General features: G+C 64.9%; 189 protein-coding genes, 3 tRNA genes and 3 pseudogenes (1 of these 195 cut by a window edge). 90 read left to right on the forward strand and 105 right to left on the reverse strand.

What is annotated here, in order from left to right:
* Window positions 1–479: 479 nt before the first annotated feature.
* From O5O53_RS02065 to O5O53_RS02075, 3 genes are read right to left on the reverse strand one after another with little or no spacing between them, the layout of a single operon-like run.
* Window positions 480–1,478, reverse strand: coding sequence for a hypothetical protein (locus O5O53_RS02065; protein WP_269508570.1), 999 nt, complete (start codon window positions 1,476–1,478; stop codon window positions 480–482).
* Window positions 1,478–2,236, reverse strand: coding sequence for an ATP-binding cassette domain-containing protein (locus O5O53_RS02070; RefSeq protein ID WP_269508574.1), 759 nt, complete (start codon window positions 2,234–2,236; stop codon window positions 1,478–1,480). The genes O5O53_RS02065 and O5O53_RS02070 overlap by 1 nt, the downstream gene beginning before the upstream one ends.
* Complete coding sequence (locus tag O5O53_RS02075) at window positions 2,233–2,607, reverse strand: GntR family transcriptional regulator (RefSeq protein WP_269508576.1); 375 nt, start codon at window positions 2,605–2,607, stop codon at window positions 2,233–2,235. Before O5O53_RS02075 ends, O5O53_RS02070 begins: the two co-directional genes overlap by 4 nt.
* A gap of 183 nt (window positions 2,608–2,790) precedes the next feature.
* On the opposite strand from O5O53_RS02075, the gene O5O53_RS02080 reads away from it, so the two are divergent.
* Window positions 2,791–4,197 (forward strand): NYN domain-containing protein, encoded by a 1,407-nt coding sequence (locus tag O5O53_RS02080; RefSeq protein ID WP_269508578.1) that lies wholly within the window; start codon window positions 2,791–2,793, stop codon window positions 4,195–4,197.
* Between the two features lie 317 nt (window positions 4,198–4,514).
* Here O5O53_RS02080 and O5O53_RS02085 read toward each other — a convergent pair whose 3' ends face one another.
* Together O5O53_RS02085 and trxA (O5O53_RS02090) are read right to left on the reverse strand one after the other, a co-directional pair.
* Window positions 4,515–5,477: a PspA/IM30 family protein gene (locus O5O53_RS02085; protein ID WP_269508580.1), complete on the reverse strand. Its 963-nt coding sequence runs from the start codon at window positions 5,475–5,477 to the stop codon at window positions 4,515–4,517.
* Between the two features lie 88 nt (window positions 5,478–5,565).
* Window positions 5,566–5,937 (reverse strand): thioredoxin, encoded by a 372-nt coding sequence (gene trxA / locus O5O53_RS02090; protein WP_269508583.1) that lies wholly within the window; start codon window positions 5,935–5,937, stop codon window positions 5,566–5,568.
* A 121-nt stretch (window positions 5,938–6,058) separates the two neighbouring features.
* Here trxA (O5O53_RS02090) and O5O53_RS02095 point away from each other — a divergent pair, with 121 nt between their 5' ends.
* From O5O53_RS02095 to O5O53_RS02110, 4 genes are read left to right on the forward strand one after another with little or no spacing between them, the layout of a single operon-like run.
* Entirely contained in the window at window positions 6,059–6,259 is a 201-nt protein-coding gene (locus tag O5O53_RS02095; RefSeq protein WP_070472153.1) for a heavy-metal-associated domain-containing protein, read from the forward strand.
* A 12-nt stretch (window positions 6,260–6,271) separates the two neighbouring features.
* Window positions 6,272–6,472 (forward strand): heavy-metal-associated domain-containing protein, encoded by a 201-nt coding sequence (locus tag O5O53_RS02100; RefSeq protein WP_181889295.1) that lies wholly within the window; start codon window positions 6,272–6,274, stop codon window positions 6,470–6,472.
* 34 nt (window positions 6,473–6,506) lie between these two features.
* Window positions 6,507–8,774, forward strand: a complete 2,268-nt coding sequence (locus O5O53_RS02105; RefSeq protein WP_269508585.1) for a heavy metal translocating P-type ATPase — start codon at window positions 6,507–6,509, stop codon at window positions 8,772–8,774.
* A gap of 41 nt (window positions 8,775–8,815) precedes the next feature.
* Complete coding sequence (locus O5O53_RS02110; RefSeq protein ID WP_269508588.1) at window positions 8,816–10,129, forward strand: MFS transporter; 1,314 nt, start codon at window positions 8,816–8,818, stop codon at window positions 10,127–10,129.
* Between the two features lie 18 nt (window positions 10,130–10,147).
* On the opposite strand, the gene O5O53_RS02115 is transcribed toward O5O53_RS02110, so the two are convergent.
* Window positions 10,148–10,336, reverse strand: a complete 189-nt coding sequence (locus O5O53_RS02115) for a hypothetical protein (protein ID WP_070844554.1) — start codon at window positions 10,334–10,336, stop codon at window positions 10,148–10,150.
* Between the two features lie 106 nt (window positions 10,337–10,442).
* A complete protein-coding gene (dnaB, locus tag O5O53_RS02120; protein WP_269508591.1) occupies window positions 10,443–11,960 on the reverse strand; it encodes a replicative DNA helicase in 1,518 nt (505 codons plus the stop codon).
* Window positions 11,961–12,334: 374 nt separating this feature from the next.
* Between dnaB and O5O53_RS02125 the strand changes: the two genes are divergently transcribed.
* Window positions 12,335–12,754 carry a hypothetical protein gene (locus O5O53_RS02125; protein ID WP_269508595.1) on the forward strand — a complete coding sequence of 140 codons (420 nt, stop codon included), beginning with the start codon at window positions 12,335–12,337 and terminating at the stop codon, window positions 12,752–12,754.
* On the opposite strand, the gene O5O53_RS02130 is transcribed toward O5O53_RS02125, so the two are convergent.
* Window positions 12,731–14,791, reverse strand: coding sequence for a RecQ family ATP-dependent DNA helicase (locus tag O5O53_RS02130; protein ID WP_269508598.1), 2,061 nt, complete (start codon window positions 14,789–14,791; stop codon window positions 12,731–12,733). The genes O5O53_RS02125 and O5O53_RS02130 overlap by 24 nt on opposite strands.
* Window positions 14,792–14,851: 60 nt before the next feature.
* Here O5O53_RS02130 and O5O53_RS02135 point away from each other — a divergent pair, with 60 nt between their 5' ends.
* The gene (locus O5O53_RS02135; protein ID WP_269508601.1) at window positions 14,852–14,986 is read left to right on the forward strand and encodes a hypothetical protein; all 135 of its coding nucleotides are present in this window, start codon (window positions 14,852–14,854) and stop codon (window positions 14,984–14,986) included.
* Here O5O53_RS02135 and O5O53_RS02140 read toward each other — a convergent pair whose 3' ends face one another.
* From O5O53_RS02140 to O5O53_RS02195, 12 genes are all read right to left on the reverse strand, one after another.
* Window positions 14,987–15,661 (reverse strand): AAA family ATPase, encoded by a 675-nt coding sequence (locus O5O53_RS02140; protein WP_269508603.1) that lies wholly within the window; start codon window positions 15,659–15,661, stop codon window positions 14,987–14,989.
* 162 nt (window positions 15,662–15,823) lie between these two features.
* On the reverse strand, window positions 15,824–16,510 hold the full coding sequence (locus O5O53_RS02145) for an AAA family ATPase (RefSeq protein WP_269508605.1): 687 nt from the start codon (window positions 16,508–16,510) through the stop codon (window positions 15,824–15,826).
* Window positions 16,511–16,512: 2 nt separating this feature from the next.
* Window positions 16,513–16,911 (reverse strand): type II toxin-antitoxin system VapC family toxin, encoded by a 399-nt coding sequence (locus O5O53_RS02150; RefSeq protein WP_239307179.1) that lies wholly within the window; start codon window positions 16,909–16,911, stop codon window positions 16,513–16,515.
* Between the two features lie 8 nt (window positions 16,912–16,919).
* Entirely contained in the window at window positions 16,920–17,207 is a 288-nt protein-coding gene (locus O5O53_RS02155) for an antitoxin (RefSeq protein WP_239307180.1), read from the reverse strand.
* Between the two features lie 54 nt (window positions 17,208–17,261).
* Window positions 17,262–18,023: a chymotrypsin family serine protease gene (locus O5O53_RS02160; RefSeq protein ID WP_269508607.1), complete on the reverse strand. Its 762-nt coding sequence runs from the start codon at window positions 18,021–18,023 to the stop codon at window positions 17,262–17,264.
* 127 nt (window positions 18,024–18,150) lie between these two features.
* Complete coding sequence (gene rplI / locus O5O53_RS02165) at window positions 18,151–18,603, reverse strand: 50S ribosomal protein L9 (RefSeq protein ID WP_181889306.1); 453 nt, start codon at window positions 18,601–18,603, stop codon at window positions 18,151–18,153.
* A 48-nt stretch (window positions 18,604–18,651) separates the two neighbouring features.
* A complete protein-coding gene (locus O5O53_RS02170; protein ID WP_269508610.1) occupies window positions 18,652–19,305 on the reverse strand; it encodes a single-stranded DNA-binding protein in 654 nt (217 codons plus the stop codon).
* 51 nt (window positions 19,306–19,356) lie between these two features.
* Window positions 19,357–19,653 (reverse strand): 30S ribosomal protein S6, encoded by a 297-nt coding sequence (rpsF, locus tag O5O53_RS02175; protein WP_181889308.1) that lies wholly within the window; start codon window positions 19,651–19,653, stop codon window positions 19,357–19,359.
* 285 nt (window positions 19,654–19,938) lie between these two features.
* Window positions 19,939–20,127, reverse strand: a complete 189-nt coding sequence (locus O5O53_RS02180; protein WP_269508613.1) for a hypothetical protein — start codon at window positions 20,125–20,127, stop codon at window positions 19,939–19,941.
* A gap of 3 nt (window positions 20,128–20,130) precedes the next feature.
* Window positions 20,131–21,699, reverse strand: coding sequence for a glycosyltransferase family 87 protein (locus O5O53_RS02185; protein WP_269508616.1), 1,569 nt, complete (start codon window positions 21,697–21,699; stop codon window positions 20,131–20,133).
* The gene (locus O5O53_RS02190) at window positions 21,700–23,964 is read right to left on the reverse strand and encodes a transglycosylase domain-containing protein (RefSeq protein WP_437177835.1); all 2,265 of its coding nucleotides are present in this window, start codon (window positions 23,962–23,964) and stop codon (window positions 21,700–21,702) included. It lies immediately after the preceding gene.
* A gap of 102 nt (window positions 23,965–24,066) precedes the next feature.
* Entirely contained in the window at window positions 24,067–24,429 is a 363-nt protein-coding gene (locus tag O5O53_RS02195; protein WP_269508619.1) for a DUF5318 family protein, read from the reverse strand.
* A gap of 67 nt (window positions 24,430–24,496) precedes the next feature.
* On the opposite strand from O5O53_RS02195, the gene O5O53_RS02200 reads away from it, so the two are divergent.
* From O5O53_RS02200 to O5O53_RS02210, 3 genes are all read left to right on the forward strand, one after another.
* Window positions 24,497–24,961: a MarR family winged helix-turn-helix transcriptional regulator gene (locus O5O53_RS02200; RefSeq protein WP_311389932.1), complete on the forward strand. Its 465-nt coding sequence runs from the start codon at window positions 24,497–24,499 to the stop codon at window positions 24,959–24,961.
* A gap of 167 nt (window positions 24,962–25,128) precedes the next feature.
* Window positions 25,129–26,007 (forward strand): universal stress protein, encoded by an 879-nt coding sequence (locus tag O5O53_RS02205; RefSeq protein WP_181889312.1) that lies wholly within the window; start codon window positions 25,129–25,131, stop codon window positions 26,005–26,007.
* Between the two features lie 10 nt (window positions 26,008–26,017).
* Window positions 26,018–26,476: a hypothetical protein gene (locus O5O53_RS02210; protein WP_269508622.1), complete on the forward strand. Its 459-nt coding sequence runs from the start codon at window positions 26,018–26,020 to the stop codon at window positions 26,474–26,476.
* Here the strand turns inward: O5O53_RS02210 and trhO are convergent.
* From trhO to O5O53_RS02230, 4 genes are read right to left on the reverse strand one after another with little or no spacing between them, the layout of a single operon-like run.
* The gene (gene trhO, locus O5O53_RS02215; protein ID WP_269508624.1) at window positions 26,466–27,356 is read right to left on the reverse strand and encodes an oxygen-dependent tRNA uridine(34) hydroxylase TrhO; all 891 of its coding nucleotides are present in this window, start codon (window positions 27,354–27,356) and stop codon (window positions 26,466–26,468) included. The genes O5O53_RS02210 and trhO overlap by 11 nt on opposite strands.
* 38 nt (window positions 27,357–27,394) lie before the next feature.
* Window positions 27,395–28,093 (reverse strand): PIG-L deacetylase family protein, encoded by a 699-nt coding sequence (locus O5O53_RS02220; RefSeq protein ID WP_269508626.1) that lies wholly within the window; start codon window positions 28,091–28,093, stop codon window positions 27,395–27,397.
* Between the two features lies 1 nt (window position 28,094).
* A complete protein-coding gene (locus tag O5O53_RS02225) occupies window positions 28,095–28,430 on the reverse strand; it encodes a helix-turn-helix domain-containing protein (protein ID WP_181889315.1) in 336 nt (111 codons plus the stop codon).
* A 54-nt stretch (window positions 28,431–28,484) separates the two neighbouring features.
* Window positions 28,485–29,978, reverse strand: a complete 1,494-nt coding sequence (locus O5O53_RS02230) for a DUF1846 domain-containing protein (RefSeq protein ID WP_239307186.1) — start codon at window positions 29,976–29,978, stop codon at window positions 28,485–28,487.
* A 25-nt stretch (window positions 29,979–30,003) separates the two neighbouring features.
* Between O5O53_RS02230 and O5O53_RS02235 the strand changes: the two genes are divergently transcribed.
* The 5 genes from O5O53_RS02235 (at window position 30,004) to O5O53_RS02255 (ending at window position 35,955) form a co-directional block, all read left to right on the forward strand.
* Window positions 30,004–30,810 carry an Fpg/Nei family DNA glycosylase gene (locus O5O53_RS02235; RefSeq protein WP_269508629.1) on the forward strand — a complete coding sequence of 269 codons (807 nt, stop codon included), beginning with the start codon at window positions 30,004–30,006 and terminating at the stop codon, window positions 30,808–30,810.
* Window positions 30,811–30,831: 21 nt separating this feature from the next.
* Window positions 30,832–32,412 carry a bifunctional ADP-dependent NAD(P)H-hydrate dehydratase/NAD(P)H-hydrate epimerase gene (locus O5O53_RS02240; protein ID WP_269508632.1) on the forward strand — a complete coding sequence of 527 codons (1,581 nt, stop codon included), beginning with the start codon at window positions 30,832–30,834 and terminating at the stop codon, window positions 32,410–32,412.
* Window positions 32,405–33,364, forward strand: a complete 960-nt coding sequence (locus O5O53_RS02245) for an NAD(P)-binding domain-containing protein (RefSeq protein WP_269508634.1) — start codon at window positions 32,405–32,407, stop codon at window positions 33,362–33,364. Before O5O53_RS02240 ends, O5O53_RS02245 begins: the two co-directional genes overlap by 8 nt.
* 494 nt (window positions 33,365–33,858) lie before the next feature.
* Window positions 33,859–34,764 (forward strand): hypothetical protein, encoded by a 906-nt coding sequence (locus O5O53_RS02250; RefSeq protein ID WP_269508636.1) that lies wholly within the window; start codon window positions 33,859–33,861, stop codon window positions 34,762–34,764.
* A 78-nt stretch (window positions 34,765–34,842) separates the two neighbouring features.
* Window positions 34,843–35,955: an MFS transporter gene (locus O5O53_RS02255; protein ID WP_269508638.1), complete on the forward strand. Its 1,113-nt coding sequence runs from the start codon at window positions 34,843–34,845 to the stop codon at window positions 35,953–35,955.
* Here O5O53_RS02255 and O5O53_RS02260 read toward each other — a convergent pair.
* From O5O53_RS02260 to O5O53_RS02270, 3 genes are read right to left on the reverse strand one after another with little or no spacing between them, the layout of a single operon-like run.
* On the reverse strand, window positions 35,865–36,371 hold the full coding sequence (locus O5O53_RS02260) for a hypothetical protein (RefSeq protein ID WP_269508640.1): 507 nt from the start codon (window positions 36,369–36,371) through the stop codon (window positions 35,865–35,867). The two genes, O5O53_RS02255 and O5O53_RS02260, sit on opposite strands and share 91 nt — an antisense overlap.
* Before the next feature lie 10 nt (window positions 36,372–36,381).
* Window positions 36,382–37,023 carry an ABC transporter ATP-binding protein gene (locus tag O5O53_RS02265; protein WP_269508643.1) on the reverse strand — a complete coding sequence of 214 codons (642 nt, stop codon included), beginning with the start codon at window positions 37,021–37,023 and terminating at the stop codon, window positions 36,382–36,384.
* Window positions 37,023–38,000, reverse strand: a complete 978-nt coding sequence (locus tag O5O53_RS02270; protein ID WP_269508646.1) for an ABC transporter permease — start codon at window positions 37,998–38,000, stop codon at window positions 37,023–37,025. Before O5O53_RS02270 ends, O5O53_RS02265 begins: the two co-directional genes overlap by 1 nt.
* 91 nt (window positions 38,001–38,091) lie before the next feature.
* Here O5O53_RS02270 and O5O53_RS02275 point away from each other — a divergent pair, with 91 nt between their 5' ends.
* The 5 genes from O5O53_RS02275 (at window position 38,092) to O5O53_RS02295 (ending at window position 43,187) form a co-directional block, all read left to right on the forward strand.
* Window positions 38,092–39,228 (forward strand): sensor histidine kinase, encoded by a 1,137-nt coding sequence (locus O5O53_RS02275; protein ID WP_269508649.1) that lies wholly within the window; start codon window positions 38,092–38,094, stop codon window positions 39,226–39,228.
* Window positions 39,225–39,827, forward strand: coding sequence for a response regulator (locus tag O5O53_RS02280; RefSeq protein ID WP_269508652.1), 603 nt, complete (start codon window positions 39,225–39,227; stop codon window positions 39,825–39,827). The genes O5O53_RS02275 and O5O53_RS02280 overlap by 4 nt, the downstream gene beginning before the upstream one ends.
* A 10-nt stretch (window positions 39,828–39,837) precedes the next feature.
* On the forward strand, window positions 39,838–40,380 hold the full coding sequence (locus O5O53_RS02285) for a pirin-like C-terminal cupin domain-containing protein (protein WP_269508655.1): 543 nt from the start codon (window positions 39,838–39,840) through the stop codon (window positions 40,378–40,380).
* Between the two features lie 81 nt (window positions 40,381–40,461).
* Window positions 40,462–41,886: a C4-dicarboxylate transporter DcuC gene (dcuC, locus tag O5O53_RS02290; RefSeq protein WP_269508657.1), complete on the forward strand. Its 1,425-nt coding sequence runs from the start codon at window positions 40,462–40,464 to the stop codon at window positions 41,884–41,886.
* A 17-nt stretch (window positions 41,887–41,903) separates the two neighbouring features.
* Complete coding sequence (locus O5O53_RS02295; RefSeq protein WP_239307198.1) at window positions 41,904–43,187, forward strand: IS1096 element passenger TnpR family protein; 1,284 nt, start codon at window positions 41,904–41,906, stop codon at window positions 43,185–43,187.
* Window positions 43,188–43,385: 198 nt separating this feature from the next.
* Here the strand turns inward: O5O53_RS02295 and O5O53_RS02300 are convergent, their stop codons facing one another.
* From O5O53_RS02300 to O5O53_RS02310, 3 genes are read right to left on the reverse strand one after another with little or no spacing between them, the layout of a single operon-like run.
* Window positions 43,386–43,700: a DUF202 domain-containing protein gene (locus O5O53_RS02300; protein ID WP_269508660.1), complete on the reverse strand. Its 315-nt coding sequence runs from the start codon at window positions 43,698–43,700 to the stop codon at window positions 43,386–43,388.
* Entirely contained in the window at window positions 43,697–44,062 is a 366-nt protein-coding gene (locus tag O5O53_RS02305; protein ID WP_239307200.1) for a YidH family protein, read from the reverse strand. Before O5O53_RS02305 ends, O5O53_RS02300 begins: the two co-directional genes overlap by 4 nt.
* Window positions 44,059–44,565 carry a VanZ family protein gene (locus tag O5O53_RS02310; RefSeq protein WP_269508663.1) on the reverse strand — a complete coding sequence of 169 codons (507 nt, stop codon included), beginning with the start codon at window positions 44,563–44,565 and terminating at the stop codon, window positions 44,059–44,061. Before O5O53_RS02310 ends, O5O53_RS02305 begins: the two co-directional genes overlap by 4 nt.
* 35 nt (window positions 44,566–44,600) lie before the next feature.
* Here O5O53_RS02310 and O5O53_RS02315 point away from each other — a divergent pair, with 35 nt between their 5' ends.
* A complete protein-coding gene (locus O5O53_RS02315; RefSeq protein ID WP_269508665.1) occupies window positions 44,601–45,539 on the forward strand; it encodes an acrylyl-CoA reductase family protein in 939 nt (312 codons plus the stop codon).
* Here the strand turns inward: O5O53_RS02315 and O5O53_RS02320 are convergent.
* Together O5O53_RS02320 and leuS are read right to left on the reverse strand one after the other, a co-directional pair.
* Entirely contained in the window at window positions 45,529–46,551 is a 1,023-nt protein-coding gene (locus O5O53_RS02320; RefSeq protein ID WP_269508667.1) for a DUF2189 domain-containing protein, read from the reverse strand. The two genes, O5O53_RS02315 and O5O53_RS02320, sit on opposite strands and share 11 nt — an antisense overlap.
* 401 nt (window positions 46,552–46,952) lie before the next feature.
* On the reverse strand, window positions 46,953–49,781 hold the full coding sequence (gene leuS, locus O5O53_RS02325) for a leucine--tRNA ligase (protein WP_269508669.1): 2,829 nt from the start codon (window positions 49,779–49,781) through the stop codon (window positions 46,953–46,955).
* Window positions 49,782–50,122: 341 nt separating this feature from the next.
* On the opposite strand from leuS, the gene O5O53_RS02330 reads away from it, so the two are divergent.
* Window positions 50,123–50,539, forward strand: a complete 417-nt coding sequence (locus O5O53_RS02330; RefSeq protein ID WP_269508671.1) for a DUF488 domain-containing protein — start codon at window positions 50,123–50,125, stop codon at window positions 50,537–50,539.
* Window positions 50,540–50,542: 3 nt separating this feature from the next.
* Here O5O53_RS02330 and O5O53_RS02335 read toward each other — a convergent pair whose 3' ends face one another.
* Complete coding sequence (locus O5O53_RS02335; RefSeq protein ID WP_269508674.1) at window positions 50,543–51,862, reverse strand: amino acid permease; 1,320 nt, start codon at window positions 51,860–51,862, stop codon at window positions 50,543–50,545.
* Between the two features lie 171 nt (window positions 51,863–52,033).
* Between O5O53_RS02335 and O5O53_RS02340 the strand changes: the two genes are divergently transcribed.
* A complete protein-coding gene (locus O5O53_RS02340) occupies window positions 52,034–52,486 on the forward strand; it encodes a hypothetical protein (RefSeq protein ID WP_269508676.1) in 453 nt (150 codons plus the stop codon).
* On the opposite strand, the gene O5O53_RS02345 is transcribed toward O5O53_RS02340, so the two are convergent.
* The 6 genes from O5O53_RS02345 to O5O53_RS02370 all read right to left on the reverse strand — a co-directional run bounded on the left by O5O53_RS02345 (window position 52,483) and on the right by O5O53_RS02370 (window position 63,429).
* The gene (locus O5O53_RS02345) at window positions 52,483–52,986 is read right to left on the reverse strand and encodes a flavodoxin domain-containing protein (protein ID WP_269508679.1); all 504 of its coding nucleotides are present in this window, start codon (window positions 52,984–52,986) and stop codon (window positions 52,483–52,485) included. The genes O5O53_RS02340 and O5O53_RS02345 overlap by 4 nt on opposite strands.
* Window positions 52,987–52,995: 9 nt before the next feature.
* Window positions 52,996–55,299, reverse strand: a complete 2,304-nt coding sequence (locus tag O5O53_RS02350) for a LamG-like jellyroll fold domain-containing protein (protein ID WP_269508682.1) — start codon at window positions 55,297–55,299, stop codon at window positions 52,996–52,998.
* Between the two features lie 552 nt (window positions 55,300–55,851).
* On the reverse strand, window positions 55,852–56,109 hold the full coding sequence (locus O5O53_RS02355; protein WP_239307214.1) for a hypothetical protein: 258 nt from the start codon (window positions 56,107–56,109) through the stop codon (window positions 55,852–55,854).
* A gap of 18 nt (window positions 56,110–56,127) precedes the next feature.
* Entirely contained in the window at window positions 56,128–57,438 is a 1,311-nt protein-coding gene (locus O5O53_RS02360; protein WP_269508685.1) for an inorganic phosphate transporter, read from the reverse strand.
* Between the two features lie 83 nt (window positions 57,439–57,521).
* Window positions 57,522–58,883, reverse strand: coding sequence for an SLC5/6 family protein (locus tag O5O53_RS02365; RefSeq protein ID WP_269508688.1), 1,362 nt, complete (start codon window positions 58,881–58,883; stop codon window positions 57,522–57,524).
* 247 nt (window positions 58,884–59,130) lie between these two features.
* Window positions 59,131–63,429 carry a chymotrypsin family serine protease gene (locus O5O53_RS02370; RefSeq protein ID WP_269508690.1) on the reverse strand — a complete coding sequence of 1,433 codons (4,299 nt, stop codon included), beginning with the start codon at window positions 63,427–63,429 and terminating at the stop codon, window positions 59,131–59,133.
* Between the two features lie 197 nt (window positions 63,430–63,626).
* On the opposite strand from O5O53_RS02370, the gene O5O53_RS02375 reads away from it, so the two are divergent.
* Complete coding sequence (locus tag O5O53_RS02375) at window positions 63,627–65,489, forward strand: CAP domain-containing protein (protein WP_269508691.1); 1,863 nt, start codon at window positions 63,627–63,629, stop codon at window positions 65,487–65,489.
* A 4-nt stretch (window positions 65,490–65,493) separates the two neighbouring features.
* Here the strand turns inward: O5O53_RS02375 and O5O53_RS02380 are convergent, their stop codons facing one another.
* From O5O53_RS02380 to O5O53_RS02405, 6 genes are all read right to left on the reverse strand, one after another.
* On the reverse strand, window positions 65,494–66,663 hold the full coding sequence (locus O5O53_RS02380) for a Fic family protein (RefSeq protein WP_269508693.1): 1,170 nt from the start codon (window positions 66,661–66,663) through the stop codon (window positions 65,494–65,496).
* A 191-nt stretch (window positions 66,664–66,854) separates the two neighbouring features.
* The gene (locus O5O53_RS02385) at window positions 66,855–67,499 is read right to left on the reverse strand and encodes a hypothetical protein (RefSeq protein ID WP_269508695.1); all 645 of its coding nucleotides are present in this window, start codon (window positions 67,497–67,499) and stop codon (window positions 66,855–66,857) included.
* A 313-nt stretch (window positions 67,500–67,812) separates the two neighbouring features.
* Complete coding sequence (locus O5O53_RS02390) at window positions 67,813–68,241, reverse strand: TA system VapC family ribonuclease toxin (RefSeq protein ID WP_269508697.1); 429 nt, start codon at window positions 68,239–68,241, stop codon at window positions 67,813–67,815.
* Window positions 68,228–68,470, reverse strand: coding sequence for a hypothetical protein (locus O5O53_RS02395; protein WP_269508699.1), 243 nt, complete (start codon window positions 68,468–68,470; stop codon window positions 68,228–68,230). The genes O5O53_RS02390 and O5O53_RS02395 overlap by 14 nt, the downstream gene beginning before the upstream one ends.
* 131 nt (window positions 68,471–68,601) lie before the next feature.
* A complete protein-coding gene (locus O5O53_RS02400; RefSeq protein WP_269508702.1) occupies window positions 68,602–69,759 on the reverse strand; it encodes a type II toxin-antitoxin system HipA family toxin in 1,158 nt (385 codons plus the stop codon).
* Complete coding sequence (locus O5O53_RS02405) at window positions 69,756–70,013, reverse strand: helix-turn-helix transcriptional regulator (RefSeq protein ID WP_269508705.1); 258 nt, start codon at window positions 70,011–70,013, stop codon at window positions 69,756–69,758. Before O5O53_RS02405 ends, O5O53_RS02400 begins: the two co-directional genes overlap by 4 nt.
* Window positions 70,014–70,288: 275 nt before the next feature.
* On the opposite strand from O5O53_RS02405, the gene O5O53_RS02410 reads away from it, so the two are divergent.
* Window positions 70,289–72,682: a hypothetical protein gene (locus tag O5O53_RS02410; protein ID WP_269508707.1), complete on the forward strand. Its 2,394-nt coding sequence runs from the start codon at window positions 70,289–70,291 to the stop codon at window positions 72,680–72,682.
* Window positions 72,679–73,302: a 5' nucleotidase, NT5C type gene (locus O5O53_RS02415; protein ID WP_239307227.1), complete on the forward strand. Its 624-nt coding sequence runs from the start codon at window positions 72,679–72,681 to the stop codon at window positions 73,300–73,302. Before O5O53_RS02410 ends, O5O53_RS02415 begins: the two co-directional genes overlap by 4 nt.
* A 27-nt stretch (window positions 73,303–73,329) precedes the next feature.
* Here the strand turns inward: O5O53_RS02415 and O5O53_RS02420 are convergent, their stop codons facing one another.
* From O5O53_RS02420 to O5O53_RS02500, 17 genes are all read right to left on the reverse strand, one after another.
* Window positions 73,330–75,162, reverse strand: a complete 1,833-nt coding sequence (locus O5O53_RS02420) for a hypothetical protein (RefSeq protein WP_269508710.1) — start codon at window positions 75,160–75,162, stop codon at window positions 73,330–73,332.
* 316 nt (window positions 75,163–75,478) lie between these two features.
* Complete coding sequence (locus O5O53_RS02425) at window positions 75,479–77,842, reverse strand: 3'-5' exonuclease (RefSeq protein WP_269508712.1); 2,364 nt, start codon at window positions 77,840–77,842, stop codon at window positions 75,479–75,481.
* Window positions 77,843–77,907: 65 nt separating this feature from the next.
* Window positions 77,908–78,813, reverse strand: a complete 906-nt coding sequence (locus O5O53_RS02430) for a DUF8370 family protein (protein ID WP_269508714.1) — start codon at window positions 78,811–78,813, stop codon at window positions 77,908–77,910.
* A 184-nt stretch (window positions 78,814–78,997) separates the two neighbouring features.
* Window positions 78,998–79,384, reverse strand: a complete 387-nt coding sequence (locus O5O53_RS02435) for a hypothetical protein (RefSeq protein WP_269508717.1) — start codon at window positions 79,382–79,384, stop codon at window positions 78,998–79,000.
* 158 nt (window positions 79,385–79,542) lie between these two features.
* On the reverse strand, window positions 79,543–85,869 hold the full coding sequence (locus tag O5O53_RS02440) for a DEAD/DEAH box helicase (protein ID WP_269508719.1): 6,327 nt from the start codon (window positions 85,867–85,869) through the stop codon (window positions 79,543–79,545).
* 144 nt (window positions 85,870–86,013) lie between these two features.
* Entirely contained in the window at window positions 86,014–87,873 is a 1,860-nt protein-coding gene (locus O5O53_RS02445; protein ID WP_269508721.1) for an SMC family protein, read from the reverse strand.
* Window positions 87,874–87,878: 5 nt separating this feature from the next.
* Complete coding sequence (locus O5O53_RS02450) at window positions 87,879–88,352, reverse strand: ABC-three component system middle component 2 (protein ID WP_269508723.1); 474 nt, start codon at window positions 88,350–88,352, stop codon at window positions 87,879–87,881.
* A gap of 2 nt (window positions 88,353–88,354) precedes the next feature.
* Window positions 88,355–89,527 carry an ABC-three component system protein gene (locus O5O53_RS02455; RefSeq protein WP_269508726.1) on the reverse strand — a complete coding sequence of 391 codons (1,173 nt, stop codon included), beginning with the start codon at window positions 89,525–89,527 and terminating at the stop codon, window positions 88,355–88,357.
* 57 nt (window positions 89,528–89,584) lie between these two features.
* The gene (locus tag O5O53_RS02460; protein WP_269508729.1) at window positions 89,585–94,156 is read right to left on the reverse strand and encodes an Eco57I restriction-modification methylase domain-containing protein; all 4,572 of its coding nucleotides are present in this window, start codon (window positions 94,154–94,156) and stop codon (window positions 89,585–89,587) included.
* Between the two features lie 4 nt (window positions 94,157–94,160).
* Window positions 94,161–97,037 carry a DEAD/DEAH box helicase gene (locus O5O53_RS02465; RefSeq protein ID WP_269508731.1) on the reverse strand — a complete coding sequence of 959 codons (2,877 nt, stop codon included), beginning with the start codon at window positions 97,035–97,037 and terminating at the stop codon, window positions 94,161–94,163.
* 117 nt (window positions 97,038–97,154) lie between these two features.
* Window positions 97,155–97,703, reverse strand: coding sequence for a hypothetical protein (locus tag O5O53_RS02470; RefSeq protein WP_269508733.1), 549 nt, complete (start codon window positions 97,701–97,703; stop codon window positions 97,155–97,157).
* Window positions 97,704–97,758: 55 nt separating this feature from the next.
* On the reverse strand, window positions 97,759–98,094 hold the full coding sequence (locus O5O53_RS02475; RefSeq protein ID WP_269508735.1) for a type II toxin-antitoxin system HicB family antitoxin: 336 nt from the start codon (window positions 98,092–98,094) through the stop codon (window positions 97,759–97,761).
* The gene (locus tag O5O53_RS02480) at window positions 98,087–99,253 is read right to left on the reverse strand and encodes a DUF3322 domain-containing protein (RefSeq protein WP_269508738.1); all 1,167 of its coding nucleotides are present in this window, start codon (window positions 99,251–99,253) and stop codon (window positions 98,087–98,089) included. Before O5O53_RS02480 ends, O5O53_RS02475 begins: the two co-directional genes overlap by 8 nt.
* Window positions 99,240–102,527 (reverse strand): ATP-binding protein, encoded by a 3,288-nt coding sequence (locus tag O5O53_RS02485; RefSeq protein WP_269508741.1) that lies wholly within the window; start codon window positions 102,525–102,527, stop codon window positions 99,240–99,242. The genes O5O53_RS02480 and O5O53_RS02485 overlap by 14 nt, the downstream gene beginning before the upstream one ends.
* Window positions 102,524–103,123, reverse strand: coding sequence for a DUF4194 domain-containing protein (locus O5O53_RS02490; RefSeq protein WP_070843844.1), 600 nt, complete (start codon window positions 103,121–103,123; stop codon window positions 102,524–102,526). Before O5O53_RS02490 ends, O5O53_RS02485 begins: the two co-directional genes overlap by 4 nt.
* Entirely contained in the window at window positions 103,120–104,586 is a 1,467-nt protein-coding gene (locus O5O53_RS02495; RefSeq protein ID WP_269508743.1) for a DUF3375 domain-containing protein, read from the reverse strand. The genes O5O53_RS02490 and O5O53_RS02495 overlap by 4 nt, the downstream gene beginning before the upstream one ends.
* Window positions 104,587–104,935: 349 nt before the next feature.
* Window positions 104,936–106,375 carry a PIN domain-containing protein gene (locus tag O5O53_RS02500; protein WP_269508746.1) on the reverse strand — a complete coding sequence of 480 codons (1,440 nt, stop codon included), beginning with the start codon at window positions 106,373–106,375 and terminating at the stop codon, window positions 104,936–104,938.
* 104 nt (window positions 106,376–106,479) lie between these two features.
* Between O5O53_RS02500 and O5O53_RS02505 the strand changes: the two genes are divergently transcribed.
* From O5O53_RS02505 to O5O53_RS02520, 4 genes are all read left to right on the forward strand, one after another.
* Window positions 106,480–106,923: a hypothetical protein gene (locus O5O53_RS02505; RefSeq protein ID WP_269508748.1), complete on the forward strand. Its 444-nt coding sequence runs from the start codon at window positions 106,480–106,482 to the stop codon at window positions 106,921–106,923.
* Between the two features lie 156 nt (window positions 106,924–107,079).
* The gene (locus tag O5O53_RS02510) at window positions 107,080–107,436 is read left to right on the forward strand and encodes a hypothetical protein (protein ID WP_239307392.1); all 357 of its coding nucleotides are present in this window, start codon (window positions 107,080–107,082) and stop codon (window positions 107,434–107,436) included.
* 144 nt (window positions 107,437–107,580) lie between these two features.
* Window positions 107,581–107,997 carry a hypothetical protein gene (locus O5O53_RS02515; protein WP_239307391.1) on the forward strand — a complete coding sequence of 139 codons (417 nt, stop codon included), beginning with the start codon at window positions 107,581–107,583 and terminating at the stop codon, window positions 107,995–107,997.
* Between the two features lie 172 nt (window positions 107,998–108,169).
* Window positions 108,170–108,622, forward strand: coding sequence for a hypothetical protein (locus O5O53_RS02520; RefSeq protein ID WP_269508751.1), 453 nt, complete (start codon window positions 108,170–108,172; stop codon window positions 108,620–108,622).
* Between the two features lie 64 nt (window positions 108,623–108,686).
* Here the strand turns inward: O5O53_RS02520 and O5O53_RS02525 are convergent, their stop codons facing one another.
* On the reverse strand, window positions 108,687–109,394 hold the full coding sequence (locus O5O53_RS02525; RefSeq protein ID WP_269508753.1) for a hypothetical protein: 708 nt from the start codon (window positions 109,392–109,394) through the stop codon (window positions 108,687–108,689).
* 286 nt (window positions 109,395–109,680) lie between these two features.
* Window positions 109,681–110,910, reverse strand: a complete 1,230-nt coding sequence (locus O5O53_RS02530; protein ID WP_269508755.1) for a dicarboxylate/amino acid:cation symporter — start codon at window positions 110,908–110,910, stop codon at window positions 109,681–109,683.
* Window positions 110,911–110,997: 87 nt separating this feature from the next.
* On the opposite strand from O5O53_RS02530, the gene O5O53_RS02535 reads away from it, so the two are divergent.
* The 12 genes from O5O53_RS02535 (at window position 110,998) to O5O53_RS02590 (ending at window position 121,676) form a co-directional block, all read left to right on the forward strand.
* Window positions 110,998–111,447 (forward strand): SdpI family protein, encoded by a 450-nt coding sequence (locus O5O53_RS02535; RefSeq protein WP_239307387.1) that lies wholly within the window; start codon window positions 110,998–111,000, stop codon window positions 111,445–111,447.
* Window positions 111,448–111,453: 6 nt separating this feature from the next.
* Window positions 111,454–111,663, forward strand: a complete 210-nt coding sequence (locus tag O5O53_RS02540; protein WP_239307386.1) for a winged helix-turn-helix domain-containing protein — start codon at window positions 111,454–111,456, stop codon at window positions 111,661–111,663.
* Between the two features lie 186 nt (window positions 111,664–111,849).
* A complete protein-coding gene (locus O5O53_RS02545; protein ID WP_269508757.1) occupies window positions 111,850–113,352 on the forward strand; it encodes an anthranilate synthase component 1 in 1,503 nt (500 codons plus the stop codon).
* Window positions 113,349–113,960: a glutamine amidotransferase-related protein gene (locus tag O5O53_RS02550; RefSeq protein ID WP_269508759.1), complete on the forward strand. Its 612-nt coding sequence runs from the start codon at window positions 113,349–113,351 to the stop codon at window positions 113,958–113,960. Before O5O53_RS02545 ends, O5O53_RS02550 begins: the two co-directional genes overlap by 4 nt.
* The gene (gene trpD / locus O5O53_RS02555; RefSeq protein WP_269508761.1) at window positions 113,953–114,972 is read left to right on the forward strand and encodes an anthranilate phosphoribosyltransferase; all 1,020 of its coding nucleotides are present in this window, start codon (window positions 113,953–113,955) and stop codon (window positions 114,970–114,972) included. Before O5O53_RS02550 ends, trpD begins: the two co-directional genes overlap by 8 nt.
* Window positions 114,965–116,326, forward strand: coding sequence for a bifunctional indole-3-glycerol-phosphate synthase TrpC/phosphoribosylanthranilate isomerase TrpF (gene trpCF, locus O5O53_RS02560; RefSeq protein ID WP_269508763.1), 1,362 nt, complete (start codon window positions 114,965–114,967; stop codon window positions 116,324–116,326). Before trpD ends, trpCF begins: the two co-directional genes overlap by 8 nt.
* Window positions 116,327–116,337: 11 nt before the next feature.
* Window positions 116,338–117,534, forward strand: a complete 1,197-nt coding sequence (gene trpB / locus O5O53_RS02565) for a tryptophan synthase subunit beta (RefSeq protein ID WP_269508765.1) — start codon at window positions 116,338–116,340, stop codon at window positions 117,532–117,534.
* A complete protein-coding gene (gene trpA, locus O5O53_RS02570; RefSeq protein ID WP_269508767.1) occupies window positions 117,535–118,350 on the forward strand; it encodes a tryptophan synthase subunit alpha in 816 nt (271 codons plus the stop codon).
* On the forward strand, window positions 118,347–118,712 hold the full coding sequence (locus tag O5O53_RS02575) for a Rieske (2Fe-2S) protein (protein ID WP_194559906.1): 366 nt from the start codon (window positions 118,347–118,349) through the stop codon (window positions 118,710–118,712). The genes trpA and O5O53_RS02575 overlap by 4 nt, the downstream gene beginning before the upstream one ends.
* Window positions 118,713–119,654, forward strand: coding sequence for a bile acid:sodium symporter family protein (locus O5O53_RS02580; protein WP_269508769.1), 942 nt, complete (start codon window positions 118,713–118,715; stop codon window positions 119,652–119,654).
* Between the two features lie 9 nt (window positions 119,655–119,663).
* Window positions 119,664–119,966 (forward strand): hypothetical protein, encoded by a 303-nt coding sequence (locus O5O53_RS02585; RefSeq protein ID WP_063937066.1) that lies wholly within the window; start codon window positions 119,664–119,666, stop codon window positions 119,964–119,966.
* A gap of 450 nt (window positions 119,967–120,416) precedes the next feature.
* Window positions 120,417–121,676: an HNH endonuclease signature motif containing protein gene (locus tag O5O53_RS02590; protein ID WP_269508771.1), complete on the forward strand. Its 1,260-nt coding sequence runs from the start codon at window positions 120,417–120,419 to the stop codon at window positions 121,674–121,676.
* 6 nt (window positions 121,677–121,682) lie between these two features.
* Here O5O53_RS02590 and O5O53_RS02595 read toward each other — a convergent pair whose 3' ends face one another.
* From O5O53_RS02595 to O5O53_RS02615, 5 genes are all read right to left on the reverse strand, one after another.
* Window positions 121,683–122,141, reverse strand: a complete 459-nt coding sequence (locus O5O53_RS02595) for a hypothetical protein (protein WP_269508773.1) — start codon at window positions 122,139–122,141, stop codon at window positions 121,683–121,685.
* Between the two features lie 135 nt (window positions 122,142–122,276).
* The gene (locus O5O53_RS02600; RefSeq protein ID WP_239356564.1) at window positions 122,277–122,585 is read right to left on the reverse strand and encodes a branched-chain amino acid transporter permease; all 309 of its coding nucleotides are present in this window, start codon (window positions 122,583–122,585) and stop codon (window positions 122,277–122,279) included.
* A 38-nt stretch (window positions 122,586–122,623) separates the two neighbouring features.
* On the reverse strand, window positions 122,624–123,334 hold the full coding sequence (locus O5O53_RS02605; protein ID WP_269508775.1) for an AzlC family ABC transporter permease: 711 nt from the start codon (window positions 123,332–123,334) through the stop codon (window positions 122,624–122,626).
* The gene (locus O5O53_RS02610) at window positions 123,334–123,939 is read right to left on the reverse strand and encodes a YqgE/AlgH family protein (protein WP_269508777.1); all 606 of its coding nucleotides are present in this window, start codon (window positions 123,937–123,939) and stop codon (window positions 123,334–123,336) included. The genes O5O53_RS02605 and O5O53_RS02610 overlap by 1 nt, the downstream gene beginning before the upstream one ends.
* Window positions 123,932–125,392: a CCA tRNA nucleotidyltransferase gene (locus O5O53_RS02615; protein ID WP_269509051.1), complete on the reverse strand. Its 1,461-nt coding sequence runs from the start codon at window positions 125,390–125,392 to the stop codon at window positions 123,932–123,934. Before O5O53_RS02615 ends, O5O53_RS02610 begins: the two co-directional genes overlap by 8 nt.
* A 93-nt stretch (window positions 125,393–125,485) precedes the next feature.
* Here O5O53_RS02615 and O5O53_RS02620 point away from each other — a divergent pair, with 93 nt between their 5' ends.
* The 7 genes from O5O53_RS02620 to O5O53_RS02650 all read left to right on the forward strand — a co-directional run bounded on the left by O5O53_RS02620 (window position 125,486) and on the right by O5O53_RS02650 (window position 135,151).
* Window positions 125,486–126,217, forward strand: coding sequence for an NUDIX hydrolase (locus O5O53_RS02620; protein WP_202032107.1), 732 nt, complete (start codon window positions 125,486–125,488; stop codon window positions 126,215–126,217).
* The gene (locus tag O5O53_RS02625) at window positions 126,214–128,631 is read left to right on the forward strand and encodes a DUF6049 family protein (protein ID WP_269508779.1); all 2,418 of its coding nucleotides are present in this window, start codon (window positions 126,214–126,216) and stop codon (window positions 128,629–128,631) included. The genes O5O53_RS02620 and O5O53_RS02625 overlap by 4 nt, the downstream gene beginning before the upstream one ends.
* A complete protein-coding gene (gene murJ, locus O5O53_RS02630; RefSeq protein WP_269508781.1) occupies window positions 128,628–131,945 on the forward strand; it encodes a murein biosynthesis integral membrane protein MurJ in 3,318 nt (1,105 codons plus the stop codon). Before O5O53_RS02625 ends, murJ begins: the two co-directional genes overlap by 4 nt.
* Window positions 131,946–132,019: 74 nt before the next feature.
* Entirely contained in the window at window positions 132,020–132,583 is a 564-nt protein-coding gene (locus O5O53_RS02635; RefSeq protein ID WP_269508783.1) for a sigma-70 family RNA polymerase sigma factor, read from the forward strand.
* An 11-nt stretch (window positions 132,584–132,594) separates the two neighbouring features.
* Window positions 132,595–133,596 (forward strand): thioredoxin-disulfide reductase, encoded by a 1,002-nt coding sequence (gene trxB / locus O5O53_RS02640; RefSeq protein ID WP_269508785.1) that lies wholly within the window; start codon window positions 132,595–132,597, stop codon window positions 133,594–133,596.
* A gap of 9 nt (window positions 133,597–133,605) precedes the next feature.
* Window positions 133,606–133,929: a thioredoxin gene (gene trxA / locus O5O53_RS02645; RefSeq protein WP_239356571.1), complete on the forward strand. Its 324-nt coding sequence runs from the start codon at window positions 133,606–133,608 to the stop codon at window positions 133,927–133,929.
* Between the two features lie 43 nt (window positions 133,930–133,972).
* The gene (locus O5O53_RS02650; RefSeq protein WP_239307370.1) at window positions 133,973–135,151 is read left to right on the forward strand and encodes an N-acetylmuramoyl-L-alanine amidase; all 1,179 of its coding nucleotides are present in this window, start codon (window positions 133,973–133,975) and stop codon (window positions 135,149–135,151) included.
* Here O5O53_RS02650 and O5O53_RS02655 read toward each other — a convergent pair whose 3' ends face one another.
* The 7 genes from O5O53_RS02655 to rpmH form a co-directional block, all read right to left on the reverse strand.
* On the reverse strand, window positions 135,152–136,192 hold the full coding sequence (locus tag O5O53_RS02655) for a ParB/RepB/Spo0J family partition protein (protein ID WP_269508787.1): 1,041 nt from the start codon (window positions 136,190–136,192) through the stop codon (window positions 135,152–135,154).
* 3 nt (window positions 136,193–136,195) lie between these two features.
* Window positions 136,196–137,131, reverse strand: a complete 936-nt coding sequence (locus O5O53_RS02660) for a ParA family protein (protein WP_269508789.1) — start codon at window positions 137,129–137,131, stop codon at window positions 136,196–136,198.
* Complete coding sequence (gene rsmG / locus O5O53_RS02665; RefSeq protein WP_269508791.1) at window positions 137,132–137,764, reverse strand: 16S rRNA (guanine(527)-N(7))-methyltransferase RsmG; 633 nt, start codon at window positions 137,762–137,764, stop codon at window positions 137,132–137,134.
* Window positions 137,765–137,846: 82 nt separating this feature from the next.
* Window positions 137,847–138,812 (reverse strand): membrane protein insertase YidC, encoded by a 966-nt coding sequence (gene yidC / locus O5O53_RS02670; protein ID WP_269508794.1) that lies wholly within the window; start codon window positions 138,810–138,812, stop codon window positions 137,847–137,849.
* A gap of 9 nt (window positions 138,813–138,821) precedes the next feature.
* Complete coding sequence (yidD, locus tag O5O53_RS02675; RefSeq protein WP_269508796.1) at window positions 138,822–139,109, reverse strand: membrane protein insertion efficiency factor YidD; 288 nt, start codon at window positions 139,107–139,109, stop codon at window positions 138,822–138,824.
* Window positions 139,109–139,465: a ribonuclease P protein component gene (rnpA, locus tag O5O53_RS02680; protein ID WP_269508798.1), complete on the reverse strand. Its 357-nt coding sequence runs from the start codon at window positions 139,463–139,465 to the stop codon at window positions 139,109–139,111. The genes yidD and rnpA overlap by 1 nt, the downstream gene beginning before the upstream one ends.
* 13 nt (window positions 139,466–139,478) lie before the next feature.
* Window positions 139,479–139,616, reverse strand: a complete 138-nt coding sequence (rpmH, locus tag O5O53_RS02685) for a 50S ribosomal protein L34 (protein ID WP_034996682.1) — start codon at window positions 139,614–139,616, stop codon at window positions 139,479–139,481.
* A 769-nt stretch (window positions 139,617–140,385) separates the two neighbouring features.
* Between rpmH and dnaA the strand changes: the two genes are divergently transcribed.
* The 5 genes from dnaA to gyrB all read left to right on the forward strand — a co-directional run bounded on the left by dnaA (window position 140,386) and on the right by gyrB (window position 147,809).
* Window positions 140,386–141,954, forward strand: a complete 1,569-nt coding sequence (gene dnaA, locus O5O53_RS02690; protein WP_269508800.1) for a chromosomal replication initiator protein DnaA — start codon at window positions 140,386–140,388, stop codon at window positions 141,952–141,954.
* Window positions 141,955–142,613: 659 nt separating this feature from the next.
* Complete coding sequence (gene dnaN / locus O5O53_RS02695) at window positions 142,614–143,798, forward strand: DNA polymerase III subunit beta (RefSeq protein WP_269508802.1); 1,185 nt, start codon at window positions 142,614–142,616, stop codon at window positions 143,796–143,798.
* A gap of 3 nt (window positions 143,799–143,801) precedes the next feature.
* Window positions 143,802–144,983, forward strand: a complete 1,182-nt coding sequence (gene recF, locus O5O53_RS02700; RefSeq protein ID WP_269508804.1) for a DNA replication/repair protein RecF — start codon at window positions 143,802–143,804, stop codon at window positions 144,981–144,983.
* Window positions 144,967–145,563 carry a DciA family protein gene (locus tag O5O53_RS02705; protein WP_269508806.1) on the forward strand — a complete coding sequence of 199 codons (597 nt, stop codon included), beginning with the start codon at window positions 144,967–144,969 and terminating at the stop codon, window positions 145,561–145,563. The genes recF and O5O53_RS02705 overlap by 17 nt, the downstream gene beginning before the upstream one ends.
* Before the next feature lie 146 nt (window positions 145,564–145,709).
* Window positions 145,710–147,809 (forward strand): DNA topoisomerase (ATP-hydrolyzing) subunit B, encoded by a 2,100-nt coding sequence (gene gyrB / locus O5O53_RS02710; RefSeq protein WP_269508808.1) that lies wholly within the window; start codon window positions 145,710–145,712, stop codon window positions 147,807–147,809.
* A 62-nt stretch (window positions 147,810–147,871) separates the two neighbouring features.
* On the opposite strand, the gene O5O53_RS02715 is transcribed toward gyrB, so the two are convergent.
* From O5O53_RS02715 to O5O53_RS02725, 3 genes are all read right to left on the reverse strand, one after another.
* On the reverse strand, window positions 147,872–148,306 hold the full coding sequence (locus O5O53_RS02715) for a DUF6918 family protein (protein ID WP_269508810.1): 435 nt from the start codon (window positions 148,304–148,306) through the stop codon (window positions 147,872–147,874).
* Between the two features lie 159 nt (window positions 148,307–148,465).
* Window positions 148,466–148,882, reverse strand: coding sequence for a hypothetical protein (locus tag O5O53_RS02720; protein ID WP_269508812.1), 417 nt, complete (start codon window positions 148,880–148,882; stop codon window positions 148,466–148,468).
* Window positions 148,883–148,909: 27 nt separating this feature from the next.
* Window positions 148,910–150,748, reverse strand: a complete 1,839-nt coding sequence (locus O5O53_RS02725; protein ID WP_269508814.1) for a YPDG domain-containing protein — start codon at window positions 150,746–150,748, stop codon at window positions 148,910–148,912.
* A 123-nt stretch (window positions 150,749–150,871) separates the two neighbouring features.
* Here O5O53_RS02725 and O5O53_RS02730 point away from each other — a divergent pair, with 123 nt between their 5' ends.
* On the forward strand, window positions 150,872–151,867 hold the full coding sequence (locus tag O5O53_RS02730; RefSeq protein ID WP_269508816.1) for a putative endonuclease domain-containing protein: 996 nt from the start codon (window positions 150,872–150,874) through the stop codon (window positions 151,865–151,867).
* Between the two features lie 76 nt (window positions 151,868–151,943).
* On the opposite strand, the gene O5O53_RS02735 is transcribed toward O5O53_RS02730, so the two are convergent.
* Complete coding sequence (locus O5O53_RS02735) at window positions 151,944–152,225, reverse strand: TetR family transcriptional regulator (RefSeq protein WP_269508818.1); 282 nt, start codon at window positions 152,223–152,225, stop codon at window positions 151,944–151,946.
* Window positions 152,222–152,434, reverse strand: a complete 213-nt coding sequence (locus tag O5O53_RS02740; protein WP_239307562.1) for a CopG family transcriptional regulator — start codon at window positions 152,432–152,434, stop codon at window positions 152,222–152,224. Before O5O53_RS02740 ends, O5O53_RS02735 begins: the two co-directional genes overlap by 4 nt.
* A gap of 61 nt (window positions 152,435–152,495) precedes the next feature.
* Here O5O53_RS02740 and gyrA point away from each other — a divergent pair, with 61 nt between their 5' ends.
* Both gyrA and O5O53_RS02750 read left to right on the forward strand, forming a co-directional pair.
* Window positions 152,496–155,048 carry a DNA gyrase subunit A gene (gene gyrA / locus O5O53_RS02745; RefSeq protein WP_269508820.1) on the forward strand — a complete coding sequence of 851 codons (2,553 nt, stop codon included), beginning with the start codon at window positions 152,496–152,498 and terminating at the stop codon, window positions 155,046–155,048.
* Between the two features lie 3 nt (window positions 155,049–155,051).
* Window positions 155,052–155,396 (forward strand): DUF3566 domain-containing protein, encoded by a 345-nt coding sequence (locus O5O53_RS02750; protein ID WP_269508822.1) that lies wholly within the window; start codon window positions 155,052–155,054, stop codon window positions 155,394–155,396.
* Window positions 155,397–155,987: 591 nt separating this feature from the next.
* On the opposite strand, the gene O5O53_RS02755 is transcribed toward O5O53_RS02750, so the two are convergent.
* Window positions 155,988–157,112 (reverse strand): zinc-dependent metalloprotease, encoded by a 1,125-nt coding sequence (locus tag O5O53_RS02755; RefSeq protein ID WP_269508824.1) that lies wholly within the window; start codon window positions 157,110–157,112, stop codon window positions 155,988–155,990.
* A 390-nt stretch (window positions 157,113–157,502) separates the two neighbouring features.
* On the opposite strand from O5O53_RS02755, the gene O5O53_RS02760 reads away from it, so the two are divergent.
* The 7 genes from O5O53_RS02760 (at window position 157,503) to O5O53_RS02790 (ending at window position 171,510) form a co-directional block, all read left to right on the forward strand.
* Window positions 157,503–157,576: transfer RNA gene (locus O5O53_RS02760), tRNA-Ile, on the forward strand.
* Window positions 157,577–157,594: 18 nt separating this feature from the next.
* Window positions 157,595–157,667: transfer RNA gene (locus tag O5O53_RS02765), tRNA-Ala, on the forward strand.
* 170 nt (window positions 157,668–157,837) lie between these two features.
* Window positions 157,838–159,535 (forward strand): RNA/DNA-binding domain-containing protein, encoded by a 1,698-nt coding sequence (locus O5O53_RS02770; RefSeq protein WP_269508826.1) that lies wholly within the window; start codon window positions 157,838–157,840, stop codon window positions 159,533–159,535.
* A gap of 149 nt (window positions 159,536–159,684) precedes the next feature.
* A complete protein-coding gene (locus O5O53_RS02775; protein ID WP_269509053.1) occupies window positions 159,685–160,494 on the forward strand; it encodes a phytoene/squalene synthase family protein in 810 nt (269 codons plus the stop codon).
* The gene (gene crtI / locus O5O53_RS02780) at window positions 160,491–162,020 is read left to right on the forward strand and encodes a phytoene desaturase family protein (protein WP_269508828.1); all 1,530 of its coding nucleotides are present in this window, start codon (window positions 160,491–160,493) and stop codon (window positions 162,018–162,020) included. Before O5O53_RS02775 ends, crtI begins: the two co-directional genes overlap by 4 nt.
* A 265-nt stretch (window positions 162,021–162,285) precedes the next feature.
* On the forward strand, window positions 162,286–166,695 hold the full coding sequence (locus tag O5O53_RS02785) for a ricin-type beta-trefoil lectin domain protein (RefSeq protein WP_269508830.1): 4,410 nt from the start codon (window positions 162,286–162,288) through the stop codon (window positions 166,693–166,695).
* A 324-nt stretch (window positions 166,696–167,019) separates the two neighbouring features.
* Window positions 167,020–171,510: a hypothetical protein gene (locus tag O5O53_RS02790; protein ID WP_269508832.1), complete on the forward strand. Its 4,491-nt coding sequence runs from the start codon at window positions 167,020–167,022 to the stop codon at window positions 171,508–171,510.
* A 53-nt stretch (window positions 171,511–171,563) separates the two neighbouring features.
* Here O5O53_RS02790 and O5O53_RS02795 read toward each other — a convergent pair whose 3' ends face one another.
* The 5 genes and pseudogenes from O5O53_RS02795 to O5O53_RS02810 form a co-directional block, all read right to left on the reverse strand.
* Complete coding sequence (locus O5O53_RS02795; protein ID WP_269508834.1) at window positions 171,564–172,073, reverse strand: hypothetical protein; 510 nt, start codon at window positions 172,071–172,073, stop codon at window positions 171,564–171,566.
* A gap of 271 nt (window positions 172,074–172,344) precedes the next feature.
* A pseudogene (locus tag O5O53_RS11670) lies at window positions 172,345–173,076 on the reverse strand (cutinase family protein); the annotation flags it as partial.
* A 2-nt stretch (window positions 173,077–173,078) separates the two neighbouring features.
* On the reverse strand, window positions 173,079–173,516 hold the full coding sequence (locus tag O5O53_RS02800) for a hypothetical protein (protein ID WP_269508836.1): 438 nt from the start codon (window positions 173,514–173,516) through the stop codon (window positions 173,079–173,081).
* Window positions 173,517–173,568: 52 nt separating this feature from the next.
* Window positions 173,569–175,662 carry a YhgE/Pip domain-containing protein gene (locus O5O53_RS02805; RefSeq protein WP_239307554.1) on the reverse strand — a complete coding sequence of 698 codons (2,094 nt, stop codon included), beginning with the start codon at window positions 175,660–175,662 and terminating at the stop codon, window positions 173,569–173,571.
* Window positions 175,659–176,273: a hypothetical protein gene (locus O5O53_RS02810; RefSeq protein WP_269508838.1), complete on the reverse strand. Its 615-nt coding sequence runs from the start codon at window positions 176,271–176,273 to the stop codon at window positions 175,659–175,661. The genes O5O53_RS02805 and O5O53_RS02810 overlap by 4 nt, the downstream gene beginning before the upstream one ends.
* A 96-nt stretch (window positions 176,274–176,369) precedes the next feature.
* On the opposite strand from O5O53_RS02810, the gene O5O53_RS02815 reads away from it, so the two are divergent.
* Window positions 176,370–176,924 (forward strand): TetR/AcrR family transcriptional regulator, encoded by a 555-nt coding sequence (locus O5O53_RS02815; RefSeq protein ID WP_269508840.1) that lies wholly within the window; start codon window positions 176,370–176,372, stop codon window positions 176,922–176,924.
* 1 nt (window position 176,925) lies between these two features.
* Here O5O53_RS02815 and O5O53_RS02820 read toward each other — a convergent pair whose 3' ends face one another.
* Entirely contained in the window at window positions 176,926–177,684 is a 759-nt protein-coding gene (locus O5O53_RS02820) for a hypothetical protein (protein WP_269508842.1), read from the reverse strand.
* Window positions 177,685–177,987: 303 nt separating this feature from the next.
* Between O5O53_RS02820 and O5O53_RS02825 the strand changes: the two genes are divergently transcribed.
* The 5 genes from O5O53_RS02825 (at window position 177,988) to O5O53_RS02845 (ending at window position 183,767) form a co-directional block, all read left to right on the forward strand.
* The gene (locus O5O53_RS02825) at window positions 177,988–178,938 is read left to right on the forward strand and encodes a methylenetetrahydrofolate reductase (RefSeq protein WP_269508844.1); all 951 of its coding nucleotides are present in this window, start codon (window positions 177,988–177,990) and stop codon (window positions 178,936–178,938) included.
* Window positions 178,935–181,193, forward strand: a complete 2,259-nt coding sequence (gene metE, locus O5O53_RS02830; protein ID WP_269508846.1) for a 5-methyltetrahydropteroyltriglutamate--homocysteine S-methyltransferase — start codon at window positions 178,935–178,937, stop codon at window positions 181,191–181,193. Before O5O53_RS02825 ends, metE begins: the two co-directional genes overlap by 4 nt.
* A gap of 208 nt (window positions 181,194–181,401) precedes the next feature.
* Window positions 181,402–182,367, forward strand: coding sequence for a DUF559 domain-containing protein (locus O5O53_RS02835; protein WP_269508848.1), 966 nt, complete (start codon window positions 181,402–181,404; stop codon window positions 182,365–182,367).
* 154 nt (window positions 182,368–182,521) lie between these two features.
* Window positions 182,522–183,043: a peptidylprolyl isomerase gene (locus O5O53_RS02840; RefSeq protein WP_269508850.1), complete on the forward strand. Its 522-nt coding sequence runs from the start codon at window positions 182,522–182,524 to the stop codon at window positions 183,041–183,043.
* Window positions 183,044–183,098: 55 nt separating this feature from the next.
* Window positions 183,099–183,767, forward strand: coding sequence for a rhomboid family intramembrane serine protease (locus tag O5O53_RS02845; RefSeq protein WP_269508852.1), 669 nt, complete (start codon window positions 183,099–183,101; stop codon window positions 183,765–183,767).
* Between the two features lie 189 nt (window positions 183,768–183,956).
* Here O5O53_RS02845 and O5O53_RS02850 read toward each other — a convergent pair whose 3' ends face one another.
* Window positions 183,957–184,271 (reverse strand): hypothetical protein, encoded by a 315-nt coding sequence (locus tag O5O53_RS02850; protein ID WP_269508854.1) that lies wholly within the window; start codon window positions 184,269–184,271, stop codon window positions 183,957–183,959.
* Between the two features lie 884 nt (window positions 184,272–185,155).
* Here O5O53_RS02850 and O5O53_RS02855 point away from each other — a divergent pair.
* Both O5O53_RS02855 and O5O53_RS02860 read left to right on the forward strand, forming a co-directional pair.
* Window positions 185,156–185,362, forward strand: coding sequence for a hypothetical protein (locus O5O53_RS02855; protein ID WP_269508856.1), 207 nt, complete (start codon window positions 185,156–185,158; stop codon window positions 185,360–185,362).
* Window positions 185,363–185,448: 86 nt separating this feature from the next.
* On the forward strand, window positions 185,449–187,014 hold the full coding sequence (locus tag O5O53_RS02860; protein ID WP_269508858.1) for a catalase: 1,566 nt from the start codon (window positions 185,449–185,451) through the stop codon (window positions 187,012–187,014).
* A 69-nt stretch (window positions 187,015–187,083) separates the two neighbouring features.
* Here O5O53_RS02860 and O5O53_RS02865 read toward each other — a convergent pair whose 3' ends face one another.
* The 9 genes from O5O53_RS02865 to O5O53_RS02905 form a co-directional block, all read right to left on the reverse strand.
* Entirely contained in the window at window positions 187,084–188,493 is a 1,410-nt protein-coding gene (locus O5O53_RS02865; RefSeq protein ID WP_181889435.1) for a hypothetical protein, read from the reverse strand.
* 389 nt (window positions 188,494–188,882) lie between these two features.
* Complete coding sequence (crgA, locus tag O5O53_RS02870) at window positions 188,883–189,158, reverse strand: cell division protein CrgA (RefSeq protein WP_269508860.1); 276 nt, start codon at window positions 189,156–189,158, stop codon at window positions 188,883–188,885.
* Window positions 189,159–189,206: 48 nt separating this feature from the next.
* Window positions 189,207–191,303 carry a Stk1 family PASTA domain-containing Ser/Thr kinase gene (gene pknB / locus O5O53_RS02875; protein WP_269508862.1) on the reverse strand — a complete coding sequence of 699 codons (2,097 nt, stop codon included), beginning with the start codon at window positions 191,301–191,303 and terminating at the stop codon, window positions 189,207–189,209.
* Window positions 191,304–192,863 carry a serine/threonine-protein kinase gene (locus tag O5O53_RS02880; RefSeq protein WP_269508864.1) on the reverse strand — a complete coding sequence of 520 codons (1,560 nt, stop codon included), beginning with the start codon at window positions 192,861–192,863 and terminating at the stop codon, window positions 191,304–191,306.
* Complete coding sequence (locus O5O53_RS02885) at window positions 192,864–194,318, reverse strand: penicillin-binding transpeptidase domain-containing protein (protein WP_269508866.1); 1,455 nt, start codon at window positions 194,316–194,318, stop codon at window positions 192,864–192,866.
* Window positions 194,315–195,667 carry an FtsW/RodA/SpoVE family cell cycle protein gene (locus O5O53_RS02890; protein WP_269508868.1) on the reverse strand — a complete coding sequence of 451 codons (1,353 nt, stop codon included), beginning with the start codon at window positions 195,665–195,667 and terminating at the stop codon, window positions 194,315–194,317. The genes O5O53_RS02885 and O5O53_RS02890 overlap by 4 nt, the downstream gene beginning before the upstream one ends.
* Window positions 195,664–197,022, reverse strand: a complete 1,359-nt coding sequence (locus tag O5O53_RS02895) for a PP2C family protein-serine/threonine phosphatase (protein ID WP_269508870.1) — start codon at window positions 197,020–197,022, stop codon at window positions 195,664–195,666. The genes O5O53_RS02890 and O5O53_RS02895 overlap by 4 nt, the downstream gene beginning before the upstream one ends.
* Entirely contained in the window at window positions 197,019–197,468 is a 450-nt protein-coding gene (locus tag O5O53_RS02900) for an FHA domain-containing protein FhaB/FipA (RefSeq protein WP_269508872.1), read from the reverse strand. Before O5O53_RS02900 ends, O5O53_RS02895 begins: the two co-directional genes overlap by 4 nt.
* A 12-nt stretch (window positions 197,469–197,480) precedes the next feature.
* Entirely contained in the window at window positions 197,481–198,365 is an 885-nt protein-coding gene (locus O5O53_RS02905) for an FHA domain-containing protein (RefSeq protein ID WP_269509055.1), read from the reverse strand.
* A gap of 179 nt (window positions 198,366–198,544) precedes the next feature.
* On the opposite strand from O5O53_RS02905, the gene O5O53_RS02910 reads away from it, so the two are divergent.
* The 9 genes and pseudogenes from O5O53_RS02910 (at window position 198,545) to O5O53_RS02945 (ending at window position 214,790) form a co-directional block, all read left to right on the forward strand.
* A tRNA-Leu gene (locus O5O53_RS02910) sits at window positions 198,545–198,628 on the forward strand.
* A 222-nt stretch (window positions 198,629–198,850) separates the two neighbouring features.
* Window positions 198,851–198,991: pseudogene (locus O5O53_RS02915) on the forward strand (transposase-like zinc-binding domain-containing protein); the annotation flags it as partial.
* A gap of 268 nt (window positions 198,992–199,259) precedes the next feature.
* The gene (locus tag O5O53_RS02920) at window positions 199,260–200,255 is read left to right on the forward strand and encodes a hypothetical protein (RefSeq protein ID WP_269508874.1); all 996 of its coding nucleotides are present in this window, start codon (window positions 199,260–199,262) and stop codon (window positions 200,253–200,255) included.
* An 89-nt stretch (window positions 200,256–200,344) separates the two neighbouring features.
* Window positions 200,345–201,328 (forward strand): annotated as a pseudogene (locus O5O53_RS11675) (DUF6923 family protein); the annotation flags it as partial.
* A 168-nt stretch (window positions 201,329–201,496) separates the two neighbouring features.
* Window positions 201,497–209,494 carry a hypothetical protein gene (locus tag O5O53_RS02925; RefSeq protein WP_269508876.1) on the forward strand — a complete coding sequence of 2,666 codons (7,998 nt, stop codon included), beginning with the start codon at window positions 201,497–201,499 and terminating at the stop codon, window positions 209,492–209,494.
* Window positions 209,495–209,865: 371 nt separating this feature from the next.
* A complete protein-coding gene (locus O5O53_RS02930) occupies window positions 209,866–210,417 on the forward strand; it encodes an LURP-one-related/scramblase family protein (RefSeq protein WP_269508878.1) in 552 nt (183 codons plus the stop codon).
* A 503-nt stretch (window positions 210,418–210,920) separates the two neighbouring features.
* Window positions 210,921–212,183 (forward strand): hypothetical protein, encoded by a 1,263-nt coding sequence (locus O5O53_RS02935; protein WP_269508880.1) that lies wholly within the window; start codon window positions 210,921–210,923, stop codon window positions 212,181–212,183.
* A gap of 68 nt (window positions 212,184–212,251) precedes the next feature.
* A complete protein-coding gene (locus O5O53_RS02940; RefSeq protein ID WP_269508882.1) occupies window positions 212,252–213,604 on the forward strand; it encodes an MFS transporter in 1,353 nt (450 codons plus the stop codon).
* On the forward strand, window positions 213,597–214,790 hold the full coding sequence (locus tag O5O53_RS02945) for a copper oxidase (RefSeq protein WP_269508884.1): 1,194 nt from the start codon (window positions 213,597–213,599) through the stop codon (window positions 214,788–214,790). The genes O5O53_RS02940 and O5O53_RS02945 overlap by 8 nt, the downstream gene beginning before the upstream one ends.
* Here the strand turns inward: O5O53_RS02945 and O5O53_RS02950 are convergent.
* The gene (locus O5O53_RS02950) at window positions 214,771–215,154 is read right to left on the reverse strand and encodes a cupredoxin domain-containing protein (protein ID WP_269508886.1); all 384 of its coding nucleotides are present in this window, start codon (window positions 215,152–215,154) and stop codon (window positions 214,771–214,773) included. The genes O5O53_RS02945 and O5O53_RS02950 overlap by 20 nt on opposite strands.
* A gap of 91 nt (window positions 215,155–215,245) precedes the next feature.
* Here O5O53_RS02950 and O5O53_RS02955 point away from each other — a divergent pair, with 91 nt between their 5' ends.
* Window positions 215,246–215,932 (forward strand): helix-turn-helix transcriptional regulator, encoded by a 687-nt coding sequence (locus tag O5O53_RS02955; protein WP_269508888.1) that lies wholly within the window; start codon window positions 215,246–215,248, stop codon window positions 215,930–215,932.
* On the opposite strand, the gene O5O53_RS02960 is transcribed toward O5O53_RS02955, so the two are convergent.
* Entirely contained in the window at window positions 215,929–217,101 is a 1,173-nt protein-coding gene (locus tag O5O53_RS02960; RefSeq protein ID WP_269508890.1) for a globin domain-containing protein, read from the reverse strand. The genes O5O53_RS02955 and O5O53_RS02960 overlap by 4 nt on opposite strands.
* Window positions 217,102–217,158: 57 nt before the next feature.
* Here O5O53_RS02960 and O5O53_RS02965 point away from each other — a divergent pair, with 57 nt between their 5' ends.
* The 3 genes from O5O53_RS02965 to O5O53_RS02975 are packed head-to-tail and all read left to right on the forward strand — an operon-like array spanning window position 217,159 to window position 221,266.
* Window positions 217,159–218,796 (forward strand): glutaminase, encoded by a 1,638-nt coding sequence (locus O5O53_RS02965; protein WP_302470895.1) that lies wholly within the window; start codon window positions 217,159–217,161, stop codon window positions 218,794–218,796.
* A 57-nt stretch (window positions 218,797–218,853) separates the two neighbouring features.
* Window positions 218,854–220,098, forward strand: a complete 1,245-nt coding sequence (locus O5O53_RS02970) for an ATP-binding protein (RefSeq protein ID WP_269508894.1) — start codon at window positions 218,854–218,856, stop codon at window positions 220,096–220,098.
* A 10-nt stretch (window positions 220,099–220,108) separates the two neighbouring features.
* A complete protein-coding gene (locus O5O53_RS02975; protein ID WP_269508896.1) occupies window positions 220,109–221,266 on the forward strand; it encodes an alpha-amylase family protein in 1,158 nt (385 codons plus the stop codon).
* Here O5O53_RS02975 and O5O53_RS02980 read toward each other — a convergent pair.
* Together O5O53_RS02980 and O5O53_RS02985 are read right to left on the reverse strand one after the other, a co-directional pair.
* Window positions 221,245–221,811 carry a hypothetical protein gene (locus O5O53_RS02980; RefSeq protein WP_269508898.1) on the reverse strand — a complete coding sequence of 189 codons (567 nt, stop codon included), beginning with the start codon at window positions 221,809–221,811 and terminating at the stop codon, window positions 221,245–221,247. The two genes, O5O53_RS02975 and O5O53_RS02980, sit on opposite strands and share 22 nt — an antisense overlap.
* A 135-nt stretch (window positions 221,812–221,946) precedes the next feature.
* Window positions 221,947–223,257, reverse strand: coding sequence for a M20/M25/M40 family metallo-hydrolase (locus tag O5O53_RS02985; protein WP_269508900.1), 1,311 nt, complete (start codon window positions 223,255–223,257; stop codon window positions 221,947–221,949).
* A 41-nt stretch (window positions 223,258–223,298) separates the two neighbouring features.
* Here O5O53_RS02985 and O5O53_RS02990 point away from each other — a divergent pair, with 41 nt between their 5' ends.
* The gene (locus O5O53_RS02990; RefSeq protein WP_269508902.1) at window positions 223,299–223,886 is read left to right on the forward strand and encodes a TetR/AcrR family transcriptional regulator; all 588 of its coding nucleotides are present in this window, start codon (window positions 223,299–223,301) and stop codon (window positions 223,884–223,886) included.
* Between the two features lie 9 nt (window positions 223,887–223,895).
* Window positions 223,896–225,254 carry an AMP nucleosidase gene (gene amn / locus O5O53_RS02995; RefSeq protein WP_269508904.1) on the forward strand — a complete coding sequence of 453 codons (1,359 nt, stop codon included), beginning with the start codon at window positions 223,896–223,898 and terminating at the stop codon, window positions 225,252–225,254.
* A 183-nt stretch (window positions 225,255–225,437) separates the two neighbouring features.
* On the opposite strand, the gene O5O53_RS03000 is transcribed toward amn, so the two are convergent.
* Together O5O53_RS03000 and O5O53_RS03005 are read right to left on the reverse strand one after the other, a co-directional pair.
* Window positions 225,438–226,145: a putative endonuclease domain-containing protein gene (locus tag O5O53_RS03000; protein WP_269508906.1), complete on the reverse strand. Its 708-nt coding sequence runs from the start codon at window positions 226,143–226,145 to the stop codon at window positions 225,438–225,440.
* A 232-nt stretch (window positions 226,146–226,377) separates the two neighbouring features.
* Window positions 226,378–227,619, reverse strand: coding sequence for a dicarboxylate/amino acid:cation symporter (locus O5O53_RS03005; RefSeq protein WP_269508908.1), 1,242 nt, complete (start codon window positions 227,617–227,619; stop codon window positions 226,378–226,380).
* Between the two features lie 136 nt (window positions 227,620–227,755).
* Between O5O53_RS03005 and O5O53_RS03010 the strand changes: the two genes are divergently transcribed.
* From O5O53_RS03010 to O5O53_RS03020, 3 genes are read left to right on the forward strand one after another with little or no spacing between them, the layout of a single operon-like run.
* Complete coding sequence (locus tag O5O53_RS03010) at window positions 227,756–228,688, forward strand: Sir2 family NAD-dependent protein deacetylase (RefSeq protein ID WP_269508910.1); 933 nt, start codon at window positions 227,756–227,758, stop codon at window positions 228,686–228,688.
* The gene (locus tag O5O53_RS03015) at window positions 228,685–229,770 is read left to right on the forward strand and encodes a glycosyltransferase 87 family protein (RefSeq protein ID WP_269508912.1); all 1,086 of its coding nucleotides are present in this window, start codon (window positions 228,685–228,687) and stop codon (window positions 229,768–229,770) included. Before O5O53_RS03010 ends, O5O53_RS03015 begins: the two co-directional genes overlap by 4 nt.
* A complete protein-coding gene (locus tag O5O53_RS03020; protein ID WP_269508914.1) occupies window positions 229,697–230,587 on the forward strand; it encodes a CAP domain-containing protein in 891 nt (296 codons plus the stop codon). The genes O5O53_RS03015 and O5O53_RS03020 overlap by 74 nt, the downstream gene beginning before the upstream one ends.
* On the opposite strand, the gene O5O53_RS03025 is transcribed toward O5O53_RS03020, so the two are convergent.
* On the reverse strand, window positions 230,522–230,686 hold the end of the coding sequence (locus tag O5O53_RS03025; RefSeq protein WP_269508916.1) for a serine hydrolase. 624 nt of this gene lie beyond the right edge of the window; only the last 165 of its 789 coding nucleotides appear in the window; its start codon lies off the right edge, out of view; it ends in the stop codon at window positions 230,522–230,524. The two genes, O5O53_RS03020 and O5O53_RS03025, sit on opposite strands and share 66 nt — an antisense overlap.

Raw genomic sequence — 230,686 nt, forward strand, 5'->3', positions numbered from 1 at the left:
AAAGTGCTGGACTGGCAAAATCCAAAAATTACAAAGGTTCACACCAACCCCCAACCCGACGGGGCACAAAGGAGGCTGGCCAAAAAAATACGTGAAACATGTTCAACCACACCCCACGCACACTATGAACCAAACAGATGACGCGATCCATCATTGGAATTCAACCACGCCACCACCGGCACACACCCACAACAGGGCACACACCACACAGTGCACAAAAAGGCAGGCAAACACACCCACGCAACAAAAGTACATTGGCACACTATCGAGTTCTCAAACAACACCAGCACACCCAAACCAACCCACACAAGTGGACCAGTCCGAAGGTGACTTTGGAATCTATCAGCGATTGTTTTCCTGCCCGCCACACAAACCGGAAAGAATCTCATCTTCCAGCGGGGCGTTGTCGGTCTCGCTGACTCGATATAAGTTACACACACCCCACGCACAACACAAACCCGCAGCACAGAGACGCTTTTTCACACGTTCTTACGTGCTTGTTTTGGGTTCATATAGCCACCCAAGAACGCGGCGTGCATGCCAACACCGATCAGCAACAACTGCCCAGCGACAAAGAGGCAGTACAAGGCCTCCCCGTCCATGAAGGACGGCACTTCTGCAGTCTGCGAAACCGGGATGGCCAGGAACATCGCCGGCAACAACCCCATACCGCTGCGACGCACCTTCATCGCCGACCCCAGCACCGCGCACGCAAACGCCCCCGCGGCCCCGACCACCACCGCAGCCCAGCTCAAGTGCGAAACAAAGCCGACAACCAACACGTAGAGCAGCACCGACCCCGTCGACGCCGCCAGCGACACCGCAAGCCAGCGCCGTCGCGGAACCCCGTAACTCGCGCCGACGTCCGGTCCGGCGATAGCCGAGCCGTACATGCAGTACACGCCGTACCAAACCAACAGCGGCAACGCCCCGATCCACAACCTCAAAGGCTCACTACCGATGAAGCTGGCCAGGTACAGCGTCACGCAGTGCGCCGCCGCGATACCCAAAGCCCACAGCAGCTGCGGTTTCCACACCAGCTCAACAAGGAAACCGCCGGACCCCAGGCGCCCGCGAACGCGTTCGCGCCCTTCCGGCACTTCGCCGGTGACAAAGCGCTGCCCCATAATCAGACCGATCGCCAACGCACTCAGGGCGCCCAGCACGCCGACCCAATCGGGCCGCAGCAGCAGCGCCACCACCACACCGATCACGACCGCGGGCACCACAGCCATCGCGGCCAGTCGCAGCCGCCAGGCCCGGGGCATCCCGTACGCCATGTATGCCGTCTCCTCCATCGACAGCGCACCAATCACAAACAGGGTCACCATCGCAGGTGTCATCACCGCAGTGAGCGGGTGGTCCGTAATCGTCGCGCCGAGGCCGAACATCACCGCCAGCGGCACCATCCACAGCAGCCTGTACAGCGAGGGCGCGACGAACTGGTGGCGGAAGAATCCGAGCAGGGTCGTGTTCATCAGTACACCTCCAGGTAGTGCTCGATGAGGTCGTCGAAGTGGGCGGGGCGGGCATGGCGCGAAGCGGCGTCGATAGGCAAAAGCTCCCCTCCAGCCACCGCGAAGCTGTCGGCGTCCTCGGGGGCACATTGCTTTGCGACGACCCCCTCACGCCCCAGAATCACCGCCGTATCCAGCACCTTCGCCGCATCATCGATGTGATGGGTGGCCATGACAATGGTGCGGCCGGTCTCGGCCTGGGCCAGCAGGTGGCGGTAGAACACGTCGGTGTTGTGGGTGTCCAGGCCGACGTAGGGCTCGTCGAGGAGCAGAAGATCGGTGCCGGATGCGAGGCCGATCACGATGGCGACCATGGCCCGCTGGCCGCGGGAGAGCTTTTCGTAGCGGGTTTCCAAGGCCTGGTCCATGGCGAAATCGGCGGTCAGTTCGCTGGCAAGCTGCTGGTTCCAGGTGCGGTAGCGCAGGCGCGCGCCCTTGATCACGTCCGCGCCGGACCATGCGCCCGGATACGCGGTGTCCACGCCGGTCAGGCAGGTGTTGTCCATGACAAACGCGTTGTCGAAGGGGCGCTGGCCGAAGACCTCGACGGTGCCGGAGGTGGGCTTGAGCTGGCCGGCGACGATCCGCAACAGCGTGGACTTGCCCACGCCGTTGCGGCCAAGCAGGCCATGGATGCCGGGGCCCAGTTCCAGGTCGACGCCGGTGAGCACCTCCTTCGCGCGGAAACGGCGGGTGAGGTCGCGGGTGTGGATGGTCATTGGTACATGCCTCTGCTTTCTGCGACGCGGTCGATCAGGTCGTGGAGGTTGGAGCGGGAATAGCCGAGGTGCAGCGCTTCGTCGATGAGCGGGGCGACGTAGTCGCCGGCGAAGTCGTCGCGGCGCTTTTCCAGGATGCGGTCGCGGGCCCCGTCGGTGACGAACATGCCGAGGCCGCGGCGCTTCTCCAGCACGTGATCGTCGACAAGCAATGCAAGCCCCTTGCGCGCCGTGGCGGGATTAATTTCATGGAACTGGGCGAGCTGATTCGTCGACGGTGCTTGCTCGCCGGGCTGCAATGTGCCGTCGACGATGAGGTCGGCGACGAAGCTGGCGATCTGCACGAAGAGGGGCTCTGCTTCTGTGTTCATGCCCTGCCCTCCGGTTGATTGGTTGGTTACTCGAGTAACTAACTGACTATCACGGGGCCCGGGGGAGCGCAACCAGTTCGCAGGAAACCGTGACAAATACGACGTGGAATGACTGAGCTTTTTCAGGCAAGATGGTGCGTGTAACGCAACTTAGTAACGAAAAAGAATCGGAATTTAGGAGCCATGCTTGAACGCACACTTGTGTTCGTCGACACGTCATACCTTCTCGCGAGCTTTTACAACTCGTGGGAAATCGGCGCCCGCGCACAGTTAGAAATTGACTTGCCGGAGGTTGTGGCAACCCTCGGCAAAATGATCACCGACCAGCTCAACCAACCAATCCACCGCCAGTTCTGGTACGACGGCATCCCCGACTCAGGCCCGCACCGCTACCAGCGCGCGCTGCGCACCTGCGACGGCGTGCAACTGCGCACCGGCCAACTCATCGAGTGGGGCGAGCGCCGCACCCAAAAGGGCGTGGACACCCGCCTCGTCGCCGACCTTGTGGTCAACGGCGTGAGCGAAAAATTCACCGACTTCGTGCTGGTCTCCGGCGACGCGGACATGATCCCCGGCGTCGAGGAAGTGACCAGCCGCGGCGCACGCATGCACCTCTACGGCTTCGGCTGGGACTCCATGTCCTCCGCCCTGCGCCACGCCTGCGACAGCACCACCATCCTCGACCCGCGCGAAGACTTCGCCGACGCCATGCGCCTCCAGGTGCTCGAGGGCCCGCTCCCGCCCAGCATCAGGGAGCGCCCGCTTAACGACGCTGCTCCGCTCGAAGAGGCGGACGGCCCCACCGCGGTTCCAGGGCTGGGCCCCGACCCGCTCCGGCCGGACGCCAGCGCTGCGGGGGACAACTCGGATTCGGACGCTACTTCGAATGCCGCCTCTGCGGGTGCTTCGTCCGCCCCGAAGCCGGGACAGGCGCCTGCTGCCGCACCCGCTGCCCCTGCCGCCCCGAAGCCGTCGGACATCGTGGGCACCCCGACCTCGCAACAACGCACCCACCGCCCGGACGAACCAGAGATGGACGAGCCCTCCGAGGCACAGGTGGAGGCCAACAACGAGTCGAACAAGCCCGGCAACCAGAACGTCTCCAGCGAGCCCGACCGCCCGTCGGCGCCCGCCCCGTCGGCCCCGGCCCCGTCGGCACCCGCCGAAAGCGCGAAGCCGACGCCCGCGTCGCTCGCCGGCACCAACTCGGATGCGTCTGCGAGCGCGCCGAAGCCCGGCCCCAAGCCTGCGCCGAAGCCGTCGATGATGGCCCCGCGCCGCAAGCTGCGCTCCCGCTACGTGCCGCTGCCCGAGGAAGTGTGGACCTCCGCCGGCTTCCAAACCCCCTACGACGTGGGCCAGCAGTACGCCAACTGGTGGTTTGAAAACGCCGCCTCCAGCGAACAGCGCGACAACGCCCATCTCCTGTCCGGCGGCGGGCTGCCCCCGGAGATCGACCGGCCGCTGCTGCAGTTCGCCTGCGAAACCCTGCACGAGTACACCTTGTCCGAGACTCAGCGTGTCAATCTCCGCGACGGGTTCCATTCCGGCATCCGCGGCGTACTCATCAACATCCGCCGGGAGACCTAGCGCGGTTCCGGCGTTTCTACGGCGCCCCGGGGGGCTTCGGCCCCTTGGGGCGCCTTTCCGCCCCTCTTGCGGGGATAGTTCACTCGCTTGTGAACTAATCGGACTGCGGGCTTCCAGCGTCCTGGGGAAAATGAATTAATCAACCGTCCAAGTGGAACTAATTCACCAAACCGCTCCCGGCGAGTGAACAAACCTGCCAGAGGGCGCCGACACTTCGTGGCGGAATCTGTCAGGCGACCACTCGACGCCCAGTTCAGCACAAACGGCCGCCGTAATCTGTGTCAGGCGGCCGTTTGTGATCTGCTAGTTGGAGGCGGTTAGTCCTCGTCGCGCATGTACTTCTCGGCGTCGGCAAGGATGTCGTCGGTGTTGTTGGCGTTGTCGGTGTCGGAGGTCTCCGGGGCGCCGGCGGCGACGCGACGGGAGCTGCCGGACGGCTTCTGCTCGGCGGCCGAGTCGGCGGCCCCGGCGGCCTCGCCCTGCGAGCCCTCGCCCTCACCAGAGCCCGCCTCGAGCTGGCGGTCCGCGTCACCGGCGCCCGCGCCGGAGCCGGCCTCGAGCTCGCCGGACATGGACGCGCGGATCTGGTCCAGACGGCTGGCGGCGGCAGCGTCGGTGGAGCCGGACTCGATCTCGGCCATGCGGTCGGTCATGGAGTCCTTCATCAGCTCCTGCTGGCCCAAGGCGTTGGCGTAGCGACGCTCGATCTTGTCGCGCACACCGTCGAGGGTGGGCACGTTGTCGTCGTTGAACTGGTTCATCGAGTCCATGGTCTTGGCCGTCTGCTCCTGCATGCGGGCCTGGTTGAGCTGGGACTCGAGCTGGGAGACCTGGGAGAGCTGCTCCTTCAGGTGCGCCTCGGACTGCTGCTGCTTCTGCTGCGCTTCCTTGGCGGCGTGGTCGGCGGACGCGTAGGCCTGCTTGGTCTGCTCGAGCTCCTGCTCCACGGACACCAGCTGGGTGGCGATGACCTCGGCGGCGTTGTTGAACTGCTGCGCCTTCTCGGCGTCGCCGGCCGCCTCCGCCTTCTGCGCGGCCTGCAGGGCGGTGCGCGCCTTGTTCTGCAGATCCTCCTGGGACTTGATCAGGCGTTCCATCTTCATCTGCAGCTGGTTCCGGTTGCCGATGATGTTGGCCGCGTGCTCGGAGATCGCCTTGTGCTGCTCCTTCGCAGCAGCGACGGCTTGCTGGATCTGCACCTTCGGGTCTGCGTTCTGGTCGATCTTGGTGTCGAACGACTGCATGAGGTACTTCCAGCCCTTGCTAAACGGGTTCGCCATTGGAGTGTCCTTCCGGTGGTGGGGTTCGTCGTTAGGCAAGTGTACGCATGAAAAAAGCGCCCGTCTCGCGGGCGCTGAATAAAAAGGCCTACTGCTCGGAGGCGTTCTGCTCGGCAATCTGGCGGCGGACGTCATCCATGTCCAGGTCCTTGACCTGCTGGATCAGGTCGTCGAACGCGGCGGGCGGCATAGCGCCAGCGTTCTGGTAGATCAGGATACCGTCGCGGAACGCCATCAGCGTCGGGATCGCCTGGATCTCCAGGGCGGACGCGAGCTGCTGGTTGGCCTCGGTGTCGAGCTTGGCAAACGTGACGTCGGTGTGCTTCTCAGAGGCCTTCTCATACGTCGGCGCGAACTGCTTGCAGGGGCCGCACCAGTCCGCCCATGCGTCCACAAACACGATTCCGTCTTGGGTAACGGTCTCCTGGAAAGTGTCCTCGGTTACATCGATCGTGCTCAAAGTACACTCCTTAAAGCTTTTGGTTATTGTTGTAGAGATTGCAACGGGTACAACCCTAACAATGTCCGAGCTATTCCAAGCCGGGCTGGAACGAGTGGAAACCAGGAGGCGTGCAGCAGCCATGACGAAGACGTACCGGATCTCGGGCCCGAAGGACGAAGTTGCGGTCGATTCGCTCAAAGACGAGCTGTCGCTGGTGGACGGCACACACGAGGTGGATGTGGACCTCGAGGCCGGCCACCTCACCGTTGTCGGCTTCACCTTCGCCGACGAAGATATTGTGCAGGCGGCGAAAAACGCCGGCTACGTAATCGAGATATAAGGAGGACACACCATGGCTGAACGCGAGTTCAACGTTGAGGGCATGACCTGCGGGCACTGCGAAATGAGCGTGCAGGAGGAGATCTCCGAGGTCGCCGGTGTGACCGCTGTGAAGGCGGACCACACCACCGGGACTGTCACCGTCGAGGGTGACGGTTTTTCCACCGACGACATCGCGGCCGCGGTGAAAGAAGCTGGTTACACACTGGCCTAACGCTTAGGACCGGCCCGGGCCTAAAGTGGGGGTTATGACTGAAACCCCCATAGCATTGCAGCACGTCGAGCTAGGCGTGACGGGGATGACCTGCTCGTCGTGCTCTTCGCGCGTGCAGCGCAAACTGAACAAGCTCGACGGCGTGGACGCCACGGTGAACTACTCCACCGAAACGGCCACCGTCGATTTCGATCCGGCGAAGGCGTCGTCGCAGTTGCTTATCGACGAAGTACGCTCCGCCGGGTACGACGCGTTTGAAATGACTGATGACGCGGTTGGGGGTGAGGCGGCGGCGGCCGGAGGGGCGTCGACAAGCGAGAAGCTCGAAGGCGCGCGCCTGGAGGAAGCCGAAAAGCTGAAACGCACCACGATTTGGGCGGCGCTGGTCTCGCTGCCGGTGATGGTGGTGAGCATGGTGCCGGCGCTGCAGTTCACCAACTGGCAGTGGGCGGCGTTTGCGGCGGCGACGCTGGTGTTTTTCGCCGCGGGCAGCGTGTTCCACCGCGCGACCTGGGTGAACCTGAAGCACGGCGCGGCGACGATGGACACGCTGATCACGCTGGGCACGTCCGCGGCGTACCTGTGGTCCGTGTGGGCGCTGTTTTTCGGCAACGCGGGCGAGCCGGGGATGACAATGGAAATGTCCATCTTCCCGTCGCACGCGGGCATGGACGAGATCTACCTCGAGTCCGTGTGCGTGGTGATTACGTTCCTGCTGCTAGGCAGGTGGTTTGAAACGCGGGCGAAGGGGCAGTCCTCGGAGGCGCTGCGCGAGCTTTTGGACATGGGCGCCAAGGACGCCGCCGTGATCCGGGGCGGCAAGGAAGTGCGCGTGCCGATCGCCCAAGTGGCGGTGGGCGACACGTTCATCGTGCGCCCCGGCGAGAAGATCGCCACCGACGGCCGCGTGGTCTCCGGGCACTCCGCGGTGGACGAATCCATGCTCACCGGCGAGTCCGTGCCCGTGGAGGTCACCGAGGGCTCCGCGGTCACCGGCGCCACGCTGAACACTTCCGGGCGCCTGGTGGTGGAGGCCACCCGTGTCGGCGCCGAAACCACGCTGGCCCAGATGGGCAAGCTCGTGCGCGACGCGCAGGCCGGCAAGGCGCCGGTGGAGCGGCTGGTGGACAAGATCTCGCAGGTCTTCGTGCCCGTTGTGGTGCTGGTTGCGCTGGTGACGCTGGCCGGACACCTCCTGGTGGGCCATAGCGTTGCCCACGCGTTCACCGCGGCGGTGGCGGTGCTGATCATCGCCTGCCCGTGCGCGCTTGGGCTTGCCACCCCGACCGCGATCCTGGTGGGCACCGGCCGCGGCGCCCAGCTGGGGCTGCTAATCAAGGGTCCCGAGGTGCTCGAATCCACCCGCCAGGTGGACACGGTGGTCATGGACAAGACCGGCACGATCACGTCGGGCGAGATGGGGGTTACGGACGTCGTCGCAGCGGACGGCTTCGAGGCTGACGAGGTACTGCGGCTCGCCGCCGGCGTGGAGGCCGGCTCCGAGCACCCGATCGCCCGCGCGATCGTGGAGGCGGCCAGCGATGTGCCGGCCTCGGAGAACTTCCAAAATGAGGTGGGCAAGGGAGCGTCCGCGCTTATCGACGGCCACCCGGTCCGCGTCGGCCGCCCCTCCGTGACGCTTGGCGGGCTAGCCAGCGCCTTCGAGGACGCCGAACGTGCCGGGGCGACCCCGGTGGCCGTCGAGGTGGACGGCGCCCTGGCCGGGTTCGTCGCCGTGCGCGACACCGTGAAGGCAGATTCCGCCGACGCCGTGGCGCAGCTGCGGGAGCTGGGGCTCACACCGCACCTGCTCACCGGCGACAACGCCGGCGCGGCCGAAGCTGTCGCCGCGGAAGTGGGCATTGACCCGGCCAACGTCACCGCGGGCGTCCTGCCAGAGGACAAAGTGGAGGTGGTCAAGCGCCTCCAGGCCGAGGGCAAACACGTGGCCATGGTCGGCGACGGTGTCAACGACGCCGCGGCGCTCGCCCAGGCGGACCTGGGCTTGGCCATGGGCGCGGGCACGGACGTGGCCATCGAGGCCGCGGACATCGCGCTGATGCGCAACTCGCTGACCTCCGCTGCGGACGCGATCAGGCTGTCGCGCAAGACCCTGAAGACCATCAAGGGCAACCTGTTCTGGGCGTTCGCCTACAACGTCATCCTCATCCCGGTGGCCGCGCTGGGCTTCCTCAATCCGATGCTCGCCGGCATCGCGATGGCGTTCAGCTCGGTGTTCGTGGTGTCGAACTCGCTGCGGCTGCGGGCGTTCAACTCCGTGTCGTCGGGCGCAGGTGAATAAAAACTGCCAACGCGCGGGAGAGCGCGCCCTACACTCCCCGCATGAACTCTTCTGCGCAGCTCACCCGCACTGAGCGACTGGACCGCCTGCCGGTCACCCCGAAACACAAGCGCCTGCTGGTCGGCTCCGGGATCGGCTGGGCCCTCGACGCGATGGACATCGGCCTCGTGTCCTTCATCCTCGCCGCGCTGGCCGCGCAGTGGAATTTGGACAACACCACCACGGGGTGGATTGCGTCGGTGGGGTTCGTGGGCATGGCCATCGGCGCGAGCCTGGGCGGGCTGCTCGCCGACAAGATCGGCCGGCGCCAAGTCTTCGCCGCAACGCTCTTGCTCTACGGACTGGCCACCGGCGCGTCGGCGCTGGCGTGGTCGGTGGCGTCGCTGATGGTGTTTCGTTTCCTGGTGGGCCTCGGCCTCGGCGCGGAGCTTCCGGTTGCGTCCACACTGGTCAGCGAGTTTTCGCCGCGGAAGGTCCGGGGGCGCATGGTCGTGCTCTTAGAGGCGTTTTGGGCGGTGGGGTGGATCATGGCGGCCGTCATCGGCACGTTCGTAGTGGCGCAAAGCGACAACGGCTGGCGCTGGGGCTTCGCGCTCGGCGCGGTGCCAGCCATGTACGCCATCTACGTGCGCATGGGACTGCCGGAATCCGTGCGCTTCCTCGAATCAGTGGGCCGGCACGACGAAGCCGAACGGATCGTCCGCGACTTCGAGGCCGAGGCCGACCCCGCGCAGTGCGACACCGCCGCGCCAGCCCAGGAACACCCCGTCGATGGCGGAATCTGGGGCCCGGAGCTGCGCGGGCGCACCGCCGCGTTTTGGGCAATTTGGTTCTGCGTGTCGCTGTCCTACTACGGCGCGTTCATCTGGATCCCGTCCCTGCTGGTGGAGCAGGGTTTCTCCCTGGTTCGCTCGTTCACCTTCACGCTGATCATCACCCTGGCGCAGCTGCCCGGCTACGCCGCGGCCGCCTGGCTCATCGAGCGGTGGGGCCGCCGCATCACGCTGGCAAGTTTCCTCGCGGGCTCGGCGATTGCTGCGTTCGCGTACGGCATGGCCAGCACGGAGTGGCAGATCATCGCTGCGGGCTGCCTGCTCAGCTTCTTCAACCTTGGGGCGTGGGGTGCGCTGTACGCGATCGGCCCGGAGCTCTACCCCACCGCTATCCGCGCAACCGGCACGGGCGCGGGCGCGGCGTTCGGCCGCATCGGCTCAATTCTCGCGCCGCTGGTGGTTCCGCCGGTGCTCGCCTTCGGCGGCGCGACGGCGGTGTTCGGCGTGTTCGCCGCCGCCTTCGCGCTTGCCTGCGCGGCGGCGTTTACGCTGCCTGAGCAGCGCGGTGTGGCGATTGCGTAGTTCAGGCGGAGCCCGTCGCTAAGCAAAAAAGCGCGTAATGCGCGACAGCAGCGACTTGTCCTCCGTCGCCTTGTCGATCTCCTCGATGTTGCGAGGCAGGTTGAGCAGGAGCGTGTTCTCCCCCGTCTTGGCGACGGTAATGCTCGGGTCGAGCTTGGCCACCGTGCTCGCGCAGGCGGCGGGGCCGTTCATGGAACGCACGGTCATGGCTTTCTCCTTTGCTACTTCGGCGTTGTGCTGTTGAAGCATAAACGCGTTTTCGCAGCGTGTCACCGTTGGAAAGCCATGCCTAACTGTTCATAGGGCAGGTTTACTAGCCGTGCGCCATGTTGACGAAGCGCGAGTAGTGCAGCTGGTGCGCCACCGGAATGGTGTCGATCGGGCCGCCGCGGTGCTTCGCCACGATGATGTCCGCCTCGCCCGCGCGCTCGTCGTCGCGGTCCTGCGAGTCCGGGCGGTAGAGCAGAAACACCATGTCGGCGTCCTGCTCCAGCGAGCCTGACTCACGCAGGTCAGCCAGCTGCGGGCGCTTGTCGGTGCGGGCCTCCGGGCCACGGTTGAGCTGGGAGATGGCGATCACCGGCACCTCGAGCTCTTTGGCCAGCAGCTTGAGGTGACGGGAGAACTCCGAGACCTCCTGCTGGCGCGACTCGACCTTCTTGCCGGAGCTCATCAGCTGCAGGTAGTCCACCACAATCAGGTCCAGGCCGTGCTGCTGCTTCAGGCGGCGCGCCTTGGAGCGGATTTCCATCATGGTGAGGTTCGGGGAGTCGTCGATAAACAGCGGCGCGTCCTGGATCTCGGTGAGGCGGTGGGTGAGCTTCTCCCAATCACGCTCCTCCATCTGGCCCGAGCGCATCGCCGAGAGCTTGATCTCCGTCTCCGCGGACAGCATGCGCATGATGATCTCGGAGGCGCTCATCTCCAGCGAGAAGATCACGGACGTCTTGTTCTGGTGGATCGAGCAGGAGCGCATGAAGTCCAGCGCGAGCGTGGACTTACCCACACCGGGTCGCGCCGCGATGATGATCATCTGACCGGCGTGCAGGCCGTTGGTGAGCTTGTCCAGGTCGATGAATCCGGTGGGCACGCCCGCCTCGAGCGCGCCGCCGGAGGCGATCATGGTCAGCTCGTCAATAGTGGGCTTGAGCAGTTCCGACAGCGGGCGGTAGTCTTCGCCCGACTGGTTGCGGGTGATGTTGAAGACCTTCTGCTGGGCGTGGTCGACGATCGCGTCGACCTCCATGCCCTCCTCGCCCTCGTAGCCGAGCTGCACCACCTGCGTGCCGGCGTTGACCAGCTGGCGCAGGATCGACTTTTCCTCCACGATCTCCGCGTAGTAGCGCGCGTTCGCCGCCGTGGGAACCTCGGAGATCAGCGTGTGCAGATACGGCGCGCCGCCGACGCGCTCGAGCTCGTTGATGCGGTCCAGCCGCCCAGCGACAATGAGCACGTCGACGTTGCTGCCCTGCGCGAACAGGTCCAGGATGGCCTGGTAGATCAGCTGGTGCGCCGGAAAGTAGAAGTCGTCCGGGCGCAGGCTTTCCGCCACGTCCAGGATGACGTCGGGGTTGAGTAGCATCGCGCCGATGACGGAGCGCTCCGCCAGCTCGTCGTGCGGCGGCGTGCGATATTCCTGCAGCTCGTTGTTGCCGCGGTTGAAGTTGGAGTAGCGGTTGCTTGTCGACGAGCTACCGCCCCTGCCGCCGCGCCCCCTCGTGCTCCCGCTGTTGCCTTGGAACGCGTCAAAGTCGGAGTCGCTGAAGTCCCCGTAGTCCGCGGCCGGTTCCGGCGGCGGCACGTAGTCGTCGAAGCTGTCGTCTGCACCCATGGGCTCCCCTTTCGCTGTGCGTATGAGACTACCCCGTAATGCAAACCGCAAACCGAGTTATCCACAGGGGCTGTGGACAATTGGGGAATGTGCGGGTGAGTTTTCCACAGGGGTGGTGTTTGAGGTGTGGAATTCGTGTGGATTCGAGACTCCAAGCCACTGGACAACGGTACATTTCCGCAGTTCACCCTGTATATTTTCAAACTCACGCCGAGTGACGTTTTAGGTGGATAACTCGGTTGACCACGGCGTTTGACAACCACGAAATGTCCACTCGAGTGGACAATCTAACCCCTACCCAGGCTGTATAACCCACCACTTATCCACATTCCGTCACAGGGGCGCACCCGGTGTGTTTTTGTTACCGTCGTCGCATGTCCCCACGAGCAATTCTCTGGAGTTACCTCGCCTTTGCAGTGGCGTTTCCCGCAGTGTGCGTGGCTGGGATGCGAGCGTTTGGCGGCAATCTCGACTTCGCGGCCTACAGCCTCGCCTTCGCTGTCCTCGCGGTGCTTGCAGCAGCGGGAGCGGTCGGATGGGCTGCCACCTACACCGCGGCAGCGCGGCGGAGTGGCCCTGCGCACGGTGTGGCCGTCTGGATCGCCACAGCGTGCCTTGCCGTGGGCTTCGGCTCTTTCGCCGACTCGAGCTGGCAGGAATACCAGGCGGGCATGTCGCTGCCGATCATCAACCTGTTTCTGTACCTCATCCCTCTCGGCTTACTCATCCTGCTCGGCTCGGCCGTTGCGCAGACAGCGGCGGCGAGGACCTCACGCCCGCGAGGCGAACGCTAGCGGCAGCACCTCCACACCGAATCGCTCGGCGATATCCGCAGCCGCGACGGTGACGGACCAGCCGGAATCCACCTCGCCGGCAAGCAGCAACACCGGGCCCTCGCCCACGTCGAGCCCCGAGTAGTCGAAGTACCGGTCCAGCGCATTGACGCGGAAGGCGGAGTTGCGCGCCTGAACCTCGGTCTCCCCGGCGCGCACTACCCCGCCGTAGGTCATCTGCCCCACCCGGGCCAAGGCCTCGGCGGTGGAGGCGACCATCTCCGCCCGTGCCGGGTCCGCCGAGCCGAGCGCGACCACCGTGGCCGGGCGCGTGCCCCAGTCCCAGTCCGCCAGCACGGCGACGAAGCGGGTGAGCCACTGGTCGTCGCGCCAGTCCGTGACGGGACGGTAGGTGTTGTCGCGCAGGAGCTGGGCCAGGGCGGGGCCGCGGGCGACGTCGTTGAGCCGGCCCAGCGCCTTGCCGCCGAGTACGCCCTTGATCTTGCCGCGGCGCGCGGAGCCGGTCGGCCACATCTTGCGCTGGGACAATGGCACGCCGGGGGCCTTCAGGCGGGCGTCAATGCGCTCGGCGAGCGCCGGGTCCACATCGGTGGGCAGGTGGTTGCCGGTGCAGTTGTCGCAGCGCCCACAGCGCTCCCCCTCCCCGATCGTCGGATCGTCCAGCTCGCTGCGCAAAAACACCATGCGGCAGGCGTCCGTGGCCTCGTAAGCCAGCATGAGGTCTTGTTCTTGCTCGCGGGCATCCGCCAGGCCGTCGTAACGCTTGTGGTCGTAGGACCAGGGCGCGCCGGTAGTGACCCAGCCGCCCTTGACGCGCTGCACCGCGCCGTCGACGTCCAGCACTTTCAGCGCTTGGTCAATGCGTGTGCGCGACAAGTCCACGGCGTTTTCCAGCTTCGGGGTGGACACCGGCTCGCTCCCGAGCGCGCCCAGCAGCTGCTGCACCACCGGCTCCTCCGGCATGGACACGGACGCGAAGTACTCCCACACGCGCTGATCCTCCGGTCCGGGCAACAGCACCACCTCGGCGTGGTCGGTGGCGCGCCCGGCGCGGCCGATCTGCTGGTAGTAGCTCACCGGCGAGCTCGGCGCGCCCAGGTGCACCACGAAGCCGAGGTCCGGCTTGTCAAAGCCCATGCCGAGCGCCGAGGTGGCCACCAGGGCTTTGAGTTCGTTGTGTATCAGCGCCTGCTCGAGGCGCTCGCGCTCCTCCGCCTCCGTGCGGCCGGTGTAGGCGACCACGTTCCACCCGGCCGTTTCCAGCGCCTCCGCCAGGTCGTGCGCGGCGGCGACGGTCAGGCAGTAGATGATGCCGGAGCCATCCACCTGCGCCAAGTACTGCGCGATCCAGGCGGCGCGCTGGGTGGGGTCTGCAAGCTGCACGACGTTGAGCGACAACGACTCGCGGTCCAGCCCGCCGCGGAGTACGCCGGTGCCCTCGCCCAACTGGGCGACAACGTCGGCCACCACGCGGTCATTCGCCGTTGCGGTGGTGGCCAGGACGGGGGTGTTGGCCGGGAGGTCGTCGATAAGCAAAGAAATGCGCCGGTAATCCGGCCTGAAATCGTGCCCCCAGTCGGAGATGCAGTGGGCCTCATCCACGACCAGCATGCCGACGGACTGCGCGAGCTGCGGCAGCACCTCATCGCGGAAACCCGGCGCGTTGAGGCGCTCCGGGCTGATCAGGAGCAGGTCCAGCTTGTCGACGTCCGCCTGGATCTCCTCCCACTGCGTCATGTTCGCGGAGTTGATCGTGGCCGCCCAGATGCCGGCGCGTGCGGCCGCTTCGACCTGGTTGCGCATGAGCGCGAGCAGCGGCGAAACGATAATCGACGGGCCCTCGCCCGACTCGCGCAACAGCTTCGCGGCGATAAAGTACACCGCCGATTTTCCCCAGCCCGTGCGCTGCACCACTAGCATGCGTTTGCGCTGGTTAACGAGGGAATCGACGGCCGTCCACTGGTCGTCGCGCAGGACGGCGTGGGGCCCCGCGATGCCCTTGAGAAGTTCGTCCGCTTGTTCGCGTGTCGCAGTCATGGCGCACACCATATACCACGGCCCCGACACGGGTGTTCGAACAGTGGTACCGTCCGCAACATGCCCGACAAAGAACCCGAAGAACCGCTGCAGGAGACCGTGGACTTCGAGTACACGCGCCACAGCGCAGAAGTGGAACTTGACCGGATTTATGCGCAACGGAAAGAACTCATGCGACGACTTGCAGAGTCCTAGCTAACCCAGTTCATCCTCCGCCCAGTCCGCCATGTACTCGGCGATGCCGTGCGGGTCCGCCAGAAAGTCGCGCATCGCCCGGAACGCGAGTGTGTCTTCCACCGCGAGGCCGCGGTCCACGCCGTGTTCGCCGATCTCCACGATCTCCGCGCCAGGGATCCCGAGCACGATCGGCGAGTGCGTCACCGCAATCACCTGCGCGTCTTGCTCTCCGATCGCGTGCAGCTGCGCCACCAGCGCCATCTGCGCGACGGGGGACAGCCCGGATTCGGGTTCATCCAGCAAGTACAGCGCGTCCTGGGCAAACCGCGAGGTCAGCTCCAGCACTGACTCCCCGTGCGACCGTTCGCCAAACTCCGTCACGCGCGTGTGCGTTTCGCCGCGCATGAAATACCCGGCCTTCGCGCGCGCCCCGGTCCGAAGCGTCAGCGCGCCAAACATCGGGTCGTGGGCGCCAGGCTTATCGACGCCCCACGGCCCGCCCTCGACCTGAAACCCCCACGCGCGGGCAATCCCCTCCAACAGGGTCGACTTTCCAACGCCATTGCCGCCGGTGATCAGCGTGACCGGGTGTGTCAGCGGGAAGCCGAACTCCGCGACGTGCTCAACCACCGGCGCGTCGAGGGCCCACGGCGGGGCCTTCGACGGGTCGACGGAGATGTGCTGGATGAACATGGGGCTCATCCTACGGCGGGGTCAATACGTTGAGGTCGATAACTCCATGTCGATAGTTGCAGGTCAGCGCCTCTTGGCCTGCCGGGGCTCCAAAATCCGAAAAAGCTGTGACCAGCAACTATCGACCTCGAGATATCGACCTGAACGCTCAGGTCAGGCTCCCTAACCGTCCACCAGGAATCTCGCCGTGCCGGCCGGGTCATCGATGAACTCTTGGGTGGCGGTGACGGGCTCGGCCTCGTCGAAAAGCATGGGCTCCAGGGTGGGCACGGCGAGGATGCGGGCGTCGGGGACGGCGAGCAGCACCGGCGAGTGCGTGGCCATGAGCACCTGCGCGCCGCGGCGGATCAGCACCGCGAGCAGGCCGAGCAGTTCGAGCTGGGAGAAGACCGAGAGGCCGTCTTCGGGCTCGTCCAGGATGATCAAAGAGTCCGGGCCGAAGCGTTCGTGGGCCATGCGCATGATGCCTTGGCCGTGGCTGCGGCGAGTGAGGTCTTGCAACGGGTCTTCGATTCCGAGGCTTTCATGGTATTCGGCGAGGTCGAGGTATGTTTCGCCGCGCAGGAAGTACACGTCGCTCGGGTTCGCGCGGCGGGTCAACGTGAGCGAGGCGTGGAGCCGGGAATGGTCCGCTGCCTGGAACTGGGCGTGGCGGGAACCGCCCGCGGCGTTGGCGCCGGCGGCCATAGCGATCGCCTCCACCAGCGTGGACTTCCCCGACCCGTTGTCGCCGGTGAGGATCGTGGTTTGCGCGAGCTCGAGGGGCTTTTCAGCCAAGCGACGCACCACCGGCAGGTCGCGGGCGTAGCCTGCCACCGGCGCGTCGATGCGGACCTGGGTGACGAACATGACTACCGCCAATTCTCCAGCTTCAGGTTGGGCACGCGCGCAAACTCGCGCTCGTTTGCAGTCACAAGCACTAAATCATTTCGGATCGCCTGCGCCGCGATCCAGAGGTCGTTCGAGCCGATGACCTGCCCCCGATTCAGAAGATCAGACCGGAGCTTGCCGTATAGGCATGCGGACTCCCGATCGACCTCGAACACAGGGCAACCGTGCAGCAGGAGGTCGTACACCCGCCGCATAGCATCTGGCCTGCGGGACCTCTCGATTCCGGCCTGAATTTCGCCAAGAACCACAGTTGATAAGCAAAGCTGCGCACTAGCTAGCTCAGAACTTTTGCGAACAACCTCTGGATGGTCACCACGTTCAATATCGATCCACACATTTGTATCGAGGAGGTACCGCACCGAATCTCCTATCGCTCGACGCCGCGGTCAAGATCGGGGGGAAGGTCCTCCGGCAGATCATCAACTTCTTCGACCAGCCCAGATTCAATACCGTTTACGCGCTGGAACTCGCGCAACCTCGCCACCACATGCCCGAACGATTCTTCCTCCGGCCGCAGCAGCAAACCTTCCGGCACACGTTCGATCATCACTCTGTCCGAATCAAAGCGCAGTGCCGCCGGAATCCTGACGGCCTGGCTGTTTCCCGACATGAACACTGTCGTGCGGACTGGCCCGTCCTGAATTGGTTCGGCCATAGCAATCACCCCTAGTTCAAGTGTATATCCGAGAGGATATACACACCCTGACAACTACCGCAATCCGGCGGGCAGCGGCAGCAGGCCGTCCACCGCGAGCAGCACGCCGAACGCCGTTCCGGAGACCACGCCGATGATGTTCGCACTGCCATCCGGGTTGACCGTGTAGACCGGTCCGCCGGAATCGCCGTGCAGCGCCAAGATCAGCACTGCCAGCTCGCCGGTGTCCGGGTTCACCTTCAGCACCGGGCCGCAGGTGCGCGAGGTGCGCGCGCCGTCCTTGCACACAATCTGGCCCGGCTTCACCGCCGTCACCGGGTGGTAGCCCGCAACACGGCGGGTGGGGTTGATGCGCTGGACCGCGTCCGACAGCGGATTGACCGCGCCGATGACCGGGATGTCCACCGCCCCGCCGCGGACTGCCGCAGCGTTGGTGGCGTCGCCGGCGAGCGGGAACCAGGCGACGTCTCGAAGCGGGCTGCCCAACTTGTTGTCGCCGCGCATCTCGTAGCCGGACTCCCGCAGGTCGCCGGAGATCTTCGTGCGGCCATCCGCCGCGTACACCGCCACCGGCACCGCACCACCAATCGGCGCCAGGCAGTGGCCCGCCGTCACGCCGTAAGCCCGCCCGCCGCGGTGCGCCACCGTATTCAGCGAACAGCCGTAGCGGGAACCGTCGCTGTACGCGACCCGGATACTGTCGCCGGCGTACATCGCCACCGCCTGCGCCGGCACGGCGAACCCGGCCGCAGCAGCCGCCGCGAGCAGGAGGGACACAGCCAAAGTGCGCACGCGGCGCGCCACGGAAAACGTCATGGGCGGTATTGTATCGGCACACAAAAAGCGCGGGCCCCACTCCTCACAAGTGGGACCCGCGCTTTTAAATGCTGTTGTCGTTGGACTGCAGTTTTCCGTTCTCAGGCGGAGCAGTCGTCGATAAGCGTTATGCGCTTACGACCTCGAAGTTCACCTTGCCCTCCACGTCGTCGTGGAGGTTGACCTTGACCTGGTAGCCACCGGTCTTGGTAACAAGGCCCTTCGGCACGTTGATGCGGCGCTTATCCAAGTTCGGGCCGCCAGCGGCCTTCACAGCGTCGGCGATGTCGCCGGCCTTCACAGAGCCGAACAGCTTGCCGTTGTTAGCGGTGCGCACAGCAACCTTGACGCCCTTGAGCTGGTCGAGCTGGTCACGCAGCTCCTTCGCGTGATCCAGGTCGCGGACCTGGCGCTCAGCCTGGGCGCGCTTAATGTCTTCAATCTGCTTCTCTGCGCCGCGGGTAGCCGGGATAGCCAGGCCGCGCGGGAGCAGGAAGTTGCGTCCGTAACCGTCCTTGACCTCGACGACCTCTCCAGGCTCGCCAAGCTTCTCGACGGCAGCGGTGAGGATCAGCTTCATAATCCTAACCTTCCTTATGGTGAAAAATGCTTGATGTGTGGTTGTCGTTTAGAACGGTGGCTCATCGCCCGCACCGCCGGAAAAACCGCCGGCATCCGGAGCGGAACCCCACGGATCATGTTGAGGCTGGGACTGGTTCGGATTGCCCTGGGTCTGGCCCTGGCTTTGGCCGCCGAAGCCGCCGTTCGCCGGGTTGTAGCCGCCCTGGCCCTGATTCTGGCCCTGGCCCTGATTCTGGCCCTGGCCGCCCTGGTCGAAACCGCCCTGGTTTCCACCGAAACCGCCGCGCTGGCCTCCCTGGTTGCCGCCGCCGTAGCCGCCCGCACCGCCCTCACGCGGGTTGCGGGTGACAGACGCGCTGGCGTACTTCAGGGACGGGCCGACCTCGTCGACCTCGACCTCGAACACGGTGCGGTTTTCGCCCTCTTTGGTCTGGTAGGAACGCTGACGCAGCTTGCCGGTGACAACGACGCGCATGCCCTTGGTCAGGGACTCCGCGACGTTCTCCGCCATCTGGCGCCAGCAGTTGCAGGTGAGGAACAGGGCTTCGCCGTCTTCCCACTGGTTCGTTTCCCGGTTGAACGTGCGGGGCGTGGACGCGATGCGGAAATTCGCAACGGCAGCGCCGCTCGGGATGAAGCGCAGCTCCGGGTCCGCAACCAAGTTGCCGACAACGGTAATTGGGGTATCGCCTTGAGCCATGTCCTAAACCTTCCTACCTGCTGATCGTGTGGTTTCTGAGCCTACCGGTTCTTACTTGTCGGTACGCAGAACCTTGGTGCGCAGAACGTTCTCGTTCAGGTTCAGCACGCGGTCGAGCTCCTTGACCGTGTCTGCCTCGCAGTCGAGGTTGACTACGGCGTAGATGCCCTCTTCCTTCTTGTTGATCGGGTAAGCAAGACGCTTCTTGCCCCACACATCAACGTTTTCCACCTTGCCGTTTTCCTTGCGGACGATCTCCAGGAACTTGTCCAGGGACGGGGCAACGGTGCGCTCATCCTGCTGCGGATCGAGGATGATCATTACTTCGTAGTGACGCACGGACCTCATCACCTCCTATGGTCTTGGTTGTTTCGGCCATCACCCTTGTGGTCATGGCAGGAGGGTCGTTGCGTCAAGCAACCCGAACAGACTACCCCACGGTTTGACCAGCTCAAAACCTCGGGTTCCCGGTGCGCTCGGGCGGACAGTGTGCGGACTCCGCATTGCGGACAATCCGGCCGCCACCAACTATTGGTGCGGACCCACGTTGTGCACGAATCAACGCGGAAAAATGCTGACCTGGGCGTTTGCAACGCCAGAAGCGGCCGAACTGTCGATTCGTACAAAATCCGCCTAGTGCGGGTTCGGCACCGCCGAGAAGAGGGCGAGGGAGACAGGGATAACGGTCATGAAGAGGAAGGCGATCAAGCCGAAGCTTATCGACGCTTGCTTCCGCCCCTTCACCGCAAAATAGAACGAGGCGCTAAACAGGAAAAACGCCACCACGATGGAGGCAATTCCCAGGATTGTGGTGGCGTTCATCGGCTAGACCTTGGCGGCCGTGGAGCCGGCCGGCTCGGCGTCGGCCGGCTCGGCGTCGGCGGGTTCGGCCGCGGGTTCGGAAACGGGGTCGGCCGGAGGGGCGTCGATAGGCAAGGGCTCCTTCCACTGGTACGGCAGCGACATGAGGGGGTCGTGGCCGTTGTGGGCGTCGCGGACTTTGTCGCGGCGCTTGCCCAGGATCTGCTGCACCACCAGCACCATGATGGCGATGATGAAGGCGTCGCGGGAGATGATCACGATGTTGAGGAACCAGCCCGGCACGCCCATGTTGTCCGCGCCCATCATGTGCCACATCAGCACCGGCCACACGGCCATGTCCACGACCATCCAGGACAAAAGGAGGCGCCAGTACGGCAGCGCCAGCACCGCGGGGACGACGAACCAGAGGGAGTACTGCGGGCTCCACACTTTGTTGAAGATGAGGAACAGGCCGACGATCAGCGCCACCAGTTCCGCGATGCGCGGGGTCTGCGGCGCCTTCAGGCCCAGGATGAGCACGCCCAGGCAGCCCAGCAGGAACAGAATCAGAGTCACGGCGTTGAGGATCACCGGGGCGCCCTCGCCGGAGTCGAAGCCGGTCCAGCCGGTCATGCGGGAGATGACCGCGTAGATGGTGGTCCATTCCCAGCCGCGGTCCGTGTTGAGGCGGTTGAACTCACCCCAGGCATCCGGGTTGCGCAGGTAGACCGGCACGTTGACCACGAGCCAGGACACCACCATGGCGGCGAGCATCTTGCCGAACGGGACGAGGTCGCGCTTGCGCAGCGCCACGGTGAGGTACGCGCCGAGCAGGAAGATCGGCCAGAGTTTGAACGCGGTGCCCAGGCCGATGAGCACGCCGGCGAGCCAGAATTTCCGGTTGCGGGCGGCCAGCATCGCGGCGACGGCGAAGAAGATGGACGGGATGTCCCAGTTGGTGAACGCGTGGACGATCAGCAGCGGAGAGCCGGCGACCAGGAGGGTGTCCCAGACACGGTTGCCCGCGAGCTCGGCGACCATGCGGATGGTGATCACCCAGATGATGGACATGAGCAGCGCGGTGACGTAGAAGTACCAGCCGGAATCCGGCACGAAGTTGTCCACCAGGAAGTAGGTGCTGCGCGAAAGCCAAGCAGACAGCTGCTGGAACAGGCCGGCGAGCACCGGGTACTCCATGTAGCGGGTCAGGCCGTCCTCCACCCACGAGTAGTCGTAAACAAAACCGCCCTGGTCCAGGCCGCGGGCGCCGTAGAGCGGAATGATGTCGTTGTAGCAGGCGGCGGTGTACTGGCGGTTGCCGTCCCAGTTGAGCTGGATGATGCCGTTGTCGTCGGCCTTGCCGCCGGCGCAGTGCGCCTTCTGCAGCAGGCCGAAGGACAAAAAGACGTATGCGACGGCGAGGATGGAGCGCAGCGGCGTCCAGAACCGGGCGCGGCCGATCTGGGCGAAGCGGCCCATCGGCCCGCCGAGGAACTCCACCCAGCCGCGCGCGAGCGGCTCGGTGCGGCCGGGCTGGACACGGTCCGCCGGGTCCGGCCAGGTGACCTGCGTAGTCTGCGTCGGCTCAGTCATTTATTGGAACGCTCCCTGGAATTGGTCGAGGACGTCGTTGATCGTGTCGTTGAGGTTCGGCGCTGGCGCCGGTGCCGGCGCGGGGGCTGGCGCGGGTGCCGGGGCTGGCGCCGGTGCGGGTGCGGGCGCCGGTGCCTCCTCCCCGCCCGGCGCCTCAGGCGCTGCCGGGCCCGACGGCTCCTCCGCCGGCGCCGCGGAGCTCGGGGCGGACGGCGCCTGGCCGGTGCCGCCGGTGTAGCTCGGCGTCGGGTTGGAGTAGTAGCCGCCCAGGCCGGTGCCGCCGGAGTAGGGGTTCACGCCCCAGTACACCGGGTTGGCGTTGGGGAAGCTCATAAACTCCTGGCCCTCCAGCTCGGTGTCCAGGAATTCCTTCCAGATCCGGGCCGGTGTGTTGGAGCCGAACATGTTGCCGCCCCACTCGTTGAAGATCGGGGAGGTGTTGTCGGCGGTGCCTACCCACACGGCCACTGCGAGCTGCGGGGTGGAGCCGACCATCCAGGCGTCCTTGTTGTTGCCGGTGTCGCCCATCTGGGCGGTGCCCGTCTTGGACGCGGACTGGCGGCCGCCGGCGAGGACGGCGTTGGAGTAGCCGGCCACGCCCTGCATGGCCTGGAGGGTGTTGTCCGCCACCTGCTCGGCCACGCGACGCTCGGTGTAGTCGTTGTCCACCTGGTAGAGGACCTCGCCGTTGGCGTCCACGATCTTGTCCACGAAGTGGGTCGGGTGCATCAGGCCGCGGTTGGTCAGTGTGGACATGGCGGTGGCCATGTCCAGCACGCGGGACTGGTACTGGCCCAGCACGATGCCTTCGTACGGCTGGCCACCGTTTTCGCGCAGGGTCACCGGGATGCCGGGGATGGACTTGGCCACGCCCAGGGCGTGCGCCATGTCGGCGGTGTCCTGCGTGGTGTTGTCCAGCTCGTCCTGGATGCGCATGAAGGCGGTGTTCGAGGACACGGTGGTCGCCTGCGTCATGGACAGCATGCCGCCGCCGCCACCGTCCCAGTTCGTCACAGTGATGTTGCCGGGCAGGTGTACCGGGGAGGAGTCGAACTGGGCGGTCAGCGGGATGCCCTGCTGCAGGGCGGCCGCGAGCGCGAAAATCTTGAACGTCGAACCCGTTTGCAGGCCGGCGTTGGCGTAGTCCCAGCCGGACGCGTCGTCGCCGCCGTAGTAAGCGCGCACTGCGCCTGTCGACGGATCGACGGCCACCGCACCAGTGCGCGCGTCCTCCTGCAGGTTGGCCAGGCGGTCGCGGGCGATGCGCTCCATGTTGGCCTGGGAAGCGGCGTCGATCGTCGTGGTGATCTGCAAACCGCGGTTGGTCAGGTCGCTTTCGGTGATGCCGAGGGCCTCGAGCTCCTTGATCACCTGGTTCTTGATCAGGCCGTTCGGGCCGGTGGCTTCGGTGTATGCGGAGTAGGAAGCCGGGTCGCGGGTCTCCGGGTACACCATCCCGGCTCGCTGCTCCGGGGTGACCTTGCCCATCTCGACGAGGCCGTCCATGACGTAGTTCCAACGCTGTTCAGCGGCCTGGCGGTTCGTCCACGGGTCCAGCTCGCTAGGCAGCTGGATCGAGGCGGCCAGCACGCCGCCCTCCTCGACGGTGAGCTCGGATGCCGGCTTGTCGAAGAAGGCGTGCGCGGCGGCCTCGACGCCGTAAGCGTTGCGGCCGAAGTACACGGTGTTCAGGTAGGCGCGGAGGATGTCCTCCTTGGACCACTGGTTGGTCATCTTGATTGAGTAGACCAGCTCATTGGCCTTGCGCTCGTAGGAGTGCTCGTTGCCCACCAGCGCGTTCTTCACGTACTGCTGGGTGATGGTGGAGCCGCCGCCTGCAGAGGTGTTGCCGGTGATCTGTCCCAGCGCCGCGCGGGCGAAACCGGTCGGCGAGAAGCCCGAGTTGGTCCAGAAGTCGCGGTCCTCCGCGGCCAGCACAGCATTCTGCACCTCCTCGGGCACAGATTCGAGGGGCACCTGCTCACGGTTGCCCTCGGGCGGCACGAGGCGGGCGAGCTCGTTTTCGCCGTCGTTGAAGTAGATCGAGGAGATCTGCGCCGTCTCAATCTCGCCTGGTTCCGGGACCTCGGCCTTGGAGTACTTCCACATAAACCAGCCGACCGGCACGCAGGCGAGCAGGAGGAGGAACAGCAAGAAGGCAAGCACCCACTGCCACGCGCGGGACTTCTTCTTTTTCTTCACGGCCGTGGTGCCGCTGGAGCCCTTCGCCTTCGCCGTATTCTTTTCAGCGCTCTGTTCAGTCACACGTTTTCCCTGCACAATTGCACCCGCCGCGCCCGCGGGGAGGGCAAACGGGCGAGCTACCTACTACATTCCTACCGGACACCCTACCTGCCCAGTTCGGATTCACACTACTGGTACGGCTGTGACTTCTTGTAACAGATGGTTCCACTTGCACGACGGGCACACCTCCACCACGTGGACGGTCAGCGCCCCCACCTCGCCCACGAGTCTGTCTATCTCCTCCTCGCTGCGCGCGGTGCCTGTGCGCCTGCCCAACTTTTCGGAGTAGACCCAGCGCACGTCACGCATCACTTCGCCGCACACGGGGCAGGGCCGGGCGGAATCCTCGCCGTGGTGCTGCGCGGCGGCGTGGAGCAGGAAGTCGGCGTCGCACACCTCGTCGATAGGCAAATGCCCCCGCTTGAGTTCGCGCAGCGTCTGGCGGCGCTGCCACTCGTGGGACACCTCGTGCTCGTACGTGAACATCCCGGCCATCATAACCCCAGTCCTTGCTGCTAGATTTTGAAAAGTACTTGGAAGAAAGAGGTGCACAGTGGCGGCGCACGACGAACCCTCCGCGGAAGCCATGCGGATCGCGGCGGACATCCGCCCAGCGATGACCAGCCTGTACGTGGCGTACTTCCGCAACGCGGAGGACTCGGACCTGACCGGCCCGCAACTGTCCGTGCTGCACAGGCTTGGCTTCAGCGGCCCCACGCGAATTAGCAGGCTGGCCGCCGAGGAAGGCGTGCGCCTGCCCACGGCCTCCAACACCGTCAACCAGCTGGAAAAGCGCAATCTGGTGCGGCGCGTGCGTTCGGTGGACGACCGCCGCGGCGTGTCCGTGGAGCTGACAGATTTCGGCCGCGCTGAGCTGGAGCGCGTCGGCGCAGAGCGCACCCGCTCCCTCGCCCAGATGCTCAGCGCGCTGGATGCGGAGGCGCTGGAGAAGCTGGACTCGTTGACCGGGGTCCTCAACGACCTCGCCCGCGCGTACGCCACCGGTTCCGCGGACTAACCGCTTTCCCTCTCCAGGACGGCACATGTTTATGATGTCTGTATTATCTGAAAACTCGCGTATGCGGACATGTGTCAAGGAGGAAGGCCCTGAGCAGCTCCCCAAGCGCTGACAGCGCCCATCTTGCGGCCCTTGCCTTTCCCCTGCGCGTGCTTGTGGGCTGGGACGTGGCAAACACCGAGGCAGTGGAATTCGCCGCGTGGCTCGGCCGCTCGCTGCCGGTGACCGTGCAGGTGATGTCCAGCACCCAGTCCAAATGGACAAAATCCCTGGCCAACGCCACCAAGGGCCGCAAGAAGCGCATGAAGGAGGCGCAGGCCACCTTCGACTCCCGCGTGGAGAAGGCGCTGACGGAGCACATCCCGCGCGAGCAGTGGTCGAAGGACGTTTCCCGCCTCGTGGACAGCAAGGACAGGGTGCGCTCCCTGTACGAGACCGCGAAGGACTTCGGCGCGGACCTGATCCTGATGGGCTCTCGCGCGAAGACGCCGAAGGGCCGGTTCCGCCCGTCCAGCGTTGCGGACGAGATGATGCGCTCCTGCCCCGTCCCGTTGGGGCTTGCGCCACGCGGGGTGAAGCTCTCCAAGAAGGGCATCACCCGCGTGACGTACGCGATCGTGGCGGAGGACGACCCAGCTGAGCCGGAGTTTTCCGGCCTGGACTACGCCACCGCTCTGGCCTGCAAGTTGGGGCTGCCGCTGCGCATTATCGCGTTTTCCCCCACCGCCTACGAGAAGCACACGTCTACCTGGAACGAGCAGACGCTGGGCATGCTCGACCACGCCCGCGACTACGCGTGGGCACTGGCGGCGGAGGTCGCGCCGGACGTGTGCGACACCTTCCACGTCACCAGCTCCGTCTCGGCGGCGAAGAGCTGGAAGCGCTCCATTGATTCGGTGAAGTGGAAAAAGGGCGACATCATGTTCCTGGGGACCCATCCGTCGCCCCAGTTCACCAGCGTGTTTGTGGGCACGTTGGAAGGCGAGTTCATCCGCTACGCCTCGGTGCCTGTGGTGGTGTGCCCGCACTCCCCGAAGGCGCAGTAGGTTGGGCTCCATGGAGCACCCGGAGAACGACCTTCACTCCCCCGCCGACCGTTTCTCGCGCATGCGGCCCGAGCCGCGCTCCTTCGACGAGCTCGCGGACCAGCCGGATCCGCTGGAGGTGGACCGGAAAAACCGCCGCTCCACCCGCCAGGCGATCACGTTCGCGATGAGCACGGTAGCCGTGACCCTACTGCTGGCGTTCATTCTTGCGGTGATCTCGCGCGCGCAGGGCGGTCCGCTTTGCGACGGCAGCTCCGCCTGGCTCTGCACCGAGTCCTGGCGCACGTGGTGGGCCGTGACCACCTCGATCCCGCCGGTGGTGGGGCTGTTGACCTGCGCGGTGATCACTGTGCGCAAGCTCAACCGCTACGAACGCTGGATCCCCTGGATCGGCGTGTTTTGGATCCCGCTGGTGCCGTTCACCATGGCGTGGTTGATTATCACGCTGGCGATTCTGGCTACGCAGTAGCGCGCTGGGCGCACTCCCCGCAGTACGGGTTGTTTTCGCGGCAGTCCTCGCAGCTCAAGTACTGGCGGCGGCACTCCGGCTCGTTGGCGCAGTTGTAGAACTGGTTTGTGGCCGCGCCGCAGTGCACGCAGTGGCCGAGCTGCACGTAGTCCGGGTCGCCCGGCGCGCCGAACTCGGTGTGCATGCGGTCGTCGAAGACATACAGCGAGCCCTCCCACAGCCCCGAGTTGCCGAACTTTTCGCCGTAGCGGACGATGCCGCCGTCGATTTGGTAGACCTCCTTGAACCCGCGGTTGATCATGAGGCTGGAGAGCACCTCGCAGCGGATCCCGCCGGTGCAGTACGAGATGACGGGCTTGTCCTTCATCCAGTCGTACTTGCCGGAGTCCAGCTCTTTGATGAAGTCGTGGGTGGTTTCCACATCCGGCACCACCGCACCCTTGAACCGGCCGATCTCTGCTTCGCGGGCGTTGCGGCCGTCGAAGAACACGGCCTCGGGGTTGTCGGCCACCAGCTCGTTGACCTGTTCCGGGCTGAGGTGCACTCCCCCGCCGACCACGCCGTTTTCGTCCACCTTCAGCTCGCCCGGCACGCCGAAGGAGACGATCTCCTCGCGGGCCTTGACGCTGAGCTTGGGAAAGTCTTCCGCCCCGCCCTCGGACCACTTGAACTCGATGCCCTTGAAGTACTCGCGGGTTTTTTTGGCGTAGGTCTTGCAGGCGCGGATGTCGCCGCCGACGGTGCCGTTGATGCCGTCCTTGGACACGATGATGCGCCCAGTCAGCCCCAGGCCTTCGCACAGGTCCCGCTGCCACAGGCGCACCGCGTCCGGGTCGGCGATGGGCTGGAACTTGTAGTAGAGCAGGATCTTGCTGGTCATGCCTGGCAGTCTATGTCCACCCAGGCCAGCGGGGAAAGTTAGAGGTCGAAGGCCTTGAACGCGATAGCCAGCGGTACTCCCAGCGCTTCCCCGCCCTGCGTGGCCGCCCTGCCGACGATCTCCGCGCCGCTGGGGTGCTCCGGCAGCGCCTGAAAGTATGCCTCGTGGGCGTCCAGCGATTGTGCGCCTTTCTCCACGTGCCGCTGCTCCACCGCCACCGCGACGTCCGGCTCGTGGCCGCCGCTGACCAGCAGCGTTTCCGCCTGGTGGCGCGGGCCCAGCTCCGGGAAGAGGAACTCGTTGCCGGCGTCGCGCGCGGCGTCCACCGCCGCCATGCCCGCCACCCGGTGGTCCGCCTGGTTCAGGCCCCACGGGGCAACAACGCTCCAGTCCTGGGTGAGCACCACGGTGGGTTTGAAGGTGCGGATCTTTCCGGCGATGGCCTTGCGCAGCTCGAGGGTGTGTTCCAGCAGGCCGTCGGTGAAGTCGAGCATCTCCAGTTCCCCTGCGCCGACGATGTCGCAGGCGCGGCGCTGCTCTTTTGCGCGGATCTCGCGCACCTGCACAGGATCCCCGCCCGCGATGCCGTGCTCGCCGTGTGTGAGCAGCAGGTACGCCACCTCGATACCGTCTTCGGCCCATTTGGCCACGGCGGCCGAGGCGCCGTACTCCATGTCGTCGGGGTGGGCGACGACGGCGAGGACGCGTGCGCCGTCGCTAAGCGAAAGTTCCCGCACCTCAACCCCGCTTTTCCTTGAACGCGTGGGCGTCGCGCGTGTACACGCGGCGGTGGGTGCCCACCTTGTGGCCGGGCAGCTTGCCGTCGTCAATGAGCTTGACCACGAACGGGCGCGAGACGCCGAGCAGGTTGGCCACCTGCTGGGTGGTCATCTCCTCGTCCGGTTCGGGCGGGCGCACCAGGCGGCCCTCCGCGAGGTCCTCGAGCAGGTCACGGACCCACACGGCGGTCTGTTTCGGCAGCGTGACGTGGTCTTCTGCGCGCGTGCGCGCCACGGCAAGGTTGTTGTTGAGCTCTGCTAATGCGTCTTCCACCGGCGATTGCTGTTCCCGCATGCGCTCGACAATAAACCATAACCGAAACGAGCGCAATAGTTAGTGTTGGAAAACTTAGCGTTTGTGGTACAACGCCTTGCGCCAGTACTTCGGCTCCGAGGTGGCCAGCACTCCAAGGTTGCGGAAAATGCCCTCGTCCACGGACCCCAGAATCGTGGTGATGTGCGCGTCGCACCCGCGCAGCGACTTCAAGTGCTCCAGCGCCAGCGCCGCGTCCGGGTTGCCGGACGCCGACACGGACAGCGCGATGAGCACCTCGTCGGTGTGCAGACGCGGGTTCACCGAGCCCAGGTGGCGGGTCTTCAGCGTCTGGATCGGCTCGATGGAATCGGGGGAGAGCAGGTGCACGTCGTCGTCGATGCCGGCCAGCAGCTTTAAGGCGTTGAGCAGCACCGCGGCGGACGGTCCGAGCAGGTCGGAGGTCTTGCCGGTGACGATGCGCCCGTCCGGCAGCTCCAGCGCCGCGCCCGGCTTGCCGGTGCGCTCCGCCACCTCGAGAGCGGGCGCGACCACCACGCGGTCCTCCACGGAAAGGTCCGCCTTGCGCATGACGTTGAGGTTGCGGTCGGAGATAGTGGAGTCGGCGTCGGCGCGGCGTTCGTCCACAAGCGCCGCGTAGTAGCGGCGGATGATCTCCTGCTCGGCGGCGTGGCGGCACGCGGCGTCGTCGGAGATGCAGTAGCCCGCCATGTTCACGCCCATGTCGGTCGGCGACTGGTACGGGTCCGCGCCGGTGGCCTCCCGCAGCAGCGTTTTCAGCAACGGGAAGACCTCGATATCGCGGTTATAGGAGGAGACCTTCTCCCCGTAGGCGTCCAGGTGGTACTGGTCGATGACGTTGATGTCGTCCAGGTCCGTCGTGGCGGCCTCGTACGCCAGGTTCACCGGGTGCGACAGCGGCAGGTTCCAGATGGGGAACGTCTCAAACTTGGCGTAACCAGCGTCGATGCCGCGCTTGTGCTCGTGGTACACCTGGGAAAGGCAGGTGGCCAGCTTGCCTGAACCGGGCCCCGGCGCGGTCATGACCACCAGGTCGCGGGAGGTTTCCACGTAGTCGTTGCGGCCGAAGCCTTCCTCGCTGACCACCTTCGCGGTGTCGTTCGGGTAGCCCGGGATCATGTAGTGGCGCGCCACCTTCAGCCCCAGCCGGCCCAGGCGCTCCACGAACGCCTCCACGTTCTGGTTGTGGCCCTCCAGCTGGGTGACCACAACGTTTTCCACCAAAAATCCGCGGTCCCGGAACACGTCGACAAGCCGCAGCACGTCGTCTTCGTAGCTGATGCCCAGGTCAGCGCGCATCTTCTGGCGCACCACGTCGCCGGCGTTGAAGCAGATGACAATTTCCACTTCGTCCTTGATCCGGTCCAGCATGGCGATCTTGTTGTCGGGCGTGAATCCGGGCAGGACGCGGGAGGCGTGGTTGTCGTCGAAAAGCTTGCCGCCCATTTCCAGGTACAGCTTGCCTCCCACCTCCGCGCGCCGTTCCTGGATGTGCTCGGACTGCATTTGGATGTATTTTTCGCGGTCGAACCCGATCTCATACGGCATGGGTGCAATAGTACAGTCAGCGACCGTGCCTGAGGGTCATGTCATTCACCGGCTTGCGCGCCGCTTCAACACGGATTTCCGCCCCGCGCCAATTGCCGCGAGCTCCCCGCAGGGGCGCTTCGAGCCTTCGCTTATCGACGGCACTCCGCTCACCCACGCTGCAGCCCACGGAAAGCACCTGTTTTTGCAGTTCACGGACGCGATCGTGCACGTGCACCTGGGTCTGATCGGGAAGTTCTCCTTTGAGCCCGCCGACACGCTGCGCGGCCAGATCCGGCTGCGGCTCGTGCCGGACGGGGGAGCAGGGGAGATAGCCGCCCACCTGCGCGGACCACAGAAATGCGCCTACATCACCCCGGCGGAGCAGCAGGCGATTCTGGACGCCGCCGGCGAAGACCCGCTTTCTCCCGCCGCGGACCCGGACGCACTGTTCGAGCGGGTGCGGCGCTCCCGGCGCGCCATCGGCTCGCTGATGATGGACCAGGCCTACTTCGCCGGTGTGGGCAACATCTACCGGGCCGAGCCGCTGTTTCGCCAGGGCATCTCCCCGTTCACCCCTGGCCGGGAGCTGGGCCGTGAGCGTTTCGACGCCATCTGGGCCGACCTGGTCGCGCTCATGGCCGACGGGGTGGCCACCGGGCGCATCGACACAGTGCGCCCCGAGCACTTGCCCGAGGCGATGTCGCGCGCGCCACGGGAGGACGACCACGGGGGAGAGGTCTACGTCTACCGCCGCACCGGCGAGCCCTGCTACGTGTGCGGGCGCCCCGTCGAAAAGCAGCAGTTTGAAGGCCGCAACCTATTCTTTTGCCCGTCCTGCCAGGCACTTTAGGGCGCGGGTAGTGTGGTGCGCATGCACGCCACGACTTTCACCGCAGACCAGGTCTGGGCCGCGGAAGCACCGTTGCTGGATTTCCAGTCGCACCCCGGCGAGCTCATGCAGTCGGCGGCGCACGCGGTGTTCGAGGCGGCGAAGGCGATGCTGGCTGGAGGATCAGGCGGTTCGAGCGGCCGCGCTCTCGTGCTCGCCGGGCCGGGCGGCAACGGCGGCGACGCGCTCTACGCCGGTGCCGAGTTGCAGCTCGCCGGCCACAACGTGGATGCGTTGCTGACTGCCGGACACGCCCAAGAGCGGGCCCTTTCGGCGTTCACCAACGCCGGCGGCACTGTGCTGGAACGGCTGCCCGAAGGTTCCGCGGAATACGCCCTTGCCATCGACGGCATCACCGGCATCGGCGGATCCGGCGGGCTGCGCGGGGAACTCGTGGACGTGGTTGCATGGCTGCGGGGCGTGCAGGTTCTGGCTGTGGACGTTCCCTCCGGCGTGGATGCAAACACCGGCGTAGCGGGTGAGCTGCACGTTTCCGCCGATGCCACCGTCACGTTCGGCGGGTGGCGACGCGCCCACGCGCTTGCCCCGGAGTGCGGGGTGCAGCTGCTCGCGGACATCGGCCTGCCGGGGCGCCCGCTGCACAGTGCGCTGTTGGAAACCCTGCCCGAATGGGCGCATGAGGGACCCGCACTAGTGCTCGCCAACCGGGCCGTGCCAGGCCCCGGCCATTGGCCCAGCAGTCTCACCCCGCTCCGTGCCGCGTCGGTCCGCCCCGTCGAGCCGGGCCCTTACGACGACAAGTACAGCGGGGGAGTAGTCGGCGTCCGCGCAGGTAGTGACGGGTATCCGGGTGCCGCGCTACTCGCCGTGTCTGGTGCTGTACACGCCTCGCCGGCAATGGTGCGCTACGCCGGTCCGCAGGCCGCTGAGGTGGTGCGGGCACATCCGGAGGTCGTCGTCACGCAAACGCTCGAGGATGCGGGACGGGTGCAGGCCTGGGTGTTCGGCCCTGGCGCCGGCACCGACAAGGCAGCCGCCGCTGAGCTCTCCTGGATCTTGCGCCAGGAGGTGCCAGTGCTCATCGACGCCGACGGCCTCACCCTCCTCGCCGAACACCCTGAACTGCGCCAACAGGTGGCCAAACGGCAGCAGACTACAGTGCTCACGCCCCACGACGGCGAGTTCGCGCGCCTCCAGAAAGCGGCCGGAGTTGCCGCGGGAATCCGCTTCGAAGAGACACTCGCCCTCGCTGCAACGCTGCGCGCGACCATCGCGCGCAAGGGCCGAATCACCCTGGTCGCGCCGGAGGACGAGCCGCACCTGATCCACGCCGTCGATGCCGGCCATTCTTGGGCTGCGACACCCGGCTCCGGCGACGTGCTCGCTGGCATCATGGGTGCGCACCTGGCGCTGGCTGCGGCACGCACCCCATACGCCGACGCCGCCATAGCCGCCACAACCACCGGGGCGGTGACCGTCCACGCGCTCGCAGCGTCACTCGCCGCCGAGACCCCGTTTGGCCCCGCCACCGCGCCGGCTAGCCGCATCGCCGAATTTGTCCGCCCCGCGACCGCGCTAAGCACCCGAGGCACCCATGCTTGACGCCGTCGTTGTCGGCGCCGGCCAATCCGGGCTAGCCGTGTCGTACTACCTGCGCAAATACGGCGCTTCGTTTGTAGTTCTCGATGCCTCCGATGAGCCCGGCGGGGCATGGCCGCACTACTGGGACGCACTGACTCTGTTCTCCCGCGCGGAGTTTTCCAACCTGCCCGGCTGGCCCATGCCCCACTTCGACGGCTACCCGCCACGTGATCACGTCGTGAAGTATTTGTCCCGCTACGAGCAGCGGTACTCACTGCCCATCCACCGAGGTCAACGCGTCAAGCAATTGCTTCACGACGGCTCCGCCTTCCACCTCAACAGCCTCTCCGCACGCAATGTAGTGATGGCCACCGGCATCTGGTCCGCGCCCTTCGTCCCGTTCGTGCCGGGGTCGTTCGCGGGGCAGCAGCTGCACGCCGCGTCCTACCGACGGCCTGCGGATTTCGCCGGGCAGCGCGTCGCTGTGGTCGGCGGCGGGAATTCCGGCGCGCAGATCGTCGCCGACCTGGGGTTGTCCGGCGTGGACGCGCAGTGGTTCACCCGCCGGCCGCCCTCGTTCATGCCCGACGACGTCGACGGCGCGCAGCTGTTCCGTCGCAACCGCGAGCGCTTCGTCGCCATCGCATGCGGCGAGGGCGACCCCGGCGGCGCGGACTTCGGCGGCGACATCGTGGTCGTTCCCGAAGTTCACCGGGCCCGTGCACAGGGTCTCCTCGACGCCTCACCCATGGTCTCGTCCCTCGACTCGCTCTCTGGCTTCGATGCCCTGATCTGGGCCACCGGCTTCCGCCCCGCGCTAGCTCCGGTCCGCGGGTTAGAGCGCGGCCTGGACACGCCCGGCCTGTTCGTCCTCGGCTTCGACTCACTGAACGGCCCCGGCGCCGGCACCATCGGTGGCGTGAGCCCTTTCGCCCGGGACATCGCGAAGCAGATCGCGGGCAGGAACCAATAGTTGGCGCGCCCCCAGTTGTCCGCAATGCGGAGTCGCGGAGTCCGCAAGCCCCGCCCAGACAGAAAGCCCACCCGTTGACCACCCCGGCCAGAGAGTCCTGACCGGAAGCTCCATCGACACCCGAGACGCATAATAAACGTCAACATCTCTGAATTACGGGCGTGTAATTTATCCCGTTGACAAGCAAAAATGCCCCAGAAAGAGCGTACCTAGCACCCAATACAACCTTTTATTTCGCTTAGAAACTTGAGTTAACGTTCCGGCAACCTGCACGTTCCCCGAATTTAAACGGATCCGTCCGTTTAAGAGAGCCACGTCACCCCTCGGGCGATTGCTGAATTGTTGTCCCACTGCGCTACGCTATTGACGTGTTTAAAAATCGGAGGATCGTAGCGCTCACATGCGCAGCCGCGACCGCAGCGGCTGCGTTTGTCGTGCCGTCCGCCGGCGCAGCTACCGTGGGTCAGCCCAGCGATGGAGTTTGCTCGCTCAAGGTGAATGACGCTGAGCGTAAGTACATCGACTCGCTCGATCGCAGTGTCGGCATCGGCGCAGTAGATGAGCGGGCCCGCTGGGCTTCCGCGTTCGAGCAGCTGTACCCGGCTGCGCCTGAGACAGTAGCGCCATTTTTGGAGCTGTACACCGGTTCATACGTGAACTACTTCAACAGCAACCTTGAGGCCAACATCGAGATGTGGGCTCAGCGTGTCGCTGAGGACACTGGGGCGGACATCGATTCTTCCCGCGCGTACTTCACGCAGGTGTGGAATTCGGCGGCGGTCAGCGACCACCAGGCGTTCGACATGACCAAGTACTGGGACATCATTGATACCGCTGTGAGCAACGGCGAAATCACTGTGCCGGCTCGCGACGGCTTCGCGGAGTTCGCGTTGATCCCGGATCGCGAAGGGCTGGTTGAGCAGCAGTCCCGCGATTACCCGGCCATGCCGAAGGACCAGGTCGAGGCGTGGGTTGATGCGTATGAGCAGCTGCCGGACGTGAAGCAGGCTCGTCGTGTGTCCAGGTTGATGGTGGCGTTCGAGGAAGCTCGTCAGACTTGTGCCGCAGGTGGCGGCAACGCACTTTTGCCTACAGACGGCCCGAACCCGGACCTGCAGACCACTACGCCGTCGACGAGCGTGTACAAGACTCCGGCTCAGCAGCCGGGCAGGACCAATGATTCCGTGACTCACACGGTCACCAACGGCAACGTCACCACGACGGTGACTACCAACATGAAGAACATCTCGGTTTCCCAGACCACCCACAGGACTGAGCAGACTGCGAACACCACGTCCGGCGGTTCGTCGGCAAGCACTGGCGTGATCATCGGTGTGATCGTGGCGATCCTGGTTGCGCTTGGCGCTGCCGGCGCAGCGTTTGCGCTGTCTGACCAGTAGCCGTATCTTGGCTCGGTGCGAAACACCCAGCAATCTCCACAGCAAGCAGCGAAGTTCCCCGTCGTCCCGCTGACGGCGATGAGCTTCGCTGCTTTCGTGTATGTCACGTTCGAGATGTTCGCCATCGGCCTGATTTCCCCGATGGCGCGGGACCTGAACGTCTCTGAGGGCCAGATTGGCCTGCTCATGAGCGTCTACGCTGGCTTGGTCGCGGTGGTGACCATTCCGCTGATGCATTTCACGCGGAAGGTAAATAGGCGCTACCTGCTCATTGCCACGCTGGTGTTTCTGCTCGGCGGCATCGTCCTGCAGGCCACGGCCACGAGCTACGCCACGCTGGTGGCGGGGCGTGTGACGGCGGCGTTCACCCACGGCCTGTTCTGGTCGCTGGTCAACCCTGTTGCCGCGCGCATCGCGCCTCCGGGGCAGATGGGCAAGGCGGTCGCTGCGGTGTCGTTCGGTTCGACGTTGTCGATGGTGGTCGGCTCGCCGCTGACCACGGCGATGGGCTCGGCGATCGGCTGGCGCGCTTCCACCTGGGTGCTCGGCGCCGCGGTGGTAGGCGCACTGGTCATGATGGTGATTTCCCTGCCCAGCCTGCCCGCGAAGCCGCCGGCCCAGCAGGCTGACGCGCGGGCGACGAAGTCTGCCATTCCGTCTCTGGTCATCTACCTGGTGCTCGCCGTGATGGCGATCTTTGTCACCTTCACGTACCTGGCCCTGCTCATCGAGGCCACGGCAGGCCACCGCTTCGTGCCCTACGGTGTGGCCATCTACGGCATCGCGGGCCTGGTCGGCGTGACCCTGTCCGGCCGCCTGGTAGATGCGCGCATGATCCGCCTCAACGGCATCGCCACTGCCACGCTGGTGGCCTCCGGCATCGCGGGCCTGCTCGCGCTGCACTACAACACGGGGATCGGCATGTTCGCGGTGATCGTAGTCTTCGGCATCGCCGCGGGCGCGCTGCCCACGGTGGCCACAACGATCTTCCTGTTCGCCGGCCAGCGCAACCAGGATCTGGCCAGCTCGGTGTACGTGGTCACGTTCCAGGTGGGCATCGCCTCCGGCTCGGCGCTGGGCGCCGCCACCGTGGACTTGGGCTACCTCGGCGGCACGCTGCTGTCGACGGCGGTGCTCGGTGCGTTGGCGTTTACCGTCATGGCCACGCGTTCCCGGTCCCTCCTGCGGTAGCGCGCGGGTTCCACGAACTGCCCGGCGGCCTCCAGCTCCAGGTAGCCGCGCAGAAACTCCGCGGTCTCGCCGGCGACAAACGTGCGCTGGCCCCACTCGGGCACGCGGAAAATGCCGTGCGGCACGCGCACGAGGTCGCGGCCGCGCAGCATCGTCGCACCCATTTCCTGCAGCGAGGTCACGATGAACGCCTCGCCCACCGCGTAGGCGACCACGTTGCGGTCGAAAACGCGCAGCTTATCGACGGCGCTCCGCCCCGCCAGCCAATAGCCATCGCCGGCCACGAGGGCGTCGTCAGGCACCTGCGGAAGAGCGCGCACCTGGGGCCCGGACGACGAAAGCCCCGCCCTGCGCTCGATCTCCCTGGCTAAAAGGGAGGGGTCGAGCGGGGCGGGGCCTGTGGCGCGGTAGAACACGCGCGCCAGTTTAGGCGTAAGCGGGGGCGTTGACGCCGAGTTCGAAGACTTCGTCGCTGCTCTCGATCAAGGAGCGGTCGTGGGTGACAAAACCGCAGGCGATGTTTCGCTCGGTGGTGAGCTGGCGCAGAAGCGCCACGATCTCCTGGGAGCGGTCGGCGTCGAGGGCGGCGGTGGGCTCGTCTGCAAGCAGAAGCGACGGCTCGCCCATGAGCGCACGCGCGATGCCGACGCGCTGGCGCTGGCCGCCGGACATCCCGCCGATGCGGCGGTCGCCCAGACCCTCCAGGCCGACGGTGGCCAGCAGCTCCTCGGCCCGGCCGCGGCGGGGTTTGATGCCCCGGATGTGGTCCGTGACCAGCAGCTGGTCGCGCACGTTCAGCGCGGCGATGAGGTTGGCCTGCTGGAAGATCATGCCGATCTTGTCGCGGCGCACGTCGTTGTCCACGATCTGACCGTTGAGCTTCGCGGTGCCGGAATCCGGCTGAATCAGGCCGGCCGCCACGGACAGCAGGGTGGACTTGCCGGAGCCGGACTCGCCGACGATGAAGGTCATCTCGCCGGGCTTGGCGGTGAACTCCAGGTGGTCCAGCACTGTGCGCATTTCCTGGCCGTCCTTGAATGCGACGGTGACATCGTTGAGTTCGAGCATTATGCGACACCTCCAAGAGCCGCCTGAGGGTTAACTTTCGTGATGGAACGGGTGGCGATCAGGGCGCCGACCATGCCCAGGGCCCAGATGGCCACCGGGGGAGCGACCGCCGTGAGCGCGGTCAGCGAGAACGGGGCGCCGTCCTGCATGACAAGGCCCAGGCCGAACGCGGCGACGCCGCCGATGAGCGCGCCGATGCCCAGGATCACCGCGGCCTGGCCGAGGGCGTCCTTGAGCAGATATTTATTGGACGCGCCGATGGCCTTCAGGATGGCCAGGTCGCGGGTGCGCTGCATCGTCCACACGGTGAGGAAGGCGATGATCACCAGCGCGGCGATGGCGTAGAGGAAGCCCTGGATGAGCTTCAGCGAGCCCTGCTCCGAGGAGTACGCCGGCAGGCCGTCAAAGGCCTCCTTCAGGCTCACTCCGCCGTCGACGTCGTGGTCCGCCAGCAGCACCGAGCCGTCAGCGTCGGTGTGCATCGCCGCCTGCCAGAACTCCGTGGGCACCCACAGGATGGGGGAGTGGGAAAACGCGAGGTCCTCGCCAATCGCGCCGACGGTGATGTCGTTGCCGGCGACGGTCACGGTTTCGCCCTCGCCGACTTCGAGGGAGGGTGCGGCCACGGCTTCGTCGGAAAGCTTCTGGCCCCCGGGAAGCTCGGTGCCCTTCGGCAGCGACAGGATGGCCACGGCAGCGTCCTCGCCGTTGCCCTTGGTCATGAGCATCTGGCTGGCGCCGAGCGGGGTGAGCCCGTCGCGCGCCTCGACGCGGGAGGTGGTGAACGAGATGTCTTCCGGGTCCTGGAAGACCACGGACTTCGGATCCAGCGCCTCCAGCGCGGAGGTGTTCTGCTTGCCCAAGCCGGCGGTCAGGCCCGTGAGCACGACCACCAGCAGCGTAATCAGCGCCACGGTGCCTGCGATCAGCCCGAAGCGCCCCTTGGCTGACGTGATTTCTCTGATTCCTACGAACATGGCTTTGATCCTGCCGTTGACCTGCACCGGCGCACATCGCGCTGGCGGTTGAAATCCCGCTCAACCGATCGGTTGATCTACGCTCAGTCGCATGTTGTCCACCACCCGCCTGCTCGATTTTCTGCGCGTTAGCCTGCACGTGCTCGTCGCCGTGCTGCTCGCGGTGGGGCTCGTGGGGCAATTGCGTAGCGACGCACCCGTGACCGCCCTCGCCCTGCCCCTGGCGTTCGCCTGCGTCTACATGGCCGGCACCGTCTGGCACTTCCACGGCAAGGACTACCCGGCGTGGGCGCCGAACACGTGGCTCGCGGTGGTGGCCGCGCTGTGGGTGGGACTGGTGCAGATGTCCGAAGAGTTCGTCTGGCTGGAGTTCCCGCTGGTCATGCTGGCCTGCGTGCTGCTGCCCGCGTGGTGGGAGCTCGCGGCCGCGGCGGCTTTTTTGGCCGTGGCACTTTCCGCCACCGCCCCCGCCGGCGGGCCCGGCGCGGTCATCGGCCCCACCATCGGCACTGTGCTGGCGGTGATCATCGTGCACGCCTACCAGGCGCTGCGCGCGGAGGCGGACCACTACCGGCAGATGGCCGAGGACCTCAAGGCCGCCCAGCGCGAGGCCGCGAAGGCCGAGCACGCGGCGGGCGTGGCGGAGGAGCGGGCGCGTCTGGCGCGCGAGGTGCACGACACCATGGCGCAGGGCTTGAGCTCCATCGTGTTGCTGGGCCGGGCGATGGACAAGCAGCTCGATGAGGGCGACCCGGCGCGCGAGACGCTGGACGTGATCCGCTCCACCGCCTCCGACAACCTGGCGGAGGCGCGCCGTTTCGTCGCGGAGAACTCCGCGCAGCCGCAGGCCCCGAAGCGCGAGACGCTGCCGGTGCGCCTTGAGCGCCTGGCGCGCCACGCCCAGGACCGCCAGCGCGCGCTCGGCGAACAGCTCGAGGTCCGCGTCCAGGCCGTCGACCTGCCGGAACCGTGCGCGTCGGTGGCGGAGCGCGTCGTGCGGGAGGGCCTGAGCAACATCGTGCGCCACGCGGGTGCCTCGTCGGCGGTGGTGACCGTCGATAGGCTTGGTGCAACCGCAACCATCGACGTCTTCGACAACGGCCGCGGCATCACCGGGCCCGAGGGCTACGGCCTGAAAGGCCTGCGCGCCCGCGTCGAGGAGGTCGGCGGCGAGCTCACGGTGGAGGGCAACGTCCTCGCCGCAACTCTGCCTGTGGAGGAGAAATGACGCTGAACGTCATGCTTATCGACGACCATCCGGTCGTCCGCGCCGGCCTGCGCGCCGTGCTCAATTCCTTCGACGGCGTAAAAGTCGTCGCCGAGGCCGCCGACGGCAACGCCGAGGTGCCCGAGGGGGTGGACGTGGTGGTCTCCGACATCCAGATGCCCGGCGCGGACGGCATCGCGCTGACGCGCCGCCTAGTCGCCGCCGGCGGGCCGCCGGTGCTGATCCTGACCACCTACGACACCCAGGCCGACGTAGTCGCCGCGGTGGAGGCAGGCGCCATGGGCTACCTGCTCAAGGACGCGCCGGAAGATGAGCTGTACGAGGCGGTGCGGAGCGCGTCGCAAGGCAAAAGGGTGCTCTCCCCGCAGGTGGCGAACGTGCTGGCGGACCGGCTGGTCAACCCGGCCGAGGCGCTCTCGGCGCGCGAGATTGAGCTGCTGCGCGCGGTGCAGACCGGCGCCTCCAACAAGGAAATCGCCCAGCAACTGTTCATCTCGCAGGCGACCGTGAAGACGCACCTGATCCACATTTATTCCAAACTCGGGGTGGACAACCGCACCGCCGCCGTGGAGGAAGCCCGGCAGCGCCGGATCATATAAGCTTGCCGCCATGAGCTTCATCGAGCTGAACGCTGGCCCGTGGCGCGGGGTCGCATTCCTCAGGGGCCTCGCGGGCCCGGAAGATACGCCCGCCGACTGCAAATCCTTCGCATGGCGGCACGACGGCACCGCCCGCCTCGGCGGCGTACTCGAGCGCGCGCAGGTGCAAGTGCTTATCGACGCTGAAGCCGTCCCCGACAAGATCCAACGCGCCCAGCCGGACGCGTTCGGCCTGCGCAGCGTGACCACCGAGTCCGCTGGCGAGGCCTTCGTATTCGCCGGGCGCATGTTCGGCCGCTCCGGCTCCGTGGAAACCGACGAGCCGTGCGTGGCAGCGCAGCTGACCATCGCGCCGGAGACCGAACTGGCCGTCACGGTCTACGAGGAGTTCGAGTACGCCGTGGTCGCCCCCGACGGGGACATCACCGTGAACAACACCCCGGTGCCGGCGCACTCCGCCGGGATGCTGGACGCCGGCCACCGCACCCTGGGGCTGGTCAACCGCTCCGACAACATCGCCCACGTGCTCCTGCTCGGCGGCCAGCCGGCGTAGTTTTCCGGCTTTTGTCGAGAGATTTGCCACACCCCGCGCATTCACCCAGCGGGGCGTGGCTTCACACTGCATAATCGCAGCGTGCTTTACATTTTCTTTGCCATTCTCGCCGTCATCGCCGTCGGCTACTTCATTGCCAAGAAGGTCCACGCGGCCTCCTCCATCTTCGCCGTCGGCGTCCTGCTGCTCATGATCGCCGCGGCCACCGGGCGCATCGACCACTCCACCGCGGACATCGAGTCCTCCGGCAACGCGTTCTACGACGAGCTGCTGATCATCGAGTCCCTGTTCAAGTCCCGCTTCGCCGGCACCGGCATGGCGATCATGGTGCTGTTCGGCTTCGTCGGCTACATGCGCCACATCGGCGCCGACGCGAAGACGGTGGTGGCGCTGTCCAGCCCGCTGCGCCGCTTCCACGGCTCCTACTGGCTCGTGCCCATCGGGTTTGCCGTCGCGACGCTGTTGTCCTTCGTCGTGCCGTCTGCCAGTGCGTTGTCGCTGCTGCTCGTGGCCACGCTGATGCCGGCGCTGATCGCCGCGGGGCTGACGCCGCTGACGGTCGGCGCGATCGTGGCCACCGCCTCCACCATCGCGCCGTCGCCGCTGGAGGCCGGCCTGATCCAGGGCGCGGAGCTGACCGGCCTGACAGTCACCGAGTTCACCTTCGGCAACGTGGCCAAAGCCACCATCCCCGCGCTGGTGGTCATCGCGTTTGTGCACATGTGGTGGCAGCGCCACTGCGACAAGAAAGACCTGGTCAAGTCCGGCGCCGGTGCGTCGGACGCCGAGCTTGAGGCCGCCAAGGACAGCGAGTCCGAGCGCCGCATCCGCGAAGCCGTCGAGCGCGCCGAGGGCCTGCCCGGCTTCTACGCCATCCTGCCGCTTCTGCCGCTGCTTCTGATCATCGTCTCCGCCGCCCTGAACCGCCTGGGCGTGGTCTCCTTCGAGGCCGGCATCCTGCCGGTGACCGTGGTGTCGCTGATGGTCACGATGATCATCGAGGCCATCCGCCTGCGCGATGTCAATTACGCCGCCGACTCCCTCCAGGAGTTCTTCAAGGGCCTCGGTGAGGGTGCGGCCGGCGTGGTCTCCCTGATCGTCGCCGCCGCCATCCTGGTGGAGGGCATCACGCAGATGGGCGTGATCGAGGCCCTGACCAACCTGGCCCAGGCATCCTCCGGCGCGGCCGTGCTGATGGTGCTGGTGTTCGTGCTGGCCACCGCCGCGATGGCGCTGCTCACCGGCTCCGGCGTGGCGCCCTACTTCGCGTTCTCCGAGATGGTGCCCGGCATCGCCGCCGACTCCGCCGTGTCCGCCCCGCAGATGCTCACCTCCATTTGGGCCGCCTCCAACACCATGCGCCAGGCCTCCCCGGTCAACGCCGCAGTGCTCATCGTCGCCGGTGCGCTGCAGGTCAACCCGATCGACGTGGTCCGCCGCACCGCCGTGCCGCTCGCCGCGGGCGCGGTGACTGCCGTCGTGTGCGCCTTCCTGTTCGTGGTCTAGTCCGTAAGGTTGCCGGTATGACCGTTTCAGTGCTCATGATCGTCGAAGGCACCTCGCCCGAAATCTCCCGCTGCGTCAACGTCGAGGAGACCATGACGCTCGGCGAACTCTCCCAGATCATCGACGCCTCCCTCGGCTTCACCGGCGCCGCCACCCACCTCTATGTCAGCCAGGAGGGCACGCAGCGCTCCGTCTTTACTGCGGCCCCCGGCCCCGGCGAGCACCCGGAAAGCGAGCTCACGGTCGCCGAGATGCGCCCCATGAACTACGTCTACGACCCGGCGGCCAACTGGAACGTCCACGTCGAGGTCTTAGGCCCCTCCAACATCGAGGGCCCTACGCCCATGCTTATCGACGCTGCCGGGCCCGACGTCGTCGAAGCCTGCTCGGGCCCAGAGCTGATGACCACCTTCCGCCACCAGGCGCGCCTGCTGGCCGCCGGCATCGAACCGGACTTGGAGACCATCACCCTGATGTTCTCCTACCTTCCCGTCATGCCGCCGGAGCGGATGCTCGACCGCATGACGCAGGCCGACCCGGTGTCCGTGGCCACCCGAATCGGCAACGTCGCCGAGGAGATGTTCTTCGACGAGGTCGCCGCCGCCGACGAGCACGGCGACGGCCCCGGCCTGGCCCAGCACTTCGACGACTTCCTCCAGTCCCGCCCCGACCTGCTCCAGATCATCGACATGGACCCGCACCCGGAGCGCAACCCCACCATGATCAACGCCGTGACCGAGTTCTTCGGCGACATGCTGGGCGGGCCGGACGGGGTAGACGTTCCCGACGTGCCGGGCTCCTTCGACGACTCCCTCGAACTCACCGGAGTAGTGGCAAAACTGTTGGAGCTTTTCACCGAGGGGGTCGCCCTGGAGCAGGGGATCCTGCCGCTCAGCACTGCGCAGGCAATCACCCACATCACTGAGATACCGTTTGCCGACGACGTCTCGGACGTGCTTGTCGAGTCTGGCCTGTTGAAAAAGCGCAGCGGCACCGTCACCCTCACTAAAGCAGGTAAAGAATACCTAGACAGCGATTTCCGCACGTCGTTCTTCAGCGTAAATTTCCGTCGCCTGTTCGAAGCGGTGGTGGGACGGGAGGACTGGGATGCAACGATCGAATGGTTCATCGGGGACGGTGGCGCCGCACCGCCGGAATCAATGGACTTCCTAATCCCCTGGCTTTACGCCTTCAGCGTTGTCGAGGAAATCCAGCCCGGGCGTTCCGCCCTTACCGCCGAAGGTCGTGAAATGATGCACGAGCATCGGGAGTTTTATCAACGAGGAAAACGCTACCGCTAGCCGCCCCCACTTCTCCCTCGTGGAATTAATTCACTAGCAGATGAACCAATCCCCGACACCGGACTCCGTGACCTGGGGAAAGTGAACAAATCAACCCTGCCAGGGAAACTAATTCACCCGCAGGCCGGTGGGCAGTGAACAAATTCCCAGCGGCGGGGCAGCGGCGGGGCAGCGGCGGGGCGGCGGAAGCCAGCCCCCTCACCCCACCACCAGGTACAGCCCCAGCCCGCCGGTGCCGAGCATCATCGCGGTCAGCAGAAACACGGCGGCGGCGTTGGGTGCGCTGCGCTCATCGGCAAGCGCGGAGGCTTCGAAGCGGTACGCCCGCCGGTTCAGCGCCACGATCACCAGCGCGCCCACCGCCAGCGCCACCGACGCCACCACGATCAACGCCGGGTAGGAACCAGCCCACCGCAACAGCGTGGCCGCGCAGACGAGCATGGCCAGCGCGGTGCGGGTCCAGCTCATGGCGGTGCGTTCGGCCTGCAGGCCGGGGTCGGCGACGGCGATCATGCGAGCAGGCTCACCGCCACAACCACCGCCGCGACGAACACCACCACGCACAAGACGGGGATGATGGCGGGGGCGGGCAGGGGCTCGTCGTGACGCAAAGCTCTCTCGATTCGCACCCACCGCACCGCCGCACCTGCGGAAATGGCCATGGCTATCAGGATGACAGCGGCGGCAGCGACCTTGCGCACGCCGGGTTCGATGCCGGGCAGCTCGAACGCCTCGAGCGCGATCCCGCCGGCCAGAAACGCCAGCGCGGTGCGGGTCCAGGCGAGGAAGGTGCGCTCGTTGGCCAGGGTGAATCGCGGGTCGGGCTCCCCGCCGTCGGGGAAGACCCGCCTGGTAAACCATCCGCGCTCGCTCATGCGCTCAACCCTAGCGCCGCCCACACGGTGAGCACGACCGCTCCGGCCGCGGCGATGCACCACAGCACCGTTGCGCGATTGCTTCTCGACGTCCCTCCGGCCAACCCCGCACCCAGCGCCGCCCCGGCGACGTTGCAGAGCACGTCGTCAGTATCGCTGTAGCCCCACGCGAACACATACTGCGCAACCTCGATGCCCAGGCTGCACACCAGCCCGACCAGCACCGCGCGGGCCACCGAGCCGCGGTACGCGATGAAGCCGACCGGGGTAAACAGCGCGATGTTGCCGAACAGGTTCAGCCACGGCCCCCACCACACGCGCGCGTACTCGAAGGTCTCCAGCGGGTTCAGGCGGACCTGGCTGAGCTGGTGCGCCTCCGCCGACCACAGCCCCGGGATGGACACGAACGCCTTACCCACGGTGAAGGCGAGCACGACCAGGGCAGTCACGACCACCGCCGCGGCGTAGGCGGCGGCGTTGTTGGCTTTGCTCGCTGTTTTCACCCGCCCCACCGTAGTGTCGGCTTATGCTGGCGGCCATGAGCAACAGCTTGATTGTCACTGAGAACGGCCCGGAGATCGTCGAGACGCAGGACGCCTACGCGGGCGAGGGCGACACCCTGATCAACGTGAGCCACTCGTCGGTGAACTACAAGGACGCGATGGCGCTGTCCGGCAACCGCGGCATCCTGCGCGAACTGCCGATGGTGCCGGGCATCGACGCCGTGGGCACCCTCGAGGACGGCACGCTGGTCACCGTCAACGGCCGCGGCATCGGCGAGCGCCGCCACGGCGGCTACACCCCGCAGATGCGTATCGACGCTAAAGATGTCACCCGCGTGCCCGCGCGCTTCTCCGCGTTCGAGGCCGCCGCCATCGGCACCGCGGGCTACACCGCCGCGCTTTCGGTGGCGGGTCTGGAGCGCGTCGCGCTTTCGCCTCTCGACGGCCCCGTGCTCGTCACCGGCGCCACCGGCGGCGTCGGATCCATCGCGGTGCAGCTCCTGGCGGCGCGGGGGTATGAGGTGTGGGCGTTGACGGGGCGCGTCGATAAGCATGGCGCCTGGCTGAAGGAGCTCGGCGCCGCTGAGGTTGTGGACCGCGCCGAGTTCGCCGAGGCCGGCAAGCCGCTGCAGAAGGCTCGCCTGGCCGGCGTGGTGGACACCGTCGGCTCCACCGTTTTGGCCAACGCGCTGTCGCAGCTGCAGTGGGGCGGCGTGGCCACCGCCTGCGGCATGGCCGCCGGCAACGACCTGCCCGCCAGCGTCCTGCCGTTCATCCTGCGCGGGGTGCAGCTGGTGGGCATCAACTCCGTCGACGCGCCGAATGAGCTTCGCGACGAAGCGTGGGCGCTCATCGACGAATCCGTAGACACCAACGCCATCCGCACCGAAGAAGTCGGATTGGACGGCGTTGAAGAAGTTGGGCGTTCGCTGCTCGATGGTGGGTGGAGCGGACGCGCCGTCGTTACGCTGTAGCTTCCTTGGGCACCGGACCGCCGGAGATCTGGCGGTACGCGTGCGCCGCGGCGAGCATGGTGCCGGGCATCGTGACAATCAGGCCGACGAAGAACAGCGCCGCACCAACGATGTTGATCAACCCGGCGAGCACCACGAAGCCCAGGATCTTCAGGTAATTCGACGCGCCAGCCTTGAAACCGGCGGAAATAGCGTTGCCGAACGAGCCGTTATTATCCGCCGCGTACCACGCCTGGAACATGAAAAACGGCATGACCAGCAGGCCAATCACACCCATGACAGCCAATGCGCCCAGAATCGGACGCAACAGGTTCCACATCTCCTCCGGGGTGAGGTTTTCCGGGTTATCCGGCAGCGTGGTCGGGTCGATGGTGGTCAGCGCGCCGAACGCGAGCACCATGAGCAGGATCATGGAGACGATCATCGCTACAACGCCGAGCAACGCCGTCACGCCCAGCGTCTTGCCGTACGCCGGCGCCTTCGCCTCGTTGTACGTGAACTGCTTCACCAACGTCTGCTGCAACGCCACGCCGACCATCCACGGCGCGAGCAGCAGCATGCCGATCGAGCCGATCATCGCACCCGCACCCGGCAAAAACAGGCCCAACACCGCTAGCAACGTGTAGGCCACGCCCAACGGGATCCACAGCTTGGCGTTGGCGAACAGGGCCTTGCCGCCCCAGCTCAGCGCCTCCATGATCTCGAGCTTGCCGTTGCCCTTCACGTGGAACCAGCCGTTCGACGCCGGGTCGTTGATCGGGTGCGGGGACACGCCGTCGCCGGGGGCGTTGTCAGTGAGCTGCTGGCCGTGGAAGCGCAACGCGGAGGCGCCGGCCATCGACGCCGCCGAGTTCACCTCGAACGCGTCGTAGGTGCTTTCGGTGTTCGGGCTGCTGTAGGCCGGGTAGTCGCCGGCCCGGTCGCCGGTGCCGCCGGTGCCGTTTTCCGGGTGGCTGCCTTCCGGGTGCTCCGGGTACGGCTCGTACCCGCCGCCGTTATAAGGGGTGGACATGTGTTTATCCTTCGTGATCGTGGGTTCCGTTCACTTGGGACTTTATCAGTCACACCAGTCACAGACCCGGGCGGCAGGCGGGGTTGGGCGGGTGCTGGGCGGCCGGGCTCCTGACACATCACGGCAGCCATTTGCGCCGACCTGGGGGTTTGCGGGCCGACTGACAGATTCGGCCGCGATGTGTCGGCGCCGGCGCGGTTTGGTTAGCGGCGGTGCGGAATGGTTCATCGCCGAGTGAACTACTCCGCAACGGGCTCCGCGCGACCTGGGGAAAGTGAATTATCCGGCCGTCCAACGAGAACTAATTCACTGGGAGGCACCGGGGGAGTGAACTATCTTGCGCCCGACGCCGGCTACGACCCGCGCAGGACCCCGCCGCGAAGCCCCACGCCCGCAGACCCCTACTTGACCACCAGGTTGACCATGCGGCCCGGGATGGCGATCACCTTCACCACGTTCTTGCCGGCGATGAGGCCGGCCACGCGCTCGTCGGCAAGTGCTGCGGCCTCGAGGTCGTCCTTGGAGGCGTCGGTGGCGACGTCGATGCGTGCCTTGACCTTGCCGTTGATTTGGACGGGCACTTCCACGGTGTCGTCGACAAGCCATTGCTCCTCGAACTCCGGGAACGGCTCGAACGTGATGGTCTCAGAGTGGCCCAGCACCGACCAGAGCTCCTCGGCGATGTGGGGTGCGAGCGGCGAGACCATCTGCACCAGCGGCTCGACGGCGGCGCGCGGCGCGCCGTTCGGGTAGGTCTTGGTCAGGTAGTTGACGTACTCGATGAGCTTGGCGGCGACGGTGTTGTCGCGCAGGTGCTCGTAGTCGTCGCGCACGCCGGCGATGGTGCGGTGCAGGGCCTTGGAGTCCTCGTCGGTGAGCGCGGTGTCCACGACCGACGTCTCACCGGTCGCCTCGTCCACAACCAGGCGCCAGAGGCGCTGCAGGAAGCGGTGCGCGCCGACGACGTCCTTGGTCGCCCACGGGCGGGAGGTGTCCAAAGGCCCCATGGACATCTCGTAGACGCGCAGGGTGTCGGCGCCGTACTCTTCCACCACATCATCGGGCGCGACGGAGTTCTTCAGGGACTTGCCCATCTTGCCGTACTCGCGGTTGACCTCGGCGCCGTCGTAGAAGAACTTGCCGTCGCGCTCCTCCACCTCGGCGGCGGGGACGTACACGCCGCGCGAGTCGGTGTAGGCGTAGGCCTGGATGTAGCCCTGGTTGAACAGGCGGCGGTACGGCTCCTGGGAGGTGACAAAGCCCAGGTCGTACAGCACCTTGTGCCAGAAGCGGGCGTACAGCAGGTGCAGCACCGCGTGCTCCACGCCGCCGACGTAGAGGTCCACGCCGCCCGGATCATCGGCACCGTGCTCGTCGGGGCGCGGACCCGTCCAGTAGCGCTCGTTTTCGATGTCTACGAATGCTTCAGCGTTCGTCGGGTCGATGTAGCGCAGCTGGTACCAGGAGGAACCGGCCCACTGCGGCATCACATTCGTGTCGCGCCAGTACTTCTGCTTGCCGTGGCCCAGGTCCAGCTCCACCTCGACCCAGTCGGTCGCCTTCGCCAGCGGCGGGGCGGGTTCGGAGTCGGCGTCATCGGGGTCGAAGGCGACGGGGTTGTAGTCCTCCACCTCCGGCAGCTCCACCGGCAGCATGTCCTCGGTCAGCCCGTGCGCCTGACCATTCTCGTCGTAGACAATCGGGAACGGCTCGCCCCAGTAGCGCTGGCGCGCGAACAGCCAGTCGCGCAGCTTGTACTGGATCTTCTCGGAGCCCCTCTGCCTATCGACGAGCCAAAGGATCGCCCGCTCAATAGCCTCACCCTTGCCCAAGCCGTTCAAATCCAGGCCGTTGTCATTGGCGGAGTTGATGTGCTCCGCGTCGCCGGTGAACGCCGCCTCGGTAACGTCGCCGTCCAGCACCGGGGTGATGGGCAGGCCGAAGACGGTGGCGAACTCGTAGTCGCGCTCGTCGTGCGCCGGCACCGCCATGATGGCGCCGGTGCCGTAGCCGGTGAGCACGTAGTCGGCGATGAAGATCGGCACCTCCTCGCCGCTGACCGGGTTCACCGCATACGAGCCGAGGAACACGCCGGTCTTTTCCTTGTTCTCCTGGCGTTCCACGTCGGACTTCGCGGCGATGGAACGCAGGTAGGCATCCACTGCCTCGCGCGGGGTGGCGGCGCCGCCGGTCCAGCGGCTGTCCACGTCGGAGGGGTAGGAGGCGGTGACCAGCTCGTCGACAAGCGGATGCTCCGGCGCAAGCACCACATAGGACGCGCCGAACAGGGTGTCCGGGCGGGTGGTGAAGACCGTGATGTCGCCGGCGGGGGAGGCGAAGTGCACGTCCGCGCCGCGGGAACGGCCGATCCAGTTACGCTGCATGCTCTTGACCTTTTCCGGCCACTGCAGCAGGTCGAGATCGTCGAGCAGGCGGTCAGAGTAGTCAGTGATGCGCATCATCCACTGGCGCAGGCGCTTGCGGAAGACCGGGTAGTTGCCGCGCTCGGAGCGGCCCTCGGCGGTGACCTCCTCGTTGGCCAGCACCGTGCCCAGGCCCGGGCACCAGTTGACCATGGAGTCGGAGAGGTAGACCAGGCGGAACTCGTCGATAGCCTTGTGCTTCTCTTCCGTGGTCAGGTCGCGGAAGTTGCGGCCGTCCTTGGTGGTGCGGGCGCCCGACATGAGGTCCTTGACCAGGTCCTCGATCGGGCGGGCCTTCTGCAGGTCCTCGTCGAACCAGGCGTTGTAAATCTGCAGGAAGATCCACTGCGTCCACTTGTAAAACTCCGGGTCCGTGGTGGCCACGGAACGGCGCGGGTCGTGGCCGAGACCCAGCATGGCCAGCTGGCGGCGCATGTTCGCGATGTTCGCCTCGGTGGTCACGCGCGGGTGCGTGCCCGTCTGGATGGCGTACTGCTCCGCGGGCAGGCCGAAGGCATCGTAGCCCAGCGTGTGCAGCACGTTCTTGCCCAGCATGCGGTTGTAGCGCGCGTAGACGTCCGTGGCGATGTAGCTCAGCGGGTGGCCCACGTGCAGGCCCGCGCCAGAGGGGTAGGGGAACATGTCCTGGACGTTGAGCTTGTCTGTGGGCAGGGGCTCGCCGGTGGCAAGGTCGCCGACCGGGTTCGGGGCGTAAAACGTCTGGTCGTCGCGCCAGTACGCCTGCCACTTCTGCTCGATGGTGTTGGCCAGCTCAGCCGTATAGCGGTGCGGGGTCGCCTCAGTCATGGTTATGCAGTGTAGTTAAGGGCGTTTGGATGCAGGCGCCCGGCGCGGAGTCCGGGGCGGAGCAGGTTCTGGGTGGGCTCTCGGTGGGGGCGGGTTCTAGGTGGTTTTGTACGAATCGACAATTCAGACGAGCGTCCAGATTTAACACCGCAGGTAGAGAGCTTATGCACTGTTCCGCATGTAAACTTTTACAAAATCACAGATCCTGCCGCTCGAGTTCCGGCAGTCTCGACCCACTTTTCGTTGGCAATTACCAATAGTTGGTCTACCCGAAATTGTCCGCAATGCGGAGTCCGCAACCGCGCCAACGTACCGCGAGCCACACCGCTATGGTCGCAAATATGCAGCTCTACACCATCGGCTACAGCAAGAAGACCGCGAAGGAGTTCTTCAACATCCTCCGGGACAACGGCGTAAAGCAGATCGTGGACATCCGGCGGCACAACACGAACCAGCTCGCCGGCTTTACCAAGAAGTCGGATTTGCCGTGGTTCCTCGACACCATCGCGGGCATCGACTACTCCCACGAGCTGTCGCTCGCACCCAGCGAGGAACTCATGCGCGCGTACCGCAAGGAGGGCCTGCCGTTCGACGAGTTTGCAAAGCAGTTGCGCGCCGAGTTTGCCGAGCGCGAGATGCCCAAGCTTATCGATGGCTCCGCCCTCCTCTGCTCAGAGCCCAAACCCGACACCTGCCACCGCTCTGTGGCTGCGCAATATCTCGCCGAGAAGGGGGATGTCGAGGTCGTGCACCTCTAGGTTCTAGCCCGCGAACATCTGCCAGATGGCGACGCCCATGATGATCACGCCGAGCACGAACACGAACCAGGTTTCGGGTTTGTTGGCGTAGCGTTGGTAGTCCTTGGCGTAGCGGAACAGCAGCATCGGCACGATGTAAACCAAGAATGTGATGAACACGCCGCCGACCACGGAGATGAGGTCCAGAATGGAAGGGTTGAGGATGCCGGCGATCACCGTGGTGACGAAGATGAAGACGTAGATGCCCCAACGCAGCTTCTTCGGGTCCAGTCGCTCTGCGGCACCCGGCGCGACGGCGCGCACCAGGTAGGTGGTGCCTTCCTCGGCGCCCATGACGTGGCCGAAGTAGGACGAGGCGATCGCGCACAGCGCGACGATCGGGGAGAGGACCGCCAAAAACGGCGTGTGGGTCTCGTTGGCCAGGTAGGACAGCACGGGGATGTTCTGCTCGCGGGCGGCGTCCATCCCGTCGGCACCCAGCGCCAGGGTGCAGGACCACACGAAGAACATGGTGAACACCACGAGCATGCCGGTGGTGATTGCCTCAATCTTCGCCACGGCCTTCTTGGTGGACTCCAGGTCATCCGGGTACTTCTTCTGCATGTCCAGGGCGAACTGGGACATCGCCGGCATGTGGTTGAAGGAGAACACGAACACCGGCAGGATCAGCAGCATCGCTTTCCAGAACGGCACGTCGGACTCGTAGGAGCGGAAGCTGGCCAGGTCCCACTGGGGGATGAGGTAGAACGACACCGCAGCCAGCGCGATGATCAGGGGGTAGACCAGCAGGTTGGCAAACGCCAGGGTGGCTTTCTTGCCCAAGGCGTAGGCGCCGGTGAGCACGCCGACGCACAGGATGGCCATGAGCCAGCGCGGCACCTCAGGCCCGCCGAGCTGATTGACCACGAAGCTGTCCATCGTGTTGGTGATACTCACGCCGTAGATGAGCACGATGGGGTAGATGGACAGCCAGTACATCAGGCCCGTCATCAGGCCGCGGTTGCGGCCGGCGAGCGCGGTGACCACCTGCAGCACGTCCAAGCCCTTGACCGGGGAGGCGGCCACGATGCGGGCGTAGGTGCGGTGCGAAAAGAACACCATCGGGCCAATGAACAGGGTAATCAGCAGTAGTGGGAGAAAGCCGAAGCTTCCTGCGTCGATGGGGAGGAACAGGATGCCGGCGCCGACGGCGGTGCCGAACAGTGTGATTGCCCAGGACAGGGTTCCGCCGTCGGGGACGGTGCCGGACCGGTTTTCCTCCACCTGCCGCTTGTCGGCGACGGTGAGGTGGTCCAAATTGAACTCTTTGCCCGCTGTGGTCAAAGGTACTCCTTAAGACTTGAGTGGTTTAAGCCACACAGAATCATAAGGCACCACGACTCGCAGCAATAACTGGGGAGACCACGGGTGTACACCACAGCCTCTTGCGGACAGCCGTCTCGGCGCAGGATATATTGACTATTGTTGTTTCCCGCCCCTGAACAGGAGTTTCCCATGAAGAAGTTCACCGCCGCCGCGGTTGCCGCCACGATGGCCGTTTCCCTGGCGGCCGGCCCCGCAGATGCCGCGTCCAACACCATGGCCGGCAGCAAGAACACTCCGGTGTGCAAACTTGAGCTCGACGGCACCGGCTCCAAGAGCGTCACCCAGGAAATCGTGGCGGAGAAGGGGGTCGAGGGCGTGGAGCTGAACAAGCTCACCGGCATCCAGCGCACCGCCGCGGTCGTCGGCGAGGCATTCGGTTCCACCGACACCGCGACGCAGCAGAAGGCCAACAACGTCCAGGCTGTACAGGCGTGCCTGGACGGCGAGGACTACAGGTCCGAGCCGCTGGATGCGGGCATCAAGGGCGGCATCATCGCCACCGTCGTGCTCGCGGTGCTGGGGCTAATCGCGAACTTCGCGCTGCAGTCCGGCGCGATCCAGTTGCCGAAGCTCAGCCGCTAGGCGCGCTGCGCCCACTCCACTACCGGGTCGAGCAGCGTTAGGTCCACACGGTCCGTGTCCCGGCCGTAGCTGTCCACCATCGCCTGCTCGTTCTCGGTGCGCTCACGCTTGAGCCGCAGCGCGCCCACCAGCGCCTTCATCGTCCACCGGTGGGCGGTGGTCAGCTCCGAGTAATTCAACCTGCCAGGCAGGTAAAAGCGGGTCACTTGCCCGGCACGGTCTCCGAGGAGGGTGCCGGAAGCGTCGTCGTGCCTTGCGACGTCGACAAGCGTCATGCCCACAGTGACCAAAGCCAACGGGCGATCAATCTCCGGCAGCGACTTGATGAAGCGCACGCCCGGGTGGGAGGGCCCGTGGACGGGGGAGAGGACGACGACAGGGCCGCCTGTGGCGTCGAGGGTGGCGGGCAGCTCGCGCGCGACCGTGCCGAGGCGGGCGGCCAGCGCCTCGGCGTACTGACGGGTGGAGCCGTAGAACGTGGTGTAAAAGACGCTGGTCATAGCCTCATTTTACGGCAGGTACGGGCGCAGCTGGTCCAGAATCCACTGGAGCGTTCCGCCCGCGCCGGCGAGCACCGCCACGAGCAGGCCGAGCACGCCCACCAGCACGCCGCCGGCGAAGGCGCCGACGCTGCTGCCCACGTTGGAAGAGCCGTCGCTGGAGGAGCTGTCGTCGGTAGGCTGCGGCTCAGCGGGGACGGTGGTCGGGACCGCCACGGTGGTGGTCGCGGTGGTCGGCGTGCCGGACACCGTGCTGGTGACGGTCGTCGGGACCGCCACGGTGGTGGTCGCCGGGGCAGACGGTGCAGGCGTAGACGGAGCAGCGGACGAGGGAGCAGTGCTCGTCGGCGCCGGGGCCTTGCCGCGGGCGGTCAGCCACTGGTCCGGGCCGATCGGGTGGTCCACCATGCGGATCTCGCCGATGTTGCCGAACCAGCCATCGACCTTGTCGTTATCCCAGGCGGAGGTGCCCAGCAGCCACTTGTCGCCGTTGCCGCCCATGCCCAGCGGGCCGTAGCCGTCGCGCAGGATCGGGGAGCCGTCGACGTACATGGTCACGGACTTATCGGCCGGATCGTTGACCACGGCGATGTGCATCCACTTGCCCTTGGGCACCTCGTGGGTCCAGTTGGAGAAGCCCTCGCCGTTTTCGCCGTAGGAGTACCAGCGCAGCTCGCGGAGGCTGGACACGCCGAGCATCTGGATCGGGTCGCCGTCCTCGTCCTCGGGGTGGGTGATGGTGCCGGAGGCGTCGCGGATAAGGGCGTTGGACCACTTGTTGTTGTCGGCGTTCCAGTCTTCGTCGAGTTTGAGGAACGCCTCCATGGTGTAGCCGTTCTTGAACTCCTCCGAGTTGATGTCGGCGCCGGTGGCGGTTTCGAACCAGGCGGTGGAGTGCTTGAACTTCGGGTCCTTCCAGCGCAGGGAGCCGCGGTCCGCGGACAGCGGGTGCTTGTCGTCGGAGAAGGTCACCGCGTCGGCGCCTGCCGCTACGCGGTGGCGTGCGCGGGTCATGTCGTCGCCGTTTGCTACATCCGGGATGACGGCGCCGGCGGGGGCAGCTTCGCCGTCGTTAAGCAAAGTGCCCTCGACCTTCGTCTGGCCGGGGCGCCAGTGCACGACGGTGCCGTCCACGTACGCGTAGTCCTGCTCGTCTTTCGGCTTGTCCTTCTCGGTGACCTCGTAGGCCTTGTAGCCGTCCGTGATGGTCTGCTTGAGCACCTCGGCGTAGTCCGGGTCGTTGGCGTCGCCTGCCTTGAAGCCCGGCGCGAACGCCTTGAAACGCTCCGCAAAGTCCAGATCGATGGTGTAGGAGTCGCCCTCGCCCTCCATGAGCAGGTGGTCGAAGGAGGTGAGCTGCTCGTACTTCTTGGACTTCACCCACGGCGAGTACGCGGTCATTTCCAGCTGGTTGTTGGTGAGGTCGAACTGCAGCTGGCCCATCAGACCATTGCCGCCCAGGTAGGCCATCTGGTAGTCCTGCAGGATGTTGATCACGTCGTGGCCAGCGTCGTTCTTCTCCACGTGGTAGCCCGCGCCGTGGTGGTGGCCGGCGATGGTGAGGAAGATCTGGTCGTTCTTGCGGATCAGCTTGTCCCAGAGGTGCTCGCCGTACTCCTTGGTGAAGTAGGTGGAGCCGTCGCCGTTAATGCCGGAGATCTCGTGCGCGGTGAGGATCACGGGCAGCTCCGGGTGCTTATCGATGACCTGCTGCGCCCACTCCAGCGTTTCATCGTTGGCGCGGAAACCGAGCGCGAGCACCAGGTACTTCTGCCCCTCGGCCTCGAAGATGTGGTACTCCGAATCCACGCTCTGACCCGGGAAGGCGTAGCCGTCGCCGCCGTTGTGGATCTCGGTGGAGGCGGTGCGGCCCATGAACGTGGAGTTCTTCTTCGCGCGCTCCTCCGGGAAGTACTCGGTGAAGGCGGATTTCCCGTCGAACATGGTCAGGTCGTGATTGCCCGGCAGCACGGAGTAGTTCACCCCGGCGTCCTCGAGTGTCTTCATCGCACGGTCCGCGATGTCCCAGCTAGCGCGGTCTTCCGGCTCGTCCACCACGTCGCCCAGGTGGGTGACAAACTGCGTGCCCAGCTTCTTGTGGTTTTCGGCCAGGAATTCAGTCTGCGCGTCGTACGGGTTGGTGCCGTAGCGGTCGCCGAAGATATCGCCGGCGGCCTCGGTGCCGTAGCGGGAGTAGAACTGCGTGTCCGGCATGACACTGAGGGTGAAGCGGGAGGCGAGATCCTCCGCGTTGGCGACGGGAAGTGGGGTGAGCAGGGCGAGGGCGGTGATTGCGGCGACGTGCTTGCGCATGGCGGTCCTTCGTTTCAGAGGGGAAGTAGACAGCTCGAAACGTAGCGCCCTCAGGTTTCGCTGCGGTGAAATTCAGGTGAAATTTATGCTTCTCGACGTCAGCTCCGCCCTGTCGCCGTTTCCCGCTGTTCAGCGAATTGTTCCGATATCTTTTCCCAAGCCACATTTATCGCCCCAGACACAAAACCGGGCCCACCCCACACAGGGGGCAGGCCCGGCCGTTAGCCGCAACGCTTACGAACGTGCGTCGACGTGCGGGAGCACCGCAAGCGGCGAGAGGTCCGTCAGCGACGCGATGCCACGCTCCTCGTCGCGGAACCATGCGCGGACGTTGTTGATGAAGCCCTTCATGGCTCACCTCCTTTCGTTACCAAGGGAAGGTTGTTAACCTTCCGTTCATTTCGGGGTAACTCTAGGTTCGCGTAAATAGTTTGTCAACACCAACGATTGGCGCGCGTCTACCATTTTGGCGTTTGAGAGCCGAGAAGGGGTCGTCATCAGGCAAAACCGGGCCCTGGCACACGCCAGGGCCCGGTAGAAATCAGGAGCGGGCTATAGGAAGGGGTACGGGTCCCACCCAGTGAGGTACTCGATGCGCTCGCGCGCGATGAGCAGGAGCGCGGCGATAACGGCAACGAACACAATGGCCAGGAAGATCCACCCCAGCACGCGGCGGCCGCCTTGCGGAGCGGAGCCGTCGCTGGCGGGAGAGAGGAAGTGGATGCTCAGGGCGTACAGGGCCGGCAGTCCGGCGCCGAGCAGGATGCCGACGGCGACAACGGAAAAAAGCGATTTCAGCAGTTCAAGCATGCGGGTTGTCCTTTCCGGCTAGCCGCGCGGGTGGTGGTCGTGGATGGTTGCGGTGGACCCCGGCGCGCGCAGGCCGACGGAGGTGTCCACGAAGTCTGCGGGCTCGCCAGAGTCGCGGTGGGGCAGTTCGCTTGCAGACGCCCCTCCGGTGGTCTGCGCCGGCGAGTTGGAGTCGCCGTCCCAGTCGTCGTTGACGTTGTCCTTGTGCACCGGCTTCTGCGATGCCTGCCAGAACATGTAGCCGCCGCCAATGAGGATGATCAGCGCCAGGGCCACGCCGCCCCACACGAGGTCGCCGCCGAGTTCAGCTGCCCAGTGGCCGATCCACCAGGTGCAGAAGGAGACGAATGCGGCAACAGGCAGAGTGGTGATCCAGGCCAGAGCCATGCGGCCGGCCACACCCCAGCGGACCTCGCCCTTCGGGCCGGTCAGGCCGGAACCGAGGATGGAACCGGTGGCCACGTGGGTGGTGGACAGCGCCATACCCAAGTGCGAGGAGGTGAGGATGATCGCGGCGGAGGAGGTCTCGGCGGCCATGCCCTGCGGCGGGTGGATCTCCACCAGGCCCTTGCCCAGGGTGCGGATCACGCGGAAGCCGCCGGAGTAGGTGCCGATGGCAATCGCCAGGGCGCACGCCAGCTGGATCCAGAACGGCATGGGGTGGTCGGAGCCGAACTGGCCGGCGGCCACCATGGCCAGAAAGATCACGCCCATGGTCTTCTGCGCGTCGGAAGTGCCGTGCGCCAGCGCCACCAGGGAGGCGGTGCCGATCTGGCCCCAGCGGAAGTAGTTGTCGCGGTGGTCCTTTTCCGCATTGGCGGTGAGTTTGTAGACCAGCCAGGTACCGATCGCGGCGATGAGGCCAGCAACAAACGGGGCGAACAGGGCGGGGACGATGATTTTGTCCAGCACGCCCTGCCATACCACGCCGTCGAAGCCGATGGCGGCGATGGCCGCGCCGATCAGGCCGCCGAACAGCGCGTGCGAGGAGGAGGAGGGGATGCCGAACAGCCAGGTAAACAAGTTCCACATGATGCCGCCGGCCAGGCCGGCGAACACCACGAGTAGGAGGCGCTCGGAGTCGAGTGTGTCGTTGAGGTCGAACAGATCGAGCTTCACAATGCCGCCCGCGACCGTCTTGGCCACGGCGACGGAAAGGAACGCGCCGATCAGGTTGAGTATGCCGGCGAGCGCCACAGCCACCTTGGGCTTGAGCGCGCCGGTGGCGATGGAGGTGGCCATCGCGTTGGCAGTGTCATGGAAACCGTTAGTGAAGTCGAAGAACAAAGCGACGACAATGATTAATACGAGGAGAATAGTGATGCTCACGCGGGAGATTATGCACCTGCCGTGGCACAAACGAAACGTTCAGAAGCTAAAGTTCGCGCAAAGTTCACCTGCGCGTCACCGGCCTACCCAACGATGATGTTGCGCACCGCCACGCCCATGATCACCAGGCCCACCACCAGTACGAAGATGGTGTCCGGGCGGCGGGCGTAGTGCTTGAACGCCGTGGCCTTATGGAACAGCAGCGACGGCATGATGTACACCAAAAACGCCACGAACACGCCGCCGACCACGGAGATCATGTCCAGGATCGAGGGGTTCAGCACGGCGACAATCACTGCGGTGACAAACACGAAGATGTTGACTGTGAGGCGAAGCGTGGACGTCGAAAAGCGAGCTGCGAAGTTCGGCGCCACACTGCGCACGAGGTACGCAGTGCCCTCCTCCGTGCCGAGCAGGTGGCCGAAGTAGGAGGTGATGATCGCCGCGATGGCGATGACCGGGCTGATCCACGCCATGAACGGCGCGTGCGTCTCATTGGCCAGGTACGACAGCACCGGCACGTTCTGCTCGCGCGCGGCGTCCATGCCGTCCGCGCCCAGGGACAGCGCGCACGACCACACGAAGAACATGGTGAAGGTGACCAGCATCGCGGCGGTGACCATCTCCACCTTGGACACCTCGCGCTCAGTCGCGGCGACGTCGCCGTCCGTCTTCTTCTGCACGTCCAGCGCGAACTGGCTCAGCGCCGCCATGTGGCTGAAGGAAAACACCAGCACCGGCAGGATCAGCAGCAGGCCCTGCCACACCGGGTAGGAGGACTCGTAAGAGCGGAAGCTGGCGAAATCCCAGCTCGGGATCAGATACAGCGACACCGCCGCCAGCGCGATGATCAGCGGATACACCAGCACGTTGGCCAGCCACAGGGTGAGCTTCTTGCCAAAGGCGTACGCGCCCGTCATCAGCCCCGCCGAGGCCGTGGCCAGCACCCAGCGGCTCACCTCCGGCCCGCCCAGCTGGTTCACAATGAAGCTGTCGAGCGTGTTGGTGATGGAAATTGCGTAGATCAACACCGTGGGATAGATGCCCAGCCAATACACCAGCGCCGAGGCGAACCCGCGCTTACGGCCGGTCAGCGCCGTGATCACCTGCAGCACGTCCAGCCCCTTCACCGGGGACGCGGAGACGATGCGCGCGTAGGTGCGGTGGGAGAAAAACACCATCGGGCCGATCAAGAGCGTCGCGATCACCAGCGGCCAGAACCCGAAACTACCTGCGTTGATGGGCAGGAACAGGATGCCCGCGCCCACGCCGGTGCCGAACAGCGTGATCACCCAGCGCATGAACGAGCCGTCCGGTTCGTCGCCCTCGCGCTGCTCCTTGATCTGCTCGATGTCGGCGTCCGAGAGGTTCTCCCGGTCGAACTCTTGGCGCGAGAGCTCGAGGTGCTCGTCGCTGTGTTGCTCCGGCAGATCGGCATCATTCATAGTGATTTAGGTTACGCGTGGTGCTGTTGGGAGCGGTGTTTTGCATTCGCCTATCGACGGGCCTCCGGTTAGTGCCCGATGTCGCAGCGCCGGCGCGGTGGCTTGTCCCGCGCGATGGCTTGTCCCGGCGCGATTCCCGGCACGGCCACGCCAGCAGCGCCATCGTTCGCGCAGATGGTGAAAGGCTAATGGTGAGAATTCGAAAATTTTCGCGGATTCACCATCCTTCGTTCACCATCTGTGCGGTTTACCGGTTGATCGGGAGGATCTGCGGCACCGGCGGCAAGCCGAACTGGGTCGTGTCCACCACCTGGGTGGCCAGGAAGCCGAGACCGACCAGCACCAGCGGGATCAGGATCGCCGCGATAATGCCGCCGGTGGAGCTGCCGTTCGCCGAACCGTCGTTGTCATTTACTGCCTCCGGCTCGCCAACGTGACGGTCTTCTGCCGGAGCGACGTTGGTCTCAGTCGGAGCCACTCGGGTGGTCGAGTCCGTTTCTGTCCGCGGGGTTGCAGCTGTCGGCTCCGCAACGGACGCCGTGGACGGCACGGTCGTCGCCGGGGTCGCAGGCACTGGCTGCTCAGAGGACGGTGCCTGAGATGTGTTGGAAGCAGGCGAGGGAGAAGGCGCCTCGGTCGGGACCGGCGTGGGCTTCAGCGCTGGCTTCGAGGCAGGCTTCTTCGGGAAGGGCACCGTCATGCCGTCCGGGTTCTCAACGTTAAAGAAGTTGGCCGGGACTTGCTGGTAGTAGGTTTCGTTGCGGTCGTGGGCATCTGCAACCGCGCGGAAGTTGGTGGCCGGGTTGCCGCGGGTCATCATGTCGATGCGGGCGCCGGTGTGGAAACCGTCGACCTCACCCGCGTACACAGCGAGGAAACCCTTGCCGGGGATCCAGACCGGGGCGCCAACAGCGCGCGGGTCGGCGGAATCGGCAGAGTCAGTGAGGCCGTCTGAGAGCACGACCGCGGAACCGTCCTGGCCGAGGTAGGTGCCGCAGCGCTCGCCGGAAGCGCCGGACCCGGTGAAGGCAGAGGAGACGCAGACCTCGTCGCCGGGGTTGGCGTCGGACCACTCAACGACGTCGTCGCCGGTAACGCCGTTGGCGCCGGGCTGCACGAAAGCGGTGTCCAGCTCGACGTAAGCGAACTTGTTGCGCGTCGTGGTGTCGGCGGCGGGGACGGTCAGCTGCCCCAGGGGCTCGCCGAACTCCGAGTACAGGGTGTCGCCGGAGGGGGCGCAGTCCGAGGAGGTGAACAGCACGTCGTCCTGGATCAGGGAGATGCTGCAGCGGGGGTCACCGGAGGCGTCGTAAAGCAGATCGCCCTGGTTGATGCGCGGGTGGCGCTCGAAGGGAACCTCGCCGCCGTAATGGCTGGGGCTCCAGAAGTTGGCGGATGCGCGCTGGTAGAAGCGCACGCCGAGCTCGTGGGCGCGCTTGACCGCGGCGGCGGAATCGGTCGGCGCCTCGGAGGTGAGCATGTCGATGCGGGTCGCCTCACCGCCCGCGTCGGAGACGCCGACGAAGCCCTTCTGCGGGTTCCACAGCGCAGCGCCGGGCTGGGCGGGCACGGGCACGTCGTGGATGAGCTGGGCGCCGTCGAGGCCGAAGAACGTGCCGCAACCAGCGTCGGAGCACAGCTCGTCGCCGGGCTGCAACTCATCCCAAGCAGCGTGCTCGAGGTGGGTGTTGGCGCCCGGCTCCATGCGGCGGCCGGTCACCGCAATAATGCCTGGCGACGTCCTCTCCGTCGCCGCAGCCGGTACCTCCAAGTCGCCCACGTACTCGCCGGCGGCGGTGAAGAACTGGTCGGACTGGCAGTCCGCCGAGACGTAGAGGTGCTCATCTTCGACGCGGCCGATGATGCATGTGGGGGCACCGGAAGCGTCGTAAAGCATGGTGCCCTCATCGAGCTTGCGGGTGGGGAAGGGGACCGCCGCGCCTGCGCCGCCGGCCCTAGACCAGAAGTTGGCGTCGTTGTGGGCGAAGAACTGCTCGCCCTTGTGGTGCGCCGCGCGGATCTGCTCGGCGTTGGGGCTGGTCCAGCCGTCGTCGACCATGTCCGTGCGGGACCCGATGCCGTCGCGGTGGTAGACGCCCGCTAGGCCCTTGCCCTTGACGTGCAGGCCCGCGCCGGGGAGCACGCCCGGGAGGTTGTCGACGAGGACGAGCTTGGAGCCGTCGTAGCCCGCGAACTCGGCGCAGGCATCGCCGGCGCAAACCTCGTCGCCCGGGGTGAGGTCGGTCCAGGGAGCAACCGCGGTGGGGGAGTTGTCGAAGGTGATCCAGGCGTCGCTGGATTCGAGCGTGGCCACCTGGTTGTCGAGGTAGGAAGCGGGGTTGGTCCGGCCGATTCGCTCGCCAATGCTGGTGAAGACGGGGCTGGTGCAGTCGGACGAGGTGTATCCGATGCCCGCCGCGGACCAACCGAGTTCGCAGACCTCGTTGCCGTACTCGTCGAAGAGCGGGTCGCCCGCCTGCAGCACGCGGTGGGGCAGCGCCACCTCAGGGCGGTTGTCCGGGGCATCCGGGTCGAAGCGGTAGATGTTTGTGCGCTGGAAGTACGGCTGCTTGAGCTCGTGAGCCTTCACAATGAGCTCGAAGTTGGGTGCGGCGAAAACCGGGTCGTTCGCATCCGGCGTCGGTGCGAAGTCAATGCGGGTGCCAACGCTGTGGCCGTCCAACGCAAAGGAGTGCACACCGACAAAGCCCTTACCGGGGATCCACATCGGCGTGCCGGGGAGAATCTTGTCGCTGTACGCCGTCTCCGCGATGAGCCACACGCCGTCCACGCCAGCAAGAGTGGTGCACTCTGGATCGCCGGTGCCATTGGCGGCGGCGCAAAGCTCGTCGCCAGGCTGCATGTCCTGCCACCCCGCGATGGTGCTGAAGCCCGGCGCGTTCGTGCCCGCGACCATGCGTGTACCGGTGACTCGCAGCGTTGCTACCGAACCGTCGCCGGTCTGGGCGTGTTCCATCGTTCCCACCGGGCGCCCCAGCGCCGAGTAAAGCGTGTTGTAGCCACAATCCGAGGAAACGAACAGGCGCTCGCCCTGCACGTAGCCGACGCGACAGGTGATGTTGCCGTTGTAGTCGTAGAGCGGGTCACCCTGGTTGAAGGTTTCCATCGCGGTGGGGAACTCTTCGCCGCGCTCGCCGAGCAACGCTCGGAAAATTGGAAAGACCTGGTAGTAGGGCACACCCATCTGGATGGCGCGGAGAATGCCCAGGAAGTCGATGCTTTCCGTGTTGTCGGTTTCAAAATCCGGGCGGGAGGCGGTGGCGTAGCGCTGCGCGTTGTCCCTCTCTCCGGTGGAGCCGGAGTACAGCCCAACGAATCCGCTGCCGTCCTTGGCCCAGACCGGCCCACCCGAATCACCCGGCTCACCATCGACCCCGTCGTCCATGAGGATCTCCGCGCCGTCAGTGCCGAGAACCTTGCCGCACCGAACCCTCTTGGTGGTCATCCCCCAGGCGCACACCTCCAGACCATTTGTTATCTCTTCAAACGGAATGATGGCGTCGCCCGACCGGACATTCTCGCCCGCGCGCACCCATGGCGTATCCATCTCGATCCAGCCCGCATCGTTGCGGAGCTTCTTCAGGCCTCCCTCGTTCGTTCCGAACGTGCCGACCTTCGTTTCCAAGGAAAGAATCTCTTTCTCGGTGTCGGGATCGATGCCCCAATACTTCACGGTGTACATCTCGGCACCGGGCTCTCCGCAGTGACCGGAGGTGTAAAGAACACCCTCATTAATCCATCCGATGGTGCATCGGCCGAGCATGCCATCCGGCTCAAGCGTGCCGATTCTCTCTCCCTGGTTGAGCACGGGAACCGGCGGATAGTGGATCTGCTCGGCCTTGCCTGTGTCAGGTGCGAAGGTGAACACCTCCGCGTGCTGGGAAAGGTCGTCCGCATCGCGTTGCACAATGTGGTCCGGGTCCACCGGGTACGAGCTTTCCGCGATACGGTCCGGCCGGGTGACCAGTGAGTAGCCGTCGAGTTCACCGGAGTAAAGGCCCACCATCCCCAACTGCCAGTGGTAGACAGGTTGCCCCAGAATTGGTTCCCCACGTCCATCTTCAGGTTTAACAACCCCGGCCGTTCCATCGAGACCGTGGTAGTAGCCGAACCATTCCCCATCATCCGCTACTGCGTACTCCAGCCATCTTTTCTCGATGTCCTGCACAGACAGCTCGCGCTCATTAACCCCCTCGGCGACGTCCATGTCCAGCTTGATCCAGCCGAAGTCGTTGCGGCGCGTCTCCGGGTCGTAGAGGGTTTCGAAGCTGCCCAGCACGTTGCCGTCGATGTCGCTGAAGGTTTCGCCGTCGGCGCCGCACTGGCCGGCGGTGAAGGCGTAGCCGCGGTGCAGCCAGCCCACCGCACACTCTTGACCTGTGGTTTCGTTGTATATCAGGTCGCCCTGATTCACTGTTGCGACAGGGGCTGCTTCGGCCACGGGAGCGAGCACTTGGCTTATCGACGAAACCAAGGCCACCGCCGTCAACGCAGCGAGGGAACGGGACGGGACACGAACGGACATGGGCGGACCTTCGCTCTCAGTAATAGTGACAAATCAAGACTAGGCCCATTGCCACCCGACCCCAAGCCGAATACCAGCTTTCGGGCAGGTTCTTACCAACTCCTTACCCAACCTGCCCCCGACCCACCCCCACTTAACATCCAGTTGTTTGCCAGGTTGTGGTGATCTAGATTTTTAAAAACGTCACCGTTTGGCCCGTGTCCCGAGAGGATCGCACCACCATGTCCCGTTCCCGCATCGCAACCGCCACGCTGGCCTGCGCGCTCGCCGTCGGCACTGTTCACGTCCCCGTGGCTGAGGCGCAGTCGTCAGGAAGTTCTACCACCACCGTCGATCAGCAAAGTTTCGACGCGGCCACCGCGAAGTGGCAGCAGCGTTACGACGACGCATCCGCCTCCCTCCAACAAGCCAAGGACGACGCCAAAGCGGCGCAGGCGCAACGCGACTCCGCAAACGCCGCCGTGCGCGACGCCAACGCAGAGGTGGAGGCCGCGGAGGCTGCGCTGGAGAAGGCCGAAAAGGACCTCGCGCGCGCGGATGTGGAGAAGCGGAAGGCCGAACTGGATGCTGCCCGGGCTCAGTTGGAGCGGGCGGAGCGGGAGCTCGTCGCAAAGCAAAAGGAGCTCGACGCGGCGGAGGAAGACACCGCCGCCTTCGCCGAGGACGTCACCTTTGCGGAGGAAACGGCCGCCACGGCAAACGAAGCGGCAACCGCCGCTGCGGCCGATAAGGCCGACAAGCAGCAGGCCGCGGACTCCGCGCAGGCCAAACTTGCCGACGCCCAGTCCCGCGAGGCCGCCGGCGCCGACTACACCCAGGAGGACTGGGAGCGCCTGGTCGCGGACGCGATCGTGGAGATCACCAACGAATACCGCCAGCGTCACGGCATGCACCCGCTGGTCAGCCACGACGTGTTCAACGACAACGCCCGCGATTGGAGCGGCGTGATGTCTGCCGACATGCAGCGCGGCGGCAACGACTACTTCCGCCACGCCAAGTTCGAGGACTACGGGCACAGCGGGGAAAACATCGCGTACAACTGGCTCGGCTGGCCAGATGTCTCCCCGGCTACCGCGGACCGCACGCAGTGGGCCGAACTTCCCGAGGCGCTGTTTACCCAGTGGCGCAACTCCACCTCAGGGCACAACGAAGGCATGCTGAATTCGAGCCAGACCGGCATCGGTGTCGGCGTGCGGGTCGCGCCCAACGGCCAGGCGTTCGCCACGATGCAGTTCTACAAACTGTCCTACCCGACAACGTCCTACACCTTCGGCCCGGACGGCGGCTCCCAAAAGGCCAACGAGAGCGGTACGCCGTACTACGTCTCCACCGGCGCGCGCGAGACGCTGCGCACCCCCGAGCTCACGGTGGACCTAGACGACCGCAAGCGCGCGAACCCGAACTACGACGGGCTGAAGCGCGACGAGATCCGGGCCATCCAGACCCGCGTGACCCGCAAGCTGGGCGTGGCGGTCTCGCACGACTACGCCGCCGAGCTTTCCGCCGACGAGGCCGAGCTTTCCGCCGCGCAGACGGACCTCGCCGCAGCCGAGCAGCACGATGCCGCCGCGCAGGAGGCGTTGGCGCAGGCTGTTGCCGTGCGTGATGGGGTGCAAGAGCGGTGGCAGGGTGCCGTCGATAGGCAAGAGCTCCTGGAAGACGAGCGGGATGAACTCGCTCGCACCGAGGCCGAAGCCACGGATGCGAAGGACGCGGCTGAGGCCGAGTTCGCGTGGGCGCAGGCCGCGGACCAGGACGCGCTGGCCGCGGCGGTGGAGGCCGCGCAGGAACGTCTGGCGGAAGCGGAGCAGGGTGTCGAGGACGCGTACGAGCTTTCCGCCGCCGAGCAGATGACCCTCGACGAGGCCGAGGACGACCTCGCCGAAGCCGAAGCTGAGCTGACGCAGGTCAACGCGCAGCGCCCGACGCTGGCGCAGTACACCACCACCGAAACCAACACCGTCGCGGTCGTGCTTGGCGTGCTGGCCGCGCTGGCGGTCGTGGGCATCGGCGTGGTGGCGTTGGCGCCGCGCCTCGGCATCGAGCTGCCCTGGCAGTAGGGGCTCAGCCCCGGCGGCCGGCGGCGTCGGCGAACTCGTCGAGCAACGCGAGCACGTCGGGGGAGCGCCACCCACGCTGGCGCTTGTCCAGCTGCGCGGAGATGACGATCCCGTCAACCTCCAGCCGCTCCAGGGCGTTGCGGGCCGTCTCGGCCGACACACCAAACTCGGCTGACACCGTCGCCGTGGTCAACACTGGCCGCTGCAGCAGCAGGTCGAGAACGCGCCACGCCAGCGCATCGGCGCGGGCGGTGAGCTGCTCGTTCCACTCTTCACGCAGGGCGACTAGCTCCGCCGCCAGCCATGATCCACGCCCTACGGCGTCGATGGCTGCGCGGGCGAACAGCTGCACGATCCGGTCCACGTCGCCGCCGCGGTAGGCGTCGAGCGCGGCGAAGTACCCCGCTGTGTCGGTGAGGAGGCCGGCGGAGAGGGGGAGGGCGGAGCTCGTCGTTAAGCTGCGCTCCCGCAACACCACATGCACAAGCGCACGCCCCGTGCGGCCGTTGCCGTCGGCGAACGGGTGAATCGTCTCAAACTGCGCGTGCGCGACCGCCGCCTGGGCGAGCGCCGGGAGATCATCGCGCGCCATGAACTCGCCGAGATCCGCCATCAGCTCCCCAAGGTGGCGCTGGTGGGGCGGCACGAATATCGCCCCGGCGGGGGAGTAGTCGCTGCCGCCGATCCACACCTGGGCGCTACGCAGCACGCCCGCGATCTCGGGAGCGGAATCCGTAAGCAGGATCCGGTGCATCTCCACGATGCCGTCCACGCTCGCGCGGGCCCGCTCCACGGCGGCCTCCATCTGGCGAGTGTTCGCCGCAATCAGCGCCGCATTTCCCCGCCCGCGGCCAGTGACCTCCGCCTCCAGCACCTTGCGAGCCGTCGATGTGAGCTGCTCAATACGGCTAGACGCGGCCGACTCACTGCGCAGCAGCAGCGGGGTGAAGGGGACCACGCGGTGCGCGTCCGTAGTATCGAACCGCACGGCCGCGACCGTCGCCTGTTCCACCAGCGCACGGGTTTCGTCGCTGAGCGTGAGCTGCTGGCTCGCAATCTTCGGGACCACCGCAGCCTCGTACTCGCGCGGCATCCTCTTCGCCGCCCGCCGCGGGTACGAATCGGGCGCAGGCGACCACGGGAGCGTCTCAGTTTCCACCCGCGGCCAGTTCATATGAGGGAGAATACCAAACTTAAGCTGTCATCTTTGGCGGTTGCCCGCGACCGCAAAACTTATCGACGGCTAAAGTGTCCCCACTCCCGGTACGTGTCCTGCAGATTGAGCCACAGCTCTGCCGAGGTACCAAGCGCTGCCCCGACCAGCTCGGCGGATCCCCGCGTGATCTCACGCTCACCCGTGATGAGCTACGCGGGCCGCGTCCCCCAACTGCTGAACCGGTGCCGGTCTACTACCTCCTCCACGGCGTACACCATGTCCCGAAGGGCACCGTATCCCGCGAGCTTCGCCTCCAGGTCCACGATCACTTGCAGGCCATCGACCCACATCTCCATAACCACGCGCGGTTCCGCCGTCCCCGGCGCAAACAGCGGCAGCGGGAAGTACGCTGAGCCGGGGTCTTTACCGATTTCGCGGCCATCTACCTCGCTGCACTTGTAGTTCAGGCCCATCTCCGCCAGGCCGTCGCCAGCCAATTCAGCGCTAGGTTCCGGGAACTCAACCTCCCGGATTTCCACCCGCATCGCGCGGTCCGCTTCGCCCGCGTGGGAGAGAGGTTTCGGCAACACGCTAGAGATGGTGTCGCAAAACGGCCCCATCATGTCCAGACGGCCGGCGTCGGCGCATTCCCGGGCGGAGATCGCTAGCCCGTATACGCCTGCAAACCGCGGTTCCTGCGCGAGCGCCTCCCCGCTGATCTCCACCATCAACCTGGCTGCCGAACCCGCTGATTCGACGGTTGTAGCTTGCCGCATCAGCAGCAGCGGCAAGCCAGCCATCAAGACGATGCCTGCGAGGTTCTCAGCCACCTCACCTGTTTCCGGCTGCTTCATACTGACCCGCCGACACTTTCTGGCCGCCCGATTCAGTCCGGCAACAACCGCTTGCCCAAGCTCCCGCCCGAAAACGCCTATTCCACCGAAACGGTTCGCAACAATTACCCGGCCCCCAACGTGCGTTCCCGCCGCCTTGGCCCCAATTTTCCAAGTTTTCATCCCCATGCCCGGCAGCCTACGTCGCACCCCGCGCGAGCACAGCCCCTCACGTGCTCATTTCAGTGGACATCCGCCTATCGACGCACCAAAGGTTGACCACCTCAAACAGTTGGTGCACACCCAATTGTCCGCAATGCGGAGTCCGCAAGATTTAACTGGAGACAGTCACCCAATCGAGGTCACCGAACCTCGCAAAACCTTTGTCATCGCTCACTAGAGTTGCCTCCTCTGCAATGACGTTCGCAGCAATCCATGCATCGGGAATATCAGCAGCGTGAAAGTGGTAGCTGCGCGTGAGCTCCGAAAAGATCTCCCAACTCAAGCTTGACCCATGAATCAAGACGGCGCTAGAAGACCGCATGATCGTCTCGATGGCTCCAATCGCCTGGTCAGTCGATAGAGGTTTCTTGAACACTCGCGCGTTCGTCATAATCCGAACAACGCCGGTAGCCACAACATCAAGCAAGCCCAAACGATCGCCGTCCTGCAGCGTTCTGGTCAACCAGGCTCGTGCCTCTGCGTGACGAGGGGACTCGGTGTGAAGTGCATTGATTAGCACGTTCACATCAGGAATGATCATCGAGAACCTTCCACAGAACATTCTTGTCGTCGAGATCGATCAATGGCGCCCCACCGCAATCGAACGCTGGTAGCTCAACGGGAGCACTAGCCTGCGTTGACTCCCCAGCCCTCCCTAGCGCATGACGGACGGCTTGTTCGACATACGCGTCTAATGTGAGGTCGCTCTTTTCAGCCGCCACCTTGGCTGCCTCGAGAATATTCGAGGAGAGATTGATGGAGGTGCTCATGCCGAAAAGCCTATTGAGCGTCAACGTTTCAGGCAATATCCCCATGCCCGGCAGCCTACGTCGCACCCCGCGCGAGCACAGCCCCTCACGTGCTCATTTCAGTGGACATCCGCCTATCGACGCACCAAAGGTCAGCCCCACAACTTCCTCCGCCGGTCCAGCACCCTCCTGAGGTCACGCGCACGGCGCGGATCGAAATCGGCCGCGGCCACGATCCGCTCCGCGGCTCCATCGGTTACCCGCAGGGCTTGGGCCATAACGCGCTCAGTTGCGCTCACCGTCAATCCGATCTCCGCGCAGAATGCCCGGAACGCCTTGCCACTGATGTTGTCTTTGCGCCCCTGCACCGACAGCGCCATCGTGGAATCCCCGTAGGGCACCGTTGATGGGATGTCGTAGATAGGGGACATCTCAGCCCCGCGGCCCCTCCAGATCAACGACATGTTCTTCGCATGCAGATCGCCGTTTCCAGTGAGCCAGGCAAGTGCGACCTGGAAAGCGATTGATCGGGCAGTCAAGCTTGGCGACGCACTCACGCCCATCAACGCCTCCGCCACCTCCTCCATTGCTGGGCTGTACTTCGCGCTCGGGTACAGGCCCATGACCTGCGCAGCGTCTTCGACGTGGAGCCGGGTGCCGTCTAACCGGTCGAAGCGGGTGATGAGGAGTCCGGGGCGACCGGAGGCGTCGATAAGCAATTGCGTTTCAGCGAGCGGGTATTTGGCGGCGGCTGCGATGGCGAAGCACTCGGCCTCATTTTCTACAAGCTTTGGGTACTCGGGCGGGGACACCTTGAGAATGTATTCGGTGTTGTGGCCGCGAACTGGGGCCGCAATGGTGCGTGCCGATGCCTTGTCCTGCACGCCGGGAACGGCAATGGGATCCGCGATTCCGGCGTCAGTGATGGCCGCCGAGAAATCGAGCGGGCCAGACAAATCGATCACGGCGGGGGAGGGCGCGAGCGGCTTGCCGTGCGCAACGACGCTGACATCACCGACCGTGTCGGAACCGACAGCGACGAGGAGGGCTAGCTCATCGTCGAACGACGCCTTGACCGAACGCTTCAGCGTGGAGAGCCGCCTGCCCTCAGGCAGCAGGTTGGCGAAAAACGGCGGGAGCGCACCTGCCGAGGTGACATAGGGCGCGCCACTGATCGGCAGCGTTGAGGCCACAGCCTTCGTGGCGCCCTCCACGTAGTCGAACTCCGTGCGGCCATCGGCATGGGTGGTGAAGCGGCCGGCCAGTTCCTCGCCCACGTACACGTCTGCTGCAACAACCGGGGACGTCACAGCAGATCACCCTTATGCACAACAGGTTCGAGGTCGTAACCGAGAACCGCAAGCACCTCGATCACCTTGCCGATCTCCGCCGTCGGCTTGCCATGCTCCAGCTCCCGGAGGAACCGGTCCGACACGTCGGCGAGCTCGGCGACCTCCAGTTGGGTCAGCCTCCGCTCCTTGCGCTGAGCGCGCACAAAACTGCCGAGTGCCTCAATGTCCACGCGCCACGCCTCCTCGCCGATCATATTACGGAACGTTCGCACCGAATCTGTTCCAATAGGACGTGAGTTTAGCGTAAAACAGTACATTTCGGTGCGTTCGCTCTGGTTTTGAGGTGCAGCGCCGTCGGCCAGCGGTACATACGAGCAAATCGGTGCGTTCGCTCCATTCACCTCTCGCCAAGCTGCAGTGGGCCTCCGCCTATCGACGTTCCAAAGGTTGCCAACCGCAAACAGTTGGCCCGCACCCAGTTGTCCGCAATGCGGAGTTCGCAACTGCTCCCCGGCAGCCCAACCTTTCAAGCCCTAAACTTCTCCGCATGTCGCACAGCACGGCTCCTACAGACATGGGAGAGCAGATCACTCTTGGTCAGCTCGTTCAAGAGCAAGCCCTGAAAACCGTGACCACCCTTCTAGAGCTGGAGGTGAACCGCACGGTTACCGCCGGCTGGCCCGAAGAAGATGCTGCCCTGTTCAATCTTCCATCTCTGCCCAGAGATTCGCGGTCCGGGGGATTTCACCCCATCCCCGAACCGGACGACCAGCTTGCGGCCGCGGTGCTCCCGATGATCTCGGACTGGCAGTGGATGCGCCGCCGAGTCGACTCCCTCCAGCTCATTGCTAACGGGCAAACACGCCGCCGCCTCAGCTTCGACTTCGAGCTGCCGCATGAGGAACCACTCCGTTACAGCAACGGTAGCGACCAGGTCATGGTCCCCCTGACGTTCCTGCGCAAGGGCATGCTGATCAACCTCGACCTGGAGTTCAACGGCGAATCCACCTCGTCGATGCAGATGAGCCGCAACGGACACCTGCCGTTCCAAGCGCTGCGATTGCTTGCCGACGAGCTCTCGCTTTCCCAGCGCCTCCTCGAGGTCCTCGACGTCCCCTGGACCGAACGCCAGGCGGATCTGCTGATTAGGCAGGGCATCCTGGACATCATCTACGACCTGCGCTGCCACCCATCGGCGGAGTTCGAGGATCTGGTCTACCCGGTGCAAGAAGGCCACCGCCACCAGCTCTTTGCCGCACTCGCGCTTGCAGCGTCGCACCAACGCAGCAAACCCGACCCCCATCTGACCGTGGCGGATATCGACCTCTCGTTCTGGGTACTAGAAGCGGGCCAGCTGATCCCGGGCGGCAAGGTGGTCGTGGACGGGACCAACCTCGAAGAGAGGAGCGTCCTCGATTCTTCGTTGCCGGTGCAGTGCCTGGCCCTCGCCATCCTTCATGCGTTGTCCATGAGCTCTGGCTACGCGGACAAAGAACACGCACTCCGTTGCCTCGAGATCATGTGCTGCCTGCTGTCGACCATGAGCATCTCGTATCTGTTCTCCGTCGTTGTCGATGCGGATGCTGTTTGGACGGGTACGGGAAACAACGTGGTTCCCCGCCGCGCGTTAGCAAAACTCACCTGCGATGCCGAGCAATCCAGCTTCAATGACCCGGAGGAGGCGGAGAAAGAGTTCCTGAGCAACCCCAACCTCAAGGAGTCGACCGAACACGATCAGGTCAGCGAAAAGGAGAAGAACAACCGGAAGATCCGGCGGGTCAGCGATGAACTGGAGCGTCTTACCCAGCGCTCAAACGTTCGCCTCCGCCCGAAAAGGGTCATCCCGTACACGTCCGGACCGGAGGACTGGGCTGGATCAATGAACCTCGCGTACTCCACCCTCACCGCGTCGAGTACGCACTTGGAGATCCAGCCTCCCGAGGGCGCCAATCTGATCGCCATGTATGGCCTAGTCACCCACGAGGATGACCTGGAAGGCGAGTTCTCGGTGCCCGAGGCTCGTGGCTACCTCGAGCCCGGCACGCCATCTTGTAAGCGGCTGGTAATGCCTGGGGGAGGGAAGAGCGGAGCCGTCGATAAGCAGATGCTCTATCGCTTTCGCCACAGGATGGGGAAGCGGCATCCGCACGGCACGTCGCGCCCCTCGCAGTCGCGGGTGCACGTGTACAACCCGTCGCCTGAGCGGTCCCTGGAATGGCTGCGAGTGTGGTTCGCGCCGACGCTGGGGGCATCACCGTTGGCGGCGGCATGGCTCATGCTCCTTTCGTCGATCGCGGCATGCCTCATGTTCGCGGACCGGGTGTTGTGGAGCGGTGTACTGGATCTGGGCAATCTTCTGGATATCAACGCCATCGCGCTACCGCTCCTGCTCGCGCTGTTCGGTTTCATGTGGTTCACCACCGGCACGCACCGGCTCGCCCGCGAGATCCATGCCACGGCCAAACTTCATGTGGTCTGGAGCGCCGTGGTCTCCATGCTGGTCTTTCTACTCCCCCTAGTGGCCATGCTGCTAGACGAGAGCAATGGGCCGCCGAAGTGCCGCCCGGATCGGCCGCAACATGTTTATCCGCCCTACGACATCATCATCGGGTTCCTGCTGGTGGCCTTCGTTGTCCACGCGGTGTTGGTGCTGATCTGGGTGCACAAGTACGAACGGTTCTGCAACCACGATTACGAGAACAAGGAGTACATCATTCGCAGTGTGCTTCTCGACGGCACCCTGCAGCGCGAAGCCATCTCAGTCATGGAAACCGGTGCTTGGGATGTGGAGTACCTGACGGACCGGTACTGCTGGTTTTACGCCGGCAAGTTCGATATCCGCGAATACTTGCGAGATTTGCAGGCGACTGCGTTGAAGGTCGCAGCTAAAGTGCCTAAACCAGAGAATGAACCGGATTCCTATCGGAAGGAAACACCGTGATTGAGCTGCAGGATAACCAAAGAACCTTCCGTGGCCGCGCCATTGTGGGCCTGGACCTCGACGGAGTGTGCGCCGATTACACCGACGGCATCCGCGCTGTAGTCGCCGAGCGGCGCGGTGTCGATCCGTCGACGCTGCCGGAACCCGAGGTGTACTCCCTGCACCGCGCCGGATGGGGCTTCGACACCGTCGAAGGCTTCCTGGAGCACCACAAGGCGGCCGTGGCGCAGGGCCTTTACCGAGATCTCGACCCCATCCCCGGGGCGCCTGAAGCGATGCGCAAGATCGCGGCCGCCGGCGCGCACATCCGCGTAGTGACACACCGGCTGATCTTCGGCGGCTCTCACGCAAAGGTGGTGTCAGACACCGCAGCCTGGCTGGACCGCATGGACATTCCGTACATGTCGCTCTGTTTCACGGGGCTGAAGGACTCGGTGGGTGCGCACGTGTACATCGACGACGCCCCAGACAACGTTGACAGCCTGCGCGAGATGAACATCCCCACCTTCGTCTACGACCAGCCGTACAACCGAGACGTGGCAGGCCCCCGGATCACGGACTGGGAGACCGGCGCCGAGCAGGTGATCGACTTCCTGCGTGAGGCGGGGCAACTGGGGTAAGGGCCCGCCCCGCCTGCCGCACGGAGTCTAAAAAGGCAGCGCGTTCGCGATCTGCGGCGGAAGGCCGCCCGCCAGAGCGAATGCGCCTACACCCAGCGCTGCGAGAAGCGCCACCACCACCCCAATGATGCCACCGGTGCTGAGCGAAGAACCGCTGCCGTCAGCCGGGCGGTCAGCCGCCTTGGTCACAGTTTCGGTCGCTTTCACGACCGTCGTCTCCGTAGAGGTTTCTTTCAACGTCGAGGTCACCGTTGCAGTCACCTTATTCGGCGCTGGTATCACTGTGACAGTCGTTGCCTTAGCTGCAGGGGTGGCCAACACAGTGCTCAATCGATCGACGGTCACCGTCGGAGCCTCCACCGTGCTCTTCTCTACGCGAGTCACCGTGGCAGTTACCGTCGCCGGGGCAGCTGTTGCCGTAGCTGTCACCGTCTTTGGAGCGAGGGCTTCTTTGGTAGCGGTCACCGTGACCGGTTCACCCGGCACCTCCACGCGCTCCGTCAGGGTAGCGGTGACAGTCTTGGGTGGGAGCGGCTCAGCAGTGGCGGTCACCGTGACCTGCTTTCCCGGCACCTCCACCTCGCGGGTAATGGTTACCGTGCTAGGGCTCGTTGTTGCCGAACCCTTAGAAGTCGTTGAAGGTACCGGATTGCCAGTAACTAGCGACTTCACTGGCCGGATGGGGAGGAGGCCGGATACCTCTTCAGATGACCCGTCGTTGTAGGTCACCCGAACGGCTACCGCAACCTTAAATTCCGCCGGGTAGATTTTCTTAGGCTCGACTGCGACGTTAATCCAAGCGCGGTGGTTAATCAGTGCGTTCTTGGGAGCCAACGAGTAACTGATCGGGTACGGGGAATCGAACTGCAGGACCTCGACATCTGCCATCTCTGGTCCCTCTCCACTTACCAGGTAGGCATAGCTCTCGCTCGGACCAATGTCGTAACCCCCGAGGGTGGAGATTTCGGGATCATAGATGTCAGCCAGGGTGAGTTCATCGTCGGAAGAACGCGTCGGCACCGGCTGGGCGGCGGACGTCGTAACAACTGGCGGGGCGACGGTCGTTGTCGCCGTGACAGTGACGGTTTCCGTCTCATAGGAAACTTCGGGGTACGGCTCCGGGTAATACTCAGTCGACGTGGTGGTCTCCGCTTGAGTTGCCGTTTCAGTCGTGGTGGCAGTTACCGTTTCGGTTTCAAAGAAAATTTCAGGGTACGGCTCCGGGTAATACTCAGTCGACGTGGTGGTCTCCGTTTGAGTTGCCGTTTCAGTCGTGGTGGCAGTTACCGTTTCCGTCTCATAGACCGGGTATGGCTCTGGCTCCGTAGTAGTTTGGGTCACCGTTTCTGTATAGGTTTCAGTCTCAGTGGCGGTGGTGGTTTCCGTAACGCTCACCGTGGCGCGGGGCGTCGTGGTCGGCTCGACTGGTTCTGCGGGCTCACCGGCAACCAACGCCTTGAGCGGGCGCACTGTGAACGAACCCTCCACATACTCGCTGGAGCCGTCATCGTAGTGAACCGTCACGCCCGTCAGGACATCGAACCGTTCCGGGTAAATCTTCCCGCCCTCAAGGCGAAGCTTTATAGCACCGGGATAAGCGTACGGAGAATTGTCTAGCTCCGCCTTCAACCCAGGGTACGGAGACTCGAACAGGTTTAGATCGACCGAAGCCAGCCGGGGACCTTCGCTACGTGTCAGGTAGGCAGTGTATTCATCCGGACCAAGGTCGTATGCGCCACCGATCGTCGGCTCATACAGTTCGGCGGCGGTCATTTCCTTCGCATCGGCATTTCCAACGGCAATAACGGAGCCGGCAGCGATCGCGATCGCCATTGCGGGCGCCAAGACACGTTTATTCATTTGGGGAACCTCCACGGGAGCTTAAGAACGACTGTCAAAACTTTAGACCGCAGAAGCCCCTCAGGCTGTTTAACATTCAGTTCAACGGGTCCGATTGCCTCGACCGACCTGCAAGACCCGCCAAGGTCACTCGTCGAGCATTCTCCGGTTTCGTTCCATCATCCGCCGAGCTTGCGCCTCCATTCTCTTGAAGTCTTTCCTGCTGAACTCTTCAGATGGGAGGCGGTCTTCTTGCGCCTTATTCCGTCGGAGATGGCGCTGGGATTGCGTTCGCCGAAAGTTCTTCTGTCTGCGTGGATTAGCCATATGCGACCCCCTACCCCTCCGGCAGCAGCTCCGACCGCTCGCCAACGGTCGTGATCACCAACGCATCGCGGGCGCGCGACGCCGCAACGTACAACAGCGAGCGCTCACGCTGGAGGGCTGCGCGAGCGTCTTCCTCGGACAGGTTCTTCAGGCGGAAGCGCAGCGGCATGATCTCCTTGCCCACGCCCATGAGGATCACGTGGGTGAACTCCATGCCTTTGGCGCCGTGCATGGTCATCACGGAAACCTGCTCGTGGGAGGCCAACTCTGCGTTTTTGGTTTGGACGGCGTCGATGCCGTGGTCGGCAAGACCGGAGACCACGCGGGAGAGCTGCCCGCGGGTGCGGCACATCACCCCGACGCGGACTTCCTTGCGCGGCCCGTCTTCACCCGCACGCTCGGCTTCCTCCAGCCAGCCGTTGATCAACGCAGCCGCAACAGAGAACTCCTCGTCCTCCGACGCCGCGGTCACAATCATCGGCGCCGGTCCAGTGCGCGCGGAGCGGTACCCACCCACCGAGTCGACCTCGCCCTCGCCGTCCAAGAACTCCATGTCGCCGCCAACCAGGATGCGCAGCGCGTAATCCAGGTTCTCTTTGGTGGTGCGGTAGTTCAACGTCAAACGCCGCGACGCGCGCCCGCGAGTGGAAATGCCAAAGTGCGACAGGGTCAACGGGTTGCCGTAGATGCGCTGGTGGGAGTCCTCGGCGATGAAAACGTCGTTCGGCCCCTCCGCCACGCACGCGCGCAGGAAGCGCCAGTGGCCGGCGTTGAAGTCCTGGGCCTCGTCCACAACCACGTGGTCGAACAAGGACCCACCGCCGCGCTCGTAGCGCACGTTCAAGATCTCCGCGCCCACGGCGGACATGGTGGGCCAGAACAGTTGCCCGTCGATGGCCTGGGTCTGCATCAGCGACTCCAGCACGGCCCACACCTGCTTGCGTTGCCTGCGGTTCAGCGGCGTGCCACGGCCGGTGCGCGCGACCTTGAGGTACTCCGCCAGCGTGGTAATCCCACTGGCCAGCACGACAGTTTCGTACTCGGCCTGCAGGAACGCCTCGTTGGCAATCTCGCGGGGCATGGATTCGTCGGTAGCTTCAAGCGCGCCTTCCCACACCTGGCGCGCGGCGATTTCCGTGTAAGGACGCACTCGCAGGGCGGCCACGCCGAGCACGCGCCGGGTTGCCTCCGAAACCTCCTCGGGTGAACCCAGGGAGACCACCTTGCGCACCACAGCGTCGATGTTGTCCACCCATACGCCGTCCTCGCCGGGCTCGCCGGCTTCCGGGTACACCGGATTCAGCGCGTTGAGCTGGGACTTCAACCCCTGCGCCAGACCCTTCGTAAACGTGGTCAGCAGCACGCGCGGCCCCGCCCCGGCAACGCGCCCCATGGCCAGGTTGTTCGCACGGTGCACCGCCACCACCGTCTTGCCGGTGCCGGCGCCGCCGAACACGCGCGCGGAACCCTTGTAGGAGTTCTCCGCCATGCGGCGCTGCTCCGGGTGGATGTACACACGCCACTTCTCAAAGCTGCCGGACTCGATCACGCTGCGCAGCGACTCGGTCTCCACGTCGTCCACGTACGCGAACTCCAGCTCCGCAGCCGCCTGCCGCAGACCAGCCAACAGGCGCGCGTCCTCGGACTCCGCCGCCTCCGACGCCGAGACCTTCCGCAGGCCCAGCGACTCGCGCGTCTCCTCAACCGAATACCCCGCCACCAGCGCCAACACAGCCTCGTGCTCCCACTTCGGACGCGGCGCCAACAGCGCATCCAACCCATCCTCGGACTCGAGCGCCAACACCTGCTCGGTCAACGCCGGGTCAATGCCCAGCTCCTCCCACAACTTCTCGGGCGTCAGCTCACCCAACACCTCGCGGGGTGCGGGCGATTGCTTCTCGACGAGCTCCGCCTCCACCCCCTTCTCCCTCGCAACCGCCTTCGCCTGCTCGGCCGCCAACTCGTGCGCGGCGCGCGCGGCCGCCTCGGCCTTGGCGCGCGAATCAACATCCGCAGCAGCATCCCCCGCAGCAGGCTCCTCCTTGATCAGCGTCGTAATGCCGTTGATCGGGTTCACGTCCAGACGCAGCCGCGCCGGGTCCAACCGCTCGGCCTTGAGGTTGCCTTCGTCGTGCGAGTCCACGTCCACAAGCACGAAGTGGTGCGTGTCCTGGTCGCGGATCTCAAAGAGCACCGCGCGGAACTGGTCGTTGATGCGGCCGGTGCGCACGCGCTTGTCCACGGCGTTCGTGAGCGTCTTGATCTTCAGCGACGGATTCGTCGGGTCCGCAGACAGCTTCTGCAGGAAGTTCATCGTCGGCTTCATCAGTGCGCCGTCGAGGTCCAACCCGCTGTACAGGCTAAACGTCACCATGGTGTTACTCCTTAGGTTAAGGGGCTGTTGCTAAGAAACACACCAGCAATTCTTCCCAGAAGACTTTAACCTGCTGCATCGACTCGAAGAGCTTCATCTTCTGCGTTGCACAGTTTGTCATCTACGTATCGGAGGAACTCATCAAAGAGCCGAACTCCGTTGCTGTAAGCGCGCATTGTCACAGCCAAATTGACCGGATATTGATTTGGAAACTGCTTTTCCAAAGTTGTTTTGGAAGGCTTTCCAACCCCCGGATTGTTGAGCTGATACTCCTGTTGAAGGTATCCAAGCGAGCTCACCCCGTAAAACCGATCTCCCCTGACTTCCAGATTTCGGCCCGTCCAATCCCGTGGCACAAGAAGAATCGGATGCCCTTCAGCGAAGGGGAGCTGGTATTGACCGTCAACCCATTCTTCCCGCCTCGAATCCCACATCTTTAATTTGTGGACCCTCAAGGTATGCGGATGAGAGGCGAATTGTGGGTGGGATGCAATTTGGATCTGTGTATAGCGCGCCAACTGTGCTCGGATAATAGCAGTCGTCATGTCCGACATTCGATCAGCGCTGATCCCTTTCACGTACACCGGTAACGCTCCAAGCCACTGGAAAATGCCGATCGATAGAAGTGGCCGGAGATCACCTCGAAGCGCATCCGCAACCAAATCAGCATGGTGCGTCGCGACTCCTTTCCCGTTGTAACCAACGCGCGACATGCCCAAGCGCGTCTCACGAGGCTCATTCAGGTTCTCTAGCATTTGATGGGCTCGGGCTACGTCTGCGAGATCAGAACTGAGCAACTTCGCGCTCAGCAACGAGGAGTAGTGGCGAATATTGGCGTCGGCCTCGCGCGCGAGCGGATCACCGAATCCCGCCCTAGCAACTTTGAACGGATCAAGAAAAATCTTTGTATCGCCTGCGATGTCGATGTCTACAAAATCTACGGGCTGCGAGATCCCGTAATACTCAGTCAAACGCACTCTGCGTCCTTTCATAATCAGCTATGAAAATGAGGCTCAGATGTGCGCGCAAACAGCAACCGAGGTTAAGCTGTTTACGCGTTCCGAAACGCACACTCTGAGCTAGATGCTCGGGTTTTGGTCTCCCTCTGCTGCAACAGAGGGAGACCGTTTTATTTAACGCACTCTCCCTTAACGCTTAATCATCACCTTTCTTCTTTGACCTATTGCCAACAATCGGCACGGCAGTTTTGAGATCCAACAAGAGCATCCCGTCCTCTGACTTAGGGGAAAGGCGATAACTGATGTCCGTCTCAATTCCATAGAATTCGGTAAAAGCCGTCAGCGAGACAATGACTTGTCCGGTCGATTTGTTCGCTGTCCGAAAAGCATAGGCATGGGATTCTTCGGAGGGGCGCAACGCGATAATTTTCCTATCGCGGTCGTACAAGAGCTCAACGCTTTCAGGGGACCCAATCAAACGGTGTGCCGATGCATTGAGTGAAAGAAGCCCCCGTTTCTGCAGCGTTGCCGTTGGAGCTTGACCCAATGCGGATTTCCGCTTGTCAAAAACCTCGAACCCCATTGTTCCTCCAATCTCTCGTACAACGATGCATATATTAGCAGCTATTCGAAACATTGCCAGCAACCGTTTTTCTCATTGCCTTAAAATCTTTCCGGATTGCAACGGGGTCGAATTGCTCGGACGGTTAGACAGTTCCCTAGAAGTAACCTTTGATGGTGTTACTCCTTACCCAGCAGCGCGGCCGGGATCGTCTCTGGCGAGAGTGTATCGGGGTACAGCAGCATCCAGCCTTGCTCGCGAAGCTTGGCTTCGGCACCCGCGTAGGAGGCGTCCTGCTCGATCAACAGCGCTATCCGCAGCTCGGTCCAGGACACGGCGGTGGGGATGGAGCCGATTTCCTCGCCGATCTCCTCGGTCGGCGCCGCGCCCGCGTCCACGAGGGTGCGCAGCGCGGCGGCCACGTCCGCTTCGTCCTCGAACTCTTCGATCGCCTCGGCCCACAGCCCACTGACTGCGGTCTCGACGGCACTTTGCTTCTCGACGTCCTCCGGTTCCCCAACGCCCACAGCGTCCCCGTCGCCAACGTCGACCGTGACGGTATTGTTGGCCAGCCACACGATGTTGGCGAAGCGCAGGAAATCGCGCCAGTTGTCTTCGGTGATGGAACCGGGTGCCAGCGCGTCGACAAGCAGTCGCTGCAGCACCATCTCTTCGCCTACCTTGGCGGCGTCGAAGTGGATCTCGTTGCGAAACGTCAGGCGTGCCCCACCCGGGATGCGCGAGGGCACCACGGAGGTGCTGAGCATCTGCAGCAGGGCTTTGTCCATCAGCGCGTACGAGGACCGTTCCGGCTCCGCCAGGTAGGTCAGCAGCTGTGTGATGGGGGAGGCTTTCAAAAACGCGATCTCGTTGTTGCCGATGCCGTCCATGGCGCGCGTGCGTTTCTCCGCTTTTTCGCTGACCCACGACGGCGCGGCCTCGCCGAACGTCGTCTCCCGGGCAAACCAATCCAGGCCGGCGTCGGTGACGTTCCACGGCAGGATCTGCTTGTCGCCGAAGTGCAGGCTGTTGCGCTTGTGTATGTCGGTGGGGAAGCGGTAGTTCTGCGCGCTGAAGTGGAACGCGGCACCGTCGGTGTACACGGCCACCGAGCGCAGCAGCGGTTTGCGGCGGTGCTGGAAGAGGAAGTCCGGGCGCGTGTAGCCGTAGTCCACCTGCTCGCGCATGCTCCACTCCTCGCCGGAGGCGAACGTGATGTGCCACTCCACGCCGCCGGCGTTGGGGATGTCCTTGACCGTGGCATTGCGGGCCTCGAGTGCGTCGCGCATCATCTCGCGGAAGCGGACCTCCAGGTTGGAGGACTGGTCCAGCTGCGGGGCCTCCGTCTGCGGGGTCCACTGCACCGACAACGGATCCAGGTCCTGGGCGGGGTGGTCCTGGTTGCTCAGGATCGCGCGCAGGGCGCGCTCGGCGGCGGCGCGGGAGGTGACCTCGACGTGCTGGAAGTTCGTGTACGGCAGCAGGCACTCCGGACAGGCGAAGCGCTCGTCAGCAGCGCAGTCGCAATCCCGCACCTTGGTGAAGGCCTGCTCGAGGAGCTTGCGCACGTCCTCAGGCGATGCGAACTGCGACAGGTACCCGGTGCCGCCCGGCACGTTGTCGTGCATGAGCAGGGCTTCGACCGTCTTGCCGGTGGCGTCAGGCACGCGCACCGTGACCACGTTGAGGTGGTCCGGGTCGCCGCCGAGGACCTCCTTGAAGCCCAGCTTGATAGCGGCGGTCAGGCTCGGGATGGTCGCTTTGTCGCCGGCGGTGAGTTGTACCGGCACGTGCAGCAGCACGCCCTGGGTCTGCAGTGTGCGGCCGAGCGCCACCGTGACGGACTCTTCCTCACGAGCGTTGCGCTTCGGACACCATGGCCTGTGGTCCCACTTCGAGTTCGCGCCCTTCTGCGAATCCAGGTGCCCGCAGTAGTTGCAAACGGTGAACAGGGGAGCGTCGATCTCCTTGCCCGCCAGCATCTTCTTCGTGGCGGGACCGCGGCCCAGGTTGAACCAGCTCAAGTTCACGTACCGCAGGTATTCCGCGCCGAAGCCCTGGGAGAGGAACCACTTGCCGCCGTGGCCGCCGTCCGGCACGGAGAAGCTCAGGGCGGTGTGGAAGAACATGGTGAAGCGGTCTTCGTGTGAGCCGTCGATGGTCGCCCGCGCACGGTCCACTTCTGCGGAGACGCGGCGCATACGCACCGTCTCCACAATCTGGCCCTTGTCCGCGAACGCGCCCGCACCACAGACCGGGCACGAACCCGGCGCAGTACCGGCCACCACTTTTTCGCCGTAGGAGCATTCCGGGCACAGACGCCACTGCTCCACGTCCGCGCCACCGGCGCCGAGCTCGACGGCGTCCACCGTGGCGGCGATGCCGCGGGCGTAGAACGTGTTGCCCGGCGCGAGCTCCGTCAGTGCGGAGGACACCCCACGGGAGAGCTCGAAGGTCTCCGGGTCGATCTGCATGGACGACGGGTTGAGCTGGGAGACCACTACTGCCAGCTCCACGGAGTCATCCAACAGTGTGAAGTTGGGCAGCAGACCGTAGCGCTCCATGGAGCTGATCCAGAACTCGTCGAGCAGGATCTCGTTGTAGTCGCGCCCAGCGCGCCGCCATGCCGCCCGGGTGCTGCGCTTTTCGCGCTCCAGCTCCGGGTCGGCGTTCTCGGTGCCCGCATTCGGGTCGACCTTGGCCTCGAGCTCCTTCAACCGGTCCGCGAGCGTGTCCCAGCGCGCCTGCAACTCGGACTTTTCGGCCTCCCACAGCAGGCGGGTGCGCTCGAGCTCGCCGAGCAGCGAGTCCGGCCCCTGACCGCACGCCCACTCGCGCACGCCGTCAACGGTTGCGGCGTCCACGTGGCCGTCCTCCACCGTGGCCAAAAACGCATCCACACGAGATGCAACCCCGGCCGCGATCTCCTCGCCGAGCACCTGCACTAGCGATGTCTTACGGCTGCTGAACACGTCCTGCGCGTGCGCCACCTGCAACCCGTTCGCGGCGAACGTCATGGTGTCCACCAGGTACGCGGTGGTCTGTCTGCGCAGGATCTCGGTGGCTGAGAGGAACGCCGCCGGCGGCACCACAGCACCCGCGATCACGGACAGCGGCTGGTTCAGCTTCGGCAGCATCGTGCCGCGGCCCTGCACGAAGGCGAGCACCAGCGAGTTTCCGGTCAGGCGCCCGGCGCGGCCCACGCGCTGCACGTACGAGGACACAGACGTAGGCAGCGAGGCGAGCATGACCGTGGACAGGTCGCCGATATCGATGCCCATCTCCAGCGTCGGCGTGGCCACCAGTACGTTCGGCGCGTTCGGCGCCTCGTCGTCGGTGCCGCGGAACGCCCGCTCGAGCGCCAGCCGCTCCTCCTTGGGGATCAGGCCGGTGTGCTCGCGCGCCACCACCGCGCGCGGGGTAGTGGAGGTGTACAGCCGCGAGTAGTAGTTCTGCTCAATGCCTTCCGCCTCCAGCTCGCCGAGGCAGCCGGGCGTCGGGCACGGCAGCCCGGCAAGCAGGGAGCGGGTTTGCTTATCGACGCCCAACGGTCCCCGGCACACCCCACAGTGCAACATCTCGGCTGCGTCCTCGTGGCGCACCACCACGCTCTCCGGCGCAAGCGCGTAGATGGTGCCGCCGGAATTGGTGGACACCGCCTGTACCGCACCCTCGCGGGCGAGCACCTTGAACACGTTAGTGAGCACGTTCGTCGCGTCGTGCGTGGAGATCCCCAGCACCTTCGACGTCCACCGCGCGTACCGGCCCCGCGGGCTGCCCAGGGGAGTGATGCCACGGTCCTTATCGTCCAACGCCGCGCCCGAGCGCGGGAACTCCGGCGCTCCACCCTTTGGGAAGCTCGGCATACCGTGCGCCTTGGCAAAGCGGTTGTGCAATCGCCACGAGTTCGCGTCGTCCTGAAGGTAGCTCTTCAGCATCGGCGAGTACACGCCGCCACGATCGCGCACCTGCTCCAACAGGCCCCGCAGCCAGCGCAGCCGCAGCTCCGGCGAGCCGGCGTCAGCGACCTCGAACAGGCCCTCGTCCACGTGCTGCAGCGCCTCCTCGGCAGCCGCCAACAGGACCTCATCGTCCACCTGCACCGAAGGCATCAGTGCACCCGTGGACACCAACGAGCGTGGCAGGTGCGCACGCTGCCCGAACTCGAGCGCCGCATCAAGCTCCAGGCGGTGCAACGCAGCAGTAGTGGCTTCTCGACGAGCCGCGGTATCAGCGTCCTTCGCCCAAAACGGCGTGAACGTGGTGGTCTCCGCCACCTCCGGCGGCAGCAGCTCAAAGCGCGCACGCGCCGGGTCTGCGGCCTCGTCCGCACGCCCCATAATCCGCATCGGCATCTGCGCGAGCGACATCTCGTCGTCGCCGACGACGCTGCGCATCAGCGTACGGATGCCAAACGCGCGCGCCCTGGATTGCACGAAGCCCGCGCGGTGCGCCGCGTCCTGCACGGAGTCCGCGAACACCAGCGTCTTCTTCTCGTTCTGCTCCAGCGACGGCATGCCGAACAGGTTGGACAGCCCCACCGACAAAAGCGTGGCCACGCGCGAGCCGATGTAGCGGATGGAGTCCGCCTCGCCACACGACGGGCACGTCTGCTCGCGCGCGAACTCCTCGGCGTTGAGGCCCGTGTACGTCATCACCGGCACGGAGCGGCCCTCAGCGAGATCTTCCTCGGTGGGCTCGGTACGCGATAGCAGGCGGGATTCGGTGTGGAACCACATCAGCGCGCGGGTGCCGTCCTCGTCGCCCAGCTGGGTCAGTTCCAGGTGGTTCTTCACGGCTTCGCGGTGCTCAGCGGTGGCATCAATCAAGGGCCGTACGAGCTCAGGCTTATCGACGCTCGCCTTCCGGATCTCCGACCCATTCAGCACCACCGCATCCGTGCCGGGCTCGAGTGCCGTCATCCACCCGGCGCGACCGCACGAGCGGCAGTACGTGGCCGGCAGCCACACCCCGGCGTTGTCGCCACCGAGCTGGCCGTCGTCTGCAAACCGGAACGTCTCGCCGTCCTCGGTGGGGGTCACGGCACGCTCGATGCGGGAGACCTCGCGCACCCACAGGTGCGTTTCCACACCGGGCAGGCGCTTGCCGCCAAAGCCGAACTCTTCGCCGGCAAGCGCACGGATCTGCGCCACGGCGGTGAGCAGGTGGATGACAAACTCCCGCGCAGTGGTCTCACCCAGGGTGCGCACCACGATCGGGTCGAACATCGCCTCCGGCAGCGACTTGCCGCCCTCGCCCTCACGGCGGATCAGGGACTTCGCCGGGTTCGCTGCGCTCAGGAGCTTCTCCGTCAACGGGTGCACCGCGTACGCGGCGATGGTGGTCTTCAGGTCCGCGCCGGCATCCACGCCCCACAGCTGCGTGCGGAACACGTCCAGCACCACATCGGCGTGGTCGCGACCGGAGGCGTCGCTTGCAATCGCGTCCACGATGCCGCGCAGCTGGTCAATGTCGGGGGAGAGGGGAGCGGAGTGCGCGCCAAACGTCTGCGCGATCTCGTCCGTCCACTCCGCATACGTCAGCGTCTTTTCATCCACCAGCGCATCCGGCGTGAACGTCTCGCCGAAGATGGTCTCGGCGAAGCCGAGCACCTTCTGCGTGTCGTCCTTGCCGCCGAGCGTTGCCGACGTCGCCACCGGCGTGACCCGCCCCAACGGGTTCGACGCGAACTCGCCAGCGAACCCTTCTGGTTGGTGCTGCTTGAGCATCAGCCCTAATCGACGAAGCAGCAGCGCCACGTCTGTACCCTGCGCACCGTCGTAGGTGTGGAACTCATCCAGCACCAGGTACTGCAGCGAGGTTGCCGAGCGCTTCCAAATCTCCCGGTCCGCCTCCCGCAACAGCAACTGGTCCAGCATCTTGTAATTGGTGAGCAGGATGTCCGGCGGATCCTGGCGAATCTGGTCACGGTCGTTGATCAACGAATCCTTCGTGACCTTCTTAACGCTCCCCGTCGCCTCACCCGTGTAGATACCGGCAGTAACACCGGCAAGCGCCGGCTCGTTGGTGATCAGCTTGGCCAGACGGTCCGCCTGGTCGTTCGCCAGCGCGTTCATCGGGTACAGCAGCAGCGCCTTTGTGCCGCGCTGCCCCTCAGCGCGAGCCCGTGCCGCGTGGTCCAACACCGGGTAGAGGAAGGACTCCGTCTTACCGGAGCCGGTACCCGTGATCACCAGCGTCGGCTCCGGGCGCCGCGCTCCCTGCTCATCCCTGCTGCGCAGCCTGCGGAACGCCTCCGCCTGGTGGTGATACGGCGTGAACCACTCCGGCATCCAGTCCAGAATCCCGTCCCACCCGATCGCGCGCGCATACGGCAACCGCGTACGCACGTACGGGCCGTGAAACATGCCCCGCTCCGTGTCCTCCAAAAACGCCTTCAGCGCGTTTGACGTCTCCGGGTTCGCAAGCGAAAACGCGGTAGCCAGATACTCGGAGACGCCCCCGAGGACGTGCTCCGCAGCGTGGACGGGGATGAGGGTAGACACGGGAGCAACTCTATAGTGGAGTGACCAGGTACCAATAAGTTGAGGGACGTTCCGGAACAGGATCTACGTCGCCGTGGGCTCTAAATTCCGGCCGCTCTCAGTTTGCACTAGACGAAACCACCTTCCGCTTTGTGCGAAAACTGTTTATTTCGAGGAATCTGATTCGCCATGGGACATCGAAGGGAAAAGTCCGTATCGGCCAGAGCGATGCGTCTTCGTAAAAGCGATCTCTACAGTGTCAGGCCTAAGTGAATGCTCTGGACTCAGATTCTCAATCACTAAGACCTGACCGTCGAAGTTCGTTTCCAGATCGCGGAAAAATGCGGTAGCGCCTTCCGGCAGCTGCGATTCGGAACTGCCGTCTAACCGATCTGGAGGACGATAAGTGATTAACGGAGAATCGAGAATTACGAAACCAGGGTGGGGCAGATTACGGTCGAAGCAGTACTCTGCCAGTGATATCGCGAAGGCCGCGTGCAAAATAGACCGCACGCCTTTTCCGTGAGTGGATCTTTTCTGTTCAGGTGTTACAATATCCATTTCCTTGGGGTCGTATTTAACCGACTCCGCTTCTGGATAATTCCACAGCTTCAGATGTTTCCTTAATAACACTGAAAATTCCTCGGCTACAGACTCATCAAGATGGGTCGAAGTTTCGACTTTATCGGATGATGTTTCGTCTTGCTCCTCCTGAAGCATGGTATCCACCAATTCCCAGTGCTCATACAGCCCGATCAGCCGATCGATCTGTCCTCGCTGTTGAAGCAGTTGCTCAAGCTGCTCGTTGAGGGGCTCCAGGTCGTTGTCGAGGGCATTTATTTGACCGTCAAGCCGCGCCTTTTCGAACTGCATATTTGATATCTGATTGTCCGTCAACTCGATGTCCGAGCGGATATTATGAATGGTCTCCAGCAAATCGGCTTTTAGACGTTGAGTCTTAGTTAGCTCTGCTGACACAGCAGCAACGAAGCTTAACCCCTGTTCATCACATTCTTTCTTTGTGTGTTGCTTTGCTAGATTAGTTCCACAAACTACGCAAATACCAGGACTTAATAGTTGAAGAAGATCTCCAGTTTCTTGGATCGATTCAAGACGTCTAAGGTCACTATCGTATTGCTCCAACAAAAGCCCTAAACGCCCTTCAAGCGCAAGAGCTTCAGCTCGTCTTTGCTTGATCGAGCGTAATTCATTGCCGAGTTGAATACTGCGCGCTGACAGTTCTTCACGTTGAACTAACTTCTGACCATTAGCTGATGTGGCTCGCTCAATCAACCGATTAAGATCATCGCGCTCGGCATAAAGATTCGTGCTTAGATTTGCCGAATCCATCTGATCTTCCAGTACCAGTTTTAGTTCTGAGAGAAGCTGCAGTCGAGCCTGCTTGATTCGATTTTCTTCTCTTGTGGGGCCAGCTACCAACCCAGAATCATCTTCGCCGCTTAACAGGAGGCGTATGACAGAGCGCTCTTTGGTCTTATTAATAAATTGACCAGTGGTACCAGGGGCATCGTCAGCCTGCATCGCAGTTTCAGTCACGATGCAAACTCTGGCGATGTCCCTGAAGCTTAGCGTATGCGTCGCGTTTGATGCGTTTCGTCGCACTTTCTTGCCGTCGAGGCCGATTTGCTCCAAAAGAAATCGAGAGATGTTTGACCGCTTTTTTGAATCGTGCCTGGCCTCTAAAATCTCATCCGGTTCCGTTAACGGTAGCGCAAATAGCTTCCCTTGATGAAGCGCGACTGTACTCTCGGATTTTCTCCGGATGAGCGTTATCAGCTGTTCGCTGGGAAGCTTAAGGCCCAGAAGGATGGCGGTATATGGCTTCAATTCTGGAAAGTTCCGTAGCTTAGACCCACCTAAGACGAAATCAAGTGCATTCACCAGCGCCGATTTACCGGTATCCGACGGTCCGTGGATGATATTTGCCTTCGGTCCAAATTCGATATTAACTGACTCGCCTCCGGCAGTGGCGAAAGCAATGTGCGTTATCTGCAACCTACTCATCGAACCTACTTCGTTCTAGAGGCTTCATATACTTCAAATTCTTCTATCCAGTGGGAAGAAACTTCGCCCATCTTCGCACGTAAATCTTGATCGTTGATACCTTCGAAAGTTCGAACGACCCACTTTGCATAGCGTCTGAGATCTCGCACATGGTCGCTTTCGAGCAAGCGCAGAAAGCTATGTGCGGAATCAGCCGCCACAAATTCAATCCCGTCCGCAACTGGAATAATTTCGACAAGCTCAACACCGGCAAGAAGATTTAGCCCCGCTTCGATTCGGCTCCTTTTTAAGCCTAACTCGCCCGTTCGTATCGGGGTTGGAGGAAGAAGGCTTTGCGGACCGCCCAAATCTGCACTATGGAGTAGTGCGTGATTGTATAAAACTAAGCGGCTAAGGTCGAGCCCCTCCGGAGACTCTTCCACAAGAAGAACTAATGTTTGGAGCCCTACTTCGACTGGACTATTGAATGGACTGATCATATCTAACCCATCCAAGTAAGTCGATCGTCATTGGCCAACTGGTGGCATATTCCTTTTCTATCTAAGAGTCTGGTAACAGCGATCAGCACGAGATTGTCCAAGGACAGTTGCCCGGACTGTTTCATTACTGCCTGTAACCGCTCCATCCCCGTTTCATATGAGGATTCTGCAGTATCTATTACCCCCTCAAAGATCTCATTTTGCAACTCCTCAAAGGTGCCCTCTGGTACCGAATCACGCGCGTAGCGTCGCAGAGCCTCAGCTGAGTAGAAGGCTTCTCGTTGCCTTTGCAAATGAGATCCATATTTCCGGTGCACTGATACAGCCGAATAGTCTCTGCAGTTCACAGGATCCAGTTCCCTATAGACATCTAAGAGTTTTCTCACATAAACAGTTTCGTCTTGCGCTTGGTCAGATGGAGCTCCTTGAGTAGGAGGACGCTGTGGCAGAGGACATCCAAAGCGGGCCGAATAGTAACGAGTTCTCTCATGCTGTTGCAACATTTCGTGGAGCTCAACCGAGCGGAACATGGAAAAATCGGTTGAAGTCGCTAATGCTTGAATTTCTTGTAGCGAATCATTTTGATACGCGACACATGCTGGAGCTTTTCTATCGATCTCGCCCAGAAACCAGTCTCGAAGATGACTAGGACTGCTCAGCTTCCGGTTCAAGGATGCTCCGCACCCTTTAGGAGCCATGAAGCAATACTCCTCCGGCAAGACATAATGCTCGTCTAACGCAAAGTAAAAGATCTTAAGCATTTCTGGAAGTGCGTCAGACAGTGTCAGAGCCTTCCCGTAATGCTTGGCTTGATAGCATATCCATGGTCCTTCGAAGCCGTCTCTAGTTTTGAATGCTGCTATGTCAATACCACGGTCTCCGGGGCCGCCCATCTTTTTTACCTGGTGAAATTGGGTTCTCAGCTCCAAAGCCCATTCGAGGATGAATTCCTCCCAATCGTCCGATGAGTAACCGGCTATTTGCTGAGCAGGAGGAAGAACTCTACCAGTCTGAGTGACATAGGCCCCACCCTTGCTGCCGGAAGGCACAGGCAAATCAACGAGATCAAAATCCGAACCTGGTTCGTTTAGATCACGCTGGTTTGGCACAATTGCCTCCTCGCCTTGCCACTGCGTAAGAGTACCGAACAACGCGTTACTGGAGACATCAGACATCTTCAGTATCTGCGACCTGCAGGACGAGGCGTCATTTAATCCAATACTAACGCATTCTCAATTTTTCATATCTTCCTCGAACCTCTTATACGCCTCCCGCATATCCGCCTCTCGATCCAGCTGCCTAAACGGGTACTCGTACACATACTCCACACCCGACTGCGGATGCGTCCACGTCCGATCCGTCACCGACAACTCCGCGCCGTCCTTCAACTTCGCGTCCGCCTTCACAATCTCCTTCGGCACCTTCCGACCATTCGCATCAAACCGATCCTCCTGGTCATAACGACGCATCACCGGAAACTGCGTCCGATAAATCATGCACAACTCATCCGCCGTCACACCCAACGACAACGCCACAATCGCATCAATTTCCACCTGCGCAGCACGCCGCTCCTCATCCTTACGCAAAGGCGTATCGACGTCCCAAGGTTCACCCACAACCTCCTCCCACAACGGGGCATAGGCCTCGGTGAGGCAGTTGAGTCGGAGGTAACGGTTAACCAATGCATCTTCCAATGCGCCCATGGTGGGGGCGACTAAAGGTTTGATGTTTGACGGCTGAAGTTCAGAGGTACCGGTATTCCGGACAAGAAAATCCACCAGCAGGCTAGAAAGGATCCCACCTGTTCGAATGGTGACTCGCAAATTGCCCAACTTCGCCGCACTTGCTACTCCGTGAATATGAGCGGTTCCCGGGGGAATTATGGATGGGTATATTGTCCGGAAGCCTGTAATAGAAGCCATCCTTCGCCACGCGATTCTGTAAACATCTCGCGCTGACACACGGTCTCCATCTTCGTTAGTCCAACTAGGGTAGTCACGGTCGTAGGCTCCTTCGACTGCCCAATTTGCTTGGTAACCAGTGGCCGGGATGAAATTTGAAGGCATCCGTTCAAGGTCTATCGCAGTCCAATCACCCTTACTTCTGTTCGTCGGATTAGGCTGCTTAATCATCGGCGTGGCTACTCCAAGATGGGGACCTTGGAGAATGACATCGTCCCAGCGTTGCGGTTGTGCCCATCCGGTGTCGAAGTACCCTGCTTTTCGATCAGCGGTTTCATGCCACCCCGAAGAGAACTGCAGGTCCAGTTCCCAAATACGTGGTGCTGCAGCCAGCTTCTCCAGAATGTCCGCAGCTTCGGTGTTTACCGTATATATCATTCTCGACTCCAGCGGTGGAACCGATCTCTCTTCCACGATCGAATGCCAAACGTTCAGCATCTTCTCGTCAACTATCTGGATGCGATCCCTGTGCGGGCGCAAGTCCCAGCGGTAGTTTTCATCCTTAAATCCAGGCTGAGGACCACTTCCATCATGGTGTAATGATTCAGCTGCCGTAGTTGGGTGATACATGTGCACCGCCGATAGAAACTCAGGTCGCTCCTTGGCTGGTCCATACGTGTGCACGCCGTAGAAGAAGATGTGCGCGATATCGAAGAGCTTCAACTCATTTACGAATTGCCAGTGCCGACGCAACCGGAGGTACGCTCCGCGACGCAGGGGAGCAGCCTTCTTCTCCGTGAAGTGCGACTCTGGATGAATGAGGGAGACGATGCCGTCTTTCGTCGTATTCGCCCATGTACGTTCCATAAAGCCGCGGTATAAGTCGGGCTGCTGCCCCATCAGGTGAGGGTAGCGAGCGCTATCTCGGAGTGCTGCACCAGTAGCGAGGTTTTCAGCTACACCAGCGAAAACCGTTTCACGAATCCTCGGACTGTTACTCCACGATTCACGCCGCTCTCTAATTCTCGCCTGAGTAGGTTTATGCGCCAGTGTGAACCAAGGATCGAATTCGGCATAGAGCTCGTCGATTTTGACGACTGGTTGGAACCACGGAGGGTTACCAACCTGGAGGTCGAAGCCACCGCGGGCGAAAACGGCGGCGAAGTCGAGATCCCAGTGGAAGAAGCCCTGCTCCGAGGAGACGGTGCGCACAGTGTTCAGCCACGGGTGCTTCTCCGACACGGTCTCGATCTTGCGTGCGCCGGAGAGTTCGATCTCGGTGCGCTCGAGCTGAACCAGTTCATCCCAGCTGTCAGCGCGGCCAAGCTGTCCCTGCGCGGCATCACGTGCGGTGACCTCGGTACCCAAGATGTCGGTAAGCGCGGCGATCCACTCGTCCAGGTCCGGCAACTCATCGGTGGCGGTGAGGGGCCAGAAGGTCAGTGCGTTCCAGGCATCCATCACTAGGCGCAGGCGCAAGTAGGCACCTTCGGCGTCGTGAAGCAGCTCCCGCTCGATCTGTTCGCGGCGGACGTTCTTGGCGGTGTGCTCGGTCTCGCGGCCCCAGAGGTCGATGTCGCGGCGGATCTGTTCCTCCGCGATGCGCATCTTCGACAGCGTAATGGCCCACAGCGACTCCACGCGGGCAGCGAGGTTGGTCAGCTTCTTGGTCTGCTCCTTGGTGGGTGCCTTGCCGGTGACGGAGCGCCTCCACGCCTTCATGGCGGTGATCTCGTCCTTGGCCAGAGTCTTCAGGTCCTTTGCGTCCGCGGCCGCGCCCCAGGTGGAGGAGGGGAGGAGGAACTGGTGGATGCGGCCGGCGGTGTGGATGTCCTTGGGGTCGCCGGCGTCGATAGCCTCGGCGAGGTGCTGAACCGGCTCCCGGCGCGGCACGGCGGTGAGCCACTCGCGCTTCTTCAGCTGCGCGGTGGAGTAGGTCGACCGCAGCGCGCCGATCAGCGAGTTGCCGCGGCGCAGATGCAGGCCGAACCACGGTGCCTTGAGCTGGCTGGTCATGGTGTCCAGCCAAAGGGAGATCTCGGCGAGCTCCACCGCGGTGGGGTTGAGGTCCACGCCGTAGACCTGGTGCAGGGCGATGTGGGCCTTGACCTTCTGCAGCTCAACCGCGCGGGTCTCGGGGTCGACCTGGGTGTCCAGTTCGTCCTCGCGCAGCTTCAGGTACAGCTCCGCCAGTTGGCGCACAGCCTCCACGGCGAAGGCACCGGAGCCCATGGCGGGCTCGCAGATGGTCAGGCTGAGTACGTCATCGGATGTTTCGATGCGCCCTTCTTCCTGAAGCACCTCGATGGCCTGGCCGACGGTGAACTCGGTGAGCACCTGCGGGGTGTAGAAGGACGCGGAGCGCTCGCGGTCGCGACTGGACTGGCGGAACACGAAAGAGCCGGCGGGGTGTTCGCGCCGCACCTTGGAGGTGCCGCCTTCCTCCATCTGCTTGGTCTCCATAACGAAGCTGTCCTGCGGGACGGTGTCCGCGGCGTGGGTGGGCAGCACCCATGAGCCCTTGGAGGCGTCGCCCTTGGGTGCGACCTCGTAGAGGTCCTCCTGGGCGATGAAGCCGTGGTAGGACATCAGGCCCTCGTAAACCTGGCCGAGCTCGGTCACGCCCAGGGTGGCGTACGAGATGAAGCCGCGGTCCTTGCCGGCGGAGACCTTCGACAGCAGCAAGTTCTGCAGGACGCGGGTGAGGGCGTCGTTGGAGAGCTTGACTTCGTCGATTAGCGAGGTGGCCTCGCGCTTGAACAGGTCCGCCTCCAGGTTGCGGAAAGTCAGGCCCTCGTTCTGCGCGTCCTGGTCGGCGCCTGCGGTCTCGAGCGGGTCGTGGCCGTCGTTGACCTGGGTGAACAGCAGCTGCAACGAGTCGTAGAGGTGCGTGCCCCGGCGCGCCTTGTCGGTCACGGGCGGGTTGAGGATCTGGTCGCGGAGGCGGTCCAGGCCGTAGCCCTCCACGTACTCCGGTGCGCCGGTGGGCAGGATGGCCAGCTCCGGGGAGGCCTCAGCGAACAGCAAGAAGAGGATGCGGTAGAGGTACCGCAGGGATTGGTGCGCTAGCTCGTTGCCGTCGACGCCGTCGATGGGCAGGTTGTGCTCCCGGCGGCGGTTAAGGACGTCGTTGCCGATGATCTCGATGGACTCGCGCACCGCGTCGCGCAGGTCGCCGGAGACCTTCACGGCGTGCTGCTGGGATTCCTCCCGGGTTTCGGCCCACCAGGTGGTGCCGTCGGCGGCGCGCTCCAGGTTCTCGCGGGCGAGGATCACGGCGACGCGCTCGAGCTCGCCGGCCTTCTTCGTGTCGTTGCGCTCCACCGCCAGCTGCAGGTTTACCGCGAGGTAGCGGCCCAGCGGCCAGGACTCGCGCTCGGCGAGCACGGCCCACGCGCCTGCGAGGACCACGATGAACTCCGGGGGTTCGGCGGCAAGGAAGAGGTCGCCGACCAGCTTGGATACCTTGGCCTGCTCCGATTCCTTGCCTTCCGGGGCGATGCCGCCAGTGACGGGGAGTGTGGTCAGGTCTTCCTCGGTGGTGTCCTCGTTGACTTCAGTGCTGATCACCACCAGAGTCCCGGCGTTGCCTACCCAGCCTTGGTAGGTGAACGTGTCCCCGGCGCGAGTGTACCGCTGCGTAGTGGGGGAGCCGTAACTGAACGCGGCGCGCACGAGCGCGTCGGTGTCGGCCTCGGTGGCGAAGGCCTTCTGCAGCTCTCCGCGCTCGGCCTGGAAGCGCTTGATGGGGGAGGGGGCGTTTGATTCCTTCTCCAGCTGCGCCCACTCCTTGGTGCGGTTTTTCACGCGTTTGGTGAAAGACTCGCCCTTGGTCTCGTCGGTGGTGAAGTAGTGGTCGCTGATCCACTCATCGACGTTGATGATTGAGTCGTAGGTAGCCATTGATCTACTGCTCCTTCGGCAGGACGAGGACGAGCGGGCGGATAAGTTCACGGTCTGGTTCAAGCGAGGCGATCAGCGCGCGCTCCTCGGCAATCAGGTTCGCGGAGCGGCCAACGCGCAGCATCTGCTGACTGTCGTCCTTGGCGTGCTGCCAGCGGTCGGCGCGGTCGATCCAGTACTCGATGCGGCTGGTTGCGTGGTTGCGGGCGGCGGCCATCATCGGCTGCAGCTGGTTGCCGGCGATCTCCACAGACTTTGCGACGAGCTCCTGCGCGTTATCCGGCAGGGTGAGCGTTTCCGGGTTGATGGCGTTTTCGGTCAGCCCGATGCCGCGCAGCCAGGCCACCGGGTCCTCGATGGTCTTGGGCAGCATCCCGCCGGCGACGGTGACAAAGGCGCGGGAGACCACCTGGCCGCGCTTGTTGGTCAGCGTGGCCATCAGCAGCACGGTGGGCATGTCCACGTCGCCCTCGATGGCGGTGATCTGGCCGGAGGACAGCGACGCCAGCGCGCGGTCGGCGGCCCAGTCCGTCACCGGGTGCAGCGGGCCCAGGAAGTGGGCTTTGGGCCACGTGGAACCGTCCTGGCCGGTGCGCGCGTTGCGCAGGATCTCGTTGCCCACGGCGGTGTTCGTGGCCAGGAGGAACCTCTCGCGCACCTTGCGGTCCGCCAGGTAGTCCTGGGGCAGCACGTCCAGGCGGCGGCGCAGATCCTCCGGCGGGGCGAGCTCAGCCACGCCGTTGTTGCCCAGCTCGTAGGCGACGCCGTTGGCGGCGAGTGCCTTCTCCGGTGCGCCGTAAAAGGCCTCGTTCAGGGCATCCTCCAGGTAGACGATTTCTGAGGCGTACAGGCTGGTCGTGTGCGGGGCACTTGGGTCGGAAGCGGGGCTTTCCGAAGGTTCGTCGTCAAGCCCGAAGCCCGACATCCACAGATCGATGAGATCCTCCTCCGACTGCACATCCGCGCTTGCGACCCGCTCCGGGGACTTGACCACCTCATCGAAGCCGGCCTGGTTCTGGATCACCCGGCGGATCTCATCCTCCTCGCCGGAAACGGTGTGCTTGCCGATGAGCGAGCCGACGTCGCCAAGCAACGCATGCGCCTCGTTCTCGCGGTTGATCAGCTTGGTCAGCACATGCAGCTCGCCCACGTAGCCGCCCTGCTTCGTGTCCAGCAGGAGCGCTGCGATCTGCGGGGGCTCCATCTGCCCGTAGCGATCCACGCGGCCGTTGCGCTGCTGGATGCGGATCAGCGACCACGGGATGTCGTAGTGGACCAGGTTGTGGCACAGCGTGTGCAGGTTCACGCCTTCAGACGCCACGTCGCCGGTAACCAGGATGCGTAGCTTGGAGTCCTCGCGCTTGAACTCGTCTACAAGCCGCATCTGCTCCTCGTCCGAGAGCCCGCCGTGCATGACCTCCACCGAACCGGCCGGCATCTTCAGGTCCTTGGTCAGGTGCTCCTTGAGCCAATGCAGCGTAGCCACACGCTCCGAGAAGACCACCGCCCTGGTCTTCTTGCCCTTGCCCACGCCGATCTCCTGCAGGTAGTTCACTAACGCGGCGTACTTGTTGGAGTTCTGGCGGGTGACCTTGGCATTCAATGCTTGGAGACGCTCCAACGCCTCCCGTTGGTTGCTGTCCGCCTGGGGGACGCGCTTGAGGCGGTTCTCGATGGTCTCACCCATTGCGGCGGGGGAGGAGAGGAACGCCTTGACCAGCGTCCACGGAAACAGGCGGTCCTGGGCCGGGTTGGCCTTGGCGTCTTCCGGGTGGATCCAGGTCTGCTCCAGCTCGCCCGCGACGGCATTTTCCTCCGCGGAGGCCTCCACCGGGATGTTGATCGGGTCCTTGCGCTCCGCCCACTGCTCGCCGACGACGCTGGCCACCTCGTCGCTGTGGCGGTGGCGGCGGATAAGCAGGCGGGACACGGCGTCCTTGTCGATCTCCCCGTTGGGCAGCACCGCCGTTGGATCCAGCAGACGCAGGATCTCCTTGAAGCTCTCCGGGTCGCCGTTGTGCGGGGTGGCTGACGCCAGCAAGAGCGCCTCGGTTGTGGGGGCGAGGGTGCGTGCCAGCTCGTTGTTCTGGGTGCCCACGTTGGTGGCGTTGTGGATCTCATCGATCACCACTGCGTCCCAGCGCACCTTCTCCAGCTGCGCGCGGTACTTCGGACTCTTCAGCGTGTCCATGGACACGATCACGCGCGGGAAGTACGTGAACGGGTTTCGGCTGGCCGGCAACATCTGGCGCACGCGCTGGATGCCGGTGGAGTCCAGGCGCACCAGCGGGATGGCGAAGCGGGACCACAGTTCCTGCTGGAACTGCTCCATGATGTGCTTCGGCGTGACCACCAGGATGCGCTCGCCGCGGCCGCGACGGATCAGCTCGGAGAGGATCATGCCGATCTCGAGGGTCTTGCCCAGGCCGACGGCATCCGCGATGAGCACACGGGGGCGGAGGTTGTCGTCGCTAAGCGCCTTGCGTACGGCGGTGAGCTGGTAATCCAGCGGATCCATGAGCATCTGATCCGCCACCGACAGCTCCTCCTGGTAGAGGGGCACCGGGGTCTGGCGCAGGGTGGTTTCCAGCCACAGGCGCGTGGTGCGGTAGCCGGGGGAGCGGTCCGGGACGACCTCCACCTTGGCGGGGTCGAAGACCTCCACATCGTCGATGGCGGTGTAGAAGCTCGCCGTGGTGTCGCGGACGTAATCCGACAGGCCGCGGACCTTGAGCAGGTACCCGTCCACGGACTGGGTGACGCTGGTGATCAGCCACAACTCGTCGCGGACCTTGACCATGAGGCCCGGCGCGTAGGCGGTGGAGTTCGCCGCATTGTCGGTGCGCGCTTCCTGCGCTGCTTCCTGCGTGGGAGAAGACATACTAGGCAGGTTATCCGGCGCGCCCGATGCGGGGGAGGTTTATATCGGACGGGTGTTTGAGTGGGGGTTGGTTGAGGGACGTTTCACGTGAAACGCGGCGGGGATGGTCGGGGCCGATTAGTTGACTGGCTGGTGGGTGTAGCCAGTCTCAGGCGTGTAGGTCCACTGCTCATTGAGGTGATCGATGAAGCTAATCTCATTCACCCGCCACGCGTTCGCGTAGACCATCGGTTTGAATCGATCGGTCTCTTGGATGGAGACGAGATTACCCCAGCCATACTTTGTCTCTTCGTGCTCGATGAAGAACTCGCCGGTAGGGAGCACAGCAAGCTCCCGCGAGTGCCTGCACGGCTTGCGGTTGTTATCCACGCATTGCACGTCTACCCGGAAGTTTTTCACTACCGCTGCGCGCGGCCCCTGGTTACTAATAAGCACGCCCCACTTATTGTCATCCCGCTTTGCCCAGTAGGCATAAACGCTCATCGCCACGGCGTTGCGACGTTGCTCTTCATCTCTCTCCCGCTCTTCATCCTTGAACTTCTGGCTGTCGTCGCGGGTTTTCTCCGCGAGCTCGTTAGCCTGCTTCGATGTCTGCAGGGCCATGGCGGCTAGTACTGCAGCGGCGACGGCCGCGATCGCTTCAATGAGCGAGATGAAGGTTCCCATGCGGATGAAGGTATCGCGGAAGTGCCGCGCCCGCAGGGTGAGCGAAGGACCGCTACTACCCACTCGCGAGCTTCTGCGTCACCCACGCGTTCAAGGACACGCCCTCCCGCGCAGCGTCCATCGCAAGGCGACGGTGGAGGGAACTGCTGACACGCACGTTGAACCGCCCGGAAAAGTCGCGCTGACCGAACGGCTGGGGGATAGGCTCCCCGGTTTGCTGCATGTCCGCGATCACCTCGGCGACAAGTTTCCGGAGTCCAGCACTTGACCGCTGGGCGTCCTCATCGAGCCAGCTCAAGGACGGGAACTCGGCAACGGTGGACACGTACTCACCATCCTCCTCAGACCAGAAGGTTTGGTAGGTGTACTTATCCGACAAGCGTTCAGTCATCGTCTACTCCCGCGATGGTAGTGGTACTGCCGACGGTACCACCCCACACCGCCGCGAACTCCGGCATCGCCAACGCCCACTCCAAGGACACGCGCTCCTGCTCCAATCGCTTCGCACCGGAGGCGACCAGGAACCGGCGGGCGCGTTCCTCGTCGTCGGTGAGGTGGGGGAGCACCCGGGTTGTGTCGCCGGGGTCGGCCACGGCGAGGTGCAGGAAGCGCTCCACCGTCTCCACGTCCATGGCCACGCTGACGACGGGGACGGGGGCGCCGTCGGCAGCCAGGCGGGTGCGCAGCGCGTTCAGGATGGCGTAGCCGTCCGCATCCGCGTCGCCCCAGTACAGCACCCGGCGCGCCGCGCGCACCCACGGCAGCTCTGGCAGCGCGCCGGCGGTGTACCCGGAGCCCCACACCAGGACCGCGCCCGAACCCTCAGGAGCCTGGGGGAGTGCTAAGAACGTCTCCTTGTTCTCCACCACGATCACCAACAGCCCCTCCGGCAGCGACAACGACCCGAACGGTACCGCCACGTCCACCAGCCCCTTGGCGGGCGCAAGCGAGCTATCCAGGAACCGCACCCGCATCAGCCGATCGCCCTCAGCAAGGCCCAGGTCAGACACCCCGAGCAAGCGCTGCAGCAGGCCCCGGTGGGCGGCGATCCACTTCGTGTCCAGGCCCTCGATCGGCACGGCGCGGGCGCGCAGGCCCGAGGAAGGTTTCACGTGAAACCATCGCAGAGCGAGGCACAGGCGGGTGAAGTCGTCATCCTCCAACACCAGCCACGTTGACCACGAGTGCGCCGCCCGCTCCCGGAACTCCGGCCAATCCGGGAACAACCCAACCAACACCGCAAATCGCTCGCGGGCCAGCGCAACCTCCCCGGCGCGGCCGGCCACCTCGGCCACGCGGTCCCACCCGGACAGCGTCACCCTCACCGGCACGTCCTGTTTGCCCAGGCCCGCCCAGGACCGGGTGGCCCACTCCACCTCCTCGGCAGGCTCCCAGGCCTGCCAGGCGCGGACGAATGCACGGGCGGCGGCTTCGTCGGCAAGCACCTGCGCGCGTGTTGGGGGATGCAAAGGAACGGAGGTGGCCGAAGGTTCGTCGAGAAGCAAAAGTTCCATGTTGAACTTGACGGGCAGTTGGTCAGGCAGGCGCATGGGTATCAATGAGCTCGAAGGTGGAACGCGCGACGGGGTCCTCGGTGTAGTGGACCACGATGGTGCCGTCGACGTAGGGGGAGAGGGTCTTGATCAGCTTCATCGGCGTGGCCAGCACCATGTGGAAACCGAAGCTTTCAAACACGTCCATGGCGGTGCGGGTGAACACGGGGTCGGCGCGGTCGAAGGCCTCGTCGAGCACCACGGTGGCGTAGCGGGGCACGTCCGCGTCCACGCCCGCCAGGCGGTAACGCAGCGCCGCGGCGAGGCAGAAGAACACGAGCTTCTGCGCCTGGCCGCCGGACAAGGACGCGGAATCCACGTGGGTGTTGTGCACGGTGCCCTCGGCGTCCACCTCGTTGCCCACGAACTTCACATGCCTGCGGGTATCCAGCACGACGGTGCGCCAACTGCGGTCCGCGCGTTCGGAGGAGCCGAGGCGGTCCATGATCTTGGCCAGGCGGTGGTAGCGCTCAATGGCGGTCTTCTCGTCCGCCTCGCTCAGGCTGCCGGCGGTCGCCTCGCGCAAGTCCTGCAAGAAATCACGCACGACGCGGTCGCGGTTGTCGCGCACCTCAATCTGCAGGTAGCGCCCCTCGGTGTAGGGGGAGCGGCGCAGCGAGGCGTTGATCGGGCCGAGGTTCGTCTCGATGTCGCCCTTCGCGCGCTGCAGCTCCTTGTAAATCGTGTTCAGGTGCATCACGGACTGGCCGTTGAGCAAGTCCAGGAAGCGTCCGCGGAACTCCGGCAGGCGGTCCGAGCGCAGCATCTCCAGCCGCGCAATGGCCTCGCCGGCGAAATCGGCGGTGGCCTGCAGTTCCGCGGACTCCGCCGACCACTGGGACTTGTAGTTGGACAGGATGTTCACGACGGCGTTGCTGGACTCCGTGATCGTCTTCGCCGCCTGCTTCGCCTGCGCGTCCAGCTGCGCGGTGACCTTGAAGGCGCTGTCGCTTAAGTTCTCCGGGGTCAGGCGGCGCGTGGTGGCCGCGAGCATCGCCTCCAATTCCGCCGCCAGCGCCGGGTCCACCTCCACGTGCTCCGCCTCGATCCGCTTCAGCCGCGCGTGGTCGTCCTGCAACACCCGCTTGGCCACCGCGAGCTCGTCGCGCACCTCCCGCAACTCCTGCTCGGTGGCCTTCAGCGTGTCGGACGCCTCGCGCCACGCCCGCTCAAGCTCCTTGGCCTCGGGGGAGGAGGTCAGCCGCTCAAGCTCCGCGCGCAGGCCGGCCAAATGCTCCTCGACGCTCACGGTGTCCACGCTGGCCCACTCCATGGCGGCAATCTCCCGCGCCTTTGCCACGTCGCTGGCCAGCGCCTCCTGCTTGCGCCGCACCTCCGCCAGACGGTTGCCCGCCGCCGTCGTTGCGCGTTTCGCCTCCGCAAGCTCCGCGCGCAGCGCCTCCACCTTTGCGTGGTTGGAGGAGCCGAGGCGGTAGTTGCGCCGCTCGCCCAAGCGCAGCCGATCGTTCTTCACGTACCTGGCGGAGCCGCTCCTATCCGCCGGGTTGCGCTCTAAGCCGTCGATGGTGGCCGCGCGCTGGTCTTGCCGCTCCAGCTCGTCCACGGTGCGCACCAGGGCGTAGTCGAAGGTGGTGGCCAGCATGCGCATCAGCCACGGGCGCATCGGGTGCTCCACCACGCGCACCTTGTGAAACAGGCTCAGCGGGTTCCTCGGCCCGCGCGGGACTTCCACGCCCTCGGGCACGGTGCGGTACTCCAGCCGCATCCCGAGGTGACGCCCGTTGACCCAGCTGCTCACCTCGCGCTCGCGCTCCGCCGGCACCAAAAGGGTCGCGGCAAACCCGCCGAGCAGGCGCTGGATCACGGGTTCCCACTCGGCGTGCTCGGGCAGCACGTCGATAAGCTCGCCCACGTACGGCAGCTCGCGCACCGTCAGCCCGGTATCCGCGCACAGCTGCGCGCGCACCTCCACGTAGCGCTGGTCAATGTTGGAGGAGCGGTTGCCTAACGACGCCAACTCCGCCCCCACCGACGCCTCCGCGCCAGCACACCTCTCGTGTTCGCTTCGGGCCTTGAACCACTCTTCGCGCAGGCGTTCTTCCTGCTCCGGCGCGGCCGCCAGCTCCGCCGACGCCTGTGCTTTCAGCTCCGCGAAACGCTCGGTATCCAACGCGCCGTCCAGCTGCACCAAGGCCGCCAGTTTGCGCACTTTCGCCTTGCGTACGGCAAGCTCGTGCTCCTCGCGGGCGATGTTGCGCTCAATCTCGCCCAAGCTCTGGCCGGCCACCTGCTCCCGCTGCACCGCCGCGCGCTGCACCGCCTCCTGCTGCACTTCCTTGCGGGCTTCGAGGGATTGCGCCTGCACTTCTAGGGCGGCGAGCTGGGCGGAGCTGACGTCGATACGCTCGCGCAGCTGCTTCGCCTCAATCGCACGCCGCACGTGCGGCAGGGCGGCCGACAGCGCGGCGGTGTTCTCCTGCGTCGCCTGCGCATCCTTGAGCTTGGTGTTCAGCCCCGGCAGGGGAGCGAGCGTCTCAATCTGCTGGTGCACGTCCTCGAGCCGCTCGTACGCCTGGCGCAGGTCCTCGTGCGTGGCCACGGCATCTTCCGCGACCTGGAACGTGCCCGGTACGTCCAGCATGTAGTTGCGGAACAGCTCGTCCATGCTGGACAGGGACTTCGCGGACTGCGTGCGGTGCAGCAGCATCTGCGCTTCCTCGCTGCCGATACCAAGCTTTGAGCGGAAGCGGTTGGCAAACACGGAGTACTGCTCCGTGAACGTCACGCCGGCAGTTTTGTACTTCGCCTCCAGCTTGCGTTTGTCCAGGGAGTTCTGCAGCAGCGGCACGAACCCGTCCACGTCGACCTCGCTGGGGAAGATGCCGTAGAGCGTTTTCACCTGCGCTTCCTGCTGCTGGCCCGCGTTGAGGCGGTAGATCGCGGCGAGCGTGAGCACCTCGCTGCCGGCGCGGTAGGTCAACGCAACGATGCTGGCGGTCGCCCCGGAGCGCAGATACTGGCTGCGGATCTCGCCCGTGGCCGGGTCCTCGCTGCGCCGCCACGCGCCGCGGATGTAGGACACGCGGCTGCGCCCCTTGTCGCGTCCCGTTTCCTGCTGCGCCGCGGCGTTGAAACGCAGTTTCCCGGGAGGGACGAGCACGGCGGAAAACGCGTCGATAAGCGTTGACTTGCCCGAGCCGGACGCGCCGGTGATCAAAAACCCGCGCTCGCCGACCGGGATGTCGTAGTAGCCGTCGAACGTGCCCCAGTTGACCAGCTGCACGCGCGCCAGACGGAATTGTGCTGTCACTGCTTATCCCCTTCCTGGGCCAGGCGCAGGTACTCCTCGCGCAGCGCGTGGACGGTGTCCGCGTCGAAGATGTGGCGCAGCACGGGGGAGACCTCCCAGCGGCCCTCGGTCTCCGTGTCGGTGAGCAGGCTGTACTTGCGGATGGTGTTCACCGCCGCGGTGAACCGCTTCTTAAACCCGGACTCGTCCCGGTTGTCCACCGCCCGGACGTAGCTGATTGCGCCGTACAGCTCGTCTTCGCCCACCACGACGCGCTCGCCCGGGGTGGACATGCCCAGCTCGTGGCGCAGCTGCAGCAAAATCGCGGTTTGCAGGTGCGTCAGCGCCTCCGTGCGCAGCACCGGCGGCACCTTCACGTCCTCGTTGTCCGGGCGGACGTGGCGCGTGAAAGCGATGCCGGCGTCCTCGTCCACCACCAGCTCCAAGAACACGTCGTGCAGCCGCGAGCGCAGCGCCTCCGTGTCGGTGGTGATGGCGTGCCACGTCTCCTTCTTCCGGTCCGCGGTGATCAGCGGGCCTTTGAGCAGGTCCACCAGTGCGCGCCGGGTTTCCTCGGACAGGGTGCCTGTGTCGCCCGTCCACAGCGGTTCCGTCATTGCATCTCCTTTACTGCTGCTGCGTCGAAGTGCCACCGCGGGACCGTCGCTAAGCGAATGCTCCCATCCTCTTCCTCGAAGCGCACCTCTTCGCTGCCGTCTTGCCGCACCCCGTGCTTGAGGGCCAGGTACACAAGGCCCACCACCGACCCCAGGCCCTGGGTGGCGGGGTGGCGCTCAAGCACCTTGCCTATCGACGCCCCTCCGGCCCGCCCGACCGTCTCACCCACCGCCGCAATCAGCTCCTCCAAGTCGATCTCGCTTTCGCGCACCGCCTGGTAGAGCGCCTCCGCGTCGCCCTCGCCGGGCTCGAACGCCTCCACCTCGGTTGTGATGACCTCCGCGCCGGGGTCCGCGAGCTTGATCTGCGCCACCGAGGCGATCTGCATGCCGATGCGCTGCAAGGGCGTGTCCATCTTGTGCGTGGCTGAAAGCTCCTCGCGCTCCGCGGCGTCGGCGGCGAGCTTGCGGGTGTCGCGCAACAGCTCGATCATGCGGCGGTCCTCGGCGAACTGCTCGCTGGCCACGTAGTTGCGCAGGTTGCGGGCCAGGCGCGTCATCATGCGGTTGACCTCGTAGCCGGCGTCCTCCATGTCGCGGAACAGGGTACGGAATTGCGCGCGCTCTTCTGCCGTCATCGCCGCGTTGTCGGCGCGCTCGAGCACCTGCCCGATCCACGTATCCAGCCACGCGCCGCGCTCCGGGTCCACCACCAGCGAATAAAACGCGTTGAAGCTTCTGCCCGCGTCGGATTCGCCGATCAGGTCCACGCCGGCAAAGATCTCGTCCAGCACGTCGCCTCGCGAGCCCTCCGGGTCCAACAGCTGGCGGCGCAGCTGCGAATTCAGCGTTTCCAGCTCGTGCCGCACGCGCGCGAAGTCGCCGGGGATCGCACTCGCCTGGCCCAGGATGTCGCCCACCCGTTCGCGCACAGTCGCTGGGGAGGGCAGCTCAAACTCACCGCGCTCCACCTGCGCAATCTCGGCCTCGATGCGCTCGCGTTCGGCCTCGAGGTGCTTCAGGCGCGAGTCGATGTCCGGGTCGGTGTCCCGCGCGAGCGCTTGGAGGGCATTGCTTATCGACGCCACCCGGCTCGCCGTCACCGCCGATCTCGGCGCGCTCACCCTGTCCATCATCTGCAGCGCGGTGAGCGCCTGCTCGCTGGGCTCGAGCGTCTCGCCCGTTTCCTTGGTGCCGGACTTGCGCACCAGCCACCCGGCCTTCACCCAGTCGTTGCAGTACGCCTGCGGTGTTTTCGGGAGCTCGAACGTTCCGCGCAGCACCGCAAAGTCGTCCGCCATGAGTTGGTAGAGCTGCTCCGCCGGCCTCGCCTCAGCGCCGCGCGGGAAGTGCTCCGCCACGACCGCGAGCAGCACCGGGGCGTTGTCCGCGTGCAGCAGGCGGATCGCGGCCGACTGCTCCTTCTCACGCTTATACGTCAGCGCCCGGGCCTGGATGGTCATGCCGGCTATCTTCCCATAACCCCCTCCCACCTGCATCGGAAAACTTTTTCGTGCTACGTGTAGACACACTGGGGGCGATAGTCTATATTCGCTTTTGGGCCCCTCCGCCCACGGTCCATCCCCCCCGAGACCGGTTGAGCACTCACCCACCCCCCCCATTTAGAGTGCGAGTAGGCGGAGGGGATTCCGCTATTCTTAGGCGTTTTTAAGCGGACACCCGCACAAAGGAGTGGCCCGCCACCTCGTGTTCTTAGGTGGCGGGCCGCGCTTCGAATTTCTCCGCGTCTAAGTATAAACACGGATTGATTAAAGAAAAGTTTAAAAGCGAAATGTGTTGCAGATCACACATTTAGAAGCTGGAACTGCCGCCCCCGGCGCTAAATCCCGAGGAAGACACCGAGCTGCTGCTCGAGGATGCCGCCTGATCCGCCTTCACGTTGGACTCGTGCCAGGCTTGCATGTGCACGTACGGGACGTACCCTCCGTACCAGAACCCGGATTCGTACACCGCCGGCGCGGTGAGCTTCTCGCGCTCCTTGACGTCGCTGAACTGCTTCTTCTTCACCTGGTCCAGGATCACGCGGTAGTCGCCCAGCACGCGCACGAAGTCGTCCACGTAGGTGGGGGAGGAGGGGTTGGCGTCCAGCGCCTCGATGCGCTGCATCAACAAGTCCAGCTCCTGGCGCAGCCCGCTATCTTTCACCTCGCTGCGGGCGCGCAGCACGTCCTCGCGGATGGTGCTCAGGTCCGCCCGGCGCGTGGCCGGGTCGCCGTGCTCGACACCGAAGAGGCGGTCGATGTTGTCCTCGGCGTTGGAGACGTGGTCCACGGACTCGGCGGCGTCCGCAAGCTGCTTGCGGTGCTTGTACACGTCCTTGTCGTCGTCCATGTTGATCGAGCTCAGCCCCTGCGCGCCGTGCACCAGCTCGTTCATGCCCAGGAAGCGGTCGCGCACCTCGGCCCACTGGCGGCGCAGCGTCTCGTCCGCAAACGCCGAGGACAGCGAGTTCGCCCGCACGTCCACCTCGTCCAGGCGGCCTGCGAGGCGGGTGTACTCGTGGGTGACAAGCTCGTAGTCCTCGCGGGCTTTCGCAATTGCCTTACGACGATTGCTCCGCACCGCCACCACACCCGCACCAACCGCGGTAGCAGCGCCGAACCCGCCCATGCCAGCGCCGACGATCGCTCCGCCTCGGTCATTTTTCGCGTCGTTGAACTTCCGGTCCGAAAGCCCGTCCGCGTCCATGGCCAAGTTCGCCGTGCGGAACAGGCCGGATGGGATGTTGCCTTCCTTCACGCCGGGTTTCATGGCATCCAGCAGGGATTCGCGATACGAGTCGTCGTCAAGCATGAGCTCTTGCGTGACATCGTCGCCTCCGTAGATGAACGCCTGGCGCGGATCCAGGCCAACGCCCACAATGAGCACGCCGTCGGCGGGGCGGCCGTTTTCACCCTTGGACTGGTCGATCAGCTCGGGGTACTGCGAGCGCAGCAGTTCCTCAACGTCGTCGAGGATGTTCTCGTGGTTGGTTTTGAACACCATGTAGTGGAAATCCGTGACCACGTCGGCCGCGTTGATGTTGGCGGTGTCGCGCTGCAGGCGCTGCTCGTCCTCGGGGGTGAGGACGTCCTGCGGGTCGTCGATAGTCGCGCTCGGCGCCCCCGCAGCCTGGACGGTGTACTGATCGCGCTCCGGGGCGTCGATGGCGTTGTAGACGGCACCCGCACCACCAAGGCCCACAAGTGCGGCGACGCCGAAGACAGCAGCAATCTCTTTCATCATTCCCATGTGCTCAGGGTAACCCCGTGTAACGCACTGTGACGGGTGAGCGATACGCTTTTTACACGTGTCAGAACCACTGGCAGGTACCCGATTTACTTAAGGAGATTGCCATGAAGCGCATCGCCACCGCTGCCGTCGCAGCAACCCTGTCCCTGTCCGCACTGTCCGCTCCGGCATTCGCTGCCGACGCCGACACCGCCCCGGCCAAGGAGAACCAGGGCAGCTCCGCCCAGGCTGAGGGCGACCAGGCTGGCGAGAAGGTCGGCTCCTCCGAGGTGTACAAGAAGTGCAAGGACGAGAAGAAGGCCACCGCTGGCAAGGCCACCACCGGCAAGGACGGCGACAAGGCCGAGCCGGGCAAGGAGAAGGGCTCCAACAACGCCACCGGTGAGTGCATCCAGCAGCTCATCGACAACCCGGACACCAAGCCCGGCATCCTGGGCCTGCTGATCGGCGTCCCGGTTGCCCTCATCGCCCTGATCGGCGCAGCAGCAGCGTTCTCCGGCGCTATCCCGGGCTTCTCCCTCCCGGCCCTGCCGGGCCTGCCGATGTAATTCGGCTCGCCTGAGCTTCTTACGGTCCGCTCCCATCGTGGGGCGGGCCGTTTGTCATATCTCGGTTTGGACACGTTTTGCTGAGTTGCGCTGCGACAGTTTGTAGTCACGTGTTCTCCTTGCAGGAGGTAACCCAACCAACACAAGGACGACACTATGAAGCGCGTCACCACCGCTGCTCTCGCAGCAACCCTGTCCCTGTCTGTCCTGGCCTCGCCGGCACATGCGGCGGAGGACGAGAAGACGTCGTCTGAGGTCTACCAGCACTGCCGTGGTCTGGTGGGCTCCGCGAATGAGAAGGAGAAGGAAGAACTGCGACAGAACGGCGGCTCCTCCAATCCGGACGCCGTGTGCATCAAGAGCATGCTCAACAGCCCGAACTACCGCGGCGGTGTCATCGCTGTCTTGGTCGGTGTCCCGCTCGCCCTTGTGGCGCTACTTGGCGCAGCAGCCGCGGCTTCAGGCATGGTCCCGGGCGTTTCCCTCCCGAATATGCCAAAGCTGCCGGTATAGGAGCTCTTGTGTCTGTCCCGTCCCTGCTGGGGTGGTGCCACATTTTGTCTCATTTTGAAAACGATTCGCTGAATCGGTTGAAAGCGTCTTTTAGACACGTGTTAACTCTTTGACAGGTAACCAAACCTACATAAGGAGAACACTATGAAGCGCATCACTTCCGCTGCCCTCGCAGCAACCATGTCCGTGTCCGTCCTCGCTGCACCGGCATTCGCCGCTGAAGGCGACTCTGACGGTGGATCTTCCAAGGCGTACCAGGAATGCATTGAAGCTCAGAAGAAGATCCAGAAGGATATCGACAACGCTCCGACCGAAAAGGAAAAGGAGCTGCGCCGGAAAGCGGTCGACAAAACCTACGAGGAGCTTGGAGTCGGCAGCTCCACCGATTCCGGCGTCTGCATCAAGAGCCTGACCCACGAGGACAGCAAGTACCGCTCCTCCGCCCTGGGCGTCCTGATCGGCGTGCCGCTCGCCCTCGTTGCTCTGCTCGGTGCGGCAGCGGCGTTCTCCGGCTCTATCCCAGGCGTTTCCCTCCCGGCGATCCCGGGCCTGCCGATGTAACTCAATCACCCAATAACCCGGTTCCTGCAGCGCAGGGACCGGGTTATTGTTCTGCTACGAAGCAGTACGTCAGTTCCCCCTCCGCTCACAAGCGTTTCGCAGACAGGCTCCGTAGAAAGTTTGTGATCCGGGCGAGACACCCCGGGATGAATCCGACACGAGAAGGAGAATTATGTCTGCAAACACTCGTATTGCCGCATCGGCTACCGCACTCGTGCTGGCTGCCGCCGGCCTCACCGCCTGCAACGACAGCGACGGTGACACGGACACCACCGGCGTGAACCCGTCCGGTGCCGTGTCCTCCGAGGACCCGGTGTCCGGCGGCTCTTCCTCCGCGGGCGGCTCCTCCGCGGGTGGCTCGGTGTCTGACGGTTCCGCGGGCGGCTCCATGTCCGGCGGCTCCTCGGCAGGCGGCTCCTCGGCAGGCGGCTCCTCCGCCGGTGGCTCCTCCGCCGGTGGCTCCATGTCCGGCGGTTCGTCCGTTGGCGGCTCCGGCGACACCGGCCTAGGCGGCGCCGAGATGACCGATTCGCCGCTCGGCGGCGCCGAGGTCTCCGACTCCCCGTTGGGCGGGGCAGAGGCTCCGGAGCAGGTTGATCCGCTGAGCCCGCAGATGACGCCGTAAGCGCGGCACCCTAAAAGGCACCGGCCCGGAGTTTCCCTTCCTCCGCGCCGGTGCTTTTTCGCTGCTAGAACGGCTCCTGCACCGCGCGGGTGATCACCACGGCGTCGGCGTCAATGCGTTCGTGCAACTGCCTATCGACGTCCTCCGGTCCATCCGACGTCAACAACCACCCCGCCCACGCCTCCTTGCCGGGGGAGAAGTACCCGTCGCCCTTGCCGATGATGTTCAGCGTGGCATCGCGAAGCCACAGGGGACCGACCAGCCCCGCGTGCTCCGTGCCCTCGAGCGGGGCCACGTATGGCTGGTAGGCGACGGCATTGAGGTCGGCCACGGTGTCGTCGAAAAGCTTCTGCGCAAGCAGCATGTGCTCGGGTGAGCCGAGGTAGACGATGGTGGTGAGCGACAGGGTGCCGTGCGGCTCGTCGCGGAGTGTGAGGTCGGTCAGGCCGCCGAGGCTGGCGGGGAGGTGTGTCGGCGCGTCGTGGTCCTCGAAGAAGAACTTTTCGATGGCGTTATCGCGGTTGGTGGTGGCGAAGTCCACGAGCGCGTTGAGCTCGTACAGCTGCATCTGCTCCGGGGCGGGCAGGTTATCGTAGGCCGCCTGGCAGCGCAGGTCCCAGAGTGTGAATTCGTCCTCGATGGGGTGCGGGCGAGGGGAGACCGCCGAGATGACAGCACCACTCGTTTCGATGCGCTCCCGGTAGAGCTCGTACGCCTCCTCGAGGTCGCTCTCGTGGGCCACGAAGTGGGTGGTGACGATCTCGAAGGGCATGCGCAAGAGGGTAGTCGATTGCGCTGGGCGCGGGGTGGTCCGGGAGCCGGCGATGTTTCACGTGAAACCTATTGGGCCTCACTTTCTACAGTGACGCCGTCTCTTTTTACAGTGAGAACCCATTTTTCCCTCTCTTTTTACAGTGACGCCCTCTGTTTTTACAGTGACGCCGTCTCTTTTTACAGTGAGGACACCTCTCACTACAGTGACAGCCCATAGTTTCACGTGAAACACGGGCAGAAGAAAACCGCCCCGGAGGGCGGTTCAGCGCGGCAGCAGGGGACTGCTACACGGCGGTGGAGCCGGTGGCGGCGACCGAAGGCTCGTCGATAGGCGACTGCTTGTGCAGCTTGCCCGACGCGAACTTGTTCACGATCAGCGCGACCGCGCCGTCGCCCGTGACGTTGGCGGCGGTGCCGAAGGAATCGACGACGATGTAGGACGCGATCATGAGCGAGAGCATCGACTCGTCGAAGCCGAGGTTGGACTGCAGCAGGCCCGCGGCCGCCATGATGGCGCCGCCCGGCACACCCGGGGCCGCGATCATCATGATGCCCAGCAGGAGGATGAAGCCGAAGATCTGACCGCCCGAGATGTCCAGGCTGGCCATGTAGACGATGGACAGGGCGTAGAGCATGATCTTCATCATCGAGCCGGACAGCTGGATCGTCGCGCACAGCGGGACCACGAAGCCGGCGACGTCCTCGTCCACGTTGTTCTTCAGCGTGGACTCGTAGGTGACCGGGATGGTCGCCGCGGACGACGAGGTGCCCAGCGCGGTGAAGTATGCCGGCAGCATGTTCTTCAGTGCCTTGAACGGGTTCACGCCCGCAACCACACCGGCCACGAGGTACTGCAACAGGACGACGACCAAAGTCATGACCACGGACAGCAGCAGCACCACGCCCATGGCGGCCATGGTGTCGCCGAAGTTCTCGTTCATGCCCAGGCCCAGGAAGGTGCCGAAGATGTACAGCGGAAGCAGCGGGATCACGAAGGTGACCACGACCTTGAGCACAACGTCGTTGAGCTCCTGCAGCACGTTGTAGAGGTTGTCGGACTTCACGCCCGTCATGGCCAGGCCCACGATGAACGCGAGCAGCAGCGCGGACATAATCGCCAGCGGCGGCGGCATCTCAACAGTGAAGTAGGGGGTCAGGCCGCCCTCCTCCGGGTCCGCGACGTTGGTGATCAGGTCCTTGCCCGACAACAGCTTCGGGTACAGCGCGCTACCGGTGCCCCAGGCGATCAGGCCGGAGATGACGGTGGAGCCGAACGCCACGCCCGCGGTGATGCCCAGCCACTTGCCGGCGCCGCGGCCCAGGCCCGCGATGGCGGGAGCGATGAGCGCGAAGATCAGCACCGGCACAAAGAAGCCGAGGAAGTTGGAGAACAGGCCGTTGAAGGTGATAAAGACACGAGCAAGCCAGTCCGGGAAGAACAGGCTGCACAGGAACCCGAGAAAGATGGCGACAACTACCCAGAAGAGTAGCGACCCTAAGAGCTTACTTTTCATGTGTCCAGAGTAGCCGGTAATTATACAGCACACTGCATTTTGTTGCCCTTTTCCTTCGTGTCTGCCCACGCCGTATGCTTGGAAGCCATGAGCCCGTTTGAAAATATGAGCACTCTCAACGTCGTTGTCGGCATCATCTTCATCCTGCTGACCCTGCTTCTGCTCATCCCCGGCGCGCTCGCCGCCGGAGGCAAGCTGCCGGGCAACAAGTGGTTCGGCCTCCACGTCCCGGCGGTGCGCAAAGACCGCGCGATCTGGGACCAGGCGCACAAGGTCGCTGGCCCGTTTTGGGTGCTGGCGGGCGTGGCGCTGGCGTTCGGCGCCGCGTTTTCCTTCATCGCGTCCGGCTGGATGTGGCTGCTGCCGGCGGTGGCGCTGGTGGCGGCCGTCGTCGCGGCGTCGCTCGGCGGCAACTTCGGCGCGCGTGCGGCCGCGGCCGTGGAGCAGGCGCGGGAGCAGCAGGCGGAGGAGCCCAAGCCCGCGGTGAACATTGATGCTTTACGACGAGCCGCCGGCCACGCCGACGACCAGAAGTAGGTGCCCATGACTTGGCAAGAAGCGATCCTGGATGTGTTGCGCGAGGCGGGGGAGCCGATGGCGTACAAAGACATCGCCGCCGAGATCGTCCGCCGCGCCCTGGTGGACGCCCCGCACACGAACCCGGAGGTTGCCACCCACGCCGCGATTACCGGGCTGAAGGTGGACGGCCTCGTCGCCGCCGCCCCGCGCGGACGGTACCAACTCCCTGAATAAAAATCCCTGCGGAATTTCGGTTCCGCTATAGTTGTCCCTTGTGACGTACACGACTTCTTTGAACTGGTGGTGGCTCGCCTAACTGGCGCGCCACCTACGAAGTCACGGCCCGCCAGCTTGCACCCCAAGCGCCGCGGGCCCTTTTTTCACCCTCGGTGCGACGAATACGAAAGAACCGAGGACCAGATGCAATACACCCACCGCGAGGTGCGCTACCACGAGGACGTGGCCAGCCTCTTCGCCCACATCGGCGGACTCGACGCGGAGGATTCCGTGCTGCTCGAGTCCGCCGACATCACCACCCGCAACGGCCTGCAGTCTGTAGCGGTACTGCGCGCTTCGGTGCGTGTGACCTGCACCGGTAGCCGCGTGACGGTGGAGCCGCTCACCCCGTCCGGTGAGGTCATTGCCGCGAACCTGGGCCTGGAGGACTACCGCGTGGCCGAGGGCGTCTACGAGTTCCCCGCATCACGCGCTGCCGACGAGCGCGAGCGCCTCACCGCGCCGTCCTCCGCCGACGTGCTGCGGGCGCTGACCACCCGCGCGGGCTACGGCAACGAGGACTTTCCGTTCCTCGCCGGCGGCTTCGCCTACGACTACCTCGATTCCTTCGAGCAGCTGCCCGCCGTGGAGGCAGGCCCGAACACCTACCCGGACTTCCAGTTTGTGCTCGCCGAGGTGCTCCTGCGCGTCAACCACGAGACGTCCACGGCGTACCTCGCGGGTGTGGACGCCGCGGGGGAGGGCATCGATCTGGAGCCGCTCGCATCGCTTATCGACGGCCCCGTGCCCGCCTACGAGCCGACCACCGGGTCGGCGGAGCGTGCCGTCGTCAAGGCTACTGTGCCCGACGCCGAGTTCCGCGCGGACGTGGAGGGGCTCAAAGAACACATCGCGAACGGGGACATCTACCAGGTGGTGCCGGCCCGCGCGTTCACGGCGGAGTGCTCGGACGCATTCGGGGCGTACCGGCGGCTTCGCGAGTCCAACCCCTCGCCGTACATGTTCTACCTGCGCGGACCCGGCTACGAGCTGTTCGGCGCCTCGCCGGAATCCAACCTGAAGTTCGACCACACTACGCGCCAGGTGGAGCTGTACCCGATCGCCGGCACCCGCCCGCGCGGGCTGAACCCGGACGGGACGGTCAACCACGAGCTGGACACCCGCATGGAGCTTGAGCTGCGCACCGACGCCAAGGAGGTCGCCGAGCACACCATGCTGGTGGATCTGGCCCGCAACGACATGGCCCGCGTGGCCGAGCCGCGCACCCGCCGCGTCCGCGAGCTTCTGCAGGTGGACCGCTACTCCCGCGTGATGCACCTGGTCAGCCGCGTCACTGCGACGCTGGCTTCGGACCTGGACGCGCTTGACGCCTACCGAGCCTGCATGAACATGGGCACGCTCACCGGCGCCCCGAAGCTGCGCGCGACCGATCTGTTGCGTGGGGTGGAGGGCACGCGCCGCGGCTCCTACGGCGGGGCGGTGGGCTACCTGCACGGCAGCGGCGACTTCGACACCTGCATTGTCATCCGCTCCGCGTTCGTGGCCGACGGCGTGGCCACGGTGCAGGCCGGCGCGGGCGTGGTGCGCGACTCCATCCCGCAGGCGGAGGCCGACGAGACCCTGCACAAGGCCTACGCGGTGCTCCAAGCGCTCGCCGCGGGCCGCGAACTGGAGGTGCACAAATGATCGTTTTGCTGGATAACCAGGACTCTTTCGTTTACAACCTCGTCGACGCGCTCGCCGGCTACGACACCGTGGTCTACCGCAACACCGTTTCCGCCGACACGGTGCTCGGCGCGGACCCGGAGCTCATCGTGCTCTCGCCCGGCCCGGGCTACCCCGCGGCCGCCGACTGCATGATGGAGGTCATCGAGCGCGCGCAGGGCCACATCCCCATCCTGGGCATTTGCCTGGGTTACCAGGCGCTCATCGAGCACTTCGGCGGCCGCGTGCGACCGTGCGGCCCCGAGCACGGCACCTCGGTGCCCATACGCCTGACACAACCGCACTCGCTTTTCGACGGCCTCACGGTCGGCGGCGCCCCCGGCCACCCCGGCCTGGACGTGCCGGTTGCCCGCTACCACTCCCTAGGCGCGCCCGAAGCGCCCAACGGGATCACTCCGCTGGCCTGGACGGACACCCAGATCGGCGAGGTGATCATGGCCGCCGAGACCGACGACGGCTACTCCATCGGCTTCCAATTCCACCCCGAATCCATCCTCACCCCCGCAGGGCCCCAGCTTCTGGAGCGCTGCGTGGAACACCTGCTGCAGAAAGGACGCGACAATGGCTGACCACGTAGAAGTCTTCCGACGCTTCATCAACAACCCCGCCCCGACCTTGGAGGACGCGGTAGAGGCGTTCACCCCGCTAACCGTCGGCGACTACGACGACGTCCACATCGCGGCGCTGCTTGCCACCATCCGCACCCGGGGCGAGACCTTCGCCGACATCGCCGGCGCGGCCAAGGCGTTTCTCGCGGCGGGCCGCCCGTTCCCGGTGACGGGGGAGGGGATCATGGACACCGCGGGCACCGGCGGCGACGGCGCGAACACCATCAACATCACCACCGCCGCCTCCCTCGTCGCGGCGGCCGGCGGGGTGAAGATGATCAAGTGCGGCAACCGCTCGGTGTCCTCCAAGTCCGGCTCGGCCGACGTGCTGGAGGCGCTGAACATCCCGCTGGACCTGGACCCGGACCGCGCGGTGCGCCAGTTCGAGTCCTCGAACTTCACCTTCCTGTTCGCCCCGGCGTACAATCCCGCTATCGCCTTCGTGCAACCTGTCCGTAAAAAACTCGGCGTGAGCACGCTTTTTAACACGATGGGCCCATTATTGAGTCCCGCACGACCGGAATTCCAAATTATGGGGATTGCAAACCCTGGGTTGGGACCAACTATTGCGGAGACCATGAAATCGCTCGGCCGCTCCCGCGCGCTTGTCGTCCACGGCGCAGGCACCGACGAGATCGCGGTCCACGGCGACACCCTGGTCTGGGAGCTCAACGACGGCGAGATTTCACACTATACGGTGGCGCCGGCGGAGCTTGGCGTCGATAAGCATACGCTCGAGGACATCCGCGGGGGCGACGGCGAGGAGAACGCCGCGGCCATGCGCGCGACGTTTGCGGGGGAGGGGCCGGCCGCGCACCGCGACGCCGTGGCCGTGAACGCCGGCGCGATGTTCTACCTCTACGGCATGGCGGACTCGCTCGCCGAGGGCACCGCGCATGCGAAGCAATTGCTTGCCGACGGCTCCGTCGCCCAGTGGCTGCGCACTCACGAGGAGGCGGACTACAGTGGCTAAGATTTTGACCGAAATTGTGGCGAACCGTAAACGTCACATTGACGGAAGACGTGAGCGTGTGGGTCACGTTCGTTTCGACACGTTACGGTATTCCGGGCGGTCGCTATACGACGCGTTGGCCGCCCCCGGCGCGTCCTACATCATGGAGTGCAAGTCCGCCTCGCCCTCACTCGGCACGATCCGCCAGGACTACAAGCCGGGGGAGATCGCGAGCGTGTACTCGCGCTACGCCTCCGCCATCTCCGTACTGTGCGAGCCCGACTACTTCGGCGGGGACTACGACCACCTCGCCACCGTCGCCGCCACCACGCACCTGCCGGTGCTGTGCAAGGACTTCATCATCGACGAGGCGCAGATCTACGCCGCCCGCTACTTCGGCGCCGACGCGGTGCTGTTGATGCTGTCGGTGCTATCCGACGAGGAGTACGCGCACCTCGTCTCGGTGGCGGAGTCTTTACGCATGGACGTGCTCACCGAGGTCATCGACGAGGACGAGGTAGCTCGGGCGGCCCGGTTGGGCGCGAAGATTTTCGGCGTGAACCACCGCAACCTGCACGACCTATCCATCGACCTCGACCGCTCCGCGCGCCTGGCCGCGCTCGCGCCGGACGGGGCAGTGGTGGTTGCCGAGTCCGGCATCCGCGACGCCGCGACCGTCCGTAGGCTCGGCGGGCACTCCGACGGATTCCTCGTCGGCTCGCAGCTGACCTCCCAGCCGGACATCGACCGCGCCTGCCGAGAACTGGTCTACGGACCGAACAAGGTCTGCGGCCTGCGCTCGGCATCCGCGGCCCAGGCGGCGAAGGCGGCCGGCGCGGTGTACGGCGGGCTCATCTTCGAGGAGGCCTCCCCGCGCAATGTTTCACGTGAAACGGCCACGGAAATCATCGCCGCGGAACCGGGCCTCGACTACGTTGCGGTGTCTCGCCGCACCGAAGGCTACGACGAAATCATGCTCCACGGGATCAGCGCCGTGCAGGTCCACGCACCGTACCAGGGCTCGCTCGAGGCGGAGCGCGCGCTGATCGAGCGCGTCCGCCGCGAGGTCGACGTCCGGGTGTGGCGCGCTATCGACATGACTGGGCCCAATGATGCGGCGGGCGTGGCGGAGCTCGTCGACAAGCTAGTGCTCGATTCTGGCGCCGGCGGGACGGGGGAGCGGTTCAACTGGTCGCGCATCCGCACCACCGATGCACTGCTCGCCGGTGGGCTGACCCCCGACAACCTCGCCGACGCGCTGCGCACCGGCTGCACGGGCCTCGACCTCAACTCCGGCTTCGAAGACCCCCGCGGACACAAGGACGCCGCCGCATTGGCGCGAGGCTTCGCCACCATCCGCGACTTCCACAATTAAGGACTGACACAATGACCCTGCTCCCTGCGTACTACGGCGAGTTCGGCGGACAGTTCGTCCCCGAATCGCTCATCCCGGCGCTCGACCAGCTCGAGCAAGCCTTCGTCGACGCGTTCAACGACGACGCATTCATGGCCGAATACCGCGGCCTGCTCCGCAACTACCTCGGCCGGCCCACCCCGCTGACCGAATGCCGCAACCTGCCGCTCGAGGGCAATGCGCGCATCTTTCTCAAGCGCGAGGACCTCGTCCACGGCGGCGCGCACAAGACCAACCAGGTGATCGGCCAGGCGCTGCTGGCCAAGCAGATGGGCAAGACCCGCATCATCGCGGAGACCGGCGCCGGCCAGCACGGCACCGCCACCGCGCTCGCCTGCGCGCTGCTCGGCCTGGAGTGCGTGATCTACATGGGTAAGACCGACATGGAACGCCAGGCGCCGAACGTGTACCGCATGTGGCTGATGGGCGCCGAGGTCGTCGGCGTGGAATCCGGCGCGGGCACCCTGAAGGACGCGGTGAACGAGGCGCTGCGCGACTGGACCGCCACCTTCCACGAGTCCCACTACCTCCTCGGCACGGCGGCCGGGCCGCACCCGTTCCCGAAGATCGTCAAGGAGTTCCACCGCGTCATCTCCACCGAGGCCCGCGCCCAGATCCTCGAGCGAACCGGGCGGCTGCCGGACGTGGTGGTCGCCTGCGTCGGCGGCGGCTCCAACGCGATCGGCACCTTCGCGGACTTCATCGACGACACCAGCGTCGAGCTCGTCGGCGCCGAGCCCGGGGGAAAGGGGTTCGGCCTCGGCGCCCACGGCGCGGCCATCGCCCAGGGCACGACCGGACTGCTCCACGGCACGTATTCGTACCTGATGTGCGACGAAGACGGCCAGGTGGAGGAGTCCTACTCCATCTCCGCCGGCCTGGACTACCCGGGCGTCGGCCCGGAGCACGCCCACCTGGCCAAGTCCGGCCGCGCTTCCTACGTGCCCGTCACCGACGACGAGGCCCTCGACGCCTTCCAGGCCCTGTCCCGCCACGAGGGCATCATCCCCGCGCTCGAGTCCTCCCACGCGCTCGCGTACGCGCTCAAGCGCGCCGCCGAACACCCGTCCGACGTCGAGCCGCTGCACATGCTGGTCACCCTGTCCGGCCGCGGCGACAAAGACATCGCCCACGTGCGAGCAACGCTTGCAGATAGAGAGGAAAAGTAAATGAGCCGCTACGAGAAACTCTTCGCCGCCGGTGAAGGCGCGTTCGTGCCTTTCATCATGCTCTCGGACCCGACCCCGGAAGACGCGGTGGAGATTGTCTCCGCCGTCGTCGACGCCGGGGCCGACGCCGTGGAGCTCGGCGTGCCGTTTTCCGACCCCGTCGCGGACGGCCCCGCTATCCAGGGTGCGCATGTGAGGGCGTTGGCGGGCGGAGCAACCGTCGATAAGGCGCTTGCGCAAATCCGCACCATCCGCGAGCGCTACCCGGACCTGCCGATCGGGATGTTGGTGTACGGCAACGTCGCGCACGCGCGCGGCCTCGAGCGCTTCTACCGCGAGTTCAAGGAGGCGGGTGCGGACAGCATTTTGCTTCCCGACGTCCCCGTGCGCGAGTCCGCCCCCTTCAGCGCAGCCGCCACCGCGGCCGGCATCGACCCGATCTACATCGCCCCGGCGAAGGCGTCCGAGTCCACGCTCGAGGCGGTGGCCGCGAACTCGCGCGGCTACATCTACGCCATCTCCCGCGACGGCGTGACCGGCGCGGACAAGGAGGCGACGGTGGAGGGTCTTCGCGAGGTCGTCGATAACGTGCAGAAGTTTGGCGGGGCCCCGGTGCTGCTGGGCTTCGGCATCTCGAAGCCGGAGCACGTGCGCGACGCGATCGCCGCGGGGGCCGCGGGCGCGATCACCGGCTCGGCGATCACCAACATCATCGACAAGTACATCGACGGCAACCGCGTGACCGATATGGACGCGCTGAAAACCGAGCTGACCGAGTACGTCGCCGCCATGAAGAGCGCTACGATCGCATCATGACCTGTTCACGACGCATGTTCCTGCTCGGCACCGCAACCACGTTTGCCGGTGCGTTCCTCGCCGCCTGTGGAGAAGCGGCCCCCGAAGAAGTTGCCAAGACCGACGTGCCCGTCGGCTCCGCGGTGATCTTGGACAAGTTCATCATCGCCCAGCCCACCGCCGGCACCTACGTCGCCTACTCCAGCGTGTGCCCGCACCAGCAGAAGAAGATCACCAAGGTCGAGGGCGACACCGTCAAGTGCACCGCCCACGGCTCGGTGTTCAGCATCGCCGACGGCGCCCGCGTCTCCGGCCCGGCCGTCACCGGCATGCGCGAGGTTCCCGTGACCGATGCCGGCGACAAAGTCTCCGTTTCCGAGTAGATGAAGAAGCTCGACCCGCTTCTCGTCGGCATCGTCGCCGCGGCGGCGCTCGCGTTCGTGCTGCCCGCCCAGGGTGCGTTCGCGGACGGGTTCGCCGTCGCGGTGAAGCTGGGCATCGCGCTGCTGTTCTTCCTCTACGGCGCGCGCTTGTCCACCCAGGAGGCACTGAAGGGCCTAACCAACTGGCGCCTGCATGCGCTGATCCTGGCGTTCACGTTTGTCATCTATCCAGTGATCGGCCTCCTCGCGCGGCCCACCACGGCATTCATGTCCGAGGAACTGTACCAGGGCCTGCTGTTCATGTCGCTGGTGCCGTCCACCGTGCAGTCCTCGGTGGCGCTCACCGGCGTGGCACGGGGCAACGTCTCGGGCGCGGTGGTGGCGGCGTCGGTGTCCTCGCTCATCGGCGTGGTGGCCACGCCGCTTTTGGTGATGTGGCTAATGGGCGCCGGCGACGGGGTGTCCGTGGACGCGTCCGTGTTCGGCGACATCGCGCTGCAGCTGTTACTGCCGTTCATCCTGGGCCAGCTCGCGCACAACTTCGTCCCGCGGGTGGGGGAGCTGGCGAAGTCGAAGGCGACCAAGCTCGTGGACCGCGGCTCCATCTGGATGGTGGTCTACTCCGCGTTCTCCCGCGGCGTCGTTTCCGGCGTCTGGTCGAACGTCTCCGCGTGGGAGATCGTGTTCCTCACCGTGTTTTCGTGCGTGCTGGTCGTCGCTATGCTGTGGCTTACCCGCGTCCTCCCGGAGGCGCTGCGCTTCCCGCGCGAAGACCGCGTCGCCATCCAAATGTGCGGCACCCAGAAGTCCCTCGCGACCGGCCTGCCCATGGCCACCGTCATCTTCGGCGGCGCCTCACTCGGCGTCCTGATCATCCCGCTGATGATCTACCACATGTGCCAACTGGTCATCTGCTCCGCGTACGCCTCCCGAATTTCCTAGGAGTTTCACGTGAAACATTTCGTCCGCATCCACTACAACGTCCCCGAGCTCGGCGGAGAGCTGCTCAACATCGCCGAACTCGAGGAAATCTCCGCCCACGAGTGCACCATGGTCCGCATGATCGAACTCGACCCCGCCGAGACCATCACCGGCATCTACGTCGACGGCCGCGTCATCGGCCAGGCCAACCAGCCCATGGGCACCGTCCCACACCCGCGCACCTACGATTCCATGGAGGGCATCACGGCCACCCACCTCAGCGAGGAGGAGTTCGAGGGCCTCTGGTCCGAGGCGCAAGCAAAGTTGCAATAGCCTATCGACGTACCTCCGGCCCGCCCCGCCACCGGCGCGGGCCTTTTTCGTTGGTGGATCCCTATAGTTGGCGGGGCCGGGGTTGTCCGCAATGCGGAGTTGCACGTCAACGTCCGAGCCAACCAGCCCATGGGCACCGTGGCGCACCCGCACACCCTAGCTCGATCTGTCAGCGGCGCGGGCCCTTTTCGTTGGTGGGCCACAATAGTTGGTGAGCCCCCAGTTGTCCGCAATGCGGAGTTGCGGGGTGGCCCGGAGGGCGGGCATGGGCGGAGCTGACGTCGATAAGCACTGGCCAATCGTTGGTGAGCCCCCACTTGTCCGCAATGCGGAGTTGCGGACAAGTTATAGCGATCGCTTTAAACCGCATTTCCGCAGGTCAGAGAAATGTCGGGGGCGAGTTTTATAATGTCCGCAATCGAACTCGCATTCGCCTCAAGGGGGCCCGAAATGACCGCCGCAGTTGCCACAGAATCCAACCCACTCGCCATCGCATTAAGCCAGCAAATCGAAGACTCGCACCGCGCAATGACCCAGAGCAAAGCGGAGCTGTTGTCCGCAATCCAAACGTTTGATGAACTCGCACTCGCTATCGAATGTGGCTCATCGACCACCGCGCACTTCCTCATGCGCCGTCTGGGCGTGTCATCCTCAACCGCCCACGAGTACGTCAGCGTCGCGCACCGCCTGAGGCCCTTCCGTTACCTCCACAAACACTTCACTGCCGCTGCGCTTAGCTACTCGGTGGTGCGGCTGCTGTTGAAGTACATGACACCCGAGAACGAGCGTGAACTGGTAGATCTCGCCCTGGGGATGGGCTATCACGAGTTGGAGTGCGCGCTCGCGGGGAAGAAGCCGCAGGACGGGGAGGGCGACGACAGCCCGCAGTACTATCTGAGCCTGCACAAGCGCGAAAACGGCGATATCGCGTTCCACGGCAATATGAATGCAGCGGACGGCGCCGCGTTCATCGCCGCGTTGAAGATCGGGGAGATCGCGTACTGCGATATCGACGAGGTGCTCGAAGATCTGGACCCCGAGGTAGAAGGGGAAATCAACATTGCCCTCGAGCGCGCCGAGGAGGTGGAGGAAAACCGACCCGCGCGGAAGACGGTCTCCGGCTACGGGCTGCCCATCGGGCGCATGCTGCTGCGGGCGCTCATGGGCATCGTCCACATGGCACGCACGACGCCGCGCAACACGCTGACCACGCCGGGTGCGCACGTGAACATTCTGGCAACACCGGACGGGCGCGGGTATATGCCCAACAACGTGGGCGCGCCGTCGAAAGCCATTGCAAGCTTGCTGGCAAATGCGGACATACGCCTATCGACGGTCAACTCCAACGGCCTCGTCATCAACACCGGACGCAAACAGCGCCTGGCCACAAACGGTCAGGTCAACGCGCTACTGGCGATGTGGGGTGGGCAGTGCGCGGCACCGGGGTGCACGCACACGCGCTTCATCGAGATCCACCACATCGAGGATTGGGCCACCGGGGGCTTGACCGACCTGGAGAACCTCCTGCCGCTGTGCTCCGCCTGCCACTCCCTGGTTACGGAGGGGTATCTGCAGACGCTGAAGGAGCACTCAGACATCCACTTCGTCTACCGCGACGGGACGCGGTTCGTGTCCACGAACTACTCCCTGCCGCAGCGTAACGACACCATGCGGACCATGGAGGAGTGCAACTGGTCCTTCAACGACTAGTGAGGCTTAGAAGAACTGCTCAACGGCCGGCACACCCGGGACACCCGGGATCTTGCCCGCTGCGGCCGCGGCGGCGCCGACCAGTGCCAGGACGCCTGCGGCGATGCCGGTGCCAACGAGGATGTCGTAGGTGGTGCCGAGCTTGTAGCCGCGGTTAGCGTCGTTCCGGTAGGAAGAGTTCATTACGGCACCCTGGTTGGCGGCTTCCTCACCAGTTTCGGTTTCGAAGATGCCGCTCTGGGCGGAACCAAGGAACGGGGCGGAGAGACCTTCGCCCTTCTTGTCCCGCTCAGCTGCGGTGGCGGCATCCATGTAGTTTTCCATCTCAGGGAAGGTCACATGCGAAGAAGACTTATGGCCATAGCCACCGGTTTCCTTCCCGTTAATCTCAACTGCCTGTGCCGGCACGGCAGCAAGGGACAGGGCGGTGGTTGCGGCCAGAGCGGCGGCGGTGATGCGCTTCATGGGGGATCTCCTTGGTCGATGCATGAGTGTGATTGCCAGAAAACCGGACTGCGTCAGTAAAACACACATCACCGCAGGTCACCTGACTTTTATCAGATGAAACGATATGAATCGCACGCCTACGCCGTCTGGCCCCTAAAACACCAGGTTGACCAACACCATGTACAGGGCAGTGCCAGCGAAGATGGACAGGTCCGCGCGACGCTTCCAGCGGTGCAGGAGCAAGGTGGCGGCTAACGCAATGAGCGCGGAGGCGAGGTGGGCGGGGGAGTGGGCGTGGCCGATCACGGTGTAGGCCACCAGGACGGTCATCACCCCGACGGGCATGAGCACGGCGAGGAAGTCGATGAACGGGCTACCCTTGAGCACGCGCAACATGGAAAGCGGCAGGGCGCGCAGGAGTACGGTGACGATGCCGATGGGGATAAGTACGGCGGCGACCATGGTGGGGGTCGCGCCTTCGGGAAGCCCGATGTTGCCGGTCAGGGCAGCCGCCAGGAAAGGGAGTCGTCCACACGCGGGAACCAGAAGCGCAGGACGAGCACCAGGAAGTAGGACAGAAGCGCCAGGATGATCACCTGGCCCGGCAGCAGCAACGCCGCCACCAGCGCCAGGGTGCCTGCGATCAACGGGGCGGACAGGTCGCGGCTGGTCTGGAAAGCCTCGAACGCCAGGACGGCGAACAGGGCGGTCAGCGCGAAGTCGAAGCCCTCCACGCCGGCTGGGATCACCGCCCCGGCAAGTGCGCCGGCAATACCGGAGAGCACCCACGCCAGTTGGCACACGACGGAGATAGTGAGCAGACGCGGGCCTGAGGGGCGGTCGCGCAGGGTGGAGGTGATGGCGTAGACCTCGTCGGTGAGCGCGTAGGTGGCGTACGCCGACGGCACACCCCGGCGGATCTCCGAGCGCGGGTACGTCAGCCCGTAAAACAGGTGGCGGAAGTTCACCATGAAACCGGTGATCGCGCTGGTCACGGGGCCAACGCCGGTGAGCACCATGTCGATCGCCAGAAACTCCGTGGACCCCGCGTAGATCACGGTGGAGAAGATCGGGGTCCACCACCACGCGAAGCCGGACTGCGTCATCAGCAGGCCGAACGCCAGCCCGAGCGGCACCAACCCAAGGGCGACCAGCCAGGTATCGCGAAGCCCCAGCCGAATCTCCGCCGATGTTTCACGTGAAACGGCCACTAATTGTCCTCGAGGTTCGCTGGGAAGGTGGCGAACAGGGGCAAAGGCATTGCTTGTCGACGCATCACGTCACCCCAAAGATCCGCACCCGCGGGAGCGACGACGTCGCTGGGCAGGGCGGGGGTGACAAACCAGTCGCCGCGCAGGATCTCGTCGTCGAGCTGCCCCGGCGCCCACTCGGCGTAGCCGGCGAAGATGCGGATGCCGTCGAGAAGCTCGCTCACCCCCAGGGGAGAGGCGTTCAGGTCCACGAGCACGAGGCGGTTGGCCAGGCGGTTGAGGTAGGGGTTCTCGGGCGCGCCGGCCGCGGTCACGCCCAGGCCCACCGCGGACTCGGGGCTGACCGGACCGCCGATGTGCACGGCCTGCGGCTTGGCGGCCAGCTCGGCCCAGCCCGCGTCCATCACGTTGGCGACGGCGACCTCGCTGCGGCGGTTGAGCACCACGCCGAGGGTGTGGTCCGCGTCGTGTTCGAGCACCAGCACCACGGTGCGGGCGAACTCGGGGGAGAACATGCCGGGCGCGGAGACGAGCAGCATGCCCGGTTCGGGCTCCACGCGCTCGAGCGCGTTGAACAGGCGGTCTGCATAGAAATACTCAGGCATTTTCCCTCTCCCACCAGGCTTTCAGCTCGGCGACGGCTTCGTCGTGCTCAAGTTCGCCGCGCTCCAGGCGCAGCTCCTTCAGATACTTCCACGCCTTGCCCACCTCCGGGCCGGGTTCAAGCCCCAAGATCTGCATGATCTCGTTGCCGTCCAGGTCCGGGCGCACGCGCGCGAGGTCCTCCTTGGCGGCGATGTCGGCGATGCGCTCCTCCAGGTGGTCGTAGGTGCGCTGCAGGCGCGCGGCCTTCTTGGCGTTGCGGGTGGTGGAGTCGGCGCGCACGAGTTTGTGCAGCTTGGGCAGCAGTTCGCCGGCGTCGGTGACGTAGCGGCGCACGGCGGAGTCGGTCCACTGGCCCTCGCCGAAGCCGTGGAAGCGCATGTGCAGGAACACGAGCTGGCCCACGTCGGAAATGACGTGCTTCGGGTACTTCAGGGCCTTCAGGCGCTTGCGGACCATCTTCGCGCCGACCACCTCGTGGTGGTGGAAGGTCACGCCGCCGCCTTCCTTGGGCGCGCGGGTGGCGGGTTTGCCGATGTCGTGCATCAGCGCCGCCCAGCGCAGCTTCAGGTCCGGGCCCTCGTCCTCGAGTTCGGTGGCCTGGCGCAGCACGGTCAGGGAGTGGCGGTAGACGTCCTTGTGCTGCATGTGCTCGTCGGTCTCCAGCTGCAGCGCGGGAATCTCGGGCAAAATATACGAAGCCACGCCGGTGGAAACCAGCAGGTCGATGCCCTCCCAGGGACGGGCGCCGAGCATGAGTTTGTCCAGCTCAGCCTGCACGCGCTCGGCGGTGATCCGCCCGATCTCCGAGGCCATGTCGCACATCGCGTCGAACACCCGGTCCGCCACGGTGAAGCCCAGCTGGGAGACAAAGCGGGCGGCGCGCAGCATGCGCAAAGGATCGTCGCGGAACGACACCTCGGGCTCCTGCGGGGTGTCCAAGACCTGGTGAACAAGGTCGCCCAACCCGTCGACGGGGTCGTGGAAGGTGGGGGAGAGGCGGAGCTCGTCGTCAAGCGAAAGCTCAATGGCCATTGCATTGCAGGCGAAGTCGCGGCGGACGAGGTCGCCCTCGAGCGTGTCGCCGAAAGTGACCTCGGGGTTGCGCGTCACGCCGTCGTAGAGGTCCGAGCGGAACGTGGTGATTTCCACGGTTTCGCCGTGGCGGATGGCGGAGACGGTGCCGAACTCGATGCCGGTGTCCCACACTTTCTCGCCCCACTCGTCCAGGATCTCCAGGATCACCTCGGGGCGCGCGGAGGTGGTGAAGTCGAGGTCGTGCACCCCGCGGCCGAGCATCGCGTCGCGCACGGAGCCGCCGACCATATATAAGGTCTCGCCGCGGCCGGAAAACAGTTGCGCGAGGGGCTCAAGCAGAGCAGCATGCTTGGCGACGACATCCTGCGCCCTGGCCATCAGCGCGGGGGCGGCAAGCGGGTCGGTCGGGTCTGGCATATCGAAGAGCTTCTGCGTCACCCGGGACACGATACCCGCCACCCCCGCGCGGGAAGTACCACAACCGGCCGAAAGACCGATAGCATGACACGAATGAGTGACAACCAGCGCCCGGTTCCGGGGCCCTCCAACGGCAAGGGGGGCTCCGGCGGCGGTAAGCGCCGGCCGCGGCGCCGGCGCGGGGGCAAACCCGCCGAGCAGCAACAGCAGCAGGGAGACAAGCCGAAGCGGAAGCGGAATAACCGCCGCGGGAAAAACTCCCGCGGCGGGCGCAAGCAGCACAATCGCCGCAGGTCGCAGTACCAGCAGCACGACTCGTCGATAGAGACGCGCGACGAGACCTCGGCCGGCGGCCTGGTGGTCTCCGGCATGGCCGAGGCCGTGGGCAAGGACGGCAAGGTGGACATGAGCCGCATCTACGTCGCGCTCATCGGGCGCCTGGACCGCCGCGGGCGGCTGCTGTGGTCCATGCCGAAGGGCCACGTGGAAAACGGCGAGCACCAGTGGGTCACCGCCGAGCGCGAGGTGTGGGAGGAAACCGGGATCACCGGCGAGGCCTTCGACACCCTGGGCACGATCGACTACTGGTTCGTCTCCGACGGGGTACGCATCCACAAGACGGTGCACCACAACCTGCTGCGCTACGTCGACGGCGTGTTCAACGACGAGGACCCGGAGGTCACCGAGGTGGCGTGGGTGCCCATGAGCGACCTGATGGAGCACCTCGCCTACGCCGATGAGCGCAAGCTCGCCCGCATCGCGTACGACCGGATGCCGGATCTGGCCAGGAAGGAAAAGAAGGCCGGAAGGGCAACTCCGCGATGAACCGGTACGCCGCGCTGGCTGCCGTCGTGCTCGCCGCCCCCGCAGTGCCGCTGGCGCCGGACAACCCGGAAGTGACGGAGCAGTGGGCGAACCTGACCGTGCGCCCGTCCGAGGGCGAGCAGGCGAGCGTCGAGGTCGTCGAGGCGCCGCGCTCCGTTTCCGCGCACGACCCGTTTCACGTGAAACTTCGCGTGACCAACCACTCCGGCGACACGCTCGAGGGCTTGAGCGTGGTCCCGCGCCGCGCCTCTGCGGTGGCCACGGTGATGGAGCAGCGCTACGCCGCCATCGCTGGCCCGCAGGAGTATCAGGTGGTGGGGGACGCGCGTGACGTCGATAGGCAATTGGCCCCCGGGGACTCGCTGGAGATCGAGATGGACTTGGGCCTCGACCTGCCGGATGTGGGCACGTACCCCATCATGCTGCAGCTTCTCGACGCCTCCGGTGCCCCGCTCGACACCGACCGCTTCCATATGGGTGTGAGAGGCGTCCGCGACAACGTCCGTGCCGCGGAGCTGACCGCACTGTACCCGGTGACCGCCGACGTGGACATCCTGCCCGGCGAGACCGGCGAGGCGCCCGAGACGCAGCCGCTGGTCCTGGCGAACGACTCGCTGGCCGGCCAGCTCGCGCCCGAGGGGCGGCTGAGCAAGCTGGTGGACCAGTACATCGAAGCCGCGCAAACACCCGAGGTCGGCTACGCCACCTGCGTGGCGCTGGACCCCGCGCTGGTGGACACCGTGGACCGCATGCAGCACGGCTACACCGTCGACGACGAACGCCCCGCCGTAGTGGAAGAACCGAAGCGCCTGCGCGACTCCTGGGGAGGGGAGCCCGACCCCGACGGCGAGCCCGGCGCCGGCGCGGACGACGCGAAGGTGTGGCTGGACAAGGTGCGCCACATCGCCGCCACCGGCTGCGTGGTGTCGCTGCCGTGGGCGAACGCTGACCTGAACGCCGTGGCGCGCACCGGCGACAAGTGGCTCATGCGTGAGGCCGTGGAGCGCGGGCCGTTCGTGCTGCAGCGCGTGCTGGGCACCGCCGGCACGCTCAACACCGTGGTCACCGGCACGGGCTACGTCGAGGACGGCACCGCACCGGCGTTGGGCTGGGCGGACCACTCGCGCTCCACCGTCATGGAGGAAGGTATGCAGGCCGCGTGGGAGCGCGCGGAGGCGGCGGGCGTGCAGGAGGAGCACGATGGGTCCGAAAGCGCCCTCGAGCGCGCCGACATGGCGGACCTCGCCGGGGCCGCCGCACCCGCCCCGCAGCAGCCCGTGCGCGTGCTCAGCGCCGCCCCGGGCAGAGACACCGGCTGGATCGCGCCGGGCGTGATGACGGTGGGCTACCAGTCCTCCCTGGCCACCGTGCTGGCCGCCACCGGCGTGGACCCCGAAACCACCGGCTTTTCAGAAGAGAACCTGCGCTACAACTACGCCGTGGATTCCAAGGCCGCCCGCGACACCAACGCCGCCGCCGCGGTGCGCCTGGCCGCCCAGTCCGCCTGGGTGGCGGGGGATGCCGAGGAGCACCCGGATCCGATCCTGGTTAACCCGCCCGCGAACTGGGACGCCGACACCGCCGCCGCCGTGCTGGGCACCGTGGCGGAGCTGGTCACCGGCGCCGGCGCGCACCCCATGGCGTTCGGCGCCTACCTGGACGCGCCGGTGGATGCCGCGCCGGGGGGTCAGCCCGCGGAGCACACGGACCCGACCGCGTTCACCGACGCGGAGGTGCTGCAGGTGACCCAGCAGGCCGGATTCATCAACGACCTAACGGGCCTGATGGTGCCGGATTCCAGCATCGCGCTCACGCGCTACGGGTTTACCCTGCCGCTGCGCCGGGACCTGCTGCAGGCGCTGTCCATCGGCCAGCGCCGCTCAATGTCGCGCTATAGCGACGCGGTCGAGGCCACCAGCGAGCGCCTCGGCGCCTCGCGCGCCGCGCTGGGCGACCTGCGCTCGGCGGTGGATCTGATCCCGCCCGGCAACGTCTACACACGCACCTCCAACTCCAGCCCGCTTTTGATCGTGGCCCGCAACGGGCTGCCACTGCCGGTGGAAACCTCGATCAACTTCTCCGGGCCGGCGGACGCCCGCCTGCACGTGCCCGACGTACTGCGCATCCCGGCTCGCGGGTCGGTCACCGTGCAGATGACCGCGGATTTGCCCGAAACCTCTCGCAGCACCGACCTGAACCTGTACCTGGCCAGCACAAACGGGCAGCCGATCTCCCAGCCGGTGGACATCGCCGTGCGCACCACCCGGTTCACGGTGGGCCGCTGGCTCGCCGTGGCGGCGCTGATGCTGGCCGCGATGCTGGTGGTGATCGCGGTGCGCGGCGCGCGGGGCAGCCCGCCTTCCGGACGCGAACGGGAACGAGCCAAACAACGTAAGAATCGGAGAACCAAGTGACGGAACAGGGACTGCGCCGGCGCATTGTCACGCCAGCGCCGCCAGCGCCGGTGCCGGCGCCGCGCGAAACCAAGCCGGCGCGCGAAGAGCTCGAGGACGGCGCGCCGGATAAGTCGCTGCTGACCACCAGCCCCAAGGGCGAGACCATCGCGCCGCCGGAGACCGCCGACACGGTAGCGGCTGGCGCGGCGGGCACGGCGGCGGTCGCTGTCGCCGAGCCCCAGACAGCCGAGGAGGAGCAGCCCACCGAGGGCGGGGAGAAGGTCGTGCGCGCCACCGGCTCCATGGCCGTGGCCACCCTGATCTCGCGCATCACCGGGTTCATCCGCACCGTGCTCATCGGCGCGGCCCTCGGCGAGGTCGTGGCGGCGTCCTTCAACACCGCCAACACCCTGCCTAACCTGATCACGGAGATCGTGCTGGGCTCCGTGCTCACCGCACTGGTGGTGCCAGTGCTGGTGCGCGCGGAGAAGGAAGACGCCGACAACGGCGCGGCGTTCATCCGCCGCCTGTTCACGCTCACCCTGACGCTGATGACGGTGGTCACGGTCGTCGCCGTGGCGGCCGCGCCGCTTCTGACCAGGATGATGATGGACGAGGACTCCCAGGGCAACCTCGTCCAAACCACCTCGTTCGCGTATCTGGTGCTGCCGCAGATCTTCTTCTACGGCATGTTCTCTCTGTTCATGGCCATCCTGAACACGAAGGAGCACTTCCGGCCCGGCGCTTGGGCACCGGTGGCGAACAACATCGTCTCCATCGCGGTGCTCGTGGCGTACATGGCGCTGCCGGGGCAGCTCAACCCGGCCGCGCCGACGTCGATAAGCAATCCGCACGTGCTCCTGCTGGGCCTCGGCACCACGGCGGGTGTGGTGGTGCAGTGCCTGATCATGCTGCCCGCGCTGCGCAAGCTGGGCATTGACCTGCGGCCGCTGTGGGGCATCGACGAGCGCCTGAAGCAGTTCGGCGGCATGGCGCTGGCGATCATCACCTACGTGGCGATCAGCCAGTTCGGCTACGTCATTACCTCCCGCATCGCGTTCAACGCGGACGCGGCGGCGCAGTTTATCTACCAGCAGCACTGGATGCTGCTGCAGATGCCGTACGGCATCATCGGCGTCACCCTGCTCACCGCGATCATGCCGCGCATGTCCCGCAACGCCGCGGACGGCGACGACGCAGCCGTGGTGGCGGACCTGACCATGGGCACGAAGCTGACATTCATCGCGCTGATCCCCATCATCATCTTCATGACGGCGCTGGGCCCGGACATCGCCCACGCCCTGTTCGCCTACGGCTCGTTCAGCCCCGAGGCGGCGCACCTGCTCGGCCAAACCATCTCCGCGTCCTCGTTCACGCTGATTCCGTACGCGCTGGTGATGCTGCACCTGCGCGTGTTCTACGCCCGCGAGGAAGCGTGGACGCCCACGTTCATCATCGCCGGCATCACCGGCACGAAGATCCTGCTGTCCGCCCTCGCGCCGTACATCGCGCAGGACCCCAGCCACGTGGTGGTGCTGCTCGGCGCGGCCAACGGCTTCGGCTTCGTCGCCGGCGCGCTCATCGGCGCGCTGCTTCTGCGCCGCAAGCTGGGCACCCTGCGCGCCGGCGACGTGCTGCGCACCTCCATCTGGGCGGTGGCCGCGGCGCTTGTCGGCGTTGCGGTGATCTTCGGTGTGCGCTGGCTGCTTCGCGACGTCGCCGGCCTGCACCTGCCCGAGGCCCTCGGACGCTTAATCGGTGCCCCCAGCTTGGGCAACCTCATCGAGGTCGTCATGCTCGGCGTGCTGTTTTTGGTGGTCACCGGCCTGGTGTTGTCGCGCTCCAAGCTGCCCGAGGTGCAGAACCTGGGCCGCGCGCTGCAGCGCATCCCGGGCATGAGCCGCATCATCCGCCCGGACGAGGACCGCGCGCTCGAGGTGGGCGAGGCGGACCCGCGGGACGTGTCCAACCAGTTCCTCGCCGCCGACACCTTCAACGCCTCCCCGGTACCGCCACCGATGTCCGCCGGTGTGGTCCGCGGTCCGCGCCTGGTGCCGGGTGCGGGCGTGTCCGACGGGCGCTTCCGCCTGATCCGCGACCACGGCGCCAGCACCGGCGCGCGCTTCTGGCAGGCGCGCGAGGTGGCCACCGGCAGAGATGTGGCGCTGACGTTCGTGGACACCACGGGCGCCGCGCCGATGGCCCCGGCCACCCCGCGCGAGGCTGCGCTGAAGGCCGCCGGCGTGGCGCGGCGCACCCGCAAGATGGCCAAGCTGCACCTGCCCGCGGTGGCCGAGAATATTGAGATCCTGTCCTACCGCTCCGGCGCCCTGGTGGTGGCGGACTGGGTGGAGGGCTCCTCGGTCAAGGCCGTGGCGGAATCCGGCCAGACACTGCACACCGAAGCCGTGGCAAACGCGCTGGCACCGCTAGCCGGCGCGATGGCGGCGGCGCACGAGGCGGACGTGCCGCTGGGCCTGGACAACCGCCAGCAGCTGCGCATCGACCACGAGGGGCACGTCCGCCTGGCGTTCCCGGTGGTGCTGCCGGACGCCAGCCCGGCCACGGACGCGGAGTCCTTCGCCTCCGCGCTGACGCTTCTGACCAGCAACGTCAGCTCCGACGACCTGGACGACGTCACCGCCCGCACCCGCGCGCTCGTGGACGCGGACGCGGTGGACCAGGCCGCCTTCCGCGACATCGAGCGCGCGCTCTACGAGGCGGCGAACCTGCCGGTGCCCAACGAGGACGCGCCAACGGACGAGATCCCGGTGGTGGAAATCTACGAGCCGGTCGAGCCGGTGGCCGAGCACGTGGAGGACCCGGACGAGCTGCGCGGCGGCTTCGGCGGACGCACCATGGGCCCGGCGACGATTGGCCTGCTCACCTTCGCCGCCGTCATCGCGGCGGTGCTGGTGGGCGTGCTGACCACCTACCTGGTGGACTTCGTCTCCGGCGAGGACGTGGTGGACCGCCCGTCCGCCGCGCCGACCACGACGACGCGCGACGCGCGCATGCCGGTGGTCATCGGCCCGCTCGACATGGAGGTCCTAGACGACAGCTCCATGCAGTTCGCCCCCGAGGACGGCTCCGCATTCACGCTCGAGCAAGTGCTTATCGACGCCTCCGGTTCCGCCAATTACACCCTTTACGGCGTGCCGGCAAAGCAGGAGACCGCGCACCCGCCCGTGATCGCGGAGGGCAAGCTGCGGAACGGCCAGATCAGCGCCGACGTGGAAACCAACGAACCGCTGTTGCGCGTGGTGCTGAAGGTGGACGGCGAGACGGATGTGAAGAACGTTTCGCTGGTCGGACGCGTGGTTGTCCACTGAAATGCGCACCCGGCCCTAGTCAGGGGGACTCGGGCCGGGGCATAGTGGGGGCAACTGAAATTTTTGGGGGGACAATGGACTACATCAACGACCGGCAGCTGGTGGCGAACTACCTGGCAGGGGACCGGCAGGCCTTCACGCTCATCGTGCGGCGGCACCGCAAGCGTATGTACTTCGCCGCCCGCAACTTCGCCCGCAACGAGCAGGACGCCCAGGACATCGTCCAAGACGCCCTGTTTAAGGCGGCGCGCAGCATGCACACCTACCGCGGGGAGGCGAAGCTGTCCACGTGGCTGCACCGCATGACCATCAACGCGGCGATAGACCACCAGCGCAAGGACGGCCGCGCCGGCGCCCAGTACAGCCTGGACGACAACGACCACGTGGACATCGACGCGAATAAGTACCTCGCTTACAACCCCATGGAGAACATGGAGCGCACCATGGCCATGCGCCAGGCCCTGGCCGTGCTGCCGCAGGCGCAGCGCAAAGCCCTGTGGCTCATCGACGTCGCGGGCATGAGCGTCGGCGACGCCGCGGCCGAACTCGGGGTGCAACCCGGCACCGTGAAGTCGCGGCGTTACCGGGCGCGAGAGGCCGTCGCCGCGGCGATAGGGGAGGCGGCGCCGGCGCGCTAAGATCTGCAACCATGACTTCCCCCGGCTTCAACTTTGTCACCCCGCAGACCGATGCGGCACCCGCGCCCGCAGCCGCTACCACCAGCACCGACGAGGTGCACGACCTGATCATCGTCGGCTCCGGCCCATCCGGCTACACCGCCGCCCTCTACGCCGCCCGCGCGGAGCTGAAGCCGCTCGTGTTCGAGGGCTACGAGTACGGCGGCGAGCTGATGAACACCACCGAGGTGGAGAACTTCCCCGGCTTCGAAGACGGCATCATGGGCCCGGACCTCATGGCCAACATGCGCGCCCAGGCGGAGAAGTTCGGCGCGGACCTGCGCCAGGAGATGGTGGACTCCGTGGACTTCTCCGGCGACATCAAGAAGGTCGTGGTGGACGGCGAAGTCTTCCAGGCCCGCGCCGTCATCCTCGCCACCGGCGCCGCCCCGCGCCACCTGGGCATCCCGGGGGAAGCGGAGCTGACCGGCCGCGGCGTGTCCACCTGCGCGACCTGCGACGGCTTCTTCTTCAAGGACCAGCACATCGCCGTGGTCGGCGGCGGCGACTCCGCCATGGAAGAGGCCACCTTCCTGACCAAGTTCGGCTCCAAGGTCACCCTGATCCACCGCTCGGAGAACTTCCGCGCCTCCAAGATCATGCTCGAGCGCGCCCGCGACAACGACAAGATCGAGTTCCTCACCAACACCGTCGTCGACTCCGTGGTGGAAGCGGACGGCAAGGTCGGCGGGCTGAACATCCGCAACGTTGTCACCGGCGAGGAGAGCGTGCTGGACGCCACCGCACTGTTCGTCGCCATCGGCCACGACCCGCGCTCCGCGTTCCTGGACGGCCAGGTCGCCGTTGACGAGGGAGGCTACGTGGAGGTGGCGGAGCCGTCGACAAGCACGAGCGTTGAAGGCGTGTTCGCGTGCGGCGACCTGGTGGACAAAACCTACCGCCAAGCCGTCACCGCCGCCGGCGCCGGCTGCCGCGCCGCGCTGGACGCACAGCACTACCTGGCGGCGCTGTAGACTGTCCGCATGAACGCACCAGTTGATGTGACCCAAGCAACCTTCAAAAACGAGGTCATCGAGGCGGACACCCCGGTGCTCGTGGACTTCTGGGCGGAGTGGTGCGGGCCGTGCCGCAAGCTCTCCCCGCTGCTCGACGAGATCGCCCAGGAAATGGACGGCCAAGTCAAGGTAGCCAAGGTCAACGTGGACAACGAGCGCGCGCTCGGCGCCATGTTCCAGGTCATGTCCATCCCCGCCGTCATGCTGTTCAAGGACGGCAAAAAGGTCGACGAGTTCGTCGGCGTGCGCCCGAAATCCGAGATCGTTTCCAAGATTCAGGCGCAGCTCTAGCGGCGCGTAGACTGACCCTGTCCATCCAACTAGAAAGGCCCGCATGCAAGACATTTTGCGCGTTGGCGACTCCAGCACACGGGTCGCCGAGGTCCGGATGTCCTTAGCCCGCCTGGGCCTGATAGACGGCTACGAGGGCGACATCGACTCCACCCGGCGCTTCTCCGAGAGCGAGATGCTTTACGACGACATCCTGTGCGAAGCCGTCAAAGCCTTCCAACAATCCCGCGGCATCGTGCCCACCGGGACCATCGACTCGGCGACGCTGCGCGAGCTGCGCGAGGCGTCCTACACCCTCGGCGCGCGCGTGCTGAGCTACCAGCCCGGCCAGGAAATGGTCGGCGACGACGTCGGGCAGCTGCAGTCCCAGCTCCACGAACTGGGCTTTTACCCGCACCGGGTGGACGGCCGCTTCGGGCCGCGCACCTACGAGTCCCTGATGAACTACCAGCTCAACTCCGGGCTGGAGGACGACGGCGTGTGCGGCCCCGACACCCTCCACGCCCTGTCGCTTCTGGGCCGCCGCATCACCGGCGGGTCCGCGCAGGCCATCCGCGAGCGTGAGACCGTGCGCCAGGCCGGCCCGAACCTGACCGGCAAGCGCGTGGTCATCGACCCGGACCTCGGCGGCGCCGACCGCGGCCTGGTCGTCGACGGCCCGTACGGCCCCATCACGGAGGAGGAGATCCTCTGGGATTTGGCCCAGCGCATCGAGGGCCGCATGGTCGCCGCCGGCATGGAAACCATCCTGTCGCGACCCCGCGGCGACAACCCCTCCAACAAGCAGCGCGCCGACCTGGCCAACGGCTTCAAGGCGGACCTGCTTATCTCCCTGCGCCTGGACTCCTACCAGAACGAGAAGGCCAACGGCGTGGCCACCTTCTACTTCGGCTCCGAGAAGGGCAGCTCGTCGCTGACCGGGGAGACGCTGTCCGGCTACATCCAGCGCGAGGTCGCCGCCCGCACCCAGCTGCAGAACTGCCGCAACCACGCCCGCACCTGGGAGATGCTGCGCATGACCCGAATGCCGTCGGTGGAGCTGGTGGCCGGCTACCTGACCAACCCGGGGGACCTAGCCGTGCTCACCGACCCCAACGAGCGCGACGCCATCGCCGAAGCGGTCGTGGTGGCCGTCAAGCGCCTCTACCTGCTCGACCACGACAACCGGCCCACCGGCACCTACTCCTTCAAGGAGCTGCTGCGGGAGGAAAAGCACGCCTAGCTAGTCGGTGCCCTGGATGAGCCCCATGATGCGCTCGAAGTCGTCCTTGTCGCCGAACTCCACCACGATCTTGCCCTTGCGCTTGCCCATGGTCACCGACACCTTGGTGTCCCAGATGTCCGCGAGCGAGTCGGCGGCGCGGGTGAGGTACTCCGGCTGCGGGGCGGGCTGGCGCTTCGGCTTGTCCGGCACCTTGCCGCCTGCGTTGATCAGGGACACGGCCTCTTCCGTCGCGCGGACGGACAGACCCTCGGCGACAATGCGGTCGGCGAGCTGGGCTTGGGCGTCGGCGGTGCCGTCGCCAAGCTTGATGCCCAGCAGCGCACGGGCGTGACCTGCAGAAAGCACGCCGGCGGCGACGCGACGCTGCACGCCCACCGGCAGGTTGAGCAGGCGGATCGCGTTAGTGATCACCGGGCGCGAGCGGCCCAGGCGGTCGGCGAGCTGCTCCTGGGTCACGCCGAACTCGTCGAGGAGCTGCTGGTAGGCGGCGGCCTCTTCAAGCGGGTTGAGCTGGACGCGGTGAATGTTCTCCAAAAGCGCGTCGCGCAGCATGTCCTCGTCGGACGTCTCGCGCACGATCGCCGGGATGTGCTTCAAGCCCGCCTTCGAGGAGGCGCGCCAACGGCGCTCGCCCATGATCAGCTCGAAGCCCTCAGGCGTGTCGCGCACGACGATGGGCTGGAGCAGGCCGAACTCGCGGATGGAGTGGACCAGCTCGGCCAGCTCGTCCTCGTCGAAGACCTGGCGCGGCTGCTTCGGGTTGGGGATGATCTGGCCGACCGGGATCTCCTGGTAGCGCGCGCCCACCGGCACGGGCTGGATCACCTTGTCGCGTTTAGCGGACACTGTCGGGGCACCCTGGACTTTCTTGGGGGCGCCCTTTGGTGCGTCGTCAGGCTTGGGTGCTTGCTTCCCAAAAATCACGTCGGAGGCGCCCCCGCCGATGCCCGGGGTCTTGCCGTTTTTGTCGATGTCCGACGGCGCCGACGGGATGAGCGCCGCCAGTCCGCGGCCGAGGCCGCCCTTGCGTTCTGCCATTGGTTACTCCTCCTCGAGCTGGTTGTAGACCTCGGGGCTCACGCCGATCGGGCCGGTGGTGGGGTGCGGCTGGTAGTCGCCGCGGGTGGCCAGCTCCTTCGCCGCGTCGAAGTAGGCCAGCGCGCCGCGGGATCCGGGGTCGTAGTCGATGACGGTTTGGCCGTAGCCGGGCGCCTCGGAGACCTTCACGGAGCGGGGGATCACGTTGTTCAGCACCACTTGGCCGAACTGGCCGCGCACCTCGTCGGCAACGTCGGCGGCGAGTCGGGTGCGGGCGTCGTACATGGTCAGCACGATCGCGGAGATGTGCAGGTTGTTGTTCAGGTGCTCGCGGATCATGCCGATGTTGCCCAACAGCTGGCCCACGCCCTCCAGCGCGTAGTACTCGCACTGGATCGGGATGAGCACCTCGTCCACCGCGGTCATCGCGTTGATGGTCAAAAGCCCGAGCGACGGCGGGCAGTCGATGAACACGTAGTCGAAACCGTGCTCGTCCAGAAAGCCGCGGCGGATTTGGTCGTGCAGGCGGTATTCGCGCCGCACCATGGACACCAGCTCGATCTCCGCGCCGGCCAGGTCGATGGTGGCGGGGATGCAGAACAGGTTCGGGTTGTCCGGGTGCGGCTGCACGGCGTCGGCGGCCTCGGCCTCGCCGATGAGCAGCTCGTAGCTCGACGTGGTGCCGGAGGTGTGCTCCGCACCCAGCGCGGTCGACGCGTTGCCCTGCGGGTCCAGGTCTATCACCAGCACCTTCAGGCCCTGCTTGCTCAGCCCGGCCGCCAGGTTCACGCTAGTGGTGGTTTTGCCCACGCCGCCCTTCTGGTTGGCCACGGTGATCACGCGCGGCTGGTCCGGCTTCGGGAGCGCTTCGCTTCTCGACGTCACCCGCGCCGCGCGCATCGCCGCCTCCATCACAGGAGTCTCGTCGTAGTTCTCCATCTACGCCCCCTTCTTTCTGCGCTGGATACGGATCAACGTGGTGGGCTGGTCCAGCACGGACTCGCCCACGGTGAAGATCTCCGCCTCAACGCCGCCGGCCTTCGCAATGGCCTTGGCGTCGCGCTCGAGTTCCTCGGCCACGGATTCGCCCTTCATCGCAATCATGTGCCCGCCGCCCTGCAGCAGCGGAATGGACCACCCGGCGAGCTTACCCAGCGGGGCGACGGCGCGGGAGGTGACGGCATCGAAAGCCGCCTTGGGCTGCTCCTCGGCACGCCCGCGCACCACGGTCACGTTGTCTAGGCCCAGTTCGGAAACGACCTCGCCCAGGTAGGTGGAGCGCTTCAGCAGCGGCTCAATCAACGTGATGGACAGGTCCGGCCGCGCGATCGCCAGCGGGATGCCGGGAAGGCCCGCGCCGGAGCCGATGTCCGCCACCTTCAGACCGGGCTCGAACGCCTCCGCGATCACGGCGCAGTTGAGGATGTGGCGCTCCCACAGGCGGTCCACCTCTTTGGGCCCGATGAAGCCGCGCTCGGCGGCCGTGGTGGCCAAAGAGCGGTGGTAGGCCTCGGCCAATCCGAGGCGTTCTCCGAAGACTTGGGCTGCGGCTGCAGGGGAGGTATCCGACATGCACAACACTGTAGTCGGCCCGCCGACATGAAAAAGTCCCGGCCGAAAACGGGCCGGGACTTGTTCGTCGATAAGCGAAAAGCTACTTGCCTTGCTTCCGCTGCTTCTTGGTGCGGCGGTCCTTGGTGCGCGCGCCCGGGGCGGGGGCGGTGGTGCGCTTGAGTTCCACCTTGCGCGCCTCCTCGGCGGCCTCTTCTTTGTCCATCTTGTTGTTCAGCCACATGGTCTGGAAGAACGTCCACAGGTTGTTGGTGAGCATGTAGAACAGCAGGCCGATGTGCCAGATCACGCCGGTGGCAAGAATCATGACGGGGAAGAACCACATCATCATCTTGTTCATCAGGCCCATCTGGGACTGCATCATCTCGGCCATCTCTCCCTGCGGCTTCGGGCCCTTGCCGGCGGCCTTGCGGGCCTCCTGGCGCTTGATCATGATGCGGGCGTTGAAGTGGGTAAACGCGGCACACAAAAGGACCAGCGGCAGGCAGACCGCGATGATCTTCGCGCGGGTGAGATCAGCGGCGCCGAATGCGGCGAAGGCCTCCTCCGGCATCTTCATGGACGCCGACAGCGGCACGCCGAAGAAGTCCGCGTCCAGGAAGGACTGCACGTCTTCCACCGGGAAGGCGTAGTTCGCGGTGGAGCGGTTCTCCTCCACGGACATGCCCAGCTCACTGGTGCGGTTGAAGGAGCGGAGCACGTGCAGAAGGCCGATGAAGATGGGCAGCTGCACGATCGGCACGATGCAGGACGACAGCGGGTTCGTGCCATTTTCGCGGTAGAGCTTCTGCGTCTCCTCGGCGATCTTCTGCTGGTCGCCCTTGTACTTCTCGCGGATTTCCTGCATCCGCGGCTGCATTTCCTGCATTTTGCGCGTGGAGCGCATCTGGTTGACCATCGGCTTGAGCAGCAGCAGGCGCACCGTGCAGGTGAGCAGGACGATGGCCAAGATCCAGGAGATGCCCGAATCCTTGGGGATGACAAAGCCGATGACCTCGTGCCAGAACCTCAGCACCCAGGAAATCGGCCAATAAATGAAATTCAGCACGTTTCGGTGTTACTCCTCACTCATTTCAATGCTGCCCGGCACTGGGTCGTAGCCGCCGGGGTGCCAGGGCCCGCATTTGCACAGCCTGGCCGCGGCCATTGCGCCGCCGCGCACCGCCCCGTGGCGTGACACGGCTTCGAGCGCATACGCACTGCATACTGGCATAAAACGGCACGTCCCGCCCATCTTAAGGGGTGAGATGTACTTTTGGTAACCGCGAATCAGCGCCACCAGCAGTTTCGCCACCGGCCCCTTCGCGGCGGGGATTTCGCCGCCGGCGAAGTTGAAGTAGGCCATTATCGTTTCTTTTGCGCTTTGTCCAGCGCTTTTTCAAGATCGCGCGCGAGCTCGTCGCTAGTCGCGGCAGCGGCAGGCGGCAGGGCGCGGATCACAACATCGCAGGAGCGCTCAAGCTTATCGACGAGCTCCCGCTGCAGCACCACATTCCGCAACTTCCGCGACACGGCATGGCGCGTCACCGCGTTGCCCACTTGCTTGGACACCACCAGGCCGAAGCGCGGCCCGCCCTGGATGACTGCGTCGCCGCGCTGGTGCAGATGCACCATTAACGTGCGAGACCCCGCGCGCACACCCTTCCTCATCGCAGTTTTGAAGTCTGCGGAGGAAGAAAGTTTGTGCGGGCGGGGTAACACGCGCGGGTTGAAACTATGCCGTCAGCTTTGCGCGGCCCTTCTTGCGGCGCGCGGAAACGATGGCGCGGCCGGCGCGGGTCTGCATGCGGGCACGGAAGCCGTGCTTGCGTGCGCGACGACGGTTGTTCGGCTGGAAAGTCCGCTTAGACACGGTGGACTCCTTGTGCGGTCATGAACAGCCGACGGCTCGTCAAAGCCTCCCGGGGAAGTGGCCGTTCCAAATGTGAAACGTTGCGTTGAGATTGCGGTTCGGCTCCGAAGTTGGAGCGCAGTTCGCGTGCAGCGCCTTCGCCAGCTCGCCTTGGATCAAGCGGCCCGGTGCCCGGCGGGGGCGGTGCTCTCAAATGTACGCCGGTGCAACCGACGTAAAGACGGGCTTAAGACTACGCGAATTTGTGCGCCCCGGCCAAATCAACACGCACACTTTTTTCCTGGGGCGATCGGGTACCCCCGTAATTACAACGGTGTGTTTTTTCGCAGGTGGGGCGGGAAATCCTCCCCGCACCCTGCGAGAGAGCTGACAGTATGTGGACAGCTGTTCGACGCGCCGAGTTATCCACAGAAACCGGCCCTGGCGAAGTTTCGACAGCCCAAGGTCGGAGCGGGTAACAATAAAGCAATCACCACAATCGCACAGCCCGGGGATGCACAGGCCTGTGGATAACTGTGAAGTACCGGTTGAGACTTTCGCTCAGAACTTGTTGTTTAAGCAGGTCACAGCGTTGTACGACCTCGCACACAGTTATCCACAGGGCGTGCAATCCCTGTGGACAAACCGCGCTTCTAAAGTATCCACACCTGTGGATAACTCTGTGGAACAGCAGGTGACAGCGCGCCGAGCGGGCGAGCGAAGTTGTGGATTGCACAGTGAAATCCGGTGAATTACACCGAATGTAGACAGGAACAGACTGGAGACGACGTTGGCGGACCAACACCTCGAGGACCTGTGGCGCGGCGTCGTCGACGAGCTGCTGCGCCTCTCGGAGCAGGCCACCTCGTCCGTACCCACGCTTACCCCCCAACAGCGCGCCTACCTGCGGCTAATGAAGCCGGTCGTGCTTGTCGACGGCTACGCGCTCCTCTCCGCACCCCACCAAGCCGCAAAAAATGTCATTGAGGAGTCCCTGTCTCCCCACATCACGGCACTGTTGTCCTCCCACACCGGCCAGCCCTACGCCCTGGCCGTTTCCGTTGCCGCGCCCGAGCCGGAACCCGCGCCTGAGCCGGCGCCGGAGCCTGTTCAGCCGCCGTCGCCGGAGCCGAGCTGGCAGCCCACCCAATCCCACGTTGAAGCGCCGGCGGCGGGGGAGCAGATCCCCATGGGCCTGGACGAATTGGCGCAGATGCATGCTGCACAGGTGGCGGGGCGCCGTCGAGAAGCAAATGCGCACCCCACCGTGGACCGCCGCATCCCCCGCGAGAAGCCCGCGCACGACCCCGACCGCGAAGCCAGCCTGAACCCGAAGTACACCTTTGAAAACTTCGTCATCGGCTCGTCCAACCGCTTCGCCAACGGCGCCGCCGTCGCCGTCGCCGAAAACCCCGCCAAGGCCTACAACCCCCTGTTCATCTGGGGCGGCTCCGGCCTGGGCAAAACCCACCTCCTGCACGCCGCCGGCAACTACGCACGCGTGCTGCAGCCGGGACTGCGCATCAAATACGTCTCCTCCGAGGAATTCACCAACGACTACATCAACTCCGTGCGCGATGACCGCCAAGAATCCTTCAAGCGGCGCTACCGCAACCTGGACATCCTGATGGTCGACGACATCCAGTTCCTCGAAGGCAAAGAAGGCACCCAGGAAGAGTTCTTCCACACCTTCAACGCCCTGCACCAGGCAAACAAGCAGATCATCCTGTCTTCCGACCGGCCACCCAAGCAGCTGACCACGCTCGAAGACCGGTTGAGGACGCGCTTCGAAGGCGGCCTGATCACCGACGTGCAGCCGCCGGACCTGGAAACCCGCATCGCCATCCTGATGAAGAAGGCGGCAGCCGACGGCACCCAGGTCGACCACTCCGTGCTGGAGCTCATTGCCTCCCAGTTCGAATCCTCCATCCGCGAGCTCGAGGGCGCGCTGATCCGCGTGTCGGCCTACTCGTCCCTGATCAACGAGCCGATCACCATGGAAGTCGCCCAGGTCGCACTGCGCGACATCCTTCCCGACGAAGGCGACGTCAACATCACCGCCGACGCCATTAAGGACGCCGCTGCGGAGTACTTCCAGGTCTCCCTGGACCAGCTCGTCGGCGCCGGAAAGACCAGGCAGGTCGCCCACGCGCGCCAGATTGCCATGTACCTCTGCCGCGAACTGACCGAACTGTCCCTGCCCAAAATCGGCGACGAGTTCGGCGGCAAGGACCACACCACCGTCATGTACGCGGACCGCAAGATCCGCAAGGAAATGACGGAAAACCGCGGCACCTACGACGAGATCCAGGAGCTCACACAGGTGATCAAGAACCGCGCCCGCATGCACGCGCGGTAGGTCGGGGCTCGCCGCGGCCTGTTTCGCGCCGGTTCACGCTCGTTCGCGCTAGACCCTGGGAGGCTCACCCTGGGATAGCGCGATTTTTGGCTGAGCCCAGGGTCTGGCTCCCAGGGTCTAGGTGGTGGCGGCGCACCCGAACAGCAACCACCTCTTTCTCCTCCTCAAATCACTTCCATACCACTCTCCACAGGCCTATCCACACCTGTGTAATTACACCGACGTGGTTTGGCCAAGTAGATCACAGTGTAACCGTCGTCACACACTCAAAGGTTGGGGACAGCGTGTGCATAACCGGTGGATGAACGCGGTTCCGCTTGTGTAATTTCAACGCACCCGAGAAACTATCCACAGGGGACCCGACTTATCCACAAGTTATTCACAACCTAAATCACACGGGCGACACGCCGTGCGGCCGGCACAAAGACGGCCCAATCCACAGATTCCCCAAGACCTACTGCTGTTCCCCTCTTTACTTCCTGTAATTCAATCTGGAGAAAGAGAGGGTGTGTAATCTTCGGCCCGGCCCTGGCATTCGTCGGCGAACCGGAGGTGAAGCGTCGATAGGCGGAGTGCGCGCAGGCGAATCACAAATGTAGAGTGGTGTCCGATCTGGCTCTGCCCGAAATGCCAAGAATGCCAAAGGAGACTGCGCTGTCATGGACAACAATGTGTCGTTTCGCGTCCATAAGGATGAGCTCGCGGACGCCGCGGCGTGGGTCGCGCGCAGCCTGCCCACCAAGTCGACGCAGCCGGTGCTGCGCGCGGTTGTGATTACGGCCGACGACAACGGCCTGGAGTTCGCGGGCTTCGACTACGAGGTCTCCACCCGCGTGCGGATCGGCGCCGAGGTGAACGAGCCGGGCCGCGTGGCGGTGGCCGGCAAGCTGCTCGCGGACATCGTGGGCACCATGCCTAACGACGCCATCGAGGTCTCCACCGACTCCAAGGTGATGACGCTGAAGGCGCGTTCCTCCCGCTTCGAACTGCCGCTCATTGCGCTGGACGATTACCCGCAGCTGCCGCACCTGCCCGAGGTCACCGGCCGTATTTCCCCGGCGGCGCTCACGGGCGCGGTGACCCAGGTGGCTTCCGCCGCGGGCCGCGACGACACGCTGCCGATGCTCACCGGCATCCACGTGGAAATCGACGGCGAGAATGTCACCCTCACCGCCACCGACCGCTTCCGTTTGGCGCAGCGCCACCTGACGTGGGAGCCGACCAGCACGGACGTGAAGGCCGACCTGCTCGTCCCGGCGAAGACGCTGCTGGATAACGCGCGCACGCTTGACACGTCCATCGACGATCCGGTGGAGCTCGCCGCGGGCGCTGCCGACAACATCGGCGGCGACGGCCTGTTCGGCCTGCACACCGGCAACCGCGAAACCACCACCCGCATGCTCGACGCCGACTTCCCGAACGTAGCGCCGCTGCTGCCGAAGACGCACACGGCGATCGCCTCGGTGGAGGTCGCGCCGCTTTTGGAGTCCATCCGCCGCGTGAGCCTGGTCGCGGACCGCAACGCGCAGCTGCGCATGCACTTCAAGGAAGGCGAGCTCACGCTGTTCTCCTCCGGCGCGGATTCGGGCGCGGCCCAGGAGACGCTGCAGGCCGCATTTACCGGCGTGGATGAGCTGCTCATCGCGTTCAACGCGGGCTATCTCCGCGACGGCCTTTCGGTCATCGGCACCGACCGCGTCGTGTTCGGCTTCACGGAGGCCTCCCGCCCGGCGATCATGATCCCGCAGCCGGAGGAGCTGCCGGAGCGCGGCGAGGACGGCACGTTCCCGACCCCGGACACGCACTTCACTTACCTGCTCATGCCGGTTCGCCTGCCGGGCTAGCCCATGCACGTCCGCGAGCTTGATCTGCGTGATTTCCGCTCGTGGCCCGAGCTGAATCTCAAGCTTGAGCCGGGCGTGACCGTTTTCGCGGGCCGCAACGGCCACGGCAAGACCAATATCGTCGAGGCGGTTCATTATTCGTCGAAGCTGTCGAGCCACCGCGTATCGACGGATGCTCCGCTCATCCACTCCAGTGCCGAGAATGCCCGCGTGTCCGCCACCACCGTCAACGACGGACGAGCGCTGACCACACACCTGCTGATCAAGGCGCACGGCGCGAACCAGGCCCAGATTAACCGCACCCGGCTGAAATCCGCCCGCGAGCTTTTGGGCGTGCTGCGCGTGGTGATGTTCTCACCGGAGGATCTGCGCCTGATCACCGGCGAGCCGGCCGAGCGACGCAAATTCCTGGACGACCTCGCAGCACTCAGAGCACCCCGCCTCGGCGGCGCCCGCGCGGACTACGAGAAGGTGCTGCGCCAGCGAAACGCGCTGCTGAAGAGCTCGAACATGGCGCTGCGCCGCGGCTACCAGGACGAGGACGGCGCAAGCGCGCTGAGCACGCTGGACGTGTGGGACGGCCAGCTCGCCGCGCTCGGCGCGCAGGTGGTGGCAGGAAGGCTCAGTCTCGTCGACGAGCTCGCGGACCGGATCACCGAGGCCTACCAGTCCGTCGCGCCCGAGTCGCGCCCGGCGTCGGTGGGGTACAGCTCCACGCTCGACCGGGCGGTCACCGAGCTCGCCGGCGGGCCGACAAGAGACCCGGCGGTGTTCGAGGCCGCCATGCTCGCTGAGCTGGGCCGGCGCCGCAAGGACGAGATTGACCGCGGCGCCACCCTCGTGGGCCCGCACCGCGACGACCTGGCGCTCAAGCTCGGCGACCAACCCGCCAAGGGCTACGCCTCCCACGGCGAAACCTGGTCCTACGCGCTGGCGCTCCACCTGGCCGAATACCAGCTTTTGGCCAGCGACGGCACCGACCCGGTGCTGATCCTCGACGACGTCTTCGCCGAGCTCGACGCCAAACGCCGCGAGCGCCTCGTTCACGTTGCCGCCGACGCGGAGCAGGTCCTGGTCACCGCCGCGGTGGGCGACGACCTGCCCGGCAACCTCGACGACGCCGTCACCGCGCGCTTCGCCGTGACCATGCAGGACGGGGTGAGCGCCATTGAGCGATCTGATTAAGCGCAGCTTCGACACCGTGCGCGCCACCGCCCGCAAACGCGGCCGCCCCCTGCCGGACCTCTCCCACCAGGGCACCAGCACCATCCCGCGGCGCAACAAGCCATCGCTTCACGACGGACCAAAGGCGGGCATCACCGTGCCTGGTCTGGATGTGCCGGAGGAACGTCGCAAAGCAAATGTGCGGGGCATCCCCACGGGCCTGGACGGGCGCGCATTGCCGCGCAGCTACAAAGTTTCCTCCTTTTCCAACCTGCTGGGCACCGAAATCCGCAAACGCGACTGGACCGAGAAGATGGCGCACGGCTGGGTCATGGGGCACTGGGCCGAGCTGGTGGGCGAGAAGATCGGCCAGCACACACGCGTGGAGATGATCAAGGGCGGCGAAGTGCACGTCAGCTGCGATTCCACCGCCTGGGCCACGCAGATGAAGTACATGCAGCGCGAAGTACTCGCGGCGATCGCGGCGAAGGTCGGGCCGGACGTGGTGACCAAGCTGCACGTGTACGGGCCGAAGACGAAGAGCTGGCGGTACGGGCCCCTGCACGTGAAGGGCCGCGGCCCGCGCGACACGTACGGGTAGGGGCAGGCGAAAAACGCGCGTGAAACGCCCTCTCGCGCGTTGGACACCTCCCCGTTATGGCCCCCTCACCGTGTAAGATGGGACAGGTTCAACGGGCCTGAATTACACATTCGGCCCACATTCACGCATGGAGGAGCTTCCCGAAAGTGGCAGAGCAGCAACCCCATTACGACGCGTCATCGATCACCATCCTCGAAGGCCTCGAGGCGGTGCGCAAGCGCCCGGGCATGTACATCGGCTCGACCGGTGTGCGTGGCCTGCACCACCTGGTGTGGGAGGTCGTGGACAACTCGGTCGATGAGGCGATGGCAGGCTACGCCGACCGCGTCGACGTCACCCTGCTGGAAGACGGCGGCGTCGAGGTCGTGGACAACGGCCGCGGCATCCCGGTGGAGATGCACCCGTCCGGCGCCCCGACGGTGCAGGTGGTCATGACCCAGCTGCACGCCGGCGGCAAGTTCGACTCGGAGTCCTACGCGGTCTCCGGCGGCCTGCACGGCGTGGGCATTTCCGTGGTCAACGCGCTTTCCACCCGTGTTGAGGCGGACATCAAGCGCGACGGCAAGCACTGGTACCAGCGCTTCAAGATGGCCGTGCCGGAGAAGCTGGAGGAGGGCGGCAACGCCCGCGGCACCGGCACCACCATCCGTTTCTGGCCGGACGCGGAGATCTTCGAGACCGTCGACTTCAACTACGACACCATCTCGCGCCGCCTGCAGGAGATGGCCTTCCTGAACAAGGGCCTGACCATCACGCTGACGGACCAGCGCGTCACGGACGAGGAGCTCGAGCTCGAGGCGATCGCCGAGGAGGGCGACACCGCGGCGGCTATCGACGGCGACTCGTTCGACGACACCACCGAGACCGTCGACGCCTCCGAGGTGGACCAGGACGGCGACGGCGACACGGTGGAGCCGGGCGACGAGGTCGCGCCGGACGTGAAGAAGAAGCGCGAGAAGAAGGTCACCTTCTACTACCCGGATGGCCTGATCGACTACGTCAAGCACCTGAACAAGTCCAAGACGGCGATCCACCCGACGATCATCGGCTTCGACCAAAAGGGCGACGGCCTGGAGGCCGAGGTGGCGATGCAGTGGAACGGCTCCTTCAAGGAGTCCGTGCACACCTTCGCCAACACGATTAACACCCACGAGGGCGGCACCCACGAGGAGGGCTTCCGCGCCGCGCTGACCAGCTTGATGAACCGCTATGCGCGCGACCACAAGCTGCTCAAGGACAAGGAGCCAAATCTTACTGGCGACGACTGCCGCGAGGGCCTCGCCGCCGTCGTTTCCGTGCGCGTGGCCGACCCGCAGTTCGAGGGCCAGACCAAGACCAAGTTGGGCAACACCGAGGTCAAGGGCTTTGTCCAGCGCGCGGTGAACGAGAACATCTCCGACTGGTTCGACGCCAACCCGGCCGAGGCCAAGGTCATCGTGAACAAGGCGGTGTCTTCCTCCCAGGCCCGCCAGGCGGCCCGCAAGGCCCGCGACCTGGTGCGCCGCAAGTCCGCCACCGACCTGGGCGGCCTGCCCGGCAAGCTCGCGGACTGCCGCTCGAAGGACCCGTCGAAGTCCGAGCTGTTCATCGTGGAGGGCGACTCTGCGGGCGGCTCCGCCAAGGGCGGCCGCGACTCCATGTACCAGGCCATTCTGCCGCTGCGCGGCAAGATCCTGAACGTGGAGAAGGCCCGCATGGACCGCGTGCTAAAGAACGCCGAGGTCCAGGCCATCATCACCGCATTGGGCACCGGCATCAACGACGAGTTCGACATCGCCAAGCTGCGCTACCACAAGATCGTGCTCATGGCCGACGCCGACGTGGACGGCCAGCACATTGCCACCCTGCTTCTAACCCTGCTGTTCCGCTTCATGCCGGAGCTGGTGGAAAACGGCCACGTCTTCCTGGCCAACCCGCCGCTGTACAAGCTGAAGTGGGGCAAGGGCGAGCCGGGCTACGCCTTCTCCGACCGCGAGCGCGACGCGCTGCTGGCGGAGGGCCTGGAGGCCGGCCGCAAGATCAACACCGACGACGGCATCCAGCGCTACAAGGGCCTGGGCGAGATGAACGCCAAGGAGCTGTGGGAGACCACCCTGGACCCGGAGACCCGCATCCTGCGCCGCGTCGAGCTCGAGGACGCCCAGCGCGCCGACGAGCTGTTCTCCATCCTCATGGGCGACGACGTCGCGGCCCGCCGCAGCTTCATCACCCGCAAGGCCAAAGACGTGCGCTTCCTGGACGTGTAAGCGCCCAAAAATCAACGCCCCGGCGAAAGATTTCGCTGGGGCGTTGGCGACTTTAGACGTCGTTAAGCGAAACGCTCCACGATCTCGCCGAGCTGCGGCAACGACGGGCCCACGATCTTGGCGGCCTTGCCGCGCAACGTGGAGTACACCTTCTTAATGGCGCCGGGCATGGAATCCGCCTGCTTGTCGCCAGCATCGAGCATCGCCTTGACGACGTCATCCTCACGGCCCGCCAGGAACTGGCCGAAACCCTGCTCGCCGCTGTTCTTGTAATCGGCCCAGTGCGGGTTCAGCTCGTCCACGATCTGCGGGAGGAACTTGTTCACGCCCTTGGAAATGGCGTCCGCGTCAGCCTTCTTACCTGCGGCGACGGCGGACTTCAGGGCCATGCCGGTGAGGCCGGACTGGCGGGCGATGGTGTCGTCGACGAGAGTGGTGATCTCCTGGACGACCTGGGGGCGCTTGGCTGCGTCGAGCAGCTGGGAAAGATCAGTCATGCCGGCCAGTTTAACGGGAAAAACGGCCGGTGCGGGACCGGCCGTTTTCGGTTGCAGCTCTTCCACCGCAGCACCTCTATTGCCACATCAGTCACATGGCTCTCGTAGGTTCACTGCAACCACAACGGGCACAACCGTAACACAGGTTGTGTGGCGGAGCTAACGCTGGGGGAGGTACTGGTCCACGTAGGACTGCACAAACGCCGTGATCTCCTTCGCAGGAATCAGGCGGTTGCCTTCCGACGAACCCGGCACCTGCGTCAGATTAAACTGCTCCGCCAGGTTGTCCACCGCCTCGCGCGCCTGCGGCACGAAATCCACGATGAGCTGCACAGTCACCGCCGTCGCGGCCAGCGCGATCGCCAGCGAAATCGGCGCCGAACCCGTGTAGGACCCCTCCAGCGGGCGCTTCTCGGGCGCGGTCACGTCCTTGTCGTAGTCTGGGTAGTAATTCGGCTTGGACGAACCCTTCGAACTCGTCGAGGACAGCTGCGAAATAGCCGTGTCCTGCGCAAAGGCAGGGGAGGGGGCGGCGAGCAGGGCGGCGGCCGCCAGCGCCGCAACAGTTTTCTTCATGGGGAACATGTTAGGCGGTGGGGTGGGCTAGCGGGGCCAGAGTCCCATCTGTTCCAGCTGCGGCTTGGCGGCGAACGCCAGCCCGCCGATCGCGGCCAGCACACCAATCACGATGGCGATGATGCCGCCGGTGCTGGAGCCTTCGTTGGCTGGGGCCGGCGCTGGGGTTGTGGGCTCGGGGGTCGGTTCCGGGGTGGGTGTGGGGGTTGGCTCGGGCTCGGGTTCCGGTTCCGGCTCGGGCGTGACCTCTGGTTCCGGTTCCGGGACGGTCACCTTTATGTTCGCGCCGACTTTGGTGTCGGAACCGTCTTTGAATACCACGTCCAAGAAAACGTCTTGGTTGAACGCGGAAGCGTCCTGCTTTGCTGCGACAGTCAATGCGCCAGTGCGTGAGTCGACCCTGATGTCGACACCGTGCTTTTCGGCGTAATTCGTGTGGAAGATCGTGACAACGCTGCCGTCCGGCAGGCCATCTGGCGAGTAGCTGACGGTCTCGCCGGGGTGCAGTTCCACATCCGGGTAAGTCACACGAGCGGTCTCGGACTGCGGGTTCTCTGGTTTCACCAGGAGGAACGGGGCCACGAGGTATTTGACGGAGCCGTCCGGGAAGTGTGCGGCCACATCGGTCTCGAAGGAGATGTTGGGCTTGGTGTTGTTCGGGGGAGTCACGGTGACCTCACCGGTGGTGCGGGCGACGTCGACAGTCCAGCCCGGCATGAATTCTCCCAATTGCTCGAACCAGGTGCCTTCCGGGAAGTCCCCCTCGAGCTCCGCAGTGAATGGCCCCGGCGTGGGCGCCTCCACCTTCTTATACTCCAACTCGGCCCGCTCGTTGTCCCACAACCCAGGCTCACCGATCTCGAACACCGCGGAACCCAGGCCAACGCTCTGATCGCTGTAGGTCACCTCCACCGGGACGAAAAACTGCGAGCCCGAGGTCTTCATGGGTCGCTTCGGGGTCATTGTCACTTCGCCTGTTTGCTTATCGACGTCCACGTCGAAGCGCTTGGTCAGGTAGGGGACTAAGTCCTCGCGAAACTTGAAACTCTCGGCGCCCCAGGTTGGACCGTCGAACCGCGCTACCGCGGTCTCGTCTCCCCGCATGACGGTGTGTTCCCACTCTGGCCGAATTTCGTGGTCGTAGAGGTAATTGTAGAAGTCACTCAGATCCTCGCTTCCGAGTTCCTCGAACGACTGCTCATCAACGTCCATTGTCAGCAGCGGCACCGCCAGGGTGGCTTCCGAACCGTCCGGGTAGTGCACCGTCACAGCCGCAGCGGTGTTGGAGCGGAAACGCAGGGAGTCCGTCTGCGTCACGGTGAGGGTGCCATTGTCGTCCACCTCGACGGAGTAGTGCTCCGGCGCGACGACGGAGAACGTGGTGCCCTCGGGGACCTCACCCTGAAGGGGCTCCGCAACCTCCTGGTCAAGCGAGGTGTACACCGCGTAATACTCCACCGGGTACTTCTGCGCCATCTCACCGAGCTGATCCACCACGTCCACCTGCACCGTGCGCCGTACGGTGCGAAAGCCGTCGCTGACCACGACGGTAAACATCGTGCGTTCGCCGGGGGAGACGTCGTCTGCGACGCGGATGGTGACTTCGCCGGTGCGCGGTTCCGTCGTAAAGCTATAGCCCAAGTAGTCGCGGTTGCCGGAGAAGCGCACGTCGCTCGAGAACTCGCCCTCCGGCTTCACCTTCACCTCCCCGCCCGGGGTGACGCGGACGTCTGGCCAGCTCAGGGAATCGATGCTTTGGACCTGGGTGGTCTCCGCGAGCGCGTGGGGGACAGTTGCGCCGCCGCACACCAGCGAGGCGGCGGTGGCCACGGCGACGGCCGCGCGGCCGAAGTTTTTGGCAGACATGGGAAGCCTTTCGGGAAACAATGTTGGCTGAGCAGCAGTATACGCCTTGAGCTGGGGAAAGCACGACAACTTAGTCCCTGTCCGAGAGGGAACCGCCGAGCGGTTGCGAGCGTCTAACTAGTCATGACCCACCTCTACAACGGCATGGCCACCACTGCCGGCGCGTTGCTCTACCCGAACCCGGGGCGTCTGTTGCCTGGAATGGCCAGCGTGAACGGGAAGTTCCAGGTGCCGCGCCACGTGCTGCGCCCGGACAGCATCGTCATCCGCGATTCCGTCCGCCACCCGCGCCAGGTGCGTTACCCTGTCCCTGCCGAGTACCGCGCGGCCGCCCACGCGCTCACGCACCCGGGCACCACAGTTGCCGGTTTCGGCGCGCTGGCGCTCTACGGGCTGCCGTACCTTGTGGACGCGCACGACACTGTCTTGATCTCGCCTACGTGCGGGCGCAAGAAATGGGGCACCCAGTTCACTCCTACCGTGATAAGAAAATCCCTACGACCAGGGGAGACGTGGCATGTTCTGTGCCGCGGCGAGCACATCAAGGTTGCCGCGCCACCAGTGGCGGCGGCGCAAGCGCTCAAGCTCATCCGCACAAAGCAGTGCTCGTGGCCCGTGCATGCACCTGAGGACGAAGAGGTGTTTCTGCGCGCGGTCCAGCTCGTCGACGCATGCCGCAGATTCCTCGGCATCTCCCCTGAGGAAATCGCCGAATCGGGGCACAACCGTGTGGCTACCCGGTGGCTCGCGTCGGTGCTCAAGGCGTCGAGCGCGCTCGCTGATTCGCCGAAAGAGACCGAGATGCGGTTCTTGGCCGCCAAGGTGGCCAAGGAATTCGGCCTCCGGTTGGAGGAGCAGGTGGAGTTTCACGCCGACGGGCGGCCGCTCACCCGCGCCGACCTGGGGTTCCCGGAGGCGCGGCTGGCGTTGTTCTACGACGGCATCCATCACGAGGAACAGAAGCAACGAATCTATGACAACACCGTCGACCGGGAGCTTGCGGTCCAGCAGTGGACTCCTCTGCGGTACACGCAAAACACGCTGGGATTGTTGGTTGGCCAGCTGCGGGTCATCCTCACCCAGCGCGGTTTTGTACGAATCGACAACCAAAAAATTTGACCTGGGGTTTTTGCGACGAAATCTAGAAAAATGTCGATTCGTACAAAGCAGTTGCCTATCGACGACCATCCGGCCCTCACTCAGCCCAGCGCCGGTACACCTCGGCGGCGACGTCCGCGAACCCAGCGTTGGCCGCGGAGCTGGAGTCGGCACCGGACAGGGGCTGCAGCGCCCGGATGGTTTCGGCCAACGCGGCAGCGGCCGCCTCCACGGAGTCGAACACCAGCACGCCGTGGAGACGGGCGCCGGGCACGGCGGCGCTGGCCGCCAGGGCAGCAAACGAACGGACGTGGCAGCCGTGGAAGGCGCAGTACTCGTCTGCGACGGCCAGGAGCTGCTCGGCGGAAAAACCCCTCATGACCGGGCCTGACGGATTCGGGATTCCATGCTGGCGTAGGTGGGGATGAGGGTGCGGGCGAGGTCGGTGACGTGGGCGTCGTCAAGCAATCGCGATGCTGCGGTGACCACCGCACGGCGCGCGGCCTCCTGCTTCGAGCACCCCCATGCGGACGCGAGTAACACGAGCGCCTTGTCCTCGTCTGCGGTCAAGCGGAGCGTCATAGCCATACCACTTTGATACCACGTCGCTGCTCCGTCGCGGCGTGAGAAGCCCGCTAAACTCGTCCACATGGCTGATGACACCACTGGCGGCTTGGACCGCATTCAACCAATCGACATCAACGAGGAGATGCAGACCAGCTACATCGATTACGCCATGAGCGTGATCGTGGGTCGCGCGCTCCCGGATGTGCGCGACGGCATGAAGCCGGTGCACCGCCGCATCATCTACGCAATGTACGACAACGGCTACCGCCCCGAACGCTCCTACGTGAAGAGCGCGAAGCCGGTGGCGGACACGATGGGTAACTACCACCCGCACGGCGACAGCGCCATCTACGACACCCTGGTGCGCATGGCGCAGCCGTGGGCCATGCGCTACCCGCTTGTGGACGGCCAGGGCAACTTCGGCTCCCCGGGCAACGACGGCCCGGCCGCGATGCGTTACACGGAGTGCAAGATGACTCCGCTGGCTATGGAGATGGTGCGCGACATCCGCGAAAACGCCGTGGATTTCGTGCCGAACTACGACGGCAAGACCCAGGAGCCGACCGTCCTGCCGTCGCGCGTGCCGAACCTGTTGATGAACGGCTCCAACGGCATCGCCGTCGGCATGGCCACCAACATCCCGCCGCACAACCTGAACGAGCTGGCGGAGGCGATCTACTGGATCCTGGAGAACCACGACGCCGAGGAGAAGGAAACCCTCGACGCCGTGATGGAGCGCGTGAAGGGCCCGGACTTCCCCACGGCAGGCCTGATCGTCGGCGACCAGGGCATCAAGGACGCCTACACCACCGGCCGCGGCTCCATCCGCATGCGCGGTGTCACCGAGATCGAGGAGATTGGCAACCGCCAGGTCATCACGATCACCGAGCTGCCGTACCAGGTAAACCCGGACAACTTCATCCACAACATCGCCGAGCAGGTCACCGCCGGCAAGATGGTGGGCATCTCCAAGATTGAGGACGAGTCCTCCGACCGCGTGGGCATGCGAATCGTCGTCACGCTGAAGCGCGACGCTGTGCCGCGCGTGGTGCTAAACAACCTGTACAAGCACTCGGCGCTGGAGACGAACTTCTCCGCCAACATGCTCAGCATTGTCGACGGCGTCCCGCGCACCCTGCGCCTGGACCAGATGCTGCGCTTCTACGTCAAGCACCAGATCGAAGTCATCGTCCGCCGCACCCAGTACCGCCTGGACGAGGCCGAAAAGCGCGCCCACATCCTCCGCGGCCTGGTCAAGGCGCTGGACATGCTGGACGAGGTCATCGCCCTGATCCGCCGCTCGCCGACTGTGGACGACGCCCGCGCCGGACTGATCGACCTACTCGACGTCGACGAGATCCAGGCCAACGAGATCCTGGCCATGCAGCTGCGCCGCCTGGCGGCCCTGGAGCGCCAGAAGATCATCGACGACCTGGCCGCCATCGAAGAGCAGATCGCGGACTACAAGGACATCCTGGCCAAGCCGGAGCGCCAGCGCGCAATTGTCGGCGACGAGCTCAAGGAGATCGTCGATAAGTATGGCGATGAGCGCCGCACCCGCATCGTCGCCGCCACCGGCGACGTCACCGAAGAAGACCTCATCGCCCGCGAAAACGTGGTGGTCACCATCACCTCCACCGGCTACGCCAAGCGCACCAAGGTCGACGCCTACAAGAGCCAGAAGCGCGGCGGCAAGGGCGTGCGCGGAGCCGAGCTGAAGCAGGATGACGTGGTGAAGAACTTCTTCATCTGCTCCACCCACGACTGGATCCTGTTCTTCACCAACTTCGGCCGCGTCTACCGCCTCAAGGCCTACGAGCTGCCGGAAGCGGGCCGCACTGCCCGCGGCCAGCACGTGGCCAACCTGCTGGAATTCCAGCCGGAGGAGAAGATCGCCCAGATCATCCAGATCCAGACCTACGAGGACGCCCCGTACCTGGTCCTGGCCACCCGCGACGGCCGCGTGAAGAAGTCCCGCCTCACCGACTACGAGTCCGCTCGCTCCGCCGGCCTGATCGCCATCAACCTCAACGAAGGCGACGCGCTCATCGGCGCCTCCCTTGTCGGCGAGGACGACGACCTGCTGCTCGTGTCCGAACAGGGCCAGTCCATCCGCTTCTCCGCCGACGACGAGCAGCTGCGCCCCATGGGCCGCGCCACCGCCGGCGTGAAGGGCATGCGCTTCAAGGGCGACGACCAGCTGCTCGCCATGACCGTGGCCAAGGACGGCGAATACCTGCTCGTGGCCACCTCCGGCGGCTACGGCAAGCGCACCGCCATCGAGGAGTACAACGCGCAGGGCCGCGGCGGCATGGGCGTGATGACCTTCAAGTACAGCCCGAAGCGCGGCAAGCTCATCGGCGCGCTCTCTGTCGCGGAGGACGACCAGATCTTCGCCATCACCTCCGCCGGCGGCGTGATCCGCACCGAGGTCGACCAGATCCGCCCGTCGTCCCGCGCGACCATGGGCGTGCGGTTGGTGGACCTCGCCGACGGCGTCGAGCTGCTCGCCATCGACCGCAACGTCGAGGACGAAGGCGAGGAGGAAGCCACCGCAGTCGCCACCGGGCAGAAGACCATCGAGCAGGCGCTTAGCGACGACAGCTCCGCCAGCGCAGGCGAGGACAAGGAGTAGCCCGTGGCCGTCCGCAAAGTGACCGTGCGCCACATCGGCGCCGGCTCCACCTTCAAAGTGGCAACGCTGCTGGCCTTTCTGGGCTTCATCGCCTGGATGGCCGCCTGCGTGCTGGTCTACTACGGGCTGGAGCGCGCCGGGGTGGTGGATTCAGTGAATTCGCTGATCGGAGGCGTCGGCGGCGACCAGGTGGTGGACATGAAACTGGCCATGTCCGCCGCGGGCCTGTTCGGCCTGGTGGGCCTCCTGTTCCAGATGATCATGGCCCCGTTGACGGTGATCATGTACAACGCCATCGCGGACCTGGTCGGCGGCATTAGCTTCACCATGTCCAACCGGGCGAAGTAGGGGCTGGTCTCCGGGGCGGGCCCCTCAAAACCCCATGTCGATACCTCGATGTCGATAGTTCCTGGTCACAGGTTTGAGCCCTGTTCCGGCGGCTTTTCGTCGAAAGACTCTGACCTGCAACCATCGACCTCAAGGTATCGACTTCGCCATTCCCGCCTTCATCGCTCGCGGACTCCGCATTGCGGACAGCCCCGGCGACCCCAACTATTGGTCCGCACCCAGTAATCCGGGGTGCGTCGGGGTGGCTGTTCGCGAAAGTTGACGACTCGATTTCGCGACCTGGGGAAACCCGACGCCGAAACGGCCCGATTGTCAGCTTTTACGAATCCGAGCCTCCAGCAACTCCGCATTGCGGACAATTCCGGGTCGACCAACTATTGGCCCGTGCCCAGTTTTTGTACGAATCAACACTGCAAATTGCCGACCTGCGTGTTTGCAGGCCCGAAAGAGACCGAAATGTCGATTCGTACAAAATCCCGACGACTGGGGTCCAGCAACTCCGCATTGCGGACAGCCCCGGCGACCCCAACTATTGGTCCGCACCAACGAAAAACGCCCAGGTAGAACCGGGGCGTTAGCGGAACTGGGGACCTAGAAGGGGAGCAGGCCGTTCATGGCGGCGAAACCTGCACCCGCGATGCCCAGGACGGCCAGAGCTGCGACCACGGAGCCGACGATCGCGGCGACGTTCACGTCCGCGGCCTTGGCGGGCACAGCCTCAGCGGGCGAGTCCTCAGCGGGCGCGACCGTGGGCGCCTCGGAAGCCTCGGCCACCGAAGCCTTAGCCGCCGGCGCTGCGCCGTGGGAGACAGTGCGGGCGCCGAGCTCGAGGGCGTCGCGACCGATGCGCGGGGTGTCCAGGACCAGGGAGTCCCAGTCGGCGGGCACCTCGATGGGGCCGTCTGCGCCTTCGGCGGTGTAGGCCTCCTCGGAGTAGTTGAAGTGGGTGAACTGGTGGTCGTAGTTCATCACGGACAGGTACTCCGCCGGGGTGGCCTGGGTGCGCGGCAGCTTGCGGGTGATGTCCGCGGATCCGTTGTGGCGCAGGCCGAGGGTGTGGCCGAACTCGTGGAGGATGGCGTTGCGGAGCTGCTCGTCGGTGTCGATCTGGTCGTTGTTGGCCACGAAGAAGGCGCTGTCGCCGACGAGGGCGACGCCGGTGGTGTAGTCGCCGCGGTCGATCTGGTCGCCGATGATGCCCAGGCGGAAGGCGTTGGAGCGGTCGCCGAGGTAGGTGTCGATGTCCTGGAGCAGGCGCACGCCGGTGATCTGGTCGGCGAAGTAGTACTGCGAGTAGGCCACGGTCTCGCCGCCGTGGAACTCGGTGTAGTTGGGGATGTTGGTGTAGGTTTCGCCGGCGTCGATGTGGAGGGCGATGCCGTGGTCGTCGAAAAGCTTGACGATGTCCTGCAGCGCCTGCGCGGACGGCGCGAAGGACCTGCCGTTGTGGTCTTCCATCCAGTTGAGCTGGAGGAACAGGTCGGGGCGGTTGGGGTCGACGCCCCAGTCGGGGAGGGCGAGCTCGGTGCCGTCGTGAAGCACGACGCCCTCGGTCTCCCAGTCGTCGGGGAGGCCGTCGTTGTCGGAGTCGATGGCGTATTCGGCTTCCTCGAGGCCAACGAGTGCGGAGGCATCCGCGGCTGCGGCCGGCTGGAGGCCGGTGAAGGCGAGTGCTGCTGCGAGCGCGGTGGCGAGGGCCTTGGTCTGTGCGCGCATCTCGTTGCTCCATTTTGCGTTGTGGTGGACATGGGCTGCTTCGATGTCCATGATTTTATGCAAGGAGTTTGCGCAGGTAAACCGGGGTAAGATCGTTCAACACTTGGTTCGGATTGTTCAACGTTTGCGGGGCCAGACGAGCCCGGATTGTTCACCAATCAGCCCCTGCCAAAGCACCCCCGAACCGGAGAACAACCCGCTCACCAGCAAAGACGCACAAAACCCCAGGACAGCCCGGATTGTGAACCACTTTTCACAACGCCTACCCCCGCCTGTTACCCCTGCTTACCGGGAGGGTGGAACGTCGATAAGCAAATGCCTCTTTTATGGGCCGTACGCTGGCGATTTGGAGCTGTTATGGGTGCTCTGTAATATTCCTATTCGTTCCAAGGGCCTATAGCTCAGTCGGTTAGAGCGCATCGCTGATAACGATGAGGTCGCAAGTTCGATTCTTGCTAGGCCCACGGTACCCTTGGGTACGCGGGGCATTAGCTCAGTTGGTAGAGCACCTGCTTTGCAAGCAGGATGTCAGGAGTTCGATTCTCCTATGCTCCACAGATTGCTCCCTCCGGTTGCGGAGGGAGCTTTTTGCTTTGCGACGGTTGCTCTGTGGCAGCACTTTCACACTTTCAACCCCCACACTGCGAATCAAACTGTGAAACCGCAGGTAGACAAAGTGCGAAAGTGAGAATACACTCACAACCATGACTTGGACTGAGGGGCAGTTGCGCGAGACGCTCTCCCAGTTGCGTGCGTTTGGAGATGACACCACGCTGGTTGAGTGCAAAACCGCAGGTGGGGGAGTCCCAGAAAGCATTGGGGAAACGCTGTGCGCGTTTGCCAACATGCCGCAATCGGGCGCAATTCTCCTCGGGGTGAGCGAGCGCAGGGGCTTTGAGGTCACCGGGGTTGACCACCCAGCGCAGATGGAAAAGAAGGTGACCAGCGTGAACCGGGCGGCGGTCAAACCCGCGCCACAGTTGGAGTTCACGCACCTGTCCTTGGAGGGGAAGAACGTGGTGGTCGTTGAAGTCACGCCACTGTTGCCCTCCGAGAAGCCTGCGAACTACGACGGCAAACCGTATCTGCGGCAGGCAGACGGCGATTACGTGATGAACTCCAACGACCTGAAGATGCTGGAGCTCTCGGCGCTGGCCGAAAGGCAGCAGTCGCACTTCGATTTCGAGTCCGTGCCGGGAACTGATGCTGGAGTCCTGGATAATGAGGTGCTCACGGGGTTTTTGAAGGCTGTGCGGGGCTCTCGCTCTCGCATCTCCAAAATCGACGACGATGCTCAGCTGCTGCAGGTCACCAACGTCACCGACAGTGAGGGCAACGTCCGCTTCGGCGGCCTGTACGCACTGGGGTACTTGCCACAGTCTGTTGAGCCGGCACTCGGCGCCACGGCTGCGGTGCGCCTTTCCCGCGGTGAGGGCGTGGGCCGGAACAGGAATCTCACAGAGATAGAAGGGCCTTTGCCGGTGATGCTGACGGAGGCTATGGAGTGGATTCGGCAGAATTCAGACACCGTCAGCCGGTACACGAGCAGCGGGCACCTGGTGGACGAACCAGAGTTTCCTCCCAGTGCGATCCGCGAGGTGTTGGCGAATGCCCTGGTGCACCGGGACTTGGGTCCTTCGGTGGATGTGGGCAAGAAGGTTGAAATTCGCATCACGGAGCGGATGCTCATCGTGGTCAGCCCGGGTGGGCTGCGCGGACTGTCTGTGTCACAGCTAGAGAGCCCCGCTCTGACAAAATCGCCGGTGAACAAGAGGCTGTACGAGATAGCGCGCTACCTCCGAACAGAAGATGGTGAGCGCGTCATCGAAGGCGAGGGCGGCGGCATCCAGGAAATCTTGGCTGCGACGCGGGAAGCTCGCCTGCCAAAGCCGCGTTTCATTGACAACGGCGTGGAGTTCAAAGTGCTCTTCCCACGCGGTTCGCGTTTCACGGAAGAGCAAAACTCCTGGCTGGAAGGGTTGCAAAGCATTGGCGAACATTTCACGCCGACAGAAGAGGATTTGCTTGTAGAGCTGCAGAATCATGGAGCCGCCTCTTTCCAAGCAATAACGCAGCGCTACTCGCCACTTGGAGCGCAGTCCTGCAGAAACATGCTGCGAAAACTTGTAGGCGCTGGCGCCATCGTGGAGTCGGACGGGGTGTTCTCCTTGCCCGGGCAGTCCACGGGAGAGCACTCGGATTTCACCGTCCGGGCAGAGAGCCTCGCTGCGCTGGGTAAGAATGTTCCTGCCGTGTACCAGGCGATTCCGCCCGCCGGCGCTGTCACACTCAAGGAACTGCAAGCCACCACGGGTCTGTCGCCGGCTCAGCTGCGTTACGCGTTGGAGCCTTTGTTAGACCACGCCCACGTGGTCATGCTCGGTGGCCAGGGACAGCGCAGTACCACCTACCGGCGCACCTGATTCGCACTTTCAACCCCCACACTGCGAATCAAACTCCGAAACCGCTGGTAGAACAAGTGCGAAAGTGAGAATCGGCATGCGGCCAATCTCGCCCGCCGCCCACGGTAAGCTGCCAAGGCGTGAACACCTACCTCTCCCGCTTCGACGCCATGGCGGACAAGGCGGCGGCGCAGGTGATCGCGCAGTATTCCACGAGTTTTTCCCTGGCCGTGCGCACGCTGCCGAAGCCGGAGCGCACCCACATCCGGAACCTGTACGCGGTGGTGCGCATCGCGGACGAGATCGTGGACGGCACCACCGCCCAGGCCAACGAATGCCCGGAAACGGCCCTTGAACTGTACGAAGAGCAGGTCCTGCACGCCCCACACCACCGCTTCCACACTGATCCGGTGTTGCACGCGTGGGCGCGTACGTTCCGCGAGTGCCGCCTCAACGAGGACCACGTGCGCGCCTTTTTCGCCTCCATGCGCGCGGATCTGACGCAGACCACGTTCACGCAAAAAGAGCTGGATACCTATATATATGGCAGCGCCGAGGTGATCGGCTTGATGTGCCTGGACATTTTCCTGCGCGGCCGCGACACCCCGCACCGCCGCGAGCTGGAGGACGGCGCCCGCGCGCTCGGCAGCGCGTTTCAGAAGGTCAACTTCCTGCGCGACCTCGGGGAGGACAGCCGTGCGCTCGGCCGCGCGTACTTCGGCGCCAAGCTTGACGACGATCTAAAGTCCACCCTCACCAGCCAAATCGCCGATGAGCTCGACCGCGCCCACACGGCCATCCCGCTGCTGCCGCCCGCAGCCCGCGGGGGAGTGGCCGCCGCCGAGGCGCTGTTTCGGGAGCTCAACGCCCGCATCGCCGCCACCCCGGCGGCCGAGCTGCGCACCACCCGCGTCAGCGTGCCCAACCACAGAAAGCTCGCGCTCACGGCACGAGCTCTCGCAAACGCAAGGAACCAATGAAACCGCAACCGAAGTCAGCCATCGTGATCGGCGCCGGCGTGGCCGGCGTGGCCACCGCGGCGTTGTTGGCCCGCGAGGGCATCGACACCACCGTGGTGGAAAAGCTGCCCACCTACGGCGGCCGCGCCGGCAACGAGACCGTCGACGGGTTCCGTTTCGACACCGGCCCGAGCTGGTACCTCATGCCGGACGCGTTCGACCACTTCTTCGGCCTTTTCGGCAAGCGCACCGAGGACCTTCTCAACCTGCAGCCGCTCGCCCCCGCCTACCGCCTCTTCCCGGAGCCGGGCGAGCCCATCGACGTCCACTCCGGCCGCGACAACGCCGCCAAGCTCTTCGAAAGCATCGAACCCGGCGCCGGCGCCAAGCTCCTGGAGTACCTAGACAGCGCAGAGGAAACCTACGACCTGGCCATCCAGAACTTCCTCTACACCAACTTCCGTTCCCTCGAGCCCCTGAAGCGCATCCGCGGCCAGTACACCCGTCTCGCGCGCTACCTCACGGAGCCGCTGGGCAGGTTCGTGGCCAAGCGCTTCACGGACACGCGCCTGCGCCAGATGCTCACCTACCCGTCGGTGTTCCTCTCCTCGCACCCCAGCCGCACGCCGAGCATGTATCACCTGCTCAGCCACACCGACCTCACCCAGGGCGTGCTGTATCCGCAGGGCGGTTTCGCGGCGGTCATGGACGCGCTCTACGCGCTCGCCGTCGAGCAGGGCGCGCGGTTCCGCTTCAACTCCGAGGTCGCGGCCATCGAGGACAAGGGCGTTTTGCTTATCGACGGCCAAAGGCTCCCCGCCGACCTCACCATCTCCGCCGCGGACCTCCACCACACCGAAACCCGCCTGCTGCCGAAGAGTAAGCGCACCTACGACGAGTCCTGGTTCGCCCCGCGCGACCCCGGCCTGGGCACCGTGCTGGTCATGCTTGGTGTGGAAGGCGAGATCCCGGAGCTGGCCCACCACAACTTCCTGTTCAGCGACGACTGGTCCGACGACTTCGATGCTGTATTTAATGGACCGGTGGCCAGCAGGCCGCAGGGGGCGTCGCAGTCCATCTACGTGTCCAAGCCGTCGGCGACGGATCCGTCTGTGGCGCCTGCGGTCCACGAGAACCTGTTCGTGCTGGTGCCGGTGCCCGCGGATCCCTCGGTGGGCCACGGCGACATGTACCGCGGCGAGGCCTCCGAGCAGGTGCAGCGCATCGCCGACGCGGCGATCGAGCAGATTGCGTCACGGTGTGGGGTTGCGGGGCTGGGCCGGAGGATCGTCGTAAAGCAAACGCTCGGTCCTGCGGACTTTGCCGAGCGCTACAACGCCTGGTCCGGCGGGTCCATCGGGCCCGCGCACACGCTGCGGCAGTCCGCGTTCTTGCGCGGCTCCAATAAGAGCCGGAAGGTGGAGTCGCTGATGTACGCTGGAGCGACCACGACGCCGGGGGTGGGCGTGCCCATGTGCTTGATTTCCGCTGAGAATGTGCTCAAGCGGGTCCGCGGAGACAGAAGTTCGGGCCCGCTGGACCGCTGACCGTCGGTTTGTTGAACAATTGCGGGTTTTGTGGTGAAGATCACTCGATTTTTTTGTGTGGAAAACTTGGACAAAAGTCGAGGTCAGCGGGCCGGGGTTATGAGTTTTGTCTTAATATCTGGACTTTTATGGCTTTCAGCGGGGTTAAGGACTTCTTTTCGTCGGTTCATTGCGATTGAATAGGGGTCTGTCAGTTTTGGGGTCCGTGTTCAGGAACTCTCCAGGCTGCTTCGAATATCTCCCTAGACGTTGAAGGACTATGACGTTGCATAACGCAAACCTGAAAAAGCGCATCATGGCCACCCTGGTCTCCGGTGCCGTTGCATTCGGTGGCGCAGCCGTTGTCGCTCCCGCCGCAGACGCAGACTCGCGTATTACTAGCCAGTACTCCGCCCTCGACTCTTCCGTTGAGCAGGTCGCTGTCGACTACAACCTGAAGCAGGAGTGGAACCGGGACTCGGGCCAGTACTGGACCCCGTTCGGCCCGGGCTGGTGCATCGACCGCCACCTCGATGTCCCGCGCACCAACACTGCATATGAGGTGCGCAAGCTCGACGGCACCTCCGGCTTCTACGGCTTTAACGGCGACATGGGTGGCAACCTCAAGATCGACGAGGACATTGAGCGCGCCGCCATTAACCTGACCAAGCTCATGCTCACGGACGTGAAGCAGGGCAAGAACGCCGACGCAATGTCCAAGAACGTGGCACTGCAGGCGCTGCTGTCCAACAACAAAGAGACCCTGAACCTCCTGCGCGGCTGGGTTGCCGGTTCCCGCAACGTCCAGGTTCCGGGCGTGAAGCCGATCTCCGCACAGCAGTTCCTGCAGTGGACCGGCTTCGAGGTGCGCAAGAGCTACTTCGAGCAGAGCGGCCAGGCTAACTACTACCTGGCTCTGGACGACGCTGCTTCCTCCCGTCTGAACGTGAAGGATGGCGAGTACGTCACCATCCTGCTGCCGCGTTCCTACAACGTGTACGAGGACCTGTCCAAGGAGCCGACCAACCAGCGCATCATCACCATTGCGCAGCCGGGCCTCGAGGGCTTCGAGCCGGGCGTCAAGGAAGGCCAGACGGTCAAGACCGAATGGGTGCCCGCCCCGGCAACGACCACAACCGTCACCGAGCGCCCGACCGTGACCAAGACGGTTGAGGTCGGCTCGCCGGACTACATCAAGGAAGAGACCGTCCAGCCGACGGTGACCAAGACGCAGTACGTCCAGCCGGTGCAGGAAGAGATCGCTACCGTCACTCCGGCGGAGAAGACGGTCACCACCACCCGTCGCCCGGAGGTCTCCACCGTCACCGAGACCAAGAAGGAGTCCGCTCCGGACGTCACCATCACCAAGACCGCCCCGGCCCGGACCGTGACCCAGACCGTCGTGGGCGAACCGGAGTACGTCACCGAGACCAAGACCGTCACCCCGACGACCACCGTCACCGGCGCGAAGCAGACCGAGTACGCCACCCGCACCCTCGAGCCGAAGGTTGAGACGGTTACGGAGACCAAGCCGGCCGTGACCTCCACCGCTACCGTCACCGCTGCGCCGGAGACGAAGTACGTGGCTACCACCGTCACCAGCACTCAGCGCGAAGAGAAGACCACCACCAAGGAGGTCGAGCGCTACTTCCGCCACTACGACTACGCCTTCGACTTCCGCACCGGCGAGAAGACCGAGGAGATCGAGGTCAAGAACCTCGGCTCCTGGGACATCGACTTCGTCGACGATTCCAACGGTCTGGTCGAGGTGACCAAGGAGGTCCGCGAGGACGGCACCGCCATCCTCAAGATCACCCCGAAGAAGGAAGGCCGCGGCAAGGTCCGCATCGTTGTCGTGGACAACGAGGGAAACCGCCACGAGTACGTCATCGACGTGGTCAACGATTCCACCACCGTGGAGACCACCGGCGAGGTCACCGTGAACAACCACTACTTCAACGTGGGTGTTTCCGGCGTGAACCAGAACATCGACATCCCGGCAGGCTGGGACTACGAGATCGTCGAGGGCAAGGGCCTGGTCACCACCGAGGAGAAGGACGGCAAGCTCAACGTCAAGATCAACGACGGCGTGCTGAGGGGCGATCTCGAGATCGAGGTGTTCGAGAAGAACGACAAGGGCGAAAAGACCGGCAACAAGAACGTCTACAAGTTCATCATCGATGCCGCCTCCGACAAGTACACGCAGACCCGCGTGATCGGTAACGCCAACTCCTACAAGCTGGATATCGAGGCTGACATCCCGAACAAGCCGGAGATCGTCTCCGGCGAGGACCTCATCGAGTCCATTGAGAAGCGCGACGGCTTTTGGATCATCACCCCGAAGCCGAACGCCGAGGGCAAGGTTGTGCTCAAGGCTGTGGACGCTGAGGGCAAGACCTACACCTACACCCTGGACATCCGGCCGGGCACCAACGTCCTGGTCGACGTTGAAACCCACTTCATCCAAGAGGGCACGGATGTCGACATCAAGACCTCCGGCGACGGCTGGAAGCTGATCCAGACCGGCGGCGACGAGAACCAATGGAAGATCGAGGAAACCGATAGCGGCTTCAAGATCCACAACAAGGTCAACGGCACCGGCATCTTCAACCTGTACGCTCCGGACGAGAACGCCAAGGACGGCCGCGTCCTGGTCGGCGTCTACACCATCTCGGCGAAGCCGGAGGAGCAAATTGAGTACGAGGTCCCGAAGTTCACGCAGGATATCGTCGACCGCAACACCGCCGAATTCAAGCCGGGTAATGAGGGCAACACCTTCGAAATCATTGAGGGCAAGGACAACGCCACCCTGGTCAAGACCAAGGACGGCAAGTTCCGCGTAATGCCGAACCCGGGCTTCGAGGGCAAGATCGTCGTCGCCGAGAAGTCCCCCAACGGCAAGACCGTCGCCGAGTGGACCCTTAACGTCACCAAGGGTGAGGTCGAGGAGAGCACGTTGAAGACTGAGTCCAAGAAAGTACTCAACATCTCGGTCAAGAACCAGCGCATTGTCAAGGGCGAACACCTCATCGACCGCCTCGAGGACGGAAAGGTCTACTTCAAGGAAGGCGCTGAGGGTCAGGTCATCATTGAGAACCTGAACTCCCGTGATCTACCGTTCGCGCGCTGGATTATTGATGTCACTCCGTCCGCGCCACGCGAGGAGAACGTCCGCCTTACCTCGACCGGGAAGCTGACCCTCGAGATCCCGGAGGGCACCGAGTACGAGGTCACTGACGAGTCCCTGGTTGACGTGAAGAAAGATGGCAACACCATCATCGTCACCCCGGTAGATGGTGCTGAAGGCAAGACCCAGCTCAAGGTAAAGATGAACGGTCGCACCTTCGTCATCTACAACATCGAAGTGGTCCCGGGTAAGAACGGTAAGGGTGGTAACTCCCAGTCCCGCGAGCAGAACTTCAAGATCACCGAGGACGGCAGCTTCACTATCACCCGCATCAACAAGAACGAGATTCGCGTTGATGAGGGCGAGGAGTACGTTAACGTTAAGTTCGACGAGAAGACCGGTAAGTGGATCCTGACCCCGAAGGACAAGGACTCCATCGACAAGACCGTCACCGTCGTCGAGGTGGACAAGAACGGCAAGGTAGTCAAGCGCCACACGATTGAGATCGTGGAGCAGCCGACCCCGTTGAAGTTCGTTGAGGAGCGCGTTGTTTACGACCGCAATATCAACGACAGGATCATCCCGGGCAAGGGCAACACCCTGCACGTGGTCCGCGGCAAGGACCTGATCACCAACGCAGCGCCGGATTCCAAGGGCCAGCTGTTCATCCAGCCGACCGAAAACAAGACTGGCTCCATCCTGGTCGAGGAGCGCGACTCCGAGGGCAACCCGGTCCGCCTCGTCGAGATGGAGATTCCGGGCACCTCTGAGGGTCTGACCCCGCCGGATGTCAAGACTGACGGCTCTCGCGACAAGGGCTACGACATCAACGTCAAGGGCGGCGAGAACTCTGTCGAAGTCTACGTTTGCTACAACGATGACTGCTCCAAGAAGAAGCGCCTTGAGCCGGGCAAGGAGATTGAGGCCTCCGAGGGCGGCAAGCTGCATGTCCTGCCGGGTGCTCACCTGGACGGCGGCGTCAAGCTCATGGTGGTTCCGGTTGAGAACGGCAAGCTCAACGACAAGGAAAAGGTGATCATCAACATCACCCAGCAGGACACGACGGTCCAGGAGCAGGGCTCCTCCAGCGAGCTGGACGGCAAGTGCATTGCTTCCCTGGTTGGCCTGTCTGCCCCGCTGCTGCTGGCTATCCCGGTCGGCATCCTGTCCCAGGTACAGATCCCGGGCCTGGAGGGCGTTTCCGCTCAGATCAACGACGCTATGCGTCAGGCAAACGACCGCATCCAGCGCGGCCTGGGCATCTACAACGAGGATCGTGCGCAGCGCGCAGCTGGCTTCCAGAACGCGTTCCAGGGCGTGAACACCGAGCAGCTCGGCTTGGCTGCCGGCGCTCTCGGCGCAATCACTCTTGGCCTGCTCATCGTTGACCAGGTGATGCGTGCTTGCGGCCAGGAGGAGTCCACTTCCTCCTACCAGCTTGGTAAGGCAACTGACAGCGACTTCCTGATGTACGGCTCTTCCGGCAAGCCGTCTAAGGCTGAGGCTGATAAGGGCGAGGACAACGAGGCTTCCTCTTCCTCTTCCGAGAAGCAGGATTCCTCCAAGTAAGAACCGCCTTTAACCTGTGAAACCCGGTGCCAAATCGGCACCGGGTTTTCGGCGTCTTAATGCCGGTTTGTTGAACAATTGCGGGTTTTGTGGTGAAGATCACTCGATTTTTTTGTGTGGAAAACTTGGACAAAAGTCGAGGTCAGCGGGCCGGGGTTATGAGTTTTGTCTTAATATCTGGACTTTTATGGCTTTCAGCGGGGTTAAGGACTTCTTTTCGTCGGTTCATTGCGATTGAATAGGGGTCTGTCAGTTTTGGGGTCCGTGTTCAGGAACTCTCCAGGCTGCTTCGAATATCTCCCTAGACGTTGAAGGACTATGACGTTGCATAACGCAAACCTGAAAAAGCGCATCATGACCGCAATGGTCACTGGTGTTATGGCTACGGGCGCGGTCGTATCCGCTCCGCTCGCAGAAGCCGCAAACGAGAACACTTCCAGCCAGCAGATCGTTGGTGCTTACGAGAAGCTCAGCGGCGCGGATCTGGCCCGCTACGACCAGATGCTGAAGCAGGCCCCGAAGGACGACCAGTCCATCGACCTGCTGCCGTCCAGCGCTGGCCCGGGCTGGTGCATCGACTGGGGTCTCGGTAACCCGTGGGATACCGGCAACTACCAGGTCCGCAAGCTCACCGGTGCTTCCGGTCGTGTCGGCAACGGCGATGCCATTAGCGAGGATGTCCGTATCGCGGCCATCAACGTGGTGAAGGAACTGCAGAAGGACTACAAGGCCTACGCAAACGGCGATCAGTCCAAGGCTGGCGCCATTTTGACCAAGAACGGCATTCTGCGCGCGCTGCTGTCCAACCAGCTGGGCTACCTGAACCAGGCTCGCGAAGATGTCGTCAACGGCAAGGTGAGCCAGTCCGCGTTTGAGAACCTGACCGGTTTCCGCATTCTGCACCACCAGGCACCGAAGGGCCAGCCGAGCTACTACCTGTCCAAGCTCCCCCGCCACGACGAGATTGCAAAGACTGTGAAGCCGGGCGAGTACGTCACCGTCCTGGTGCCGCTCGAGTACGACTACAACATCGTGCCGCGTAAGTCCTTCCAGCGTCTGATCCCGGTCCCGCAGCCGGGTCTGGATCCGAACCCGCCGAAGACCCCGCCGAGCATCGTGGAGACGATCCCCACCACGCCTGAGGTGACAACAACGGTGACCCGTCCGCAGGAGGTCACCACCACGAAGACCCTGCCGAACACGACCTACACCACTACGAGGCGTATCCCGGCCACCACCGTGACCGAGCGCTCCACGCTGCCGACGGCGTACACCACCGTCACCACCCGAGAGGTCCCGGGCAAGGTTGTCACCAAGACGGTCAACCCTGAGCCGGTTGAGACCACCGTCACCGAGACCGACTCCAACCCGACGAAGGTTGTCACCAAGACCGTGACTCCGGAGCCGCACGTCACCACCGTGACTGAGCCGGGCACTTCTGAGGTTGTCACCGAAACTGTCACCGACACCCCGGTTGTCACCACCAAGCCGGGCGAGGTTGTCACCGAGACCGTTACCACGCAGCCGGTCACCACCGTCACCTCCACCAACCCGGCAGTGACCGAGACTGTCACCAGCACCGTGAAGCAGCCGGAGACCACCGTGACCACCACGGTCACCGACGTGGAGAAGTACTACGTTGAGAAGTACTACGAGCGTGTGAAGGAAGTTTCGGAGTACTACTACTTCGCAGGTTTCACCTACGGTGAGAAGTCCAAGGTCATTGAGCTGCCGGAGAAGATCGGCAACAAGTGGACCTTCGAGATCATCAAGGGCTCCGACATCGTGGTCGTCGAGCGCTCTGAGGACGGCAAGCTCGTCATCACCCCGCGCGAGGACTTCGAGGGCGAGGGCGAGGTTGAAATCCTCATCACCGATGACAAGGGCAACCAGCACATCTACCGCGTCAAGGTCACCGATACCGTGGCTGTGAAGGATTCCGTCAACGTCAAGGTGAACAACTTCTTCTACACCTTGAACGCTGGTAGCGAAGACCGCATCACCACCATCCCGTGGAAGCCGGGCGAGGAGATCGACTGGGGCCTGGGCTACGACAAGGACGGCAAGCTCATCAAGCCGGAGCACGGCGAGGTTGAGATCCTCAAGGATGAGGAGAAGGGCACCGTCACCGTCAAGGCTGGTGAGAACTACACCGGTAACGTCATCGTCCGTATCACCGAGGACAGCGGCGAGGTCCGCGAGAACATCGTCACCGTGGAGAACAAGACCTCCAAGTTCGACGTCACCCGCGAGATCCTGAACACCTCCACCGCGAAGATCGAGTACCGCGGCGGCGACTACGAGATCCTTGGCGACGGCAAGGACAAGGTCACCATCGAGCGTGACGGCGACGTCTGGGTTGTTACCCCAAAGGAGAATGCAACTGGCGACGTTGAGATCGTCTTCACTGACGAGAACGGCTTCGAGTACAAGTACACCCTGAAGCTGATCGAGGATAAGAACGCAGGCCCGACTGTCACCCAGCGCGACCTGGAGTACAAGTCCGAGACTCCGGACACCCTCGAGATCAAGTACATCGAGAACCACACTGCTGAGATCGTCGCGGGTGACGACGTCGCGAAGATTGAGAAGAAGGGCGACAACTGGGTCGTCACCCCGACCAACCCGGAGGGCGGTCAGGCGACCGTCCACATCAAGGACGAGAAGGGCCGTCTGGTGGCCGTCTGGGTCGTCGACGTTTCCAAGCGTGATGTCGAAGAGGTGGAGAACCAGAAGGTCGAGCGCGAAGCTAATGACCGTGCGACAGTTGAGATCTCCCGCGGCACGAAGGACTTTAACTGGTTGGAGGTTGTCGAGGGTGACGAGTACCTTGATAAAGACTCCGAGATCAGCAAGGACGCGAATTTCAGGCTGAAGTTTAAGCCGGTTCCGGAAGGCGAGACTCGCACCGTCAAAGTCGTTGAGAAGACCAAGATCATGGTCGACAAGCTCGACGAGAACAAGCAGCCGGAGCTTGATGACGAGGGCAACCCGGTGCAGGTTGAACAAGAGGTCACGGTCAAGACCTACACCTACACCGTCAAGCCGTCCCCGGTCCGCGAGATGAACTACACCATCACCGCGGATAACGAGCTGAAGCTCTACGGCACCAAGTTCCGCGTTGCTAAGGGCGGTGACCTGCTGGCTGAGGAGCCGGCGAAGGACGCCTCCGAGATCAAGGTGACCCCGAAGCGCGACGCCAAGGGCACCCTGGTCATTGAGAACGTTTCCGAGGACGGCTACGTCTTCGAGCGCTACACCTTCGAGATCACCCCGGGCCGCAGCGCTGAGCTGTCCCCGGAAAAGACCACCATGGGCTGGAACCAGCCCGCGACTATCGAGTCCGAGGACGGCGAGAAGGTCGAGGTCCTCGAGGGCGAGGAGTTCGTCGACGTCAAGCGCGAGGGCGACAAGCTCATCGTCACCGGCAAGGAGAAGGCTGGCAAGGCTCTGATCCAGGTCAGCGACGATCGTGGTGCGTACGCGCAGTACGAGATCACCCTGACCGAGCCGAAGCGCAGCGGTCTGTACACCTACAAGATCTCCACCTCCACGGAGTTCCAGGCGACCCTGGTCAACGAGGAGAACAGCTTCCGTGTGGTCAAGGGCGCTGACGCGTTCGAGGCTCCGGAGGAGAGGAACGGCCAGTGGGTCCTGCGTCCGAAGGCTGACAAGGTTGGCGAGACCGGCATTGTCGCCGAGTTCAACAAGAACGGCCAGGAGATCAACCGCTACAAGCTGGAGATCGTCGAGTCCAAGACCACCGGCGCACGTCAGCAGACCGACTTCCTCATCGAGGGCGACGCCAAGGAGCTGAAGAAGCTGGACGAGGGCAACAAGGTTGTCGTCGTCAGCGGCAACGACCTGGTTGACCTCAAGGACAACGGCGGCTCCGTCGAGCTGACCGCGAAGAAGGGCTCCGCCAACAAGGTGGTCCGCGTCGAGGAGCGCAACTCCAACGGCGACCTGGTCCGCGTCCTCTCCTACGGCATCTACCCGGAGGGTACCCGCACCGCCGAGGGCAATGTGATCAGCGAGAACCACGATCTGCCGATTGTCATCGAGAACAGCATCAAGAACGACTCCCCGGTCAACGTCACCTTCCCGGATAACGTGAACGACATCATCTTCACCAAGGGCAAGGAGTACTTCGAGGAGGTCAAGAAGACCGACGAGGGTGTCACCCTGGTTCCGCGCAAGGATCTGAAGCCGGGCTCCTACGAGGCCAGCTACTTCCTCGTTGGCCCGGACGGCCAGTCCTACGGCGAGCGCGAGATCGAGATCACCGTCAACGTTGAGAACAACACCCGCACCGAGCAGAAGGGCTCCTCTGGCGAGCTCGACGGCAAGTGCATCGCCGGCATCGTAGGCCTGACCGCTCCGCTGCTGCTGGCTATCCCGCTGGGTATCCTCTCCCAGGTCCAGATCCCGGGCCTGGAGGGCGTCTCCGCGCAGATCAACGGCGCTATCCAGGATGCGAACAACCGCATCCAGCAGGGCCTGGGCATCTACGACGAGGATCGCGCACAGCGCGCAGCTGGCTTCCAGGCGGCGTTCAACATCCAGAATCCGGAGCAGCTCGGCATGGCAGCTGGCGCCCTGGGCGCTATCTCCCTGGGTCTGCTGGCAGTCGACGGCGTCATGCGCGCCTGCGGTGCGGAGGAGTACACTTCCTCCTACATGATCGGCAAGGCCACCGGCAGCGAGACGCTGATGAACGGCTCCTCCGGCAAGGCCGACAAGAAGGACAACAACTCCGCCGATGAGGCCAAGGGTTCGTCCAAGGCTGAAGACTCCGCCAACAAGGAGAAGTAAGCCCCCGAAGAGCTAATGCCCACCAGGTCCACCCTGGTGGGCTTTTCTCTTGCCTACTTCCCGGCAATCCCCTTGACGACCTGGCCCAACCAGTCCATTGCGTAGTCGTAGCCGGTGCGCCCCTCCACCGCGTACCCGCCGGGGATGTCGGTGTAGCCCAGCTTGTAGTACGACATGTGCCGCGGTCCGAAGTCGCCCGCCAACTTCGCGGATTCCACCAGGTTTGCGTTGGCGGGGTGGTCGTAGGCGGCGCGCAGCCCCGCGGCGTCGATAGCCTGAGCACTCAGCTTTGCGACGAGCTCCCGCACCACCACCTGCCTCCCCTCCGTACCCGTGGGCGTTCGGGGCACCACGCCGAAGCGCTCCAACCACCAGTACATCTGCTCCACGGCCTGGGCGGCGCGGAACACCTCGAGCACCACGTCGAACCAGGCCGCGGCAGGCGAGTCGCCCAATGCGCCGCGCAGGCCGTTGAGCCCCTGCAGCATCCACGTCCAGGTCACGCCCTCCTTCGCTAGCTCCGGCGCCGCGGCAGCCAGCGCGATGGCGGCCTGCTGCTCCACAGGCGTGGGGCTCGCGGTATCCGCGTGGCGGCTGGCGGCGGAGAGGATCAGGTGGAGTTCGTAGAGGATTTGGGGGGGCCACGGTGGCGTCGAGAAGCGAAAGCCCCGACTCCTTGACCGCCTCGCGCGGGGGCATGCCCGCGGCCCGCAGCTGCTGGAAGCGCGCTACGCGCATGCCGGTGAAGGCGTTGAACGGGCCGACCAACACGTCGCGGCCGGCCACGTCCGCGACTGCGCGCAGCACGGAGTCCGGGTCCGTCGCGCACGCCATGTCGGCGCCGTTGCACAGGGAGAGCATGCCCTCGAGTCCGTTGAAACTGGCGCGGCGGGTGCCGGCCAGGCCGACGCGGGTGGGGTCGAGGGTGGTGCCGCCGGTCTGCACTGTCTCAAAGTTGGCGCCCCGCAGGCCCTGAGGCGCGGGTGCGTAGAGACGCGAGTGGCGCGCGGGCTCGGCGGGATCGCGCACGGGGGCGCGGGCGGGGTCGGCGAACAGCAGCACCGCGGCGATGTCGTCCGCACCCACTCCGCGCACGCGCCCGGCGGCGGCCTCCGCGGCGGCGTCGCCGATCAGGTGCGCGCCCTGGGAGTAGCCGATGAGGATGAAGCGGGTGCCGGGGCAGTGCCGGGCCATCGTCTCCATCTCCAGGGTGGCCACGTCGCGGCCGTAGCGCACGGACTCGCCGTAGGTGGCGGCCTCCGTGCCCTCCAGGCCGTTGCCGGCGCTGCCCAGCGCGCTGAACCTGCCCAACGAGGCAGGGTACTTCACGGTGTAGGTGGACACGGTGCGGGCGCCGAAGCGGCGTTGGAGGTCGTCGGCGGGGGAGGACGCGTCGTCGAAAAGCGTCTCGCGCGCGGACGGATCCCAAGAATGCGAAAACCCCGTGCCAGCCGCCTGAATGACGTGCACGGGGTGGCAACGCAGCCTCACCGCCTCCGCCTTCGGCGCGGCCACCGTCGCCGGGAGCAGCGCGGCGGTGAGCGTGAGGGCGAGGGCGCGCTTCACGGCTACTTACGCGGCAGGGCGGCCAGCGCCAGGCCGACGCCCACGAGCCAGGAGTCCTTCGCAATGGCCTTGCCAGCGTCGGACGGGCGGATGCCGTCCTCCTGGGTGTACTGGTCGCCGCCGAAGTACATGGTGAGCAGGCCCGCGCCAAACGCGGTCAGGCCCAGGCCGGCGAGGCGGTTCGGGATCAGCGGGCACAAAAGCGCCGCACCCAGGGCGGTCTCGGCGGAGGCGAGGCCGGTGGCGAACGTTTCGGCGTCGATCTGGCCGAGCTGCGGGATGCCGTCGGTAGCCATGTCGCGCAGGCCCTCCGCGCCCTCCTTGTCCACCTTGAACTTGCCCAGGCCGGCATCGAGGATGTACGCGCCGGTGGGGATGCGCAGCGCCGCAGACGGCAGACGCAGGTTGATCTTGTCCTTGTTGGATTTCTTGAAAAACATGGGTGGGGTCCTTCGATCTATCGGGAAATATTGTGCCCCGCCCATCGTAGGGCTAAACCGTCAGCTCGGGGTGGAGATCCTTCATCCGCCAGATGCGGCGGACGTACAGTGCCGCGCACGAGATGGCCACAGACATCGCGCCGACGAACAGCAGCACGGTCACGGCGGTCCACATGCGCGGGTCGTACGACGGGGTGCCAAACAGCGCGTAGCGCACCAAATCCACCGAGTAGCGCATCGGGTCCCAGCTGTGCACCCACTGGATGAACTCGGGCTGCACCTCCGGCGGGTACAAGCCGTTCGACGCCACCAGCTGCAGCGACATCAGCGCCATCGTGGCCAGACGCCCGGGCGCGGGGCCGAGCGCGGTGTTCAGCGCCATGATCGCGGTGACGAACACCCAAGACACCAGCACTAGCACCCCGAACAGAGCCAGCGGGTGCACCGGCTCGACGTCCAGGATGAACGTCTGCATCACCCACAGGGCGACGGACTGGGCAAAGCCGATGATGAACGACGGGATCATCGTGTACAGCAGCACACGCAGCGGGTTAGTGCCCGAATCGATCGCGCGGCGGCTAAACGGCGGCATGATCATGTACATAATCAGCACGCCGAACCACAGCGACAGCGACAGGAAGAACGGGCTTAAGCCCTTGCCGAAGAAGGTCACGCCGTCGCCGACGTTCTCGGTGTGCACCGGGTCCGAGGCTGCGTCAATGGCCTTGTCCAGGCGCTCGCCCTCCCAGCTAGGGGCCTGCTTGGCGCCGTCGGACAGGCTCATGGAGAGCTCGCCGGTGCCGTCGGAAAGCTTGACCAGGCCGTCGTTGAGGTCGCCCAGGCCCACCACCAGCTGGTTCGAGCCGGCGGCCAGGCGCGAGGTGGCGTCCGTGGCGGTGTTCGCCGCCACGACCAGCTTGCCCGTGCCGTCCTTCAGCGTGGTCACGCCGGCGACCAGGGTGCCGGAGCCCTCCTGCAGGCGCTTCAGGCCGTCGGCCAGCGTCTTCGCGCCCTCGACGGCGGTGTCCACGCCGCCGCGGTACTTCGCGTTCGGGTCCGACAGCTGGTTCGCCAGCTCGTGCGCGCCGGCCTGCAGCTGCATCAGCTGACCCACCAGGTTGTTCTCGGTAACCGCCTGGAGCGGGCCGGCGTTGATCTGCAGCTGCACGCCGCGCGCCTGGTCCGCCAGCTCCTTGCTGCCCGGGATGGGGGAGCGGTCCAGGTCCGCGATCACGTTGTTCAGGTTCGCGTTGATGTCGTCCAACGCGGCCTGCAGTTCGTTGATCTTGCCCGCGAAGCCGGCGATCTTGTCCACGCCGCCGGCGATCTGCGTGGCGCCGTCGCCAAGCTGCTGCGTACCCGCCTGCAGCTGATTCAGGCCGTTGGAGAGCCTATCGGCGCCGCCCGAGGCGGTGGTGATGCCGTCGTTGAGCTGGATCGCGCCGTCCTGCAGGCGCGCCACGCCGCCGTCGAGCTTGTTCACCGCGTCCGGCATCTGCTGCACCTTGTCGTTGAGCTGCTGGATGCCGTCGTTGAGCTTCGTGCCGCCCTCGTTGAGCTTCTCCGAGCCGTCGTGGGCCGAGTTCGCGCCCTCGTTCAACTGCTCGGCGCCGTCGGCAGCCTTATGCACGCCGTCCGAGAGCGTGTTGATGCCCACAAACAGCTGCTCAACCACCTTGCCGCCCACGGAATTGGACACGGCGGAACCGATCGCCTCCGCGGCCTTCTCGCCCAGCATGGTGGGGATGAAGCCGTTGGTCTCGTTCAGCGTGATGTTGATCTTCGCTGAGTGCGGGTCGTCCTCCTTCACGCTGGTCACAGCCTTGGAGAAGTCCGTGGGGATCTCCAAGCCCAGGTAGTACTTGCCGCTGGCGATGCCCTCCTTGGCTTCCTCGGCGCTGACCACCTGGAAGTCCAAGGGGTGCTGCTCCAGCAGCTCGTCCACAACCTGCTGGCCGTTCTCGCCCTCGTCCGAGTTCACCAACGCGACGGGCAGCTTGTACAGGTTGCCCAGTGGGTCCCAGTACGCCCAGGGGAACAGGCCGCCGAACAGCAGCGGCAGCAGGCAAATCGCCGTGATGGCAAGCGGCGGAAGCGTGCCGTGCGCGAACTTGCGAAAGTCGGATCCAATGTGCAGGCCGCTCATAGCCCCTCCTCATTCACTGTGTTCACCATGACGGGCAGGTGTACCGCGACACCGCGCAGATCATCCAGCAGCTTGCGGCGGATGTCCATCTTGCGCACCTGGTCCACATCGTCCACGATCAGCAGCTTCGCGTTCGGGCGCGAGATCAGCGCCAGCAGCACGCGCAGGCGGAACCGGTCCGTCGGGCCGATGTCGCCGACGTGCGCCATCATGTCGAGGTCTTCCAGCTGCAGCGGCTCCAGCCACTTTTCCACGCTGTCGTGGGACTTGATCGCTTCGGCCTTGTGCGGGGTGATAGCGAAGAAGCTCTGCGACCACGCGATCTGCTCCCGCACCACGTCGCGGATGCGCACGAGGCGGTCCAGCTTGTCAATCTCGGTCACGCCTGCGAGCGCGACCTGCTTGAAGCGCTGGCGCGTCTTGGTCTCCTCCCCGTCGAGGAGGATCGTGCCGGAGTGCGGGTTGTAGCGCCCTGCCAGCGCGAGGCTGAGCAGGGTCGAATGGGATTCTCGCCGCGTGTTCAGCAGGGTCAACCCCCGGCCGATGTCGAAGTTTTCCGGGGTGTCGCCCTTGCGGAGCACGAGGTTGTGCGTGCTGAGTATGGGGGTCATGCGGTCCCTTAACCGTAGGGTGGACTATCATTTAACTCGTGCTATGGTGCTCGCCAAAATAGTCACTGTCAAACCCAAAAAGGGGGCTGGTCAATAATGCGCGCAGACGCCCGCGCGAAACGCGACCAGATTGTCACCGCTGCGCTGGCCCAGATCGGTACCCGCCCGAACTCCGAGATCACCCTCGAAGGCATCGCGGCGGACGCCGGCGTGGGCATCGCTACCCTCTACCGTCACTTTCCCACCCGCGCCGCGCTCTACGACGCATGCGCGATCGTCTTCCTCGAACGCATCGAAACACTCCTCGACGACGCCCTCGACGGCTTCGAGGACAACCCCGTCGAGCACTTCGAATCCTTCGTGTGGGCGCTCGTGGAATCGGGCGTGGGCATCCTCGCCACGGCCCTGGCCGCCGACAGCTCCGACGGCGGGCTGGGCGCGCGGCGCGACGCGTTTATGAGCAAAGTGCAATTGCTTATCGACGCCGCCGCCCCCCACGGCATCGTCGCCCCGGGCGAGTCGCCCATGCAGCTGGCAACCGAGCTTGTCGTGGCGACGCGGCCGCTCGCCGCCCCGCTCGCCGACATCCTCCCGGACGTGCGCGACCGCCTGGTGCGCCACCTCATGGCGGGCTGGCGCACCACGGCGTGATTTAGTCCTCGCGCAGCTCGTGGCGGCCGGCGTTCTTGTCCTCCGCAGAGCGCTGGGGGTTGGTGGCCTTGCGCTGGTCGTCCGCCAGGGTGTCCAGGGTGGTCAGGCCCTCCCCGCCGAGGTCCTGGGAGCTGGTGGCGTCGGTAAGCAGCTGCTCCTCGCCCGGCTCATTCGGGAACACGCCGCCCTCGACGCCCTCCTCACGACGGGTGCGATCCCGGTCGTCCTCCGTACGCGTCGAGTACACGATGGTGGAGGAGCCGCGCGTATCCGTCTCCGTGCGGGTCGGCGCCGGGCGGTACGTCTTCGCCGGCTCGTCGGAGCCCGCGAGCTTGTCCTTGAGGAAGAACTCCCAGGCAGCCCACGCGCCACCCGCGAGCGCCGCGGTGGCCAGGGTGGTGCCGATGACCTTGCCAACGCCGCCCTTCTTCTTCTTTTTCTTTGCGTTCTTCGCGTGCTTCTCCAGGAACTCCTGGCGCTCCTTGCGGCTCGGGGCGGCGTCCGCGAACTGCTTGCGGCGGCGGTCCAGACGGTCGTGCGCGTCGCGGGTGATCTCCCCGGCCTGCGCGCGGGCGGCGCCGTACAGCTCCTCCAGCTCGTCGATGTCGAACTTGTCGTGGATATCGTCCAGCTTGCCGTCCTTCAGGTTGTCCAGCAGGGACTGGTAGATGTCGCGCTCGCGCTTGTCGTTCTGGTCGCGCAGGTACTTCCACGCCTGGTTGGCAAAAGCGGCGGCGAAGCCGATGTTCTTGAGGTTCATGGGTTGCTCCTTGTGTTGCGTTTGTGAGTTTCGGGTGGTTACGCGGCCCAGGGTAGCGAAATCCGCGGGGCTCGCCGTTTTCCGCCGCCGCGCCACCCACACGCGTACCAAGCGTTACGCAAAAGTGAACAGCTTGGTTCATTTTACGCGATTAACATTCAAGCAGAAAAACCGCGTGCCCAGCGCAAACATTGCGCAAAACCGGCAACGCATTGTGGCGGTTACGTGGCGTCAATAAGTTTCAAGGCACCGTTTAACCACGGTGCAACGAAACCCATCAACCCAGCCGAGAAAGGTCCTGCCATGTTCGAAGCCTCTCCTTCGACCAGGCTTTCCGCCTCGGCACCGCTGGACCGCGAGGGCGCGCAGCTGATCCGCCGCCCCCGCCCGAAACGCCAGCGCACCGCCTTAAGCTTCGAGATCATCCCGCCTCGCCCCACGGACGACGCGGAGAAGATCGACCGGCTCATCGCGGGCCTGGCCGAGTACAAGCCGGACTACGTCTCCGTGACCAGCTCGCGCCGCAGCGAGTGGCTGGAGGGCACCGCCGCCGTGATCTCCCGCATCGCGGAGACCACTGACCTGCGCACCATCGCGCACCTCGCCTGCACCGCGGGCACGCGCGATGAAATGGCGGAGTGGGTGCGGGTGCTTATCGACGCCGGCGTCCGCGGGTTCCTCGCCCTGCGCGGGGACCTGCCGGAAGACGGCCTGCCAGCGGACCACCTCCAGTACGCCACGGATCTGCTCAACCTGATCCAGGACGTGCAGGAGGAAGAGGCGTTCCGCCTCGCCGCCGGCAAGCTCGCGCTTTCGGTGGCCTGCTACCCCAAGGGCCACCAGGAGTCGCGCAACTTCGACCACGACCTGGACGTGCTGCTAGCCAAGCAGCGCCTGGGCGCGGATTTCGCTATCACCCAGCTGTTCTTCGAGGCCCAGGACTTCCTGGAGTTCGTCGAGGTGGCGCGGCTGGCGGGTGTGCGCATCCCGCTCATCCCCGGCATCATGCCCATGACCTCGCTCAAAAGGGTCCGACGCATGGGGGAGTTGTCGGGGCTGGAGGTGCCGGCAGGCGTCGAGAAGCAATTGCTCGAAGCAGACGACGAGTACGAAGCCGGCATGCAGCTCACCGCCAACCTGGCGCGCGAGATTCTGGATGCCGGCGCGGGCGGGCTCCACGTGTACACGCACAACAACCTGGACGTCACGCGGGACTTTCTGGACCGCATCGGAATAGATAAAGGACAACAATGACCACCTTCCCCAAGGCCACCATCGAGGGCTACCCCCGCATCGGCGCGAACCGCGAGCTCAAGCGCGCGCTGGAGAGCTACTGGGCGGGCCGCATCGACGCTGAGACGTTCCGCTCCACCGCACGCGCCCTGCGCGTGAACAACTACAACCACCTGCGCGACCTCGGCCTGACCGAGGATTACGCCATCCCGGCGGACGTCGCGCTCTACGACCAAGTGCTCGACACCGCCCTGACCGTGGGCCTCGTGCCGGGCGGCGTTGACCTAGACGAGGAGTTCGCGCTCGCCCGCGGCAACGACACCCGCGTGCCGCTGGAGATGACCAAGTGGTTTGACACCAACTACCACTACCTCGTGCCGGAGATCGAGGCTGGCCAGGAGATCAAGGCGGTGCCGGAGCGCATCCTGCGCATTGTGGAGGAGGCCGCCGAGGCCGGCCACAAGGTCCGCCCGTTTTTGGTCGGCCCGGTCACGCTGATCGCGCTGTCGAAGCCGGCGGAGTGGTCGCTGCTGCCGTCGTTGGTGGAGGCGTACGCCGAGGTCTTCGCCGCGCTGAAGGAAGCCGGCGTGGAGTGGGTCCAGATCGCCGAGCCCGCCGTGGTGGCCGACCTGTCCACCCCGGACGCCGAGATCGCGCAGCACCTGCGTTCCGCTTGGTCTGCTTTGCTGGGCCGCGAGACCCGCCCGAACGTGTACCTGACCACCCCGTACGGCTCCGCCCGCGAGGCCCTGCCGGTCCTGGGCGAGCTGGGCGTGGAGGCGCTGCACGTGGACCTGTCCCCGTGGACGCTGGAGGCCGACGCCGGCTACCCGGAGCGCGTGCGCGCCACCGTGCCGGACTCCACCCACCTGGTGGCAGGACTCATCGACGGCCGCAACGTCTGGACCGCCAACCTGCGCGAGCGCACCGACGTGCTCAACTCCCTCGGCCGCGGCGCCGACGCCGTGTCCGTGTCCACCTCCACCTCCCTGCAGCACGTGCCGCACACCCTGAAGGCCGAGCGCAACATCCCGGTCGAGGTCGCCCCGTGGCTGGCGTTCGCCGACGAGAAGCTCGCCGAGATCCAGGCGCTTGTCGCAGGTGAGGAGGGCGCCAAGGAGGCGTTCGCGCAGTCCGACCGCGCCGTGCGCACCCGCGCCGAGTCCACCACCATCCACAACTCCGCCGTCGTGGACCGCGTGGCCGCCCTGCCGGAGGGCGCCGTCAAGCGCGAGCCGGCGTTCGCGGAGCGCAACAAGGTCCAGCGCGAGGAGCTCGGCCTGCCGACGCTGCCGATCACCACAATCGGCTCCTTCCCGCAGACCACCGAAATCCGCAAGGCCCGCGCCGACCACCGCGAGGGCAACCTCTCCGACGCCGAGTACACCGAGGCGCTGAAGGCCGAGATCAAGCACGTCATCGACCTGCAGGAGGAGATCGGCCTGGACGTCCTCGTCCACGGCGAGGCGGAGCGCAACGACATGGTGCAGTACTTCGCCGAGCTTCTCGACGGCTTCGTGGTCACCGAAAACGGCTGGGTCCAGTCGTACGGCTCCCGCTGCACCCGTCCGCCGATCGTGGTCGGCGACGTCTCCCGCCCGGAGGCCATGTCTGTGGAGTGGTCGGCCTACGCCCAGTCGCTTTCCGACAAGCCGGTCAAGGGCATGCTCACCGGCCCGGTGACCATCCTGGCCTGGTCGTTTAAGCGCGACGACGTGCCGCTTTCGGTCTCCGCCGACCAGATCGGCGTCGCCCTCGCCGACGAGGTCGCCGACCTGGAGAAGGCCGGCATCAAGGTCATCCAGATCGACGAGCCGGCCCTGCGCGAGCTGCTCCCGCTGCGCCAGGACGACCGCGCCGCCTACCTGGAGTGGGCCCAGCGCGCGTTCCGCCTGGTCTCCCTGGAGGCGCAGCCTTCGACGCAGATCCACACGCACCTGTGCTACTCCGAATTCGGCCAGATCATCGACGCCGTCGCAGGCCTCGACGCTGACGTCACCTCCATCGAGGCAGCCCGTTCCAAGATGGAGCTGCTCGAGGACATCGACGAGACCTTCCACTCCGAGATCGGCCCCGGCGTGTGGGACATCCACTCCCCGCGCGTGCCTTCGGCCGAGGAGATCGCCGGCCTGCTGCGCGCCGCTCTGAACCACGTGCCCACCGAGCGCCTCTGGGTCAACCCGGACTGCGGCCTGAAGACCCGCGGCTACAAGGAGGTCGAACCCTCCCTGCGCAACCTGGTCGCCGCGCGCGACGAGGTCGTCGAAGGGCTCTAGGTCCGGCTGGCGGGGCGGAGCTGACGTCGAAAAGCGTTAGCCCCCGGCCCCGCCCTGCCTTTGCCCCGCGAAAGTCGAGTACGGGAGGTCGAGTACGCCCTCTATTTGGGCCGGACTCGACCTCCGCCGCTCGACTTTTGGCGGGGCTCTTTCGTTTCCGCCAGTAGCCATGTACTCTGAGCGAAACAAACAAACATCGGGGGGAAATATGGACAGGAGAAAGCTAGCGCAGCTGCTGGTCAGGCCGGGGCAGGCGGACCGTCAAACGTGCATCAAGTTATCCGCGAACAAATTCATCGCCCAGGCAGAATGGTCGCGGCTGAAGCACCACGAGCGGGAGTTTCTCAGCAGCTATGCCGTCGGCGCCGCGAGCCGGAAAGCGGTGCTGGTGGGGCGCTCCGCCGCAGTCGTGCACGGCCTGTGGACGCTGCCCGCTCGAAACGCGCCCGTCCTGCTGGCCATCCCAGGACAAAAACCGCCCGCCAGGACAAGCTGGCCGGAAGGGGTCGAGTACCGCAGCTTGCGCATCCCCGAAGAGGATGTGGTGGCCATCGAGTGCGCGACGCCTGGCGACGTCCTCCGGTTAACCAGCCCCGTCCGCACAGCCGTCGACGTCGCGCGCCTGCACGGGGTGAGGGCAGGAGTCGTCGCGATGGATTCCCTGTTTGTGGGCAAGCCACCGCTGGAGCAGGAACGCATCCAGGCTGAACTCCACGCGACGATCAAGCGTCTGGCAGGCAAGAAGGGGATCGGGCGGGCACGGCAGGCGCTGCGCTGGTCGTCCACCAAGTCCGAATCGCCATACGAGTCCCTCCTGCGCGTGATCCTGCGCGAGCGGAACATCGTCGTCCGCGAGCAGATGTGGATTGGCCGTTACGTGCGCCCGGACCTGCTGTGGGGGCAGGTGGCGATCGAGATCGACGGGCTGGTCAAGACGGCGAAGAAAGACGAGGAGTTGGCGAAGAAGGTGTCGCGGGACCAGCTCCTGCGTGAAAACTGGTTACGGAAGCAGATCTACGAGGTCGCCCGCTTCGAGCCGTCGGAGATTCTCCGTGACGAGGAGGCCTGCGTCCGGGAGATCCTGGAGCTGAAGGCCCGCTCCGGTCTCCTCGGCGAGCCGAAAGTACCGGCCACGGTGTTCAGACCGGTGCACGGGGAACACTGGCGGAGGTAGGGGCGCTATACGCCGCCGAAAGTCGAGCGGCGGAGGTCGAGTACGGCACCGAAACCGGGCGTACTCGACCTCCCGGACTCGACCTTTAGGGCCGTGAGCCCAACCCCGCACCCGCCCGCACCCCGCCCGCCCGAACCCGCGTACCCTAGAGCGCATGACTCAGAAGACTCAGACCATGACTTTGCACACCAATCACGGCGACATCGTGATCGACCTGTTCGGCAACCACGCGCCGAAGACGGTCGAGACGATTACCGGCCTGGCGCAGGGCACCACCGATTACTCCGCCAAGAACGCCAAGGGCACCACCGAGGGCCCGTTCTACGACGGCGCGATTTTCCACCGCATCATCCCGGGGTTCATGATCCAGGGCGGCGACCCGACCGGCACCGGCACCGGCGGCCCGGGTTTCCAGTTCGCCGACGAGTTCCACCCGGAGCTGCAGTTCGACCGCCCGTACCTGCTGGCCATGGCTAACGCCGGCCCGGGCACGAACGGTTCCCAGTTCTTCATCACCGTCGACGCGACCCCGTGGCTGAACAACCGCCACACCATCTTCGGCGAGGTCACCGACGAGGCGTCGAAGAAGGTCGTCGACGAGATCGCGAATGTGAAGACCGGTCGCATGGACCGCCCGGTCGAGGACGTCGTGATCGAGTCCATCGACATCGCGTAAGCCACCCGCGCCGCGCCCCCGCCACCGTGCGGGGGCTTTTTCGTACCCTGATCCCATGCCCACTCTCCGCAACCTGCCCCGCACCGCCCCCGCCACCACGGCGATTACGGCGATCTGCACGCTCGTCTTCCTCGTCGCCGCGCTCCAGGCCCGTTCGCTCACGGACGTGGTGTGGGATTCGCAGGTGGGCAGCCACACGATCCTCTACGGCCCGGAGGTTTACGGCACGGGCTACCTCCGCGCGCTCACCGCCGGTTTCATGCACTTGGACATCACGCATCTGTTCCTGAACATGTTCATGCTGGTCTTGGTGGGTGCGGAGGTGGAGCGTTTCCTTGGCTCTGGTCCGTTTGTGGTGGCGTGGGTCGCGGGGGTCCTTTGGGCGTCGGCAAGTGTGCTTGCATTTAGCTTTACGACGCCCACGGCCGGCGCTTCCGGCGCCCTCTACATGCTGATGGCGCTGCTGATCGCCATTGCTTTTCGACGTTCCACCGACCTGCGCGCACCCCTCGCCCTGGTGGCGGTGAACGTGGCGTACACGCTGCTCAGCCCGAGTGTGTCGCTGTGGGGGCACCTCGGCGGCCTGGCGGCTGGCGCGGTGATGGCGTGGCCGCTGACCTCGAGCAACGTGCGCACGCGCTGGATCACGGCGGGGGTCGCGGCCGTGGCGGCGTGCGTGGCCGTCTGGGCGCTGACGATCCCGTCCACAATTCCCGTGTACTAGGGGCGGCGCTCTAGCGTGGCATCGACCTCCTGGAAACTGTCCACCCAAGAAAGGACTACTGGATCTCGCCAACCGATGACGTACATCATGTTTTGATGGATCTTAGGAAGATCGAATCTCGTTGGATCGGAAACTGACTCATGATGACCAAGGCGGTTCCGGACTCTTCTGACACTTTCATACATTGCCCTAAGTTGATTTCGGCCTTGTTGGTGTGTGTGCAGCGATGTAGGGAAACCCTTCCTGCAAATGCTGGCTCCAGAAGTCGTTGTCGTGTCGGGAAGTGAACATTCTTTCCCAGAAAGCCATTTTTAGTTCCGGGATTACCTTGCCTGGGGTGGGGTGTTGTGAGGCCTGCTTGATTAGGTCTTTGCGGGGACTGTAAACACCTCGCGGGTTGGGCAGCTTGTTCCAAAAAGCGTGCTGGTGGGTCCAGCTAGGCCCGTGCACCGCTGTGATCACATCCGAAACTGCGTTTCGCACCACCACCTCGAAAACGTGCATGACGGGCCACATTGCTGCGGCGATTTCCGCGTTCCATTGGTATAGCCGGACAGCCGCCTCGGTTTGGGTTTCGTTCGGTTCTACTGTCACCAGGGGTGGGAAATAGGAACCCAACCTCGGCGGAGTCAGCGCGCTCTCGATCCGCCTCGCGACCAGGGAAGGGCTAGATCCGCCAGGGTTTGTCATGATACACTTCCTAGCACAGAGCCGCGGAGGATCGTGGGCGCGCAGCCTCCCTCCCGGACGATAGAAGAACCCTAGCTAGCGAAATGCTGGCTAGGGTTTTCTTTTGGGTTAAGGGTCAAAAAGGGGGTTAAACGAGGGTTAAACGACAAAAAGTGTGTCTGGCTCGGCGTGTCGTGGGGGAGCTCAACTTGGAAACCTTCCGCCGGTGAGGTAATAGCAGCTCGTCGGAGATGAACGCCTGTTCCCGGCCCCGATTAGCGATGGTTCGAGATTCACAGATCGCCAAAGCATCTCGCCGTGCCTAGTCGCGGGGTGATACCGCAACCGAGAATTTACAGCCCGAAAGGAAAGCGGAAATTCCCGAACCATATATTTTCCTGGATCACCGAGGTCAAGCCCCAGAAATCGCCGATTCCAGACACACTTTTTGACCTTTAACCGGACCTTTCAAGTTATCCACAGCGGTTGTCCACAGTGTGGATAACTACACCCGTGTAACTCCTCGAACGACACGTCGAACAGCGAAAATGATACGCCGATGGAACCAGGCGTTTTCGAAAGCAAACCAGCACATTCCACTGTCCTGTGGAGTTGTGCACAGAGTTATCCACAGGTGTGGATAGATATTGTTCGAACAACGGCGAGTTGGTGTCTGAGCCGTTGGCTAGGGTCGAGTGAGTGAAAGGAAGGTGAGTCTGATGAAGCTTCAGGTACGCCGCTTTACCAACGCAGAGCTGCGAGAGCGTCGGCACAGCTTGCGTGCACAGTTGGCGGAATCCTTGGGAATGGAGGAGCCAACTGATGATGCGTTGAAAGAGCTGGCTTGGTCCGGTGGCTTCACCTATGACCAGCGGGACGTTTACGACGAATTGCGCAGGGTGGAGTCACTTCTTGGGGAGCGGTAGGTGTGGATAGATCCTGGAAACTCGCGCGCCCGCGGAAATCTCTACTGTGGGAAGCGAACCATCAGCAAAGATCCAAGGAGTGAGCAATGGCTGATCAGAGCAAGGCGGACGAGATCGTCTCTAGGGGCGAGCGCCCCGCAGGCAAGGGCCGCACCACCGAGTTGGGCGGGCAGCCGGTCGCCTCGGAGCACATTTCGGTCACTCAGGGGCGTCAGGGAGCGAATGTGCTTAACGACGTCCACATGATGGAGAAGCTCGCCCACTTCAACAGGGAGAACGTGCCGGAGCGCATCCCGCACGCGAAGGGCCACGGTGCCTTCGGCGAGCTGCACATCACGGAGGACGTGTCCAAGTACACGAAGGCGAAGCTGTTCCAGCCGGGCACCGTCACCCCGATGGCGGCGCGTTTTTCCACCGTGGCGGGCGAGGCTGGTTCCCCGGACACCTGGCGCGATGTGCACGGTTTCGCGCTGCGTTTTTACACGGAGGACGGCAACTACGACATCGTGGGCAACAACACCCCGACGTTCTTCCTGCGCGATGGCATTAAGTTCCCGGACTTCATCCACTCCCAGAAGCGCCAGCCCAACTCGGGCCTGCGCGATGATGAGATGCAGTGGGATTTCTGGACGCGCACGCCGGAGTCCGCGCACCAGGTGACCTACCTGATGGGCGACCGTGGCACCCCGAAGACGTCGCGCCACCAGGACGGTTTCGGCTCCCACACTTTCCAGTGGATCAACGAGGAGGGCACTCCGGTGTGGGTGAAGTACCACTTCAAGACCCGCCAGGGCTGGGAGTGCTTCACCGACGAGGAGGCCACCGAGAAGGCCGGCACCGACCCGGACTTCCAGCGCGCGGACCTGTTCAACGCCATCGCGGACGGCGACTACCCGATTTGGGACGTCAAGGTGCAGATCATGCCGTTCGAGGAGGCGAAGGATTACCGCTTCAACCCGTTCGACCTGACCAAGACGTGGTCGCAGAAGGATTACCCGCTGATCCCGGTGGGCTACTTCGTGCTCAACCGCAACCCGAAGAACTACCACGCGCAGATTGAGCAGCTCGCGCTCGACCCGGCGAACCTGGTGCCGGGCGTGGGCCTGTCGCCGGACCGCATGCTGCAGGCCCGCGTGTTCGCGTACTCGGACCAGCAGCGCCACCGCATCGGCGCGAACTACAAGGATCTGCCGGTCAACCGCCCGCTCAACGACGTGAACACCTACTCCGAGCGCGGCAACATGGCCTACTTCTTCAACGAGGAGAACGAGCCGAACTACGTGCCCAACCGCACCGAGAAGGGCGCCGGCTACCTGGACAACAACGAGGATTCCTCCTCCAACTTCACCGACTACGGCCAGGCGGAGAACCTCTACGTCAATCCGGATCCGGAGGGCACTGACCTGGTGCGCGAGGCGTATGTCAAGCACGCCGAGGACGACGATTTCGGCCAGGCTGGCACGCTCTACCGCGACGTCTTCGACGACGCGGCGAAGGAGCGTTTCGTCCACAACATCACCAACAAGATGATGGCGATTAAGCACAAGGACGTCGAGGAGCGCGTCTACGAGTATTGGGGCAAGGTCGACGCCGACCTGGAAAAGAAGGTCCGCGAGTCCTTCGCCAAGAAGCGCGCTGAGCAGGAGAAGTAACCTGCAAACACAAAGAGCCCGTTGAGTCCGCAACAGACTCAACGGGCTTTCGCGCTATTCAGCAGTGTTTTAGAACACGCCGCGGATCTTCTTGCCGAAGTCGGAGACGGTCACGTCGCGGGAGTCCACGTCCTGGTCGTTGTAGAACGAGGTGTCCTCGGACAGACGGCCGGTCTGGGTGACCTTCATGTAGTTGTACAGGCGGCCTTCCTTGGTCTTGCCGTCGCCGAAGGAGAATGCGCCCAGCAGCATCTCGTCGCCGGCGAGGATCGGGTTGGACAGGGTGACCTCGAAGGTGCGGATGCCGCGGTCGAAGTCGTAGCCCAGGTCGCGGATGTGGGTGCCGTTGTACTGGGTGGTGGTGATCAGGCGGTCAACGCCCTCCGGGCCTGCCTCGGTGCCGACCTCGACGCGGAAGGTCAGGGCCGGGAATTCGCCCCAGTAGCGCTTCGCGCCGGTGTTCTTCACGCGCAGTGCGACGGAGCCAGCGGCGCCCGGCACCTTCCAGGAGGAGGTGGTGAAGTACGGCTGGAGGTCCAGGTCGCGCTGGGCATCTGCCTGCTTATCGACGACTTCGTTGACCTCGTCAGCAGCCTTTTCCTCGACCTCGGTGATGACCTCTGCGCCTTCGTTCGCGATGTCGTTGTTGGTCACGTCGGTGGCTTCGTCGTTGTCGACCACGGTGACGTCGTCAAGGTTTGCGCCCGTCTCGATCTTCTTGACGTCCTCGTTGTACGCCGGGTTGGGGTTCTCCACGGTGTCTGTGACCTGTGCGCCCTTGTTCGGCGCCCAGGAGCCGGCCGGGGTGGAGTAGTTCTTGACGCGGACCTCGTTCTTGATCGGCATGTTGGCGATCCACGCGGTCGGGGTTGCCCAGGTGCCGTTCGGGCGGCAGCGCTGCTGGGTGCCGGTCATGGTGATGGTGCGGAAGCCGTAGGTTGCTTCGCCGGTGTTGCCGGCCGGCACGTCGTACGGGCCGATCTTCTGGCCGACGGACCAGGACAGGGAGCCGGATACGTCCCAGCCCAGGGACTTGGCCAGGGAGTAGCCGATGTTGCCCTGCAGGCCGTCCTTCGAGCCGGAGCCGCCGAGCGTCAGGGTCTCGGTCTTGGAGCCGTTGACGGAGGCAGAGATGGTCTGGGTGCGGGACAGGTCCTGGGACAGCGGGATGGAGCTGTCGGACAGGTTGGTGGTGGAGATGGTGCCCACCGGCAGGAAGTTGTCCTTCACCTTGTACACGATGGTGCGGTAGTCCTCGGTGGAGTTGCACACCGGGCGCGGGTTGAGGATGTTCGCCTTCAGGTGGTCCGAGCCGCGGTAGGTGTGGATGATCGGCAGCGCGGAGTTGGTTGCCGGGGTCTCCGGGTAGGACTCTTCGAAGGTCTGGGCGGTGGCGGTGATACCGGAGCCTGCGATTGCGACAGCGGCGACGGCTGCGATCGCGGCCTTGGCGGCACCAGCGATGCGGAATGCGCGCATTGGCGTTCCTTTCGGGGAAACAGTTGTGGATTCTTCAGGGGACGGGCTTCTCAACCTCTCAGCGAGGAGCTCTCATATAATACCTAGTCACTTGCCAAGGAAGAGTCATAATATTGTTGAACAATCTACCCAATCCGGGGTCAAACTAAAGTAATTGACATGTCGCGAAAGCCAGCTCACCAGTATTAATACTGTTATTTGTGGGTAAAACCCCGGCGCGATCTATCGCGCTATTTAAATACAGTCATGTGTCGCATAAATCGGCTCCTCAGGTCCCTATAGGAATGCGTTCAGCCTCGAACCCCCGCCAAAGCAAAAATCGGATTGCGGCAAATATTTGCCACAATCCGATTTCACACAACCCCCAACTCAAAACCCCCGAAGAAGAACTACCGCCAACCCATCGTCATCAGCAGACCAAGGATCATCCCAGAAAACCCGATGGCGTAGTTCCACGGCCCGAGCTGCCCGAGCCACGCAAGCTGGTCGCCGGCGAGGTAGTAGAGGATCAGCCAGGCCAGGCCGAAGATCATCAGCCCGAACATGATCACCTTGTACCAGATCGGGGTGCCGCCGGTGTTGACCTTCACCGGCGTGCGCGTGGTGCCGGCGGAGGTGCTGCTAGCTGGGCGGATGGGGTCTTTGGTTACTTTTGCTTTAGGCATGTGCGCTCCCTTGGTGTGTGCGGGCCAATGCGTCGTGCTTATCGACGCCTAAAGCCCGAGCCCGCGCTGCACATTCCGCAGCGCGTTGTTCGCGTTCTGGGGTTGAACTGTATCAGCCTGCGGCGCGGCCGCGTTATTCTGCGGGATGAGTTTGCCAGCGTCGAACTTCCACAGGTTGTAGCCGATGGCTTGGTCCTTGCGGATGGTTTCGCCGACGGCGACTTCCTGGTGGCCGATCAGGCCGTCGTCCACAAGCGCGCCGGTGGGCACCGTCGGTCCCGCCACGAGGCGGCCGTTCCAGCCGGCGTCGCGGAGCGCCTTTTCGGCTTCCTCCGGGCTTTGGCGGGTGATCTCCGGCATGTTCATGAGCATGCCGTTGGACACGCGCAGCTCGATGGTGGTGCCGGATTCCACGTCGGTGTTTTCACCGGCGACGGCGAGCACTTGGCCTTCGGGCTTCGGCGAGTCCACGCGGGTGACGGTGGAGCGCAGCTGCAGGGAGGACAGGGTCGCGGTGGCCTGCTCGACGTTCAGCCCAACCAGGGACGGCACCTGCACCATCTCCGGTCCGGAGGAGACGGTGATGGCGATGCGCGAGCCCTTGGCAATCTGGGTGCCGCCGGCGGGCTGCTGGGACAGGATGATGCCTTCGTCGATGTTGGCGCTGGATTCGCGGCGCACGTTGGGGTTGAGCTCCAGCCCGGCCTTCTTCAGCTCTTCGATGGCTTCTTCGGCGGTCAGGTTGGTCACGTCCGGCACGTCGGTCATCTCCTTGCCGGAGGAGACGGTCAGGGTGATCTGGGTGCCGCGCTTGAGCTCGGAGCCGGCGGCGGGGTTGGTGGAGATCACGTTGCCGCGTTTGATGTCGGGGCTGGGTTCTTCCATGACGGAGACGGAAAAGCCGAGGTGTTCGAGTTCGCGGACGGCGTCGTTGCGCGGCGTGTCCGCGAGTTCGGGCACGGGGACCATTTCCTCTTGGGTGATGGCCGGGTCGTTGTTGTCCTTGTTCACGGAGAAGTAGTCGTAGACGAACCAGCACACCGCGGCGGCGAGCAACAGGCCCAGCAGCGCGGAGAGCCACTTCAGCCAGTTGGAGGAGGTTTTTTCGTTGGCGGCGCGGTGGTCGGCGTAGCGCGTGTGCCCGGAGGAAGCGGCAGATGCTTCTCGACGCACCACAGGTTCGCGCACCACATCCCCAACCACGACCGTGTGGTCCTGCGACGGCGGGTACTGCGCGTCGATGGCGTGGGAGCCTGCGTCCTCCTCCGCGGCGGCGAGGTGGTTGCGAGCGGCGGTGGTGACGTTGCCGCGCTCCAAAAGCGCGAGGTCAGCGCCCATTTCGTCGGCGGTCTGGTACCGGTCGGCGGGGTGTTTCGCCATCGCGGTGAGGATGACGGAGTCGACGTTGACGGCCTCGTTGTCCGACAGCGGCGCGTTGATGCGCTCGGACGGCGGCACCGGGTCTTCCTGGACGTGCTGGTAGGCCACGGCGAAGGGGGATTCGCCCTCGAAAGGCGGGACACCAGTGACGGCTTCGTACATCACGCAGCCGAGCGCGTAGATGTCGCTGCGCGCGTCGGCGGCCTTGCCGCGGGCCTGCTCGGGGGAGAGGTACTGCGCGGTGCCGATGACGGCGGACGTTTGCGTCATCGCGGAGGTGGAATCATCCAGCGCACGCGCGATGCCGAAGTCCATGACTTTCACGGCACCGGTGTTGGTGACCATGATGTTGGCGGGTTTGATGTCGCGGTGGATGATGCCTGCGTCGTGGCTGGCCTGCAGTGCCCGGGTGACCGGCAGCAGCAGTTTCGCGGCGCTCTCGGGGCTCAGCGGCCCTTCGTTGCGCACGATATCGCGCAGGTTCATGCCGTGGACGAGCTCCATGACGATGTAGGGCACGTCCACGCCGGAGGTTTCCACGGAGCCGGTGTCGTAGACCGAGACGATGTTGGGGTGGTTCAGGCGCGCGGAGTTTTGCGCTTCGCGGCGGAAGCGTTCGCGGAAGTTTTCGTCGCGCGCCATGTCGATTTTCAACATCTTAACGGCGACTTCGCGCCCAAGGGACACGTCGGTGGCGGCATACACGTCCGACATGCCGCCGGTGCCGATGATGTCGCCGAGTTCGTACCGGTCCGCGATCAGCATTTACCTGCCACCTCCAAGCAAGCTATCAAGGTTGGGCAATTCTATCTCAGGGGCCGGCGCGTTCGTGTCCTCGGGCTGATTGCCTATCGACGTCCCACCGTCCAGCGCCCCACCCGAAGGCGTCGGAGCCGCCGCCGACGAATGCGCCGGTGCGGAAGTATCGGCGGACGGGGCGGAAGGCTCGGCGGACGGCTCCGCCGGGGCGGGGGCGTTGTCGGCCTCGGACTCCTCGAAGCGCAGGGTGCCCGGGTTGCGCGGCTCCGTGATGGTGGTGCGCTCGCGCTCGGTGGTGGTCTCGGTGACCGGATCCTCCGTGTCTGCCTCTTCCTCCGGCGTCGGGGTGGTCGCGCTCATGGTGGGCCGCGGGGTGGTGGGGGTGCCGCCGCCGGTGAAGCGGTCGAACACGCCCTCGGTGTACGCCCAGGCGGCGCCGCCAGCCAAAAGCGCGAGCAGCAAGATCGTGGAGATCACCGGCCCTGCCGCAGACGACTTCTTTTCCGGTTCGCGTTCGCGCGGCGCTGGTGTCGCGGCGCGGGACGGGGCGGGGGGAGCCGGAGGACGTCGAGAAGCAACGGCCCTTGCGGCGGACGGCGGGTAGGCGCCCTCGGGGCGGGAAGTGCGCTCCTCGGCGACGCTGGCCAGCATCTGGGTGGACGCGGTCGCGGACGGCTCGGTGGCCACGACCTGGGTGTGGCCGCCGGGCTGGGCGGGACGCAGGCCCTGGCGGACCTGGGAGACGGCCAGCTGGAACTCGTTGCCGTCGCGGAAGCGCTGGCCGGGGTCCTTGCGCAGGGCGATCTCGATGAGCTCGCGCGCCGGGGCGGAGACAGAAATGGGTAGCGCGGGCGGCTCGGCGGAGACGTGTGCGAGCGCCACGGACACCGAGGAGTCGCCGGTGAACGGGCGCTTGCCGGAGAGCAGCTCGTAGCCCACCACGCCGAGCGAGTAGACGTCGGAAGCCGCGGTGACCTTCATGCCCTGGGCCTGCTCGGGGGAGACGTACTGTGCGGTGCCCACCACCATGCCGGTGCGGGTCAGGGGCACGGCCGCGGCGGCCTTGGCGATGCCGAAGTCCGTGATTTTCACCTGCCCATGCTGGGTGAGCATGAGGTTGCCCGGCTTGATGTCGCGGTGCACTAGCCCCATGCGGTGGATCACGGCGAGGCCGTGGGCGGCCTGCTCCAGCACGTCGAGAGCCAGTGCCTCATCCAGCTGGCCCTCGCGGGCGATGAGGTCCGCGAGCGACTCGCCGCGGATGTACTCCATGATGATGTAGCAGACGGTGAAGCCCGCGTCGGTGTCTGCCTCGCGGTAGTCGTAGGTGGCCACCACGTTGTCGGAGTTGATGCCCTGGGCGCTCAAAGCCTCGTTGCGGAAGCGGGCGAGGAACTCCGCGTTGGAGCTGAACTCGGGGCGCAGCACCTTGATGGCCACCTCGCGCTCGTTGGCCAAGTCGTCTGCCAGCCACACGGTGGACATGCCGCCGTGGCCGATGATCCACTGCAGCTGGTAGCCGTCGCCGACGAGCTGTTGCAGGTCCTCGCGGTTTTCGGTGTTCATCTACTGTGCTCCTTCCACGGGTGCGGGGGCGGCGGGTGCTGCGCGCAGCACGGCGCGTCCGATCGGTCCGGCGACTTGGCCGCCGGTAGCGGCCTCGCCGAGGTTGCCGCCGTTTTTCACCACCACGGCAACGGCGACGTCCTTGGCCGGGTCGAAGGCGACGTACCACACGTGCGGGGCGGCGCCTTCGGCGTGCTCGGCCGTGCCGGTCTTGGAGGCGAAGCCGTTGCCGTCGTAGCCCCAAGTCCACCGCTCGGACGCGAACATCAAGTCCGTGATCGTCGCGGCTTCTTGTTCTGTTACGGCCTCGTTGAGTTCCACCGGCTCGGTTTCGTGCACCACCTTGCCGTCGGCGTTGCGCACCTGCCGCACGACGTGCGGTTCCATGCGCTTGCCCTTGTTGGCGATGGTCGCAGACATCATCGCGGCCTGCAGCGCGGTCATGGTCACGTCGCGCTGGCCGATGGCGGACTGGGCCACCTCGGCGCCGCCGGGCAGCTCGCCTAGCGAGCCGGCCGCATTCGGCAGGCCCAGGTTGTAGCGTTCGCCCACGCCGAAGCGGGCGGCGGCGTCGCGCAGCGCGTCGGGGCCCACCGCGAGCCCCATCTGCACGAACGCGGTGTTACAGGACAGGGCGAACGCGGTGCGCAGCGGCACCTGCCCGCCGCCGGCGCAGGCCTGGCCGCCGTAGTTGGTCAGCGGGATGTTGTCCGTGCCCGGCAGGATCGTCTGTGCCTCGCCGGTCAGCGGCGACTCCGGCGTAAAGCCGTTTCGCAGGCCCGCGGCGGTGGTGATGATCTTGAAGATCGAGCCCGGCGGCAGCTGCTCCTGCGCCGCGTGGTTCAGCAGCGGGTTCGCGGGGTTGCCGGTGGCCTCGGCCCAGGCGTCCTCGGCAGTGGCCGGGTCCGCGATGCCGTTCGGGTCGTAGCTGGGGGTCGAGGCCATGGAGAGCACCTCGCCTGTCGACGGCCTCACGGCCACCACCGCACCATCAAAACCCGGCTTGGCCAGCTGGTCGTACGAGAAGGCCTGCAGGTTCGGGTCCAGCGTCAGGTCGACGGTGTCGCCCTTCTTGCCGTCTTCGAGCCCGGTGCGCAGGAAGCGCGAGGCGGTGCCGGAGTCGCCGGTGAGGTCGCCGTTGTGGGTGGCCTCCAGCTGGGAGGTGCCGAACTGGTCGGAGACAAACCCCACGATCGGCGCGAACGACCACGGCATGTTGGGGTAGGCGCGCTGGTAGAAGCCGGTCTCTTCGTTGCGGTGGCTCTGGGCCAACACGGTCTCGCCCGCGACGATGTCGCCGCGGTTGGTGCGCTTGAGGTCCATGAGGATGCGCGAGTTGTGCTGGTTCTGCGCGTACTCGTCTTCACGCAGGCCCTGCACCACGGTGAAGTTGACCAAAAGCGCCGCGATCATCAGCAGCGCGACCACAGCGCCGTAGCGGATGGACTTGTTCATCGTGCGCCCACCACCTCAGGGCGCGCGGTGCCCGCGGCGACAGCGTCGTAGTCCGCGGGGCGATTCGCGCTGTTGGAGATGCGCAGCAGCAGGCCGAGCAGGATGTAGTTGGCCATCACGGACGAGCCGCCGGCGGACATGAACGGCGTGGTCAGGCCCGTCATGGGCAGCATGGCGGACACGCCGCCGGCGACCACGAAGATCTGGATGGCAATGGTCAGCGCCAACCCGGAGGCGAGCAGTTTGCCGTAGGAGTCGCGCGCCTGCATGGCGGTGCGGAACCCGCGGGTGATAAACACCGCGAACAGGCACAGCACCGCGGCGATGCCCACAAACCCCAGCTCTTCGCCGAGGGCGGCGAGGATGTAGTCGGAGTGCGCCACGGGCACCAGCTCCGGGTGGCCGTAGCCCAGGCCGGTGCCAGTGATGCCGCCCCAGCTCAGGCCGATCAGCGCGTTGGCGGGCTGGTTGCCAATGCCGTCGAAGTCCGCGAACGGGTCGATGAAGTTGGATACGCGCTCCTGGATCTTGGAGCTGACCTGGTACACGGCGTAGCCGCCGACGGCCACCAGGCCGACGCCGATGAACAGCCAGGATGCGCGGCCGGTGGCGAAGTAGACCATCCCCAGCACGGTGGCGAACAGCAGCAGCGCCGGGCCGAAGTCGTTGGAGATGCCCATGATCAAAATGGCGATGGCCCACACCATGAGGATCGGCGCGAGGTCGCGAAGACGTGGGAACGTCATGCCCAAAAAGCGCCGACCCGCCACGGTGAACAGGGCGCGCTTCTGCGCCAGCAGCTGGGCGAAGAAGATCAACAGCAGAATCTTGGAAAACTCGCCCGGCTGGATGGAAAACGGGCCGAGCCACAGCCAGATGCGCGCTTCCTCGTACCCCGGGGGCTGCGGCCACACCAGTGGCAGCGCCAAAAGGATCAGGCCCACCAGGCCCAGCAGGTAGGAGTAGCGCGACAGGGACTTGTGGTCGCGGATGATAATGAGCGTGAGCACCATCAGGCCCACACCGACCAAGGACCACAGCATCTGGCGTTCCGCCAGCGGCCCGTAGCCGGGGCGTTCTGCCAGGTCGAGGCGGTAGATCACCACCAGGCCCACGGCGTTGAGTAGCGCGACTACGGGCAGCATCACCTGGTCCGCGTGCGGCGCCAAGAAAGCGATGGCCACGTGCGCGATGGCGTAGACGCCCATGAACCCGCCGATGATGTAGAGCATCTCTGTGGACAGGGCGCGCCCTTGGCTCGTCTCTAAGCCGAAGAGCATGAGTGCAAGCAGGCCAGTGGTGAACAGCAGGAGGAGCAGCTCGCGGCTGCGGGATACTAGGCGGCTCATCGCACCTCCCGGCACTTGCCCTCGTCGGCGCTCTTCTTGTCCGTGCAGGCCGGTAGCGCCTGGTCCGCCAACTCATTCAGCTTGGCTAATACGTCGTCGTAGGAGCCGGTGACGTCCGCGACCTCGCGCTTGTCCTTCGGCAGGTCTTCGGTAGTGAAGATGCTGCAATCGCCCGGCTTGGAGTCCTTGGAAATCACGCGCAGATCGCCCTTGGTGTTCAGGCAGGCGCGCTGGATGTCCTCGGTTTCCGCGTCCGCGAACGGGTTGTCGCGGGTGGTGTGCTGCACCACAAACTCGCCGGAGTCCTGCACCTTCAGCGCGTACTCGTCGGTGGCGCGGGACTGCGACCACATCACGCCCGCCACCGCGAGCACTAGCAGAAGCACCAGCGTTGCGACGACCCAAGGCCACACCGACGACGGCTGCTTCTTCTCGCCGGCGCTAGTGTGGCCCTCCTCGTCGTCGGAAGCATCCGCGTCTTGGAGCTTGGCCCGGTTGTGGTCCGGGGTGATGGTCTCGGACTTGCGAAGCAGCGCTGCGGCGCGCGAGGCGGCGGAGTCCGGGTGGGAGGACTCGTAGCCCGGATCCAGCGCGCCGGCCCTGACCACGGCGCGGTTCTCGCGGGCCGCATCGCCCTCGGCGGCCTCCACGACCTCCGCCACCACCACGGTGACGTTGTCCGGCCCGCCGGAGCGCAGCGCAAGCTCGATCAGGCGGTTCGCCGCCATCTCCGGGGTGCCGTCGCCGAGCGCGAGTTGGATGGTCTGCTGGGTCACCGGGTCGCTCAACCCGTCGGAGCACAGCAGCACGCGGTCGCCCGGCTTGACCTGGATCAGCTCCAGGTGCGGCTCCACGGCCCGGCCGGTGTACGCCTTCAAGATCAGGGACTTCTGCGGGTGCGAGGAGACGTCCTCGGGGGCGAGTTTGCCGTCGTTGACCAGCGACTGGACAAAGGTGTCGTCGACGGTGAGCTGGCGGAGCTCGCCGTCGCGAAGCAGATAGCCCCTGGAGTCGCCCACGTGGATCAGGCCGAGCTCGCGGCCGTTGAACATCGCCGCGGTGAGGGTGGTGCCCATGCCGGCTTGCTCGGGGTGCTCGGCCACGGAGGCCTCGATGGAGGCGTTGCCGTCCTCGGCCGCCGCGCCCAGAAGGGCGAGCATGTCCGCGTCCTCGGGGTCGCGGTCCAGGTGCTCGAGGTGCTCGACCATGAGCTGGCTGGCCACCTCGCCGGCGGCGTGGCCGCCCATGCCGTCCGCAAGCACCAGCAGGTGCGGGCCTGCGTAGGCGGAGTCCTCGTTGTTGCCGCGGACCAGGCCCCGGTCGGACACGGCCACGAAATCTAATGCGAGCTTCACGGCATCAGCCTCACAATCGTGCGTCCCATCTTCATGTCCGTGCCCACGGTCACCCGCTCAGGCTGATCAATGCGCACCCCGTTGACGAAGGTGCCGTTGCGCGAATCCAGGTCCTCCACGAACCAGTCGCTGCCCCTGCGGAACAGGCGCGCGTGGCGCGAGGAGGCGAAGTCGTCGCCCAGCTGGAAATCGTTGTCTCCCGCTCTGCCGACAGTCAAGTCTTCTAAGCTGGCAATTTCCATGTGGGAGCCTTTCAGCGGCCCCTCAACTACCGCAAGGGTGCGCGCTTTCTCCCTGGGGGCGGGGGCGGAGGCACTTGCTTGACGACGCACCGCGCCACCCGCCGACACCACATCCTTCCTCTGCGTCCACATCACCAGGAAAATGAACACCCAGAGCAAGGCCAAAAGGCCGAAGCGGGCGCTGAGGATCATGGTCGAATCCATGGCAAACCCCTCTTACGGGCGGAAGTATTCGGTGCTGGGGTACGCCACCGAGTCCGTGAACTCCGGCTGGTTGGCGCTGGCCTGCGGCTTGTCCTCGCCGCCGATGATGCGGACCTCAATGCTGGAATGGCCCAGCGTGATCACGTCGCCGTCCGCGAGCATCCAGTTCTCCACCGGCTCGTCGTTGACCGTGGTGCCGTTGGTGGACTGCAGATCCACCAGCACCGCCACCTGGCCGTCCCAGGTGATCTCCGCGTGCTGGCGCGACACCCCGGTGTCCGGCAGGCGGAAATCCGAATCGTTGGAACGGCCCAGAATGTTGGAGCCCTCGTGGACCAGGTAGGTGCGCGACGAGCCGTCTTGAAGCAGCAGGCTCACCGTGGCCGCATCGGTGTCGGCAGCGGCCTGCGGCTGGTTGGCGTTAGGTTCGGACATTGCATCCTCCTTCAATTGCGAGCGCGAGGCCTTGCGCTTCTTCGGCTCCGCCACAATGGCGTCGAAGCCGCTGACCACATCCGGCATGGTGTCGATATACGAGGACACCCGGAGCTGGCCAGTGCGCAGACCCGACTCCTCCGCGATACGCACAACAACAGGGCCGTCGAGGAACCACTGCTTGTTGCGCACGTAGCGCATGAGTTGATCGGCGAGGTCCACAGGAAGATCGCGGTTCTGCGACAGGTTCTCCAAGTCCTTCGAAGACACACCCACCGCGTACACGTTCGGGGCGACATACTCATCCCTGTCCGTGACCACCAGCGAGTCCTGGGCTTCCTGCTTGACCAGTTCCTCAATTTCTTCAGGCACAACCTTGCCGCCGAACAGCGCCGCCATGGAATTGTCTAAGCCGCGCTGCAGAGAACTGTCCAGCTTTGCCAGCCTGTCCATCACTGCCACTTCCTGCGCACCTCCTTTCTTCACATCAGAATTTAAGTAACCCGGACAGTATAGGTGCCGCACCCGACACCACCTATCCGCGCAGCGTGTCGGCCCCGTTGTCGACGCGGGGTAAAAGGCGGTGTGCGCTGGCGATTTGTAGTTTTTGTGAGGTGCGTTCTATATTAATCAAGTCGCCCGCCCGGGTGGCGGAATTGGCAGACGCGCTGGCTTCAGGTGCCAGTGTTCGCAAGAACGTGGGGGTTCAAGTCCCCCCCCGGGCACAATGTGAAGTCTCGAGACATCGTTCCTACGGTGTCTCGGGATTTTTCGTTTTTGGAGTGGGGTTAAGGGTCAAAATGTGTGTCCGGAATCGCCGATTTTCAGGGGTTGACCTGTAGGTTTCAGGAAAATATATGCTCCGGGAGCATATATCTGGGTCTCGAGCGTTCAATCCTCGGTGTGGCAGCGTTGGTGTGCTATGCGCGGCGTGGTGTGGTGTCGCAATGTCAAAGAACCAGCCCCGCTGCTACTGCGGCGGTGAAATGAAACGAAACGGCACCACCAGCAAAGGCACCACCAGATGGCGCTGCAAACAATGCGGCGCCTCCAAAACCGACCACGAAATTGGACGCCCAGCCCTCTACGACAACGCTATCGACACCGAATACACACACTCAATCGGCATCCAAAAAGGCCACATCTAACCCCGCGACACGCCGAATCCGGACACACATTTTGTCGTTTAACCCCTTGGTGGGGTTCTGATCTCACGATAGCGGGGCGCGTCCGGTGGCGGGTGTGGCCGATCGATCGCAGGATACATTTACATCGCTAAACGCTGAAAATGCTATTCAATCCGTATATGATTCCTGTGTCTGTTGCCCTGCTTGTTCTCGAACTGAGGTGGATCTCATGAATGATGTCTCAATGAGCCCTATTAAAAACAGTAAAAGACTTGGAATTGCCTGCATTTCTGCGTTAACGCTGACACTCGGATCCACCGTTGTGGTGCCAGCGAACCAAGAATCGGGACTTCAGAAAGCTGAGGCCCAAGTACCGACTGCCCCCAACGCGGTTCCGAAGGTCGAAACTAGACAGATTGGCTACGAAAACGACCGGTGGAGAACGAATATAAGTTTCAAAACGCCCGGAAAAATGACGGGTGTTGAAATTGAATTCTTGCCTAAGGACTCCGATACCACATTGCCAGACGAGGCGACCTATGAGATTCGTAAATACAGGTCAAGTACGGACTACGACACCGTAGATACTGTAACGGGTTATGCATCGAAGGGCGGAGATGGGTGGATCCGTCTAAATCTTGATTTCCGAACAGTAGAGCTCCTGCCAGCGCCGTCTAACCCAACTGAAACCTACGAATATGTGAACATTGTTGCCTTGGGGGATAGCTCAAATTATGCCGTGGGGAAAGGCGTAGGTGGTGGAACCAGTGTTGCCGCTACACCGCGTTACCAGCCGGGCATTGATCTGAACCTACAAAATGACCCGGGTAACAGGGATCCCCTCTTTGAGGGCAGTAAAGATAAGTGCATCAAAAACGTCGAGGGGACTCTTACAACGGGCACCACGACATGGATTGCTGAAAGTTTCGATGCAACAAAGCCTGAAAAACCTCGTAATCCAGGACGAAACCGTACTGTTCTTCAGTATCGCCAGGACGGTCTAAACGATGGTGAGCACTTTACGCCGGTACCTGGAAAAGACCCAGAATCCTCGTTGGGGCCAGGAGAGACAGATTGGGTCTACAACTCGTTGGCTTACAACTCCAAGGATGGCTATCTCTACGCGGTTTCCCAGAATCGACCAAACGATGACGGGACGCACCCAGCGGGCGTTTTGTTGAGAAAATTAGTCCTCAGACCGGATGGGCGAAGCCGCTTGGCATGATATCCGGGTTGAACGCAGAAGATGTCTCACGCGGTTTCACCAATGGTGCGTTCGACGTCGACGGTAATTACATCTTCTCCAATAACTCGATGCACGGCTCCGGTACGGTGTACCAGATTGCTTTTGATCAGGATCAGGAAACAGGCCTCGCGTTGCCAGCAGACGATGGAAGTAGGATTCCTGCGACTGAGGCGTTCCCGCTGAGGCTCTCAGAGGACACTGCGAATGCTTATAAGTTTGTGAATGTCCCGCAGGACCAGGACGGCAACACCTTTTTGCACAGGCCACTGAGCGCTAATGACTGGGCATTTGAGGGGCTTGAACAGAACAAGTACATCTGGTCGGTCTCTACCGACGAGCCATACGCGAATGGGCAGCCACTCCAAACTGGGAATGGAAGGCTTGGTACCGGAACACCTCGTCTATACCGAACTGACACCACGACAGGCGTTACCGACTTCTGGGATATTGACAACCTGCGTACGCCTGCGGGTGACGCGATCGAACAAGGTGTTTACGGTAACGCGTGGACTTACGGTAATGGAGACGTAGGCTTCAGTGTGAACGGTTCGGGGGACGCGTACCGGCTAGCCATCAAGAACTCGGATGGCGCGCGGGACCAGGTTGAAATTGCCCTGGTATCGAAGGAGACGGTGCCTCACTCGTACAACAATGATGCGGCATCGAATGCCTTCACTGTTTCTGAGCATCGAGCGGCGGATGTCGACCTTGAAGTCGCAAAGACGCTTCACAAGACTGAGGACGGTAGATGGCAGTGGACGGTAGAGGTTACAAACAACTCCCCTTGTGCATCCTCAGGCTTCGCTATCCGCGATCTTATTGGCGGAAATCTCTCTGAGGTGGAAGTTGAAGCGGTGTCAGACGGATGGATTTCCCAGAAGACTGCCGAGGACGGCACATTGAACTGGGTGCACGGGCCGCTCGAGGGCATTGACTCTGAAGGAAACCACAAGCAAACCGCAATCCTGCGTGTTACTGCTGGCAAAAGCACTGAAGAGTGCGCGGTAAATCGAGTTTCGGTGATCGGCAACGAAAAAGACCCGAACTCGAACAATGATTCGGCCGCCGACGGTGATTGTGACCCGAAGCTAAAGGTCAAGAAATACATCGGGCCGTTCGACGAGTCGAAATCACCGGAAGATCATGACCCCCTTGACGCGCAGGATGCTGACACGGAATGGCCGACGATTGAGAGTGGTCAGCCTGTTCTGATTCGGTACGTGGTAACCAACACTGGCAGCGGCACTATCTCCGATATTTCGCTGTCGGACGTCGTGGACACCTCAGCCGACAAGGATCGGCTGCAGCGGGACATCGACAATGAACTCGGTAATCAGGAAAAGTTCTCCCTTTCGCCGAACGACTCGAAGACTGTAAACATCATCGTGAACGCACCAGCAGCGGACTCGGACGACCACCGCAACGAGGCGACTGCGAATGGTGTGCTTGATCCGCGCGATGGCGACTTCCGCAGACCACCTGAAGGTGAGTTCGACCCGTTCGACGAAAAGCCGGTAAAAATCAGGTCCAAGAAAGATGAGGCGAACGCACTCATCCGTAAGGAAGACACCCCGCCACCAGTCGTCGAGAACCCGCAGTTCTCGGTTGAAAAGCTGAGCAACCAGTCCGCCATCAACCTGGAGCGCAACCAGGATGGCAAGTACTCCTACACTGCGGAGTACACCATCATCGTCAGGAATGACGGCAAGGGCGGCGGCGAGCATGCATCTATCTACGACGTTCCGCTGCGTGGTGTCGGCTTCGAGCTGAACTCCGTGCAGGTCGATGGCCAGGACGCGCAGCTGCAGAACGGCCGCTACAAGATTGCGGACGGCGCAGCTCTCGCAGCTGGCGAATCCAAGACGTTCACCGTCACCGTCTCCGGCACCATCTCCGATGCTGCGGCGGGCAACCTGCCGGCTGCGTACGGCCAGTGCGACGCCACCGGTGCGGACGCGACGAAGAACTCCGGTCTGCTCAACGTGGTCAACATGGACGGCGACTCGGACGGTCCGGACAACAACATTGTCTGTACGCCGGTTGAACTGCGTCGTCTGAACATCGAGAAGCGCATTGATGGCCGTGAGGAAGCCGTCGTGAAGCCGGGCGAGCCGATGGACATCTGGTACCGCGTCCGCAACACCGGCAACGTCACGCTCCACGACGTGAAGCTGTCGGACAACGTCCAGGAAAACAACGACGCGCTGCAGCAAGAGATCACCAAGCAGCTCAACGGCCAGGACACCTTCGACCTCGAGCCGGGCGAGATCCGCGACGTGCACATCTCGGTTAAGGCTCCGGAGGGCGAGCACGCCAACGAGGCTCGCGCCGACGTCCCGCCGACCACGATCCCGCCGGTGACGCTCCCGCACACCACGGTCCCGGGTAAGCCGGTCCCGTCCACCGCTGTGTCCACCACGGCGAAGGCGAACTCGCCGAAGATCACCATCAAGAAGTACGTCAACGGCCACGACGATGGCACCGCCGTCGCGCCGGGCGAGGACATGGAGATCCTCTACCGCGTGGTCAACGAGGGCAGCATGCCTGTCGACGGCATCCGCGTCGTCGACCAAGTCACCCAGGCCACCGATAAGCAGGGCCTGCAGGCAGCCATCAACGCCGAGCTGGCGAAGGAGCCGGCGTTCAAGCTGGAGCCGGGCGGCGTGAAGGAGATCCGTATTACGGTGCCGGCACCGGCTGGCGGCCACGTGAACGAGGCCGTTGCTACCGCGCCGGTGACCGTGCCAGGCACCACGGTGCCACCGGTGACAGTCCCGCCGATCACGAAGCCGAGCACCACCATCCCGGGCTCTACCGTGCCGGGCACCACCGTTCCGTCGACCGTGGTCACCGTGACCGCGCCGCCGGATGAGGGCCGCTCGGAGTCGCCGCAGCTGGAGATCACCAAGTACATCAACGGCCGCGACGAAGGCGACGTCCTCGCAGCGGACGCTGAAAAGATGGAGATCACCTACCGCGTGCGCAACACTGGCGTCGGTGAGGTCAAGGACATCACCATCGCCGACGAGGTGACCGAGGGCGAGGACATTCCGGACCTCAAGGCTGAGCTTGACAAGGTCAAGCCGTTCGACCTCGCACCGGGCGCTTTCAAGGACGTCACGATCACGGTTAAGGCCCCGAAGGGCGGCCACGTCAACGTGGCTAAGCCGGTCGTGCCGCCGGTGACCGTTCCGGCCACCACGATCCCGGGCACCACGAACCCGAACACGACCATCCCGCCGACCACGGTTCCGGAGCGCACCGTTACTCCGACGACAACGCCGTCCGATGACGCGCGTTCGAACGTTGTGAAGCTGGAGCTGCTCAAGGACATCTGGAGCAACGACACCAACGACTGGAAGACCGCCGACAAGGTCGACGAGGCTTCCGACGCCGCAGTGGTCGACGCCAACGGCAAGATGCGCATCCGCTACACGGTGAAGAACACCGGCTCCCTGCCGGTGTCCGGCATCGGCATTGTCGACGAGGTCACCGAGCTGACCAAGGGCACCGACGAAGACAAGAAGGCGCTCACCGACGCGATCAACGCCGAGCTGGAGAAGTACGGCAAGGACTTCACCCTGCAGCCGGGCAAGTCCCGCGCGGTGGAGATCACCGTCGACGCGCCGAAGCAGCGCCACATCAACGTGGCAAAGGTGACCGCACCGCCGGTGACCACGCTGCCGGGCTCCACCATCCCGGGCACCACGGTGATGACCACCACGAACGGTTCCACCGTTCCGGTGACCACCGTGCCCCCGCGTGTAGTTGAACCGTCCACTGTCACCCCGAACACGCCGTCCAACACCGCGCACGCGACGCCGACCTCCTCCACGACTCCGGTTGTTCCGGAGCCTGTGAAGCCGCAGTTCGCGGTGGAGAAGCTGGGCAACCAGTCCGGCATAAGCCTGGAGCGCAACGAGGACGGCCAGTACGGCTACTCCGCCGAGTACACCATCCGCGTGCGCAACACCGGCTCCATCGCTGGCAAGCACGCGAAGATCTCTGATGTGCCGGTGCGCGGTGTCGGCTTCGACATCAGCTCCGTCACCGTCGACGGCACCGAGGTCAAGCCGGAAAACAGCCGTTACCTCATCAGTGAGGAAGCCGAGCTCGCCGTCGGTGAGTACAAGGACTTCCAGGTCGTGGTCAACGGCACCGTTACCGATCAGGCCGCGAACGCGCTGCCGGCAGCCGTCGGCCAGTGCGACGCCGTCACCACGCAGAACCCGGGCGCAGGCTCCGGTCTGGTCAACACCATCGAGATGGAAGGTGACTCCGACGGCCGCGAGAACAACATCGTCTGCGAGCCGGTTGAGCTGCGCCGCCTGAACATTGAAAAGCGCATCGACGGCCGCGAGAACGCACCGGTCACCCCGGGCGAGAAGATGGAGATCTGGTACCGCGTCCGCAACACGGGCAACGTCACCCTGTCCGGCATCACGCTGGCAGACCAGATCAAGGAAGACAACGACGAGCTCCAGAAGGAGATCGACGCCGCGATCGCCAAGATCGAGGCCTTCGACCTCGCGCCGGGCGAAGTCAAGGACATCACGTTCCCGGTCACCGCGTACGAGGGCGAGCACACCAACGAGGTGCGCGCCCAGGTGCCGGAGACCACCGTGCCGGGCACGACCCGTCCGGAGACCTCCATCCCGGAGACCACCGTCCCGCCGGTGACTGTCCCGGGCACCACCGACCCGGAGACCACGGTGCCGGGCACCACCATCCCGGGCTCGACCGTCCCGGCGACGACCATCCCGGGCACCACCGTGCCGGGCCGTTCGGTCCCGCCGACCACGGTCACCGCCACCGCGCACGCGGGCTCCCCGTCGCTGGCGATCAAGAAGTACATCAACGGCTACGACGACGGCACCCAGGTCGCGCCGGGCGAGGACATGGAGATCCTCTACCGCGTGTCCAACACGGGCTCCGTGCGTATCGACGGCATCCGCCTCGCCGACGAAGTCACCGAGGCCGCCGACGAGAACACCTCCAAGGCGCTGCAGCGCGACATCGACGCCAAGCTCAACGGCATCGACCAGTTCGCGCTGGAGCCGGGCGAGGTCCGCGAGTTCCGCATCACGGTGCCGGCGCCGGCTGGCGGCCACGTGAACGTCGCTAAGCCGATCGTGCCCCCGGTGACCGTGCCGGGCACCACCATCCCGGGCACGACGAACCCGAACACCACCATCCCGGCCTCCACGGTGCCGTCGACGGTGGTGACGGTGCCGACGCCGTCTGACGACGCACGCTCGGATTCGCCGAACTTGGCGATCAAGAAGTACATCAACAACCTGGACGAGGGCGACATTGTCGAGCCCGGCCAGGAGATGGTGATCACCTACCGCGTGTTCAACAACGGCAACGTCGAGGCCAAGGGCGTCACCATCGCCGACGAGGTCACTGAGGGCTCCGATGCGGTTAAGGATGCGCTGGGCAAGCAGATCGCTGATGAGCTGGCCAAGGTCGAGCCGATCGACATCCCGGCCGGCGAGTTCCGCGACGTGGAGATCACGGTCAAGGCGCCGGCAGGCGGCCACGTGAACGTCGCAAAGCCGAACGTTCCGCCGGTGACCGTGCCTGCGACCACCATCCCGGGCACGACGAACCCGCGCACCACGATTCCGGAGACCACGGTCCCGGAGCGCGTGGTCACGCAGACGACCACCCCGTCCGACGACGCCCGCTCCGATTCGCTGAAGCTGGAGATCCTCAAGGACATCTTCAGCCTTGAGGACAACAAGTGGCACGCCGCCGACACCGAGGACGACGCGGCGGTTGTCGACGCGAACGGCAAGATGCGCGTGCGCTACACGGTGACCAACACCGGTTCCGTCACGCTCAGCGGCATCGACATCGTCGACAACGTCACCCGTCTGGACGAGGGCGACCAGCAGGCGCTCACCGACGCGCTCAACGGCGCGCTCGAGGCAGAGGGCCGCGGCTTCACCCTGAAGCCGGGCGAGAAGAAGGTCGTCGAGATTACTGTCGACGCACCGAAGGGCTACCACGTCAACGAGGCCATCGCGACGGCCCCGGCGGTGCCCACCACCCAGACGCAGGTCTCCTCCGTCCCGGGCACCACCGACGCCACGACGACGGTGCCGGGCTCGCTGACCACCACCGTGGTCACCACCGAGAAGACGCCGAACGTGCCGACGAACACCGCGCAGGCAACGCCGACCACCTCGGCAACCACCCCGGTGCCGCCGCCGGTCACGACGACGGCGCCGGCGCCTGAGCGGCCGCAGTTTGCCGTCGAGAAGCTTGGCGCCCGTGCGGGCAACGTTGCGCTGACCCGCAACGAGGAAGGCAGCTACGACTACTCCAACGAGTACGTCATCCGCGTGCGCAACTCCGGCCTGGTCGACGGCGAGCACGCCACCATCTGGGACGTGCCGCTGCGCGGCGCCGGCTTCACGGTCAACGAGGTGGCCGTAGACGGCAAGACTGTGGAGGTCGAAAACGGCCGCTACAAGGTCGCCGACGCCGCTGCGCTGAAGGCGGGCAAGTACAAGGACTTCCACGTCACCGTCACCGGCACGCTGGCTGAGGCCGCGGCGAACAACCTGCCGGAGGCTGTCGGCCAGTGCACCGCCGAGGGTGCGAACCCGGGTGCGGATTCCGGCCTGGTCAACGTGGCCAACATGTCCGGCGACTCGGACGGCCCGGCCAACAACGTTGTCTGCACGCCGGTTGAGCTGCGCCGCCTGAACATCGAAAAGCGCATCAACGGCCGCGAGGACGCCTCCGTCACTCCGGGCGAGAAGATGGAGATCTGGTACCGCGTTACCAACACCGGCAACGTGGAACTGAACGACATCGCACTTGCGGACCAGATCCGCGAGGACAACCCGGAGCTGCAGGAGGAGATCAACGCGGAGCTGGCCGAGAAGGCCAAGCCGTTCAACCTCGCGCCGGGCGCCTTCCAGGACATCCGCATCGAGGTCACCGCGCCGGAGGGCGAGCACGTCAACGAGGCTCGCGCCGAGGTTCCGGAGACCACCATTCCGGGCACCACCCGTCCGGGCACCACGATCCCGGGCACGACCGGCCCGTCCACCACGGTGCCGCCGGTGACCATCCCGGAGACGACCCTGCCGGGTACGACCCGTCCGGCCACCACGGTGTCCACCACCGCGCGGGCGAACTCGCCGCTGCTTGAGGTGAAGAAGTTCATCAACGGCCGCGACGAGCACGCCCTGGTCAACGCCGGCGAAGACATGGACATCACCTACCGCGTGACCAACAAGGGCACCCTGCCGATCCGCGACATCCGCCTCACCGACGAGGTGCAGGAGGACAACGCCGAGCTGCAGCAGGCTATCGACGCCCAGCTGGGCAAGGTCGCCCCGTTCGCGCTGGAGCCGGGCGAGTCTATGGACGTGACCGTGACCGTGAAGGCCCCGGCCGGCCGCCACGACAACGTCGCGGGCGTGACCGTGCCGCCGGTGACCATCCCGGCCACCACCATCCCGGGCACCACGAACCCGTACACGACTGTGCCGGAGACCGTGGTTCCGTCGACAGTTGTGACCGTGACCGCGCCGCCGGATGACGCCTCCTCCGACTCCCCGCAGCTGGAGATCCTCAAGGAGATCAAGCGCGAGGACGAGGGCGACGACGCATGGCGCGACGCCGAAGAAGCCGGCGACGCCCTGCCGATCGGCGAGGGCGAGCCGATGCAGCTGCGCTACACGGTGACTAACACCGGCTCGGTGGCGCTCGAGGGCGTGGATGTTGTGGACAACGTCACCCGCCTGGACGAGGGTGACGCCGACGAGTTCACCGCGCTGATCAACGACGAGCTGGAGAAGGCAGGCCGCGGGCTTGCCCTCGAGCCGGGCGAATCCGCCAAGATCGTGATCACGGTGGCGGCGCCGGCCGGCTACCACGTCAACGAGGCGATCGCGACCGCCCCGCCGGTCACCGCCACCGAGACTGTGGTCAGCTCCGTCCCGGGCACGACCAATGAGACGACGACGGTTCCGGGCACCGTCACCACCGAAACCACGGTGGTGGAGCGCACCCCGAACACGCCGACGAACAAGGCGCAGTCCACCCCGACCACGGGTGCGGCACCGTGCGACTGCGAAGTCACCACCGTCACGGAGACCCCGGATCCGGTGACCACCACCCTGGCAGGTGAGCTGACCACCATCACCCCGGACCCGGTGACCTCTGAGGTGACCATCACGGAGACCCCGGACCCGGTGATCTCTGAGGTGACCATCACGGAGACCCCGGACCCGATCGTCACCACTGTGGTGCAGACGCAGGATCCGATCACGGTCACTCGCACCACGCCGGTCACCACCGTGCAGACGGTGACGCCGGAGCCGCAGACGGTGGTCACCACCGTTGAGGGTCCGGAAGTGACCACCACGCCGGATGTTCCGGGCCAGGTGGTTGTGGTTGTGGACGACTCCGGCAAGACCGTCACCGAGGTCGCACCGACCCCGGTGGATGGCTACACCCCGCCGGTGACCGCGACGGCAACGTACACGCTGCCGCCGGTGGTCACGGAGACGCTGCCGCAGGTCACGGTCACTGAAGTGGAGACGAGCACCCCGGCCGTGGTCACCCCGACGGGCACGCCGGACGAGGGCAGCGTCCTCGGCCGCTGTGTGGCCAACGCGGTGCGCTCGCCGATCCTGTACATGGTGCCGCTGCTGCTGGCGGGCCAGGTGCTGGGTGAGGTCGCAGCCCCGTACGTCAAGGCTGTCAACGACCAGTTCGACCGGATCTCCGCGGAGATCCAGGACGAGATCCGCCGCAAGACGCCGGACTTCGGTTACGGCCGCCGCGGCCAGGAGAACGAGCAGGTTGCCGAGCTGCGTGCGAAGGCCGAGGCCGCCAACCGCATGCTGCAGGAACTGGCAATGCGCCCGGAGGTGCAGGAGTACGGCCAGTGGGCAGCCATCGCCGCCGGCGTGGTTGTCGCGGGCTCCGTCCTCTACGACTGGTGCTCCAACGAGGCCGGCGAGGCGTTCACCGCCATCGGCCCGAAGAAGTCGACCTCCATCGATGAGGTGCGCGTGGGCGGCTCCTCCCTCGGGGGCGACCGCGTGACGACGGTTGTCCCGCCCGTCACCAACACCCCCGGCCGCGACGAAACCGGCGAGGACGCTGGTGAGGCCGCAGGCGAGGCTGGCTCCGCTGAGGGCTCCTCTGACGGATCCTCCGCGGGTTCCTCGGAGGGCAGCTCGAACTAGCACCCTTCTGAGCTAGGCGCGTACAACCCCGGCAGGCTGGACTATCCAGCCCGCCGGGGTTTTCCGCTGCGCGCGGTAGAATCATCGACGAGAGGGTGACCTTCTTTCCGAAGTTCGCCCCGTGCCGAGACGCTGTCGTCGCGAATACCAGCCCTAGGGCTGAAGCATCGTGCGGGAGCGTCTCACCTTTTGGCGAATCGACTGGCGGGCGTCGGGACATACCCCGAGTAACAAACCCCTATTAAGGCCCAAAATTGGCCATACTAGGGAGGGCTTACTAGGGGTTTGTGGAGATGGGGGGCAGGGCAGGCAAAACCAGCCGCCCAAACCACATCCGCCCACAACCAGCCACATGTCGTTAGGGTGGGGGCGTGTTTAGGCAACGTGAGATCGTCGTAAAGCAAACAAAGGCCCTGGGCCGCGACACGTTCGCGATCGAGGGTCCAGGCGGGGAGCTGTTGGGCACGGCCAGGCAGACGCTGAAGATGAGCGACCTGGTCAAGGCGTCGCGCGGGGTGGAGGTCTTCGACGCGGCCGGCGCGCACGTGCTGAGCATCGAGGACCCGGTGAACTTCATCCGCGACAAGTACGTCGTGCACCAGGTCAACCCGCCGCTGGAGCTCGCGCGGTTGACGCAGCGGTTCGCCTGGATCGGCGCGAAGTTCGACGTGGAGGTCGCGGGTTTCCCGGACGTGCAGATCCAGGGGCAGGCGTTCCAGCTGAATTACACGCTGACCAGCCAGGGCCGTCCGCTCGCGACCGTGGACGCGGAGTATTCCGGCATGGGGCGGATGCTGATGGGCAAGTCCAGCTACCGCGTGCGCATCGAGCCCGACCTGGACGAACGCCAGCACGCGGCGGTGATCGGCATCGCGTTGGCCATCGATATGCGCCGCGCCAAGATGCGCAGAAACTCGGGTTAGAGGGGGCTTTTTGCTTTGCGACGGCTCCGTGGCCCCGCAGCGGGGGTAAAAAACGGGGGTAGGGGGTAAAACAGGATTGCTGAACAATCCGCCGATCTTTGAACAATCCGGTGCACACACCGGTATTTCACGGAAAAACCGGGCTACCTGAGAGGCCGTGAGTTGTGTACTCAATCCGAAAGCGCTGGTAGAGCCGTGATTAGCCAATATTATGCAAGAAAACACCTGAAAGTGCATAGTATACAGTTGCGGTGGATTGTTCAACCATCTAGCACCGCCCGCGGTGTGATCGTTGAACAAAGCCGGCGAAACCGCGGATCCACCACCCGGATTGCTGAACAATCCGCAGGCCACAACGGGTGGAAACGTTGAACAATCCGGAAAGAATGTTCAACGATTTCAAGGTTTTTCCAGGCTTTCCCCGAGCGGTTTACCAGCGCATATTTGGTGCATAAACTCGTGGATGTAACAAAGAGAACACACACCATCAAGGAGTCACCGAGATGCGAGCAGCATTCCGAAACACCATCGCCGCAGCAGTTGCAGCCTCCATCGCGGTATCCGGCGTTACCGTCGCACACGCAGCTGAGGAGGTTCAGCTAGCGCCAGTGCGCACTAACACCGCAACGCTTACCGACTCCGATGGCGACGGCATTCCGGATATCTGGGAAGAACAAGGCGTCGTGTTAGCCGACGGCACGGAAATCCCCCTGCCGGACTGGGGCGCGGACCCCAACCGCCCGGATGTGTTCCTCCAGTTGAACTGGATGGCCTCCGAATACGACACCCTGGGCTGCAACACCACCGCCGCCCGCGAGTGCGCCGAGGCCAACCGCACCTCCTACGCCCCGTCGACGCAGGCCCTGGATGATCTCGTGGACCTGTTCGACGACCACGGTATTAACCTGCACATCGACGCCGGTGAGCACTACACCAACATCGCCAACTACACCGACACCCACGGCGGCGAGAGCATCGACTACCGCGACGTCTACTTCAGCCCGAGCCGGCACGAGGCGTTCCAGCTCATCGACAACATCAACGCCCTCGGCGAGCGCGACAACATCTTCCGCTCCGGCGTACTCGGCGATCGCATGCGCGCAGGCTCGAATGCCACGGGCCTGTCGCTGGTGGGCGATAACGCCTTCTACATCGCCAACCCTGGCGGGCGCGCCACCGACATGCAGGTGCGCAACACCATCCTGCACGAGTTCGGCCACACCCTGGGACTGCGCCACTGGGGTGCTCAGCAGTACGTCACCGACATCGCTGAAGGTTCCCCGATGCAGGCCGGTTACCAGTCGGTGATGAACTACGACCGCCAGTTCGACTACTTCAACTACTCCGAAAAGCCGTACTTCGCCGACACCCCGGCGGGCAAGGTACTCGTCCCCGCCGACTGGGACTCCCTGGTACTCGACAACCCGCGCATCGGCGCCTACGCCGAGTCCATCGGCGCCCGCGCAAAGGCTGAAGTCGAGGAGATCGAGCAGCCGGAGGAGGTCGTCGAGGTGGAACAGCCGGAGCCCGTCGAGGTCGCCGAAGAGCACCCCCTGACCGCGCTCGTGCCGGCGGAAGAAATCCCCGCCCAGCCGGGTGAAGTCCCCGCCGAGCAGCCCAAGGCTGAGCAGAAGGTGGAAGCCAAGGCCAAGGCCGAGGCCCCGAAGCAGGCTAACAACCAGGTCAACGTCGCGGCCATCATCGGCGGCGTCGTCGCGGCCCTGGCAGTCCTCGGCATTGGCGCAGCATTCCTCGCAATGCGCTAAGAACAACAACCAAACAGAGTGCGTCCCGCAACCGGGGCGCACTTTTTTGCGCGCGGTACCATCTGCCCATGACTAAGGCGCAGCGCTGGGGATTTTTCGCGGTGGTCTCGCTCGGACTGCTCATGATCGGCCTGGACAACTCCATCCTCTACACCGCGCTGCCGGCGCTGGAGCATTCCCTTGACGCCTCCCCGGAGCAGGGCCTGTGGATCATCAACGCCTACCCACTGGTGCTCGCCGGCCTGCTACTCGGCACGGGCGCGCTGGGAGACAGGGTGGGCCACCGCCTGATGTTCCTCGTGGGGCTAGCCATCTTCGGCTTGGCGTCGCTGGGCGCGGCGTTCGCGCCCGGACCCTTAGAGCTGATCCTGGCGCGCGGGATGCTCGGCATGGGCGCTGCGGTGATGATGCCGGCCACGCTCGCGCTGATCCGCCTGACGTTTCCGGACGAGCGCGAGCGCAACACCGCCATCGGCATCTGGGGCTCGGTGGCGGTGGCGGGCGGCGCGCTCGGACCGGTGGTCGGCGGCGCGCTGATTGAGCACTTCTGGGTCGGCTCCGTCTTCCTCATCAACGTGCCCATCGTCATTGTCGCCCTCGTGCTCACCGTTGCGCTCGCACCGGAAAACCTGCCCAACCTGGACAAACAGTGGGACGTGGTCTCCTCGTTCTACGCCCTAGTCGCGCTGTCTGGCCTGACCATGGCCATCAAGCAGGCCGCCAACAGCCCCGCCATCACCCTCGCAGCGCTCGTCGCCACCGCCGCCGGTTCCTGGCTGTTCGTGCGCCGCCAGCACCGCCTGGACGACCCGCTGCTCACCTTCGACATCTTCCGCTCCCGCCTGTTCACCGGCGGTGTTCTCGCGGCGGTCGGCGGCATGTTCGTCCTCGCCGGCGCCGAACTCATGACCACGCAGAAGCTGCAGCTTGTCGACGAGCTCACGCCCCTCACCGCCGGCGCCACCGTCGCCGTGATGGCCCTGTCCGCCATCCCGGCCTCCACACTCGGCGGGGCATATCTGCACAAGGTCGGCTTCCTGCCGCTCATCGCCGGCGGGTTCCTCGGGGCGGTAGTGGGGGCGGTGGCGTTGGCGGCCGGATGGACGTCGATAGGCATGGTGCTTCTGGGCCTGTCCGCGGGCTCGGTGATGAGTGTCTCCTCGATCGCGATCATCGGCTCGGCCCCGATGCACCGCTCCGGGATGGCCGCGGGTGTGGAGGAGGTGTCCTATGAGCTGGGCACCTTGATTACTGTGGCGCTGACGGGGTCGCTGCTGCAGGCGGCGCTGGACCGCGGGGCGGACTACACGGACGCCTACAACGGTGTGATCGGCGTGCTGGCCGCGGGTGCGGCGTGCTTTGCTGCGGCCACCTGGTGGTGTTTCCGCGACAACCCGAAGTCTGGAGGAGTCAATGCCTGACATGAACCCCCGCGCGTGGCACCGCAAAGCTTCGCGGCCTGTGAGCGTATGGATGGCGGTGTTCATCCTCGCCGGCCTCGCGCACCCGTTCATCCCGGACGGGTCGTGGCTGCTCATCCACATTTTCACGCTGGGGATTTTGACCAACTCGATCATGTTGTGGTCCCAAAACCTCACCGAGCGCTTCTTGGGGCAAAAGCTTGACGACGCCTCCCGGCCCGCCCAACTTTCCCGCACCTACCTCCTCAACGCCGGCACCGTCGCCGTGCTGGTAGGCCAGGTCGCGCGGTGGTACTGGTTGACGTGGGCGGGCGCGCTCGTGGTCGCGGTGGCGCTGGCGTGGCACGCGGCGGTGCTGTACAGGCAGGTGCGCTCGGCGCCGCGCCGTAACGCCGGGGTAATCGGCTTTCTCGCCTCCGCGTGCTGCCTGCCGGTGGGCGCGCTGTTCGGCGCGGCGCTGTCCGCAGGCCTGCCGGGGCAGTGGCACGGTGCGGTGCGCCAGGCCCACATGTTCACCAACGTGGGCGGGTTCGTCGGATTCGCGGCGATGGGCGCGCTGAGCGTGCTGTTCCCGGCGATGTGGCGCACCCGCGGGCAGGACCGCGTCGGCGTGGCGCTCGCGCTGGCCGGCACTGGTGTTGTCGTGGCGGTGGCGGGCTCGCTGCTGCGCCTGCCCGTGGTCGTGGGCGCGGGCACTGTGGTCATCCTGGCGGGCTGGGTGTGGCTGTACCAGGGATTTTTGGCCAGCGCGCTGACGGTGCTCAAAGATCCCCGCGGGCGCGTGACCTACCCGGCGCTGTCCGCGCTGTTCGCGGTGACCTGGCTCATTGGCGGGCTGACCTGGTACGCGGTGCGGATGTTCGGCGGGGCAGGGGAGATCCCCACGCTGCCGTTGTTGCTCGGGTTCGCGGGCCAGCTGCTCATCGGCACCATGAGCTACCTCATGCCCACCACCATGGGCGGCGGTCCGGCGGCGGTGAAGGCGGGTCTGCGTGAGCTCAACCGGGCCGCCTACCTGCGCGCCGGCCTGTTCAACGCGGCGCTTCTGGCCTGGCTGGTGGTGGGCAACTCCTACGCACGCATCGTGCTGTCCTTTGTCGCGTTCGGCGTGCTGGTGGCGTTTCTGCCGCTTATGGCGCGCGCTGTGAAGGCGCAGGTTGCGGTGATTAAGTCACGTCGACCTTAAAGGTCATGCCCATCGTCTTGTGCCCGGCGATGGTGCACCACCCGCGGGTGTCCTTGTTGAACTCCCCGAAGTAGGTGGCGCTGGCCTCGCCGGGGGAGAGCCGGCCGGAGTTGGCCTCCCCGATCTTCAGGTCGTGCTCTTTGTCGCCGTCGTTGACCAGGTTGACCACCAGTTTGGTGCCGCGCGGGACCTCGATCCGGTCGGGGACGTAGCGCATGCGCTCGATGCGCACGTCCGCGGTGACCACGTCGTCGCCGGTGGGCAGTTCGCCCTCGCGTGACTGCGTGACCGCCGCCGCGGTGGCGACGGCCGCCACACCCGCGGCGACAACCGCCCACGCTGCTACATCTACCGCACGTGGCATGTGGCCAACACCTCCAAAAACCAAGTTGTCCTACATCTTAGGTTGGAATATACTCTTGATGTAACACCAAAACGCCTCCAGGAGAACGCGCATGGAACGGAATCACGCGCCCCGTCCCGCCGGTGATCTGATCAACGCGGTCGGCCACCTCAGCCTAAAGCAGCTCGAGGTGTTTCACGTGATCCAGGAAAACCCGGACGGCATCCAGGTCGCCGAGATCGGCAAAGCGCTGGGCATGCACCCGAACACCGTGCGTGGCCACCTGGAGGAGCTGATGTCCGCGGGTGTGGTCTCCCGCCGCGTCGCCCCCGGCACCGGCCGCGGCCGCCCCTCGCACATCTACACCGCCCGCGTGGCGCGCACGAACCTGGCCTCCCACTCCATGATCGCCCTGGTGGAGGTGCTGGCCAGCACCCTGGCCGACCAGGACACCGACAGCGCGAAGCGCCTCGGCCGCCAGTGGGCGGAGCGGGTGAACACCCGCCGCCACGACAACCTGCGCGTGGACTTGGACACCGCGGAGCGCCACACATGCCAGACCCTGCGCGAGATGGGCTTTGACCCGGCGCCGCGCCCAGACGCCGCCACCGCCAAGGTGCGCGAGGTGGGGCTCAACGCCTGCCCCTTCATCGCCGAAGTGGGCACCCGCCCCGCCCCAGTGGTGTGCGCGCTGCACGGCGGCTTTTTGGACCAGGGCGCCGGCGACGTGAAGGTGCAGCTCATCCCGCACGACCGCCCCGGCCAGTGCGGGGCGCGCCTGACCAAGCAGGAGGGCTAGGCCACCAGCCAGTCGTTCGGGCTGAACAGCTCGTAGTACACGTTGGCCGGGGCCTTGTCGGCGGGCAGCTGCGCGAGGTCGTCGCGCAGGGACTGGAGAAAGCCGGTGCCGCCGCAGAGGTACACATCCGCGCCGGCGACATCGAGCTCGCCGACGTTGACGCGCTGGTCATCGCCGCGGAAGTAGGTCTTCAGCGCCCCGTCGCCCAGCTTCTCCACCAGCTCGCGCGTTTCCTGCGCCTGCGCCCAGGAGCCCTCGGAGGCGTCGGAGTGCACGTACGTCACGCGGCGGGGATCATTGTTCTGCGCCAGGTGGCGGAGAATGCCGGTCAGGGGAGTAGAGCCGATGCCGGAGGAGATCAGCACGATCGGGCGCTCGCCCGGCTGCAGCACCAGGTCACCCGCGGCCAAGGTGACGTCCACGGTGTCGCCGACGTCGATACGCTCCTGCAAGAAGGAGGAGACCTCGCCGTCTTTCTGCACCGCGATGCGGTAGCGCGACGCGTCGCCTTCAATGATGGAGTATTGGCGCAGCTGCCGTGCGCCGTCGTCAAGCTTGACGCCTATGGACGTGTACTGCCCCGGCCTCGGCTGCGTGAACTCGCCCTCCACGGTGAAGGCCGTCACTGCGTCGGAAAGCTCATGCTTCTCCACGACCTTGCCGCGGCGGAACACGTCGCCGTCCGCCACGCCGTCTGAGGCGTAGAGGTCCTTCTCGGCCTTGATCAGCACGTCCGCCATGAGCCAGTACACCGCGCTCCATGCCTCGGCCACCTCGGGCGTGACGGCGTCGCCGAGCACCTCGGCGATCGCGGCCATCAAGTTCTCGTACACGATCTTGTACTGCGCCTCGGTCACGCCGAGGGAGACGTGCTTGTGCGCGATGCGGTTGAGTATGATCACCGGGTCGGGCGCGGAGTCGTCCACAAGGTGCGACGCGAACTTCACCACAGAGGCCGCGAGCGCCTTCTGCTGCGCCTGCTGCTTCTGGTTACCGCGGTTGAACAGGTCGGAGATGAGCTCGGGGTGGGCGGCGAACATCTTGGAGTAGAAGGTGTTCGCGATGGTCTGGATGTTCTCGCCCACCGGCCCGAGCGTCGCCTTGACGGTCTCGGCGTGGGCGTCGGAGAGGTGCGCGTGCTTTGAATCTGGGAGAGTGTCGTTGTACATAAACCCGATTATATCCGGTTTAAATGGCTTCGCAGCGCACACCTCTACACTGGCGCCATGCTCTCGTCAGTGACCGAACACCTCCAGGCCATCGTGGACGACGTCCGCGACCAAGACAGCGGCGAGCTCGCCGACTACATCGACGTGCTCAAAAACGCCGACCCGGACAAACTCGCCCTGGCCATGTGCACCACAGACGGCCACCTCTACACCGTCGGCGACGCGGACTACGAGTTTTCCATCCAGTCCATCTCCAAACCCTTCGTCTACGCGCTCGCACTGGACATGTACGGCCCCGACGAGGTGCACAAACACGTGGGCGTGGAGCCTTCCGGCGAGGCCTTCAACGAGCTTTCGCTTGACGACGACGGCCGCCCCGCCAACCCCCTGATCAACGCCGGCGCCATCACGGTGAACCAACTCATCGGCGGCCCCGACATCCCGGTCGAGCAGCGCAGCGAGAAACTGCGCGACTACTTCTCCCGCCTCGCCGGCCGCGACCTTGCCGTGGACCAGCGCGTGCTGGATTCCGAACTCGACAGCGCCGACCGCAACAAGGCGCTCGCCCACATGCTTCGCGACGGCGGCATGATCACCGATGACGCCCACGACGCCGTGGCCAGCTACATCGCCCAGTGCGCAGTGCTAGTCACCGTCGGCGACCTCGCCGCCATGGCCGCCACCCTGGCCAACGGCGGCACCCAACCCGTCACCGGCGAGAAGGTGCTCTCCACGGAAGCCGCCCGCCTCGCCCAGGCCGTCATGGTCTCCTCCGGCATGTACGACGCCTCCGGCCAGTGGATGGTCAACGTGGGCATCCCCGCCAAGTCCGGGGTGGCCGGCGGGCTGATCGGTACGCTGCCCGGGCAGCTCGGGATCGCGTCGCTAAGCCCCCGCTTAAACAAACAAGGCAACTCCGTGCGCGGCGTGAAAATCTTCCGCGAACTTTCCAGCTCGCTGGGGCTGAACCTGCTGTCCTCCAACTTCTACATCGCGCCGGGCATCAAGTCCGTGCAGCGGCGCGAGGGCGCGGACGTGGTGGAGCTGCAGGGCATGATCAACTTCACCGCCGCCGAGAAGATCCTGCGCGGGCTGGCGCAGCGCCGGCTGCACGGCGACAAGCTGATCTTCGACGTCTCCGGCGTGACCGGCTTCAACAAAGCCGGCCGCGACCTGATCAAGGACGGGCTGATGAAGTACAAGGACGACGGCGTCGAGGTGGCCATCTACGACCCGGACCACACCCTGTCCGACTGGACCTTCGCCGACGGCACCACCGCCCAGGCCATCCGCGACTTCACCGCCTCCTTCTCCGTGCCCGCCACCCGCGAGGAGGTCTACCGCGCGATCACCAAACCCAACAGCTGGTGGGACCAGAAAGCGGAAGGCAACGCCAGCGAGAAGGGCGGCGAGTTCCACGTCGAGGACCGCGACTTCTCCGTGCGCGAAGCCGACGACGGCAAGCGCGTGGTCTGGAACGTCGAACCCACCGACGACAACGACCACGAATGGGACGACACCTCCCTGATCTTCGACATCTCCGAGGACGACGACGGCGAAACCAAGGTCAACTTCACCCACCGCGGCATCCGCCCGCACGACCGCGGCTACGACGAGATCGCCAAAACCTGGAAGGACCGCATCGCCAAGGGCCTGCAGCCTTTGATCGGCCGGGAAGATAAGGAAAATTCGTAGCGTAGGACGCGGAAAATTCGACCGATAGAACGCGGAAAATTGGTGGTGTAGGACACTATGAGTTACCTTCCGCGGGCCGTCGACACCCAGCTTGACCAGCTCCTTCCCCACGCTGCGGCAATTGCAGTCGAGGGGCCGAAGGGCGTGGGGAAAACGGAAACCGCGCGCCGCCGCGCGTCCACCGTCATGCGGCTGGACACGCAGGAGGGCGCTGGCGTGCTCGCCGCAGATCCCACCTTCAGCGCGGAAGCGCCCGGCACCATCCTCATCGACGAATGGCAGCGGCACCCCGAATCCTGGGATTACGTCCGCCGCGCCGTCGATGAGGGGGCCGCGCCCGGCCGGTTCCTCCTCACCGGGTCAGCCACGCCGGTGGCGGGCACAAACACTCACAGCGGAGCCGGCCGTATCCTCTCCTTGCGCATGCGGCCGTTGGCGCTGTTTGAACGGGCGGGGGCGGAGCCGTCGATAAGCATGAGCTCGCTGTTCCAAGGGGGTGCGACGATTGCGGGAGAGACCGACCGCACGCTCAAGCACTACATCGACGCAATCGCATCGGGCGGCTTCCCCGGGTTCTACGAGGCGCCCCCGGTGCTGCGTAACCAGCAACTCGACTCGTATCTCGCGCGGGTGGTGGACCGGGACCTGCCCGAGCAGGGCTACGTCGCGCGCAACCCGGCGGCGCTGATGAATTGGCTTGCGGCGTACGCGGCGGCGAGCTCGACCACCACGAGCTACCAGGAGATCCTCGACACCGCGACGCCCGGGGAGGCCAACAAACCAGCCAAGTCCACCACCATGGTGTACCGCGAAAAACTCGCCGAGGTGTGGATGCTGGACCCGGTGCCAGCGTGGGACATGCGGAGATCCCCGTTTGCGGGCCTGGCGAAAGCGCCGAAGCACCAGCTCGCGGACCCAGCGTTTGTGCTGCGGTTGCTGGACATTCCGGCCGCTAAACTCACCGGCCGGTTCAACTACCTGCTCGGCCCGCTCTTCGAATCGCTTGCCACGTTGTCGGTGCGTGTCGCGGCGCAAGCGTCGTTTGGCAACGTCGGCCACTTCCGCACCGTCAAAGGTGACAGGGAAGTTGATCTGATCGCGCAGGACCAGGACGGCGCCATCGTCGCGTTTGAGGTCAAGCTTGCCGCGAACGTGGGCGACGACGACGTGAAGCACCTGTTGTGGCTGCGGGAGAAGCTGCGCGACGACGTGGTCGATACCGTCATTCTCACCACCGGCACTCGCGCGTACCGCCGTCCGGACGGCGTCGCGGTCGTGCCTCTGGCGCTGCTGGGTGCGTAGGCTCGGGCGCATGCTGGACCGCACAATCTGGTGGCACGTCTACCCGCTGGCCGCCCTCGGCGCGCCGATCCGCGAGGAGCATGACACCGCCCACCGCCTCCGCGACCTCGATCCGTGGCTGGACTACCTGGTCGAACTCGGCTGCAACGGCCTGCTCCTCGGCCCCATCTTCGCCTCCGCCACCCACGGCTACGACACCCTCGACCACTTCCGCATCGACCCCCGCCTCGGCGATGAGGAGGACTTCGCTTGGCTTATCGACGAAGCTTCTGCCCGCGGCATCCACATCATGTTGGATGGGGTCTTCAACCACGTCGCCCGCACGCACCCGTGGGTTGAGCAGGGGCTTGCCGGCGACACGGACTGGGAGGGCCACGGCGAGCTGGCCACCCTGCACCACGCGGATCCGGCTGTCCGCGACGCGGTGGTGGAGATTATGCTGCACTGGCTGCGACGCGGCATCGCGGGCTGGCGCCTCGATGTCGCATACGCCGTGCCCGCCGACTTCTGGGCCGACGTGCTCGCCCGCGTGCGTTCGGAGTTTCCCGACGCGATGTTTTTGGGGGAGGTCATCCACGGGGACTACTCGTCGATAGGCAAGGCAGGCTCCCTGGACGCCGTGACCCAGTATGAGCTGTGGAAGGCGACCTGGTCCTCGCTGGTGGACGTGAACTTCTGGGAGCTCGCCCACGCGCTGGAGCGGCATCCTGTTGATGTTTTGCCCAACACGTTTGTGGGCAACCACGACGTGGACCGCATCGCCTCCAAGGTGGGGCCGGAGAAAGCCGTCCTGGCCGCGGCGGTGCTGATGACGGTGCCGGGCATGCCGTCGATCTACTACGGCGACGAGCAGGGGTTTACCGGCGTGCGCGGCGAAAGCTGGTCCGCCGACGACGCCGTGCGCCCCGCTCTGCCCGCATCGCCGGCGGAGCTGTCGCCTTTAGGTGGCTGGCTGTTCACCGAGTACCAGCGGCTGATCGGGGTGCGCCGCCGCAACGCGTGGCTCACCCGCGCGACGGTTGAGGTGCTGGACAAGACCAACGAAACCATCTCGTTCTTGTGCAGCGACGGCGAGCACGCGCTACAAACCGATTTGTGGCTCACGCCCACCCCCGGCGTGCGCATCCACGCCGGCGGCGACGAGCTCTACAGCTGGATGTTGAAGTAGGCCAGGATCTGCGCCAGCGCCTGCTGGATCATCTTGATGATGTCCGGCAGCTGCAGCGTAGTGATATTCGCCACCGGCACGTCAAAGCTGGGCGCACCCGCCGGCGCGAGGTTGATCCGCTCCGGGATCTGCGGGCGCACGTTCAGGTTTTGGGGGTTCTGGGTCTGCTTCGGGGCTGGCTGGGTGTTCTGGGTGTTCTGCTTCGGCTGGGCCTGCTGCTGGGTGTTCTTCGGCTGGGTGTTCTGGGCCGGCTTCGCGCCGCCTTGGGTGCCCTTGAGGCCGCAGCGGTTCGCGGCTTCGTCGACACGCGAAAGTGCGTCCAGGATCTGCGGGCCACGGCTGTCGAACGCGGCGACTGCGCGGGCCTGGCGGACTTTCTGCTGGTAGTCGGCGTCGTTGGTCCAGTAGCGGGAGGCCTGGTCGCAGGAGATCGGGCCGGACGGCAGCTTGGCCAGCGTGTCGTCGATGGCGTCGGCGCCGGCGGTCGGCGCAAGCGCGACGGTGCCGGCGAGGGTGGTGGTCATTGCAAGGGTGCGGATCTTCATGCAGGCCAGTATGTCACGGATGGGGCAATTGTGACAGAAGTGACGACCCCCGGAGACAGACCCTGGGATCCAAAGCCTGGGATCGCGCCGGCCGATCCCAGGCTTTGGATCCCAGGGTCTGCGGAAGGGGAGCGCCTAAGCCCCGACGAAGCGGCGGATCAGAGAGCGGTACGCCCGCACGGTCAGGTCCACGTCCTCCATGGCGACGGATTCGTCGTGGCTGTGCAGCTGGCCCAGCACCGAGCCGAGCGTCTCCTCGCGCGCGTGCAGGGCGAACCCGTAGCCGACACCTCCCTTACGGCGCGCAAAGCGCAGGTCCGACCCGCCGGCCGCAATGGTGGGCACGACGGGGGCGCCGGGGAAGAATTCGTTGAAGGTTTGGCAGATGGTGTCGTAAAGCGGGCCGGAAGTGGGGGAGACCGTGCCGTCCTCAGTGATGAGGTGTGTGATCTCCACCTCGTCGGCGAGCTCGCCCAACGCAGAACGCAACAACGAGTCGATCTCCTCCTGCGTCTGGCCTGGCAGGGGGCGGATGTCCAGCTCCAGCCACGCCTCGGACGGCAGGACGTTGATGCCGTTTCCGGCGCGCAGCACGGTCGGGGAGATGGTCAGGTGGCTCATGGCGTGGGAGTAGCTCTCCAGCTGGCCGAAAGCCTCGTAGCCTTCGCCGCGCAACAGCGCCGCCTCGGTGGCGGGGTCGAACTTCCAGGCGCGGACATAGCCTTCCCAGATCTCGTCGGCGCGCACCTCGGGTTCAATCGCGGCCACCCTGCGCGCCACCTCCGCGATCTTCGCCACGGCCAGGTCGCGCCCGTACGGCGCGGAGCCGTGCCCGGCGTCGCCGTGGACGGTCAACCGCCGCTGGCCAGCGCCCTTTTCGCCGACGACGACCGCCAGCGCGTCGGAGCCATCGGCGGCAGGGATGTGGGAGCCGCCTTCCTCGGACAGGCAGTTTTTCCAGGAGAACTTCCCGTGCTCGGCAAGCCACTTCGCGCCGAGCCCTCCGCGGGCCTCTTCGTCGGCGCAGCCCACGAAGGTTAGGGTGCCGCGCGGCCGCTCCCCGCGGGCCACGTCGCGCACGCACGCCGCCATCGCCGCGGTGATGTAGAGCATGTCGGTGGCGCCGCGGCCGAACACGCGCCCGTCGATAAGCTCGCCCCCGAATGGGGCGGTGGTCCACTTGTCCTCGTCCACGGGCACGACGTCGGTGTGGCCGAGGAGCGTCAGCGGCTCGGCGGAGGGGTCGGTGCCCTCCACGGTGAAGCTGATGGACATGCGTCCAGGGTGTGGCTCATAACGCTCAACTAATACGTCCGTACCTGCGAAGAAGGCCTCCAACGTGTCAGCGTTTGTTACCTCCTGTCCAGAATCTGCCGAAAAATAGTTGACGCATCCATTCCGGATGAGGCTTTGCAGCAGTGCGAGGGTGTCATCGGTTAGGCTCATATCACAAAAGCCTAACGTCCAAAGTTTTTGGAGAGTCCAGGATGAACCACGACCTGCCCGGCCGCCGGTCCGACAGCACGGACCCGCGCGCCCTTCGTACCCGCAAGGCACTTGTCGACGCAGTGCTCCGCCTCCTCAACGACTACGAAGTGGCCGACCTCAATGTGTCCCAAATCGTGAAAGAGGCTGGGGTGAGCCGCCAGGTGTTCTACCAGCACTTCGCGGACCGCGACGCGCTCATCCTCGCTGCTGCCGCGGACTGGGTGCTGGACGCCTACGAGCGCTTCGCCGAGCGGTTCGAGATCGACAAGAACTTCGAGGCGTCCGTCGTTGAGCTGGCCAGCGTCGTCGACGGAAAGTACGAGGCCGCCGTGCGCCTGATCGATTCCCCGGTGCACACCGTCCTCGACAACGAGGTGCAGCGAGTCATGCGGGACACGATGCGCGAGCAGCTACTGCCGCGCTCGAAGGAGTGGGGAGACGCGGACGCCGAGCTTATCGAGGATATGTCCCGCGTCTACGTCGCCGGCATGCAGCGCCTGATTGAGCAGTGCGTCCGCGAAGGCTGCACCGCAGAGGAGATCGGCCGCCGCACCGAAGCCGTGCGCCGTGTGCTCATTCGTGAGTAGCCTGGCTGCATGTGTGAGGTACCGGAGGTCGTCGCAAAGCTCAAAGCCCTCTACGAGCAGTCGTGCGAAATCGCGCGCTCGGGGGAGTTCGACCGGTACGCGGAGGTCCGGTACCCCAAGCTCACCGTGGAGGTGCGGCAGTGGCGCCCCATCGACCGCTCCGAGCCCTTCGGCTACGTCGACGAGGCCGGCACCTACTCCGCCGTCATCTCGCGCCCGGACCTCATGGAGGGCTACCTCACCGCCCAGCTTGAGGCGCTGACCTCGAACTACCCGTGCGAGGTCGAGGTCGGGTACTCGGATGTGGTGATCCCGCCCGCCTACATCAAGGGCATGCCGCCTATCGACGAAACCGCGAACCTGCCCCGCCCCACCCTCGACGAGGTGCACGACGCGATTGTCGACGGCCACTGGGACGCCTTCAACGGAGAAGAAAAACCGTTGTTCCACTTCGGGCCGCAACGCTTCGACCTGGCGCTGGCACGCTTGGAGCACTACACCGGCATCGAGGCCGACTCGCTGCAGCGCTTCATCCTGTTCACGAACTACGCCATGCACGTGACCGAGTTTGTGAAGTTCGGGCTGCGCGAGCTGTCGGACCCATCCTCCCGGTACACCCGCCTGGTGCTGCCTTCGGGGGAGACCGTCTCCGACACGGTCGCGCTGGAGGACTTGGAGCTGGAGTCGAAGTTCCAGATGCCGCGCTACGACCTGGTCACCGAAAACGGCGACGGCATCACCATGATCAACATCGGCGTCGGGCCGTCCAACGCGAAGACCATCACGGACTCGCTGGCGGTTTTAAGGCCGGAGGCGTGGATCATGATCGGCCACTGTGCCGGCCTGGACGCCCGCATGCGCATCGGTGACCTGATTTTGGGCAACGCGTACGAGCGCCACGACCACGTTTTGGATGACTACCTGCGCCGAGAACTGCCCATCCCCGCCGTGCCCGAGATCCAGCGCACCCTGGAAAAGGCGGTGTCGAAGGTCTACGGCTCGGACGCGTCGCTGATGCGCACCGGCACCGTGCTGTCCACCGGCGACCGGAACTGGGAGTGGAAGGACCCGCGCGACCTGTGGGAATGGCTGCGCGGCTCCACGGCGGCGGCCGTTGACATGGAATCGTGCACCATCGCCGCGAACGGGTACCGCTACCGCGTCCCCTACGGCACCCTGCTGGCGGTGTCGGACCTGCCGCTGCACGCCGTGCCGAAGCTGCCTGCCGGCGCCCAGGCGTTCTACTCCAACTCGAAGGAGGCCCACGTCATGTGCGCCGTGAGGGCCGTGGAGAAGCTCGCGCGGCACCCGGAGAGGCTGCGCACCCGCAAGCTGCGCCGCGCGATCGGCGAGGTGCCGTTTAGGTAGTCGGCGATAGGTTCGTCGCGAGTGTGCTGACCTGCGGGTTTCCGGGTCGATACCTCGAAGTCGATAGGCCTATGTCGATAATTGCAGGTCAGCGACTTCTGGTACACGTGACTGAGAAATTGTATCCAACGCTGTGACCAGGAACTATCGACATAGAGGTATCGACATGGGCATATCGACCCGCTAGAATCCCTTCGCCAGCCACTTCCGCACGGTGGCAATGAACTTGTCCGGGTGCTCTTCGAGGTAGCGGGGTGAGAAGCGGAGTACCTTGAACTGGTCGTTTTCGATCTCGTTTTGGCGCTGCTTCTCCTTCATGAGCTGCTCGTCGGTCTTGCCGTACGTTTCACCGTCGTATTTGATCCAGCCGTCGATCTCGATGACCAGCCACCCGTTGATAAGCAGGTCCACCCGGTACTTCCCGCCCAGCACCCACACGTTGACCTGCACGTTGGTAATGCCAGCAGCGAGGAGTAGCCCGCGCGCGTACGACTCGGGCGCGGAATCCGGACGGGTCGACACGTGCTGTGCGGCGAAGCGGGCAGCAACCTTCCCGGGGAATGTCGGTTGGATTTCCACCAGAGTTCGCAACCGGTCCGGGGTGCACCCGCCGTGTTTGACCAGCCAGTCGGCGACAACTAGGGCGTGGGCGAAGCCGTCGAAACGTGCAACGTCGAAGAATGTGCGTAGCGGGGAAGTCGTGGACATCGCCGTCCCCCGCACCAGGTCGCGCTCCGCGAGCCGCCCCTTGACGTACTGCACCCCATCCGGCCACTGTGAGCGCGGCGGGACGTGCCGGGCGACCAGTGCGACCCGATCTAGCGGCGTATTGGCCACCCACATGTCGTTCAAGTACGCCGACGCGCGTCCGGTGATCACCGCCTGCCGCACGGACAACCCTACGCAGTAGGCCCGTGCCCAGTGCTGTTGGTTTCGTTGTAGCTCTGTGTATGTGGTGCGGCTCAGGGCGTGGGTCGTCGATAGGCGAATGAGCTCCTTGTTTAGGAGCGCTAAGCGTTGCGAAGAGTCCGCCCCCCGAACGTCCACCAACTGGCTGCGAATATCCGTTTTCCAATCCCCCATGAGCGCAATACTCGCAAACCGGCGGGGGTGTGTCAACCCCCTACCAGCGGGACTCGTCGAGGATCTTCTCGCGCTTGGCCACCACCGTGGCCACCACGGACTGGCCGGTGACGTTGACGGCGGTGCGGCCCATGTCCACGATCGGGTCCACCGCGAGCAGCAGGCCCACGCCGGCGAGCGGCAGGCCCAGGGTGGACAGGGTCAGGGTGAGCATGACGGTCGCGCCGGTGGTGCCGGCGGTGGCCGCGGAGCCCAGCACGGACACGATCACGATGAGCACGTAGTCCGAGATGGACAGGTTGATGCCGTAGAACTGCGCCACGAACAGGGCTGCGATGGCGGGGTAGATGGAGGCGCAGCCGTCCATCTTGGTGGTGGCGCCGAGCGGGATGGCGAAGGACGCGTACTCGCTGGGCACGCCCATGGCCTCCTCGGTGGTGCGCTGGGTCACCGGCATCACGCCCATAGAGGAACGCGTGGCGAAGCCCAGCGTGGTCACCGGCCACACGCGGCGGAAGAACTCCAGCACCGGGATGCGGTGCGCGGCCAGGATGATGGGGTAGAGCGCGAAGATGACCAGCGCGAGGCCGATGTAGATGGCCAGCACGAACTTGCCCAGTGAGCCGAGCGCGTCCCAGCCATACGACGCCACCGCGTTGCCGATCAGCGCGGCGGTGCCGATCGGGGCGAGGCGGATGATCCACCACAGCACCTCCTGGACCACCTTGAGCAGGGAGCCGGAGAACTCGATGAACGGCTCGGCGGCCTTGCCCACGCGCACCGCGGCGATGCCGAGCAGCATGGAGATCACCAGGATCTGCAGGACGTTGAAGTTGACGGACGCGCCGGACTCGCTCACCTTCGCGCCCAGGCCGAGGATGTTTGCGGGCACCACGGAGTTCAAAAAGCCCATCCACGAGCCTGTCGACGAAGGCTCCGCCGCCGTCGCCGCATCCACCGAGGTGTTCGCGCCGGGTTTGATCACCAGGCCGACGAGGATGCCGATGACCACGGAGAAGAACGCGGTGATGGCGAACCACACTAGGGTCTGCACGGCCAGGCGCGCGGCGTTGGTGACCTGGCGCAGGTTGGCAATCGAGGTGACCACCGCGGTGAACACCAGCGGCGGGATCAGCAGTTTGAGCAGTTTGACGTAGGTGGATCCCACCCAGTCCAGGGTGTCGGCCAGGGGTTGAACGTCCACGGCGATAAACCCGAGGATGAGGCCGATGATCAGGCCGTAGATGACCTGCGCGCCGAAGCTTGTTGCCCACTTAGGCATGAGCGGCTCCTTCTAGACAGAATTGTTCACTTGTGTAGTAAAGACGTGGATAAACTACTCCTTCGGCCTGAAAACGCAAACCGTATATATAGACAACACGGTCTGTTGTGGCGCTAGGGGATACACTTCCCAGACGATGGAACCCCACTTCGACGACCCCGCAATCGCCATGGCGCACCGCTCCGCCGTGCGCTCCATCGAGCGGGTCGTCACCGAAACCACCCCTCCCACGCCAGACGCAAAAGAGAGAATCCTCGAGCAACTAGGAAACCCGAAAACGCTCATCATCACCGGCGCGGGCATCTCCACCGATTCGGGGATTCCGGATTACCGCAGCAAAAACGGCCGCCTGACCAAGGGCCGCCCGATGACGTTCCAGGAGTTCGCGCACTCGCCGAGACAGGTGCACCGCTACTGGGCCCGCGCGTTCGTGGGCATGCGCTACATGCGCCAGGCGCAGCCCAACCGCGCGCATTTCGCGCTCGTCGAGCTGGAACGGGCGGGCCTGATCCGCGGCATCATCACGCAAAACGTCGACGGGCTGCACACCCAAGCCGGCTCCGACAACGTCATCGCGCTGCACGGCGACATGGAGCACGTCGTCTGCCTCGACTGCAAAACGCTGCATGAGCGGTCGCGTATCGACGCGCTCCTCACCGCCGCCAACCCCACCTACTTCGACTCCGTGGAAGTGCAGGGCTCAATGTTGAACCCGGACGGCGACGTGGAGCTCAAACCCCACGACGTCGCCCGTTTCCGCATGATCGCCTGCCCAACATGCGGCGGCCACCGGCTCAAACCGCATGTGGTGTACTTCGGCGAGGGGGTGCCGAAAAAACGCAGACAAACTGCAGATGCCTGGCTGAAGGAATCGGAGAGCGTGATCGCGATCGGCACCTCGCTGGCGGTGATGAGCGGCTACAAGTTCATCCTCGACGCGCGCAAGCAGGGCAAACCCACCGCCGTGATCAACGGCGGGCCGGGCCGCGCCGACGCCAAAGTGGACACGCTCTGGCGCGCACAAGTCGCCGATGCGCTCGACGAGATCCTGGACGGGCTCGACCTGTGATCGGCCTTCTTCTCCTGCTGGCGTTTGCAATCTGGCGCTACATCGACACCGGGCTGCCCAACGCGTTCACCACCGCCTTCCCCAGCGACCTCAAGGTCTACCTCCTGGGCGGCGAGAAGGTCGCCACACACCAGCCGCTCTACGACGCCGACCTGCTTCCCGGCCTGCCGTTTACCTACCCGCCGTTCGCCGGCGTGGTGTTTTCGTGGCTGACGGAAAGTGAAACCCTCGGGGTGGTGTGGAAACTGGCCTCCGTGCTGGTGGTCCTGCTCGTGGTGCGGGCGTCCACAAGCAAACATGCCCTCCTGCTCACCGCCGTGTTCGTGCTGTGGCTTTCGCCGGTGCAGGGCACGCTGTTTTTCGGCCAGATCAACCTGCTACTCATGGGGCTGGTGTGCCTGGATTTCCTGCCGCGCCACAAACTCCCCGGGATCGGCATCGGGCTCGCCGCGGGCATCAAGCTCACGCCGGCGTTCTTCGTCCTCCTGCTCATCCAGCAGCGCCGCTGGGGCGCGGTGTTCATCGCCGCGTTCACGTTCCTGTGCACCGTCGCCACCGGATTTTCCGAGGTCACAGACGCGAAAAGCTTCTGGAACGACGCCATTTTCACCACCACCCGCATCGGCGCCGATGACAACCCGGGCGCGCAGTCCATTCGCCAGGTCCTCGCCCGCGCCGGCCACGACGAGCTGTGGCTCTGGCTTATCCTCTGCGCCCTGGTCACCGCCCTTGCGCTTTTAGCTTCTCGACGAGCTCCCGCCCCACTCGCCGCCTCCTTCATCGGCATGACGGCCTGCCTGGTCAGCCCGTTTTCCTGGTACCACCACTGGGTGTGGGTCCTGCCGATGCTGGCATACGTCTACAACCGCTGGGGCGCGATCGTGCTCGCGCTGTTTCTGGTGCCGTTCGCGTCGGTGAACATCTCGTTCGGTTTGTTCCACGTCCCGGAGCTGCTGTTCACCCTGGTCCCAGTCGGCTTTATGCTCTGGTACACGCTACGCTCAGGTTATGCGTACCCGTTTACTCGCCGCGACGACCGCGGCCGCCACAGCTCTGACCCTCGCCCCGTTCGCCGCCGCTGACCCGGCACCCGTCACCGGGGTAGAGCTGAACCAGCCCGCCGACCAGGTCATCGCCGTGGAGGCGAAGTTCAACCTCACCTCCGACCAACAAATCGCGATGCGCGAGCTGCGCAAGCTGCGCGGGGACATGTGGGACCGCAACGTGCCGTTCAACGGCACCACCTTGCGCCAGGCCGCCGCCAAGCACGGCCTGACTACCCGCGACGCCTACGTCAACGCGGCCAAGTACGACGCGGGCCTGTCCCGCATCGCCCTGCAGCGCGGCGCCGAGGCTGCGAAGTTCTTCCGCCACGAGCGCCCGTACAACTCCACCTGCTACAGCAACTGCGGCGACAACGACACCGCCACCTACAAGGGCAAGGCCGCGCCGGGGGAGAACCTGCACTCCGTCGCCAGCATGGACAAGGCGATGCAGGACTGGGGCTACGGCGAGGTCAACGCCCTCATCCGCGCGAACGGCCACTTCAGTAACGGCAACGGCCACCTGCACAACCTGCTGGACCCGCGGATGCGCTCCTACGGCTTCGCCAGCGTGGTCACCGCTGAGGGCGAGGCCAGCGTGACCTCCACCTGCGGCGTCGGCGCCGGCAACGAGGGCATCGAGGGCGAGCAGAACACCGTGCTGCACCGCCCAGCGAACGGGCGCGAAAAGCCCAGCACCACCCCGAAGAAGCTCATCTTCGGCGGTGCCGGCTCGTCCTCCTCACCCAAGGAGATCCTCAGCATCATCGCCACCGTGCTGACGGTGCTGTCAGTGCTGCAGACCCTGTACAAGTTCGTCGAGCCGCAGATCCAGCAGCTCCGCCACCTTGTCTAAGGCGTCCATGGTGTCGTCGTAGCTGCCATCCTCGCTGCGGGCGCCGATGGCCACCCCGTAGCCGTCGAACCAGCCGAACTGGCGGGTGTGCCATGAGCC

It is taken from the genome of Corynebacterium faecium, assembly GCF_027257105.1.
Classification (GTDB): Bacteria; Actinomycetota; Actinomycetes; order Mycobacteriales; family Mycobacteriaceae; genus Corynebacterium; species Corynebacterium lehmanniae.

Coding starts and splice junctions, on each gene's coding strand:
- O5O53_RS02935 (WP_269508880.1), top strand. CDS start 210,921: ATGCGAGCAGCATTCCGAAACACCATCGCCGCAGCAGTTGCAGCCTCC.
- O5O53_RS02495 (WP_269508743.1), bottom strand. CDS start 104,586: ATGACCATCCAGGCCCGGGCGCTGACGTATAAGCGTGAGAAGGAGCAG.
- O5O53_RS02355 (WP_239307214.1), bottom strand. CDS start 56,109: ATGCTTGAACTGCTGAAATCGCTTTTTTCCGTTGTCGCCGTCGGCATC.
- rsmG (WP_269508791.1), bottom strand. CDS start 137,764: ATGTCGGATACCTCCCCTGCAGCCGCAGCCCAAGTCTTCGGAGAACGC.
- leuS (WP_269508669.1), bottom strand. CDS start 49,781: ATGACTGAGGCGACCCCGCACCGCTATACGGCTGAGCTGGCCAACACC.
- O5O53_RS02395 (WP_269508699.1), bottom strand. CDS start 68,470: ATGAGCACCTCCATCAATCTCTCCTCGAATATTCTCGAGGCAGCCAAG.
- trpD (WP_269508761.1), top strand. CDS start 113,953: ATGGCTGACCACGTAGAAGTCTTCCGACGCTTCATCAACAACCCCGCC.
- O5O53_RS02610 (WP_269508777.1), bottom strand. CDS start 123,939: ATGCCTGAGTATTTCTATGCAGACCGCCTGTTCAACGCGCTCGAGCGC.
- pknB (WP_269508862.1), bottom strand. CDS start 191,303: ATGCTGATCGCGGACCGGTACGAACTCGGCGACATCATCGGCACCGGC.
- O5O53_RS02095 (WP_070472153.1), top strand. CDS start 6,059: ATGACGAAGACGTACCGGATCTCGGGCCCGAAGGACGAAGTTGCGGTC.
- O5O53_RS02490 (WP_070843844.1), bottom strand. CDS start 103,123: ATGACGGAACCGCTGTGGACGGGCGACACAGGCACCCTGTCCGAGGAA.
- O5O53_RS02070 (WP_269508574.1), bottom strand. CDS start 2,236: ATGACCATCCACACCCGCGACCTCACCCGCCGTTTCCGCGCGAAGGAG.
- O5O53_RS02990 (WP_269508902.1), top strand. CDS start 223,299: ATGAACCACGACCTGCCCGGCCGCCGGTCCGACAGCACGGACCCGCGC.
- O5O53_RS02865 (WP_181889435.1), bottom strand. CDS start 188,493: ATGCGCGCATTCCGCATCGCTGGTGCCGCCAAGGCCGCGATCGCAGCC.
- O5O53_RS02455 (WP_269508726.1), bottom strand. CDS start 89,527: ATGTCTGATGTCTCCAGTAACGCGTTGTTCGGTACTCTTACGCAGTGG.
- O5O53_RS02505 (WP_269508748.1), top strand. CDS start 106,480: ATGAAGCGCATCGCCACCGCTGCCGTCGCAGCAACCCTGTCCCTGTCC.
- O5O53_RS02730 (WP_269508816.1), top strand. CDS start 150,872: ATGACCCACCTCTACAACGGCATGGCCACCACTGCCGGCGCGTTGCTC.
- O5O53_RS02920 (WP_269508874.1), top strand. CDS start 199,260: ATGAATGATGTCTCAATGAGCCCTATTAAAAACAGTAAAAGACTTGGA.
- O5O53_RS02110 (WP_269508588.1), top strand. CDS start 8,816: ATGAACTCTTCTGCGCAGCTCACCCGCACTGAGCGACTGGACCGCCTG.
- O5O53_RS02390 (WP_269508697.1), bottom strand. CDS start 68,241: ATGATCATTCCTGATGTGAACGTGCTAATCAATGCACTTCACACCGAG.
- O5O53_RS02615 (WP_269509051.1), bottom strand. CDS start 125,392: ATGCCAGACCCGACCGACCCGCTTGCCGCCCCCGCGCTGATGGCCAGG.
- O5O53_RS02240 (WP_269508632.1), top strand. CDS start 30,832: ATGCACGCCACGACTTTCACCGCAGACCAGGTCTGGGCCGCGGAAGCA.
- O5O53_RS02075 (WP_269508576.1), bottom strand. CDS start 2,607: ATGAACACAGAAGCAGAGCCCCTCTTCGTGCAGATCGCCAGCTTCGTC.
- O5O53_RS02115 (WP_070844554.1), bottom strand. CDS start 10,336: ATGACCGTGCGTTCCATGAACGGCCCCGCCGCCTGCGCGAGCACGGTG.
- O5O53_RS02180 (WP_269508613.1), bottom strand. CDS start 20,127: ATGAACGCCACCACAATCCTGGGAATTGCCTCCATCGTGGTGGCGTTT.
- O5O53_RS02315 (WP_269508665.1), top strand. CDS start 44,601: ATGAGCAACAGCTTGATTGTCACTGAGAACGGCCCGGAGATCGTCGAG.
- O5O53_RS02970 (WP_269508894.1), top strand. CDS start 218,854: ATGAGTTACCTTCCGCGGGCCGTCGACACCCAGCTTGACCAGCTCCTT.
- recF (WP_269508804.1), top strand. CDS start 143,802: ATGCACGTCCGCGAGCTTGATCTGCGTGATTTCCGCTCGTGGCCCGAG.
- trhO (WP_269508624.1), bottom strand. CDS start 27,356: ATGACCAGCAAGATCCTGCTCTACTACAAGTTCCAGCCCATCGCCGAC.
- O5O53_RS02270 (WP_269508646.1), bottom strand. CDS start 38,000: ATGTTCGTAGGAATCAGAGAAATCACGTCAGCCAAGGGGCGCTTCGGG.
- O5O53_RS03020 (WP_269508914.1), top strand. CDS start 229,697: ATGCGTACCCGTTTACTCGCCGCGACGACCGCGGCCGCCACAGCTCTG.
- trpA (WP_269508767.1), top strand. CDS start 117,535: ATGAGCCGCTACGAGAAACTCTTCGCCGCCGGTGAAGGCGCGTTCGTG.
- O5O53_RS02225 (WP_181889315.1), bottom strand. CDS start 28,430: ATGCGGGAACAGCAATCGCCGGTGGAAGACGCATTAGCAGAGCTCAAC.
- O5O53_RS02380 (WP_269508693.1), bottom strand. CDS start 66,663: ATGAACTGGCCGCGGGTGGAAACTGAGACGCTCCCGTGGTCGCCTGCG.
- O5O53_RS02170 (WP_269508610.1), bottom strand. CDS start 19,305: ATGGCTCAAGGCGATACCCCAATTACCGTTGTCGGCAACTTGGTTGCG.
- O5O53_RS02445 (WP_269508721.1), bottom strand. CDS start 87,873: ATGAGTAGGTTGCAGATAACGCACATTGCTTTCGCCACTGCCGGAGGC.
- O5O53_RS02370 (WP_269508690.1), bottom strand. CDS start 63,429: ATGTCCGTTCGTGTCCCGTCCCGTTCCCTCGCTGCGTTGACGGCGGTG.
- O5O53_RS02600 (WP_239356564.1), bottom strand. CDS start 122,585: ATGGTCGCCGCCGTACTTATCCCCATCGGCATCGTCACCGTACTCCTG.
- O5O53_RS02230 (WP_239307186.1), bottom strand. CDS start 29,978: ATGCCGTATGAGATCGGGTTCGACCGCGAAAAATACATCCAAATGCAG.
- O5O53_RS02840 (WP_269508850.1), top strand. CDS start 182,522: ATGACTCAGAAGACTCAGACCATGACTTTGCACACCAATCACGGCGAC.
- O5O53_RS02825 (WP_269508844.1), top strand. CDS start 177,988: ATGTTCGAAGCCTCTCCTTCGACCAGGCTTTCCGCCTCGGCACCGCTG.
- O5O53_RS02530 (WP_269508755.1), bottom strand. CDS start 110,910: ATGAAAAGTAAGCTCTTAGGGTCGCTACTCTTCTGGGTAGTTGTCGCC.
- O5O53_RS02305 (WP_239307200.1), bottom strand. CDS start 44,062: ATGAGCGAGCGCGGATGGTTTACCAGGCGGGTCTTCCCCGACGGCGGG.
- O5O53_RS02960 (WP_269508890.1), bottom strand. CDS start 217,101: ATGTACAACGACACTCTCCCAGATTCAAAGCACGCGCACCTCTCCGAC.
- O5O53_RS02465 (WP_269508731.1), bottom strand. CDS start 97,037: ATGTCTTCTCCCACGCAGGAAGCAGCGCAGGAAGCGCGCACCGACAAT.
- metE (WP_269508846.1), top strand. CDS start 178,935: ATGACCACCTTCCCCAAGGCCACCATCGAGGGCTACCCCCGCATCGGC.
- O5O53_RS02450 (WP_269508723.1), bottom strand. CDS start 88,352: ATGATCAGTCCATTCAATAGTCCAGTCGAAGTAGGGCTCCAAACATTA.
- O5O53_RS02195 (WP_269508619.1), bottom strand. CDS start 24,429: ATGTTCACGTACGAGCACGAGGTGTCCCACGAGTGGCAGCGCCGCCAG.
- O5O53_RS02425 (WP_269508712.1), bottom strand. CDS start 77,842: ATGGTGACGTTTAGCCTGTACAGCGGGTTGGACCTCGACGGCGCACTG.
- O5O53_RS02715 (WP_269508810.1), bottom strand. CDS start 148,306: ATGACTGATCTTTCCCAGCTGCTCGACGCAGCCAAGCGCCCCCAGGTC.
- O5O53_RS02535 (WP_239307387.1), top strand. CDS start 110,998: ATGAGCCCGTTTGAAAATATGAGCACTCTCAACGTCGTTGTCGGCATC.
- O5O53_RS02420 (WP_269508710.1), bottom strand. CDS start 75,162: ATGAATAAACGTGTCTTGGCGCCCGCAATGGCGATCGCGATCGCTGCC.
- O5O53_RS02480 (WP_269508738.1), bottom strand. CDS start 99,253: ATGCGCCTGCCTGACCAACTGCCCGTCAAGTTCAACATGGAACTTTTG.
- O5O53_RS02155 (WP_239307180.1), bottom strand. CDS start 17,207: ATGGCCGAACCAATTCAGGACGGGCCAGTCCGCACGACAGTGTTCATG.
- O5O53_RS02300 (WP_269508660.1), bottom strand. CDS start 43,700: ATGATCGCCGTCGCCGACCCCGGCCTGCAGGCCGAACGCACCGCCATG.
- trxA (WP_239356571.1), top strand. CDS start 133,606: ATGAACGCACCAGTTGATGTGACCCAAGCAACCTTCAAAAACGAGGTC.
- trpB (WP_269508765.1), top strand. CDS start 116,338: ATGACCCTGCTCCCTGCGTACTACGGCGAGTTCGGCGGACAGTTCGTC.
- O5O53_RS02385 (WP_269508695.1), bottom strand. CDS start 67,499: ATGAAGCAGCCGGAAACAGGTGAGGTGGCTGAGAACCTCGCAGGCATC.
- O5O53_RS02500 (WP_269508746.1), bottom strand. CDS start 106,375: ATGGGAATGATGAAAGAGATTGCTGCTGTCTTCGGCGTCGCCGCACTT.
- O5O53_RS02350 (WP_269508682.1), bottom strand. CDS start 55,299: ATGCGCAAGCACGTCGCCGCAATCACCGCCCTCGCCCTGCTCACCCCA.
- O5O53_RS02580 (WP_269508769.1), top strand. CDS start 118,713: ATGAAGAAGCTCGACCCGCTTCTCGTCGGCATCGTCGCCGCGGCGGCG.
- rplI (WP_181889306.1), bottom strand. CDS start 18,603: ATGAAGCTGATCCTCACCGCTGCCGTCGAGAAGCTTGGCGAGCCTGGA.
- O5O53_RS02945 (WP_269508884.1), top strand. CDS start 213,597: ATGCCTGACATGAACCCCCGCGCGTGGCACCGCAAAGCTTCGCGGCCT.
- O5O53_RS03010 (WP_269508910.1), top strand. CDS start 227,756: ATGGAACCCCACTTCGACGACCCCGCAATCGCCATGGCGCACCGCTCC.
- O5O53_RS02130 (WP_269508598.1), bottom strand. CDS start 14,791: ATGACTGCGACACGCGAACAAGCGGACGAACTTCTCAAGGGCATCGCG.
- O5O53_RS02340 (WP_269508676.1), top strand. CDS start 52,034: ATGAAGAAGTTCACCGCCGCCGCGGTTGCCGCCACGATGGCCGTTTCC.
- O5O53_RS02280 (WP_269508652.1), top strand. CDS start 39,225: ATGACGCTGAACGTCATGCTTATCGACGACCATCCGGTCGTCCGCGCC.
- O5O53_RS02775 (WP_269509053.1), top strand. CDS start 159,685: ATGGCGGACAAGGCGGCGGCGCAGGTGATCGCGCAGTATTCCACGAGT.
- O5O53_RS02085 (WP_269508580.1), bottom strand. CDS start 5,477: ATGGCGAACCCGTTTAGCAAGGGCTGGAAGTACCTCATGCAGTCGTTC.
- amn (WP_269508904.1), top strand. CDS start 223,896: ATGTGTGAGGTACCGGAGGTCGTCGCAAAGCTCAAAGCCCTCTACGAG.
- O5O53_RS02720 (WP_269508812.1), bottom strand. CDS start 148,882: ATGAAGAAAACTGTTGCGGCGCTGGCGGCCGCCGCCCTGCTCGCCGCC.
- O5O53_RS02845 (WP_269508852.1), top strand. CDS start 183,099: ATGCCCACTCTCCGCAACCTGCCCCGCACCGCCCCCGCCACCACGGCG.
- O5O53_RS02365 (WP_269508688.1), bottom strand. CDS start 58,883: ATGAATGATGCCGATCTGCCGGAGCAACACAGCGACGAGCACCTCGAG.
- O5O53_RS02820 (WP_269508842.1), bottom strand. CDS start 177,684: ATGAACCTCAAGAACATCGGCTTCGCCGCCGCTTTTGCCAACCAGGCG.
- O5O53_RS02140 (WP_269508603.1), bottom strand. CDS start 15,661: ATGTTCATCCAGCACATCTCCGTCGACCCGTCGAAGGCCCCGCCGTGG.
- O5O53_RS02525 (WP_269508753.1), bottom strand. CDS start 109,394: ATGCCCTTCGAGATCGTCACCACCCACTTCGTGGCCCACGAGAGCGAC.
- O5O53_RS02800 (WP_269508836.1), bottom strand. CDS start 173,516: ATGTTTTTCAAGAAATCCAACAAGGACAAGATCAACCTGCGTCTGCCG.
- O5O53_RS02940 (WP_269508882.1), top strand. CDS start 212,252: ATGACTAAGGCGCAGCGCTGGGGATTTTTCGCGGTGGTCTCGCTCGGA.
- O5O53_RS02660 (WP_269508789.1), bottom strand. CDS start 137,131: ATGGAGAACTACGACGAGACTCCTGTGATGGAGGCGGCGATGCGCGCG.
- O5O53_RS02320 (WP_269508667.1), bottom strand. CDS start 46,551: ATGTCCACCCCTTATAACGGCGGCGGGTACGAGCCGTACCCGGAGCAC.
- O5O53_RS02470 (WP_269508733.1), bottom strand. CDS start 97,703: ATGGGAACCTTCATCTCGCTCATTGAAGCGATCGCGGCCGTCGCCGCT.
- O5O53_RS02435 (WP_269508717.1), bottom strand. CDS start 79,384: ATGGGGTTCGAGGTTTTTGACAAGCGGAAATCCGCATTGGGTCAAGCT.
- O5O53_RS02860 (WP_269508858.1), top strand. CDS start 185,449: ATGGCTGATCAGAGCAAGGCGGACGAGATCGTCTCTAGGGGCGAGCGC.
- O5O53_RS02965 (WP_302470895.1), top strand. CDS start 217,159: ATGCTCTCGTCAGTGACCGAACACCTCCAGGCCATCGTGGACGACGTC.
- O5O53_RS02540 (WP_239307386.1), top strand. CDS start 111,454: ATGACTTGGCAAGAAGCGATCCTGGATGTGTTGCGCGAGGCGGGGGAG.
- O5O53_RS02145 (WP_269508605.1), bottom strand. CDS start 16,510: ATGTTCGTCACCCAGGTCCGCATCGACGCGCCGGTGGCAGGCTACGCC.
- O5O53_RS02080 (WP_269508578.1), top strand. CDS start 2,791: ATGCTTGAACGCACACTTGTGTTCGTCGACACGTCATACCTTCTCGCG.
- trxB (WP_269508785.1), top strand. CDS start 132,595: ATGACTTCCCCCGGCTTCAACTTTGTCACCCCGCAGACCGATGCGGCA.
- O5O53_RS02855 (WP_269508856.1), top strand. CDS start 185,156: ATGAAGCTTCAGGTACGCCGCTTTACCAACGCAGAGCTGCGAGAGCGT.
- crgA (WP_269508860.1), bottom strand. CDS start 189,158: ATGCCTAAAGCAAAAGTAACCAAAGACCCCATCCGCCCAGCTAGCAGC.
- O5O53_RS02330 (WP_269508671.1), top strand. CDS start 50,123: ATGCAGCTCTACACCATCGGCTACAGCAAGAAGACCGCGAAGGAGTTC.
- O5O53_RS02755 (WP_269508824.1), bottom strand. CDS start 157,112: ATGCGCGCACAGACCAAGGCCCTCGCCACCGCGCTCGCAGCAGCACTC.
- O5O53_RS02515 (WP_239307391.1), top strand. CDS start 107,581: ATGAAGCGCATCACTTCCGCTGCCCTCGCAGCAACCATGTCCGTGTCC.
- O5O53_RS02210 (WP_269508622.1), top strand. CDS start 26,018: ATGGAGCACCCGGAGAACGACCTTCACTCCCCCGCCGACCGTTTCTCG.
- O5O53_RS02265 (WP_269508643.1), bottom strand. CDS start 37,023: ATGCTCGAACTCAACGATGTCACCGTCGCATTCAAGGACGGCCAGGAA.
- O5O53_RS02735 (WP_269508818.1), bottom strand. CDS start 152,225: ATGAGGGGTTTTTCCGCCGAGCAGCTCCTGGCCGTCGCAGACGAGTAC.
- O5O53_RS02595 (WP_269508773.1), bottom strand. CDS start 122,141: ATGAAGCGCATCACCGCCGCCGCTCTGGCCGCAACCACCGCCCTGTCC.
- O5O53_RS02295 (WP_239307198.1), top strand. CDS start 41,904: ATGACCGTTTCAGTGCTCATGATCGTCGAAGGCACCTCGCCCGAAATC.
- O5O53_RS02625 (WP_269508779.1), top strand. CDS start 126,214: ATGAACCGGTACGCCGCGCTGGCTGCCGTCGTGCTCGCCGCCCCCGCA.
- O5O53_RS02890 (WP_269508868.1), bottom strand. CDS start 195,667: ATGAGCCGCCTAGTATCCCGCAGCCGCGAGCTGCTCCTCCTGCTGTTC.
- O5O53_RS03005 (WP_269508908.1), bottom strand. CDS start 227,619: ATGCCTAAGTGGGCAACAAGCTTCGGCGCGCAGGTCATCTACGGCCTG.
- O5O53_RS02545 (WP_269508757.1), top strand. CDS start 111,850: ATGCAATACACCCACCGCGAGGTGCGCTACCACGAGGACGTGGCCAGC.
- O5O53_RS02100 (WP_181889295.1), top strand. CDS start 6,272: ATGGCTGAACGCGAGTTCAACGTTGAGGGCATGACCTGCGGGCACTGC.
- dnaN (WP_269508802.1), top strand. CDS start 142,614: ATGGACAACAATGTGTCGTTTCGCGTCCATAAGGATGAGCTCGCGGAC.
- O5O53_RS02185 (WP_269508616.1), bottom strand. CDS start 21,699: ATGACTGAGCCGACGCAGACTACGCAGGTCACCTGGCCGGACCCGGCG.
- O5O53_RS02740 (WP_239307562.1), bottom strand. CDS start 152,434: ATGGCTATGACGCTCCGCTTGACCGCAGACGAGGACAAGGCGCTCGTG.
- O5O53_RS02815 (WP_269508840.1), top strand. CDS start 176,370: ATGCGCGCAGACGCCCGCGCGAAACGCGACCAGATTGTCACCGCTGCG.
- O5O53_RS02620 (WP_202032107.1), top strand. CDS start 125,486: ATGAGTGACAACCAGCGCCCGGTTCCGGGGCCCTCCAACGGCAAGGGG.
- O5O53_RS02245 (WP_269508634.1), top strand. CDS start 32,405: ATGCTTGACGCCGTCGTTGTCGGCGCCGGCCAATCCGGGCTAGCCGTG.
- O5O53_RS02065 (WP_269508570.1), bottom strand. CDS start 1,478: ATGAACACGACCCTGCTCGGATTCTTCCGCCACCAGTTCGTCGCGCCC.
- O5O53_RS02275 (WP_269508649.1), top strand. CDS start 38,092: ATGTTGTCCACCACCCGCCTGCTCGATTTTCTGCGCGTTAGCCTGCAC.
- O5O53_RS02975 (WP_269508896.1), top strand. CDS start 220,109: ATGCTGGACCGCACAATCTGGTGGCACGTCTACCCGCTGGCCGCCCTC.
- O5O53_RS02805 (WP_239307554.1), bottom strand. CDS start 175,662: ATGAGCGGCCTGCACATTGGATCCGACTTTCGCAAGTTCGCGCACGGC.
- O5O53_RS02510 (WP_239307392.1), top strand. CDS start 107,080: ATGAAGCGCGTCACCACCGCTGCTCTCGCAGCAACCCTGTCCCTGTCT.
- O5O53_RS02650 (WP_239307370.1), top strand. CDS start 133,973: ATGCAAGACATTTTGCGCGTTGGCGACTCCAGCACACGGGTCGCCGAG.
- yidD (WP_269508796.1), bottom strand. CDS start 139,109: ATGGCCTACTTCAACTTCGCCGGCGGCGAAATCCCCGCCGCGAAGGGG.
- O5O53_RS02885 (WP_269508866.1), bottom strand. CDS start 194,318: ATGAACAAGTCCATCCGCTACGGCGCTGTGGTCGCGCTGCTGATGATC.
- O5O53_RS02810 (WP_269508838.1), bottom strand. CDS start 176,273: ATGACCCCCATACTCAGCACGCACAACCTCGTGCTCCGCAAGGGCGAC.
- O5O53_RS02950 (WP_269508886.1), bottom strand. CDS start 215,154: ATGCCACGTGCGGTAGATGTAGCAGCGTGGGCGGTTGTCGCCGCGGGT.
- O5O53_RS02575 (WP_194559906.1), top strand. CDS start 118,347: ATGACCTGTTCACGACGCATGTTCCTGCTCGGCACCGCAACCACGTTT.
- O5O53_RS02835 (WP_269508848.1), top strand. CDS start 181,402: ATGGACAGGAGAAAGCTAGCGCAGCTGCTGGTCAGGCCGGGGCAGGCG.
- O5O53_RS02725 (WP_269508814.1), bottom strand. CDS start 150,748: ATGTCTGCCAAAAACTTCGGCCGCGCGGCCGTCGCCGTGGCCACCGCC.
- O5O53_RS02980 (WP_269508898.1), bottom strand. CDS start 221,811: ATGAAGATCCGCACCCTTGCAATGACCACCACCCTCGCCGGCACCGTC.
- O5O53_RS02985 (WP_269508900.1), bottom strand. CDS start 223,257: ATGAGCCTAACCGATGACACCCTCGCACTGCTGCAAAGCCTCATCCGG.
- O5O53_RS02125 (WP_269508595.1), top strand. CDS start 12,335: ATGTCCCCACGAGCAATTCTCTGGAGTTACCTCGCCTTTGCAGTGGCG.
- O5O53_RS02635 (WP_269508783.1), top strand. CDS start 132,020: ATGGACTACATCAACGACCGGCAGCTGGTGGCGAACTACCTGGCAGGG.
- O5O53_RS02550 (WP_269508759.1), top strand. CDS start 113,349: ATGATCGTTTTGCTGGATAACCAGGACTCTTTCGTTTACAACCTCGTC.
- O5O53_RS02900 (WP_269508872.1), bottom strand. CDS start 197,468: ATGGATTCGACCATGATCCTCAGCGCCCGCTTCGGCCTTTTGGCCTTG.
- O5O53_RS02955 (WP_269508888.1), top strand. CDS start 215,246: ATGGAACGGAATCACGCGCCCCGTCCCGCCGGTGATCTGATCAACGCG.
- O5O53_RS02160 (WP_269508607.1), bottom strand. CDS start 18,023: ATGACGTTTTCCGTGGCGCGCCGCGTGCGCACTTTGGCTGTGTCCCTC.
- O5O53_RS02460 (WP_269508729.1), bottom strand. CDS start 94,156: ATGGCTACCTACGACTCAATCATCAACGTCGATGAGTGGATCAGCGAC.
- O5O53_RS02105 (WP_269508585.1), top strand. CDS start 6,507: ATGACTGAAACCCCCATAGCATTGCAGCACGTCGAGCTAGGCGTGACG.
- O5O53_RS02655 (WP_269508787.1), bottom strand. CDS start 136,192: ATGGCAGAACGCAAGGGCGGCCTCGGCCGCGGACTGGCGGCGCTCATC.
- O5O53_RS02590 (WP_269508771.1), top strand. CDS start 120,417: ATGACCGCCGCAGTTGCCACAGAATCCAACCCACTCGCCATCGCATTA.
- O5O53_RS02850 (WP_269508854.1), bottom strand. CDS start 184,271: ATGCACGTTTTCGAGGTGGTGGTGCGAAACGCAGTTTCGGATGTGATC.
- O5O53_RS02520 (WP_269508751.1), top strand. CDS start 108,170: ATGTCTGCAAACACTCGTATTGCCGCATCGGCTACCGCACTCGTGCTG.
- rpsF (WP_181889308.1), bottom strand. CDS start 19,653: ATGAGGTCCGTGCGTCACTACGAAGTAATGATCATCCTCGATCCGCAG.
- O5O53_RS02285 (WP_269508655.1), top strand. CDS start 39,838: ATGAGCTTCATCGAGCTGAACGCTGGCCCGTGGCGCGGGGTCGCATTC.
- crtI (WP_269508828.1), top strand. CDS start 160,491: ATGAAACCGCAACCGAAGTCAGCCATCGTGATCGGCGCCGGCGTGGCC.
- O5O53_RS02410 (WP_269508707.1), top strand. CDS start 70,289: ATGTCGCACAGCACGGCTCCTACAGACATGGGAGAGCAGATCACTCTT.
- O5O53_RS02345 (WP_269508679.1), bottom strand. CDS start 52,986: ATGACCAGCGTCTTTTACACCACGTTCTACGGCTCCACCCGTCAGTAC.
- O5O53_RS02135 (WP_269508601.1), top strand. CDS start 14,852: ATGCCCGACAAAGAACCCGAAGAACCGCTGCAGGAGACCGTGGACTTC.
- O5O53_RS02475 (WP_269508735.1), bottom strand. CDS start 98,094: ATGACTGAACGCTTGTCGGATAAGTACACCTACCAAACCTTCTGGTCT.
- gyrA (WP_269508820.1), top strand. CDS start 152,496: ATGGCTGATGACACCACTGGCGGCTTGGACCGCATTCAACCAATCGAC.
- O5O53_RS02255 (WP_269508638.1), top strand. CDS start 34,843: ATGAGCTTCGCTGCTTTCGTGTATGTCACGTTCGAGATGTTCGCCATC.
- dnaB (WP_269508591.1), bottom strand. CDS start 11,960: ATGGGTGCAGACGACAGCTTCGACGACTACGTGCCGCCGCCGGAACCG.
- O5O53_RS02880 (WP_269508864.1), bottom strand. CDS start 192,863: ATGAACACCGAAAACCGCGAGGACCTGCAACAGCTCGTCGGCGACGGC.